Source organism: Acinetobacter sp. BD54 (genome assembly GCF_044778325.1).
GTDB classification, from domain to species: domain Bacteria; phylum Pseudomonadota; class Gammaproteobacteria; order Pseudomonadales; family Moraxellaceae; genus Acinetobacter; species Acinetobacter baumannii.
Map to the genome: position 1 here is coordinate 1 of NZ_JANJEP010000003.1, position 230,686 is coordinate 230,686.

The 230,686-nt window shown below is 39.5% G+C and carries 220 protein-coding genes, 10 tRNA genes and 5 pseudogenes (1 of these 235 cut by a window edge); 86 read left to right on the forward strand and 149 right to left on the reverse strand.

Annotated elements, in window-relative coordinates:
- Window positions 1–104 precede the first annotated feature (104 nt).
- The 3 genes and pseudogenes from NQ782_RS05155 to NQ782_RS05165 form a co-directional block, all read right to left on the reverse strand.
- Window positions 105–1,215 (reverse strand): annotated as a pseudogene (locus NQ782_RS05155) (DUF6670 family protein).
- 18 nt (window positions 1,216–1,233) lie between these two features.
- On the reverse strand, window positions 1,234–2,067 hold the full coding sequence (gene pssA, locus NQ782_RS05160) for a CDP-diacylglycerol--serine O-phosphatidyltransferase (protein WP_000180205.1): 834 nt from the start codon (window positions 2,065–2,067) through the stop codon (window positions 1,234–1,236).
- 41 nt (window positions 2,068–2,108) lie between these two features.
- Window positions 2,109–2,966 carry a 23S rRNA (adenine(2030)-N(6))-methyltransferase RlmJ gene (locus NQ782_RS05165; RefSeq protein ID WP_001109438.1) on the reverse strand — a complete coding sequence of 286 codons (858 nt, stop codon included), beginning with the start codon at window positions 2,964–2,966 and terminating at the stop codon, window positions 2,109–2,111.
- Window positions 2,967–3,083: 117 nt separating this feature from the next.
- Here NQ782_RS05165 and NQ782_RS05170 point away from each other — a divergent pair, with 117 nt between their 5' ends.
- Window positions 3,084–3,689: a 2OG-Fe(II) oxygenase gene (locus NQ782_RS05170; RefSeq protein WP_000556104.1), complete on the forward strand. Its 606-nt coding sequence runs from the start codon at window positions 3,084–3,086 to the stop codon at window positions 3,687–3,689.
- A 67-nt stretch (window positions 3,690–3,756) separates the two neighbouring features.
- Window positions 3,757–4,284 (forward strand): hypothetical protein, encoded by a 528-nt coding sequence (locus NQ782_RS05175; RefSeq protein ID WP_000021433.1) that lies wholly within the window; start codon window positions 3,757–3,759, stop codon window positions 4,282–4,284.
- Between the two features lie 48 nt (window positions 4,285–4,332).
- Here the strand turns inward: NQ782_RS05175 and NQ782_RS05180 are convergent, their stop codons facing one another.
- The 4 genes from NQ782_RS05180 to NQ782_RS05195 all read right to left on the reverse strand — a co-directional run bounded on the left by NQ782_RS05180 (window position 4,333) and on the right by NQ782_RS05195 (window position 8,602).
- Complete coding sequence (locus NQ782_RS05180) at window positions 4,333–4,578, reverse strand: DUF2789 domain-containing protein (protein WP_000462898.1); 246 nt, start codon at window positions 4,576–4,578, stop codon at window positions 4,333–4,335.
- A gap of 162 nt (window positions 4,579–4,740) precedes the next feature.
- Complete coding sequence (locus tag NQ782_RS05185) at window positions 4,741–5,727, reverse strand: malate dehydrogenase (protein WP_000813006.1); 987 nt, start codon at window positions 5,725–5,727, stop codon at window positions 4,741–4,743.
- Window positions 5,728–5,938: 211 nt separating this feature from the next.
- Window positions 5,939–6,601: a hypothetical protein gene (locus NQ782_RS05190; protein ID WP_000877281.1), complete on the reverse strand. Its 663-nt coding sequence runs from the start codon at window positions 6,599–6,601 to the stop codon at window positions 5,939–5,941.
- A 57-nt stretch (window positions 6,602–6,658) separates the two neighbouring features.
- Complete coding sequence (locus tag NQ782_RS05195) at window positions 6,659–8,602, reverse strand: lytic transglycosylase domain-containing protein (protein ID WP_057094388.1); 1,944 nt, start codon at window positions 8,600–8,602, stop codon at window positions 6,659–6,661.
- Window positions 8,603–8,890: 288 nt separating this feature from the next.
- Here NQ782_RS05195 and miaB point away from each other — a divergent pair, with 288 nt between their 5' ends.
- The 3 genes from miaB to ybeY are packed head-to-tail and all read left to right on the forward strand — an operon-like array spanning window position 8,891 to window position 11,954.
- Window positions 8,891–10,342, forward strand: coding sequence for a tRNA (N6-isopentenyl adenosine(37)-C2)-methylthiotransferase MiaB (miaB, locus tag NQ782_RS05200; RefSeq protein ID WP_000218141.1), 1,452 nt, complete (start codon window positions 8,891–8,893; stop codon window positions 10,340–10,342).
- A gap of 37 nt (window positions 10,343–10,379) precedes the next feature.
- Window positions 10,380–11,468: a PhoH family protein gene (locus tag NQ782_RS05205; RefSeq protein ID WP_000122983.1), complete on the forward strand. Its 1,089-nt coding sequence runs from the start codon at window positions 10,380–10,382 to the stop codon at window positions 11,466–11,468.
- A gap of 9 nt (window positions 11,469–11,477) precedes the next feature.
- Window positions 11,478–11,954, forward strand: coding sequence for an rRNA maturation RNase YbeY (gene ybeY, locus NQ782_RS05210; protein ID WP_000703571.1), 477 nt, complete (start codon window positions 11,478–11,480; stop codon window positions 11,952–11,954).
- An 89-nt stretch (window positions 11,955–12,043) separates the two neighbouring features.
- Here the strand turns inward: ybeY and NQ782_RS05215 are convergent, their stop codons facing one another.
- Window positions 12,044–12,928 carry an energy transducer TonB gene (locus NQ782_RS05215; RefSeq protein ID WP_000914779.1) on the reverse strand — a complete coding sequence of 295 codons (885 nt, stop codon included), beginning with the start codon at window positions 12,926–12,928 and terminating at the stop codon, window positions 12,044–12,046.
- Between the two features lie 230 nt (window positions 12,929–13,158).
- On the opposite strand from NQ782_RS05215, the gene NQ782_RS05220 reads away from it, so the two are divergent.
- The 3 genes from NQ782_RS05220 to NQ782_RS05230 all read left to right on the forward strand — a co-directional run bounded on the left by NQ782_RS05220 (window position 13,159) and on the right by NQ782_RS05230 (window position 15,349).
- The gene (locus tag NQ782_RS05220; RefSeq protein ID WP_001193961.1) at window positions 13,159–13,830 is read left to right on the forward strand and encodes a hypothetical protein; all 672 of its coding nucleotides are present in this window, start codon (window positions 13,159–13,161) and stop codon (window positions 13,828–13,830) included.
- 157 nt (window positions 13,831–13,987) lie between these two features.
- Window positions 13,988–14,701, forward strand: coding sequence for a DUF3108 domain-containing protein (locus NQ782_RS05225; protein ID WP_000201548.1), 714 nt, complete (start codon window positions 13,988–13,990; stop codon window positions 14,699–14,701).
- A 72-nt stretch (window positions 14,702–14,773) separates the two neighbouring features.
- Window positions 14,774–15,349 carry a xanthine phosphoribosyltransferase gene (locus NQ782_RS05230; protein ID WP_000543071.1) on the forward strand — a complete coding sequence of 192 codons (576 nt, stop codon included), beginning with the start codon at window positions 14,774–14,776 and terminating at the stop codon, window positions 15,347–15,349.
- 52 nt (window positions 15,350–15,401) lie between these two features.
- Here NQ782_RS05230 and wrbA read toward each other — a convergent pair whose 3' ends face one another.
- Window positions 15,402–15,995: an NAD(P)H:quinone oxidoreductase gene (wrbA, locus tag NQ782_RS05235; protein ID WP_001183353.1), complete on the reverse strand. Its 594-nt coding sequence runs from the start codon at window positions 15,993–15,995 to the stop codon at window positions 15,402–15,404.
- Between the two features lie 287 nt (window positions 15,996–16,282).
- On the opposite strand from wrbA, the gene NQ782_RS05240 reads away from it, so the two are divergent.
- Window positions 16,283–17,530: a YihY family inner membrane protein gene (locus NQ782_RS05240; protein ID WP_000893466.1), complete on the forward strand. Its 1,248-nt coding sequence runs from the start codon at window positions 16,283–16,285 to the stop codon at window positions 17,528–17,530.
- Between the two features lie 20 nt (window positions 17,531–17,550).
- Here the strand turns inward: NQ782_RS05240 and NQ782_RS05245 are convergent, their stop codons facing one another.
- Window positions 17,551–18,465: a DMT family transporter gene (locus NQ782_RS05245; protein WP_057094392.1), complete on the reverse strand. Its 915-nt coding sequence runs from the start codon at window positions 18,463–18,465 to the stop codon at window positions 17,551–17,553.
- Window positions 18,466–18,570: 105 nt separating this feature from the next.
- On the opposite strand from NQ782_RS05245, the gene NQ782_RS05250 reads away from it, so the two are divergent.
- Window positions 18,571–19,365: an AraC family transcriptional regulator gene (locus NQ782_RS05250; protein WP_057094393.1), complete on the forward strand. Its 795-nt coding sequence runs from the start codon at window positions 18,571–18,573 to the stop codon at window positions 19,363–19,365.
- Between the two features lie 75 nt (window positions 19,366–19,440).
- Here NQ782_RS05250 and NQ782_RS05255 read toward each other — a convergent pair whose 3' ends face one another.
- The gene (locus NQ782_RS05255; protein ID WP_000857682.1) at window positions 19,441–20,082 is read right to left on the reverse strand and encodes a fumarylacetoacetate hydrolase family protein; all 642 of its coding nucleotides are present in this window, start codon (window positions 20,080–20,082) and stop codon (window positions 19,441–19,443) included.
- A gap of 39 nt (window positions 20,083–20,121) precedes the next feature.
- Window positions 20,122–20,619: a YcxB family protein gene (locus NQ782_RS05260; protein WP_000139385.1), complete on the reverse strand. Its 498-nt coding sequence runs from the start codon at window positions 20,617–20,619 to the stop codon at window positions 20,122–20,124.
- A gap of 224 nt (window positions 20,620–20,843) precedes the next feature.
- Between NQ782_RS05260 and NQ782_RS05265 the strand changes: the two genes are divergently transcribed.
- Window positions 20,844–21,536, forward strand: coding sequence for a nitroreductase family protein (locus tag NQ782_RS05265; RefSeq protein WP_000007414.1), 693 nt, complete (start codon window positions 20,844–20,846; stop codon window positions 21,534–21,536).
- Between the two features lie 121 nt (window positions 21,537–21,657).
- On the opposite strand, the gene NQ782_RS05270 is transcribed toward NQ782_RS05265, so the two are convergent.
- A tRNA-Arg gene (locus NQ782_RS05270) sits at window positions 21,658–21,734 on the reverse strand.
- A gap of 591 nt (window positions 21,735–22,325) precedes the next feature.
- Between NQ782_RS05270 and NQ782_RS05275 the strand changes: the two genes are divergently transcribed.
- Window positions 22,326–24,872, forward strand: a complete 2,547-nt coding sequence (locus NQ782_RS05275) for a hypothetical protein (protein WP_156580613.1) — start codon at window positions 22,326–22,328, stop codon at window positions 24,870–24,872.
- Between the two features lie 59 nt (window positions 24,873–24,931).
- Here the strand turns inward: NQ782_RS05275 and NQ782_RS05280 are convergent, their stop codons facing one another.
- The 4 genes from NQ782_RS05280 to NQ782_RS05295 all read right to left on the reverse strand — a co-directional run bounded on the left by NQ782_RS05280 (window position 24,932) and on the right by NQ782_RS05295 (window position 25,926).
- The gene (locus NQ782_RS05280; protein ID WP_001046666.1) at window positions 24,932–25,525 is read right to left on the reverse strand and encodes an HAD-IB family hydrolase; all 594 of its coding nucleotides are present in this window, start codon (window positions 25,523–25,525) and stop codon (window positions 24,932–24,934) included.
- Between the two features lie 107 nt (window positions 25,526–25,632).
- Window positions 25,633–25,709: transfer RNA gene (locus NQ782_RS05285), tRNA-Arg, on the reverse strand.
- Window positions 25,710–25,748: 39 nt separating this feature from the next.
- Window positions 25,749–25,825: transfer RNA gene (locus NQ782_RS05290), tRNA-Arg, on the reverse strand.
- 10 nt (window positions 25,826–25,835) lie between these two features.
- Window positions 25,836–25,926: transfer RNA gene (locus NQ782_RS05295), tRNA-Ser, on the reverse strand.
- Between the two features lie 261 nt (window positions 25,927–26,187).
- On the opposite strand from NQ782_RS05295, the gene rnr reads away from it, so the two are divergent.
- The 4 genes from rnr to NQ782_RS05315 all read left to right on the forward strand — a co-directional run bounded on the left by rnr (window position 26,188) and on the right by NQ782_RS05315 (window position 31,486).
- The gene (rnr, locus tag NQ782_RS05300; RefSeq protein ID WP_000165350.1) at window positions 26,188–28,605 is read left to right on the forward strand and encodes a ribonuclease R; all 2,418 of its coding nucleotides are present in this window, start codon (window positions 26,188–26,190) and stop codon (window positions 28,603–28,605) included.
- Between the two features lie 133 nt (window positions 28,606–28,738).
- Window positions 28,739–30,793 carry a M3 family metallopeptidase gene (locus NQ782_RS05305; protein ID WP_057092924.1) on the forward strand — a complete coding sequence of 685 codons (2,055 nt, stop codon included), beginning with the start codon at window positions 28,739–28,741 and terminating at the stop codon, window positions 30,791–30,793.
- A 40-nt stretch (window positions 30,794–30,833) separates the two neighbouring features.
- Window positions 30,834–31,043: a YheV family putative zinc ribbon protein gene (locus NQ782_RS05310; protein WP_000745518.1), complete on the forward strand. Its 210-nt coding sequence runs from the start codon at window positions 30,834–30,836 to the stop codon at window positions 31,041–31,043.
- An 11-nt stretch (window positions 31,044–31,054) separates the two neighbouring features.
- The gene (locus tag NQ782_RS05315) at window positions 31,055–31,486 is read left to right on the forward strand and encodes a hypothetical protein (protein ID WP_001130989.1); all 432 of its coding nucleotides are present in this window, start codon (window positions 31,055–31,057) and stop codon (window positions 31,484–31,486) included.
- Between the two features lie 147 nt (window positions 31,487–31,633).
- Here NQ782_RS05315 and NQ782_RS05320 read toward each other — a convergent pair whose 3' ends face one another.
- The 5 genes from NQ782_RS05320 to NQ782_RS05340 form a co-directional block, all read right to left on the reverse strand.
- Window positions 31,634–33,829 carry a TRAP transporter large permease subunit gene (locus tag NQ782_RS05320; RefSeq protein WP_001158905.1) on the reverse strand — a complete coding sequence of 732 codons (2,196 nt, stop codon included), beginning with the start codon at window positions 33,827–33,829 and terminating at the stop codon, window positions 31,634–31,636.
- A 187-nt stretch (window positions 33,830–34,016) separates the two neighbouring features.
- Window positions 34,017–34,583 (reverse strand): rhombosortase, encoded by a 567-nt coding sequence (rrtA, locus tag NQ782_RS05325; RefSeq protein ID WP_000651536.1) that lies wholly within the window; start codon window positions 34,581–34,583, stop codon window positions 34,017–34,019.
- 77 nt (window positions 34,584–34,660) lie between these two features.
- Window positions 34,661–35,746 (reverse strand): hypothetical protein, encoded by a 1,086-nt coding sequence (locus tag NQ782_RS05330; protein ID WP_057092922.1) that lies wholly within the window; start codon window positions 35,744–35,746, stop codon window positions 34,661–34,663.
- Between the two features lie 769 nt (window positions 35,747–36,515).
- Window positions 36,516–36,905, reverse strand: coding sequence for a membrane protein (locus tag NQ782_RS05335; protein ID WP_025469673.1), 390 nt, complete (start codon window positions 36,903–36,905; stop codon window positions 36,516–36,518).
- A 6-nt stretch (window positions 36,906–36,911) separates the two neighbouring features.
- On the reverse strand, window positions 36,912–37,169 hold the full coding sequence (locus NQ782_RS05340) for a succinate dehydrogenase assembly factor 2 (RefSeq protein ID WP_001288210.1): 258 nt from the start codon (window positions 37,167–37,169) through the stop codon (window positions 36,912–36,914).
- Window positions 37,170–37,356: 187 nt separating this feature from the next.
- On the opposite strand from NQ782_RS05340, the gene NQ782_RS05345 reads away from it, so the two are divergent.
- On the forward strand, window positions 37,357–38,529 hold the full coding sequence (locus NQ782_RS05345) for an acyl-CoA dehydrogenase family protein (protein WP_005122482.1): 1,173 nt from the start codon (window positions 37,357–37,359) through the stop codon (window positions 38,527–38,529).
- 48 nt (window positions 38,530–38,577) lie between these two features.
- Here NQ782_RS05345 and NQ782_RS05350 read toward each other — a convergent pair.
- From NQ782_RS05350 to NQ782_RS05495, 30 genes and pseudogenes are all read right to left on the reverse strand, one after another.
- Window positions 38,578–40,068: pseudogene (locus tag NQ782_RS05350) on the reverse strand (flavin-containing monooxygenase).
- Between the two features lie 181 nt (window positions 40,069–40,249).
- Entirely contained in the window at window positions 40,250–40,627 is a 378-nt protein-coding gene (gene rplQ / locus NQ782_RS05355; RefSeq protein WP_001216380.1) for a 50S ribosomal protein L17, read from the reverse strand.
- An 18-nt stretch (window positions 40,628–40,645) separates the two neighbouring features.
- On the reverse strand, window positions 40,646–41,653 hold the full coding sequence (locus NQ782_RS05360; protein WP_000198631.1) for a DNA-directed RNA polymerase subunit alpha: 1,008 nt from the start codon (window positions 41,651–41,653) through the stop codon (window positions 40,646–40,648).
- 17 nt (window positions 41,654–41,670) lie between these two features.
- A complete protein-coding gene (rpsD, locus tag NQ782_RS05365) occupies window positions 41,671–42,297 on the reverse strand; it encodes a 30S ribosomal protein S4 (RefSeq protein WP_000135204.1) in 627 nt (208 codons plus the stop codon).
- A gap of 12 nt (window positions 42,298–42,309) precedes the next feature.
- Entirely contained in the window at window positions 42,310–42,696 is a 387-nt protein-coding gene (gene rpsK / locus NQ782_RS05370) for a 30S ribosomal protein S11 (protein ID WP_001040166.1), read from the reverse strand.
- Between the two features lie 19 nt (window positions 42,697–42,715).
- On the reverse strand, window positions 42,716–43,072 hold the full coding sequence (gene rpsM / locus NQ782_RS05375) for a 30S ribosomal protein S13 (RefSeq protein ID WP_000090815.1): 357 nt from the start codon (window positions 43,070–43,072) through the stop codon (window positions 42,716–42,718).
- A 107-nt stretch (window positions 43,073–43,179) separates the two neighbouring features.
- Window positions 43,180–43,296 (reverse strand): 50S ribosomal protein L36, encoded by a 117-nt coding sequence (rpmJ, locus tag NQ782_RS05380; protein ID WP_000867907.1) that lies wholly within the window; start codon window positions 43,294–43,296, stop codon window positions 43,180–43,182.
- A gap of 20 nt (window positions 43,297–43,316) precedes the next feature.
- The gene (gene secY / locus NQ782_RS05385; protein WP_002000592.1) at window positions 43,317–44,636 is read right to left on the reverse strand and encodes a preprotein translocase subunit SecY; all 1,320 of its coding nucleotides are present in this window, start codon (window positions 44,634–44,636) and stop codon (window positions 43,317–43,319) included.
- A gap of 45 nt (window positions 44,637–44,681) precedes the next feature.
- Window positions 44,682–45,122, reverse strand: coding sequence for a 50S ribosomal protein L15 (gene rplO / locus NQ782_RS05390; protein WP_000175340.1), 441 nt, complete (start codon window positions 45,120–45,122; stop codon window positions 44,682–44,684).
- A 3-nt stretch (window positions 45,123–45,125) separates the two neighbouring features.
- Window positions 45,126–45,302 carry a 50S ribosomal protein L30 gene (gene rpmD / locus NQ782_RS05395; protein ID WP_000849088.1) on the reverse strand — a complete coding sequence of 59 codons (177 nt, stop codon included), beginning with the start codon at window positions 45,300–45,302 and terminating at the stop codon, window positions 45,126–45,128.
- A 6-nt stretch (window positions 45,303–45,308) separates the two neighbouring features.
- Window positions 45,309–45,806: a 30S ribosomal protein S5 gene (rpsE, locus tag NQ782_RS05400; RefSeq protein WP_001141025.1), complete on the reverse strand. Its 498-nt coding sequence runs from the start codon at window positions 45,804–45,806 to the stop codon at window positions 45,309–45,311.
- Window positions 45,807–45,808: 2 nt separating this feature from the next.
- The gene (gene rplR, locus NQ782_RS05405; protein WP_001003194.1) at window positions 45,809–46,159 is read right to left on the reverse strand and encodes a 50S ribosomal protein L18; all 351 of its coding nucleotides are present in this window, start codon (window positions 46,157–46,159) and stop codon (window positions 45,809–45,811) included.
- A gap of 14 nt (window positions 46,160–46,173) precedes the next feature.
- The gene (gene rplF, locus NQ782_RS05410) at window positions 46,174–46,707 is read right to left on the reverse strand and encodes a 50S ribosomal protein L6 (RefSeq protein WP_000091932.1); all 534 of its coding nucleotides are present in this window, start codon (window positions 46,705–46,707) and stop codon (window positions 46,174–46,176) included.
- A 13-nt stretch (window positions 46,708–46,720) separates the two neighbouring features.
- The gene (rpsH, locus tag NQ782_RS05415) at window positions 46,721–47,116 is read right to left on the reverse strand and encodes a 30S ribosomal protein S8 (protein WP_000062616.1); all 396 of its coding nucleotides are present in this window, start codon (window positions 47,114–47,116) and stop codon (window positions 46,721–46,723) included.
- Between the two features lie 11 nt (window positions 47,117–47,127).
- Complete coding sequence (gene rpsN / locus NQ782_RS05420; protein WP_001074624.1) at window positions 47,128–47,433, reverse strand: 30S ribosomal protein S14; 306 nt, start codon at window positions 47,431–47,433, stop codon at window positions 47,128–47,130.
- Window positions 47,434–47,442: 9 nt separating this feature from the next.
- A complete protein-coding gene (gene rplE, locus NQ782_RS05425; protein WP_000113197.1) occupies window positions 47,443–47,979 on the reverse strand; it encodes a 50S ribosomal protein L5 in 537 nt (178 codons plus the stop codon).
- A gap of 15 nt (window positions 47,980–47,994) precedes the next feature.
- On the reverse strand, window positions 47,995–48,312 hold the full coding sequence (rplX, locus tag NQ782_RS05430; RefSeq protein WP_001062685.1) for a 50S ribosomal protein L24: 318 nt from the start codon (window positions 48,310–48,312) through the stop codon (window positions 47,995–47,997).
- A gap of 9 nt (window positions 48,313–48,321) precedes the next feature.
- On the reverse strand, window positions 48,322–48,690 hold the full coding sequence (rplN, locus tag NQ782_RS05435) for a 50S ribosomal protein L14 (protein WP_001982634.1): 369 nt from the start codon (window positions 48,688–48,690) through the stop codon (window positions 48,322–48,324).
- Window positions 48,691–48,782: 92 nt separating this feature from the next.
- Window positions 48,783–49,040 carry a 30S ribosomal protein S17 gene (rpsQ, locus tag NQ782_RS05440; protein ID WP_001291845.1) on the reverse strand — a complete coding sequence of 86 codons (258 nt, stop codon included), beginning with the start codon at window positions 49,038–49,040 and terminating at the stop codon, window positions 48,783–48,785.
- Window positions 49,037–49,234 (reverse strand): 50S ribosomal protein L29, encoded by a 198-nt coding sequence (gene rpmC, locus NQ782_RS05445; RefSeq protein ID WP_000849928.1) that lies wholly within the window; start codon window positions 49,232–49,234, stop codon window positions 49,037–49,039. Before rpmC ends, rpsQ begins: the two co-directional genes overlap by 4 nt.
- Window positions 49,234–49,647: a 50S ribosomal protein L16 gene (gene rplP, locus NQ782_RS05450; RefSeq protein WP_000941215.1), complete on the reverse strand. Its 414-nt coding sequence runs from the start codon at window positions 49,645–49,647 to the stop codon at window positions 49,234–49,236. The genes rpmC and rplP overlap by 1 nt, the downstream gene beginning before the upstream one ends.
- Window positions 49,587–50,403 (reverse strand): annotated as a pseudogene (rpsC, locus tag NQ782_RS05455) (30S ribosomal protein S3). The gene rplP and the pseudogene rpsC overlap by 61 nt, the downstream one beginning before the upstream one ends.
- 1 nt (window position 50,404) lies before the next feature.
- Entirely contained in the window at window positions 50,405–50,734 is a 330-nt protein-coding gene (rplV, locus tag NQ782_RS05460) for a 50S ribosomal protein L22 (RefSeq protein WP_001982638.1), read from the reverse strand.
- An 11-nt stretch (window positions 50,735–50,745) separates the two neighbouring features.
- Window positions 50,746–51,021 carry a 30S ribosomal protein S19 gene (gene rpsS, locus NQ782_RS05465; RefSeq protein WP_001138119.1) on the reverse strand — a complete coding sequence of 92 codons (276 nt, stop codon included), beginning with the start codon at window positions 51,019–51,021 and terminating at the stop codon, window positions 50,746–50,748.
- Between the two features lie 13 nt (window positions 51,022–51,034).
- Complete coding sequence (gene rplB, locus NQ782_RS05470; RefSeq protein WP_001122317.1) at window positions 51,035–51,859, reverse strand: 50S ribosomal protein L2; 825 nt, start codon at window positions 51,857–51,859, stop codon at window positions 51,035–51,037.
- Between the two features lie 11 nt (window positions 51,860–51,870).
- Entirely contained in the window at window positions 51,871–52,191 is a 321-nt protein-coding gene (gene rplW, locus NQ782_RS05475; RefSeq protein ID WP_001058538.1) for a 50S ribosomal protein L23, read from the reverse strand.
- Complete coding sequence (rplD, locus tag NQ782_RS05480; protein ID WP_001050255.1) at window positions 52,188–52,790, reverse strand: 50S ribosomal protein L4; 603 nt, start codon at window positions 52,788–52,790, stop codon at window positions 52,188–52,190. The genes rplW and rplD overlap by 4 nt, the downstream gene beginning before the upstream one ends.
- An 11-nt stretch (window positions 52,791–52,801) precedes the next feature.
- Window positions 52,802–53,440: a 50S ribosomal protein L3 gene (gene rplC, locus NQ782_RS05485; protein WP_001982642.1), complete on the reverse strand. Its 639-nt coding sequence runs from the start codon at window positions 53,438–53,440 to the stop codon at window positions 52,802–52,804.
- Between the two features lie 57 nt (window positions 53,441–53,497).
- Window positions 53,498–53,809: a 30S ribosomal protein S10 gene (rpsJ, locus tag NQ782_RS05490; RefSeq protein WP_000070912.1), complete on the reverse strand. Its 312-nt coding sequence runs from the start codon at window positions 53,807–53,809 to the stop codon at window positions 53,498–53,500.
- 251 nt (window positions 53,810–54,060) lie between these two features.
- Window positions 54,061–54,789 (reverse strand): type 1 glutamine amidotransferase, encoded by a 729-nt coding sequence (locus tag NQ782_RS05495; protein ID WP_000835293.1) that lies wholly within the window; start codon window positions 54,787–54,789, stop codon window positions 54,061–54,063.
- Between the two features lie 167 nt (window positions 54,790–54,956).
- Between NQ782_RS05495 and NQ782_RS05500 the strand changes: the two genes are divergently transcribed.
- The 6 genes from NQ782_RS05500 to NQ782_RS05525 all read left to right on the forward strand — a co-directional run bounded on the left by NQ782_RS05500 (window position 54,957) and on the right by NQ782_RS05525 (window position 61,130).
- Window positions 54,957–56,147: a PLP-dependent transferase gene (locus tag NQ782_RS05500; protein ID WP_057092917.1), complete on the forward strand. Its 1,191-nt coding sequence runs from the start codon at window positions 54,957–54,959 to the stop codon at window positions 56,145–56,147.
- A gap of 43 nt (window positions 56,148–56,190) precedes the next feature.
- On the forward strand, window positions 56,191–57,738 hold the full coding sequence (locus NQ782_RS05505) for a helicase HerA-like domain-containing protein (protein WP_000537113.1): 1,548 nt from the start codon (window positions 56,191–56,193) through the stop codon (window positions 57,736–57,738).
- A 145-nt stretch (window positions 57,739–57,883) separates the two neighbouring features.
- Window positions 57,884–58,648: a globin domain-containing protein gene (locus tag NQ782_RS05510; RefSeq protein ID WP_000188888.1), complete on the forward strand. Its 765-nt coding sequence runs from the start codon at window positions 57,884–57,886 to the stop codon at window positions 58,646–58,648.
- 85 nt (window positions 58,649–58,733) lie between these two features.
- Entirely contained in the window at window positions 58,734–59,171 is a 438-nt protein-coding gene (locus NQ782_RS05515; protein WP_001176606.1) for an Rrf2 family transcriptional regulator, read from the forward strand.
- A 108-nt stretch (window positions 59,172–59,279) separates the two neighbouring features.
- Window positions 59,280–60,056, forward strand: a complete 777-nt coding sequence (gene yihA / locus NQ782_RS05520; protein WP_001254463.1) for a ribosome biogenesis GTP-binding protein YihA/YsxC — start codon at window positions 59,280–59,282, stop codon at window positions 60,054–60,056.
- Window positions 60,057–60,179: 123 nt separating this feature from the next.
- Window positions 60,180–61,130: a metal-dependent hydrolase gene (locus NQ782_RS05525; RefSeq protein ID WP_016653507.1), complete on the forward strand. Its 951-nt coding sequence runs from the start codon at window positions 60,180–60,182 to the stop codon at window positions 61,128–61,130.
- Window positions 61,131–61,172: 42 nt separating this feature from the next.
- Here the strand turns inward: NQ782_RS05525 and NQ782_RS05530 are convergent, their stop codons facing one another.
- Both NQ782_RS05530 and NQ782_RS05535 read right to left on the reverse strand, forming a co-directional pair.
- Window positions 61,173–62,438 carry a dicarboxylate/amino acid:cation symporter gene (locus tag NQ782_RS05530; protein WP_002000599.1) on the reverse strand — a complete coding sequence of 422 codons (1,266 nt, stop codon included), beginning with the start codon at window positions 62,436–62,438 and terminating at the stop codon, window positions 61,173–61,175.
- Between the two features lie 106 nt (window positions 62,439–62,544).
- Entirely contained in the window at window positions 62,545–63,417 is an 873-nt protein-coding gene (locus NQ782_RS05535; protein ID WP_000993136.1) for an acyl-CoA thioesterase II, read from the reverse strand.
- 275 nt (window positions 63,418–63,692) lie between these two features.
- On the opposite strand from NQ782_RS05535, the gene plsB reads away from it, so the two are divergent.
- Entirely contained in the window at window positions 63,693–66,266 is a 2,574-nt protein-coding gene (gene plsB / locus NQ782_RS05540) for a glycerol-3-phosphate 1-O-acyltransferase PlsB (protein ID WP_000045404.1), read from the forward strand.
- Between the two features lie 43 nt (window positions 66,267–66,309).
- Here the strand turns inward: plsB and adeT2 are convergent, their stop codons facing one another.
- Window positions 66,310–67,296, reverse strand: coding sequence for a putative multidrug efflux protein AdeT2 (adeT2, locus tag NQ782_RS05545; RefSeq protein ID WP_057094716.1), 987 nt, complete (start codon window positions 67,294–67,296; stop codon window positions 66,310–66,312).
- A gap of 79 nt (window positions 67,297–67,375) precedes the next feature.
- A complete protein-coding gene (locus tag NQ782_RS05550) occupies window positions 67,376–68,191 on the reverse strand; it encodes an NAD-dependent epimerase/dehydratase family protein (RefSeq protein WP_000547774.1) in 816 nt (271 codons plus the stop codon).
- Window positions 68,192–68,211: 20 nt separating this feature from the next.
- Here NQ782_RS05550 and recG point away from each other — a divergent pair, with 20 nt between their 5' ends.
- Entirely contained in the window at window positions 68,212–70,257 is a 2,046-nt protein-coding gene (recG, locus tag NQ782_RS05555) for an ATP-dependent DNA helicase RecG (RefSeq protein WP_000204960.1), read from the forward strand.
- Complete coding sequence (locus tag NQ782_RS05560) at window positions 70,250–70,885, forward strand: ComF family protein (RefSeq protein WP_057094715.1); 636 nt, start codon at window positions 70,250–70,252, stop codon at window positions 70,883–70,885. The genes recG and NQ782_RS05560 overlap by 8 nt, the downstream gene beginning before the upstream one ends.
- 2 nt (window positions 70,886–70,887) lie before the next feature.
- Here the strand turns inward: NQ782_RS05560 and NQ782_RS05565 are convergent, their stop codons facing one another.
- Together NQ782_RS05565 and NQ782_RS05570 are read right to left on the reverse strand one after the other, a co-directional pair.
- Entirely contained in the window at window positions 70,888–71,289 is a 402-nt protein-coding gene (locus tag NQ782_RS05565; protein ID WP_000849705.1) for an NUDIX domain-containing protein, read from the reverse strand.
- 14 nt (window positions 71,290–71,303) lie between these two features.
- The gene (locus tag NQ782_RS05570; protein WP_001084310.1) at window positions 71,304–71,885 is read right to left on the reverse strand and encodes a TIGR00730 family Rossman fold protein; all 582 of its coding nucleotides are present in this window, start codon (window positions 71,883–71,885) and stop codon (window positions 71,304–71,306) included.
- Between the two features lie 157 nt (window positions 71,886–72,042).
- Here NQ782_RS05570 and NQ782_RS05575 point away from each other — a divergent pair, with 157 nt between their 5' ends.
- Window positions 72,043–73,056, forward strand: a complete 1,014-nt coding sequence (locus tag NQ782_RS05575) for a CorA family divalent cation transporter (protein WP_000888321.1) — start codon at window positions 72,043–72,045, stop codon at window positions 73,054–73,056.
- Between the two features lie 68 nt (window positions 73,057–73,124).
- Here NQ782_RS05575 and NQ782_RS05580 read toward each other — a convergent pair whose 3' ends face one another.
- From NQ782_RS05580 to dxs, 9 genes are all read right to left on the reverse strand, one after another.
- Window positions 73,125–73,412: a lipid asymmetry maintenance protein MlaB gene (locus NQ782_RS05580; protein ID WP_000250997.1), complete on the reverse strand. Its 288-nt coding sequence runs from the start codon at window positions 73,410–73,412 to the stop codon at window positions 73,125–73,127.
- An 11-nt stretch (window positions 73,413–73,423) separates the two neighbouring features.
- Entirely contained in the window at window positions 73,424–74,065 is a 642-nt protein-coding gene (locus NQ782_RS05585; RefSeq protein ID WP_001093907.1) for a phospholipid-binding protein MlaC, read from the reverse strand.
- A gap of 26 nt (window positions 74,066–74,091) precedes the next feature.
- Window positions 74,092–74,772, reverse strand: coding sequence for an outer membrane lipid asymmetry maintenance protein MlaD (locus NQ782_RS05590; protein WP_000842362.1), 681 nt, complete (start codon window positions 74,770–74,772; stop codon window positions 74,092–74,094).
- Window positions 74,772–75,548: a lipid asymmetry maintenance ABC transporter permease subunit MlaE gene (gene mlaE, locus NQ782_RS05595; protein ID WP_001091949.1), complete on the reverse strand. Its 777-nt coding sequence runs from the start codon at window positions 75,546–75,548 to the stop codon at window positions 74,772–74,774. The genes NQ782_RS05590 and mlaE overlap by 1 nt, the downstream gene beginning before the upstream one ends.
- Complete coding sequence (locus NQ782_RS05600; protein WP_004712625.1) at window positions 75,545–76,363, reverse strand: ABC transporter ATP-binding protein; 819 nt, start codon at window positions 76,361–76,363, stop codon at window positions 75,545–75,547. Before NQ782_RS05600 ends, mlaE begins: the two co-directional genes overlap by 4 nt.
- 126 nt (window positions 76,364–76,489) lie before the next feature.
- On the reverse strand, window positions 76,490–76,675 hold the full coding sequence (locus tag NQ782_RS05605) for a hypothetical protein (RefSeq protein WP_000471151.1): 186 nt from the start codon (window positions 76,673–76,675) through the stop codon (window positions 76,490–76,492).
- 92 nt (window positions 76,676–76,767) lie between these two features.
- Window positions 76,768–78,615, reverse strand: coding sequence for a DEAD/DEAH box helicase (locus NQ782_RS05610; RefSeq protein WP_000047395.1), 1,848 nt, complete (start codon window positions 78,613–78,615; stop codon window positions 76,768–76,770).
- A 410-nt stretch (window positions 78,616–79,025) separates the two neighbouring features.
- Complete coding sequence (locus NQ782_RS05615) at window positions 79,026–79,856, reverse strand: inositol monophosphatase family protein (protein ID WP_000433617.1); 831 nt, start codon at window positions 79,854–79,856, stop codon at window positions 79,026–79,028.
- A gap of 122 nt (window positions 79,857–79,978) precedes the next feature.
- Window positions 79,979–81,883, reverse strand: coding sequence for a 1-deoxy-D-xylulose-5-phosphate synthase (gene dxs / locus NQ782_RS05620; RefSeq protein ID WP_000967375.1), 1,905 nt, complete (start codon window positions 81,881–81,883; stop codon window positions 79,979–79,981).
- A 303-nt stretch (window positions 81,884–82,186) separates the two neighbouring features.
- Here dxs and ribA point away from each other — a divergent pair, with 303 nt between their 5' ends.
- The 3 genes from ribA (at window position 82,187) to aroE (ending at window position 84,829) form a co-directional block, all read left to right on the forward strand.
- A complete protein-coding gene (gene ribA / locus NQ782_RS05625; RefSeq protein WP_001121174.1) occupies window positions 82,187–82,789 on the forward strand; it encodes a GTP cyclohydrolase II in 603 nt (200 codons plus the stop codon).
- 127 nt (window positions 82,790–82,916) lie between these two features.
- On the forward strand, window positions 82,917–83,867 hold the full coding sequence (gene hemF, locus NQ782_RS05630) for an oxygen-dependent coproporphyrinogen oxidase (protein WP_001164620.1): 951 nt from the start codon (window positions 82,917–82,919) through the stop codon (window positions 83,865–83,867).
- Window positions 83,868–84,040: 173 nt separating this feature from the next.
- The gene (gene aroE, locus NQ782_RS05635; RefSeq protein WP_000166022.1) at window positions 84,041–84,829 is read left to right on the forward strand and encodes a shikimate dehydrogenase; all 789 of its coding nucleotides are present in this window, start codon (window positions 84,041–84,043) and stop codon (window positions 84,827–84,829) included.
- 46 nt (window positions 84,830–84,875) lie between these two features.
- Here aroE and NQ782_RS05640 read toward each other — a convergent pair whose 3' ends face one another.
- Window positions 84,876–87,179, reverse strand: coding sequence for a hypothetical protein (locus NQ782_RS05640; RefSeq protein ID WP_057093341.1), 2,304 nt, complete (start codon window positions 87,177–87,179; stop codon window positions 84,876–84,878).
- Window positions 87,180–87,436: 257 nt separating this feature from the next.
- Between NQ782_RS05640 and NQ782_RS05645 the strand changes: the two genes are divergently transcribed.
- The gene (locus NQ782_RS05645) at window positions 87,437–89,260 is read left to right on the forward strand and encodes an acyl-CoA dehydrogenase C-terminal domain-containing protein (protein ID WP_001112080.1); all 1,824 of its coding nucleotides are present in this window, start codon (window positions 87,437–87,439) and stop codon (window positions 89,258–89,260) included.
- 71 nt (window positions 89,261–89,331) lie between these two features.
- Here NQ782_RS05645 and NQ782_RS05650 read toward each other — a convergent pair whose 3' ends face one another.
- On the reverse strand, window positions 89,332–89,979 hold the full coding sequence (locus tag NQ782_RS05650) for a hypothetical protein (protein WP_057093336.1): 648 nt from the start codon (window positions 89,977–89,979) through the stop codon (window positions 89,332–89,334).
- Between the two features lie 253 nt (window positions 89,980–90,232).
- On the opposite strand from NQ782_RS05650, the gene NQ782_RS05655 reads away from it, so the two are divergent.
- A complete protein-coding gene (locus tag NQ782_RS05655) occupies window positions 90,233–90,487 on the forward strand; it encodes a PspC domain-containing protein (RefSeq protein ID WP_000013716.1) in 255 nt (84 codons plus the stop codon).
- 69 nt (window positions 90,488–90,556) lie between these two features.
- On the opposite strand, the gene NQ782_RS05660 is transcribed toward NQ782_RS05655, so the two are convergent.
- The 4 genes from NQ782_RS05660 to NQ782_RS05675 all read right to left on the reverse strand — a co-directional run bounded on the left by NQ782_RS05660 (window position 90,557) and on the right by NQ782_RS05675 (window position 95,209).
- Window positions 90,557–91,657, reverse strand: coding sequence for an HPP family protein (locus tag NQ782_RS05660; RefSeq protein WP_000111462.1), 1,101 nt, complete (start codon window positions 91,655–91,657; stop codon window positions 90,557–90,559).
- A 132-nt stretch (window positions 91,658–91,789) separates the two neighbouring features.
- Window positions 91,790–92,587: a TIGR03915 family putative DNA repair protein gene (locus NQ782_RS05665; RefSeq protein ID WP_057093332.1), complete on the reverse strand. Its 798-nt coding sequence runs from the start codon at window positions 92,585–92,587 to the stop codon at window positions 91,790–91,792.
- Window positions 92,588–92,589: 2 nt separating this feature from the next.
- Window positions 92,590–93,852 (reverse strand): putative DNA modification/repair radical SAM protein, encoded by a 1,263-nt coding sequence (locus NQ782_RS05670; protein WP_057093331.1) that lies wholly within the window; start codon window positions 93,850–93,852, stop codon window positions 92,590–92,592.
- 172 nt (window positions 93,853–94,024) lie between these two features.
- A complete protein-coding gene (locus tag NQ782_RS05675) occupies window positions 94,025–95,209 on the reverse strand; it encodes a TCR/Tet family MFS transporter (protein ID WP_001082092.1) in 1,185 nt (394 codons plus the stop codon).
- A 369-nt stretch (window positions 95,210–95,578) separates the two neighbouring features.
- Here NQ782_RS05675 and glyQ point away from each other — a divergent pair, with 369 nt between their 5' ends.
- The 3 genes from glyQ (at window position 95,579) to NQ782_RS05690 (ending at window position 99,679) form a co-directional block, all read left to right on the forward strand.
- Window positions 95,579–96,556, forward strand: a complete 978-nt coding sequence (glyQ, locus tag NQ782_RS05680; RefSeq protein WP_000085212.1) for a glycine--tRNA ligase subunit alpha — start codon at window positions 95,579–95,581, stop codon at window positions 96,554–96,556.
- Window positions 96,556–98,625, forward strand: a complete 2,070-nt coding sequence (gene glyS / locus NQ782_RS05685) for a glycine--tRNA ligase subunit beta (protein WP_057093329.1) — start codon at window positions 96,556–96,558, stop codon at window positions 98,623–98,625. The genes glyQ and glyS overlap by 1 nt, the downstream gene beginning before the upstream one ends.
- Before the next feature lie 223 nt (window positions 98,626–98,848).
- Window positions 98,849–99,679 carry a hypothetical protein gene (locus NQ782_RS05690; RefSeq protein ID WP_000793438.1) on the forward strand — a complete coding sequence of 277 codons (831 nt, stop codon included), beginning with the start codon at window positions 98,849–98,851 and terminating at the stop codon, window positions 99,677–99,679.
- A 58-nt stretch (window positions 99,680–99,737) separates the two neighbouring features.
- Here the strand turns inward: NQ782_RS05690 and NQ782_RS05695 are convergent.
- Window positions 99,738–100,021: pseudogene (locus NQ782_RS05695) on the reverse strand (YciI family protein).
- 35 nt (window positions 100,022–100,056) lie between these two features.
- Complete coding sequence (locus tag NQ782_RS05700; protein WP_057092875.1) at window positions 100,057–100,959, reverse strand: DMT family transporter; 903 nt, start codon at window positions 100,957–100,959, stop codon at window positions 100,057–100,059.
- Window positions 100,960–101,067: 108 nt separating this feature from the next.
- Here NQ782_RS05700 and NQ782_RS05705 point away from each other — a divergent pair, with 108 nt between their 5' ends.
- The 3 genes from NQ782_RS05705 (at window position 101,068) to NQ782_RS05715 (ending at window position 103,028) form a co-directional block, all read left to right on the forward strand.
- Window positions 101,068–101,934, forward strand: a complete 867-nt coding sequence (locus tag NQ782_RS05705) for a LysR family transcriptional regulator (RefSeq protein ID WP_000355656.1) — start codon at window positions 101,068–101,070, stop codon at window positions 101,932–101,934.
- A gap of 148 nt (window positions 101,935–102,082) precedes the next feature.
- Window positions 102,083–102,502, forward strand: coding sequence for a hypothetical protein (locus tag NQ782_RS05710; RefSeq protein WP_000644154.1), 420 nt, complete (start codon window positions 102,083–102,085; stop codon window positions 102,500–102,502).
- 94 nt (window positions 102,503–102,596) lie between these two features.
- Entirely contained in the window at window positions 102,597–103,028 is a 432-nt protein-coding gene (locus NQ782_RS05715) for a hypothetical protein (protein ID WP_001088069.1), read from the forward strand.
- A gap of 98 nt (window positions 103,029–103,126) precedes the next feature.
- Here NQ782_RS05715 and NQ782_RS05720 read toward each other — a convergent pair whose 3' ends face one another.
- Entirely contained in the window at window positions 103,127–104,482 is a 1,356-nt protein-coding gene (locus tag NQ782_RS05720) for a S8 family serine peptidase (protein WP_001190932.1), read from the reverse strand.
- 35 nt (window positions 104,483–104,517) lie between these two features.
- Complete coding sequence (locus NQ782_RS05725; RefSeq protein ID WP_086231002.1) at window positions 104,518–104,826, reverse strand: hypothetical protein; 309 nt, start codon at window positions 104,824–104,826, stop codon at window positions 104,518–104,520.
- Window positions 104,827–105,419: 593 nt separating this feature from the next.
- Here NQ782_RS05725 and NQ782_RS05730 point away from each other — a divergent pair.
- Window positions 105,420–106,181 (forward strand): hypothetical protein, encoded by a 762-nt coding sequence (locus NQ782_RS05730; protein ID WP_002133675.1) that lies wholly within the window; start codon window positions 105,420–105,422, stop codon window positions 106,179–106,181.
- 62 nt (window positions 106,182–106,243) lie between these two features.
- Here NQ782_RS05730 and astE read toward each other — a convergent pair whose 3' ends face one another.
- The 8 genes from astE to NQ782_RS05770 form a co-directional block, all read right to left on the reverse strand.
- On the reverse strand, window positions 106,244–107,218 hold the full coding sequence (gene astE / locus NQ782_RS05735; RefSeq protein WP_001150823.1) for a succinylglutamate desuccinylase: 975 nt from the start codon (window positions 107,216–107,218) through the stop codon (window positions 106,244–106,246).
- Between the two features lie 12 nt (window positions 107,219–107,230).
- On the reverse strand, window positions 107,231–108,574 hold the full coding sequence (astB, locus tag NQ782_RS05740) for an N-succinylarginine dihydrolase (RefSeq protein WP_000679452.1): 1,344 nt from the start codon (window positions 108,572–108,574) through the stop codon (window positions 107,231–107,233).
- 17 nt (window positions 108,575–108,591) lie between these two features.
- Window positions 108,592–110,061: a succinylglutamate-semialdehyde dehydrogenase gene (astD, locus tag NQ782_RS05745; protein WP_049068347.1), complete on the reverse strand. Its 1,470-nt coding sequence runs from the start codon at window positions 110,059–110,061 to the stop codon at window positions 108,592–108,594.
- On the reverse strand, window positions 110,061–111,092 hold the full coding sequence (gene astA, locus NQ782_RS05750; protein WP_000973732.1) for an arginine N-succinyltransferase: 1,032 nt from the start codon (window positions 111,090–111,092) through the stop codon (window positions 110,061–110,063). Before astA ends, astD begins: the two co-directional genes overlap by 1 nt.
- A gap of 18 nt (window positions 111,093–111,110) precedes the next feature.
- Window positions 111,111–112,325, reverse strand: coding sequence for an aspartate aminotransferase family protein (locus NQ782_RS05755; RefSeq protein WP_000437496.1), 1,215 nt, complete (start codon window positions 112,323–112,325; stop codon window positions 111,111–111,113).
- A 144-nt stretch (window positions 112,326–112,469) separates the two neighbouring features.
- Window positions 112,470–113,741: a Glu/Leu/Phe/Val dehydrogenase gene (locus NQ782_RS05760; RefSeq protein ID WP_001281781.1), complete on the reverse strand. Its 1,272-nt coding sequence runs from the start codon at window positions 113,739–113,741 to the stop codon at window positions 112,470–112,472.
- A gap of 1,036 nt (window positions 113,742–114,777) precedes the next feature.
- Entirely contained in the window at window positions 114,778–116,211 is a 1,434-nt protein-coding gene (locus NQ782_RS05765) for an amino acid permease (RefSeq protein WP_001191140.1), read from the reverse strand.
- A 413-nt stretch (window positions 116,212–116,624) separates the two neighbouring features.
- Window positions 116,625–117,902 carry a hypothetical protein gene (locus NQ782_RS05770; protein ID WP_057093185.1) on the reverse strand — a complete coding sequence of 426 codons (1,278 nt, stop codon included), beginning with the start codon at window positions 117,900–117,902 and terminating at the stop codon, window positions 116,625–116,627.
- 127 nt (window positions 117,903–118,029) lie between these two features.
- Here NQ782_RS05770 and NQ782_RS05775 point away from each other — a divergent pair, with 127 nt between their 5' ends.
- Both NQ782_RS05775 and NQ782_RS05780 read left to right on the forward strand, forming a co-directional pair.
- On the forward strand, window positions 118,030–118,824 hold the full coding sequence (locus NQ782_RS05775) for a class I SAM-dependent methyltransferase (protein WP_057093186.1): 795 nt from the start codon (window positions 118,030–118,032) through the stop codon (window positions 118,822–118,824).
- Between the two features lie 15 nt (window positions 118,825–118,839).
- Entirely contained in the window at window positions 118,840–119,373 is a 534-nt protein-coding gene (locus NQ782_RS05780; protein ID WP_000915015.1) for a hypothetical protein, read from the forward strand.
- Between the two features lie 49 nt (window positions 119,374–119,422).
- Here the strand turns inward: NQ782_RS05780 and NQ782_RS05785 are convergent, their stop codons facing one another.
- Together NQ782_RS05785 and NQ782_RS05790 are read right to left on the reverse strand one after the other, a co-directional pair.
- Entirely contained in the window at window positions 119,423–119,986 is a 564-nt protein-coding gene (locus NQ782_RS05785) for a hypothetical protein (RefSeq protein WP_000744750.1), read from the reverse strand.
- A gap of 139 nt (window positions 119,987–120,125) precedes the next feature.
- A complete protein-coding gene (locus NQ782_RS05790; protein ID WP_000118035.1) occupies window positions 120,126–120,593 on the reverse strand; it encodes a Holliday junction resolvase-like protein in 468 nt (155 codons plus the stop codon).
- A gap of 159 nt (window positions 120,594–120,752) precedes the next feature.
- On the opposite strand from NQ782_RS05790, the gene NQ782_RS05795 reads away from it, so the two are divergent.
- From NQ782_RS05795 to yccS, 4 genes are all read left to right on the forward strand, one after another.
- Window positions 120,753–121,397, forward strand: a complete 645-nt coding sequence (locus tag NQ782_RS05795) for a ParA family protein (protein ID WP_000849145.1) — start codon at window positions 120,753–120,755, stop codon at window positions 121,395–121,397.
- Between the two features lie 122 nt (window positions 121,398–121,519).
- The gene (locus NQ782_RS05800) at window positions 121,520–122,638 is read left to right on the forward strand and encodes an AI-2E family transporter (protein ID WP_000553809.1); all 1,119 of its coding nucleotides are present in this window, start codon (window positions 121,520–121,522) and stop codon (window positions 122,636–122,638) included.
- A gap of 115 nt (window positions 122,639–122,753) precedes the next feature.
- On the forward strand, window positions 122,754–123,329 hold the full coding sequence (gene sodC / locus NQ782_RS05805) for a superoxide dismutase family protein (RefSeq protein WP_001143885.1): 576 nt from the start codon (window positions 122,754–122,756) through the stop codon (window positions 123,327–123,329).
- 192 nt (window positions 123,330–123,521) lie between these two features.
- A complete protein-coding gene (yccS, locus tag NQ782_RS05810; RefSeq protein WP_267581181.1) occupies window positions 123,522–125,672 on the forward strand; it encodes a YccS family putative transporter in 2,151 nt (716 codons plus the stop codon).
- A 36-nt stretch (window positions 125,673–125,708) separates the two neighbouring features.
- On the opposite strand, the gene NQ782_RS05815 is transcribed toward yccS, so the two are convergent.
- Together NQ782_RS05815 and NQ782_RS05820 are read right to left on the reverse strand one after the other, a co-directional pair.
- The gene (locus NQ782_RS05815; RefSeq protein WP_000790118.1) at window positions 125,709–126,938 is read right to left on the reverse strand and encodes an MFS transporter; all 1,230 of its coding nucleotides are present in this window, start codon (window positions 126,936–126,938) and stop codon (window positions 125,709–125,711) included.
- A gap of 369 nt (window positions 126,939–127,307) precedes the next feature.
- Window positions 127,308–127,673, reverse strand: a complete 366-nt coding sequence (locus tag NQ782_RS05820) for a hypothetical protein (protein ID WP_000719498.1) — start codon at window positions 127,671–127,673, stop codon at window positions 127,308–127,310.
- A gap of 224 nt (window positions 127,674–127,897) precedes the next feature.
- Between NQ782_RS05820 and NQ782_RS05825 the strand changes: the two genes are divergently transcribed.
- Together NQ782_RS05825 and NQ782_RS05830 are read left to right on the forward strand one after the other, a co-directional pair.
- Window positions 127,898–128,485: an NAD(P)H-dependent oxidoreductase gene (locus NQ782_RS05825; protein ID WP_000065463.1), complete on the forward strand. Its 588-nt coding sequence runs from the start codon at window positions 127,898–127,900 to the stop codon at window positions 128,483–128,485.
- A gap of 13 nt (window positions 128,486–128,498) precedes the next feature.
- A complete protein-coding gene (locus tag NQ782_RS05830; RefSeq protein WP_000955560.1) occupies window positions 128,499–128,813 on the forward strand; it encodes a putative quinol monooxygenase in 315 nt (104 codons plus the stop codon).
- Between the two features lie 44 nt (window positions 128,814–128,857).
- On the opposite strand, the gene NQ782_RS05835 is transcribed toward NQ782_RS05830, so the two are convergent.
- Together NQ782_RS05835 and NQ782_RS05840 are read right to left on the reverse strand one after the other, a co-directional pair.
- Complete coding sequence (locus tag NQ782_RS05835; protein WP_002068914.1) at window positions 128,858–129,226, reverse strand: hypothetical protein; 369 nt, start codon at window positions 129,224–129,226, stop codon at window positions 128,858–128,860.
- 95 nt (window positions 129,227–129,321) lie between these two features.
- Window positions 129,322–130,731 (reverse strand): FAD-binding oxidoreductase, encoded by a 1,410-nt coding sequence (locus NQ782_RS05840; RefSeq protein WP_000993504.1) that lies wholly within the window; start codon window positions 130,729–130,731, stop codon window positions 129,322–129,324.
- Window positions 130,732–131,110: 379 nt separating this feature from the next.
- Here NQ782_RS05840 and serA point away from each other — a divergent pair, with 379 nt between their 5' ends.
- The 3 genes from serA (at window position 131,111) to NQ782_RS05855 (ending at window position 134,277) form a co-directional block, all read left to right on the forward strand.
- Window positions 131,111–132,343 (forward strand): phosphoglycerate dehydrogenase, encoded by a 1,233-nt coding sequence (gene serA, locus NQ782_RS05845; RefSeq protein WP_000077814.1) that lies wholly within the window; start codon window positions 131,111–131,113, stop codon window positions 132,341–132,343.
- A 98-nt stretch (window positions 132,344–132,441) separates the two neighbouring features.
- Window positions 132,442–133,326, forward strand: a complete 885-nt coding sequence (locus tag NQ782_RS05850) for a DMT family transporter (RefSeq protein WP_057093873.1) — start codon at window positions 132,442–132,444, stop codon at window positions 133,324–133,326.
- A gap of 90 nt (window positions 133,327–133,416) precedes the next feature.
- Window positions 133,417–134,277: a DMT family transporter gene (locus tag NQ782_RS05855; RefSeq protein ID WP_001180515.1), complete on the forward strand. Its 861-nt coding sequence runs from the start codon at window positions 133,417–133,419 to the stop codon at window positions 134,275–134,277.
- Window positions 134,278–134,284: 7 nt separating this feature from the next.
- Here the strand turns inward: NQ782_RS05855 and NQ782_RS05860 are convergent, their stop codons facing one another.
- From NQ782_RS05860 to truB, 3 genes are all read right to left on the reverse strand, one after another.
- Window positions 134,285–134,728 (reverse strand): hemerythrin domain-containing protein, encoded by a 444-nt coding sequence (locus NQ782_RS05860; protein WP_001019905.1) that lies wholly within the window; start codon window positions 134,726–134,728, stop codon window positions 134,285–134,287.
- Between the two features lie 209 nt (window positions 134,729–134,937).
- A complete protein-coding gene (locus NQ782_RS05865) occupies window positions 134,938–135,714 on the reverse strand; it encodes a TSUP family transporter (protein ID WP_000525222.1) in 777 nt (258 codons plus the stop codon).
- A gap of 19 nt (window positions 135,715–135,733) precedes the next feature.
- Window positions 135,734–136,639 (reverse strand): tRNA pseudouridine(55) synthase TruB, encoded by a 906-nt coding sequence (gene truB / locus NQ782_RS05870; RefSeq protein WP_057093623.1) that lies wholly within the window; start codon window positions 136,637–136,639, stop codon window positions 135,734–135,736.
- A 153-nt stretch (window positions 136,640–136,792) separates the two neighbouring features.
- On the opposite strand from truB, the gene NQ782_RS05875 reads away from it, so the two are divergent.
- Both NQ782_RS05875 and NQ782_RS05880 read left to right on the forward strand, forming a co-directional pair.
- Window positions 136,793–137,827 carry a lipase secretion chaperone gene (locus tag NQ782_RS05875; RefSeq protein WP_057093625.1) on the forward strand — a complete coding sequence of 345 codons (1,035 nt, stop codon included), beginning with the start codon at window positions 136,793–136,795 and terminating at the stop codon, window positions 137,825–137,827.
- Window positions 137,828–137,941: 114 nt separating this feature from the next.
- On the forward strand, window positions 137,942–138,883 hold the full coding sequence (locus NQ782_RS05880; protein ID WP_085943440.1) for a triacylglycerol lipase: 942 nt from the start codon (window positions 137,942–137,944) through the stop codon (window positions 138,881–138,883).
- A 52-nt stretch (window positions 138,884–138,935) separates the two neighbouring features.
- Here the strand turns inward: NQ782_RS05880 and rplS are convergent, their stop codons facing one another.
- From rplS to ispH, 12 genes are all read right to left on the reverse strand, one after another.
- Complete coding sequence (gene rplS / locus NQ782_RS05885; RefSeq protein ID WP_000014562.1) at window positions 138,936–139,304, reverse strand: 50S ribosomal protein L19; 369 nt, start codon at window positions 139,302–139,304, stop codon at window positions 138,936–138,938.
- A 207-nt stretch (window positions 139,305–139,511) separates the two neighbouring features.
- On the reverse strand, window positions 139,512–140,252 hold the full coding sequence (gene trmD / locus NQ782_RS05890) for a tRNA (guanosine(37)-N1)-methyltransferase TrmD (RefSeq protein WP_000464598.1): 741 nt from the start codon (window positions 140,250–140,252) through the stop codon (window positions 139,512–139,514).
- Between the two features lie 45 nt (window positions 140,253–140,297).
- The gene (gene rimM / locus NQ782_RS05895; RefSeq protein WP_000189236.1) at window positions 140,298–140,846 is read right to left on the reverse strand and encodes a ribosome maturation factor RimM; all 549 of its coding nucleotides are present in this window, start codon (window positions 140,844–140,846) and stop codon (window positions 140,298–140,300) included.
- 19 nt (window positions 140,847–140,865) lie between these two features.
- On the reverse strand, window positions 140,866–141,117 hold the full coding sequence (gene rpsP, locus NQ782_RS05900; RefSeq protein ID WP_000260334.1) for a 30S ribosomal protein S16: 252 nt from the start codon (window positions 141,115–141,117) through the stop codon (window positions 140,866–140,868).
- A 146-nt stretch (window positions 141,118–141,263) separates the two neighbouring features.
- Window positions 141,264–141,689 (reverse strand): type IV pilin protein, encoded by a 426-nt coding sequence (locus NQ782_RS05905; RefSeq protein WP_000788342.1) that lies wholly within the window; start codon window positions 141,687–141,689, stop codon window positions 141,264–141,266.
- Complete coding sequence (locus tag NQ782_RS05910) at window positions 141,686–142,168, reverse strand: type IV pilin protein (RefSeq protein ID WP_001046417.1); 483 nt, start codon at window positions 142,166–142,168, stop codon at window positions 141,686–141,688. The genes NQ782_RS05905 and NQ782_RS05910 overlap by 4 nt, the downstream gene beginning before the upstream one ends.
- 12 nt (window positions 142,169–142,180) lie before the next feature.
- Complete coding sequence (locus NQ782_RS05915; RefSeq protein ID WP_000768965.1) at window positions 142,181–146,035, reverse strand: PilC/PilY family type IV pilus protein; 3,855 nt, start codon at window positions 146,033–146,035, stop codon at window positions 142,181–142,183.
- Between the two features lie 11 nt (window positions 146,036–146,046).
- Complete coding sequence (locus NQ782_RS05920; protein WP_000149374.1) at window positions 146,047–146,865, reverse strand: PilX N-terminal domain-containing pilus assembly protein; 819 nt, start codon at window positions 146,863–146,865, stop codon at window positions 146,047–146,049.
- Window positions 146,862–147,863 (reverse strand): PilW family protein, encoded by a 1,002-nt coding sequence (locus NQ782_RS05925; RefSeq protein WP_057093627.1) that lies wholly within the window; start codon window positions 147,861–147,863, stop codon window positions 146,862–146,864. Before NQ782_RS05925 ends, NQ782_RS05920 begins: the two co-directional genes overlap by 4 nt.
- The gene (gene pilV, locus NQ782_RS05930; protein WP_002194578.1) at window positions 147,864–148,424 is read right to left on the reverse strand and encodes a type IV pilus modification protein PilV; all 561 of its coding nucleotides are present in this window, start codon (window positions 148,422–148,424) and stop codon (window positions 147,864–147,866) included.
- Window positions 148,418–148,891, reverse strand: a complete 474-nt coding sequence (locus tag NQ782_RS05935) for a Tfp pilus assembly protein FimT/FimU (RefSeq protein ID WP_001214059.1) — start codon at window positions 148,889–148,891, stop codon at window positions 148,418–148,420. The genes pilV and NQ782_RS05935 overlap by 7 nt, the downstream gene beginning before the upstream one ends.
- 169 nt (window positions 148,892–149,060) lie before the next feature.
- Complete coding sequence (gene ispH, locus NQ782_RS05940) at window positions 149,061–150,011, reverse strand: 4-hydroxy-3-methylbut-2-enyl diphosphate reductase (RefSeq protein WP_000407064.1); 951 nt, start codon at window positions 150,009–150,011, stop codon at window positions 149,061–149,063.
- Window positions 150,012–150,133: 122 nt separating this feature from the next.
- Between ispH and gmk the strand changes: the two genes are divergently transcribed.
- The 7 genes and pseudogenes from gmk (at window position 150,134) to bfr (ending at window position 155,047) form a co-directional block, all read left to right on the forward strand.
- On the forward strand, window positions 150,134–150,763 hold the full coding sequence (gmk, locus tag NQ782_RS05945) for a guanylate kinase (protein ID WP_000015937.1): 630 nt from the start codon (window positions 150,134–150,136) through the stop codon (window positions 150,761–150,763).
- Window positions 150,764–150,835: 72 nt separating this feature from the next.
- Window positions 150,836–151,114, forward strand: coding sequence for a DNA-directed RNA polymerase subunit omega (gene rpoZ, locus NQ782_RS05950; protein ID WP_000135049.1), 279 nt, complete (start codon window positions 150,836–150,838; stop codon window positions 151,112–151,114).
- A 38-nt stretch (window positions 151,115–151,152) separates the two neighbouring features.
- A pseudogene (locus tag NQ782_RS05955) lies at window positions 151,153–151,283 on the forward strand (hypothetical protein).
- Between the two features lie 40 nt (window positions 151,284–151,323).
- Window positions 151,324–153,429, forward strand: coding sequence for a bifunctional (p)ppGpp synthetase/guanosine-3',5'-bis(diphosphate) 3'-pyrophosphohydrolase (locus NQ782_RS05960; protein WP_001117590.1), 2,106 nt, complete (start codon window positions 151,324–151,326; stop codon window positions 153,427–153,429).
- A gap of 120 nt (window positions 153,430–153,549) precedes the next feature.
- Window positions 153,550–153,933, forward strand: a complete 384-nt coding sequence (locus tag NQ782_RS05965; RefSeq protein ID WP_057093630.1) for a RidA family protein — start codon at window positions 153,550–153,552, stop codon at window positions 153,931–153,933.
- A gap of 209 nt (window positions 153,934–154,142) precedes the next feature.
- Window positions 154,143–154,337 carry a bacterioferritin-associated ferredoxin gene (locus NQ782_RS05970; protein ID WP_000289091.1) on the forward strand — a complete coding sequence of 65 codons (195 nt, stop codon included), beginning with the start codon at window positions 154,143–154,145 and terminating at the stop codon, window positions 154,335–154,337.
- Between the two features lie 245 nt (window positions 154,338–154,582).
- Window positions 154,583–155,047, forward strand: coding sequence for a bacterioferritin (bfr, locus tag NQ782_RS05975; protein ID WP_000678123.1), 465 nt, complete (start codon window positions 154,583–154,585; stop codon window positions 155,045–155,047).
- Window positions 155,048–155,088: 41 nt separating this feature from the next.
- Here the strand turns inward: bfr and NQ782_RS05980 are convergent, their stop codons facing one another.
- The 16 genes from NQ782_RS05980 to NQ782_RS06055 form a co-directional block, all read right to left on the reverse strand.
- The gene (locus NQ782_RS05980) at window positions 155,089–156,717 is read right to left on the reverse strand and encodes a PglL family O-oligosaccharyltransferase (protein ID WP_002015646.1); all 1,629 of its coding nucleotides are present in this window, start codon (window positions 156,715–156,717) and stop codon (window positions 155,089–155,091) included.
- A gap of 175 nt (window positions 156,718–156,892) precedes the next feature.
- Complete coding sequence (locus NQ782_RS05985; protein WP_000993726.1) at window positions 156,893–157,378, reverse strand: pilin; 486 nt, start codon at window positions 157,376–157,378, stop codon at window positions 156,893–156,895.
- A gap of 341 nt (window positions 157,379–157,719) precedes the next feature.
- On the reverse strand, window positions 157,720–158,280 hold the full coding sequence (locus tag NQ782_RS05990; protein ID WP_000258950.1) for a TPM domain-containing protein: 561 nt from the start codon (window positions 158,278–158,280) through the stop codon (window positions 157,720–157,722).
- Window positions 158,274–159,356, reverse strand: a complete 1,083-nt coding sequence (locus NQ782_RS05995; protein WP_001246384.1) for a YgcG family protein — start codon at window positions 159,354–159,356, stop codon at window positions 158,274–158,276. The genes NQ782_RS05990 and NQ782_RS05995 overlap by 7 nt, the downstream gene beginning before the upstream one ends.
- A gap of 21 nt (window positions 159,357–159,377) precedes the next feature.
- The gene (locus tag NQ782_RS06000) at window positions 159,378–159,968 is read right to left on the reverse strand and encodes a LemA family protein (protein WP_000846931.1); all 591 of its coding nucleotides are present in this window, start codon (window positions 159,966–159,968) and stop codon (window positions 159,378–159,380) included.
- 130 nt (window positions 159,969–160,098) lie between these two features.
- Window positions 160,099–160,986 carry a metal-dependent hydrolase gene (locus NQ782_RS06005; protein WP_001017328.1) on the reverse strand — a complete coding sequence of 296 codons (888 nt, stop codon included), beginning with the start codon at window positions 160,984–160,986 and terminating at the stop codon, window positions 160,099–160,101.
- A gap of 174 nt (window positions 160,987–161,160) precedes the next feature.
- Complete coding sequence (locus NQ782_RS06010) at window positions 161,161–162,582, reverse strand: FAD-dependent oxidoreductase (RefSeq protein ID WP_000840834.1); 1,422 nt, start codon at window positions 162,580–162,582, stop codon at window positions 161,161–161,163.
- Window positions 162,583–162,651: 69 nt separating this feature from the next.
- Complete coding sequence (gene gltB, locus NQ782_RS06015) at window positions 162,652–167,127, reverse strand: glutamate synthase large subunit (protein ID WP_001139945.1); 4,476 nt, start codon at window positions 167,125–167,127, stop codon at window positions 162,652–162,654.
- A 461-nt stretch (window positions 167,128–167,588) separates the two neighbouring features.
- On the reverse strand, window positions 167,589–168,464 hold the full coding sequence (locus tag NQ782_RS06020; RefSeq protein ID WP_004745382.1) for a hypothetical protein: 876 nt from the start codon (window positions 168,462–168,464) through the stop codon (window positions 167,589–167,591).
- A 15-nt stretch (window positions 168,465–168,479) separates the two neighbouring features.
- On the reverse strand, window positions 168,480–169,562 hold the full coding sequence (gene aroB, locus NQ782_RS06025; RefSeq protein ID WP_057094658.1) for a 3-dehydroquinate synthase: 1,083 nt from the start codon (window positions 169,560–169,562) through the stop codon (window positions 168,480–168,482).
- A 28-nt stretch (window positions 169,563–169,590) separates the two neighbouring features.
- Window positions 169,591–170,160, reverse strand: a complete 570-nt coding sequence (gene aroK / locus NQ782_RS06030; protein ID WP_000643712.1) for a shikimate kinase AroK — start codon at window positions 170,158–170,160, stop codon at window positions 169,591–169,593.
- An 11-nt stretch (window positions 170,161–170,171) separates the two neighbouring features.
- Window positions 170,172–172,337, reverse strand: coding sequence for a type IV pilus secretin PilQ family protein (pilQ, locus tag NQ782_RS06035; RefSeq protein WP_001017033.1), 2,166 nt, complete (start codon window positions 172,335–172,337; stop codon window positions 170,172–170,174).
- 67 nt (window positions 172,338–172,404) lie between these two features.
- Entirely contained in the window at window positions 172,405–172,932 is a 528-nt protein-coding gene (locus NQ782_RS06040) for a pilus assembly protein PilP (protein WP_000695065.1), read from the reverse strand.
- Window positions 172,933–172,942: 10 nt separating this feature from the next.
- A complete protein-coding gene (locus tag NQ782_RS06045; protein WP_000076101.1) occupies window positions 172,943–173,683 on the reverse strand; it encodes a type 4a pilus biogenesis protein PilO in 741 nt (246 codons plus the stop codon).
- Entirely contained in the window at window positions 173,680–174,321 is a 642-nt protein-coding gene (locus tag NQ782_RS06050) for a PilN domain-containing protein (protein ID WP_000201223.1), read from the reverse strand. The genes NQ782_RS06045 and NQ782_RS06050 overlap by 4 nt, the downstream gene beginning before the upstream one ends.
- On the reverse strand, window positions 174,321–175,379 hold the full coding sequence (locus NQ782_RS06055) for a pilus assembly protein PilM (RefSeq protein WP_002014066.1): 1,059 nt from the start codon (window positions 175,377–175,379) through the stop codon (window positions 174,321–174,323). Before NQ782_RS06055 ends, NQ782_RS06050 begins: the two co-directional genes overlap by 1 nt.
- A gap of 161 nt (window positions 175,380–175,540) precedes the next feature.
- Between NQ782_RS06055 and ponA the strand changes: the two genes are divergently transcribed.
- Window positions 175,541–178,096 (forward strand): penicillin-binding protein PBP1a, encoded by a 2,556-nt coding sequence (gene ponA / locus NQ782_RS06060; protein ID WP_057094660.1) that lies wholly within the window; start codon window positions 175,541–175,543, stop codon window positions 178,094–178,096.
- 17 nt (window positions 178,097–178,113) lie between these two features.
- Here ponA and NQ782_RS06065 read toward each other — a convergent pair whose 3' ends face one another.
- The 9 genes from NQ782_RS06065 to NQ782_RS06105 all read right to left on the reverse strand — a co-directional run bounded on the left by NQ782_RS06065 (window position 178,114) and on the right by NQ782_RS06105 (window position 187,688).
- On the reverse strand, window positions 178,114–178,938 hold the full coding sequence (locus tag NQ782_RS06065; protein WP_002019666.1) for a putative RNA methyltransferase: 825 nt from the start codon (window positions 178,936–178,938) through the stop codon (window positions 178,114–178,116).
- Between the two features lie 2 nt (window positions 178,939–178,940).
- The gene (locus NQ782_RS06070; RefSeq protein WP_057094662.1) at window positions 178,941–179,273 is read right to left on the reverse strand and encodes a hypothetical protein; all 333 of its coding nucleotides are present in this window, start codon (window positions 179,271–179,273) and stop codon (window positions 178,941–178,943) included.
- Window positions 179,274–179,333: 60 nt separating this feature from the next.
- Entirely contained in the window at window positions 179,334–180,452 is a 1,119-nt protein-coding gene (gene mraY, locus NQ782_RS06075; RefSeq protein ID WP_000928089.1) for a phospho-N-acetylmuramoyl-pentapeptide-transferase, read from the reverse strand.
- Window positions 180,453–181,853, reverse strand: coding sequence for a UDP-N-acetylmuramoyl-tripeptide--D-alanyl-D-alanine ligase (murF, locus tag NQ782_RS06080; RefSeq protein WP_057094664.1), 1,401 nt, complete (start codon window positions 181,851–181,853; stop codon window positions 180,453–180,455). It lies immediately after the preceding gene.
- 8 nt (window positions 181,854–181,861) lie between these two features.
- Window positions 181,862–183,361: a UDP-N-acetylmuramoyl-L-alanyl-D-glutamate--2,6-diaminopimelate ligase gene (locus NQ782_RS06085; protein WP_057094666.1), complete on the reverse strand. Its 1,500-nt coding sequence runs from the start codon at window positions 183,359–183,361 to the stop codon at window positions 181,862–181,864.
- 3 nt (window positions 183,362–183,364) lie between these two features.
- On the reverse strand, window positions 183,365–185,197 hold the full coding sequence (ftsI, locus tag NQ782_RS06090; RefSeq protein ID WP_000227936.1) for a penicillin-binding protein PBP3: 1,833 nt from the start codon (window positions 185,195–185,197) through the stop codon (window positions 183,365–183,367).
- 11 nt (window positions 185,198–185,208) lie between these two features.
- Window positions 185,209–185,541: a cell division protein FtsL gene (ftsL, locus tag NQ782_RS06095; RefSeq protein WP_000842465.1), complete on the reverse strand. Its 333-nt coding sequence runs from the start codon at window positions 185,539–185,541 to the stop codon at window positions 185,209–185,211.
- Window positions 185,541–186,464: a 16S rRNA (cytosine(1402)-N(4))-methyltransferase RsmH gene (gene rsmH, locus NQ782_RS06100; protein WP_000018350.1), complete on the reverse strand. Its 924-nt coding sequence runs from the start codon at window positions 186,462–186,464 to the stop codon at window positions 185,541–185,543. Before rsmH ends, ftsL begins: the two co-directional genes overlap by 1 nt.
- Before the next feature lie 222 nt (window positions 186,465–186,686).
- Window positions 186,687–187,688 (reverse strand): sulfate ABC transporter substrate-binding protein, encoded by a 1,002-nt coding sequence (locus NQ782_RS06105; RefSeq protein WP_057094668.1) that lies wholly within the window; start codon window positions 187,686–187,688, stop codon window positions 186,687–186,689.
- Window positions 187,689–188,084: 396 nt separating this feature from the next.
- Here NQ782_RS06105 and NQ782_RS06110 point away from each other — a divergent pair, with 396 nt between their 5' ends.
- The 8 genes from NQ782_RS06110 to NQ782_RS06145 all read left to right on the forward strand — a co-directional run bounded on the left by NQ782_RS06110 (window position 188,085) and on the right by NQ782_RS06145 (window position 193,110).
- A complete protein-coding gene (locus tag NQ782_RS06110) occupies window positions 188,085–188,384 on the forward strand; it encodes a hypothetical protein (RefSeq protein WP_000690903.1) in 300 nt (99 codons plus the stop codon).
- A 116-nt stretch (window positions 188,385–188,500) separates the two neighbouring features.
- Entirely contained in the window at window positions 188,501–190,009 is a 1,509-nt protein-coding gene (gltX, locus tag NQ782_RS06115) for a glutamate--tRNA ligase (RefSeq protein WP_000868422.1), read from the forward strand.
- A 57-nt stretch (window positions 190,010–190,066) separates the two neighbouring features.
- Window positions 190,067–190,142: transfer RNA gene (locus NQ782_RS06120), tRNA-Ala, on the forward strand.
- A 25-nt stretch (window positions 190,143–190,167) separates the two neighbouring features.
- Window positions 190,168–190,243, forward strand: a tRNA-Glu gene (locus NQ782_RS06125).
- A gap of 131 nt (window positions 190,244–190,374) precedes the next feature.
- Window positions 190,375–191,793 carry an amino acid permease gene (locus NQ782_RS06130; RefSeq protein ID WP_001183124.1) on the forward strand — a complete coding sequence of 473 codons (1,419 nt, stop codon included), beginning with the start codon at window positions 190,375–190,377 and terminating at the stop codon, window positions 191,791–191,793.
- 118 nt (window positions 191,794–191,911) lie between these two features.
- Complete coding sequence (locus NQ782_RS06135) at window positions 191,912–192,796, forward strand: hypothetical protein (RefSeq protein WP_001986587.1); 885 nt, start codon at window positions 191,912–191,914, stop codon at window positions 192,794–192,796.
- Window positions 192,797–192,930: 134 nt separating this feature from the next.
- Window positions 192,931–193,006, forward strand: a tRNA-Glu gene (locus NQ782_RS06140).
- A 28-nt stretch (window positions 193,007–193,034) separates the two neighbouring features.
- Window positions 193,035–193,110, forward strand: a tRNA-Glu gene (locus NQ782_RS06145).
- A 92-nt stretch (window positions 193,111–193,202) separates the two neighbouring features.
- Here NQ782_RS06145 and NQ782_RS06150 read toward each other — a convergent pair.
- Window positions 193,203–194,150: a hypothetical protein gene (locus NQ782_RS06150; RefSeq protein ID WP_000529525.1), complete on the reverse strand. Its 948-nt coding sequence runs from the start codon at window positions 194,148–194,150 to the stop codon at window positions 193,203–193,205.
- Between the two features lie 273 nt (window positions 194,151–194,423).
- On the opposite strand from NQ782_RS06150, the gene NQ782_RS06155 reads away from it, so the two are divergent.
- Window positions 194,424–194,762 carry a hypothetical protein gene (locus NQ782_RS06155; protein WP_001200011.1) on the forward strand — a complete coding sequence of 113 codons (339 nt, stop codon included), beginning with the start codon at window positions 194,424–194,426 and terminating at the stop codon, window positions 194,760–194,762.
- A gap of 18 nt (window positions 194,763–194,780) precedes the next feature.
- Here the strand turns inward: NQ782_RS06155 and NQ782_RS06160 are convergent, their stop codons facing one another.
- The 5 genes from NQ782_RS06160 to NQ782_RS06180 form a co-directional block, all read right to left on the reverse strand.
- Complete coding sequence (locus NQ782_RS06160; RefSeq protein ID WP_000508762.1) at window positions 194,781–195,737, reverse strand: cation diffusion facilitator family transporter; 957 nt, start codon at window positions 195,735–195,737, stop codon at window positions 194,781–194,783.
- Window positions 195,738–195,869: 132 nt separating this feature from the next.
- The gene (locus NQ782_RS06165) at window positions 195,870–199,028 is read right to left on the reverse strand and encodes an efflux RND transporter permease subunit (protein WP_057092994.1); all 3,159 of its coding nucleotides are present in this window, start codon (window positions 199,026–199,028) and stop codon (window positions 195,870–195,872) included.
- The gene (locus NQ782_RS06170; protein ID WP_057092996.1) at window positions 199,018–200,235 is read right to left on the reverse strand and encodes an efflux RND transporter periplasmic adaptor subunit; all 1,218 of its coding nucleotides are present in this window, start codon (window positions 200,233–200,235) and stop codon (window positions 199,018–199,020) included. The genes NQ782_RS06165 and NQ782_RS06170 overlap by 11 nt, the downstream gene beginning before the upstream one ends.
- Window positions 200,236–200,237: 2 nt before the next feature.
- A complete protein-coding gene (locus NQ782_RS06175) occupies window positions 200,238–201,653 on the reverse strand; it encodes a TolC family protein (protein WP_031949903.1) in 1,416 nt (471 codons plus the stop codon).
- Between the two features lie 54 nt (window positions 201,654–201,707).
- Entirely contained in the window at window positions 201,708–202,106 is a 399-nt protein-coding gene (locus tag NQ782_RS06180) for a cation efflux protein, CzcI-like (protein ID WP_001138087.1), read from the reverse strand.
- A gap of 148 nt (window positions 202,107–202,254) precedes the next feature.
- Between NQ782_RS06180 and NQ782_RS06185 the strand changes: the two genes are divergently transcribed.
- Window positions 202,255–202,947 carry a hypothetical protein gene (locus tag NQ782_RS06185; RefSeq protein WP_000278594.1) on the forward strand — a complete coding sequence of 231 codons (693 nt, stop codon included), beginning with the start codon at window positions 202,255–202,257 and terminating at the stop codon, window positions 202,945–202,947.
- 342 nt (window positions 202,948–203,289) lie between these two features.
- The gene (locus NQ782_RS06190; RefSeq protein ID WP_001056509.1) at window positions 203,290–203,670 is read left to right on the forward strand and encodes a tetratricopeptide repeat protein; all 381 of its coding nucleotides are present in this window, start codon (window positions 203,290–203,292) and stop codon (window positions 203,668–203,670) included.
- 42 nt (window positions 203,671–203,712) lie between these two features.
- On the opposite strand, the gene ettA is transcribed toward NQ782_RS06190, so the two are convergent.
- A complete protein-coding gene (ettA, locus tag NQ782_RS06195) occupies window positions 203,713–205,374 on the reverse strand; it encodes an energy-dependent translational throttle protein EttA (protein ID WP_000090021.1) in 1,662 nt (553 codons plus the stop codon).
- Between the two features lie 297 nt (window positions 205,375–205,671).
- On the opposite strand from ettA, the gene NQ782_RS06200 reads away from it, so the two are divergent.
- Both NQ782_RS06200 and NQ782_RS06205 read left to right on the forward strand, forming a co-directional pair.
- Window positions 205,672–206,949 carry an O-acetylhomoserine aminocarboxypropyltransferase/cysteine synthase family protein gene (locus NQ782_RS06200; protein WP_057093918.1) on the forward strand — a complete coding sequence of 426 codons (1,278 nt, stop codon included), beginning with the start codon at window positions 205,672–205,674 and terminating at the stop codon, window positions 206,947–206,949.
- 273 nt (window positions 206,950–207,222) lie between these two features.
- Window positions 207,223–208,113 carry an SDR family NAD(P)-dependent oxidoreductase gene (locus NQ782_RS06205; RefSeq protein WP_001035486.1) on the forward strand — a complete coding sequence of 297 codons (891 nt, stop codon included), beginning with the start codon at window positions 207,223–207,225 and terminating at the stop codon, window positions 208,111–208,113.
- 68 nt (window positions 208,114–208,181) lie between these two features.
- On the opposite strand, the gene NQ782_RS06210 is transcribed toward NQ782_RS06205, so the two are convergent.
- A complete protein-coding gene (locus NQ782_RS06210; RefSeq protein ID WP_004833634.1) occupies window positions 208,182–210,371 on the reverse strand; it encodes a bifunctional SulP family inorganic anion transporter/carbonic anhydrase in 2,190 nt (729 codons plus the stop codon).
- A gap of 303 nt (window positions 210,372–210,674) precedes the next feature.
- Window positions 210,675–213,023, reverse strand: coding sequence for a Tex family protein (locus tag NQ782_RS06215; protein WP_086231082.1), 2,349 nt, complete (start codon window positions 213,021–213,023; stop codon window positions 210,675–210,677).
- Between the two features lie 655 nt (window positions 213,024–213,678).
- Between NQ782_RS06215 and ompR the strand changes: the two genes are divergently transcribed.
- From ompR to NQ782_RS06240, 5 genes are all read left to right on the forward strand, one after another.
- Entirely contained in the window at window positions 213,679–214,443 is a 765-nt protein-coding gene (gene ompR / locus NQ782_RS06220) for a two-component system response regulator OmpR (protein WP_000060753.1), read from the forward strand.
- 17 nt (window positions 214,444–214,460) lie between these two features.
- Window positions 214,461–215,918, forward strand: a complete 1,458-nt coding sequence (locus tag NQ782_RS06225) for an ATP-binding protein (RefSeq protein WP_000051217.1) — start codon at window positions 214,461–214,463, stop codon at window positions 215,916–215,918.
- A gap of 27 nt (window positions 215,919–215,945) precedes the next feature.
- The gene (locus NQ782_RS06230; protein ID WP_085940512.1) at window positions 215,946–216,074 is read left to right on the forward strand and encodes a hypothetical protein; all 129 of its coding nucleotides are present in this window, start codon (window positions 215,946–215,948) and stop codon (window positions 216,072–216,074) included.
- Between the two features lie 35 nt (window positions 216,075–216,109).
- Window positions 216,110–217,624: an acetyl-CoA hydrolase/transferase family protein gene (locus tag NQ782_RS06235; RefSeq protein WP_000059344.1), complete on the forward strand. Its 1,515-nt coding sequence runs from the start codon at window positions 216,110–216,112 to the stop codon at window positions 217,622–217,624.
- 130 nt (window positions 217,625–217,754) lie between these two features.
- Window positions 217,755–218,186, forward strand: a complete 432-nt coding sequence (locus NQ782_RS06240) for a GNAT family acetyltransferase (protein ID WP_000469967.1) — start codon at window positions 217,755–217,757, stop codon at window positions 218,184–218,186.
- 171 nt (window positions 218,187–218,357) lie between these two features.
- Here the strand turns inward: NQ782_RS06240 and NQ782_RS06245 are convergent.
- The 3 genes from NQ782_RS06245 to NQ782_RS06255 form a co-directional block, all read right to left on the reverse strand.
- A tRNA-Phe gene (locus NQ782_RS06245) sits at window positions 218,358–218,433 on the reverse strand.
- A gap of 126 nt (window positions 218,434–218,559) precedes the next feature.
- A tRNA-Phe gene (locus NQ782_RS06250) sits at window positions 218,560–218,635 on the reverse strand.
- A gap of 105 nt (window positions 218,636–218,740) precedes the next feature.
- The gene (locus NQ782_RS06255; RefSeq protein WP_001123235.1) at window positions 218,741–219,124 is read right to left on the reverse strand and encodes a GNAT family N-acetyltransferase; all 384 of its coding nucleotides are present in this window, start codon (window positions 219,122–219,124) and stop codon (window positions 218,741–218,743) included.
- 102 nt (window positions 219,125–219,226) lie between these two features.
- Between NQ782_RS06255 and hisB the strand changes: the two genes are divergently transcribed.
- The 5 genes from hisB (at window position 219,227) to hisA (ending at window position 222,693) form a co-directional block, all read left to right on the forward strand.
- Window positions 219,227–219,820: an imidazoleglycerol-phosphate dehydratase HisB gene (gene hisB / locus NQ782_RS06260; protein WP_000194096.1), complete on the forward strand. Its 594-nt coding sequence runs from the start codon at window positions 219,227–219,229 to the stop codon at window positions 219,818–219,820.
- Window positions 219,820–220,437 carry an imidazole glycerol phosphate synthase subunit HisH gene (gene hisH / locus NQ782_RS06265; protein ID WP_000196732.1) on the forward strand — a complete coding sequence of 206 codons (618 nt, stop codon included), beginning with the start codon at window positions 219,820–219,822 and terminating at the stop codon, window positions 220,435–220,437. Before hisB ends, hisH begins: the two co-directional genes overlap by 1 nt.
- 153 nt (window positions 220,438–220,590) lie before the next feature.
- Complete coding sequence (locus NQ782_RS06270; protein ID WP_002048137.1) at window positions 220,591–221,139, forward strand: DUF805 domain-containing protein; 549 nt, start codon at window positions 220,591–220,593, stop codon at window positions 221,137–221,139.
- A gap of 86 nt (window positions 221,140–221,225) precedes the next feature.
- Window positions 221,226–221,867, forward strand: a complete 642-nt coding sequence (locus NQ782_RS06275) for a 3'-5' exonuclease (protein WP_002048201.1) — start codon at window positions 221,226–221,228, stop codon at window positions 221,865–221,867.
- Between the two features lie 94 nt (window positions 221,868–221,961).
- Window positions 221,962–222,693: a 1-(5-phosphoribosyl)-5-[(5-phosphoribosylamino)methylideneamino]imidazole-4-carboxamide isomerase gene (hisA, locus tag NQ782_RS06280; RefSeq protein ID WP_000905538.1), complete on the forward strand. Its 732-nt coding sequence runs from the start codon at window positions 221,962–221,964 to the stop codon at window positions 222,691–222,693.
- A 56-nt stretch (window positions 222,694–222,749) separates the two neighbouring features.
- Here hisA and NQ782_RS06285 read toward each other — a convergent pair whose 3' ends face one another.
- Both NQ782_RS06285 and NQ782_RS06290 read right to left on the reverse strand, forming a co-directional pair.
- The gene (locus NQ782_RS06285) at window positions 222,750–224,441 is read right to left on the reverse strand and encodes an ABC transporter ATP-binding protein (protein ID WP_249476893.1); all 1,692 of its coding nucleotides are present in this window, start codon (window positions 224,439–224,441) and stop codon (window positions 222,750–222,752) included.
- Window positions 224,442–224,645: 204 nt separating this feature from the next.
- Window positions 224,646–225,197, reverse strand: coding sequence for a helix-turn-helix domain-containing protein (locus tag NQ782_RS06290; RefSeq protein ID WP_000083593.1), 552 nt, complete (start codon window positions 225,195–225,197; stop codon window positions 224,646–224,648).
- Window positions 225,198–225,295: 98 nt separating this feature from the next.
- Between NQ782_RS06290 and NQ782_RS06295 the strand changes: the two genes are divergently transcribed.
- Window positions 225,296–226,198: a DMT family transporter gene (locus tag NQ782_RS06295; RefSeq protein ID WP_000075494.1), complete on the forward strand. Its 903-nt coding sequence runs from the start codon at window positions 225,296–225,298 to the stop codon at window positions 226,196–226,198.
- A 32-nt stretch (window positions 226,199–226,230) separates the two neighbouring features.
- Here the strand turns inward: NQ782_RS06295 and NQ782_RS06300 are convergent, their stop codons facing one another.
- Genes NQ782_RS06300 through NQ782_RS06310 form a run of 3 tightly spaced genes read right to left on the reverse strand, consistent with a single transcriptional unit; the run spans window position 226,231 to window position 228,255 of the window.
- Entirely contained in the window at window positions 226,231–226,626 is a 396-nt protein-coding gene (locus NQ782_RS06300) for a membrane protein (protein ID WP_001088855.1), read from the reverse strand.
- 36 nt (window positions 226,627–226,662) lie between these two features.
- Window positions 226,663–227,292, reverse strand: a complete 630-nt coding sequence (locus tag NQ782_RS06305; protein ID WP_001205595.1) for a DUF1294 domain-containing protein — start codon at window positions 227,290–227,292, stop codon at window positions 226,663–226,665.
- Window positions 227,293–227,304: 12 nt separating this feature from the next.
- A complete protein-coding gene (locus NQ782_RS06310; protein ID WP_000118179.1) occupies window positions 227,305–228,255 on the reverse strand; it encodes a homoserine kinase in 951 nt (316 codons plus the stop codon).
- Window positions 228,256–228,367: 112 nt separating this feature from the next.
- Between NQ782_RS06310 and hisF the strand changes: the two genes are divergently transcribed.
- The gene (gene hisF, locus NQ782_RS06315) at window positions 228,368–229,126 is read left to right on the forward strand and encodes an imidazole glycerol phosphate synthase subunit HisF (RefSeq protein ID WP_000880078.1); all 759 of its coding nucleotides are present in this window, start codon (window positions 228,368–228,370) and stop codon (window positions 229,124–229,126) included.
- A gap of 41 nt (window positions 229,127–229,167) precedes the next feature.
- Here the strand turns inward: hisF and NQ782_RS06320 are convergent, their stop codons facing one another.
- The gene (locus NQ782_RS06320) at window positions 229,168–229,806 is read right to left on the reverse strand and encodes a hypothetical protein (RefSeq protein ID WP_000911631.1); all 639 of its coding nucleotides are present in this window, start codon (window positions 229,804–229,806) and stop codon (window positions 229,168–229,170) included.
- A 109-nt stretch (window positions 229,807–229,915) separates the two neighbouring features.
- Between NQ782_RS06320 and NQ782_RS06325 the strand changes: the two genes are divergently transcribed.
- Window positions 229,916–230,686 carry the 5' portion of an AraC family transcriptional regulator gene (locus tag NQ782_RS06325; protein WP_057093914.1) on the forward strand. 234 nt of this gene lie beyond the right edge of the window, so the window shows 771 of its 1,005 coding nt (coding positions 1–771); it begins with the start codon at window positions 229,916–229,918; the stop codon falls past the right edge of the window.

Below are 230,686 nucleotides of genomic sequence, written 5' to 3' on the forward strand. Positions count from 1 at the left end.
TAATCACAAGTAACTGTTTTTCAACAAGTTTATATCTGCATCACCGCCGATGGATGTGCATTATAGACCATTAATAACCCTTTGCAACCCCTTTTTATAGCAATTCATATCAAGCGGTCGTTTTTTACCCAAAAATAATAAAAATATTCATTTTTTATATAAACACGGTTGTAAAAGCAGCAATTTATCGAGCATTTTTTCGTTTTGATTCTTTTCTTGCCATCTTAAAGGTCGACAATCAATGTATTCACAATATCCACCTTCTCCTTGAAGACATTGATCATTCCAACTTAATTGATAACGAAAACTTCCTATGTATCCAGCAGCTAACCCAAATTTGTAATCACCACGACTTTCACCATAGAGTTCAAAAATAACTTTTCCATTTTTTTTACATTGCCAAGAAAACTCTCGTGGTAAATACATTTCTCGCCCATGCGGTGTTTCAACTTTTGGATAAACCCGGTGGATGTGAAAATTAACATCTTCGGTAAACGTGACGGGCTGCTTTCCTAGTTCTTGAATATCTAAACGTGAAAATAGAATGATATTCCACTGATTTCTTATTTGAGAAAGTGTAACTTGAGTTGATTCATTCAAATTAATAATGTGGCAGGTATAAAAACATAAAGATAAAAAAGGTAAATGTAAGGCTCGAGCATGTTTAAATCGGCCTAATCCATTGACCTCATATTTCTGTCCTTTATATAAAATCTCACCTTCACAGTGGCACAAAATAGACCAGTAGTCAGATATTCCCCACTGCAATGCTGATGAATTCGAAATATCATAAGGAGTTTGGACGATTAAATCACAACTCATTTCAGAATCGATTCGTCTAAGCTGAACTCTTGGGATTTGCCACTCAATAAGATCAGTTTTATCGAATTGATACCGACTAGGATTAAGCTGACATTGGCGTCGAATGGAATAAGTTTTTAAGTGCCCTACACTATGTAAGCTATTGCTAACCAGTACAGTTGCTGTATCAACTGCAGAAGTCACAATACCATTTGCGTTATAGCAAAGAGGGATTCTAGGCTGTCCGATCAGACTAATGTAATTAAAGTAACGAAGTGGTGCAGGCAGGTTAGGAAGAATTAAACCTTGATAGACAACTTTAAAAAAACCTCTGGCGGGCTGATAGACAACTCCCCCATTTGAGTTGAGGCTCAGTTGCTGTAATTGATTTTTTTCACTTATCAACTTAGGCATACCGAACCTCATCTAATTTTATGTTTTGATGGTCTCGTTATTTTTTTTAGCTAAAAGTGTGGTAACAAAACCTGATAGAGCATAGATGATTGATACAATCAAAATACCCATTGGAATATTATAAGTGATTGCTGCAAAAATCAGTACTACTGGCAACATAACTACAAAAGGAACACGCTTACGATCCATTTGCTTAAATGAATAATATTTAATATTAGAAATCATAAGTAGTCCTACAACCACCATGATGACCGCGTTAATGGTTTGAATAGCAATATCGCGTAAATCAAAAATGAACGGATAATCACGAGCTACCCATACGAGTGAAATAATGATAATCGCGGCGAGTGGACTAGCAATACCAATAAAATAGCGCTTATCAACCACTCCAATCTGAACATTAAATCGTGCTAAACGGAACGCGGCACAAGCGGTATAAACAAAACAGCATGCCAAACCGATACGGCCTAAGTCATGTAGACTCCAGCTATACATTAGCATTGCTGGCGCTACACCAAATGCTAACAAATCTGATAAAGAGTCATATTGCTCACCAAAAGCACTTTGGGCACCAATAGCTCTGGCAACGCGTCCATCTAACCCATCAAATAATGCTGCAAGAAAAATGGCATAAATCGCTTGAGCAAATTCGCCATTCATACTTGCAATAATGGAATAGAAACCAGACAACAAAGCGGCTGTCGTGATTAAGTTAGGCCAAAGGTAAATACCTCTGCGCTTCACTTTTTGTCCTTCCGGATTATCTTCTTCTTCAACCACTTCGAACGTAATCCCATCAAAAGAATGTTCATTATGAGTTAAATCTTGCTCTGGTTTAGGCGCATTTGTCATTATTTTCTATTCCAAACATGTGCATTGATTTAGATTAATTATTACTCACCCACTAACCAGCGTACAGCGGCATGACCACCTGTTTCTTGCATACGTAAGTGAGGGAATAACCATTGTAGGGCTTGATCTGCTTGTTCGGAGAACTGCCAAGGTGGGTTAATTACTAACAATCCACAACCATTCAAACCTACAGGTGTGTCATCTGGCCAAACACAAATTTCACAGATTAATTGACGGCGAATTCCAGTTTTAAACATTTTCTTTTCAAAACGTTCAATCATTGCGCGATCTTTAATTGGATACCAAACCGCGAAGACACCTGTTGGCCATTTTTTATAAGCGCTTTGTAAAAGTTCAACCAATTGCGGGAAATCCTTACGCTCTAATTCGTAAGGCGGATCAATCATCACTAAACCACGCTTTTCCTTTGGTGGAATTACGGCAAGCAAGCCTTCATATGCATCACGCTCATGCAAGCCCGCACGTTTATCATGAATGTTATGGCGTAATTGCTGAAATACATCACGCTGCATTTCAAATATTGTAGCCTTATCAATTTCACGCATACCTTGCAAAGCAAACCACGGAGAGCCCGGATAACTTCCCTTACCTTCTTGAGCACGTAATTCTTCTACAAGTTTTAGGTATTGCTGGATGGCTTCAGGAGCTTGGCGCTTTTCCATGTCCGAAAGCTGTACAAGACGATGAATACCTGTTAGGAATTCTCCTGACTTTTGTGCAGGTGCCTGAGATAGATCATATTTTCCTGCACCTCCATGCGTATCGATATAACGATAAGGTTTATCTTTAGCATTTAAACGGTTGAGAAGCTGTAGCAAAAGCACATGCTTCATAACATCTGCAAAGTTGCCCGCATGGAAATGGTGACGGTAATTCATGTTGACTTTAATTCCTCAATTCAACGATTAGTTTAACATGAAAAAAATATTCTTTCGTAAGGTTGTGATCATCTAAAATAAGGCTGCTTGATTTTCTTACGATCGATATGAGGTTATATGCACTCTCAACCGCTTCCTGACTGCTGGAATCTGGACCAGATTTTAGATGACTTAAATGCTCATGGTTTCGCAATTGTGAACCAAGCTTATTCTGCTGAATATCATACTCAAGTTGCCAAAGAGTGTAGCCATCACTTTGATGAGTTTCGAGAAGCGGGTATTCAAAATGGTGTGGTGAGTACGATCCGAAGCGATCATATTTTATGGATTAACGAATCTCTTCCTGTGGCTGAGCAGCATGTAGAAACATTAACTTCATTTTGCCAGCATCTAAATCAAGCTTTCTTTTTAGGGATTAAAGAAGTAGAAGCACATTTTGCCTGTTATAACCCGGGTGAATTCTACGCATTACATCGAGATAACCCTCAGCAAAAAAATGATCGTATTATGTCTACCGTTTATTATTTACACCCTGAATGGCAAGATGACTGGGGTGGCCAATTACGCTTACAAGATAAAAATGATATTTGGCACATTATTACACCAGAGCCTAATCGCTTAGTTATATTCCAGAGCAATTTGCTTCATGAGGTTTTAGTTTCTAAACAGCAGCGCCTCTCTATTACTGCTTGGCTTCGTAGCGGAAACTCAATTTGGGTTTAAAAGAAAGCTCTTTAAATTTCTTAAACGGACCCGATATAAAAGATATTGATTAAAAAGGCGAAGGCGTATGTCTATTGAAACAAAAGCGATTGTGTCCAGAATTGGTGAAACAGACCAACTCTATTTAACTGAGAATACGCCCGAGCTTGCTTTGGAGCGTGCAGAATTACGTATGCAGCTCGTTACGTTAAGCCGTGTTCGCCAAGAACAAATTCACTTCTTGCAAGAAGCCATTGTTTTGCTGGAACAAGCTCGTATGGAATATGAAGAAATGCCAATGAGTTTGTATTTAAACCTATCGCTGCATTTAGCTAAAGCTTATATGCTTTATTTTGAGTTAAATAAGGAAAAACGCTTTGCGCTGATTGCTCAGCAAATTTTGAAACCTCTAGCTCATCATCAACATGGCGATATATATTTTTTCTTGGCTTATGCGTCAGCAGCACAGCAAGAGTCTGCACTAACTCGTCATTGGCTCACAAAATATTTATCAACTGCTCAATGTGATCTTGAGTTGCTTCATGAACATCCTATATTTAATCCGGTACGTCATGAACTATGGTATAAAAATTTAATTAAGTTAAGAACTCACTAACTTATTAATGAAAAAGGCCTGTTAACTATAACAGGCCTTTTTCATTTGTTATTTTTTCACACTATCTTCATGTAATTGCTCATTCAGCTCATCAATAACTACAATCCACTCATCATCTTTTTCCCAATGACTTTTTAAAAAATCACTTTGACCTTGGGACCAGAAAGAGGCCTCATGTAACTTCTGTTCAGCCGGCAATTGATGCGTTCTGATAAAATTTTCAATACTTGCTTCATCAGAATCTAAACCCAATTGCTCAAATAAAAGTTGTAATGTCGGTTGTTGTTCAAACATTGTTATTCTCCCATGGCTTCTTTTCAATAATCTAACAACAATAGATGTGAGTTGCATATCTATGCCTATATTTTCTTGTTGTTTTTTGTGTGTTCTTATTAAATTTCACATATAAAAAAGCACCCTACAAGAGAGTGCTTTCCAACTCATCAAACTGATGAATTATTTTACCATGTCAGCAATTGCTGCACGTTCTTCTTCAAGCTCGTTTAGAGTGAAGTTGATACGTTCACGGCTGAATTCATCGATTTCTAAACCTTGAACGATTTTGTATTCACCGTTTTCAGTTGTTACAGGGAAACCGAACATAACGCCTTCAGGAATACCATAAGAACCGTCAGAAGGAACACCCATAGTTACCCATTTGCCGTTAGTACCAAGTGCCCAATCACGCATATGGTCGATTGCAGCGTTAGCAGCAGAAGCAGCAGAAGACAAACCACGTGCTTCGATAATCGCAGCACCACGTTTACCAACAGTTGGAAGGAATACGTCTTTGTTCCAAGCTGGATCGTTGATCTTGTCTTTTAAGCTTTCACCATTTGCAGTTGCAAAACGGTAGTCAGCATACATAGTTGGAGAGTGGTTACCCCAAACTGTTAATTTTTCGATGTCAGCTACAGCAACACCAGCTTTTTGAGCAACTTGAGTCAACGCACGGTTGTGGTCAAGACGCAACATTGCTGTGAAGTTTTTCGCTGGAAGATCTGGAGCAGATTTCATCGCGATGTAAGCATTCGTGTTTGCAGGGTTACCTACAACTAATACTTTAACGTCACGGCTAGCAACTTCGTTTAATGCTTGACCTTGGCCAATGAAGATTTCGCCGTTAACTTTTAACAAGTCAGCACGTTCCATACCAGGACCACGTGGACGAGAACCTACCAATAACGCATAGTCAGCATCTTTAAATGCAACTTTAGGATCATCAGTCCCGATCATGCCAGCCAATAAAGGGAAAGCACAGTCATCAAGTTCCATCATTACGCCTTTAAGCGCTTGTTGTGCTTTTTCAACTGGAACTTCAAGCAATTGTAAAATAACAGGTTGATCTTTACCTAGCATTTCACCGCTTGCGATACGGAATAATAAGCTGTAACCAATTTGACCTGCAGCGCCAGTCACGGCAACACGAACGGGTTGCTTCATGTAATTGTCTCCAATGAGTGTCCTTAATCGGGTTAAGTAGCGATTCTACTTAACCAAATCATCATAAACGGCAAAGATTGTACTCTAAAGAAGTGGCAGATGCATGTAAAAGCGACTCATTTTCACCAAAAGTCTGATAGAAAATACAAATTAACCTTTACAAATAGATTCAATGTATGGTCAGCATTTTTTTATGAAATGGTTATTGCTCTTAATAACTGCCTTTAATGGTAATTTCACTTGGGCAATTAGAGACAACGTGATTTGAGCATTGCTTATATTGACCATTTACCGTGTAACAAACTTTAACTTCTGTTAGTACGACATCAGAGCGTGAGAGCTGACAAGTGAAGCGAATACCATTTTGAGGTAAGCTCGGATTAAGCTTGGTAAATTGTTGACGTAATGTAGATTGCTGCATTTCCACATTAGTAGAGCTGGTTAGATTAGCAGGTATTTTTAAACGTTCAGCGAAGTTAATAATCGTACGGAAATATTGACTTGCATTCATAGGCACACAGCCACCCACACTTCTCCAGAGTTGCACACGAGCATTATTGTCTGGCATCACCCGAGCGACCACCTTAGCTTGCAGTGGTGAGAGTGTAGCTGAGCTTTGTGTTGAACAGTCAGTTCTGGTGGTTTCAGGCATTAAACCAGTAATCGTAAGCGAATATCCTTCAAGACATTTACGCTGCTTTTGTTTAGAAGGATCTAGCGCACAAACAGCAGGCGTCATCTGTACATGCATAACATAACCTTGCACGTTAACAGGTTCCGCATGTAAAACAGAACTCAACAAACCAACGCTTGCACAGATGATCCACCATGCAAGTTGCGATATTGATTGAAGTCCTAGGTCTCTATATTTCATTTAATTAAAACTTGGTTATGCCAATTAAAAGAATGTTCCATCATTCATCATCTAAAACTAAGGTGATGATCGCGTTGGAATGACTTTCATACGTTGTATTAATGATTGAGCACCTTGACCTAATATCACTCCATAATGCGTCGCATTCGTCATGACATGCTTGACATAATCTCTGGTCTCAAGCAATGGAATGGTTTCTGTATATTGATCAGCCTCAATCGGTTGGTAATCAGGTTGCCAACGTCTTGCCCGATTCGGCCCAGCATTATAACCTGCCGTTGCTAAAACAGGGTTATTACTTAACTGCCCTTGAATCATCGATAAATAAAATGTCCCATAACGAATATTGGTGTTCATTTCACTTAACGCTGCCGGATTATATGTTTCTCCCATCTGGCGAGCAATCAACTTTGCCGTATCCGGCATAATTTGCATAAGTCCACCAGCACCTACATGAGAGCGTGCCGAGGTAACAAATCGGCTTTCTTGACGCATTAAACCATAAGCCCAAGCAGGATCAATTCCAGCATTGTAACTATGGCTTACGACATTGGTCTTATGCGGGGTCACATAACGATACGTATCATTATGTTTATTCGTTGTACGATCTGCCGCATAAATCGCGCGGTCATACCATCCCATATCATGAGCACGTTTTGCCGCCGCTAATAGTAATCCATCATCATGCTGTAGATATGCTTGACGAACAGCCCAGTTCCACTCTCGGTTAGTATAGGTTGGGTTGGCATTAATCCGTCTTAAAGTAAATGCACGATTAAAGTGAATATTTTGATCTAGACGGCGTAAATCACTTGCAGTTGGCTCATCATTATATGGCTGATGATTATATCGTAAGCCTAAACGGTCTTTTGCAAGAAGGTTGTGATAATCATCCCCACTTTCAGCTAATTTTTTATAAATACGTTGTGCCGTGTTTTTAGAATTACTATCGCCACGTTGCTCTGTCGCACGCGCTAACCAATATTGCCAGCGATCTTCTTGTTTTTGTGAAACCGACATACTATCAATTGCACGAATTAAACTTTCCCAGGCACTAAAACGAATAGCTTGTCGTGCATAAATTTCAGCTTCTTCAGGACTTAACGGATAGCCATAACTTGCGTCAAAATATTGAAGGACTTCACGGTTAAAGTTGTTTTTCATTACCGTAGTTCCACCAATGTAGGCTACGGTTCGATAGAGATACTTTTGCACGCTCTCTGGAGTGCCTTGCGCTACTCGCTGTACATTTGCAAAAGCATTTCCTAAATCATTATTTGCTAATCGGCCTAGTGCAAAAATCAAATAGGCATAATCTACGTCATTGGTTTTTGGTGCTGACCACAAGTAATTCAGTGGATTCGCCTGAATCTGATTGAGCTGAGCCAAAGACAAATTCAAACCCAAAGTCTGTGCTGTAGCAAGCGCCTGTCCAGATAAACCTGCACGTAACTGTACCCACAGGCGCTGCTGCTTGTCTTGTGTACTCATTAATGGACTAGACAGCATCATACGGCCGAGTCCAATACATGATTCTGGTTGCGATTCAGTGGCTAACCATACATCTTTATATTCAGCAAAAACTAACGCATCACCACTTTTAGCTCTCACCTGCGCTAAAGCACAATTCTCGGCCTGATCAGGATTCGAAACATAAGGCAAGATTGGTTGTGCAGACGCAAAGTCAGCTTGTTTAACTTTTTCTTCGACATAATCCGCGGCCAGCTTTTCTGCCATAGCAGACTGTGGATAGCGCTGTGCGAAGCTTACAATTGATGTCGGAGATTGAAAGCCTAAATTCGTGTTTAATTTCCAATATTCAGGATAGTAGCCCAACACATCATTTTGCATTGCAAGCTGATATTGATCTAACAATGCAGTATTACCACTATTGGCGGCATTTAGTGCATCGTTAAATTGTTCTTCTGCGGCATAAGATAATGAACAACCAAGTAAACACACAGCTCCTAACCAGCTACGATGTGCATATTTATTTTTCATCACACGACTCTTGTTTGATGAGCTCTTTTTACCTGGTCTCATAAATGCGTTAAATCCTGACTATCCACCTTTAGGCATAGTTTAATTATTCTTCATGCTTTCTTTTGTTGTGTTATGTAACTATCTGATTCAACATCATTAAAATTCATGTCATTTGTCTCCATAAATCATGTGTAGCTTATGGGAGTTTATTGTTATCTGTTCTGCTCAAAATACTGCTATAATGATTGGTTTGACCCGTTTTGGGTCATTTTATTATTTAACTAGATCGATCTGTTAGGAGCCTGCATGACGGTTCAAACCTTCATTCCCAATGGTGCCAAAGCTGCCTCAGAAAACACTGTTACCCAGCCAACGCACACCACTGATGTTTCAATAAAGAAACTATATATTGAAACTCAAGGGTGTCAGATGAATGAGTATGACAGTCACCGTATGGCAGACCTTTTGGGGGATTCTCATGGTTATGTGTTAACGAATAACCCTAATGAAGCAGACATTCTGCTCATGAATACTTGCTCTATTCGTGAAAAAGCACAAGAGAAAGTATTTAGTGAATTAGGTCGTTGGCGCAAATTAAAAGAACAAAATCCTGATCTTGTTATTGGTGTGGGTGGATGTGTTGCTTCTCAAGAAGGTGACAATATTCAAAAACGTGCACCTTATGTCGACATGATTTTTGGTCCACAAACCTTACACCGTTTACCGCAAATGCTTGATCAACATCACGCACAAGTGGAAAAGCCGAAAAAAGAAAAAATTAAGCTCGTTGATATTTCATTCCCTGATATTGAAAAATTCGACTTCTTACCTGAACCACGCGTAGAAGGTTTTAAAGCATTCGTTTCTATTATGGAAGGTTGCTCTAAATACTGTTCTTTCTGTGTTGTTCCATACACTCGTGGTGAAGAAGTTTCACGTCCACTTGATGATGTTCTTGCAGAAATCGCAGGCCTTGCTGAAAAAGGTGTCCGTGAAATCAGCTTGCTTGGTCAAAATGTGAACGGATATCGTGGCGAAACATTCGAAGGTGGCATTTGTACCTTCCCTGAATTGTTACGACTCGTTGCAGAAATTCCAGGTATTGGCCGTTTACGTTATACAACTTCACATCCACTTGAGTTCTCTGATGAACTTATTCAGTGTTATGAAGATTTACCTCAAATGGTTTCACACTTACATTTGCCAGTACAAAGTGGATCTAACGATGTACTCAAAGCAATGAAGCGAAATCACACGATTGATGTATACATTGATAAGATTGCCAAGTTACGCAAAATACGCCCTGATATGCATTTATCGAGCGATTTTATCATTGGTTTCCCTGGTGAAACGGATGAAAATTTTGCAGAAACATTGCAATTTATCAAAGACTTAGACTTTGATCATTCTTATAGCTTTGTTTACTCAAAACGCCCGGGTACACCAGCATCTGACTTACCAGATACAACCCCTGAACACGTTAAAAAAGAACGTTTAGCACAAGTTCAACAAGTCATTAAGCAATCTAGTATTGAAAAAACTGACGCAATGCTTGGCAAAATTGAACGTGTACTTATTGAAAAAGTATCTGATCAAGACCCTAATATTTTAGTAGGTACAGCAGACAATACACGTTTAGTGACTTTTGTAGGCGATGCATCGTGGGTTGGTCGGTTTGCAGAGATTGAGATTACTGAAATTAAAACTTTAAATTTAGTTTACGGTGAACTCTTGAATCTTGAGCCTGACGTGGCGTAATGTAGAGGTATTCTAAAGTCTACTGAAAGGTTTTCTCTTGACTGCAGCGATTCGACGTACCGTAACATTTCCTGAAATTTCAATGGAACGTTTAAAGAGCATCTTGGGTGCCTATAATGGGCACCTTAAGCAAATTGAACAGCGTTTAGATGTCAAAATTACTCATCGTGGAGATGTTTTTTACATAGATGGTGAGATAGATGCTGTTGGGAGAGCCGAAGCGTTATTGCAACGACTCTACGAAGAAACAGAGGCGTCCCAACAAATCAGTGCTGACCTGTTACACCTCTTGATTCAATCTTCGCAAACTGAACGAAACTTCGAACTAGTTGGCGAAGAAATGGATGAGCATGATGCGCCCATGGATGTCTATTTCCAGACTCGAAAAGGTCGCATTAATCCACGTGGTGCCAATCAAAAACGCTATGTACAACGTATTTTACAAAGCGATATTTCTTTTGGTGTAGGCCCTGCTGGTACAGGTAAAACTTATTTAGCAGTTGCTGCCGCAGTGGACATGTTAGAACGTAATGAAATCCAGCGAATTTTACTTGTCCGCCCTGCGGTAGAGGCAGGAGAAAAGCTCGGTTTCTTACCTGGTGATTTAACCCAGAAAATCGACCCATATCTACGTCCTCTTTACGATGCCCTCTACGAAATGCTGGGCTTCGAAAAAGTCGCCAAGTTAATCGAACGTCAAGTGATTGAAGTTGCACCACTTGCTTATATGCGTGGTCGTACTCTTAACCATTCATTTGTGATTTTGGATGAAGCTCAAAACACTACACCAGAACAAATGAAAATGTTCTTGACCCGTTTAGGTTTTGGCTCTCGTGCAGTGATTACAGGTGACATTACCCAAGTAGATTTACCTCGAGGCCAACAATCTGGTTTGGCACACGCCCTTCGCGTACTTGAGAACATTAAAGAAATTCATATTACCCGTTTCCATTCCCGCGATGTAGTACGCCATCAACTTGTTCAAAAAATTGTTGAAGCTTATGAGGGGTGGGATGGTGAACAACAGCGTCTTAATGCTGAAGCACGTGCTGAACGTAAAGCACGCCAAGAAGCATTAATTGCTGAAAACGATACAGCAGCAGACTTGCAACATCAGGATGCTTAAGGATTCATTTTGAAAATCAGTTTAAGTTTACAACAAGACTTTCAATCCCCTGAGTTAGAGCTCAAACGGGCTCAACTCAAAAAAATTATTGAGACAACTTTACGCCACGTTGGCTATAAAGAAGATTGCGAAATTGGTATCGCATGTGTTGATTTGGAAGAAAGCCATCAACTTAACTTGCAATATCGAGAGAAAGATAAGCCAACTAACGTTCTGTCTTTTCCAAGTGATATTCCTGAAGAAGTTTTACCAATGCTCGACGCATTACCGTTGGGTGATTTAGTAATTTGTATTCCAGTGGTATTACAAGAGGCTTTGGAACAAAAGAAAACCGCACAAAATCATTTTGCGCATCTTTTAGTTCATGGGGTTCTACATTTACTTGGTTATGACCATGAAACAAGTGATGAGGATGCTGAAGAAATGGAAGGTTTAGAGATCGAAATCTTAGCTAAACTCAATATTGCCAACCCATATCAGGAATAATCAAATTCCCTCATACGATTAAGAACGCAGTCAGCTTCTTAATACATTTTAAAAATGTGGATATCCTAAAAGTTATCCACATTTTTTCATTAATGAACTTCAAATTCAGCTTCAGCTGGATCAAAACGCCATGTACGAATAATACGAAGTTCCGAAATATCTTTCATATTTGCATCAAAACGGCCAAACGGCGCTCCACGCCGTACCGATGCCTTTGCTGCTTCATCTAGAACTGGATGGCCTGAGCTTTCAAGCAAACGAATTGCACGAATTCCCCCTTGAGCATTCAAAATTACCATAAGGCGAACTTCACCTTTTAACTGTTGCTGTTTCGCTTCTTCTGGATAATAACGGTTGCCATAAAGCTCTACTTTTTCACGAAATTTATCTAGATAAGCTGCTGACGCATCTTTCTTGGCTTGAATACCATCTACTGTTTTTATCTTTTGTTGGCGACTAAAATCTTGCTGACGTTGTAAATACTGAGCTTCAAGACTCGCTACCATGGCAGCTTTTGCCTGAAACTGACTTTGTAATTGTTCAAGTGCTTTTTTTCTTTGGCTCTCCTCTGCTTGTTTCTGCCAACTCAATACAGTCATGAGTACTTTTTCTTCAAATTTAAGTTCTCTTTGTTGCTGCACTTTTTCTAAAGTTTCTAGCTGAGCTTCTCCTGTTGAAGCATCACTTGGCATAGGCGTTGGAGAGTTACTCGACATCCGATGAGCTTCCCGAAAAGCTCCTGAACCTTGTTGATCGGCTTGAGCTAAAAAGTCTGCATGCTTGATCACATCTTCAGTAGGACGAATCGATATTGCAATTTCTTTAGTCGATTGTTCTGATGGCGCAGGCATCGCAAAATGGATGAGCAACACAAAAATATGCAGTAAGATTGCTAATATTATTGCAGCGATAAAGACTCGGTCTTGCCACCAATAATAAAAAGGCTCTATGGATAGACTTCTTTTTTTCAACATAATCTTAAAAGCATATAGATGCCTTTTCCCCACGGTATTACCGAATAAAACATAAACTGATATTCAAATATGGATAAAAGTGTGATTCACTTCAAATATTGATATTTATCCATTTTCATTTTGTCAAAATGTATCAATTAAATTTGTTACACTGCAATATCAAAACCTGTTTTTTATCATAATAAAGATTGTGTGGATTCTTTAGTAAATCATCTTCTGGAAGTTCTTTTATGCAAACGCTATTTTCCTCATTAGTCAAACGTCTTCATAAAGTCTACCGAAAAGCTGAAGCCTTCATTGAGGAAGAAAGAGATTTTACATTATCGCAAACTTTTCTAAATGCGACCTTAGAACGCTACGTGACTAATAATGTCGAGTTTTTAGATGATCTACATGCAGATCTTTATCATGACTGGTTAAGACTCTATGCCACAATGCATGTTAAAGGTTTAGAGACCACTTTGTCGGTCGACTTAAAACTTATCCAGATGGAATTTAATAAAGAACAACAACTTATTGTTTTTGAGCAAATTAGTAACACACAAATTGTAGAAGCTAAATATAAAAATTTCTGGCAAAAAATTGCTGTAAAAGCGGCTATTTTTTACTATCACAAAATTCTAAAAAAAGATCCACTAGGCATGATTCTAGAGCGATTTGATGTAGCCCAAGAAAAAGATGACTTGATCTTCTTAGACCTTAACCGTTGGTTTGCTAAAAAGGCCAGTATTATTGAAACTTTAGGCAAGGTTCATATCAACTATGCACGAGTACGTGAAGCAGAATTAGTTGTCTTTGGTAATGTTAATCTCGCTGCTTTACTTTCCCGTGATCAAGATGATGATTCTGAAGATGAACTTGAAGACACTGAAATTACGCCAATACAGCAAAAAGATGTATAACAACGGTATGAACTAAAGAAATTCACTGTTAAAAAACACAAAGAGATTACATATTTAGCATAAATCCTGATTTTTTCTCCATGATCAACAGGCATAATATGCAAAAGTCATAGATGCATCAGCACTGACCTATCAGTCTGTACAAGGATATTTACTTATGGCAACAAAATTTCTGAAATCATTCAGCATCGCAACTGGTATTTCGACAACTTTGCTTATTGCAAGTTTCTCTAGCCATGCACTTGCCATGAGCCCATTTCAGGCAAATTATCAGTTTACCTACAATAATAAAGGTATGGGTTCAGCGACACGTGCATTGAGTCAACAAGGCAATAACTGGACTTATCAATTCACAGCAAAAGCAGGTGGAATCGCTTCTGCAAGTGAAACAAGTAAATTTAGTTTTGCAAACGGTAAAATTGGTTCACAAAGCTTTAGTCGTACCAGTAAAATTTTGATTCATAACAACACAATGAGTATTAATTTTAATCCTGGCAATAAGACTATTAGCACGAAAAAAGACGATAAAGCGCGCTCATTCGCTTGGCAGGCAGGTGTACTTGATGAGCTAAATGCAGAATTACAGATTCGTGAAGATTTAAAAAATGGTTCACTTAAATCGTCTTACCCTCTAGCCGATGCAAAAGAAGTTGAAAATCGTCGTTTTGTTAAACAAGGCAACGAGAAAATTAAAACCTCTTATGGCACATTTGATACCGTGAAAGTTGTTTTACAACATAAGAAACCTGAGCGCAGCACAATTTTCTGGCTAGCTCCGAAATTAGACTACCTTCCAGTCAAGGTTAGTCATATTGATGGCAAAACATCTTATGGTTTGTTATTAACAAGTTATACAGGTAAAACGAATTAAAGCTTGCATTTTTTCGGATGCTTTTTAAAATACGCATTTGCTTTAAAAAGCATCCGTCTAGAGGATTCTCCCGTGCACGCACTAGAACAGAAAATCTTAACAGAAGGTATCGTTCTATCTGATCAAGTGTTGAAAGTCGACGCTTTCTTAAATCACCAAATTGACCCTGTACTCATGCAGCAGATTGGTAAAGAATTTGCCGCTCGCTTTAAAGATGCAGGGATTACCAAGATTATTACCATTGAAGCTTCAGGTATTGCGCCAGCAATCATGGCAGGTTTAGAACTTGGTGTACCTGTGATTTTTGCTCGTAAATATCAATCGCTTACTTTAAAAGACGATTTATACCGCGCTAAAGTGTTTAGTTTCACTAAACAGACAGAAAGTACCATTGCCATTTCAAATAAGCACATCAACTCAAGCGACAAAGCCTTAGTGATTGATGACTTCTTAGCAAATGGTCAAGCTGCGCTTGGTTTGATTGACTTAATTCATCAAGCAAATGCAGAAGTTGTAGGTGTGGGTATTGTGATTGAAAAATCATTCCAACCAGGCCGTGATTTATTACTTGAAAAAGGTTACCGCGTTGAGTCATTAGCGCGCGTTCAATCACTTGCTGATGGCACAGTAACTTTTGTAAAAGAATAAAATAGTTTAAATAAAAAAGAGCGGAAATCCGCTCTTTTTTATTGCCATAAATTTAAGAATGAAGTTTTTTTACGATTTCGCCTAAGCGCTTCCCTTGTGCTTCACATAAATTTTTTTCATCTTGGCTTAAATTTTGGTCATGTCTTGGACCGCTCACGTGGCTTGCGCCATAGGGAGTCCCACCTGTTTTAGTATTCGACAAAGCCGGAATAGAGTTTGGTAATCCTAAAATCATCATTCCGTGATGAAATAATGGAGGTAACATCGTTAATAACGTACTTTCTTGCCCACCATGCATTGAACCAGAAGAAGTAAAAACGCATGCTGGCTTATTATGTAAAGCACCATTTAACCAAAGGCTTGTAGTCTGATCCCAAAAATATTTCATTTCGCTTGCCATATTACCAAAGCGAGTTGGAGACCCTAGCGCTAAGCCTGCACAATTGGCCAGTTCCTCTAAAGTACAATAAATATCACCTTCTTCAGGAATGCTTGGCTCAGCTTCTGTTACCACTGTTGCAATATTAGGTACTGTGCGAATTTTTACATTCACACCTGCCGATTCAACACCATTCGCAATAAGGTGCGCCATTTCTTTAGTTGAACCATATTTACTGTAATAAAGCACAAGAATGTAAGGTTGCATCGGTTTCACGAATTTTGTTAAAAAGAACACTATACGGTATTTTTTGTTTTTTTGGCGTAGCCAATTTTATGAAATTCTAGAGGTGATTGATTTTTAAGGGCACAGTAACAAATATCGGTAAAAGCTTTTTACTACCTTTTGTTACGATGATACATACAGAACTTTCAGAATACTTTTTTATTCTTTAGGTTAAAGTTTACCCACATCAACGATAGTGTTCTCAACCGAATACACTGGTGAATATCAATCACCCACATCATGATTAAAAAAATCGGGATAGATGACGCATGTTAGAACGTTTTTTGAAGAAGCTTCCTTTTTATAACAAGACCTGGTTTCAATTTATTTTATTCGTAATTAAGCGTTTTGAAGCGGATCGTTGCCGTGAACAAGCCGGCTCCCTCACCTATACGACACTTTTTGCCGTTGTACCTATGTTAACGGTATTTTTAGTTATTATTTCTTCAATTAAGGCATTGGAACCTGCCAGACAACAGTTACAGCACTTAATCTACAGTAATTTTTTGCCTAAAAGTACGATTGCTTTTGATAAAGCTCTTAATGCTTTTACCGAAAAGTCCAGTAATTTAACTGTAATTGGTGTGCTATTCCTCTTTGTCACAACAGTTTTAATGCTTACTTCAATTGAAACCGTTTTTAACCGAATATGGCGAGTAAAAGAAACCCGTAGCGGTATTGTAGGCTTTATGCGTTACTGGACCATTATTTCGCTTGGTCCAATTATTTTAGGCAGTGCATTTGTTATTTCATCAACTGTTGCTTCCATGAATTTATTAAGCAATAACTTCACAGGTTATCAACTTGATGGCGCCTTTTTACTCTGGCTTATTTCTTTTGTTCTCACAATTTTAGGTTTTTTTATTTTATATTGGACTATTCCCAACCGCACAGTTCCCCTATATGCAGCAGCAATTGCTGCATGCTTAAGTGCTGCATTATTTGAGACACTCAAAAATTTATTTAGCTTTGTTATGTCAAATTTCACCAGTTATGAAATCATATATGGTGCGTTTGCAGCAGTACCTATTTTCCTATTATGGGTCTTCTTATCTTGGAATATTGTATTGCTTGGTGTCGAGGTAAGTTTTGCTCTTACCGCTTTTCATTCAGGCAAAGAGCAAAAAAGACATCCGGTTTTAATGCTGCTCGACATCTTGGAATTGTTCTATAAAAAGCAAAAACTTGGTGAAAGCGTGAGTGATAAAGAAGCATTAGAAATTTTAGGTCGTGGTGAAGTTGGTCGTTGGCCTGCTTATGTTCTCTTACTAGAAGAGCAAAATCTGGTTAAACGTACCGATAAGGATGAATATGTTTTGGTCCGCAATTTATCTCAAGTCGACTTTTGGAGCTTCTTCACTGCACTGCCTTATCCATTACCTTTACGTCAGGATGTATCAAATGTTCATGATGATGACGAATGGATGGAAAAAATTGGCCCAGCTTTAGTAGAGTCTAATGATTATTTAGCTGCAAAGCTCTCTATTCCACTTTCAACAATTTTTGAAGAGAAATAATACTCACCTAACGTCAGGGCTTAGCTACTGTTAGCTTTGCCCTGTTTTAGACTCATGATGACTATTCCTGACAGCACTAAAATACTTCCAAAAATAAATTTAATTTCTAGTTTTTCCTCTAATAACAAAATACTAAATAACACACCAAATAATGGGGTTAAAAAAGAAAATATCCCTAATCGTGATGCAAGATAATTTCTTAATAACCAAAACCATAATAGTAAACTTGCAAAAGATACGATTAAAGTTTGAAAGCTTAAGCTTAGGATCGTTAAAGTGGTGAAATGAATTGTTGTTTGATTTGTTAAAAAAGCGATTAGTAAGAGTAGAACAAAACAGCCAAATAGTTGATAAAACAATGTTTGAGTTGCCGGCGCTTGAGCTAAAGGAGATAAACGAACAATAATTGTACTGAGTGCCCATGCAAGCCCAGCCATAAGTGCATATAAATCGCCTAACAAAACTTGTGCTAGAGCTGGCGCATTTGTAGCTGTGCTTGTTGGGTAAAATGTAATAATGATCCCCATAAAAGCCAGAGCAATACCCCCCCATTGCGCTCGATTCAGACGTTCAGTAGGAAATTTCCAATGAAGCCCTAATGCAACAAAAATTGGAGCGGTATACAGTAAAACTACTGTATGAGAGGTAGAGGTAAACTTTAAGGCTTGGGTGACGAAATAAAATTCTAATGAAAAAAATAAAGCAACAAGAGCGCCAGCTTTGCATTGTCTATAAGAAAATAGATGAATCGAATGATCTCGCCACAATAAAGGTAAAACTAGAACAGCAGATAAGCCGGAACGTAAAGCGATTTGCATAATCGGCGAAATATCTGGTGCTGCTATTTTCAGAACCACCTGTTGCAGCCCTAAGACCATACATAAAAGCACCATTAAAGCCGAAGCTCTGGTATCCAGATTTTTGCGCTCTTCCATTTAGCACCTTTATTTATAGCGAAAAATCTGACTATAGAACTGTCTTATTTAAATGATATAGTGAAAAACAGACAAGACATAAGTAATTTCAGGCAATTTTCAAAGATGAAAAAATCAGCTCAACGTGTGCAGGATTTTCAGGAAATTCCGGCTCATAACGCAATTCCTGATTTGCTTTGGTTCCGTGTTCGTAATGCACCCGCAGAAACGATTTATCCTCAACATGCGCATGCATGGGGTGAGTTTATTTATGCATTTAGTGGTGTACTCGAAGTTAATATTGATCAAATTAATTATTTAACCCCGCCACCTTATGGTATTTGGCTTCCTCCTTATACCAAACACAGTGGTATTAACCGCAACGAAGTGACTCATGCAACTTTATATGTTCATGAAAGTCTGTGCCAAAAGTTACCGCAGAAAGCCGGTATCCTATTAACGTCCCCACTTGTACCTGCTTTACTCGATCACTTGAGGCAAAACCCACAAGATGAAATCCAAGTCGAATATATACGCCTACTCCAAGTTTTATTAGATCAACTCATACAGGCTGAATTAGTGGGTAGTTATTTACCTACAACAGATCATCCAGCTTTAGCAAAAATTCTAAATGATTTACACCAATGCCCTGCCGATAACAGCACCTTGCAAGAATTAGCTGAACGAATAAATATGACTGAAAGAACGTTGGCACGTTACAGTCAAAAAGAGTTGGGAATGTCTTTACATGAATGGAGGCAACGATTAAAAGTAATGAAAGCAATGACCATGCTTAATCAAGGAAAAACCATAGAAAGTATCGCTTTTGATTTGGGCTATGCCAGCGCATCAGCATTTATTTATATGTTTAAACGTTGGATGGGTTTTACCCCAGACCAGTTCCGAAAGCTCTATCAATAAATTAATTTTGAGTATAATAAAAAACCCTATTATCCGTTTAATAATAGGGTTTAAAGTTTAATAACTTAAATAAAATTATGCTTTAACAAATGTTTCCCAAACAAAATCTTGAGTAGCACCTTTCAAAGTCATTTTTAGCTGATCGCCAGCATTTAATGGCCCTACACCTGCGGGTGTACCCGTCATAATAACATCGCCTGGCTCAAGTGAGAACACCTGATTAATATCTACTAAAAGATAAGCAATATTAAACATGAGCAAAGCGGTATTACCGTCTTGACGTAATTCATCATTAATATGGAAATTAAATCTAGTCTCTTCCCAGTTCGTAATTTCACTTACATCTACCCAGTCTGCAAGCACACATGAACCATCAAAAGCCTTTGCTCTTTCCCAAGGTTGGCCTTTATCTTTTAACTCATTTTGCAAGTCACGTAATGTTAAATCCAATCCTAAAGTCACTGCACCAATAGCCTGCAATACTTTTTGCGGATCAGTTTCTCCTTTTAGTGGCTGATCAATGCGTAAAACAAATTCACATTCGAAATGACAACTACCCCACGCAGGATTCCATGAAATGCCTTCATCTAAACCAATCAAACTACTTGGTGGTTTGATAAATAACACCGGACGTCCTGGCATTGCATTGTTCAGTTCTTTTACATGATCAGCATAACTTCTGCCCACACAAACGATTTTTGAAGGACGTGTTTTCATGAAGCTTCCTTTATTGTTGCGGCTAATAATTCCAATAACTTATTTCTTAAATGTATTTTCAAATATAGTTTGATCTGAAGCCTGAGCAAATGCACGTTTCGGCACAATAATGACCGTTTTATTTTTAAGCTCAAGCATATAAGTCAGCTTGCCTTTAGCAAAAGTCTGCACTTCACTATACTGTACAGCTTGTTTACGCCCAGCAGCATAGAGCTCAAAATAATCTTGATATAAATCGATTCCTTGCTCGCTCTTACCAAATTGATAACGTACAAATTGACGTTTAAACATCATAGGTAAAAGCCAGTAGCGCATTAGACCTTGCATAACCAAGAAGAAAACGCCTAAAGCAACATAGTAGCGGCCAACACCTGAAAAGCCTAAATATAAGCCCCAAATAATAATTGCAATACTAATAACAGGTGTCAAAAACCGTGTGAATTGTTTCTTTCCGAATGTCACCAAGCCAAATCCGTCTTGAGACTCTTCTAAATTTAAATAATAACGTAAAGATAAAGCGCTTTTTTGCTCGGTCATCACAATGTATCAATATTGAATAAATCGAAACTATTAGAGCATATTCATCTACGCTTTAAAATGAATCAAAAGTGATTTTTTATTTTTGCTTTAACTGTAAAGCTTTTATTAGTACAAGCTACTTATGCGTTTCATATATAGAACGTAGATTCATATTTATAAGGCTTATTTCATATTTTTAAATTTATAGAATGCTTCTATTGTCTCTTTTCGTGGAATTCGTCATGTCTTTCTTTGCAAAACTATTTGGCTTCAAACAAAAAACAACAGCTCAAGAAGATGTGGCTTTGAAAGCTGCTCAAGAGCTAGAACCTTCAAATGAAACCTCTTTTATAGAACTCATTAAAAACCGCCGCTCTATTTATGCAATTGGCAATAACTTAAGCCAATCAAATGATGAGATTGAAAAGTTAATTCAAGAAGCAATAAGACACAGCCCTTCAGCTTTTAACTCTCAATCATCTCGCGCTGTGATCTTATTTGGACAATCACATCATAAATTCTGGAATACAGTTCTAGAAGTTTTAAAAACCATTATCCCAGCTGAAGCGGTATCTGGAACAGAACAAAAAATTCAAAGCTTTGCAGCAGGCGCAGGTACAGTTCTGTTTTATGAAGACCAGAGCGTTATTAAAAGCTTACAAGAGCAATTTGAACTTTATGCCGATAATTTTCCGATCTGGTCAGAACATTCAACAGCAATTGCTCAATTTGCAGTTTGGAATGTATTAGCTGAACAAAATATTGGTGCTTCATTGCAACACTACAATCCAATTATTGATGAGAAAATTAATACCTCATTTAATATCCCAGCAGAATGGAAACTAAGAGCTCAGCTAGTTTTTGGTTCTATTGAAGGCGCAGCAGGCGAAAAAGCTTTTATTGATGATGAAAGCCGCTTCAAAACATTCGGCTAATAAATAGCTTCGAATTTAGATTTTTTTAAAGCTGGTTATCACAAGTACCAGCTTTCTTTATTAAAAAAATATAAAAAATAGGCACAAAAAAACCGCTATATCTAGCGATTAATTCTTCAAGTGGTGCGCTCAGAGAGATTCGAACTCCCGACCCCTTAGTTCGTAGCCAAGTGCTCTATCCAGCTGAGCTATGAGCGCGTACTTGATGGAGGGCATTATACGCAGTTTTTTCATTTTAGAAAGACATTTTTCATCTTTTTGTCATCAAGCGTCTAGTTCTTAGCCATAATGAAATATTTAAGTAGATTAGCTTCAAAAAAGTCGAGATGATTGCCTATAAAATGTATTTGAAATATTTTTTTTCAATTAAAGTTCTCTATTTCTCGTATCTAATTTGGGCATTTTGGCCAAATTGGCAGAAACAAAAGTCTAGTTTTTTAGTCAGGATTATATAAATAAAATATTTCTACTTATGCAAAAGTCTTTTTATAAGTAAAATTAGTTAGCTTTAATATTCATAAAAAATAATAAAAAAATAAAGAAAAAATGTATTTATCTATAAAGAATATATTATAAAAAAAATTATTATTTTTATGTCTAAATCTAAAGAATAACTAATTGTCAAAATATTATAAGTATCAATTTATTTGAGTAGAAATATACATTGACACTTTTTGAGATCTACACAATACTAATTTTTAATTATTGCGATACATATCTCAATAATTGCGTAACGCAATATATAAATACTTACTTAAAAATACATAAATACACAGGAAATAGACCACCATGTTCTTACTGAAAAATCTCGTCTCTTCAATATCAAAAGTTACTCAGGACCTGGGTAATATTGTATCGATAACCCCTGTAGTAAACACAGGTTCCTCTGTTAATGTAAATGTTTCTGATATCAACATTGCTAATGTTTCAACAACAGGCTTACTTTCTAATGTGATTTCAACTGTAACCGATACAGTTTCACATACAACCACAGACTTAGTTTCTAATGTAGTTGGTACAGTAACAGGTACTGTAGGGTCTACAAACCCAATTGATACTGTAACCAATATTATTGGCGGCGTAACGGGTGGTGTTGTCGGCGGAACTTCTCCAATCTCTCCAGTAATCGATGTTGTTCAAGGCGGCATTGATATTCTTCAAGGCGTTGAAAGCTTAAAAACTGAAATTATTAATACAGGCATTGAAACTGTAGCTGATGCAGTTATTGGTGTATTACCTCAAGCTGAGCATCCAGTTTCTGAAATTGCAGACCTTGGCACATTAACTTTTGAAACTTCTCGTGACACAGTCAATGGTGCTCTTGAAGTTGTTTCTGATTTAGTCGGTGGTGATATTCAAGGCGCTACTGAATCAGCGACCGGTATTCTCGATACGCTTATTACAAATGGCACAACTGCTACAGGTATTGTCACTGGTGTGGTTGGAAGTGTTACTGATGTTATTGGTGGCGTAACTGGTGGTGTTGATGGCAACCCACTTGAAGTGATTACAGATATTATCGGTGGTGTAACTGGCGGTGTTGATGGCAACCCACTTGAAGTGATTACAGATATTATTGGCGGTGTAGCTGGCGGTGTTGGTGGTGATAACCCTCTTGGCGTAGTAACTGATATTATCGGCGGCGTAACCGGTGGCATTATTGGTGACGGTACATCTCCTATTTCTCCAGTTATTGATGTTGTTCAAGGCGGTATCGATATTCTTCAAGGCGTTGAAAGCCTAAAAACTGAAATTATTAATACAGGCATTGAAACTGTAGCTGATGCAGTTATTGGTGTATTACCTCAAGCTGAGCATCCAATTTCTGAAATTGCAGACCTTGGCACACTAACTTTCGAAACGTCTCGTGACACGGTCAATGGTGCTCTTGAAGTTGTTTCTGATTTAGTCGGTGGCGATATTCAAGGTGCTACTGAAAATGCAACCGGTATTCTAGGAACACTTATTCAGAATGGTTCAACAGCGACTGGAATTGTTACTGATATTCTTGGTGGCGTAACAGGTACTATCGGCGGCGTAACTGGTGGTATCGGTGGTGACAATCCGCTTGGTGTAGTAACTGACATCATCGGTGGTATTACTGGTGGTATCGGCGGTAATAACCCTCTTGGCGTAGTAACTGACATTATCGGCGGCGTTACTGGTGGTATTGGCGGTGACAATCCTCTTGGCGTAGTAACTGACATCATCGGTGGTGTTACTGGCGGTATCGGCGGTGATAATCCGCTTGGTGTAGTGACTGACATTATCGGTGGTGTTACTGGCGGTATTGGCGGTGACAATCCTCTTGGTGTAGTAACTGACATCATCGGTGGTGTTACTGGTGGTATCGGTGGTGATAATCCTCTTGACGTAGTAACTGATATTATCGGCGGTGTTACTGGCGGTATCGGTGGTGACAATCCGCTTGGTGTAGTAACTGATATTATCGGTGGTGTTACTGGCGGTATCGGTGGTGACAATCCGCTTGGTGTAGTAACTGACATTATCGGCGGCGTAACCGGTGGCATTATTGGTGGCGGTACATCTCCTATTTCTCCAGTAATCGATGTTGTTCAAGGCGGTATCGATATTCTTCAAGGCGTTGAAAGCTTAAAAACTGAAATTATTAACACTGGTATTGATACAGTAGCCGACACTATTATTGGTGTATTACCTCAAGCAGAACATCCAGTTTCTGAAATTGCAGACCTTGGCACATTAACTTTCGAAACGTCTCGTGACACAGTCAATGGTGCTCTTGAAGTTGTTTCTGATTTAGTCGGCGGTGATATTCAAGGCGCTACTGAATCGGCTACCGGTATTCTCGATACGCTTATTACAAATGGTACAACTGCAACTGGTTTAGTAACTGAAATCATTGGCGGAGTAACAGGAACTATTGGTGGCGTAACTGGCGGAGATAGCCCACTAGGATTAGTAACTGATTTACTTGGTGGTTTAACTGGTAGCGTAGGCGGCGACAGTCCGCTTGGTGTAGTCACTGACCTTCTCGGCGGTTTAACTGGTAGCGTAGGCGGCGACAGTCCGCTTGGCGTAGTCACTGATCTGCTCGGCGGTTTAACTGGTGGTATTACTGGCGGTACAGATAACCCTATCGGTATCGTAACGGATATCGTTGGAAGCTTAACGGGTGGTGTTACTGGTGAAGGCAGTTTAGATGTTATTTCTAATTTGCTAGGTGGATTAACTGGTGGTAGCTTACTCGGTGGTGTAACTTCTACAGTATCTAGCGTAACAAATACAACGCATACGATCGTACCGACATCATTACTTACTGATAACTTCCTAGAAAACTCATTCAATACTGTTTAATAATTACAAAGAAAGCCACTTTATATAAGTGGCTTTCTTTTTTAATATATTTTTAAATATTAATTAATCTCTTGCCATTTATAATATTTTCTATGAGCTAACTCCAACATTGCATAATCATTAGGTGTATCACCATAAGCATAGATTATAGAATATTGAGTTAAGTCATATTTATTTTTTATTCTATTTACTTTTTCTAAATAACCACAATCACCATCAATAAAATAACCTGTCAAAATACCATTATCTATTTCAAGTTGATTACAGATAACATCCAGATCTAAAGATTTACACCAACTTTCCAAGTAAACACTTAATGAAGCGGATACAACAACGACCTGATCTCCCTGTTGTTTATGCCAGAGAATGCGTTCTAAAGCATTTTCACGAATACAGGAAGGAATTACTTTTTTAGCAAACTCTTGTCCTTTGCATATCAAAGAAGCTGCATCATAGCCGATATATCCCACTTGGCAGAGCTTAGTACGGATCGTTTTATCCGTTACCCACCCAAGCTTATAACCCGCTATATAAGGTGCAAGACGGATGCCACCTAATATTTGAGTTTTTTTACTCAAAGAAAATTTAAGGAATAAACTGAAGGTATCATTATGGGTGATCGTGCCATCAAAATCGAATAAAGCCAGATTCATTTATCGTTATCTCTAATATAATTAAAAAGTTATAAAATTTAGATTTTTAAAAATTAATAAATAGCAGATACAAAAAAACCGCTATAAAAGCGGTTAATTCTTCAAGTTGGTGCGCTCAGAGAGATTCGAACTCCCGACCCCTTAGTTCGTAGCCAAGTGCTCTATCCAGCTGAGCTATGAGCGCGTAACTTGTGTGCTTTTCAGCGATTCGTTCGATTTTACTTGGTGCGCTCAGAGAGATTCGAACTCCCGACCCCTTAGTTCGTAGCCAAGTGCTCTATCCAGCTGAGCTATGAGCGCATTAAGTAAATGGCGGTGAGAGAGGGATTCGAACCCTCGATACCAGTAATAGGTATGCTTCCTTAGCAGGGAAGTGATTTCAGCCACTCATCCACCTCACCGGAACGAGCCGCCATAATACAAACTAAAACTACATTGTTCAAGTCATGATACTGAAATTTTCTTGTTTTTTCGTTCAATTAAATATTTTTTAAACAATTTTCGTATTCTTTTCGCCTTTTTCAATCAAACGCTTGTTAAGATAGATATTATTTCTTTATTTCAACACAGTAGTGCATAACACATTATTGCAAACCTGAACGTGCAGTTCTGGTCTGCATGTCTTATGCTAAACCTATCTGCCAAGCATGAAACCAAACGACATGACAAAAAACTGGGTTGACCCCGAAGCAAAAGCCGAAGCTGAACGTTATGACAATCCTATTCCAAGCCGTACTCTTATTTTAGATACGTTGGAACAATTGCAAACACCGCAATCTCATGCAGAACTTGTTGACCATTTTCATATTCAAGATCAGAAAAGTATTGAAGCCTTAAGTCATCGCTTAAGTGCTATGGTTCGTGATGGCCAACTTATGAAGGATGGTTTTAAGTTTCAGTTGGTGGCAGACCAACCTACCTATGAAGCAACTGTCTATATTAATAGTAAAGGTTTGGGTACAGCACATATTGATGGTCAAGATGATTTATTATTACCTGAGCGTGAGTTACGTTTAGTCTTTAATGGTGATCGGGTCCGTGTTCGGCAGACATCGGTAGATCGCAAAGGTAAACCGTGGGGTTTCATTACCGAAGTTATACAGCATCGTGTAAAACAATTAATTGGTAAATTGTCGGTACATGACGGCGAATATTTTATTCAGCCCAACAATCCAAATCAGCACCAACCTATCCCACTAGAAAAAGAGTTGGTTGAACATGCTAAAGCAAATGTCGGCGATATGCTTCGTGTTGCTATAGACACTTACCCAACCCGGGAAGAATTTGCAACGGCACATATTATTCAGTCTATGGCAGATAAAGCCGATACTGAAATTATTATTCCGCAAACCATTTTAGAGTTTGGTTTGCCTTACGAATTTCCAGATGAAGTTATAAAAGAAGCTGAAAGTTTCAAAGAACCTGCTGAACAAGATCGCGAAGGTCGAGTTGATTTAAGAGACTTGGCACTTGTCACAATCGATGGTGAAGATGCGCGAGATTTCGATGATGCAGTATATGCGGAAAAACGTCCTGGTGGTGGTTACCGAGTTGTCGTTGCAATTGCCGATGTGAGCCATTATGTACGTTTAGATTCGGCATTAAATGAAGAAGCTGAAGAACGCGGCACTTCGGTTTATTTCCCACATTTTGTTTTACCAATGCTACCAGAAGCATTATCAAATGGATTGTGCTCACTTAACCCACACGTAGATCGTCTATGCATGGTCTGTGACCTAAAACTTTCTCGTACGGGTCGTGTTACAGGTTATGAATTTTATCCGGCAGTCATGCATTCAAAAGCACGTTTGACCTATACACAAGTAGGACAATATTTTGAAGGTGCAACTGATGCAATTCCAAAAGATCGTGATATTCATAAATCGCTAAATACACTTTTCCAGCTTTACCAGATTTTGAAAAACTTACGTGTTGATCGTCATGCAATGGAGTTTGAAACCATTGAAACTTATATGACCTTTGACGAGTTAGGTGGAATTAAAGAAATTTTACCTCGTACACGTAATGATGCTCATAAGCTTATTGAAGAGTGTATGTTGCTTGCCAATGTAGCAGCAGCAGAATATGCCTTAGAACATGATATTCCGATGTTGTATCGTGTACATGAGGCACCTGAATTCTCACGTATTCAAAAAGTAAAAGATTTTGTAAAACTATTGGGTTTACCTTTCCCTGACCAACCAACTCAGGCAGACTATCAAAAAGTTATTGAGGCAACTAAAGACCGTATTGATGCGCCAAGCATTCACGCCGTGTTATTACGCTCAATGATGCAAGCTTACTATGGTGCCAAAAATGCAGGTCACTATGGTCTAGCTTATGAAGCTTATACACATTTCACTTCACCAATTCGCCGCTACCCGGACTTATTGTTACATCGTGCAATTAAAGCTCATCTAAAACAAAAGCCTTACCCACTTTCCGGTGCAGCTTTAGATGATGCAGGTGAACATTTCTCTCAAACAGAACGCCGTGCCGATGAAGCATCCCGCAGCGTAACGACTTGGTTGAAATGTCACTATATGCAACAACATTTAGGTGATGAGTTCATTGGTATTGTGAGTGCGGTAACTGAATTTGGCCTATTTGTTACTCTTAAAGATCTTTATGTTGATGGCATGATTCACATTAGCCAACTTGGCGATGATTTCTTTATTTACGATCAAGCAAGTCAAAACCTCATTGGACAAAATCGTGGTCAAGTCTTCGGTTTAGGCGACGAAGTTAAAATTCAAGTTGCTGGTGTAAATCTAGAAGAGCGTAAAATCGATTTCCAACTCATTAAACAAGTTACTCATGCTGGACGTGTAGTTCGTAGTCGTGCTCCACGCACAACCAAAACAAGCACCCAAGCAACAGAAGAAGTTTTTGGTAAACCGTCTGTATCAACTGATGGTGAAAAACCTGTCCGTAAAAAGAAGGAAAAAGGCAAACCAAGTTCATATAGTAAAAAGTCTGGTAAGAAAACCTCTACAAAAGCAGAGGCCAAACCAGAAAAAGTAAAGAAAAAAGCGAAACCTAAAAAGAAAAAGTCAAACGCCAAGTCTAAGGCTGACTAATTCATAGGTATTTGCATTAATTATGATTAAGCTCCCAAAATGGGGGCTTAATGTTTTTAAAACGTTTATTTTTTAAATTAAACTTGATTTCCTGCCTAACAATACCTACATCTAATACTATGTTTAAAAAATAATGTGGCTATTAGCAATGACTTTACAGCAAGCGACTCTACCTACTCCCCGCTTTGATCAAATTACATTAGATAATTTAAAACAAGATATTCAACAGGCGATCCAAGCAGGACAAGAGTTTTTAAACACCCTTACGGCTGCACCATCCGAGACAGATCAGCAACTTGCCGTACTTGAACAAATTGATGCACTTGAAAATAACCTCAGTGAATCATGGGGAGTGTTGTCACATTTAAATGCTGTGATGAACAATGCTGAAACCAGAGAAGTCTATCAATCACTATTACCCGCTTTAAGTGAATATTACACTCAGCTTGGACAACACACGGCGTTATATCAGACCTATCAACTCATTCATGATGGTCAGAGCTATTCAAAGCTAAGCCCTGCGCAACAAAGTGCCATCCGTCTCGCTTTACGTGATTTTAAACTTTCTGGTGTTGCTTTAGAGGGTGAAGAAAAAAAACGTTACGCTGAAATTTCTGCACGTCTTTCACAGCTTTCTTCTGACTTCTCAAACCATGTACTTGATGCGACACAGGCTTATTTTAAACCACTGACAGAAGACCAATTAAAAGGTCTTCCGGAAAGTAATGTTGAGTTATTAAAACAGTACGGCAAACAGCGTGAGCTTGATCAAGCGGTCGCAACTTTAGATTTTCCAGCTTATTTTGCCATCATGACCTATGCCGATGATCGTGCCTTGCGAGAAGAGCTTTATAAAGCTTATGTCACACGTGCATCAGATCAGTCTGAGCAAACAGAATTTGACAACAGCAAAATTATGGAAGAAATCCTGAGTCTTCGCCAAGAAATGGCAAAACTACTCGGTTTTAATAACTATGCTGAATATTCTCTTGCCAGCAAAATGGCTCCTGATGTCAAAACAGTTCATGACTTTTTGGTCGACCTAGCTGAGCATGCACGTACCCCTGCACTTCAAGAATTTGCCGAACTCCAAGCTATTGCCAAACAAGATGGTATTGATGAGCTTAAACCTTGGGATACCACTTACTATTCTGAAAAGCTTAAACAACAACAATTCAACTTATCACAAGAAGCTTTAAAACCTTACTTCCCTGCACCAAAAGTGATTCAGGGATTATTCCAGATCGTACAGCGTCTATATGGTATTAACATCGTTGAACGTGAAGCTCCTGTTTGGCATCCAGATGCACGTTATTTTGAGTTAGAAGACCAAGGTGAAGTCATTGGCGGCTTCTTCTTTGATTTATATGCGCGCACAGGGAAACGTGGTGGAGCATGGATGAGTGGTTTCCGCTCACGTATGCAAACTGTTCATGGTTTACAAAAACCAATTTGCTATATGGTGTGTAACTTCACTCCACCTGTAGGTAACCAACCAGCCTTACTCACCCATGATGAAGTCATTACCTTATTCCACGAGTTTGGTCATGGCTTACACCATATGCTTACTGAAGTAGATAATATCTCAGTTGCAGGTACTCACGGCGTTGCTTGGGATGCAGTCGAGTTACCAAGTCAGTTTATGGAATTCTGGTCATGGGATAAAGAAAGTCTTGATGTTTTAAGTGAGCATATTGAGAGCAAGCAGACTTTACCTCAAGAGTTACTTGATGCTTTATTAAATGCACGTTTCTTCCAGTCTGGTATGCAAACTTTACGTCAGCTTGAATTTGCCTTATTTGACTTAACTATTCACACCAAAACTCCTGCGTTGAATAGTGAGCAAATTCAGCAGACTTTAAATGATATTCGCAAACAATATGCAGTAGTTCCAACCGTGGACTACAACCGTTTCCAGCATAGCTTTAGTCATATTTTTGCAGGCGGCTATGCAGCAGGTTACTACTCTTACAAATGGGCAGAAGTTTTAGCAAGTGATGCCTTTGACCGTTTTGAAAATGAAGGTATTTTCAATACTCAAACGGGTAAAGAGTTCCGTCAGGCAATTTTAGCGGTGGGTGGGAAAGATACTGCTCTTGAAGCATTTGTGAATTTCCGCGGTCGTGAGCCAAAAATTGATGCATTGTTACGTCATCAAGGTTGGACGAATGATAACAAAACCGCTTAAACTATGGGCCTAAATTGATCGTGTGGTTAGGGTGATAAAGATGAAAAAACGTTTCATTGCTGGGGCTAAATGTCCAAAATGTGAAGCCATAGATCGGATTGTCATGCTAACCACCGCTGAAGACGAATGGATTGAATGTATCGAATGCGGTTATAGCGAAAATCGTCCGACTCATATTGATGAGCCTGAAACGCCCGCTATACCTGATGAAATTGGGGTAATACAGTTCAAGCCTCGTCGTTCTGACTAAAGGTCTTAGACATGCCACTACAAAGAAAACAAAACTCAAAACTATTGTGGATTTTAATTGGGGGCTTAAGCATTCTCGTCGTGCTTTTTTTCGCAGCACAATGGTTTTTCAAAAAAACTGAAACATCAGCGCCAATGGTTGATCCACAACCAGCCTCGGTACCAGCTCCTGAAAAAACTACAAAACCCTCTGAAAGCTCGGAACCCGTAGTTCAAACACAAACCGCTAACTCACAGCAACTTGTGAATGAAGATGTGCTCAAGCAACCAATCCCTGCTCAAGAATCTTTAGCTAAAGAAGAAGTGTCTAAACTCAATGATATTCATCGTCAATTGCAAGATCAGGAAGCGACACTAAAAGCTCAACATGCTGATGCAGATCAACTTATTAAGCTAAAAGAAGAGCAAGTGAAGCTTCTTGAGGCTCAGGTTAAACAACAATAGTATTTGTTTAACTCTAGATATGATGCAAAAAGCTAGTTCACTCTGAGCTAGCTTTTTATTTACTAAAAATTTATATGTTCAAAATAACTACCACATAAAAAAACACCCTCTTAAAGAGAGTGTTTTTGCTCGGCTTATATATTTAAATTACTTATACCAACCAAATAATTTCAGTATTAGTGGTGCATAAGTTACCAATACCAATGATGAGAACAAGACAATAATTGGTAATAACCAGCGTTCATATCGGTAGTAGAAACTTGTGTACTTCTCTTTCGCTTCTGCATCGGCAGCATTCACCTCATCATCACCAACGGATAACCGCGTTAATAGATGGTTCAAGGCAACTGGCGGCGTTACATAACCAAATTCGAATGCGACCAATACAATCATCCAGAAGTGAATTGGATGAATACCATTTTCGTAAGCTACAGGAGCAATAGTTGCTGCCACTAAAATTACGGCACCAAATGGATCTGTACACATACCAATAATTGCAAGTAACAGTGCAATACATGCCAGTGATATATAGATACTGCCTAAATGAGTTGGTAATAATTCGACCACTTCAGAGCGTTCAATTAAACCACCTACACTTGCAGACAATGCCATCAAAATAATTAAGGCACCGATATGTCCCACTGTTTCTGATGTCGCAAAACGTAATGCACCACCAAAACCAAGACGGAACTGTGAACTATGCGGATCATGAGTCTGTAAGAATGGTGATTTCTTTTCATGCTCACGAACAATCGCCTCATGAATATTTAAAGCTGGCGCCTCTTTAGGCATAACCATTTTATCGTACAGAATCATCGCAATAAGCACGAGTGGCAGAATCACTGGTGCAGTAAATTCATTCATTCCTGTATCTAATGCATATTTATAAAATGCAAGGACAACTACAGTAATTAAGATATATGGAATAACTGGTACGAAAGCTCGTGCCATACCTGGTAGTGCCACTTTTGGCGAGTTCACACGGAACTTTTCTTCAGCCAATAAAAGAGATACACCCAAGAAAATAAATGCTGTTAGCCAGAAGACATAAATACCATGTCCGAATAATTCATCAGATGTAACATGACGACTATCCAACATCGCAATTAGAACGACCAAGAGACATGGACGTACAACCACCCCTAGGGAGCCAGACATTGCAGATACAGCTAATGCATATTGACGGCGAGCGCCTGCGTTCCAAACTTCCTTATAAATAATCGCACCAGCCGCGATAACGAAAATCCCCGAAGCACCGGTATAAGCAGTCGGTACAGCAGCAGCAATCAGAATTAACCAAGTTAAGGTTTCTGGCGCCAAGTTCCATGGACGAAGTACATTTAAGAACAAGTCCATAACACGGGTTTGCGTGAGTAACATACCCGCCCAAATAAATAAGGCAAGATTTAAGAAGATACCCGAGAACTCAACCAATAAACCAAGGTAAATCCCTTGCCCCATTGGATAATCCATAAAGAACGTAAATACAATACCTGTAATTAGTGCCATATAGGCATATAAAGGTACAGAAAGTAAGGCTAAACCTATATTACCGCCTTCACGTTTTGGTGGAGGTGAAACAAATAGTTGATACAGACTAATTAAGGTCAGAACAACAAACAGAATCATCCATATCCAGTAAATCGTTACTGTTTCATAAGTAGGTGTTACCCCGGAATTAATGACTGAACGATACTGGCTAATGACCGAGAAGCTCAGTAGCGCATTACCAATCAACATAAACAGAGAATACACTTTGTAATCTATTTTTGTTGCTGGATTACGCAAGCCAATATGGTGATATTTCAATGATGCAGTAATCGCTGAAATCAGTACCATAAAGACCAGTAAAATGGCACGGTTTTCTGTACCGAATTTAAAAATACCAAAGAAACCTGTTTCGATCGCACGATAAGTACGTACGCCCGGGTTTGCTTCGATATATTTAATAGTTTTGTCGTAAGCCTGATATTTTTCTTCACATTGCTGCTGTGCTGCTAGTAAGGATGCACGGACATCACTTTCCGATGCAGCACCAAAGAAGCTCGCAAAATCATCAGATGCATTTGCTTTCATCTGCTCTTTTACTTGAGCATCAATATTCGGATGTCGATCACAAGTCGGCTTTTCAGGCTCAGCACGCAAGAATGAATATTGCATGCCTGTAGCAGGGTCACCATAAAGACGTTCCCCGATACGTAATAATTGACCGTGGATCATTTCCCCGGTACCAATTATGAGCGTCATCAATAGTAAAATGAGGATAATGAATGTTGAGATCCATTCATTCCAGATATAACCCAGCAGACCTAATCCAGATCTTTTTTCTTGATATTCTTGCATAAATATTCCAATTTTGTTCTCTCAAATCCCTCATAACAAAGGCTTTGAGTCATGCAATTTCCTTGGTCAGGGGTATCGTCCATCCCCCTTCTACCAATCCCTTTATTCAACGATCAAATTTGCATCAAACTTTATCAATAAAGAATGACTAAAATCACTTTTTTAACAGTTTGTATTGTCAATCTTTCTATTTGAATCTTTGTATGAGCCAATAGCATCCTCCAAAGATTGCACCACCAATCGCCCCATATAGATGAGCTTCAGTTAAAACTGGACTACCAATGAGCTGGGCTGTTCCTGTTTGCCCAAATGTATTTTCCCAAATCAACTTTGCAACAATTAAACCTAAGACCAGAAATGCAAAATTCCTTTCTTTACGGTATTGCAAGTAAACCAAAGCAACTGCGGTATATAACCCATGGAGTACCCCAGAAAGGCCTGCATATGCATCGATATTGGGCAAATAAAAATAGAACACCAAGCTAATAAAAGGTGGTAAAAGAAAAAGAAGACTTAAAATGTGCCACACTTTGGTATGGGGAAATATGAAAGGCAAACACGCAAATGCCATCATATTTAAAAGAAAGTGAATCCATCCGACATGTACCCAGTGTGCTGTCCATAAACGCCAGAACTCGCCGAGTAAGCTTTCACGCCAATAGATAAAATAATCCGGAAACACTTGTAAACATGCAGAAACAGAAATGCACCCTGCGACCAAAAGCACTTTTTTATTGAGTACATGATCTTTCATAGCACACTCCTTTTAAACCAGCCTCCTTACGATTACTACAGTCAGTAACCGTAAAGAGTGAGTTCCTTCAGATCTATTTACTGTGCAGGTGCAGTATTCGTGTCAGCTGGGGCTTCCGATGCAGCTCCACCATCAAACAACTCATCCAATTCAGCTGAGCCTTCATTTTTCTCATCCCAGAAATGAGACATACCGTCATCACCGGTACGAACACCAGTATGCTCAGTCCAGTAACGGTCAGAAATACCGCGCACAATTAAACCAGCCATACTATCGATTAATTTAAAGTTCGGATTGACAGGTTTGTCATCTGCTTGAGATGCGGCATAAGTTTTTAATGCATCACGGATTTTGGCATCGTCACCACTCGCTTGAGCAGCTACGGCATATAATGCATGAGATAAACGAACACCTTTTTGTTCACCAATTTGCACGGACTGTTTTAAAGTTTCATATGGATCAGGCTTCCCTTCATTAGCGCCTGGTAATAAAGTCCAGATCACTGCGCGCGTTGCATTTGGTGCGCCCCAGAATTTTTGGTTATCAAGGCAGACCATACCGCGCTCTACAATAGCAGCAATATCTTTCGGAACATTGACAGAACCGCCAGAGTTAATGTCGTTGGTCACAGCTTGAAGACCACTAATCATCCCAAGTAAATATACAGTTTGGTCAATATCACTACGCATTGTCGGACAAGAGTCACCTAAATGATATTTATATTTAGATTCCCAACGATCAGCAAAGAGCTTATAGCCTGCATATTGTCGCTCAGCAGCAATTGCAGCCCAACGCTTCTGTGCAATACGTGCATCTTGAGCTTCTGTTACCTGCCCTGCTTTTGAAGCGCGCAAATAACGTAACTCCTGTTCTAATGCTTGGTTTTCCGCGCAGACACCTGAAGCAGCATACATTAAGACAGCAACACGAGTAGGATCTGCACCCATACCTTTAGTCGACATAATTGCAGGAGTTAAGGCACTACCAGTATTACAGACCATTTCAGCATCTTGCATTGCCAAAATAGGTGGAACGACGTGCTTTTCCGTAAAACCTAAAGCAACATTTGCTCCGCTTTTCACGATGTATGAACAACCTGATAAAACTGAAGCTGCAAGAAAACTTACCGCCAAACCTTGGCATATTTTTTGGACTTTAGACATCTTCCTGTCCTCGATGTAATTTGTTTTTTCCTTTTCAGATGTACATTAGCAGATGCATATCTTGAATAAAAGAGTAATTACTCTAATTGTAGCGCTTATACTTTGACACACTTCACAGCAGATAAAATTGACAGTTTTTCAGGGAAACAAAAATTTTAGGCAAAAAAAAGTAGCATTGCGACGGTTCAGCACATGCTACTTATTAACTGGGATAAGCTTTTAACGGCTTATATTATTGTTGTTCTAGATAATCCTTAAGTAAAGTTCCTGCTCTTCCTACTACTACAGCCATAATTACTGCAATCAACAGAAACATCCACATTGAAATCTCCATGAGAGACCTCCTTACTACATTCGCACCCAGTTAAAAACTGGACACTTGATGAAATTAATCGATTAACCAATTAGACTATTGACTGATCGATGACCTTTGCATCCTCTGTCTCTTAACTTTGCTAAGATTAACTCGGTTAAGATGTTCCCTGAGTAAAGTTCCTGCTCTTCCTATCACCACCGCCATAATTATGGCAATGACCAAGAACGACCATGTTGGCATCTCCATTTGAGACCTCCGACACACTTTACGTTGGTGTTTGTACTTTAACCGATAGCATAGTAACCATATTGAGAAATTGTCCGACAATTAACTTTCTTGCTGTTTTTTCTGTATTTTAACTAGACAATTTCAGTTTCCCAAAAAGAAATGAAAGATAAAATATTGATTAATAATAATTTTAAATAAATATACAAATGTAGAATTGTCTAACAATTAATAGAGTTTTTCTAAAGTTTTAAGCTTTTTCCACTCTGCTAATGACATTTGATCAAACCAAATGATAGAAGTTAGTTTTTTATGACCTTCAAAATAGATCACTATGAAAATCTGATAATCAATTATTTTTAAAATTTTGACACGAGAAATGGTGTTCTGTGAATGATAAGCAAGCGACCATAGTTTTTTATCTAAATAAGCAATTTGTGCAAGCTGCGGACGCTTTAAAAAGAAAATAAAGCTGATAAATAGTAAGCTGATTACAACTAACCACCATAGTAACGGCATTAATTGATAAAATAGAACTGCTAAGCTTAAGCCAATAAAAAACTGAAATATAATCGAAAAACGACTATATTTCAGCTTAAAATTCAAATGGTTGATCAAAATAAATTAACCATGAACATAGTGTTTTAATTTATAGATAAAGTCACGTAATTCGGTACGTGGTGGTTCTGATACTTCCATAAACCAATCTAGTAAATCAGGGTCTTCCTGTTCTACCAACTCAGCAAACAACGCTTTTTCTGCCGGGTCTGCCTTTAAATAATAATTTTTCACATAAGGGTCAAAATAGACATCAATTTCCTTTAAACCACGACGTGCGCGATAGATTACTTTACGTTCTTCCAAGGTCATTTCTTCAGACATTTATTTCCCCATCTGCGTTGATAGTGCGCTTAGTTTACCTGATCACATGAGAAAGTTCGCTAAAAATATCAAATTGACCAAACTTATCACTTCACCGCCATAAATGAGCATTCATCACATTGTTAGACCTAGTCGCTTCCCTTATGTTTAGCTCATAACATCAAGCCCAAACCAAGGAAGAAATACAATGCAATCTGGTGCTATTCGTCCCATTCCAAATATGTTACCTCGCCATTTATTTAATGAAGAACATGAAGCTTTTCGGGAAACGGTACGTAAATTCTATGAGAAAGAAGTTGTACCTAATATTGAAAAATATGAAAAACAACAACATGTTGACCGAGATCTTTGGAATAAAGCTGGTGCATTAGGTTTACTCTGTACCACCATGCCAGAACAATATGGTGGTTCAGGTGTCGATCGCCTATACAGCATGATTCTTATTGAAGAACAAGCCTATGCGATGGACTCAAGTACAGGTTTCTCACTGCATTCCGACATTGTAGCCAACTATATCAATAACTTCGGTAATGAAGAGCAAAAACAGAAATGGCTCCCTAAAATGGCTACTGGTGAGACGGTTACCGCAATTGCCATGACCGAGCCGGGAACAGGTTCAGACTTGCAAGCGGTTCGTACAACAGCCGTTCTTGATGGCGATGAATATGTCATTAATGGTTCAAAAATATTTATTACCAATGGCTATTTATGCGATATGGCGATTGTCGTTTGTAAAACAGGGAATAGTGATAAAGGATCTGCCAATTTATCACTCATTATTGTCGAAGCTGACCGTGCTGGTTTTACTAAGGGCAAACCACTTAACAAAATTGGTATGAAAGGCCAAGATACCTGTGAACTCTTCTTTGATAACGTTCGTGTTCCTAAAGAAAATCTTTTAGGTATGGAAGGTATGGGCTTTATCATGCTCATGAAAGAATTAGCGTGGGAGCGTATGCTAGTTGCTATTATCTGCCAAGCTGGGGCAGAAGCGGCATTTGCACATACTGTTCAGTATACAAAAGATCGTAAAGCATTCGGCAAACCAATTGGAGCATTCCAAAATACTCGTTTTAAACTTGCTGAACTTAGAACAGAGATAGATTTCTGCCGCACCTATTTAGATCGTTGTATGGAATTACAACTCGAGGAAAAATTGAGTGTTGAAGCTGCAGCTGCTGCAAAATATAAAATTTCAGATATGTTTTCAAAAGTTGTAGATGAATGTCTTCAATTACATGGTGGTTATGGCTATATGATGGAATATCCAATTGCACGCGCTTATATCGATCACCGAGCAAACCGTATTTATGCAGGCACCAATGAAATTATGAAAGAATTAATCTCTAGAACTCTTTAATCTTCATTATAAAAAGGAGGCTTATAGCCTCCTTTTTATTTTCGGATATCAAGACACTAATTTTGGTTTACGTGTAGAAATTTCTGAATGCTTATGAAAACGTAGAACACCATCATCAAATTTTGCATTTTTTAATGATTTTCGGTCTTCAAGATAATTATTGGTTACCTGCCATGGTGCTTGTTTACCTTGTTAAGGAATCACGTCGGCAGCACGACTAATATAACCAGATGATAAGCTACCCATGACTGTGTCCTCTTCCATCACACTCTTATCACCAGATGGAATGACTTCATCATAATTATTCTTATCCATGTAGTTTAATAAACGGCAGATATAATCTGCTGCAATATCAACTTTTAATGTCCATGAAGCATTTACATAGCCAATAATCATCGCCATGTTTGGTACATCGCTGAGCATCACGCCGTTATAAAGCATGTGTTCAGATGATTTAACTGGCTCCCCATCAATAGTTGCCTGCACACCGCCCATGATTTGAACCTGCAAACCTGTTGCAGATACGATAATATCGGCATCAAGGTGCTTGCCTGATTTTAATTGAATACCAGTCTCAGTAAATTTTTCAATTTGATCAGTTTCAACACTCGCCTTACCTTCACGAAGAATTTTGAATAAATCACCATCAGGAACTACGCAAAGACGCTGATCCCAAGGGTTATATGAAGGTGTAAAATGTTTCATATCAACTTTACCCTTAAGTTGCATTTCAATTGCTTTTAAGAGTAAACGACGAACTGTTTTAGGATGCTTTTGAGACAATGCATAAATTGCTCGTTGCATACCAATATTACGAGCACGCGTAAATTTATAGGCTGCTTCTTCAGACATAAATCTACGAGTTTTTTCATAGATGAAATCAATAGACGGAACAGAAGCAATATAAGTTGGTGAACGTTGCAACATCGTTACATGACCTGCTCCACCTTTTGACATTGCAGGCACCAGTGTAATTGCTGTAGCTCCGCTACCAATAATTACTACTTTTTTACCCTTATAATCCAAGTTTTCAGGCCAATGTTGTGGATGAATGAGTTGACCTTTGAAAGCTTCTTGATTTGGGAAAGTCGGCGCGTAGCCTTGGTCATAATTATAATAACCAGTACAACCTACAACGAAGTTAGCAACCCAAGTCTGCTGTTTTTTCTTATTGTCCTCGACAATAACATGCCACTTTTTCGAGGCAGAATCATAATTCGCAGAAAGGACACGATGGCCAAAATGAATTTTTTCTTTTAACTTAAACTCATCAATCACTTCCCCTAGATATCCTTTAATAGAGGCACCATCAGCGAGAACATTGGCTTTGCGCCATGGTTTAAAGTTAAAACCAAAAGTAGACATATCTGAATCAGAACGGATACCAGGATAGCGGAAAAGATCCCAAGTTCCACCAAATGATTCACGACGCTCCAAAATTTCAAACTGACGTTGTGGAGAGTTTTTAGATAAATGGGCAGCAACTCCTATTCCTGATATGCCTGCACCAATGATTAATACATCAACTTGCTTTTCCATTTTATTTTTATACCCATTGTTGAGAATATGACTTTATTAAATCACAATTTTGACAATACACAATGTCAAGTTTGACCGTTTATCCGTTTTTTTATGTCACTTGGGGACAAATTTTTAATTTCATGTTTTTTGGAAAATAAAAAAGACCGGCATAAAGCCGGTCTTTTTTGAATAATATCAATTATTCAGCTGAAGTGTTCACTTCACGATCTACAAGCTCAACGTAAGCCATCGGTGCTGCATCACCAGCACGGAAGCCCGCTTTAAGAACACGTAGATAACCGCCGTTACGTTCTTTGTAACGAGGGCCGAGTACGGTAAATAATTTACCAACAGTTGCAGCATTACGAGTACGAGCAAATGCTAAACGACGATTTGCTACAGTATCGTTTTTTGCTAGAGTGATTAAAGGCTCAGCAACACGACGTAATTCTTTAGCTTTAGGCAAAGTTGTTTTGATCAACTCATGTTCAAATAAAGAATTAGCCAAGTTTTGGAACATCGCTTTACGATGGCTGCTTGTACGGCCTAATTTCACACCACTATTACGATGACGCATGGTGATAGTCCTACTTAATTAACGGCTACGATAGGCAAAACGGTCGTCCATACGAAGACTAGCTGGTGGCCAGTTCTCAAGACGCATACCGAGTTGTAAACCTTTCGATGCCAAAACATCTTTGATCTCTGTTAACGATTTTTTACCAAGGTTAGGAGTTTTTAACAACTCAACTTCAGTACGTTGAACAAGATCACCAATGTAGTAAATATTTTCTGCTTTCAAACAGTTAGCAGAACGAACAGTAAGCTCTAGATCATCTACTGGGCGAAGCAAGATTGGGTCAACTTCTTCACGAGGTTCTTGAGCAACAGGAGTTTGGTCTTTCTGAAGATCAACAAAAATTGCAATTTGTTGTTGCAAGATTGTTGCCGCTTTGCGGATTGCTTCTTCAGGATCAACCGTACCGTTGGTCTCAAGATCGATTACCAGTTTATCTAAATCGGTACGTTGTTCTACACGCGCATTTTCTACGGTGTAAGAAACACGCTTAATTGGGCTATAAGAAGCATCTAACTGTAAACGACCTACAGGACGTGTTTCGCCTTCAGGGAAACGAGAGTCAGATGTTTCATAACCACGACCTTGAGAAACTTTCAAGCGCATTTTTAATGAGCCTGTAGCACTCAAAGTACCAATTAAATGTTCTGGGTTAACCACTTCAACATTATGAGGTAAACGAAGGTCGGCAGCAGTAATGTCACCAGGACCTTGTTTTTCTAATGTTAAATAAGCTTCATTTTGATCGAACAGCTTAATAGACAATCCTTTTAGGTTCAGCAAGAGCTCGACGATGTCCTGCTGCAAGCCTTCTAAAGTACTGTACTCGTGCTCGACACCTTCTATCTCTACTTCAACCACAGCAGCGCCTGGCAAAGAAGACAATAGAATGCGACGTAAAGCATTACCTAGAGTATGGCCAAAACCACGCTCTAAAGGTTCCAGAATCACTTTTGCCGAGGTCCCGCTTACCGCTTCGACCTTGATCGCTTGCGGAGTTAGAAACTCGTTTGCAGTACGCGTCATTATTGCTACCTCAAGGATTATTTAGAATACAATTCTACAATCAAGCTTTCGTTGATTTCAGCAGGTAAATCAGAACGATCTGGTGCAGCTTTAAACGTACCTTCAAGCTTAGAGTGATCAACTTCGATCCAAGCTGGAATACCACGTTGAGCAGCCAATTCAATCGCGTTTTTAATACGCAATTGTTGTTTAGCACCTTCGTGAACCGCAATTACATCACCAGCTTTAACTTGAATAGATGCGATGTTTACACGACGACCATTCAAAGTAATGCTACGGTGACTTACTAACTGACGAGCTTCTGCACGTGTAGAACCAAAACCCATGCGATAAACAACGTTATCAAGACGGCTTTCAAGCAATTTCAACAAGTTCTCACCAGTTGCGCCTTTAACACGAGCTGCTTCTTTATAGTAGTTACTAAATTGACGCTCTAACACACCGTAAATACGACGGACTTTTTGTTTTTCACGTAATTGTAGTGAATACTCAGATTGCTTACCACCGCGAGCCTGACCATGTTGACCAGGTGCTTTGTTAGCTTTTTTAGTTTTGACGTCAAATGGTTTAACGCCAGATTTAAGTTGCAGGTCTGTCCCTTCGCGGCGAGAGAGTTTGCATTTTGGACCAATATAACGAGCCATGAATGTTTCTCCTTACACGCGACGTTTTTTAGGTGGACGGCAACCGTTGTGAGGAATTGGAGTCACATCGGTAATGCTGTTAATCTTATAACCCACTGCGCCTAATGCACGAACCGCAGACTCACGACCTGGACCAGGACCTTTTACAAGGACGTCAAGGTTTTTCAAACCGTAATCTAAAGCTGCTTTACCAGCAACTTCAGCAGCTACCTGAGCAGCAAACGGAGTTGATTTACGTGAACCACGGAAGCCTTGTCCACCTGAGGTGGCCCAAGCCAATGCATTACCTTGACGATCGGTAATCGTAACAATGGTGTTATTAAAAGACGCGTGAATGTGTGCAACACCTTCAGAGACGGTACGAGTGACCTTCTTGCGTGTGCGAGTATCTTTAGCCATCTTTTAGCTTCCAGAAATCTTACTTTTTAATCGGTTTGCGCGGACCTTTACGGGTACGTGCGTTAGTTTTGGTGCGTTGACCACGGACAGGCAAGCTGCGACGATGACGAAGGCCACGATAGCAACCTAAATCCATTAAACGTTTAATGTTCATGGAAATTTCGCGACGTAAGTCACCTTCGGTAGGAACCTTAGCAACTTCTGCACGAATCGCATCAAGCTGTGCATCGTCCAACTCACGGATCTTAGTAGTCTCAGTAATACCAACTGCAGCTAAGATGTTCTTAGCAGTGTGGCGACCGATACCAAAGATGTAAGTGAGGGAGATAACAGCATGCTTGTTATCCGGAATGTTTACACCGGCAATACGAGCCATTCACTTTTCTCCAAAAAGGCAGTAGAGATAATCAACCGCCCCACAAAAATCTTGAGGGGCGGATATTAACCCAATTCGCCTACTGAAATCAACAGGTCTTGATTAGATTAACCTTGACGCTGCTTATGACGAGGTTCTGCGCTACAAATCACGCGAATAACCCCATTACGACGGATAACTTTACAGCTACCACAAATTTTCTTTACAGAAGCTTGTACTTTCATGATGAAACCTCTAAGTGCGCTTATCCCTTAGGATGAGCAGTCGTTTTTCTCATTAATGTTTGATTGTCATATTGATGAGAAGTTAAATGCGCTTGTAGCTGAGCCATAAAGTCCATAACAACAACGACTACAATGAGTAATGAGGTACCACCCAAATAGAATGGAATACCAAAAGAACTTTGTAGAATCATTGGCATCAAACAAATGACTGTAATATAAATCGCACCAATAAACGTCAAACGATTAAGAATATGATCTAAGTAACGAGCAGTTTGCTCACCTGGGCGAATACCAGGCACATAAGCTCCGCTGCGTTTTAGATTTTCTGATACTTCCTTAGGGCTAAATACTAAAGCCGTATAAAAGTAACAGAAAAAGATAATTAACGCACCAAAGAGCACCAAATACAAAGGCTGTCCAGGCGACAATACTAAAGCTAAATCTTGTAAACTACGTTTAATTAAACCAGCATTCGGATCTGCACTTCCTACCCATTGCCCCAAACTAGCTGGGAACAAGAGTAAAGAGCTCGCAAAAATCGCAGGAATCACACCAGCCATATTAATTTTCAACGGTAGATGTGTTTGCTGAGCTGTAAATATACGACGCCCTTGCTGCTTCTGTGCATAGTTTACTGGAATACGACGCTGTGCTTTTTCAATAAACACAATCGCTGCCAATACACCAAGAGACAAAAGACCAAAGATAACAAGACCAATTAAACTTGTTTGACCATTATCGACAGATGATACTGATTGCATAATTAATTTAGGCAAACCAGCAACAATACCTGCAAAAATAATCATTGAGATACCATTACCGATACCTCTTTCAGTGATCTGTTCACCTAGCCACATTAAGAACATAGTTCCTGCGACAAGTGATGTAACTGCAGGTATATAAAAAGCAAGACCACTAGATAGAGTAATACCCTGTCCAATAAGACCTGCACACATACCTACTGCCTGAACCACTGCAAGTAATAATGTACCCTGACGCGTATATTGATTAATTTTACGTTTACCTTGCTCCCCTTCCTTTTTTAAGGCTTCGAGAGAAGGAATCACTGTAGACATTAACTGCACAATAATTGATGCAGAAATATAAGGCATGATCCCTAAAGCAAGAATCGACATTCGCTCTAAAGCACCGCCAGAAAACATATTGAATAGCCCAAGAATAGTTCCTTGGTTTGCATGAAATAAATTTTCTAACGCAGCATTATTAATGCCTGGTACTGGAATATGCGCTCCTAGTCGAAAGACCAGCAATGCACCGATTAGAAAACTCATCCGGCGAATAATTTCACGATATTTCACGTGAAATGGCTGACCTTTCATCATGTTGACATGACCTGAAGAACTAGGAGACATAGACACTCGAGATTACTCCTCGACTTTGCCGCCAGCTGCTTCAATTGCAGCTTTAGCGCCTTTAGTCAATGCAACACCTTGAACAGTGAATGCACGAGTGATTTCACCAGAAAGCACGATACGAGCGCGAATTTGATCGCGACGAACAACATTCGCAGCTTTTAAAGTTTCAAGGCTAACGATATCGCCTTCCACTTTACTTAACTCAGACAAACGTACTTCAGCAGTTTTTAAAGCGATTTGGCTAGTGAAACCGAATTTAGGTAAACGACGATAAATCGCTGTTTGACCGCCTTCGAAACCTGGACGAACGCCACCACTTTTACGTGATTTTTGACCTTTGATACCACGACCACCAGTCTTACCAACGCCAGAACCGATACCACGGCCTAAACGACGGTGTTCACGTTTTGCACCTTCTGCAGGTGCAAGCTCATTTAAACGCAGAGTCATGGCTTATTCCTCTACACTAACCATATAGTAGACTTTGTTGATCATACCACGGTTAGAAGGCGTATCTTGCACTTCTACAGTATGACCAATACGACGCAGACCTAAACCTTGTAAGCAAAGCTTGTGATTTTTCAAGCGATGTGAAGAAGATTTAGTCTGGGTAACTTTAATCGTTTTCATGATTGATTACCCTTGAATTTCTTCTACTGATTTACCACGTTTCGCAGCGACTTTCTCAGGAGAAGTCATATCACGCAAACCTTTAAAAGTTGCGTTTACTACGTTAGCAGCGTTAGTAGAACCATAACATTTAGCAAGTACGTTATGTACACCTGCAGCTTCAAGAACGGCACGCATTGCACCACCAGCGATTACGCCAGTACCTTCTGAAGCAGGTTGCATGTATACACGGCTTGCACCATGACGAGCATTCACAGGGTGTTGTAAAGTAGTACCAGCAAGGTCTACAGTGATCATGTTACGACGTGCAGCTTCAAGTGCTTTAGAAATAGCAGCTGGAACTTCACGAGCTTTACCACGACCAAAACCTACGCGACCATTACCATCGCCCACAACAGTTAATGCTGTGAAAGAGAAGATACGACCACCCTTAACAACCTTGGCTACACGATCAACGGCAACCAGCTTTTCAACGAGACCTTCGTTTTGTTCAACTTTTGCCATGATTAGAACTCCAAGCCGCCTTCACGAGCAGCATCAGCCAAGGCTTTGATACGACCATGATATTTAAAACCAGAACGGTCAAATGCAACTTTAGTAACGCCAGCTGCTTTAGCACGTTCTGCGATTAAAGCACCAACTTTCGTCGCAGCTTCAATATTACCAGTAGTACCACTACGTAAAGATGCATCTAAAGTTGAAGCTTGCGCTAAAACTTTGCCACCATCTGCTGAAATAACTTGAGCATAGATGTGACGCGGAGTGCGGTTTACACACAAACGAGTCGCACCCAATGCACGGATGTGCAAGCGTGTGCTTTTCGCACGACGCAAACGGGATTGTTTCTTTTCGTTCATAAGAACCTCGCGCCTTATTTCTTCTTAGCTTCTTTACGAAGAATGACTTCATCCGAATAACGAACACCTTTACCTTTATATGGTTCAGGAGAACGGTATGCACGGATTTCTGCCGCTACTTGACCTAACAACTGCTTGTTTGCTGATTTCAAAATGATTTCAGTAGCAGTTGGAGTTTCCGCTGTTACACCTTCAGGTAAAGCGTAGTCAATTGGGTGTGAGTAACCAAGGTTAAGGTTTACAACTGTACCTTTAACCGCAGCTTTATAACCAACACCAACTAGCTGCAACTTACGTTCGAAGCCTTCGCTAACACCTTTAACAAGGTTGTTCAATACAGCGCGAGCAGTACCAGCTTGCATCCAAGCATCTTTCGATTCTTTAGCTGGAGCAAGTTGAAGTTTACCTTCTTCCTGTTTTAGCTCGACCAGCGCATGCAGGTTGAAAGACAATGTACCTTTGCTGCCTTTCACTTCGACCTGCCGGCCGTTCTGAGTAACTGTTACACCATTTGGTACAGTTACTGGGGCTTTAGCCACACGAGACATGAGGAATCACCTATTAAGAAACAAAAGCAATAACTTCACCACCGATGCCCGCAGCACGTGCAGCGCGATCAGTCATGATGCCTTTGCTTGTAGAAACAATTGCAATACCTAAACCTTGCTTAACGCTTGGAAGTTTATCTTTACCACGGTATTGGCGAAGGCCTGGACGGCTTACGCGCTTAACCATTTCGATAACTGGCTTGCCTTCGAAATATTTTAAAGTAATAGTCAAAGTAGATTTTGTCTCTTCTTGAGCAACTTCTACGTTTGAAATATAACCTTCTTGTTGAAGTACGTTTGCAATAGCAACTTTCAACTTAGAAGACGGCATAGAAACAGTTTGTTTCTTAGCCATTTGTGCGTTACGAACACGTGTTAGCATGTCGGCAACGGTATCTTGCATACTCATTTAGTCGCTCCTTACCAGCTTGCCTTAACAACGCCTGGTACATCACCTTGCATTACTGTGTCACGTAATTTGTTACGGCTTAAACCGAACTTACGGAAGTAACCATGAGGACGACCAGTTAAACCACAACGGTTACGAAGACGTACCGGAGATGCATTACGTGGCAATGCTTGTAACTTTAACATCGCTTCGAAACGTTCTTCGTCGCTCGCATTTACATTTGCAATAGTAGCTTTTAATTCAGCACGTTTTGCAGCGTATTTAGCAACAGTTTTTTCGCGTTTCAATTCGCGATTAATCATACCTTTCTTAGCCATATCGACCTCTTATTTGAACGGGAAGCCGAATGCACGCATAAGCGCACGGCCTTCGTCATCGGTGCGAGCAGTCGTAGTAATAGTAATATCCATACCACGAATACGATCAATCTTGTCGAAATCGATTTCAGGGAAAACGATTTGCTCTTTCAAACCCATTGAGTAGTTACCACGACCGTCGAAAGATTTCGCTGAGAAACCACGGAAGTCACGGATACGAGGGATTGCGATAGAGATCAAACGGTCCAAGAATTCGTACATTTGGTCGCCACGTAAAGTAACTTTACAACCAATTGGCCAACCATCACGGATTTTGAAACCAGCGATAGATTTACGTGCAAGAGTAACTACTGGTTTTTGACCAGCAATTAATTGCATGTCAGCTACAGCGCCGTCTAATAATTTCTTATCAGTAGCTGCTGCGCCTACACCCATGTTAAGAGTGATTTTTGTGATGCGAGGAATTTCCATCACATTCTTAATGCTAAGTTCTTCTTGTAACTTCGCTTTAAGTTCGTCGTTGTAACGTGCTTTAAGTCTGGCCATTGCCTTTTCAACCTATTACTTCGCTACCGCCACTGATTCACCAGTTGATTTGTAAACGCGAGTTTTCACGCCATCAATCACTTGGTAACCAACACGGTCAGCCTTCTGGGTTGTAGCATTTAAAATTGCCACGTTTGAGATATGAAGCGAAGCTTCTTGAGTAACGATACCGCCTTCAGCGCCAGTTACACGATTCGGCTTTTGATGCTTCTTCACTAAGTTAAGGCCTTCAACCTTAACGCGGTCTTCAGAAACAGACAAAACAGTACCCTGTTTGCCTTTTTCTTTACCTGCGATCACGATAACCTGATCGCCTTTTTTAATCTTAGCCATGATTGCCTCTTATAGAACTTCAGGAGCCAATGAAATGATTTTCATGAACTGTTCAGTACGAAGTTCACGAGTCACTGGTCCGAAGATACGAGTCGCAATCGGAGCTTTGTTGTTGTTCAAAATAACTGCAGCGTTATCATCAAAACGGATCACAGAACCATCTGGACGACGAATGCCGAACTTAGTACGAACTACAACTGCATTCATCACGTCACCTTTTTTAACACGTGCGCGTGGAATAGCTTCTTTTACAGTAACTTTAATAATGTCGCCAACAGAAGCATAACGACGATGTGAACCACCAAGTACTTTAATACATTGTACGCGGCGAGCACCACTGTTGTCTGCTACGTCGAGCATAGTTTCGGTTTGAATCATTGCCCTACTCCAAAACCGAGCATCACCGGTCACAATTTCGAAAGGCTCAAAGAGTACTCGAAATTGACCGATGATGCAACAAGAACGTCGAATTACTCAGCAGCTGCTTCAACTACTTCCACTAAAGTCCAAGCTTTAGTTTTAGAAATTGGGCGGCTTTCTTTAATGGTTACAACATCGCCAATTTTAGCAACGTTGTTCTCATCATGAGCGTGTAACTTAGTTGAACGGCGAATTGATTTGCCATACAACGGGTGTTGAACGCGGCGTTCGATAAGGACAACAATAGATTTGTCCATTTTGTCGCTTACTACTTTGCCGGTTAACGTGCGGACTGTTTTTTCACTCATTGTCCGTTCCCCTGTTTTTCGGTAAGGAGTGTCTTAATACGAGCAATTGTCTTACGAGCAACTTGCACTTCGTGCGATTTACCCAACTGACCAGTTGCTTTCGCCATACGAAGACGGAATTGGTTAAGCTGTTGCTCATCAAGCAAAGCTTTCAACTCTTCTACCGATTTTTCACGTAGATCTTTAGTTTTCATTACATTACCGTCCGAGTCACGATAGTGGTTTTAAACGGAAGTTTAGCAGCAGCTAAAGCAAAAGCTTCACGTGCCAAGTCTTCGTTCACACCTTCAATTTCGTACAGGATCTTACCTGGTTTGATCTCACAAACCCAATATTCCACGTTACCTTTACCGTTACCCATACGAACTTCTAATGGTTTTTCGGTAATTGGTTTGTCCGGGAATACGCGAATGAAGATTTTACCACCACGTTTAATACGACGGCTAATGGTACGACGTGCAGCTTCAATCTGACGTGCAGTCATACGACCACGCTCAGTTGCTTTAATTGCAATCGAACCAAATGATACTGTACTACCACGATGTGCTAGACCAGTGTTACGGCCTTTGTGCACTTTACGGAATTTGGTACGTTTAGGTTGCAACATGGATTATTCTCCCTTGTCAGCAGCACGGTCACCGCGACGACCACGACGCTCTTGACCTTCACCACGACCACGACCGCGTTTAGCTGGACGTTCTTCAGCAGGAGCAGGGTTCATGACTTGTTTCATGCCACCTAAAATCTCACCACGGAAAATCCAAACTTTAACACCAATCGTACCGTAAGTAGTTTCAGCACGCATAGTTGCATAGTCGATGTCCGCACGAAGAGTGTGCAAAGGTACACGACCTTCACGATACCATTCTGTACGAGCGATCTCTGCACCACCTAAACGGCCAGAAACTTCAACTTTGATACCTTTAGCACCAGCACGCATAGTGTTTTGAACCGCACGCTTCATAGCACGACGGAACATTACACGTTTTTCTAATTGAGAAGCGATTGCTTCAGCAACTAAACGCGCGTCCAAGTCTGGGCGATCAATTTCGTTGATGCTTACTTGCGCTGGAACACCCATGATGTTGGTAAGTTCGCGCTGTAATTTTTCAATGTCTTCGCCTTTTTTACCGATTACGATACCAGGACGAGCTGTGCTAATTGTTACTTTAGCAGCACCTGATGGACGTTCGATAAGAATATTGCTAACCATCGCATTCTTAAGTTTTTTAGTTAAAAACTCACGAACTTGAAGATCTTTAAGCAAGTATTCAGCGTATTGTTTCGGATTCGCATACCAGTTAGCGTTATGACGTTTCACAACACCTAGGCGGATACCGATTGGATGAACCTTCTGACCCATATCAAACCCCTACCTTAACGGTGATGTGACAAGTACGCTTAGTAATACGATCTGCACGGCCTTTAGCACGTGGCATAATACGTTTAAGGCTCATGCCTTCGTCAACGTAAATCGTAGAAACTTTAAGGTCGTCAACATCTAAACTGTTATTGTGTTCAGCGTTTGCAATTGCAGATTCCAATGCTTTTTTAACTAAAACTGCAGCTTTTTTGTTGCTGAAGTTCAAGATGTTTAAAGCATGTGCAACAGACTTGCCACGGATTAAGTCCGCAACCAAACGTGCTTTTTGTGCCGAGATAGCGGCACCGCGTAATTTAGCAGTTACTTCCATCATGACACCTATTAACGTTTAGACTTCTTGTCAACACCGTGACCACGATAGGTACGAGTTGGCGCGAATTCACCGAGTTTATGACCAACCATATGCTCAGTAACAATTACTGGAACGTGGTTACGGCCATTGTGAACAGAAATTGTTAAACCAACAAAGTCTGGAAGGATCATCGAACGACGAGACCAAGTTTTGATCGGCTTGCGAGAGTTACTAGCAACAGCCGCTTCAACCTTAGCGAACAAGTGCGCATCGACGAATGGGCCTTTTTTCAGAGAACGAGGCATTAGTCAGATTCCTTTACTTGACGCGACGGTCGCGAATAATCATCTTAGTCGTACGCTTGTTGGTACGTGTCTTGTACCCTTTAGCTTTTTGACCCCATGGGCTTACAGGTTGAATACCTTTGTTACGCCCTTCACCACCACCGTGTGGGTGATCAATCGGGTTCATCGCCATACCACGTACGGTAGGACGAACACCACGCCAGCGTGCAGCACCAGCTTTACCTAATGAGCGAAGGTTGTTTTCTTGGTTAGAAACTTCACCAATTACAGCGCGGCATTCAACGTGTACTTTACGCATTTCGCCTGAACGAAGACGAATGATTGCGTAAGAACCATCACGACCCAACAATTGAACTGAAGCACCAGCAGAACGTGCTAATTGAGCACCTTTACCGATTTTAAGTTCAACGTTATGAAGTGTAGAACCGATTGGCATGTTACGAAGTGGTAAACAGTTACCTGGACGAATTGGTGCATCGTTACCAGATTGTACTTTATCACCAGCACGTAAGCCTTTAGGCGCAATGATATAACGACGCTCACCGTCAGCATATTTCAATAATGCAATATGCGCTGTACGGTTTGGATCGTATTCAATACGTTCTACAACAGCAGGTACGCCATCTTTGTTACGTTTGAAGTCAACGATACGGTAATGTTGCTTATGACCACCACCAACGTGACGAGTAGTAATGTGACCGTTGTTATTACGACCACCAGTACGTTTTTTTGCTTCTACCAACGGTGCATAAGGCGCGCCTTTGTGAAGATGGTCATGAACCACTTTCTCTACAAAGCGACGTCCTGGAGACGTTGGCTTACATTTTTGAATCGGCATAATTTTCGTCCTTATTCCGCTGCGCTTTCAGCGGTATCGCCCAAGTCAGCCATTTCAACATCTTGGCCGGCTTTCAGGGTGACGTATGCTTTTTTAACATCAGAACGACGTCCTAATGTACGACCAAAGCGCTTAGTCTTACCTTTAGTAATAGTTGTGTTAACTTTAACAACTTCTACACCAAAAAGTTTTTCAACTGCTTTTTTGATTTCAAGTTTAGTAGCGTTGATATCTACTTTAAATACTTGAACACCAGCAGTATCACCTAAAACTTGTGCCTTTTCTGAGAAGACTGGTCCTTTTAGGACTTGATAGATACGTTCGTTGTTCATCCGAGTTCTACCTCAATTTTCTTAGCAGCAGCTACAGACATCACAACTTTATCAAACGCGATCAAGCTTACAGGATCGATTGCAGTTGCATCTACCACATCAACGTGTGGAAGGTTGCGCGCTGCAAGATATAAGTTCTCATCTACAGCATCTGTAACGATCAAAGCACGAGCTGCATTTAAATCGTTAAGTTTTGCAAGCAATTCTTTAGTTTTTGGAGCAGCAACAGCGAACTCTTCAACTAAAACAAGGCGATCTTGGCGAACAAGTTCAGCTAAGATACATTGCATTGCACCGCGATACATTTTACGGTTTACTTTTTGAGACCAATCTTGTGGACGAGCAGCAAAAGTTTTACCACCACCAACCCAGATTGGGCTACGAATAGAACCCGCACGAGCGCGACCAGTACCTTTTTGACGGAATGGTTTTTTACCACCGCCAGAAACGTCTGCACGTGATTTGTGAGCACGAGTACCTTGACGACCACCTGCTAAGTAAGCAGTAACAACTTGGTGTACAAGAGCTTCGTTAAATTCACGTCCGAAAGCTACTTCAGACAATTCAACAGCAGAGCCGGAAACAGTTTTTAAATTCACGGTATTTCCCCTCAGGCCTTGATGGTAGGACGTACGATAACGTCACCGCCAGTTGCACCAGGAATTGCACCCTTAACAACCAAAACTGAACGTTCAGTGTCAACAGATACGATTTCAAGACCTTGTACTGTTACGCGTTCATCACCTAAGTGACCAGCCATTTTTTTGCCTTTGAACACGCGTCCAGGAGTTTGGTTTTGACCTGTAGAACCTAAAACACGGTGAGAAACAGAGTTACCGTGAGTAGCATCTTGGGTACGGAAATTCCAACGTTTAACACCACCTTGGAAACCTTTACCTTTTGATTGACCAGTTACGTCAACAATTTGACCAACTGTGAACAAATCAACGCCAATAGTACCGCCAACTTCACGGCCTTCAAGCTCAGCTTCAGTAACACGAAACTCTTTAACTAAACGACCAGCAGCAACACCCGCTTTAGCGAAATGACCTTTTTGAGCGTTAGTTACGCGAGACTCGCGACGTTCACCAGTAGTTACTTGAACAGCTTGATAACCATCAGTTTCAAGTGTTTTGATTTGCGTAATGCGGTTTGGATCGACTTCGATGACTGTAACAGGTACAGAAACACCAGCATCTGTAAAGATGCGAGTCATACCACATTTGCGACCGACTAAACCAATAGCCATGTGCATAAACCTCTAAAAAAGCGGCCTAATTAACTAATCGTTAATTAACCGAAAGCCTTAACCCAAAGCGATCTGAACATCAACACCAGCTGCAAGATCTAACTTCATCAATGCATCAACAGTTTTATCTGTAGGTTGAACGATGTCGATCAAACGTTTGTAGGTGCGGATTTCGTACTGGTCACGCGCATCTTTGTTAACGTGCGGTGAAGTAAGAACGTTGAAGCGTTCGATGCGAGTAGGCATCGGAATTGGACCACACACTTGTGCGCCGGTACGCTTAGCGGTTTCTACGATCTCTTGAGCAGATTGATCAATCAGACGATGATCAAAAGACTTAAGACGGATACGAATTCTCTGGTTAGACATACCAGTAAACTCCAAGCCAAATATATAAAGAATCACCTTTGACGCATCTCACCTATCTGGTAAGTGTCAAAGGCAGTGATAATCACCAAGGTCGTGATCGATGCCACGACTGTAATGCACATTTACTACTTTCTTCGCAGTAAATGCCCTCTTCTTGAGGGTCGCTCATTATAACGATTGTTTAAGTCTTATGCAATTCTCTTTTTCTATTTTCTGCTCAATTCATCCTTTTTCTCGCCAACTCTATATTTTTATTGATTGACCACGAACTCTATTGCCCTGTTTAAAAGTTGATTGCCTTGTTCAAACTTTTGGATGTCGCAATGATGTAGTTCATCTAAAGATTGAACATACTCACCTTTAAAAATAGAAAGCTCTTGTTCGTTCTCTAAAAGAAGATTTAATACCTTCGGTGTCATTTCTGGATGAAATTGAAAACCAAGAACATTTGAACCAATTTGGTACATCTGGTTACGACAAACTGAGTTCTCTGCTAAATGAATCGCACCTTTAGGAATCTCAAAAGTTTCACTATGCCACTGCATTACATTTATTTTTTCTGGTAATAAAAAGCTTTCTTTAGGTAAATTCGGCACCCTTTGTACGGTCGACCATCCCAATTCTTGATAACGGTTTCTACTAACGGCGGCTCCTAGTGCATTGGCAATAAGTTGGCCTCCGAGACAAAGTCCTATCGCAGGCTTTCCCGCCGCCAAATAACGACGTATCCATCTTTTTTCTATTTTTAACCATGGATAATTTGCCTCATCATTTACACTCATAGTTCCCCCCATAATAAGTAGCAAATCCACATCTTCAATATGTGGCAATGCTTCTATTTCCAAAGGGAGATCAACTGGAAGTGCAAAAAACTCTGTAGCTGTTATCGTTGCATGGTGTGCTTTTAAGAATGAATAGCAGCTTCCAAAACCTTCGCCAGCAATATGTTGAAAATAGTGAACACGTAAATGCGACTTCATGCGCTTAAACCTATTGTTGTTAGAATGTTGGTTTGATCTTTGCAAAAATAAAGCCAAGTTTTAGTGAATGTTACACTAGTAACGAAACATCTTAGAAATAATCAAAAATCTAGCAGTTAAGTAAGTTTTCTCTTAATCTAATCTCATTATGTAAAGTATAGCGCCCCATGAAAAAGCATAACAATTTCCAAACCCAACTCATTCATGCACCACGAAAAGCACCTCAATTTATTGAAACCGTGCAACCTCCCTTATTTCGTGCATCAACTATTATTTTTAAATCGACTTCGCACCTTTTTGACCGTCATTGGACCGATCCTTATGACTATAGTTATGGCACCCACGGTACGCCTACGACATTTACACTAGGCGACAATATTGCTCAAATTGAGGGTGGTTTATACTGCCTACTTGCTCCAAGCGGGTTATCTGCGATTAATCTCGTAAATTCTGCTGTGTTAGCAACAGATGATGAAGTTTGGGTGCCAGACAACATATATGGTCCGAATCTGGAACACCTAAACTACTTAAAAGATCAATATGGAATTAATGTTCAAGTTTATAACCCGATTGATGTCTCAAGTTTCCAGCCTTCTGATAAAACCAAGTTGCTATGGTTAGAAGCAGCAGGTTCTGTCACTCTTGAATTTCCAGATCTCAAAGCGCTAGTAAAAAAAGCAAAAGCACATGGCGTTTTAACTGCACTAGATAATACTTGGGGAGCTGGCCTCGCCTTTAATGCTTTTGATTTTTCCGATGAGCATTTATCAGTGGATTTAACCATTCATGCGCTTACCAAATATCCAAGTGGTGGTGGCGATATTTTAATGGGAAGTGTGGTAACTCGTGATGAGAAGTTACATCACCGTTTGTTCCGAATGCATGCCATTTTAGGGATTTCGGTATCTGGTGATGATACCGCCCAAATTCAACGCAGTCTTGCGCATATGTCATTAAGGTATGAGCAACAATCAAATAATGCTAAAACCCTACTTACATGGTTAAAAGAGCAACCTCAGTTTGCACAAGTTCTACATCCAAGCGATAAAGCTGCACCTGGTCATCAATACTGGCAAGAAATTTGCTCAACAGGTAGAAGTGCAGGCTTAGTGAGTGTTGTTTTCAAATCTGATTATGATATTTCAGCAGTACGCCGTTTTTGTGATGCTCTTAAGCTATTCAAACTTGGTTTTAGTTGGGGAGGACCGGTGAGTCTCGTCATGCTTTATGATTTAAAAATGATGAGAAAACTTGAAAATACACATTTACAACAAGGTTTGTTGGTTCGCTTCTGTATAGGGCTAGAAGATCCACAAGATTTAATTCAAGATATCGAAAATGCTCTGAAACAAATGTAAAACGACAACATCAATAGTGGCTCACACTAAGGGATAAAAATATATGGGTACACCGATTGTTATTGCAAAAAATATTAACGACACATCAAAAGAAATTGTTTTACTTTCCCAATTTGCCAACCGGCACGGCCTGATTGCAGGTGCGACCGGTACAGGTAAAACAGTCACCCTAAAGGTGCTCGCAGAGAGTTTTTCTCGAATCGGCGTTCCCGTCTTTCTTGCCGACGCAAAAGGTGATGTTTCAAGTCTCGCAAAAGCTGGTGAAGCTTCGGATAAATTTAATGAACGCTTAAAGCTTTTACAGATCGACAGTGTTCCATTTGCAGCCAATCCAGTTGTTTTCTGGGATTTATTTGGCCAGCAAGGCCACCCTATTCGAACCACTATTTCTGAAATTGGACCAATTTTATTAGCACGTATACTCAACTTAAATGACACCCAAGAAGGTGTTTTATCTGCCGTATTCCGTATTGCAGACGACCAAGGGTTACTTCTGGTCGACTTTAAAGATTTAAAAGCCATGATCACTTTTGTAAGTGAACATGCAGCTGAGTTTAAAGCCGAATATGGCAACTTATCTCCAGCCAGCTTAGGCGCTATTCAACGTAATCTCCTTGCTCTTGCCGACCAAGGTGGAGAACAGTTTTTCGGAGAGCCAGCTTTAAATATTCTGGACTTTATACAAACCGACGCAAATGGGCATGGTTATATTAATATTCTTGCGGCTGACAAGCTCATGAATACACCTAAGCTATATGCTACTTTCCTGTTATGGATGCTTTCAGAATTATTTGAACAGCTTCCAGAAGTTGGTGATATGGATAAACCTAAACTCGTGTTTTTCTTTGATGAAGCTCACCTGTTATTCGACAACGCCAGTCAAGCTTTACAAGAAAAAATTGAACAGGTTGTACGTTTAATTCGTTCTAAAGGTGTGGGAATTTATTTTATTACCCAAAACCCGCTCGACTTACCAGAAAGTGTTTTAGGGCAACTCGGCAACCGTGTACAACATGCTTTACGTGCCTTTACTCCTAAAGATCAAAAAGCAGTAAAAACAGCAGCAGATACATTCCGCTCTAATCCCGATTTTAAAGTAGATGAAGCAATTACCGAGCTCGGTGTAGGTGAAGCACTGATTAGTTGCCTAGATGAGCAAGGTACACCTCAAATTGTAGAGCGTGGATGGGTTATGCCTCCTTACTCTTCTTTTACACCTATCACTCCAGAAGAGCGTCAGACCTTAATTTCGCAAAGTATTATTGCCGGGGTTTATGAACAAGCTGTAGATCGTGATAGTGCCTATGAAATGCTCCAAAATAAAGTGGCTGAACGGGAACAGCAAAAACAAGATGCAGAACTCGCAAAACAGCAAGCGAAAGAACAGGAAACTTTAGCGAAGCAACAAGCCAAAGAACAAGAGCGTCTAGCACGTGAACAGCAAAAAGAAGAGGAACGTGCGGCGCGTGAAAGAGCTAAACTTACTCAAGATATTGTCGGAACTTTTGCAAAAAGTGCTGCTCGCAGCTTAGGTGGTAGTACTGGCCAAAAATTAGTACGGGGACTACTCGGCTCATTATTTGGAAAATAAAATTTATTTTTAAATCAGTATATTAATTTAAGGGATTTTATATCCCTTAAATTTTTTAAGGTTTTTATTAAAAAGCTATTGCTACAACTACTTTAAAGATGTATTTTAAATACATCTTATATAGCCAGATAATTAAGGTCTAGCCATGACTCCACAACAAATTGAACTCGTTAAATCTACTGTACCTGTATTGCGTGAACATGGTGTTACTCTAACTACATACTTTTATAAGCGTATGTTGAATAACAACCCAGAACTAAAAAATGTTTTTAATCTTGATGATCAGACCAGCCTGCGCCAACCTCGTGCTCTTGCAGCAGCTGTACTCGCGTATGCTGAAAATATTGAGAATCCTACGGTGCTTGCCAAAGCGGTTGAACGCATTACCACTAAGCATGTCAGTTTAGATATTCAGCCAGATCAATATGCAATTGTGGGCGACAACTTGCTTCATTCAATTAGTGAAGTTTTAAATGTTCCATTTGAATCAGAACTCATTGAAGCGTGGAAACAAGCTTACTTACAGTTGGCAGATATCTTAATTGGTGTTGAAAAACAAAAATATGAACAACTTGAAAGCTTGAAAGGTGGATGGGCTGGCTGGCGTTCATTTGAAATTACGCAAATTGACCCACTTGAGTCTGGCAAACGCTTTACTTTAAAGGCAACTGATCATGAAGATGTACTCACCAGCCCAGCAAATGCTTTTATTTCTGTAAAAGTTCAAGTACCTAACCAACAGCTTGAACAACCAAAAGCATTTAAGTTCACAGAGGCTCAAGAGGACAATACTTATCATTTTGATGTTCAACCAGAAGAAGACCATACAGAGTTCTCTGTTTCAAACATTTTGCTTGAGCACTATAGAGTTGGTGATCAAGTACAAGTTTCAGCTCCTTTAACGCTGTAACTTAAAAAGCTCTAGCCTGAAAGTTTTATTCTTTAGACTTTCAGGCTAAGATGATCAACCTCCTAACCTTTAGTTTTTGGTGATCATGCAACTTAATAAATTTACCGATTATGCTTTGCGAATATTAATGTATGTCGCTCGTCCAAGTGATGCGCCGTACACGATTGCAGAAATCGCTCAAGATTTATATGTTTCGCAAAATCATCTTGTGAAGGTTGTCCATTTTATGGGTAAACAAGAGTGGATTATTACCATTCGCGGCAAAGGTGGTGGAATTCGATTAAATCCAAAAGCTTTAGATTTAAAACTTGGAACAATTGTCCGAATTTTACAAGGTGACCACCAAATTGTTGAATGCAATACACCGCCTTGTGTTTTACGCTCCCATTGCGGTTTGAAAGGTATTCTTGATCAAGCTTTGGAAAGCTTTTATCAAAGTTTAGATCAATATACGTTAGGTGAAGTTTTACAACAGCCAAAATCCGCTTCAGATCATTCCCCTATCGCCTTTTTACAACTCTAGAGCCCGTAATTCTATTTATCTTTTTAAGCAAGCTTACTGAAAATTAGCAAGAATAACCAAGCTCCTTTATACTAGGCGCGAGCCCTCTCATTTAAAAAGTTATTTTTTATGCGTCGTAGTGAAAAATCGAAAGACACCAAAGCCAGACTCGCACCCAAGCAAAAGATCAGTTATGAAAAGAAACCGGATCCAGCGATTACAGCCTATGCTGTGCAATCTCTAAACTGGTTACGCCAAGCTGAATTTTTAATGAGTGCTCCAAAATTGGCACTATGTGTTGAAGATAGTGGCTACGAGATTGCGTTTGCCGGACGTTCAAATGCAGGAAAATCTAGCGCAATTAATGCATTAACAAACCAGAAACAGCTTGCACGTGCCTCCAAAAAACCTGGGCGTACGCAAATGATTAACTTTTTCAGCCTAGGTAATCCAGATCAACGCTTAGTTGACCTTCCTGGTTATGGTTATGCAGCCGTACCAGAAGAAATGAAACGTGTATGGCAAAAAGAATTAGAAAACTATCTAATTCATCGTAAAAGCTTACAAGGTTTGGTTTTACTCATGGATATTCGCCACCCTTTACAGCACTTTGACATGATGATGCTAGAGTGGGCTTATTCACGCCATTTATTTGTTCATATTCTTTTAACCAAAGCAGATAAACTGAACCGCGGTCCAGCGAACAAAGTCTTGCTCGAAGTTAAACAACAACTGAAAAAAATGAAGCTTGATTTCTCGATTCAGCTTTTTTCTTCATTAAACAAACTAGGTTTAGAAGAGCTAGCAAGTGTGATGGCTGGACGTCTACATTTTACGCTTGAACAACAGCCAGAATTTGACGTTGATGCAATCCCAGAAGCAAGCGATGAGGATGCAGAAGAGTAAATCGTCAAAACAGATACAATTTCTTCATTAAATTTATATTCAATTGGCCCCTATTGCTAAACACAAATGTAGGGGCTTTTTTTATACTCATCATAACTTCATCGAGTTAAAAATCAGGACTAAATGATGAAATTGCTATCTTTTTTGAAGAATAAGGCTTTAGGTTCTTCTATTGATTATAAAATTCTTCCACGCAAGGTAAAATTTGACTGGAAAGATACCCCTGTAGACTGGATTCCAAACCAACCGTTTGCAAGTTATTTTATTAATGAAATTAACAATATCTTGCCTGCTGGAGAGTTCTGGTTTTGCCGGCTCTATAACAAGGTTTTACCTCGTATTACTGATGAAAAACTTAAACAGGATGTACAAGCATTTATTCGCCAAGAAGCAATGCATGCAAACGCACACACTTCTGCCAATAAAGAATATTTAAGTGCACGCAATATTGATATCCAGAGAAATCTGGACATTATGAATTATCTATTTACCACTGCTTTGGCAGATAAGCCTTTTGACAAAGAAGTTCCGCAATTCCTGCAAGAGCAATGGGATTTATTTCGTTTAGGTGTTATCGCGACAGTTGAGCACATGACATGTGTTCTAGGTAAATATGCGCTTTATAACAAACGCTGGGAAGAGTTAGGCGCAGATCCAGAAATGGTAGACTTGGTAAAATGGCATGGTTCAGAAGAAATTGAACACCGCACAGTTGCTTTCGATTTATATCGCCATTTAGGAGGCGGTTATATTCCACGCTATTATTTAAGTCTTGCAGTAATTGTGCTTGTGTTAGGGCTATGGGTAGACGGCGCTGCACATATTATGAAGCAAGATCCACGTTTTGCTGATGCTGCCAAATCAAGATTTTTCCCAGCTTGGGTTGCTCTAGAATGGTATAAAATTAGCCGAAAAGATAATCAGGTTTTACCAAACCCAATCTGGCTTATTGCTCAGCAAATTGACTACCTCATGCCGTGGTATGATCCAGTTAAAGAAGGTAGTACTGAAGATGCGGTAAGTTATTTATCGCAGTCGCCAGCAGCCAAAAGAGCTGAGTTACAAGCAGCTTAAAATAAAAAAGCAGGATATAAATCCTGCTTTTTTATTTAGAGATTAGATACTGATATCTTTATCTTTGGTATATCGATCTACTACCACACTAATCATCATATCTCCCTGCACATTTACAACCGTTCTTACCGTATCGAGTAAACGATCGATTGGAAGTAAAATCGCAATTGCTTCGGCAGGTAAACCCACAGACTGTAATACCATAATCATGGTAACCATACCTGCACTTGGAATTCCTGGTGCTCCAAGTGATGCGATCATTGCGGTTAGGCACACTACAATTTGTTGTGTCAGGTTTAAGTCTAGTCCAACTAGATTTGCCACAAAGAGCGCGGCAGCAGCTTCATATAAAGCTGTGCCATCCATGTTGAGCTGTGTACCCAATGGAATCACAAAACCTGCAGTTTGAGGACGAACACCTAAGTTTTCCTGTGCGCATTTCATACTCAGCGGCATAGTGGCAGAGCTAGAGCTCGTTGCAAATGCGGTAATTAAAGCTGTACGTGTGCCTTTGAAGAAAGTCCAAGGGCTCATACGACCAAAAATCCAAAGCAGTAGCGGTAAAACAACAGCGCCATGAAAAATAGTAGTACCTGTTACCACAGCAGCAAACTCCGCCAATCGGCTTAATACTGAAATGTCTTCGGTAGCCATTAATTTAGCGAGTAAGGCAAAAATACCTAACGGCGCCAATTTCATTACCCAACCTACTAACATCATCATCATTTCAAAAAACTGATGACTCAATACCCGAATACTTTTAAAACGTTCGCCACCATGAACTAAAGCAACACCCACAAATAGAGCAAACACGACGACAGCTAAAACATTCCCGTCACTAAAAGCTTTAAATGGGTTAATTAAAGTATTTTGAATAAAATTAGTGAAGAAAGTTGCCGGGTTTAAACTATCTGGTGTTTGATAGCTTTGCATAGATGCCTGAAAAATTGAAATATCTACACCTCGCCCGACCTCAAACAAATGAGCACAGCTAATACCTAAAATTAAGGCCAAAGTGGTGGTGGTGATACAACACAAGAATGTGATTTTCCAAACTGGGCCTAATTGTCCACCTGCCTGTAAATTTGAAACTCCAACCACAATGGAGCTAAAAATTAATGGCACCAACAACATTTTAAGTAGCCCAATAAAAACACTACTTAATATGCCTAATCCATATAAACTGTGCTTTACAAAAGCAGTGTCCGGATACATGGTAAGTAGGAAGCCAAAGGCTAAACCTAAAATGGCAGCAATCAGAATTTGTGTATTTAAGTTCATATCAACATTATTTTTTTCAGTAGGCAATCCTTTTGTAAATATGACATGAGCTTGCTTTTCATTCGAGCAATTTTTTGTCACATCGTTTCAATTAAAAATAAAAAAGCCATCTTTTCAGATGGCTCATCGTTATTTATTGAGTTTCAATTTCCCGTAAACGCATCAAACCCTCTTGCACCGTACTACATACGAGTTGGCCATTTTGCCACATACGGCCAAAGTTTAAACCGCGAGAAGCCGCACTAACTGTAGCTTCCATGTCATAGAGCATCCATTCATCAGCACGAAGTGGGCGATGGAAATAAATCGCATGATCAATACTGGCACATTGCAAACTTGGAGAAATATAACTTAAGCCATGTGGTCTTAAAGCTGTTGTCATCAAAGTAAAGTCTGAGTAAAACGCTACAATTGCTTGATGCAATGAAATGTCATCCAGCTGTTTTGGAATACGGTCATGGGTACGGATATAGTGCGCATTAAAAGGCGCTTCCGGTTGTGGTTGAAATGGATTGACTGGATCAATCGGACGGATTTCAACATGACGCTCACGCATAAAACTTGCACGAACATTTTCCGGTACAAAATTCAGGATACCTTCTTTCAACTCACTTTCCGATTTTAGCGCTTCAGGAGCTGGGTAATCTGGTTCTGGATGCTGATAGTTCAAGCCTTCTTCAGGGTTAGCAAAAGACACCATTGCCGAGAAAATAACTCGTCCATGCTGAATTGCCCGAACTTGACGGCTGACAAAGCTTTTGCCATCACGTAAACGATCTACTTCATAGATGATTGGAGCATTAATATCACCACCATATAAAAAGTAGGCATGCAGAGAATGCGCAGGACGATCAGTTGTGTAAGAAGCAGCACGTAATGCTTGACCGAGAACCTGACCTCCAAAAACACGTTTACCGACCAAATTACGGCTAATTCCACGGTAAATATTTTCTTCAAGCTTTTCTAAAGTGAGCAGCTCAACCAGTTCTTGGGTTAACGCATTCATGAGAGATACCTTCATATTGCAGGCAAAATTGGTATTAAAGGACAGATGTGTAGAATCTATTGTGCCATAAAAAACTATTTGTACATGGAACAATCAGTCAACTTCTGACAAACATTGCCTTTAAAACAGCTAAAAATACGATTTTTAACGATAAAAAATGCCAAAAGAATTATAATTTATCAGAAAATAGCATATTGTTTTTTTTAATAAATACCGCAAAATATTTACCCTCTGCCTTTGGTGCCGGGATTTGTCTTTAAGAAGTAGGAGTTCTTATGTCCAAGAGTGGGTTTGGTCAAATGTATCGTCGGCTTTCGAGTAAACTACTTGACCTCGTGGTAACACCACATGTTCTTGGGGAAGTTCCTACTGAACCAGTATCAGCAACAACAGAAACAGAAGCAAAGACTGAGCGCCAAAAAGTAGTGTGCTATGTCTTGCAAAATCATTCTCGCAGTAATGCTTTAGTGGTGGATGGAGAAACTCGTCGCTTAAATTTAAAGCCAGCGCTAGATCCATTAGTCATCGGTACTCATCAGGAAAAAGCTTCAGTTTTATTTTTACAACACAATGATGAAAATAACCTACTGAATCCCCCTCCTCATGCTTTTCCGCCACGTTTAATTAAACTGATCGAAGTTTTACAAGCAAATCCTGAACTCGACATAGAACTGGTTCCGGTAACCGTTTTATGGGGTCGTTCTCCAGATAAAGAAGACTCTTGGTTTAAGTTGTTATTCTCAGATACATGGGCAACACCAAGTACAGTTAAACAGCTTGTAAATATTGGTTTGCATGGTCGCCAATCTTATTTGGAATTCCATGAACCACAGTCTTTACGTGACCTCGTTGAATATGCTCAGAAGCATTATCCGAATCTTTCGCCAGCGACTTATATTGTTAGCACTTTAAATGACTACCTTGATCGTCAACGTGAAGTTGTTTTAGGCCCTGACTTATCTGACCGCCGCAATGTCATGCAGTCGGTATTAAAGTCTCGTGATGTTCAAGAAGCCATTCGACGCGAAAGTATTCGCGGTAAAATCAGCATGCTTGAAGCAGAGCGCCGTGCGATTGGTTATGTGAATGAAATCGTATCTGATTATTCTCACTCAGCAGTACGTTTTGCAGATTTGGCATTAACACGTCTATGGACTCAGCTTTATGACGGCGTAGAAGTTCATAACTTCAGTACTGTCCGAGAGCTTGCAAAAGACTATGAAATTGTTTACACACCATGTCACCGTAGCCACATTGACTACTTACTACTGTCTTATGTGATTTATAAACGTGGCTTGATGGTTCCGTATATTGCTGCGGGCGACAACCTAAACTTACCTTTCGTTGGTCAGCTTTTACGTGGTGGCGGTGCCTTCTTTATTCGCCGCTCTTTCCGTGGTAATGGTCTCTATACTTCTGTATTTAAAGAATATTTATATAGTATTCTTTCTCGCAACACACCACTTGAATACTTTATTGAAGGTGGACGTTCGCGTACAGGCCGCTTATTACCACCGAAAACCGGCATGCTCGCAATGACAGTCCATAGTCATTTACGTGGCCGTGCCAAACCAATTGTATTTGTGCCAACTTACATTGGTTATGAGCGCCTTATGGAAGGTTCAACCTATGTAGGTGAAATGCAAGGTAAGCCAAAAGAAGCCGAGTCTATTTTTGGTATTTTAAAAACACTCCGAAAAATTGAACGTATTTTCGGTAAAGTACACGTTAACTTTGGTGAACCTGTTTTTCTAGATGACTTGCTTAAACAGCATAATGCTGAGAACGTTTATATTGAAAAGAACGATGACCCAGTGCCACCTGCTGTTTCAGAAGCAGTAAACAGTTCTGCAAATGCGATTTTAGAAAATATTAACCGTGCGGTAGTGATTAATCCGGTTTCTTTACTCTCAATTATTTTGCTTGCAACACCAAAGCATACGCTTGATGAAGAAATCTGTATTAAGCAGCTTGAAGCTTACCGCAATTTAGCATCAAATTTCCCTTACGATCAGCGCACAGAAGTAACGCCGCTATCTGGCAAGGAAATTATTGCTTATGGCTTAAAGCTTAAATTGATTAAGCGCGTACAGCATGCCCTTGGTGACATTATTGCGATTGAAGATAACCAAGCGGTTCTCCTCACCTATTTCCGTAATAACATTTTGCATGCATTCGTTTTACCTTCATTGATTGCATCTCTTGTTGAACATAACGGGAAAATTAGCCGTGCTGATTTAAGCAATGTTATCTATACGCTTTATCCATTCTTAAAAGCCGAACTATTCCTTAAATGGAAAAGTAGCGAACTTAAAGAACAGATTGAGCAATATGCAGATGCATTGGTTCAATCAAATCTTATTCAACAAGATGACGAAGGCAATTTAATCAGCTCTGCACCGAATACTGAAGAGCATAATCAGCTTGTTGTATTAGCAACACCTGTTAAACAAAGCCTTGAACGTTATTACATGACTTTAGCTTTAATCACTCAGCGTGGTTCAGGTAATATTTCAGCAAAACAAGTTGAAGAATTAAGTCATTTATTAGGACAACGTTTATCAGTCCTTTATGAATTTAACTCTCCTGAATTCTTTGACAAAGCATTATTCCAAAGCTTTATCAAAGTTTTAACTCAACAAAACTACATTCGAACGAATGACCAAGGCCAAATCGAGTTTGATGATAATTTCCGTCAAATGGCAGCAGGCGCACAGTTGGTGCTTGATGAAGTGACATTACAAATGTTGCAACACATCACGACCTTTACTGATGAAGAGTTAAAAGAAGCTCTTGAAGCAATGGCTTCTCAGCAAGCTAAACGCCGTTTAAAACGTAAAAAAGCTTAGAATCTTCATATAAAATAAAAGGCAACTTAAGTTGCCTTTTATTTTATCTACTCATTGGACATTCAAAGTAACGCGGATCATCAATACAACGTAAGCGTTTCATTAGCTCCACAAAGTAGGCATCGTAATAACCGGAGCGAACATATTGATTGCGTATTTTTGCCACCATAATGTCATAGCTCTGCTTTTCGTAAAAAGAAACGTCAATCCAATAATAGGCTGGTAAATGGTTTTCCCATTGTATAGCTCGATTTGTTAATAATTGACTATTTTGGACAAACCAAGCCCGAATTTTTCGCCCAAAATTGGCTGGATAAGCTTGTGGTTTAATAATTATATTTACCCCGAAGTACGCCAAAGGAAAATTAATCACCTGAGTATCTGGCCCAAAATCTTTCTGTAGGTTATAAGGCAAAAGACCATAAACAGGCGCTGGCATAATATCGATTTTATTTTGTCGAAACTGCGCAATCGCATTCGATAAATCAACATATACTGGCTGCGCACCTACACTTCTCACCAAAGCTTGTTGTGGCGGGTTATTGGCCAGAACTCCAATTCTTTGACCTCTAAGCTGTGCCACTTTTGATATTTTTTTGGTTTTCATGACCATATTTGCAGTTCCAACCGGAATCATACCGACTGCTTCATAGTCTTTATTAATTAATCTTTTCTCAATTGTAGGATGATTTAAAAGCTGCAATAGATTTCGTGCAGTCCGGTTATTAGGTATAAGACCAATACCTGAGGTACTACCCATAAAATGATTATACTGATAAGTATTAAAGTTACTGGCTGCTAAGCCTGAGCATTTACCCTCATCAAAGGCTTGAATGGCTTGCTGCTCTTTTTGATAACTAACGACTTTGAATTTGACTTGATATTGCTGAGCATATAAACGAATGTCATTTAGTCGACGCGTAATATCCCCTTGGGTACCCGCTGGATCATATGCACACCACACCTGATCCCCAGCCCAACTCGTAACTGACGTTACACTCAAAAAGAGAGCTAAACAAAATTTTTTCACTTTTAACCTTTTTATCTTTATCGGCAATTTAACTGCCTCATCAGGTATTTCTGTTGTTATTTAAAGTTTAGTCTAAATTTTAATTTGTACCATGAGCATTTAAACATAATAAATAGTCATTAAAGCAAATTGGATGCTCAAGTTGAAAACCCGTCTCAAACAAATGTTTCGCATAAATTTTTTTGCCTGAAACATGAGCTGAATCTAAGGTAAGTAGCGGTAAATCTAACTGACTTTGAAACCACAGTAAGACTTCATGCAAAGGTACAGGTGCATTATTAGCAACAAGATAACTTTTATGGGGTTTTTCAAAATCGGCTAAAAATGCCAAAAACCTTGCTAAATCATCAATATGAATACGGTTACTATAGTGAATATTTGGATAGGTTTGCGTGTGCTCAGCCATTCGTTTTAGGCGATCAATAGAAGCCCCATAAATCCCTGTAGGACGCACAATCACGCACTGTGACGGAAAATACTTTTGCCATAGCAATTCCATATTGTGCAAGATATGCCCTTGGGCATCGTTTGGGTGAATCTCACTATGATCATCAATTGTTTCACCAGAATTTTCACCATATACCCGCGTAGATGACACCACAATTAATCTTTTAACCGGATGCGATTTTAAAGCCTGACGAATAGGCTCAATACTATCCACATAAGTATGCTGATAACCTTCAACAGTACTATCGTCTGGTGAAAGTAAAATATACACTACATCTACAGGTGCAATTTCGCTTAAATCGAGCGTAAAAATATCCTGTACGAGATGTGTCCCATAAGGGTCTGTCTTTTCACTACGGCTAATTGTGGTAATTTGATGTCCTTTCTCAAATAGTTGTTTAGCAACACGCTGAGATGTTTTACCATAACCGATAAATAATATATGCATAGAGAACTCGTTGAGGGGACATGACTTCAGTCCATCAGTTACAAGGCGTTGGATCGGCTTCAGCAGCCCTACTCGAAAAACTAAATATTTTTACCACAGATGATTTGCTGTTTCATCTGCCCCGTGATTATGAAGATCGCAGTACCATTATTCCTATGAATCAATTGGTGGTTGGTCGTAGTTATTTACTCGAGGGTGAAGTCAAATCTGTTGATTTCCCTCCAGGTAAACGTAAATCTATGGCCGCATTAATACAAGATGAATTTGGTAAGGTGACTTTACGCTTTTATCATATTTATAAAAATTTAACTGACAAAATAAAACCTGGTAACCGTTTACGTATTTTTGGTGAAGTTCGTGTAGGTGCACGAGGACTCGAGCTTTATCATCCAGAAATTCAACTTATTAATGAACATACCCCCCTTCCAAAAACGCAGCTCACAGCAATTTATCCAAGTACCGATGGCCTAACACAAGCTAAATTACGCGAATATGTTAAACAAGCGTTGAAGCATCATAGTGATGCCTTACCCGAGTTACTCCCTAAACAATATACAAATGGGTATGCACTCAAAGAAGCTTTACATTACATTCACGAGCCACCAGTTGATGCCAATATGATCCAACTGGCTCAAGGCTCTCATCCTGCGCAGCAACGTCTTATTTTTGAAGAGCTGGTCGCACATCAAATTAGTCTTCTCACTCGACGTGCTTATATTCGCCAAATTGCTTCTCCTGCTTTTCCGAGTAGTAAAGTGCTTGCAAAAAAACTGCTAGAAGCTTTACCTTTTCAAATGACCAACGCACAAAAACGTGTATCAAAAGAAATTTTAAGCGACTTAAAACAACATCAACCTATGCTGCGTTTGGTACAAGGTGATGTAGGGGCTGGAAAAACTTTAGTTGCAGCGGTTGCAGCATGTCATGCATTGGAAGCAGATTGGCAAGTTGCGTTAATGGCACCCACCGAAATTTTAGCAGAGCAGCATTATTTAAATTTTAAACGCTGGTTTGAACCTTTAGGTATTACGGTAGCTTGGTTGTCGGGTAAACAAAAAGGGAAAGCGCGGGCACACGCTGAGCAACAAATTAAAGAAGGCCATGCTGAACTGATTGTGGGTACTCATGCCTTATTTCAAGATAACGTTGAATTTGCAAAACTAGGACTCGTGATTATTGATGAACAGCACCGATTCGGGGTCGATCAACGATTAGCCTTACGCAATAAAGGCGCCGAACAGCTCACCCCACATCAACTGGTCATGACTGCAACGCCAATTCCTAGAACACTGGCAATGAGTGCTTATGGCGATTTAGATACATCGATTATTGATGAATTACCCCCAGGCCGAACTCCAATTCAGACCGTCACGATTCCGCTAGATCGTCGTGAAGAAGTACTGCATCGAATTGCTTCAAACTGCCGAGAAGGCAAACAGGCCTACTGGGTATGTACTCTGGTCGAACAGTCCGAAACTTTAGATGCTCAAGCCGCCGAAGCCACCTATCAAGAAATGAAAGAGCGCTTTCCTGAACTTAATATTGGTTTGGTTCATGGCAAAATGAAAGCCGATGAAAAACAGGCTGTCATGCAAGCATTTAAAAACAATGAACTACAACTGCTAATTGCCACAACTGTTATTGAGGTTGGAGTAGATGTTCCCAATGCGTCAATTATGGTCATTGAAAATGCTGAACGATTAGGGCTTTCACAGCTACACCAATTACGAGGGCGTGTAGGACGAGGTGCAAAAGCCAGTTTTTGTGTTCTTCTCTATAAACCACCACTTTCACAAAATGGGCAAGAAAGACTTTCAATTTTAAGAGAAAGTAATGATGGCTTTGTTATTGCTGAAAAAGATCTTGAACTAAGAGGCCCGGGTGAGTTATTAGGAACAAAACAAACAGGTGATATGGGTTTCCGTGTCGCACGTTTAGAGCGAGATGATCATTTATTGAGTCAAGCACACTACGTTGCACAACAAGTTCTAAAAGATTACCCTGAGCAAGCTGATGCCTTATTGAAGCGCTGGCTTCCTGAAGCTCCTCGATACGCATATGTTTAAGTTTTTAAACCCCCAGTATCTTTTTCATTTGCTGTCCCCTTGCCTACTTTGCGAAATAGGAACACGGGAAAAATATTCTCTTTGTAAAGAATGCTGGGAACAGCTACCGTGGCTTAAGCAAACCATTCAGCGCAATGATCAGTCTGTTCTTGTGGCCTGCCACTACGCCTATCCAATTAACCGGATCATTCAGCAGTTTAAATATGAACAAAAATTACATTACCAAACCTTACTCGCTGAAGTTTTACAGCAATTAAAATTTCCTAAGGTACAAGCGATTGTACCCATGCCTATTTCCAAACAACGTTTAACTGAACGTGGTTTTAATCAATCCTTATTACTCGCCAATCTTTTGAGTAAGCAATTAAAAATACCAGTTTGGCAGCCTGTACAACGCTTAAATGAGCATTCTCAAAAGGGATTATCTCGACTCGAAAGATTTGAAAATATTGAACAGCAATTTGTTGCGCTCACTCAAGAAAAACGGCGTTATCGTCGTGTACTGATTATTGATGATGTAATCACAACAGGAAGTTCAATTCACGCTTTAAGTCAGGCGCTCAAACAGCTAGGGTGTACATCTATTCATGCCATTTGCCTAGCTGCTGCTTCATCTACATCATATTAAAATTATAGAGTTATAGATAAGTTCTGCTCACACCACGGAATTACAATTTCTTTGGTTAATGGTGCGAGTTTTGTCTCGGAATCATTAAATTTCACCCACTTCATTTCAGCAATTTCAGCTGCAATTTGTGGAGATTGTTTTAATCGAACCAAATATAAATGGCTAATAAGCGTATGATCCGGTTCATTGGCAGCTGCTGTCTCAAAACGCCCTATAAACTGCTCTATTACACACGGGCTGCCTATTTCTTCCAAGATTTCACGCTGTATAGCAGTTTCCGGAGCCTCATTCGGCTCCAGTTTACCGCCTACCTGCATAAAAGCTTGTGTATTACGCTTTCTGACAAGCAATAATTCATTTTGTTCATTTAAGATCACCGCAGCGGCAACCGTAATTGTTTTCACCTATTTAACCTCATTTATGGTTGAACGTCGGCATTTGTCCATTTCGGAGCAGGAGCCTGATATTGCTCAAATTGTTGAAGAATATCTTCAATTTTGTCTGAGGCAATCAATTTATCAACAAACCGTGCTTGGCTAAATCCGTTATCTACAGTTCCCTGAATCATTTTAAGCAAATCTTCATAAAAGCCAGCTACATTTAGAAAAGCACACGGCTTTTGATGAATACCTAATTGTGCCCATGTCCATTGTTCAAAGATTTCTTCCAATGTACCTGCCCCACCTGGTAAAGCAATAAAACCGTCCGACAGATCTGCCATTTTGGTTTTACGCTCATGCATATTTTCGACGACATATAATTTTGTCAGTCCAGGATGAGCTAACTCGCGATCAACTAAAGCACGAGGAATTACCCCAATGACCTGCCCGCCGGCTTGCAAAGCACTATCAGCAACAACACCCATTAAACCAGAACGGCCACCGCCATAAACGAGTGTTTTACCTTGTTTAGCAATAGCTTCACCGGTTAATTGAGCAATTTGTTGAAAGATTGGGTTTGAACCAAGAGATGAACCACAGAAAATACAAATTGAATTCATAGTATAAAAACCGTTTTATTGAACTGTCATGCTGACAAACTAGACTATCGACAGAGTTTTTTTTTGCAAAATAGCGTATTGGCAAGTGTTTTTCGGCAAATCCTTGTCTAAAATACACCCATCAATTTCCATCAGACTGCGTAAGGAAAAAAGACACATGCTTGAAGCCTTTTATGCCACAGAACGCGGAAGTCTGGAAGATGCCACCATCAATGGTGGATTTGATCTACATCCCGAATTAGTATGGCTTGATCTTATTGCACCCTCTCAAGAAGAACAACAATGGGTCTTAGATGCTTACAATCAGAACTTACCCACACTAAAGTCGTTAGAAGACATTTCATCTTCTGCTCGATTCTACCGTGATGATGACGGTATTTTGCATATCAGCACCTATTTTTTAACGAAAAATAAAAATTATCAGGTTGATGGGGATGCCGAAGATTCTTCCCATATGCTTGCCATGGTGCAGACTGTTGCATTCATCTTACATAAAGACCGCTTATTTACTTTACGTGGTGAAAAGTTAGTTGCCTTTCGTGCTTTTCGTGCTCGAGCTCGTCGTAATGACTACGAAATGGATTATAAAGATCCAACATGGATTTTATTGGGCTTACTTGAAGCAAAGCTAGATGAGCTTGCGGATATCTTGGAAGATATCCACAAGGATCTAGAAAAATACTCAACCGAGGTTCTCAATAACCATCAACGTGAACAGATTTTAGATCTTGATGACATGATTACCCGCTTGGCACAACAAGAAGACATGCTTGGAAAAGCACAGCTCTGTTTAATTGATTTGCGCCGTGTTTTAACGTTTTTGTCTCGTCCACGTGCTTTAGGCAGTCATATCTACGATGCAGATATTCGAGAACTTAGTGAGGATGTTCGCTCGCTTGTCGAACATGACGCTTTCTTATTTCAAAAAGTACGATTCTTGCTTGATACAACGTCAGGATTTATTAACACTGAACAAAACGATACGATCCGTCGATTCTCGATATTACCAAGTATGTTGGCACCACCTATGTTAATCGCCAGTATCTATGGTATGAACACTGATGTACTTCCTTTCGCACACGGTACAACCAGCTTTATTATCGTTTTACTAATTATTATTGGTTTCTTTATTGGGCCTATCATTTATTTCCGCTGGAAAAAATGGATTTAAAGAGATTACCCAGCAAATTTTGTATATAAAAAAGCACCTAAATTTAGGTGCTTTTTTATCTTTGCTCATCAAACCAAATGTAGGTCTTCTTGCAAATGGCAGGCTTGAATGATTTTCAGCATCTTCTCCGGTACATTTTTAAAATGTAATCCAGACTTTTGTGGAGTTTGACGTAGCCATTGCACTAAAACAGCCAAGGCTAACGTATTACCATGCTCAAGCTGCTTTAAATCAACAATTAAAGGAAAGCTTGTTTGCTTTTTAATAATTGCCAATCCAGCTTGGTATTGTTGTTCAGCATTTTCAAAATCAATTTTGCCTGAAACAACTAACTCTTGGTTAAGATACTGAACCACTCTTCACCTACTTATTTTTGTTTATTCTGATTAACAGCAGCATCTGCATCAGGTTGGAACGTAGCAATTGCTTTATTCAAATCACCGCCATTACGTTTCACAGTTGCAGCAAATTGGTTACGGAACTGCAATCCTAAATCAATACCAGAAACATTGATGTTACGGATTTTCCATTGCGAACCTTTGTCTGCCAACTGGAACGACACAGGAATTTTTTCACCATTGTGATTAAAATCTAAAGTCACAACAGGGTTTTTACCAGCTGTCGCCTTGTATGGACGCATCGTGTAAGTTTGGTTTGTATACTTAGCAAATGCACTACCGTAATTCTCAATTAATGTATTACGGAAGTTCGTTTCAAACTGAGCACGCTGTGCAGCAGTACTATATTGGTTTGTTGCATAAGTACCCATCACAATACGAGTAAACGCTTGTGAATCAACATACGGGTCTAAGTTTTGGCGTACAATTGTTTTTACTAATGCTGGGTTATTTTGCAATTTAGCATGATCGGCTTTTAAACGAGAAATCAAGCCATCAGCAACACGCTTAATAAAGTCAGGTGGTGCTTCTGAAGGTGCAGCAAAAGCTGTACCAGCAATCATAGTAGACAAAATACTTGCTGTAAGGGTTTGTTTAAACAACGTATTCACCTGGAACCACTCCTTCAAATAATCTCTTACTCAACAAATGACGGCTGTGCACTGCTGTCAGTACTTGCAGGAGCTTTTTCTTCTGCTGAGGATGAACCAGCGGCAACCTTACCTGCGCCACCACCAGTAATAAATTTACTAATAAGATCTTCTAGATCCATCGTTCCTTGGGTATTAGAAATAGTATCGCCACGTTTAAGGTAGTTTAGACCACCACCCGGTACGATTTTTAAATATTTCTCACCCAATAAACCATTGGTTGCAACCATTATATAAGCATCTTCATCAATACTTGTGATGGAGTTCATGTTACTGATCAGTTGCTGTTCCATTGTTTTTTGTTGCGCTGGAGTCGCTTGCGTATAATCAGAACTGTAACGTAATTCGTCTAAAGCATTTTTTTGAACTTCTTTTAACTGTTCAGCATTAAAGCTTGTCAGCTTTCCATCAAGATCAAAAGTAACCGTAGCCAAACGTGTAACCGGATCAAGCGTGATTGAATCAACGCGGCCAATTGTTACACCGCTCATCGTCACTTTAGCACGAGGCTTTAAACCATTAACGTTATCAAACTGAGCTTTCATGGTGTAGCCATCGCTCAAGTTCGTGCCCACTAAACCACTCACTTTCATTGCTAAAAAGAATAAAGCAATACCGAAGATAATGACAAAGATACCTACGGCCAGCTCACTAGTACGTGATTTCATTAAATCCCTCCGAACATGACCGCAGTCAACACGAAATCAAAACCTAAAACACATAATGAAGAATATACAACCGTGCGGGTCATTGCCGTTGCAATGCCTTCAGGTGTCGGATCACATGCATACCCTTGGAAAACAGCAATCCATGTACACAGCAAAGCAAATACAATGCTCTTAATAATGCCATTTACGACATCGTGGCCAAATTGAACATTATTTTGCATACCACTCCAAAAGGAGCCTTCATCAACGCCAAGAAAGTCAACTCCAACCAATTTACCGCCAACAATACCAATCGCAGCAAAAATAACGGTTAACATTGGCAAACTGACTATACCAGCCCAAAGACGTGGTGATACGATTTGCTTTAAAGGATCAACACCAATCATTTCCATACTGGCAAGCTGTTCACTTTGTTTCATCGAACCAATTTCAGCAGTCAATGCAGAACCTGCTCGTCCAGCGAAGAGCAAAGCTGCAACGACCGGTGCAAGCTCACGCAATAAAGTTAAAGACACCATTGTGCCTAGCATTGATTCACTACCAACATTGACTAATATTGAGTAGCCTTGCAATCCGAGTACCAGACCAATAAATAAACCTGATACCGTGATAATGAGTAAAGACATTACCCCTACACGATGCATTTGATAGACGAAACGTCCAAAACCGCCCGCTGAAGGTAATGAAAAAATAATCTGTAAGAGCATCAGTGCCGCAACACCAATCCCTCGAATCCGCTCAATAACGAGTCTACCTAACCAGGCAATCGTATTCATGGACGAACCTCGTTATCTAAATAAGCTTGGTGGCTAAACTGGTATTCAACCGGACCTTCTGCCGAGCCGGTTAAGAACTGTTTTACAAATGGAGAAGCATAAGCTTGTAATTCTTCTGGCGTTCCTTCCCCTTGAATCTTCCCTTCCGCTACAACATAAATGTAGTCAGCAATAGATAGAGTTTCAGGAACATCATGCGAAACAATAATCGTAGTTAGATCTAAAGCTTCTCGCAATGAACGAATGAGACGTGTTAAAACACCTTTCACAATCGGGTCTTGCCCCGCAAAAGGTTCGTCATACATAATTAAATCGGGATCAAGCGCAATTGCACGAGCTAAAGCGACCCGTCGGTTCATACCACCTGACAACTCAGTAGGCATAAGCTGTTCTGTTCCACGCAAGCCCACCGATTCAAGTTTTAAAGCGACCAGTTCTGCAATGAGATTTTCAGAAAGTTTCGTATGCGCACGAATTGGAAAAGCGACATTTTCATAAACCGACATATCGGTAAATAAAGCTCCACTCTGGAACAGCATTCCCATACGCGCACGTGCTGCAAATAATTCCTGACGTGACATTTGAGCAATATCTTTGCCATCAAGCAAAACTTCGCCATGATCGGGAACAAGCTGTCCACCAATCAAGCGTAATAAGGTCGTTTTACCTGTACCAGATGGTCCCATAATGGCCGTGATCTGGCCTCGACGTATATTTAAACTAATATTGTCATAAATGACGCGTTCCCCTCGGTTAAAACTCAAGTTTTTCACTTCAATCAGTGATTGAGTCGAGAGAGGAGTTTTATTATTCATAATGGCAATCATTCCTGCACTTTTATGCCCGCATACTATAACACTGAATTTTGGGAATCTTGTTGTAATTTTGACAAAAGCAAAACAAGCTAATATAGGAATATGAGCTAGATTTTGAAAAGAAATTTATTGATCGAGAACTTGAAACTGGTCTACGAAATGGCCAGTTAATAAAGCATAGGCAAAGTAGATTCCATTGCACAAAGCAAGTGCAATAAAAAGATATGGCAAACCACGTTGAAATAAGAATTTACTCAACCATGCCAAAGGCGACTCTTTTCGCTTACTTTTACGCATTATTACAATAAACATTGAACTGTTTCACACTTTGTTATTTTATAACAAAACTAAAAAATAAAAAAGGCCAGTATGTAAACTGGCCTTTTTTTTAAATCTCTTAAAGATTAACGGTCGAATTTACGACGGCGCTCACCACGAGATTCTTGATTAAAGTGTTCTTCGCGAACTGCGCGACGTGGACGGTCTTCACCACCGAAGCTACGTTTTGGACGATCACCAAAACCACCTTCACGACGTGGACGATCTTCACCACCAAAGCTACGTTGTGGACGGTCACCGAAACCGTTTTCACGACGTGGTTTATAGTCTACGCGGTTACCACGATTGTCATCATTTGAATCAAAACGAGGCTTATCGTTAAAACCACCTTCACGGCGTGGACGATCTGAGTTGAACTCGCGACGCGGACGATCTTCACCACCGAAGCTACGTTTTGGACGGTCTTCAAAACCACCTTCACGACGTGGACGGTCTGAGTTGAACTCGCGACGCGGACGATCTTCACCACCGAAGCTACGTTTTGGACGGTCTTCAAAACCACCTTCACGACGTGGACGGTCTGAGTTGAACTCGCGACGTGGACGATCTTCGCCACCGAAAGCAGGACGCTCACCACGAGGCTTATCATCGAAGCTACGACGTGGACGATCATCACGACCACCTTCACGACGTTTGAAGTTACCTTCACCCTCGAAACGACGACCACCGCCGAAACCGCCACCACGACGACCATCACGGCCACCGTTACCACCACGACCGCCTTCACGACGTGGACGAGCTGGAGGTGGAGATGGCTCTAAACCTTCAATTTCAGAAACATTTAAACGAGCTTCTAAGTAATCTTCAAGCGCACGGATTTTACCGCGTTCACGATAAGTCGCTAAAGTAATCGCTTGACCTGTACGACCAGCACGACCTGTACGACCAATACGGTGTACATAATCTTCATGCTTCATTGGTAAGCCGAAGTTAATAACGTGTGAAATTGTTGGAACGTCAAGACCACGTGCAGCAACGTCAGTAGCAACTAAGATTTTCGCACGGCCTTCACGGATACTACGTAAACGACGGTTACGAACTGTTTGCGGCATTGCACCGTGAAGTGCAACAACTGAATGACCTGCTTCTGCAAGTTCTTCAGCCAACATATCTGTATCTTCTTGTGTGCTCGCGAATACAACAGCTTGGTCAAGCGTTTCATCAGCCAACCAGTGAGTCAGAAGTTTCTTCTTGTGTTCGAAACCATCTGTCCAGTGTAAAGTTTGGGTGATGTCAGTATTGGTGCTGTGACCAGTTTCAATTGCAATACGCTCAGGTTCATTCATCATGCGCTCAGCAAGACGAATAATACGGTCAGCAAAAGTTGCAGAGAACATTAACGTTTGACCACGATTCGCAGCCAAGTCACTGATCGCTTCTAAGTCTTCAGAGAAACCAAGGTCTAACATACGGTCAGCTTCGTCCACGATTAAAGCATCAACTTTGTCTAGCTTTAATTGACGACGGTTAACTAAGTCTAATAAACGACCTGGAGTCGCAACTACAACTTGAGCACCTTTAAGCTGTTGAATTTGTTTACCAAAAGGCATACCACCCATAATTGCAGCAATACGAACACCTTTCATGTGACGTACAAAAGCAATTGCGTCTTGGCTAACTTGTTGAGCCAATTCACGTGTTGGGCATAAAACTAAAATGCTAGGCTGAGTCACTGCTTTCATACGTTCTTTGAACGGAACGAAAGTATCTTGACCTGCCAAATTATGTAATGTCGGTAATAAGAATGCAGCAGTTTTACCAGAACCAGTCTGGCTAGAAACAAGAAGGTCTTTACCTTCTAAAGCAGCAGGAATAGATTGTTCTTGCACAGGAGTTGGGTTAGTAAAACCTAAACCTTCAAGAGCTTGTTGTAAGGTTTCGTGCAAAGAAAATTCGGCAAAAGTTTTGCTCATAGAGAGTTCCACCCCAAAGGGTGCTCCATTTTTAATAAATACAAATAGACATCGGCAAAAGCGGCAAAGCAAATATTAGCTGAATCTTATTATTCAGCAGCAATCCGAGTAACGACGATGTGGACTAAACGCACGCTTGATTACGGCCGCAACCTGAAGAATCGCTGAGCGATTGGGGCGCAAGAAATGGTCCTCTCTATGGACAGCGTGCGCTTACAATGAATAGAACAGAATGTTCAGGTAATGAACGGAAATTTAAGTGCGTGGGCGGATTATAGCAGAAAGAATTTAAAAGTCATGTGTTTTAATCAACTTTCTCGGTATTTCTACTGTTATTTGTATTTTACCGACCATTAAAAAGTAAAACCCTCTATAAAAAGAGGGTCTTACTCAGAAATAATTTTTTTAAATTATTTTGCAGCTTTGTCCCAAGCAGGAACTACAGTTTGCATTAATGGCTTTAACATTTTCAGTGAGCATGCAATCACTTGACCATTTTCAAGTGAATCATTACCACCACGTGCGTCAACCACAACACCACCAGCTTCCTTGATAATAAGCTCACCAGCAGCGATATCCCATGGTTTTAAACCAAGTTCAAAGAAACCATCGAAACGACCAGCAGCAACATACGCTAAGTCTAAAGCAGCTGAACCACCACGACGGATTTGAGCACCCGCTTGAGTCACAGCTAATAATGAAGCAAAGTGCTGCTCTGCATAAGACACAATTTCACCAGCACGTTTAGCACGGTAAGGGTGACCTACTGCCAAGAATGTATTTTCTAGGCTATCTTTTACATTTACGCGAATACGACGCTGATTCATCACCGCACCACGACCACGACTTGCAGAGAACAATTCGTCACGTACCGGATCGTAAATTACGCCGTGCTGAGTAACACCTTTGTGCTGAACAGCAATAGAAATACAGAAATGAGGGAAACCATTAATAAAGTTTTGCGTGCCATCAAGAGGGTCGATCACCCAGCACCAGTCTGCATCGTGGCCTTTGCCCTCTTGCAAACCGAACTCTTCACCTAAGAAGCTATGGTTTTTATAACTTTTACGTAATGTATCAATCGTCAATTGTTCTAAATAACGATCTACACGTGTTACAGGACCATCAATGCCTTTCTCTTCAACTTGCAAATCGAGCTTATGACGATTTTGATGCGCTTTTAAAAGCTCTTGACCAACTGTTTGAGCCGCACGCGCAGCCATCACCACCATAGGTTCCATTGAACACCCACTACAATACAAATTTGAAGATTTTGACAAAGAATAATGCATAAAAGCGTATCCATTTTAGCAAATGAATACGCTTTTTGGGAAAAAATGTTTCGAAAAATTTTATTGAGGTATTAAACCACCTGATTTACCTTAAGCCATGCTCGCTCAATCGAGTTCAAAATACCCTTAGCATCTAAACCACAATCTTGTAGCATTTGATTATGTGTCGCCTGATGCAAGAACGAGTCAGGTAGACCTAAATTAATGATAGGTTTAACAATTTGTTCTTGAGCCATAAACTCATTCACTGCACTACCCGCACCACCCATAATCGCGTGTTCTTCAACTGTCACGAATAAATGAGTATGCTCAGCCAAGTCTCGAATCATTTGTTCATCAAGCGGTTTTACGAAGCGCATATTTACAACACACACACTGACGTCATGTTTTTGCGCAAATTGCTCAGCTGCTTCCAGAGCAACCATGACACGACTACCAAATGCTAAAACCGTAATCTGCTCATCACTGTTTGCTTTAATTTCTGCAACAATTTCAGCTTTACCCAATTCAAGAACAGTCATCTCTTTTTGGATTTCGACGCCCACACCTGCACCACGCGGATAGCGTACCGCAGCCGGGCCATTATAGGCATAAGCCGTATGAAGCATTTGACGGCATTCATTTTCATCTTTCGGTGCCATGATCACCATATTAGGCACAGTACGCATATAAGCATAGTCATATGCACCTGCATGCGTTGGACCATCTTCACCAACCAAGCCTGCACGGTCAATACCAAAAGTCACGTCAAGATTTTGCAATGCGACATCATGAATAAGCTGATCGTAACCACGCTGCAGGAATGTTGAATAAATGGCGACAACAGGTTTTAGCCCTTCGCATGCCATTCCTGCTGCAAGTGTTACAGCATGCTGCTCTGCAATCGCGACATCGAAGAAACGCTGAGGAAATTGCTTAGCAAATTTAACCATGCCCGAGCCTTCACACATTGCAGGCGTGATCGCAAGCAAACGCTCATCTTGTGCAGCTTCATCACATAACCACTCACCAAACACATCAGAGTATTTTGGTGGTGTTTTCCCGCCCGAAGCAGCATTAATTTTGCCAATCGCATGGTAAGTAATCGGGTCTGCTTCAGCAGGAGCAAAGCCTTTACCTTTCTTGGTATAAACGTGAACTAAACGTGGACCTTTGCGTTTTTTGAGCGCGTTGAACACCTGAACCAACTGAGTGACATCGTGTCCATCAAAAGGCCCGAAATAATCAAAACCAATTGCTTTAAATAAATTATCTGCCGCGTCGGTTGCCGATTGGTGTAATCGAGAGTTATATGTCCATTTTGGGTGTGGCTGGATATAAGCTTCACCATGTTCATTGACATTAACTAAATGACCTTTTTCCCAAATTGCAGCTAAATGTTTGGCAAAGCCACCTGTACTGCAAGAAATCGACATATCGTTGTCATTGAGTACAACAATTAAATCTGCATCATGAGCAACAGCATCATTCATTGCTTCAAATGCCATGCCCGCAGTCATTGCACCATCACCCACAATACAAACGACTTCACATGGGTCTTTCTGATAGCGACGTGCCAAAGACATACCCAAACCAGCTGAAATAGCAGTTGAAGAATGCCCTACCCCAAAGGTATCAAAAACGGACTCTTCTCTGGCTGGGAAAGCAGCCAATCCATTTTTAGCGCGAATGGTCGTAATTTGTTCACGGCGTCCAGTTAGGATTTTATGTGGGTATGCTTGGTGTCCCACATCCCAAACTAAACGGTCATTTGGTGTATTAAAGCAATAATGCAGCGCTACCGTCAGCTCAACCACGCCGAGGTTAGCACCGAAATGGCCACCACTCTGGCCTGCTGCATATAAAATATATTGACGCAACTCATCAGCCACTTGTAGTAATTGGCTATGCTCGAGCTGACGTAATTGTTGAGGATGATCAATCGCATCTAACAATGGCGTAACAGGGCGTTGAGTTGGAATTTCGGTATACAACATATGTGGCAAAGCCTTTATAAGCCTGGCAAATCCTAAGCTGGGTCAAAATGGGTCGATCATACAATCGAATGAAGTCACCTTCAATCAGCCACATTTGCGAACGAGATCATGCAAAGCAGTCTCTCATACAGTATGGGTATGGTTGGCAGATTATCCTGAATAATCTGACTATTTATCAACTATTATCGTCTTCTTTATACAAAAAAGAAAACCTTAGTGTGCAAAATGATTATGACAATTCGACCAATCTCCCAGCATTACGCTATACTTTAAACCGTTTTCGGTTAAAAGATGAGTTAATCTGTGCCTATAGAGTTCATTGCAACATCAAAACTCCCGACCGCTTTTGGTGAATTCAATATTTCTGTGTTTCAAGATCCCGTAACAGGTGAAGAACATGTGGCACTTTCCAAGGGGTTAGAAAATCCGCCAACGGGTCCTGTTTTGGTCCGCGTACATTCTGAATGCTTAACGGGTGATGCGTTTGCATCATTGAAATGTGACTGTGGCCCACAACTACAAGCCACTCAGAAACTCATCAATGAAGCAGGACAAGGTGTAATTTTATACTTACGCCAAGAAGGACGCGGTATTGGTTTAACCAATAAAATTCGTGCTTATGCCCTGCAAGATCAGGGGCACGATACAGTAGATGCCAATTTACTACTGAATTTACCCGCCGATGCACGTCGTTACGATATGTGCAGTATTATGCTCGACCACTTAAAAGTGAAAGAAGTTAAATTAATTACCAATAATCCTTTAAAAATTCAGGCACTCAAAGATCAAGGTATTAATGTGGTAGATCGCGTACCTTTAACTGTCGGCCGTAACCCTTTTAATGAACAATATTTAAAAACCAAACGTGAAAGAATGGATCACCTTTACCAAAAAGATGATTTTTGATTTCGAGTCCAAAATTTAAAAATTATATTTAAGGGATTTTTTCAGGAATTAGAAAAAATCCCTTACTTTTTTTATGGATTTATGTTTTGATGTATCTAATCTATTTCGATCATCTTTGAGGGTCATTATGCAACATCCGACTTCAACAGATATTCAACGTGTCCGCGAATTTCTCCTCGATTTACAAGCCCGTATTTGTGCCGGTTTAGAACAACAAGAAAAAGCTGGTGGTGGGACAGCAGAATTTATCATTGATGATTGGGAGCGCCCTGAAGGCGGTGGCGGCCGTTCACGTGTACTGCAAAATGGTACAGTGATTGAAAAAGGCGGTGTGATGTTTTCACATATCAACATTAGTAAACTGCCTGCTTCTGCAACAGAACGTCACCCTCAAATTGCAGGGGCAAAAGCTCAAGCGCTAGGTGTGTCTTTAGTCATTCACCCTAAAAACCCGAATATTCCAACCTCGCATGCGAATGTCCGCTTATTCGTTGCAGAGCGTGAAGGTCAAGATCCGATTTGGTGGTTTGGTGGAGGTTTTGACTTAACGCCATTTTATCCAGATGAGCAAGATGTTTTAAATTGGCACCAAGCTGCTTATGACCTGTGTAAGCCTTTTGGTGACAATGTTTATGCTGAACATAAAAAATGGTGCGATGACTATTTCTATTTAAAGCATCGCGATGAACAACGTGGTGTGGGCGGTTTATTCTTTGATGATTTAAATTGCTGGGATTTTGAAACCTGCTTTAAATATATTCAAGCCGTAGGTAATGGCTATTTAAATGCGATCTTGCCAATTTTCGAAAAACACCGCGAACAGCCTTATACCGAAGCTCAACGCGAATTTCAGCTTTATCGCCGTGGCAGATATGTGGAATATAACTTGGTGTATGATCGCGGTACGTTGTTTGGATTACAAACAGGTGGCCGTATTGAGTCGATTTTAGTTAGCTTACCTAATCTAGCTGCATGGTCTTATCGCCCTGAATGGGATGAAGACTCTCCAGAGAAGCGTTTAACTGACTACTATTTAAAACCTCGTGATTGGTTAGGTTTAGAAGAAAAAGTCGCCTAATTTTTTGTTTTGGGGATTCTTTGGCTTCCACCCTAAAGAATCTCCTTTTTTGATTTCTATTTGCCTTCATTCAAATATTTTTTCTTGTGCTATTTTGACTTATAGTGAGGCCTGCTGAATATTCAGTGCAGGCACTATCTGCTTCATGCCATTTTAAAATTTTGGATACAAGAATGACCAAACAGTTTGCAGTAATTGGCAATCCGATCGAACAATCACGCTCTCCTGAATTGCATCATGCTTTCGCTGAAAAAACAGGTGTTGAGCTAAACTATCAAAAACGGCTTGCTCCTCTTGACGGTTTTGAATCGAGCATGCGAAGTTTCTTTGCAGAAGGCGGCAGTGGTATGAACGTTACTGTTCCTTTTAAAGAGCAAGCTTTTGCTTTATGTGATGTGTTAACCGAGCGTGCTCAAATTGCTAAAGCTGTAAATACCTTATGGATGGAAAATGGCAAATTGCATGGTGACAATACAGACGGCCAAGGCTTAGTTGCCGCAATTCAAGCTTTAGAATGGAAGCTTGAAAATACAACTATTTTAATTTTAGGAGCTGGCGGCGCAACTCGTGGTGTTATTTATCCCCTTGTACAGGCTGGTGCCAAAAAAATCATCATTGCAAACCGAACTTTAGCTCGTGCAGAACAACTTGTAGATGACTTAAAAACAGCAGTTCCACAAGCCCAATTACAAGCAATTTCCCTAAATGATTTAGAAGGAGATTTTGATATTGTGATTAATGCAACTTCGGCAAGTCTTTCAGGCGATGCTTTACAACTACCTGAAAAATTACAATTCAAATATGCCTATGAAATGGCTTATGGCAAACCTTCTAGCTTCCTTGATCAAGCGAAACAACGTAATGTGCCTTACGCAGAAGGTTTCGGCATGTTAGTAGGCCAAGCTATTGAAGCCTTCTATATCTGGAATGGCGTACGACCACAATTAAAAGATTTTCTATAAACCAAAAAAAGAACCTACATATGTAGGTTCTTTTTTATCTTACTCATTATTTTTTAGCGGCAACCATTTGCTTATAAACTTCTCGGAAAATTTCATAATCGATAAATTCATTATGTTCAGGTTTTAAGTTCTGAATTGTTTTTTCCGAAAGCTGTTTTTTACGAGCAGCCACATAAACATTCCCTAAAATATCAGCCGTTTCTGATAACAGATGCTTTTCTTCAGCAGAAATACCATTTTGTTTTTCAAACTCTAACTGATACTGTTTTGAGAAAAGTTGGGCTGGCTGTTTATATTGCTTCTGTAGCTTCTGCCAAGCTTCACGCCCTGTTTTACCTTGTATAGTCGTTAATACAATATGATCTACAGCACGCCCTAACTCGTGGTCAAACTGATCATCTTGTTCAAGATGATGTTTTTTCTGTAAAGCGGTAATACGCTCTAAGGCTTTTCCTTGAGGATTATATGTATCTTCATCAGAGAACCAGTAAGCATAAACCTCAGCAATTTCTTGGAGTTGTTGAACTGAGTAATACTTAATATATGACGGTTTTTCGGCAGTCAATTTGGCAATAAATACTACTTTATAAGTTTTGTCATAAGCATGCGTTGCATCATAGGTTTTATCTGCAAGTACAGCCAGATTTGCATCTAAATCTTGTACATCACTATGTGTGCCCACAGGGTGCTCTGAAACATCACTTTGCCCAAGCTTTTCACTAAAACCTTTAATAAAGTTTTCCAGCATAGAACCTTTACTTGTTTCAGCTACAGATTTAGCTTGTTTAAGCTGCTGCTGATCAATTGAAGTCGCTTTTCCATAATTCAGAATTTGCATATCTGCTTTAACATTGAAGCGGTGCTTAAACTCAGCGGGCGTATAATCAACATCGTAATCCATATTGACTGCACGGCCTTTGTCATCTAAAGCCACATCAATTGTGATTGGGTTTCTTTGCTTCGGTAAAGCTTGTTCAATTTCATCCTTATGTTTTAACCAAAGAGCTTTGAATGCTTCATCATTAATAAACTGGTTTTGGTTATAAGCTTCAAAAGTTTGCTTTAAAGCGTCCTGACGAGACTTGCTTTGCGCTTTTTGAATACTTGTATCGCTCTGATCTAGGACATCAATACCGTAGATTTGGCAATAATTAATATCCCCTAAAGCGACCGGTTTTTTAAGCGATTTTAATTCAATACATTGATCTTCCGTCAGTGCAACTACTTCTTCATTTTCTGAAGTTTGTTCAACCTCTGCTACAGCTACATCACTCGCCTCTTCAGTAGAAGCAGACTCTATTTCCTCATCTTCAGAAGTAGAGGTATTGCCTAAATGAGCATTAACAAGGGAGTACAACTGTTGGCTAACAGCAGCGGCGTCATCAGAAGAAATCTTTTGTTCTTCTTTACCAGCAGCGCCTTTTTTTGCATCAGAAGCAGCAATCTCTGCGGCAAGCGTTTCAGCAAGTTTTTCCTCATCAAGACCTAAAACACTTTTTTGAAGATATTTTTCATTAACTTGCCCAAACAAATCTACTTCCAAAAGCAGTTGCTCAACCGTCGTCTTTAAACGAATTCTTTCAACTGCCCCTGCTTTACGATCAGCCTCAGTCAACGATACACGTTGTAAGTTTTGCGGTTCAGCTAATCGGTATGAAACAGCACTTGAAGCTTTAAGGTATTCAATAAATTTCTTCTTATCGACATTTTTAAAGAAGGCTTTATATTTTGAGAAATCAACATAAGCTAAATTATTTTGATTATCTTTATTGACCAAATATGGCATCAAACCAAAATAATTTATGTAAAACTTATAATTCTCAAGATCAAGCACCATTGGCAATTTTGCCTGAACTAAAAGTGTCGGTTTTTCATATCTAGCAGTTAAATTAAATGAACCCATTTTTTGACGATAATGTATTGAGCCGTCATAACTAAACTGAAGATCATTTAACAAATTAAATAATACGGTATTAATTTTTTCAGAACGTGCTGATGAAGTCAGCCCCAAATCACCTTGTTCATTTGCAATCGCCGCATATAAGGCTTGTTTCTGTGCTTTACTTAAGGCAACTTTTTGTTCACGTAAATATTGATCAACTTTCTTTTGTAATTCAGCATCTAGCTTAGCAGTATTCTCAGCTTTTACATTTTGCTTTATTTGTGAAGGATCAACGGTAATTTTAAAGTTTCCGCGATAATCATAACTTGGGTATTCATACATCGCATTAACACTTTGAATGGCTTTTTGCTCTAAACTCGCAGATGCCACCTGTGGACGCACGCCGTGTTGTGCACATGCCGTCAAGCCCAAACTAAATAAACATAAACTGAGATATTTTAAATGCATAACCTTTTTTAAAACCTTATCGCTTTATCTTTTTAACAAAACTTGCTAAAAATAAAAAAATTAGTTGTTTTTTCACATAAAAGTATAAGTCCCGACTTTAGCAGAAATTATAATTTCAGGTGTATTTATTTTCGACAAAATTCGCTTTTCTGACATTCCTTTCGGGTGCGATTAACATTGTATTTTTATCATGCGAGTGAATAATCAAATCATCGATTCAGATAATCCCACAATGATTCAAAATTAGGATTAAAGCCATGCCAGCATATAAAGCTCCGCTACACGATATCCGCTTCTTAATGAATGAAGTACTAGACTATCCTGCTCACTACAAAACTTTATCAAATGGTGAAAGTGCAGATCCTGATACAGTAGATATGATTCTTGAAGGTGCAGCAGATTATTGTGAAAATGTACTGTCTCCACTTAACCAATCTGGCGATGAAGAAGGTTGCCATTTTGACAACGGCGAAGTTAAAACGCCAAAAGGTTTTAAAGAAGCTTATGACCAGTTTGTAATGGGTGGCTGGCAAGGTCTTTCTTATCCTGAAGAATTTGGTGGTCAAGGCCTACCAATGTCTTTAAACCTGATTAAATCAGAGATGATGGGTACTGCGAACTGGTCATTTACCATGTATCCAGGTTTAAGCTCAGGCTGTATGAATACTATTTTGCAATTCGGTACAGATGAGCAAAAACAAACGTATATGCCAAAACTTGTTGAAGGTACATGGAGCGGCACAATGTGCTTAACCGAACCTCAATGTGGTACAGACTTAGGTCAGGTAAAAACCAAAGCTGAACCACAAGCTGACGGCACTTATAAGATTTCTGGTACAAAAATCTTTATTTCTGCCGGTGAGCATGATTTAACAGAAAATATTATTCATATTGTGCTTGCACGTCTTCCAGATGCACCAGCAGGTACTCGTGGTATTTCATTATTTATCGTTCCTAAATTTATCCCAACTGCGGATGGCGGCGTAGGTGAACGTAATACTGTAAGCTGTGGTTCAATCGAACACAAAATGGGTATCCGTGCTTCTGCAACTGCTGTATTGAACTTTGATAATGCAACAGGTTACCTCATTGGTGAAGTAAACAAAGGCTTACATGCCATGTTTACCTTTATGAACACAGCGCGTATTGGTACTGCGGTTCAAGGTATTGCCCATGCAGAGTTATCTTTCCAAGGCGCTCTACCATATGCCAAAGAACGTATGTCTATGCGTGCCCTTTCAGGTAAAAAAGATCCAGATAAAGTTGCTGATGCGATCATTCACCATGCTGACGTACGCCGCATGTTGTTAACTCAAAAAGCAATCGCTGAAGGTGGTCGTTCAATGATCTACTACGCAGCACAGCTTGCTGACAAAATGACAGATGCTTTGACACGCGGTGACCAAGCTGCATTTGAAGATTATGACGATAAACTTGGTTTCTATACACCAATCTTAAAAGGCTTCTTGACTGAGCTTGGCCTAGAAGCTGCTAACCACGGTATGCAAGTGTACGGCGGCCATGGTTACATCAAAGAATGGGGTATGGAGCAAATCGTACGTGATGCCCGTATCTCTACTCTGTATGAAGGAACAACTGGTGTTCAAGCACTTGATTTGATTGGCCGTAAAGTGTTGTTAAGCTCAAAAGGTAAAGTAGTTCGTGAATACACTGCTGAGATCTTAAAGTTCTGTGCTGCACATGCTCGTAATAAATACTTACGTCGTTTTGCTTGGGACTTAACAAAGCTTTGTGCTCAGTGGAACACTTTAACTGTTCGTATCATGCTTGCTGCACGTAAAGACCGTGACATCGTATCTTCTGCTTCTGTAGATTTCTTGATGTTCTCAGGCTATGTGATGATGGCTTATTTCTGGGCACAACAAGCAGTTGTCGCTTCTGAAAAATTAGAAGCAGGTAATGGCCAAGAAACTCCTGAGTTCTATAAAGCAAAAATTAAAGTTGCAGATTTCTACTTTGACCGTTTATTACCACGTGCTCAAGGTCATGCAGAATCAATGGTAACGACTTCTCGTACGCTGACTTCATTACCAGCAGAACACTTCAGTTTCGACTACTAATGATGTATAGACTCTAAAATCAAAAGAGCGCAATTGATATTGCGCTCTTTTTTATTTTGCTAAAATTGGCTTTACTCTTTATCAAGTACATAAGCTTTTGTAGGAACAAAATAATTTTGTTCCAAAAACTCACGGTTTTTACCAAAATCGCTATAAAATAATTTTTCTAAATTTACGACTAATCTTTGTTTTGCATCAATATCAAAATAGAAGTTAACATCTGATAAAGGACATTGAATCGTTAACTCATGAGCGGCAGGTTCGACCTTCCATTTCAAGGAAGGACATAATTGATTGATGACCGCACTTTTTGAGCCATCTTTACTACCAACACGACCAAAATGAACAACATTCCAATACGCAGTTCCATCAGGTAATAAATTTAAAATATATTCTGCCTCGCCTGTTTCACAATCGGCAAAATTATCTTCACATGAAATACGAGTATGATAACGGCCTGCATATTGTTGGTCTGCTTCGGATAGTTTTGAGGTTTGATCTGGAACGCTCTCAGGCAAGAAAGTTCGTCCCGCTGCATCATCTAAAGTTTTAACCTTCGTAGTGCTTTTAATCAAACTATCTTCATGTCTAGAAGTCGTTGCTACGGCGGAGTGATCTTTAGAGTCGGCATGATTTACATCGCAGGCACTTAACCCCATACACAAGATGGCTGCCACACCCAAATGTTTTATTAAAAGACCAGACCACTTCAAAGACATATACATCATTCACATACAACAGCAATGCTACAGTTCAACCTTATTGTTCAGGAACGATATCATCGCTGCTACAAACACTTTCAGCCCCGAAACAGTGCATTTTAGTAGATGTTGCTTTCATTGATTTAAACCATTTACATATTTTAACCATTTTTAGTTTAGTGAACCTTTAATTCATTCGGATTGGCTCCATATTCTTATTAACCAAGTGAATAAATGATTCCTTGTAACTTATATATTTGAGGAGACTTAGATGGCCAATTCTGGTTTATATCGCTCGAACCGACAAAGCATGATCGCCGGTGTAATGGGCGGTATTGCTGAACGATTTGGTTGGAATGCAAATTTATTACGCATTATTTTCGTGTTAATTTCGATAATGAGCGCGGCTTTTCCAGGGATTTTAGTGTACTTAGTTTTATGGTTGGTAATTCCTAAAAAACAGCCAGAACAAGTGCAAGGTTATCAACAACCTGTTCGCACTGTACGAGAAGAACAAATACATTAAATAACTTAGTTTATTTTGGTCGCTACGGTTGCATCCCCTAATCAACCGTAGCTTTTTTTATGTTTAAAATTACAATTTACGATTTAACTGCTGTTGTAAAGCCGCAATCATATCTGCACGGCTAATGATTCCAATCAGTTTTCGTTCCTCAACCACCGGAATATAGTTAAAAGACTTCTCAACAAAGTAAGGTACAAGGTCTTGAATCGGCTGAGTTGGCAGTACAGTAACTACTCGACGACTCATAATTTGTCTTACGTAATGCTGCCATGAGTTTCTTGGGTCTGTTGCCCCTTTAAACCATTCCACAACTTCATATAACGCCAAAGTACCTACTAAATGGTTGTCTGCATTAACTACAGGCAAACTCATGAGATTTTCTTGTTTAAATTTATCTAATGCCTGATGAATATCATCATTTTCATGCAATTTAATCACATCACGGCTCATAATATCCTGACAGGTATATTGGTTCACCATACGTTCATTGGCATGTTCTTGCGCTTCTAAAATGATTTTTTCTAAGTCGTACTGGCTGATATCTAACAGTTCAGTATGATGTTCTAATGCATACTCAATATCTTTTGGCTGAATTGATACTTTTTGAGTGGGAGTTGGATCTTTACTACGCTCATTTAAATGTGCAGTAACCGGATAATGTCGCCCAATCAATCGATTAAAAAATACAGCAAAACCGAGTAGAAGTAATGAGTTGAGCAGAACCGGATAAAAAACGAAATAAAAGCCTAATTTATGAATGGCAGCACCGCCCAACACAGCCGTAATCGCAACTGCTCCACTAGGCGGATGCAACGAGTCGGTGGTCATCATTAAAAATATGGCAAAACCCACAGCCACGCTAAAAGCCGTGGTTAAATCCGGAATCCACTGTGCACAGGCAACCCCAATAATTCCGGCTAATGTATTACCGACAATAACATTCCAAGGCTGAGCCAATGGACTGGTAGGTACAGCAAATAAGAGAACAGATGAGGCCCCCATTGGTGCAATGTACCAAGCATTAATTCCGCCTAAAACATACCAGCTAATTAACGAGGAAATTGCTAAACCACATAGCGCTCCAACGCCACAAAGCAACCGTTCTTTTAGGGGTAAAACCTTAAAATTCGGTTTTAAAATTTGTAACCATTCTGGCTGTATAACACTCACAGTACACCTTAAGGGATATGCCGTTATTTATAACGGGCAAAAGTATACGCCCAAAGCCACATAAAGTGCATTTAAATTATATCTTTCAATTATCAGAAAACCTGTTGAATGTGCTCTTACTATTTTAATGTTTTAATATTCAATTAATTTTTCATTTAAATAGCGCCAGTAACGTTTAGGCAAATATTGCACGTGGAGTTTTATATTCTGACGTTCTGTAATATTTACGCTTTTAAAATAATCCTTCCAAAGCTGATCATATAAGACTTCTTGCTCATCTAGCTCAAGCTGAAAACTTTGGCTCATTCCATTTTTTAAATTACGGTCAACGTCAGAGGCTTCGAGTGAAACTTCATGTATTTCCCGTAAATCATAATACAGCCCAAACTTACGTTGCTCATCATAAATCAGCCAACGCTGATCTTGATAACGCCGTTTAAAATGCGGCTGAATGAGTGGTAAAACATTAAAATCAGGACGAACCAGACTTAAAAAAAGCTCATCTTTGGTTTTCTTAAACCGAATAAAAGCCTCCATTCGATGCTTCTCTCGCCCGACCTTTTTCGTCCACTGTGCAATCGCTAAAACACTAGGATTTGAATAATCTTTTTCTATGGAAACATGGCTAGTAAACACATAAATACAGTAATTAAATAAATGTTGATAGGCGTCTAAAGATTCAGATAAATAAGCAAAATAAAATTGTTTTAACGAAGAAGATGAAAGCTTTTTTTGTAGCGCGGACCAAACACGCTCGGCGTGTTGCTCGTTATTTGAAACCTCAATTTTATCAGCAAATAAGCCATGTTGAGCTGCATCATATAAACAGAGCCTGACCTGTAATTCTTTAAATTGAAATGCGCGAAATACACAGCTCAGCAGCCCAACCATTGAACCATCAAAATAGTAAGCTACTTCATCATTAAACATGACTAGAACCCAAGGCTTAATTGTGGCGAAAGCTGCTGCACATATTTCGACGAGCCTTGCATTAAAATCTGCTGCCGAATAAAACTTGAAGACAGTTCTTTTTGGAATTTTGGACTGTCTTCACAGCGAATAAAGAATTTTGCTCGTTGGTAGGCCACACCGAGTTTTTTAAGTAAATCGATATGGATTTTCCCAAAACGACGAGCCTGCACAATTTTCTTGGCTGATTTCACACCAATGCCCGGTACACGCAAAATCATTTGATAATCTGCGCGGTTTAAATCTACCGGAAACTGTTCAGGATGCCTTAAGGCCCAGCTTAATTTTGGGTCTACATCAAGATCTAAGTTTGGGTGTTTTTCATTGACAATTTCATTGACTTCAAAACCGTAAAAACGCATCAGCCAGTCACTTTGATAGAGTCGGTTTTCACGAAGCAACGGAGGCGCGGAGCCAACTGCGGGCAAGTAATTATTTTCAGTATTAATTGGGATATAACCCGAAAAATAGACACGTTTGAGTTTAAATTCTTTATAGTGTTTGTCAGCCATAAACAAGACATCTTGGTCTGACTCTTGATGAGCGCCAACAACCATTTGCGTAGTCTGCCCTGCTGGTACATATTTCGGCACGTGCTTAATAATTTGACGCTCATCTTTCAGTTGAATGAGCCGGTCACGAACTAAACCTAAATCTTTTTGTACTTCCTGATGTGATTTTTCTGGCGCAAAAGTTTTTAACCCAATCTCAGTCGGCATCTCTAAATTAATACTCATCCGGTCAGCATATAAACCTGCTTCATGGATCAGTTCAGACGATGCACCCGGAATTGTTTTTAGGTGAATATAACCGTTAAAATTTTCTTCAAGACGTAACTTTTTCACGACTTGAAGCATGCGCTCCATCGTGTGATCGGCCGATTTAAATATGCCGGAGCTTAAAAATAACCCTTCAATATAATTACGGCGGTAAAAATTAATAGTTAAGTCTACAACCTCTTGCACCGTAAATGCTGCACGCTGGACGTCGTTAGAACGGCGTGAAACACAATAGGCGCAGTCAAAAATACAGACATTGCTAAATAGAATTTTTAAGAGAGATACACAGCGGCCATCTTCGGTATAGCTATGGCAAATACCCGAATGACTGGCATCCCCCAGACCTTTATTTTTGTTTTTACGATCACTACCACTTGATGAACAAGACACATCATATTTAGCAGCATCAGCAAGAATTTGTAGTTTTTCTCGAATGCGATCAGACATATCAAACGACTCATTTATGGCATCGTTTAAAAAATATCATTTCGCATTCTTAAATTTAATCCAGTGAAATACGCTCGGCGTCATGAAGTGACGTTTTAAATTAGAATGATCTAAGGGAGTAGGCCATAGATCTTCTCTATTTAGGATAAATAGAGAATTTAACTCTACATTACTATCTTTGTTGTACGACTGGTCGGGTACTATACAAAATGATCGGTAAGGTGAGCAGGTAAATCAAAATCACGCTCAACCAAATTGCTCCCGGCCATTTTTCCTGAAACTGAAAATAAAGAGTGGAGAAAAACATAGGGGCAATCATAGAGGCCATACTTACCGTAGATGCTATCACTCCCTGAAACTGTCCTTGCTGGTCAGCAGAAACCTTTTGAGAAGCTAAGGCTTGTAATGAAGGTGTCCCCATACTCCCTAGCGCAAAAATAGGCATAATAGCAAAAATCATCCAACCACTTTGGGCGAAAGCCATTACTGCTAAAGCAAAACAAGAACAAGCAATACCAGCCAGCACAGCATTACGATTACCCAGCAATCTTGAAGCATGACTCGGAATAAGAGCCTGTACCAGCATTTGACATAGACCAAATGCGCCTAGAGAAAGACCTACCCAGAAACCGCTCCACTGAAATGTGTCATGTCCCCATAATGCCCAGCAGACTCCATATACCTCCCCTATGGCACTAAAGATAAAAAAGGTCGTAATAAGTGGAAGTACACCACGAATAGAGCTAATACCAGCAAATATTTTAAAAGGGTTTAATGTAGATAATTGTTTGTTCTCCAAAGTCACTTTTCGGGATTCAGGCAAAACAAAATAGGCAGATAAAAGATTAAGCCCTGTCAATATAGCTGCCGCAAAGAAAGGAAGTCTTAATCCATATTCACTCAAGAATCCGCCCAATACAGGGCCAATAATGAAGCCTGCACCAAACATAGCATTGATTAAACCAAAATATTTTGCGCGGTTATTTTCGTGCAAAACATCGACAATATAAGCACTTGCAACAGCCATGTTGGCACTGGTGATTCCAGCAATAATGCGACCTACTAGCAATAAAATTAGGCTATGTGAAAAAGTTAGAAAGAGATAATTAACTGCTGACCCAGCCAGTGAAATAAGCAAGACCGGTCTACGCCCCCATCTGTCACTTAACGCACCTAATAAAGGAGAGAAGATAAATTGCATGGCCGCATAGAGACTGGCCAATATACCCATATATATAGAAATATGAGTGCTATGCGTCATATCTTGTAATAATAAAGGAAGAATCGGAAAAATAAGACCGATACCAATAGCATCTAAAGCAATAGTTGCAAAGATAATAAATAGAGATCGATTCATAAAGCGTCCTATCGAAAAGTCAGGCACAGTAAATGTGAAAACCTGTTAACGATGCTTGATAACAACTCAAGCCCTGATGAACGCTGGCCGAATCTTAAAGATTGGGATATGTGTCGACTGAGTATTTTCTAGTGGAAAAGAAATGAAACTTAAGTCGATTTTTCGCGATTTTTTATCGTAACAATAAAAAAGATTACGGGTGGATATTATCATTAAAATGATGTGGCTAACAATTACTCCAACAGGATTATGGAAATATTAAAGTTCTAGTTACCGCCTCAATAATTTCCTCCGCATTAAGCCTTTGCCACTCCCCTACAAAATCCTTATACTTAGGGGCAATTTTTCTCATAAATTCGTGGATGCTACATGAGTCGCGCCATCTCGCACATTGATACATTTCAGGGCTTAATTCTTGCCTTACAAAACTATTGGGCCGAACAAGGCTGCGTCGTACTACAACCTTACGACATGGAAATGGGCGCTGGAACATTCCACACCGCAACATTCTTACGTGCTTTAGGGCCAGAGACTTGGAACGCGGCATACGTTCAACCTTCACGTCGTCCAAAAGATGGCCGCTACGGTGAAAACCCGAACCGTTTGCAACACTACTATCAGTTCCAAGTAGTACTTAAACCAAACCCAGACAATATCCAACAGCTTTATCTCGATTCTTTAAAAGCAATCGGGATTGATACGCTTACTCACGATATCCGTTTCGTAGAAGACAACTGGGAATCTCCAACTCTTGGGGCTTGGGGCTTAGGTTGGGAAGTTTGGCTTAACGGTATGGAAGTAACTCAGTTCACTTACTTCCAACAAGTTGGTGGTGTTGAATGTTACCCAGTAACAGGCGAAATCACTTACGGTTTAGAACGTCTTGCAATGTACCTTCAAGGCGTTGACTCGGTTTATGACCTTGTTTGGACGAAAGGCCAATTCGGCACGGTAACTTACGGCGACGTATTCCATCAAAATGAAGTTGAGCAATCGACTTATAACTTTGAATACGCTCCAGTTGATAAACTATTTGAACTATTTGATTTCTACGAATCAGAAGCTAACCGTTTAATGGAAGCTAAACTTCCACTTCCAGCTTATGAGCAAGTCGTTAAAGCGTCTCATACCTTTAACTTGCTTGATGCACGTGGCGCAATTTCTGTAACTGAGCGTCAACGGTACATTTTACGTGTACGTACTTTGGCGCGCGCTATTGCACAAAGTTATGTACAAGCACGTGCAGAGCTTGGCTTCCCAATGGCAGAACCACACTTACGTGATGAAGTATTGGCACAGCTAAAAGCACAAGCTGAAAGTGAAGCAGCAAAGGCGGAGAAAAACTAATGAGCAAACATACTGTTTTATTCGAACTTGGCTGTGAAGAGCTTCCACCAAAAAGCTTAAAAACGTTACGTGATGCACTACAAGCAGAAACTGTAAAAGGCTTAAATGAAGCAGGTTTAGACTTCGCATCTGTTGAAGCTTATGCCGCTCCACGTCGTTTAGCGCTTAAAATTGTAGATGTAGATGCTGCGCAAGCGGATACGCAAAAACGTTTTGACGGCCCTGCAGTTCAAGCAGCTTACGATGCAGAAGGCAAACCGACTAAAGCACTTGAAGGCTTTATGCGCGGTCAAGGCATTACTGTTGAGCAACTTTCTACATTCCAAGCAGGTAAAGTTGAAAAAGTTTGCTATTTAAAAGATGTGAAAGGTCAAAGCCTTGATGCTTTACTTCCACAGATTTTACAAACTGCGTTAGACAATTTACCAATTGCTAAGCGCATGCGTTCTGCTGCAAGCCGTACCGAATTTGTACGTCCAGTGAAATGGGTTGTCTTACTCAAAGATAACCAAGTTATTGAGGCGACTATTCAAGATCACAAAGCTGGTAATGTGACTTATGGTCACCGTTTCCATGCACCTGAAGCTGTGACCTTAGCGCATGCAAATGACTATTTAGCTGCGTTAGAAAAAGCATATGTTGTAGCGAACTTTGAAAAGCGTCAGGCAACCATTCAAGAACAAGTGAAAAAGTTAGCTGATGAAGTGAATGCAACTGCGATTGTTCCAGCTGACTTACTTGATGAAGTAACAAGTCTGGTTGAATGGCCTGTAGCTTTACGTGCAACTTTTGAAGAGCGCTACTTAGCTGTTCCTCAAGAAGCACTCATCACGACAATGCAAGACAACCAGAAGTATTTCTGTTTGATCAATGCGGAAGGTAAATTACAGCCTTACTTTATTACTGTTTCAAACATTGAGTCTAAAGATCCGACTCAAATTATTGAAGGTAACGAAAAAGTTGTTCGCCCTCGTTTGTCTGATGCTGAATTCTTCTTCTTACAAGATCAAAAGCAACCGCTTGCATCTCGTAAAGAAAAATTAGCAAACATGGTATTCCAAGCACAGCTTGGTACGCTTTGGGACAAATCAACACGTATTGCAAAACTTGCAGTTGCATTATCTTCAATCACTGGTGCAAACCCAGCTGATGCTGAAAAAGCTGCATTACTTGCTAAATGCGACTTAACCTCTGAGCTTGTTGGTGAATTCCCAGAGCTTCAAGGTATTGCGGGTACTTACTACGCACGTATTGAAGGTGAAAATACTGAAGTTTCAGAAGCTTTAGGTGAACAATACTTACCAAAATTTGCGGGTGATGTTTTACCAAAAACCAAAACAGGTACAACTATTGCCCTTGCTGACCGTTTAGATACGCTTGTTGGTATTTTTGGTATTGGACAAGCGCCTACAGGTTCTAAAGACCCGTTTGCTCTTCGTCGTTCAGCAATCGGTATCTTACGTTTAATTATTGAAAATGAGCTAGACGTAACAATTGAAGAGTTAGTAAATCTTGCGCTTCAAGGTTATGGCGATATCGTTAAAGACCATGACAAAACTCGCGCTGATGCTGTTGCGTTCTTGGAAGGTCGTTACCGTGCTAAGTATGAAGACCAAGGCGTTGCTGTTGACGTCCTTCAAGCAGTTCAAGCTCTTGCACCAAAATCTCCACTTGATTTTGACAAGCGCGTAAATGCTGTTAACCACTTCCGTACATTACCTGAAGCTGCTGCACTTGCTGCTGCAAACAAACGTGTTGCTAACATTCTTGCAAAAGAAGCAGCACCAGAAGGTTCTGTCGTTGAAGCGAACTTGGTTGAAGATGCTGAAAAAGCATTATTTGCCGAGCTTCAAACAGTGACTCCTGTGGTTGAACCATTACTTGCAGCAAAAGACTACACAGCTGCCCTTTCTAAGCTTGCAGCACTTCGCGCACCGATTGATGCATTCTTTGATGGTGTCATGGTTATGGCAGATGATGCTGACCTAAAAGCAAACCGTTTACGTTTATTGGCTCAGTTACGTAACTTGTTTACTGCTGTGGCTGATGTGAGTGTATTGCAGGGTTAAAATTATATAAAAATTAATTTTTGTATAATTAAGCTTTAATAAAAACCATGTTTTCACTCTAGTTGGAAGCATGGTTTTTTATTGAAGAATTTCATGCAGTATAATTATTAATGATTATTTTACATCCAATTAATAAATAAGAATTATTTACTTCCTTCACTTTTTATCCACAATTCAATAAACTAAAACAAATAATTACCAAACTTAACAAAGTACCATTGCAATGAAAAACTTAAATTTATTACTCATATCGACATTATTATTTACTGGATGTGCCACGACTAAATCGATTCAATATCCAGCTGCGGGTAAACAAACCTCTCTTTCCGTTTCTTCAGAACAATTATCTTCAATGACTGAATCAGGTGCAGGTGATTACTTTATAAAAGACAGCCAAATATTAGTTGGTGATTCAAGTAATGCTTCTGCCAGCCCAGTTTCTGGAATGTTTGGTCTTATTGGGGTAGGTGTTGCAATGGCAATTGATAAAAATGCAAATAGTTCAGCCATTGAAAAAAGCTCTCTCAATCAGCCTATTAAATTTGACCAGTTAATACATCAAAAAATTACTGACTCCCTCACCCAAAATAAAGCTGATCCTACAATCAAATTACTAGATTTAAATCAGGCATCTGAAGTTAAAATTGTGCCTTATTCACGTCTTTCTTTCCGTGAAAAGCCAATTGTAAAAGTAAATTTTGGTTTAAAGACCCAATTTAAAAATGCGGCAGACAATAATGCAGATACAAAACGCTTATATCACTATGTAAGTAAGGATCGTATTTCTTTAGCTGAATGGGAAGCTCAAAATAATTTATTATTTATGAAAAAAGCAGATCAAGCATTTAGCGCTCTTAGCCAAGTATTTACTTTAGATTTACAACATCAATTAAATTTAAAAGCATTTGATGAGAGCAAGCAAAAGAACTGTAAAACTAATGCAGATACATCCTTAGTTTCTTTTATCCAAACTCCTGACAATTTATGTGTTGGTGTAGTTAAAACAAATAAAGGAGATGTATTCGAAAATAGTATTTATATTGTTGAGCAATAATAAATATTAACCAAATACATTGGAGAACTACTTAAATTTAAGTTGTTCTCTAATGTAATCAAACAAATTCTTTAATTTCTTCTAAACTTTTCGATGGCTCAAACCACATAAAATCATAATCGGCCACATCATGACTATAAAACGGATCATTTTTCATAATCTCTTCAGCCTCTTGAATCGAAGAGCTTAGAACTAAAATACACCACCTACTCTATTTTCCCGGCGTCCCGACGCTAAAAATTTCTTTTGCTCATAGTAATGATCTAAAAATGCAATATGTTCTTTGAGTACAGCGTCAACTTCGGTCAATGGTTTTTTATAGTTGAGGGTAACAACAATCATCTCATTCTCTTAAAGCAAGTAGCGCATGACATAGCTTATTCGATAGTACGCCGATTCCCCCAATTCATCCACACTAAACTTCCCACAATAATTACTCCTCCCAGCAGCACCATCATTGATGGTTTCTCATTTAAGAAAACAACGGCCAAACTCATGGCGACAATAGGTGAGCAATATAAAAAATTCGATGCAATCGTTAACGGCATATTTTTAAGTACATAGCCCCAAAGTACATAAGCCATCGCACTTGGAAAAATACCCAATAAGACAACCGACATATCGGCTTGCCAAGTGGCATGTAAAATTTCACTAGGTAAATGAACACTATAAAATAGTAAAGGAAGGGTCCCGAACCAAATGATGTAGCACATCATGCTCAAGGCATCATAATTTAAGGCAAATTTTTTATATAAATTAAAATAAAGCCCCCAAGCGATTGCAGCTAAAACAATCAACAAACTATAAGGGCTCGGTATACCAAAACCATGATCTCCACTGACCACTAACACGGCACCACTAAGCCCTAGCAAAATACACCACCACTGTTTGAACCGAATATGCTCTTTAAAAACCAAAGCTGAAATAATAAAAGTGAATAGCGGAATAGATTGACTCAAAATACTAGAAGCGACCGCAGTTACATATTGCTGCCCTGTATTTATCAGCAAATGATGCAGCGTCACAGAAAAAAAACCTAATACAGCAAGTGCAGGAACATCTTTCCACTTTAAAGGCTGAATTCCTTTTTTTATGACTAGAAGTAATAAAAAAAATGAAGCAATTAAAAAGCGAAGCAAGGCTATATGCTGCGGTGTATATGAATGCAAAGCACTATGTACGCCAATAGGTGAATAGCCCCAACAAAAGACAGTCACAGCAATACATAAATAGAGCTTAAATGCGGGAGGCTGGGTTTCGGCAGCAAGAGAAATTGCCATGTTAAATCTGCACTAATGAAATGGAACTCTTTCATCATATGCACATGGATAGTTAAATAAAATTAACTTATATTGAGCCAAATATTCATTAAAAGTGAATGATTAAACATGGATATTACCCAGTTAAAAATGTTCCAAACCGTGGTTGAATGCGGAACCATGGCTAAAGCATCACTACAACTACATTGCGTACCCTCCAATATCACTACACGCATTAAGCAACTTGAAGAAGAACTAGGCGCACCGCTGTTTTATCGCGAAGGAAAAAGCTTAAAACTCACCCCATCAGGAGAAATCTTTCTCGATTATTGCCATAAAATTTTAGCGCTATGCGATGAAGCGAAACGAAGTATTCATCCAGATGCACCGCCCTCTGGCCCGCTCAAAATTGGAGCTATTGAATCTTCTGCTACAACTCGCCTGCCCAACTTACTTGCAAAATATCATCAACGTTATCCAGAAGTTTCTATTCAAATTATTACTGGCACATGGAAACAGCTACTAGTCGATATTTCTCAGCACAAACTTGATGGTGCAATTGTTGCAGGCAATATTGAGTTTCCTATGTTAAATAAACTCAGTATTTATCAAGAAGACATGGTCTTAATTGCATCTCATTCTTTAGGAGAAATTCATTGCCAAGAAGATTTGATTGGTAAAGAAATTTTCATGTGGACTGAAGGCTGTCCTTACCGTGCAGCTCTTGAAGAATGGCTTAAACTGAAGAATATCTCTCTCCCTATCACCAGTATTACCAGTTACGCCACCATTATTGGGTGTGTCAGTGCGGGTTCTGGCGTGGCGTTAGTGCCTAAGAGTATTTATGAACAATATAAAAATTTAGCGCATATTCAAAGTTATAAATTTGAATACCTTGCCTTTATGCAAAATCATTTTTTCTGGCATAAAAATGTGAGTAACCATAAAGCGAGAGACATGTTTATAGAATTGATAAAGTCGGAGTTTTGTTTATAAAGCATTTGGGTAATGATGCTATTCCCTTCAAATGATGATTTCTCGTAATCGAATCGTATGGGTTTTATCTCATGTCTGCACAAGATTTATTTTTAACAGTAAGATCAGCTATCCATATTTTGATAGTCATTGGGGAGATTAATCCAAAATGAAAGCCATAAAAATTTTATGTATTACAAGCTCTATCTTGGTTTCATCATCTCTCTTTGCTGAAACACCTCAACCTCAACAAGTGAATGAAGCAACTTCTAAGACAATGCCTTATGGTGATAATCCAAGCTTAGGCCGCGTACTGTTATATAAAACAGGAAAAGGCATACAAAACTTAGGAGATTCTATTCAAGGCGCCTCTGAAAAAACCTCAAATAAAATTAGTGAAAAATGGAAAGATACGAAAGAATTTACCGCTGAAAAAGCAGAAGTTGTTCAACAAAAAGCGGATACAGCCAAAGTATTTACTGAACAGAAAATAGAACAAGCTAAGCAAAATATCACCAGCAGTAGAAACGGTGAAAATATTCCAATCGAACAAGGTGAGCTAAGTAAATCTAGTACGACTGCCAATTAAAATTAAATCAGAGTAGCGCGATCATATCGTGCTTCCAAAGAAACACACTTTAAAAAAGACATACATCCACTACAAAGAGCTAGGAACCTGCCTTATGAACAGTCAAAAACTTCTCTTTTCTACCCTGTGCTGCTTAGCATTAACAGCATGTGCAACTACCGCACCTCTTTCTTCTTATCCTCAGGCACAAGTTTTAGAACAAGATACCAATATCGAAGCTTATCCAACCACTACAGGCAATGTAGCCAAGCTCATTAAACACGATAAGCAAGCTTGTATGATTGAATTTACGGGTTATTTAGGTGGTGGACAAGTAACTGAACATTGGATTTTTAATAATAAAGGCCTGATTTCAGCTCAATCATTTACAGAGCAATATCCAGACTCTTCTGGCATATTAAGTCAAGCGACCAATTCGACAACCAAAAGCTCTACCACTTTTAATATCCAAGATCCCGAAATTCAAAATAATTTCAAAAAACTTCAAAGTAATTTTAGTAAAGACAACTTAGCAAAGTGTGATTAAAGCTTTTCATAAAAAAACTCGTTGCAGAAGTTATCTTTTGCAACGAGCCATAGCCATTTAAATTTTTTGGACCTAATAAAAAATTATAAATATGCTATTTAGTTAACGGTTAAACCATTGGTTGCCGCCAGTAAATCAATCCGTGGGAAAACCAAGCCCGTTCTTGAGTCAGTAATAGGTTTACCCGTAGCTTTTAACCGGCTAATGGTTTGATCGATACTTTCTGTTGGACTCACACTATTCGCTCTCAATAGAGCAATCGCGCCTGCCACATGTGGTGTCGCTTGAGAGGTACCACCCATGGTATAGCCACCTGCGGTAATCATTGCACCCGGCGCCAATAAGGTCACAAGGCTTCCCCCATTACTAAAGCAGGCTACCTTATCTGCTGCTGTAGTTGGGTCAGAACATTTCACGGGGTTACCCCATGACACACCACCAATATTACTATCATAAACAGCACCTACCCTTACTGCCCCTGCCACACAAGCAGGAGATGAAATTCCGTCAGGGAAGGCATCATTACCAGAGGCTACAACCGGAACCACGCCAGCAGCTCGCGCATTGGCAAATGCTGTTCCATAACTGCTATCGCTACACTCAGAGGTATATTTGACTCCCGGCACACCAAGGCTCAAATTCACCGCTTTAATATTATAGGTTTGTGCATTGTTTACAGCCCAGTTAATCCCCGCGAGAATATCACTATCATAAGCGGTGCTTACCCACTTACCTTGCGATCTGACCTTTCTAAATACATCAATACCAATAATTTTAGTTTTAGTAGCGACTTTCGACACAATAGCGGAAACGTTACTACCATGCCCATCATCATCCAAAGTGCCATCATCTGGTGCACTATCAAAAGAATAAACCACACGGCAAGTACTTGATGGAGTATTCACAGCGGTACATCCGAAATCTGAATGTAGATAATTTACCCCTGTATCCAGCACAGCAACACTAGATCCCTCCCCCGTAAAACCATTGGTATTGGCTTGTGGTTGATTAATCAAAGGCAAACTTTCAGTAGTTGTAGTACGGTTAATACGGTTTGGATAAACTGCTTTAACGTTCGGATCATTTAATAAAGCTACTAAAGCCTCACGGTTACTAATCCGATAAAAAGCCAAAGGTAGGTTATTGTAATCCCGAAGTACTTGTACACCGCCGGCACGATTAAACCTTGTCTGAAGATTCTTTTTATTTGTAGCAATATAACTTCGCCGTTCTAAACCTGAAGGTACGCTCGATGAAGGAATATTGTATTCGACAATTAAATCGTTTGAATCATTACTAACCAAGGCATCTAAATCTATTTTACCTTGGAACACTTTTTGTTTTGCTGCCTGACTTAACCGCTGTTTGGCCCCTTTGGAGTCCAAAGGAAGAGCGGATGCAGTTGTACTGAAAATTGTACATAGACCTAATAGAAACAACGTTTTACTTTGCATTATTTTTCTCCGTAGTTTTTCAACTAACAATTTGCTTATTTCGCTTTTATTTCATTTGCTGGATCTTTTTCTGGATCAATCGGTTGAATCGAAGGATCACTTTTTGTGTCATAGAAAGGAACGGCATCTGCTAATACCGGTTGAGAGTGGTTTGAATTTAAAGATACGTTTTTAGGTTGAGTAGGCTCCTTAAGTTTAGAAAGGGAAGATGAAGTATCTGGTTGCGGTGAATTCGTCTCATGTAAAGCAGAATTGAACACATCAGATGCACCGCTTGTGGGTTTGAAATAAAGAACAACGGCGATCAAGCCGACTATTACAAGTAGGGAAGCTATAATTTTCATCATTTAAGATCTCTGTTCTTTTGTTTATAGACATCTATATTTATTTTTGATTATTCGAAATAAAGAGACATTTCTTGAATTACATTTCATGTGAAATTTCTATTTCATAAAATGTATAAACATGAGAAAAGCTAAAATATCTTTTCTCGAATAAGCAAAAATACAGTTCTGCCCTTTACGTTTATATTTCTGGCAGAATAAGGTTCAAAAAAGTGCTAAAAAAGCACTATATTCTCATAATAAGCAATTATTATGCCGTTTCCTCCAATAAATAATGAGAAACACATCACATTTAGAGATATAGGCATGTATCACATGAACAACTATAGAAAAATTTAGGAGATGAAGGTTAAAAAGCTGTAAGATGAAAATAGGACCAGCTTAATAAGAATAACTAAAAAATAAATGTTCTTTTTCACTTTATTATTAATTTTTATTAATCTTCACAATTTATCCCTAGTCTGTTTACTCAATGTAACACTGTTGTAACGTTTTGATGAAGTGAGTTCCCAAGCTCATATTTCCTTAGCTATGATGCGATTGCGTTTATGAAATACCTCACTAAAAGGGTATATTCTTTGAAGGATATCGCAATGAAAATGATGAAAACAGCTATCGTTACTGCAAGTGTACTTGCTTCTGCCTCTATTTTTGCACAAAGTGCGGGCGTTAATGCAGGTGCATCTGCTCAAGTCAACGTACAACCAGGTGGTCTTGTTAGTGGCGTAGCCAATACAGTCAAAAATACTGCACATACTGTAGGGAACACAGCAAAACATGCTGGTCACGTAGCTGCTGACACAACCGTTAAAGCTACAAAAAAAACAACAGGTAAAGTAACTGAACTTTCTTCTAAAGCTGCTACTGGCACTAAACATGTAGCAAGTGAAGCTGTAACTGGTACTAAACATTTTGCTACCGAAGCAGCAACAGGTACAAAAAATTTAGCGACTAAGGCTGCGACTGGCACTAAAAACCTAGCAGTTGAAGCTAAAGCAGATACAAAAGCGCATCTTGATGCTGTAAAAACTAAGGTAGCAGAAAAACAAGCTGACCAAAAAGAATTTACTGCTGAAAAACAGGCCGATGCTCAAGCACGTGTAGATGCTGTTAAAGCTCGTGTAGCACAAAATCAAGCTGACCAAAAAGAATTCGTTGCTGACACTAAAGCTGATGCTCAAGCAAAATTAAATGCAGCTCAACCGGCTCATGGAGTTAACGCTCAAACAGGTGTAAACGTTGGTGTTAATGTTGCTGGTATTAATGCAAATGCAAACGTAAATGCAGGCGCTCAAGCGACTACACAAAAAGGCGAAAAGAAATCTTTTATTAAAGGTCTTTTCGGTACTAACTAATTAAGTTAGCAATAAAAAAAGGGCGATTCATCGCCCTTTTTTATTTGTCTAAAATTAACTATTCAGATTGTTTCAGTTAAAACCAAGCCTGCACGTAAACCAATCTTCACATTCGGGTTTGGAAATAAAATCCAGACCTGATCTTGTTCAACTACATAGTTACCAGAAGGTTGAGTCGCAATGATTTCGCCTTTAGTAAAAGTTGAAAAGTTGGGAGCCTCAGCAGATAAATTCATGTGGAACTCTTCATCTTTTTTTATTAAAGAGTCAGATACCTGAAACACACGAATTTTTGGTTTATTCCGCACTGGTAAAGCTTGCTCAGAAACCACGTTACGAATGACTTCATCAATTGAAGCAAATTGACTCAAGTCATTTTGTCCAAATGGCAATGCTTTGCCTAACTCTAAAGTTGCACTCGCCGCCTTAAAATTCTCACTCGTAAAATGGGTAAATGTTTTACCTACCGCATTATGATAAACCAAAGCATCCAAATCAGCTGCTTCAAGACTTGCCGTTAGATCAGCATCATAGCTATGCGTTTGATATGGAAATAAAGCAAATGTTGGTAATAATGAAGCCCGAATTGCTGTGTGCAAATCATAATGATAACGTTTTGCCTGACTCAAACTTTCCTGAAAGAAAGTGGCAACAGTCTGCTCTAAAACCTTAGCACGCTTAGATTCTTCAGTTACAGGCAGATTTTTATACCCACCACAGAACATACGGTTTACATCGTCATGTACATAACGCTTGCCTTGACGCATCGCATAGGGATTGCCCAATACAAGCAATAATCTCACCGCAAGCTTTAAACGCCCAGCAAATAAATCGGTGCAAAGATGAGATAGCAATTCAATTGGTGCCGTTTCATTCCCATGTACTCCAGCTGACAGTACGACAGCTTTGTCGTACTGCGCATGTGGTGTACATTCAAGAAGTCCCTCACCTAACCAACGCCAAGAAAAATTTGCTTGTTTTCCCTCGCGCGTTGCAGGTTGCTCACCTTGTAAGGTTAATGCTAGAAAATCTTGCATGTCACCTCCTCATTATTTTTGGAAAGGATAAACCGAACCTAAACCTAAAATTTTAGTCAGTTCATCAAGTGCCATACGGCTTTCCATGAGTAAATGCGGATCTGCCAAATCTTCTTGTGCTAAACGATCGCGATAGTGTTTATCTACCCACTGATTAAGCGTCATAAACAATTGATCATTCATGAGAACTTTTGGATTTACGGCATTTAATTCGGTTTCATTTAATGCTACACGTAAACGTAAACAAGCCGGACCACCACCGTTACGCATACTTTCACGCAAGTCATAAACCTGAATTGCATCAATTGGTGTACCCATTTGAATCATGTCATTCAAATAGCTCCACACTGCAGCATTTTGGCGAGACTCTTCAGGCACAACAATGGTCATTCCGCCATCTGGACGAGTCAAAATCTGACTATTAAATAAATATGTTGCAACAGCATCGTCCACAGTCACACGGTTTTCAGGCACTTCAATTGAAATAAAGTCTTCACCGATGCTTGCCATTTTCTGACGAATTTCGGCAAATGCCTGATCTTGATTTAAAAATGCATGTTGATGGTGGAATAAAACCTGCTGGTTACTTACCGCAATTACATCATTATGGAAAACACCCTGATCAATCACATCCGGGTTTTGCTGAACAAAAACGGTATGTGCTTCATCTAAACGATGCAAACGTGCAATGGCCTCGCTCGCTTCACGTGTCTGACGTGCAGGATAACGTTTTGGTCCCGGTAAACCATTATTTAAATATTGTTGACCATAAACAAACACCTGAACACCACGTTTAGCATAATCACCACCTAAACGATTGTGATTTGCTGCCCCTTCATCGCCGAATAAAGCCACTTGCGGTAAAGCTTCATGGTGTACAAAGTGACGTTCATTTTTAAAGATCGCTTGTAAAACTTGGCTTGTAGTTTCAGCTTCAATTGAACGGTGAAATTTATTGTTCAGGTTAGCCGCAGTAAAATGCACGCGCTCATCTTGGCTATCAGCCGAAGGTGAAACTGTCGCAGCATTTGCAGTCCACATTGGAGAAGCTGAGCTTAAAGATGACAGTAGCTCTGGTGAATAACGCATTGCTTGAGCCACAACACTAATGTCATCTCCGGTAAAACCTAAACGGCGTAACATCGGAACATGTGGACGCTCATGCGGAGCAAGTACACCTTGTTTCATGCCCATATCAGCCAAAGCTTTCATTTTTAATAAGCCTTGTTTCGCCGCCAATTTTGGGTTAGACAAATTATTGCGGTTTTTGGTCGATGCTTCATTACCAAAAGACAAACCCGCATAGTGATGTGTTGGTCCCACTAAACCATCAAAATTTACTTCATATCCTTTCATTTTTTCTTTCCCTAGTGTTAAGGCAACACAATCCCTGGAGATAATTTTTCTGGCAACGTCAAGCTTTCACTTTCGAGTGAAGCCATTGGCCAAGCACAGTAGTCAGCAGCATAAAATGCACTTGCACGGTGATTACCTGAAGCTCCTACACCACCAAATGGTGCTGCACTCGATGCTCCTGTTAATGGTTTGTTCCAGTTCACAATTCCGGCACGTGCTTCAATGAGTAAGTCATCAAATAGTTCACGTTTTGGAGAAACCAAACCAACTGACAAGCCGAAACGAGTTGCATTGGCAATTTTTAATGCTTCATCAAAACTGTCATAACGCTGAATAGTGGTAAGCGGACCGAAATATTCTTCATCTGGAATACCCGCCACACCTGTTACATCAATAATGCCTGGAGTAAGTAATGAGCTGTCTTCTTGAGGACGTGTCATTGGCAACAAGCTTTTTGCACCCAGCTCAAGCAACTTTTGCTGGGCATTCATCATGTTTGTTGCAGCAGCCGATGAAATTACGCCGCCCATAAATGGTTGTTGCTCATCATTCCAACGACCAACTTTTAAGTTTTTAGCAACCTCAACAAAACGTTGAATAAATGCATCGCCTTGCGCACCATTTTTTACCAAGATACGGCGCGCACATGTACAACGCTGCCCTGCCGAAACAAATGCAGATTGAATAGTGAGGTTAACAACAGCATCCATATTTTCGATTTCATCGATAATCAATGCATTATTGCCACCCATTTCAAGCGCAAGAATTTTCTCAGGAGCACCCGCCATTTGTTTGTGTAGGTGATAACCTGTGTTTGCACTTCCGGTAAATAATAGGCCATCAATTTCATGTGAGGTAGCTAGCGCTTCACCCGTGGTACGACCACCTTGCACCAAATTCATTACACCATTTGGCAAACCGGCTTGTTGCCAAAGTTTTACAGTTTCTTCAGCAGTCCAAGGCGTTAATTCACTTGGTTTGAATACAACTGTGTTACCAGCAAGTAACGCAGGAACAATATGTCCGTTCGGCAAGTGGCCCGGGAAGTTATATGGACCAAAAACTGCAAGTACGCCATGTGGGCGGTGACGTAAAGATGCCACACCATCTGCCATTTCAGTTGAGCTTTCACCTGTACGTTGGTGATAAGCACGAATCGAAATTGCAACCTTGCCAATCATTGACTGAACTTCAGTTAATGTTTCCCAAAAAGGCTTACTGGTTTCTTGGCTAATCACTTCCGCTAAATGCTTTTTATTTTCTTCAAGCAAAGCTGCAAACTTTTCTACAATCGCTACACGCTCAGCAAAAGGTAAACGCGCCCACGCTGGGAATGCTGTACGAGCAGCTTGGCAAGCTTTCTCAACATCACTAGCCGTAGCTTCAGCGCCTGACCATACAGTTTGGTTATCAACCGGGTTAGTTTTTACAAATGTTGTACCGCTGCCTTGTAACCAGACACCGTTTATAAATAAAGAGTTTGACATCAGGATACTTCCATAGGATTTAGTGATAACACACGAACAGCGTGACCTTCTTGTACACCGAGTTTTTCAGCTTGTTCATGCGTTAAATTTAAAGTGTTATCTACGAGATCAAGCTTCAATAACATGGCCCGATAGTCGTGGTAATTATCATTGGCAACAAGGTATTGTGTTTTACCCACTGTTGCCTCATTGGTAATTTTGACGTTTAAGAGTTGACTTTCTTTGACTGCACGCAACTCATCAATATTGGCTTCAATAGTTGGACCCGCATCAAAAATATCGACATACCCTTGATAACGTAAACCTTCTGATTCAAGCACATGATAAGCAGGCAAAGTATGTGGATGCATTTTCCCAATCACTTCTTGCGCATCTTTTGGCAAAAGGTCAACATAGACTGGAAAACGTGGCATCAGCTCGGCAATAAAAACTTTTTGGCCAATACCACTTAAATAGTCTGCAGTTGAGAAATCCATATTAAAAAAATGGTGCCCAATCGCATCCCAAAAAGGTGAACATCCATTTTCATCAGAGTAGCCACGCATTTCCGCAATTAGTTTTTTCTCAAAATATTGCTTAAATGCTGCGATAAACATAAAACGGATTTTCGATAAAAATTTACCGTTTTGATTTTCACGGCGCTCCGGATCTAAAAATAATGTACAGAGCTCACTACTTCCTGTTCTGTCATTACTTAAAAATAAAGTCGGTAATGATTTATAAACGTTTAATGCTTTTGAAGCGTGTACTTGTGTTCCCACATGAAAGTTGTACCAAGGTTCAATTAAACCTACCGCAACCTCAATTGCACTTACACCAATAACACGTTGAGCTTCGGTATCTTCAAGAACAAACAAATATCCCTGTTCACTCTTATGAACATTGCCATTTAAAGTATTGCGAGTACGTGAAATTCGAGCCGAAAGCGTATCCATATTTTGTGGCAAGGAAGTCAGGCCAACACCTGACTTACCTGCTAATTTATAAATATCTTCAAGGTCTCGAAACTCGGCATGACGGACAATCATCATGGCTAGCTTTCCTTTTTTTTATTTAGCCAACTTTGCCAAAGCTCTTTTTAAACGAGCAATCCCTTCATCAATATCTTGTTCAGGAATAATTAGAGAAGGAGTGAAACGAACCACGTTAGGTCCTGCGATTAAAGCGAGTAATCCTTCTTCGCCTGCCCATGTGGTAATGTCTTTCGCTTTACCTGCATATTCAGCTTTTAGTACACAGCCAATCAATAAACCTTGACCACGAATTTCATCAAATACTTGATATTCAGCATTTAAAGTATTTAATGCATCAAGGAAATATTGATGACGGTGTTTCACGCCTTCAAGTACTTCTGGTGTATTAATAAACTCAAAAACTGCACCTGCAACTGCACTTGCTAACGGGTTACCACCGTAAGTTGTACCATGTGTACCGACAGAAAAATGCGGAGCAAACTTATCAGTTGTTAACATTGCACCGACCGGGAAACCACCGCCCAATGCTTTTGCAGTCGTAAGTACATCCGGAATCACACCGTAGTTCATGTAGGCATAAAGTGCACCTGTACGGCCCACACCAGTTTGTACTTCATCAAAAATAAGTAAGGCACCGAACTGATCACACAGTTCACGTAAACCTTTTAAAAATTCGATATCAGCAGGAATAACCCCACCCTCACCTTGTACAGGCTCTACAATTACTGCACAAGTTTGTTCATTTATGACTGCTTTAGCCGCTTCTAAATCATTATAAGCAACATGGCTAATACCGTTTGGAAGTGGTGCAAAGTCTTGTGAATATTTTGGTTGGCCACCTGCCGAAACGGTAAATAAAGTACGGCCGTGGAAAGCATTGTTAAATGCCACAATGCCACTTTTACCTGCAACACCGCTGTCGAGTCCAACTTTACGCGCAAGTTTTAAAGCTGCTTCATTCGCTTCTGCACCTGAGTTACAGAAGAAAACCTTGTCTGCAAATGTATTTTCAGTGAGTTGTTTTGCAAGGCGTAGAACGGGTTCATTTGTATAACCGTTACCGACATGCCAAAGTTTTTTTGCTTGTTCTGTTAACGCATTGACTGCCACTGGATGCGCATGACCTAATGCATTTACTGCAATCCCGCCTGCAAAATCGATATATTCTTTATTTTCTTGATCCCAGATACGTGAACCTTCACCACGTACCGGAATGAAATTTGCCGGTGCAAATACTGGAACCATCCAGTCATTAAAGTTGCTTCGAGTTACAGAAATTGGCTGTTCCATGCTTACCTCAGTATCTATTTAATTTATTTAATCTGTCTTACTGTCTTTAATTTAATTCATTTAGAAAAAGGGACCGAACAAATAACCCTATAACATCCTTTATATTTGCTCGGTCCACCTTTCCTAAAAGGTAGTTTCCTCAGATTAGCCTGGGAAAATACCGCGTTCTTTACGAGCTTTTAAGATACGCTCACATGCCAAGATGTAAGCTGCTGTACGTAAAGTACAAGCATTCTTGTTCGCTGTATTCCAAACGTCATCCATTGCTTGAACCATCAACTTGTCTAAACGCTCGTTGATTTCTTCTTCGCTCCAGAAGTAGCTCGCCATGTCTTGAACCCATTCGAAGTAACTTACAGTTACACCGCCGGCGTTACATACCACGTCAGGAACTACAACAATGCCGCGCTCAACCAATACATCTTCAGCTTTAGGATAAGTCGGGCCGTTCGCGCCTTCTAAAATCAACTTAGCTTTAAGTTTTTCAGCACGCTCAACTGTAATTTGGCCTTCTAATGCAGCAGGAATAATGATGTCTACTTCTGCAGTCCAGAAATCTTCATCTGCAATTGCTTGTGCACCAGCAAAACCACCAACACCTTGGTTTGCATTTACGTGATCACGTAGCGCAACAAGATCAATACCATCAGCATTGAAAATTGTGCCAGTGTGGTCTTGAACGTGAGTGATTTTTGCTTTTGATTCAACAAATAAGAAAGCAGCTTCACTACCTACGTTACCAAAACCTTGAACAGCAACTTTCGCGCCTTCAATTGGTAAGTTGATTTTTGCAGCAACTTCACGACCAGTAACGAATACACCGCGACCAGTTGCTTTCACACGACCTAAAGAACCGCCTAAGTGAACTGGTTTACCAGTTACAACACCCGTCACTGTGTGACCTTGGCTAGTAGAGTAAGTATCCATCATCCAACCCATAATATTGGCATTTGTACCAACGTCTGGAGCAGGAATATCTTTTTGAGGTCCGATAATGTGACCAATTTCAGTCGTATAACGGCGAGTTAAACGCTCTAATTCACGATTTGATAATTTACGTGGGTCAACACGGATACCACCTTTTGCACCACCAAATGGCAAGTTCAAAACAGCAGTTTTAATTGTCATCCATGCAGACAATGCCATCACTTCATTTAAGTCAACATTTGGATGGTAACGAACACCACCTTTACCAGGACCACGAGACAAGTTGTGTTGTACACGGTAGCCTTCAAAGTGCTGGATTGAACCGTCGTCCATGACAATTGGCACGTCCACAATAAGCGCACGCTTAGGACGTTTTAATGTATCGATATAATCAGCTAAATGTTCTAAGTATGGCGCTACACGGTCAATTTGAGCCAAGTAAGTTTGCCATGCATCGCTATGTTCGTTTACGTATGAAAGATCTGACATCTTTTTTCCTATCTACCTACACAGACTCAGATGTGATAAATCTGCAGTCTTTATTATTCAGCAACCAAAACCTTGCAATAACAATGTTTTGATTTATTTATAAAATCTTCAGCTCTTCTAAAGCTTTAGACCTTTTAAATTCCATCTTTTGATATCAAAAGTACGATTTACTTTTATATATCGATATCTTTTACAATATTCTTTTGCCTCATCTGCCGTTTATAAAAAGTCTTTATAAAAGCAAAAGTTCCACCGCAACCAACTCAAATAAGTCGACTGGAAATAAGTACAAAAGAGGTGACATAACCGTTTGGGAGTTAAAAAGAACTAGGGTTCATGAAACAAAAAAAACCATAAGTCCCTAAAATTATTTTTGACTAATCGATAGATCCCTCCATTAGTCTTTTTAAATAAAAATTGTTCAGTAATACTGCAAGTTTCACATCACTACTCAAGCGAGTTAATCAAGCCTTCATATAGACATAAAATCTTTAAGTAAATATAGCACAGAGCAAGTTAATTTAGAACATTTTAAAATAAACAAGCAGAGAAAAAATAATCAATTTTCTCTATTTTTTATAATAAAAAAGTAACCGAACCTAAAAAAACACTCCACTATAATAATTTTATTTTATGGGAATTAAAAAAATATTAAAATTAAAAATGATTAAAAAATTACCATTTAATAACAACAACTTAATTAACAAAAAATTTCAAAAAATTCTTAAAATTTCTATAAATTTTCATAATATTTATTCAGTTTCTCTAATTCAAAACAAAGATATATAAATATTTAAATAATCTCTTTATTAAATAACCATGATAAACATATACTTATTTAAAAACTTATAATAATTAGATATTAATAATATTCCGACAAGTGGTTAATTTATGTATCAATATTTGCTTTTATTATCAAAACAAAAAAAACATTTTCAAAAAAAATATATAAAACTCACTTTAAAGCTCAAGTTACGCCCATGAAAAAAGGCCCCATAAGGAGCCTTCAATCAACACAACCAAGTAAGCAAAAGACTTAGTTTTGAGCTATATCTTTTTTACGATAAAAGATGAAATAGCTGACATAGCATAGCAAGATAAAAATAATGCAGCAGATAAAGCCCACTTGCATAGAAGGATCAAATACCATACTGATACAAGTAACTATACAGAATAGCCCGCCTACAATTGGAGTAAGAGGAAAAAGTGGTGCAGCGAAACGTAGATCTTTTACTGTTTTTCCTGACTTATACCACTGTCTACGGAAGTTAAATTGCGAAATACAAATTGCAATCCAAACAACAACCATTGTAAAAGCAGCAACACCCAACAAATTTTTAAAAATTGTTTCTGGCGCAAATTGTTCTGAAAGCAACCCCGGAATAGCACCAAACATTGTCACAATAATGGCAATAATAGGTGTTCCAGACGGCGTGAGTTTCGCAAAAATTTTAGGTAATTGATTTTTTGCTGAAAGCGACCACATCATACGTGATGCAGCAAATAGACCCGAGTTAGCAGCTGATAGTAAAGCTGTAATAATTACAAAACGGATAATATCCTCTGCATATGGAATACCAATGTAATTAAATACAGTCACAAATGGGCTACTGCTCACATCATTTGCACTAAGACCTGCTAGGTGGTATGGCAATAGTGAACTAATCACTACAATCGTACCAACAAAGAAAATCAATAAGCGCCAAATAGCCGCATTAATTGCCTTAGGGACTGTTTTTGCTGGATTCTCAGCTTCGCCAGCCGCCACCCCAATTAATTCTGTGCCAGAAAATGCAAAGTTAACGATAAGCATAGTGGCAAAAATTGGGAAAAGACCATTTGGGAACCAACCATGAGCAGTCAAATTACTGAACAATGGTGCTGTTTCATGCCCCTGATAAGGAATAAAGCCGAAAATTGCAAGCAGCCCCAAACCAATAAAACAGATAATGGTGATTACTTTTACAAGCGCCAGCCAAAATTCAGACTCTGCAAATAAGCGAGTTGAACTTACATTAAGAAAGAAAACCAAGGCGCCAAAGAAAAGAGTCCAAGCCCATACCGAAGTAGATGGAAACCACTCCTGAACCAACAAGGCCGCAGCGGTAAACTCAGTCCCCAAAGTTGCAGTCCAAGTCAACCAATATAGCCAAGTAATCATATACCCCGTACCTGGGCCGATATAACGCCGTGCGTATTCACCAAAAGAGCCAGACTCAGGGACATGAACCGCTAGCTCACCGAGACACAGCATAACGGTATAGGCAATTAGACCGCCCAAGAAATAAGAGATAATTGCGCCAATTGGACCTGCTTGAGAGATTACGTCGCCAGACCCAAGAAAAAGACCTGTACCTATGGCACCGCCAAGGGAGATCATCACCAAATGTCGAGTACTCATTGCTCGTTTCAAAGGTGCAGAACTTCCATGTTGCGATGCATCATTATTCCGATAATTTAATGATTGCATATAAAAAACTGTAACGACAATTTAGTAAAAAATCATTTTAGGATAAAAAAATAAATATGCAATTATCTTTGAATAGTGAAGTTATTTTAAGCAATCTTTTGCCAATCAAATAAAATATATTTTAAAAACAATCAATTAATAATTATTGGGGTAATTATTGTATTTTAATTAATCTTGCATCATTTCTTTAATTTATATAAATTAAAAAATCATACTTTTTAAAATATAATAATTTTTCACTTAATTCACTATGCCTAATTTTAGCTCTAGCTTTATTTAAAAATTAGACACACTATTTATTTAAATAATGACTTTTAATTTTATATACAAATAAATTGATAAAAAAATATTTTTTAAGCAAAAAATAAAGCTCAAATCTTAAGATTTGAGCTTTATTTAATCGAGGAAATAACTTAGTAACTGGTCAATACAAACTGTTGAGATGGCTGAATGGAACTTTCAACGTAATCACATACACCTTGTTTATCACAATTTAAATTTAATTGCTTATAGCTTAACGCAAAGAAATCAGAATATTGTTTAATGACAAACGGACTCATATCCGAAGTGAGTGCATCACCCTGTTTAAACAATTTAATAATTTTTCGGTCATTCATCCCTAACAAATAAAGTTCATTATTTAATTCAATCTGAACAACCCCAGTGTGTCCTGCCACAATCGGAATCAAATATGATGGGTTTGCCAACACTACATCTACAGCATAGGTTTCAAGCTTTAGATTAATCAAATTAAATACCAGTATTGCATCAAATTGATTTTTAAAACCTTTTTTAGGGTTTTTAGCTTGCTGGCTATACTGAATTTTAATTCCAAGCTTCTGAAAATCTTGTTCTGTAGCTTGCTTTGTTTTAATAAGACTACGTGTGACCGCTTGCTTAAGTGGATTGTCTAAATAACGTTCATCTAACTGAAAGTCATTTTGACGCAATATTTTCAATAACATGCTGTCATGGTATGTCAGCACATTTGCAAGAACATTACGATAATAGAACTTGCTTTGTTTTTTGATTTTGCGAACTTGTTGATAGAAATACGTTTCATCAAATTCATGCTCAATAAAATCATGTAAAAGGCTTGAGCTTGCCAATACAGATAAAGCTTCATGTCCTGTAAAAGGCAAATGAATTGTATGCAAACTTGGTAAGATCTCTTTTATTTTTAAGTAATGTTCGCGATCAATTGAAAAGTAAGGGTCATAAACAATAATGTATTCACGACTTGCATCTACATCTTGCGGCTGAATTTGCATGTCATTATTCGCGACAGCATCGAAGAACTCAGCATAGCGTCGGTCTCCAACTTGTTCAGGGTCAATTGAATACTGAGGCACAAATGCAATGATTCGATTCATATTTAATAAATTCGAATATTTAATTGCTGCATAGCCACCCATTGAGCCGCCATAACCTACAATATTTTTAAAACGCTGAATAATAGGCAAAATGACTTTTGCTAGCTCAACCATACTGGCCTTTGGGAACCATGATTTTTGTTTTGGCATCACCCCAATAACATTGTATTGGTACTTTATTAGAGACTTTTCAGCATTGATAGATAAGCCACTCGCCCGGGTAATCAAATCGCCAAAAGAGAGAACTAATGTATTAGAATCGCCTTGTAAAAAAATGGCTCTAATGTGTTCGTCTTCAAAAATAATTTGCTTATCCATGCTCACACCGAAAGAAAATTTACTCCCACATACATCGTCAAAAATGAAACAAAATAGGTGTTTTGCCAATTTATGATTGCGGAGTATCTTATTTTATAGATGCCAGTCAGATTAAAAAGCGCAAAATATGACACAATCCTTACATCCTGCCGCTCAAAAAGGCTTCAGCTCTGCTGCTGAGCTTTATCAGCAAGTTAGACCAAATTATCCCGTAGAAATAGTAAGTTGGCTACAAGATCGGCTCCAGATCCATGAAAATTCTACTGTTATCGATCTTGGATCGGGTACTGGCAAATTCTTACCTTACTTAAAACAGACACATGCCAATATTACTGCAGTAGAGCCAATTGGCGAGATGTTACAACAGCTTCAGCAAGCCTATCCTGATATTAAAACTTTACAAGCCTTTAGCCACAATATTCCGGTAAATGACCAACAGATTGATGCTGTCATTTGTGCCCAATCTTTTCATTGGTTTGACAACATAGAAACATTGACCGAAATCCATCGAGTATTACAACCTCAAGGACATTTAGGACTTGTTTGGAACCAGCGCGATGAAAGTACAGACTGGGTAAAAGCCTTAGCGGATTTTCTACTACCACTTGAAGGTGATACACCTCGTTACCATAGTGAAAGGTGGAAAAAGGTTTTTGAAGAGCAAGATTTATTTACTTTTGACAATTTAAATACTTTTTCGCAATCGCAGCATGGTACTGTCGAACAAGTGGTGAGTAAGCGGTTACTTTCAACAAGTTTTATTGCGGCAATGACTGAAAAAGATCAACTACAGCTCAAAGCTCAGTTTGAAAAAATTGTTTATGATTTTACTGGGTTAGGCCCACAAGATCAGATTGATTTTCCATATGTCACATATGCATATCATTTTCAAAAAAGTACGTCGTCAAATCATAGAGAATAGGTTCGGTTGAAAGCTATGTTAAAAAAAACGCCTCATATCATCTTAATGTCTTTGCTCAGCTCTAGCCTATTATTGACGGCTTGTAAAAAAGCAGATGAGCCAGCAAAGACTGAACAATCTCATACAAGTTCATCTACCGATCAGGTCTTAGAAAAACTCAATGAAAGACCAGTGAAGAAATTCCCAGCTACTGCGGATGACGCTCATGATATTGCACTACTAGAAGATTACGATCACCGCTTTACTGAAATGAGTGATGAAATGGAAACTGAGCTAGAAAAAATGCATGAGGCAGGTACGCTCACCACAGAATTTGAACAAAAACGTACGCTTGATAATGTGCGCTCAGCATTGACCATGCTAAAAGACCTCGATTTAAAAACTGAACAAGGTCGTTATATTCAGGGCTTACTCTATCAATATTGGGAAAACCAAGAAAAGAACTTTAGTGATAAGCAGGCAAGTAAAGATGAGCAGGTCAAACAGCTTGCTGACTATTTACAAGCACAAAATCAGTTAAAGTACTGGAAAGCCTCACAGCAGCATTAATTTAACTGCATGCAATAAAAAGCCTTCTTATAAAGAAGGCTTTTTTAATTTAAATATTTTGTTTTTCAACCCAGTGAATGGATTGAACACGGAAGAGTTCACATGCACCATCGCCGGTATCAGTTGGGGTCAAAGATGACTTCCAAACTAAATCTTTATCTTTGATTTCAACCAGATCACCTTTTAAATAAACCAAATCACCACGTTTAACTTGCTTAATTTGTTGGGCGATTTCAGGGTTTGCAGGAATAATGTGCATATTCGATACCATCTGCATCGCTTGCTCAGCTGGTACAGGTAGTTTTGCTATTTTCCAGTTTAAATAGCGGTCATATTGTTTCACTGAAATATGTCGTGCGATTTCAGGTTGAGCAAATAAACCCCAACTTACCGCATAATCAATCGGTGAAAATTTGGCTTGCTCATCATTGTGATAAATTTTTGAACCTAAAATCCTAAAATTTCCCTGAAATGGTTGTAATACAGAAATTGATTGATCTTTTTCAACTGGAAGCAAGCCATTGGCAATATTGTATTCACTCGAGGTTGATGCAAATGCTGAACCCATGCCTAAAGTCGCCAGCAAAGCTATCATCAAACGTTGTTTTTTCATCGCTTTATACCTCAAATATTGCTAGATCAAATTCATTAGATCTTCGTTTTATGGTAGCTCTAAGGTATGAAAAAAATATCGGAATTTAGTAACAATACAGATCAATTTCGTCTATTTTTGTGCCTAATTAAATAGATTATTAATCTTCAAAATCTATTCTTAAAGTTTCAAAGCGAACTTTCCCTTCCTTAATTGCCTGAGCAATTGCTTGCTGCCCTTTTGTTAAACGTGCCCCTCCACTTTTGACATCTAGCAAAATAATTTGAATATCATCGGCAGTTCCGTCTCCATCTCGAAAATCGGTATAGCCATCGAAAATAATATAATCAACCGGGTCGCCCATAAACTTGGCATCACTTGGCAAATACTGAAATTCCGGCAAGACTGGCGCAAATTGTTCTGCCATTTTTCCTTTTAATACGGCGCGGCTCGTATTTACACTTCTCTTTTGTGCTTGGGCAAGGGCTTGTTGATGCTCAAGCTCCAACTCGGCAATATATTGCTCGTATTCAGCCTTGATTCGGCCATTACGGGTATTTGATAAAATGAGCGTCGTGATAATAATACCAATACCAGCACCAATAAGCATGGCCAGCCATACGGACATAAAATTTTCCTTAACAAATATACATCATCGCGATAGATGAGCAATCATATCTAAAATTAGGGAGTAGCTTAAACTTTTGTCAAAGGCAGTCATCTACTTCACATAAAAAGATGCTAAGGTATAAGTAGAACAAGTGTGCTGCTGAATATAACTGAATTTATGAAAACGATACTTATTGCAAATCAAAAGGGCGGATGCGGAAAAACCATGACAGCCATTACGTTGGCAACAGCTTTGGCACAAAAAGGATATAAAGTAGCATTGGCAGATTCTGACAACCAGAAATCTTCCTTACAATGGTTAAAGCAACGTCCAGATAACGTAGCTGTAATTCAAAGCCTCGACTGGCGTCAAGAAAAATCAATTGGTGATGCACCTAAAAATTTAGACTATTTAATTATTGATGCACCGGGTGCCCTTTCAGGTGATCATGCTGAACAATTAGTCAGCGAAGCCCATGCGATTATTACTCCACTTCAGCCTTCATTTTTCGATATCGACAGTACACGACGTTTTCTCAAGCATTTGCAGGATATTAAACGTATTCGTAAAGGTAAAGTACAAATTTTACTACTTGCAAACCGAGTTAAACCGAACAGCGCCAGCTCAAAAGATATTCAGCAATTTTTTGAAAAAATCGAACATGAACCTATCGCATGGATTGCAGAGCGTAGTGCTTATGGCAGTTTAGCAATGCAAGGTTTAAGTGTATTTGATAAACCACAAAAGAACTTTATTGCAATTCAAAGCCAATGGCAGCCTCTTTTAAATAAACTGATTGAAGATAAATCTGAATGGTTCTAAAACCATCTCTCTATTTTAGGTGGGCAAGATGCAGAAATGAGCACGCCTGCCTAAAATTTGTCTCAGGTCATTTTTCAGTTAATATGACCTTATTCTATTTTAAAAATTAGAGAATTTTGTTCGTGCATCCATACGCTCCTACTTTACAGCGCGTTTTATTGTTTGGGCTGTTTTTTATCCTGATCTTTTTAGGATTTAACATCCTGAAGTACTTTATTGTACCTGTACTTTGGGCTGCCATTATTGCCTACATGACTTGGCCGATTTATTTAAGAATTCAGCATTTTTTTGGTGAAAACCGAAATAATTTAAATGCTACAGTTATGATTAGCTTAGTCATTTTAATAGTTGGTGTGCCATTTACATGTGCTATTTTTATTCTACAACATGAAGGTCGCAACCTTTATTTTGATTTACAGCGTCAAGTCTTTTCAGGTCATTTAAGCGTTCCCGATTTTATTCGTAATCTTCCGTTTATTGGTAAAGAAATATCTCGCACACTCAACGAAATTAACACAGACCCTAATAGTACTATTCAGAATATTGCAGCTTGGGTACAAAGCCATTTAAGTTATGGGCGTGTGTTATTAAATGAAATTAGTAAAAATATCGTCAAACTTTGTTTTGCGATTTTAAGTCTTTTCTTCTTTTATCGTGATGGCCACACGATCTTAACCCAAGTGAGTAAAGCCTTGGAAATGGTGATTGGGCCACGTATTCATCATTATCTCGACACAATTTCAGAAACCACACGTGCCGTTGTGTATGGTGTGGGTTTAACTGCAATTGCTCAAGCTGTACTTGCTGGATTAAGTTATTTCGTCGCTGGTGTACCTAATCCAATGGTTCTCACCATTGCAACGTTCTTATTAGCCCTAATTCCGTTTGGTACTCCTGTTTCCTACTTAGGCGTTGGACTATGGTTGTTCTCTCAAGGTCAAACCATGGAAGCTATTGGCGTCATCTTATGGGGTGTGCTGATTGTAAGTAGTTCAGACAACGTGATCCGTCCACTTGTAATCTCTGGTGCGACTCAAATTCCGTTTTTATTGATTATGTTCGGTGTATTGGGTGGAATTGCAAGTTTTGGTTTAGTTGGTCTATTTATTGGCCCTGTTATTTTAGCTGTTTTATTAGCAATTTGGCGTGAATGGCTTCACGAGACAATTGACCCTGAACCCATGCCAAAAACGACCATGATTTATGATTCAGATGATGATTTACCACCATCTAAAAACTAAGCTAATGATTTAAAAATATTTCAAGATACAAAGTGACTATTTAAATTAACTTGTAGGGTTCACGCACCTTTGCTTGAATAAAAAAATCAGATTTATAGTTATAAGGATATCTATAATGCCAGTATTTAATAAAATTGGTGCAGTATGTGCACTGACAGCTTTATTAACGGTCGGTTGTAGCACGGTAAGTAAGACTGTATCTGATACAGCCCATGCACTTACCACAATGCATACTAAAAAAGTGGTGGATGTTAATGAAGTGACAGCTAATGGTATAGGTAAAAAAATTGGTACGATCAGCTTTCAAGATAGTGATAAGGGCTTAATCATTACCCCTGCTTTAGCAGATTTACCAAGTGGTACTCGCGGTTTCCACATTCATGAAAATCCATCTTGTGCCCCTGCTGTTAAAGATGGAAAACCAGGCGCTGCTTTAGCTGCTGGTAGCCACTATAACCCTAACCAAGCCCCACATCATGGTACGCCAACTACCGGGCATTTAGGCGATTTACCAGCATTAGTCGTTGACAATACTGGTGTAGCTACAACTGCTGTTATTGCACCACGTTTAAAACTTGCTGACATTCAAGGTCGCGCTATCATGATCCATGCTGGTGGTGATAACTATTCAGATTCTCCTTTGCCTCTAGGTGGTGGCGGAGCGCGAATTGCATGTGGCGTAATCAAATAATTGCTATTTTCAAATTGTGGGTATCTAAAAAGATATCCACAATTTTGCTATTTTATTAAGCAACTTAGACTAATTAATTATTATAAAATCTTAAAAAATAAACTGACTTTTTTAGACAAAACGCATAATATTTTTCAAGTAATAAAAATTTAAATACCAATTGTCACGTACCCTCTCATTTAGAAAAAAGCCGTGAATAATCTGACTCAACTATTCAATCGTTTTAAAGCGAATTCAATTTTAATTTATTGCCTGCAAATTTTAATTGTACTCACAGGTACAACTTTAGGTTTACTTTGGTTAGGACATAACGAGCTGATCGTTCCTGTGACTTTAGGTGCAATTGCTGCTGCACTTACCGATTTTGATGATCGCTTAAGTCTTCGTTTACGCAATCTGCTTTATGTCTGCCTACTCTTTTTTACTGTCAGCACTATTCTTGGTTTTTTAGCACCTTATAAATTTTTATTTATTTTATATCTTTCAATTTCCAGTGCTTGTTTCATTTTATTGGGAGCTTTAGGGCAACGCTACGCTACCATTTCTTTTGGTACGATTTTACTCTCAATTTATAGTATGTTTGGTTTAGGAGAATATGCACACTGGTACCAACAGCCTACTTATTTTGTCTATGGTGCGTTGTGGTACGGCCTAACTTCTATTGTATTTTTTATTCTTAAACCAACACTTCCTTTACAAGATAAACTTTCACAAATTTTTGAAGAAATTTCAGCCTTACTTCAAGCTAAAGCACGGTTGTTTGACCCAGATAATAAAGAAAATGTTGAACAGCTTTTATTTGAATTATCACTACAAAATACACAAGTTGCGCAAAGCCTTAACCAAATACGCAGCTCTCTGCTGACTCGCCTTAAGGCATCACGAGTCAGTAATAAAAGTATTTACTGGTTAAACCTATACTTTTTTGCGCGAGATATACACGAGCAGGCAACTTCTAATTATTTACACTACGAGCATATCCAACAAAATTTTAGCCGTAGTGATCTCATTTTTCGTTTTCAGAAAAACCTACGCTTACAAGCTCAAGCTTGCCACGATTTAGCTCAATGCATTTTGCATAATCAACAATATCAGTCTTCTCAAGAAAGCCAAATTGGCCTAAACCATTTGGAAAGCTCTTTGAAAGACTGGATACAACAGCATCCACAAAATTTTGAAGTTAAAAATTTAAAGCTAATTTTTAATAATTTAAAAGGAATGCATGAACAATTTGAACAACTTCAATATGCTCAACCGTTTAATGAAACGCTAAGTCAAAACAAGCAAGAACATCTCAATTTACTAGATGATGATATTCAAGGATTTTCAGACCTTGTTTTAAAAATTCGGCAGCAACTGACGCCACAATCGGCCCTATTTAGACATGCAGTACGAATTGCGGTTGTGTTTGCCGCAGGTTATGCCATTTCCCTCCTACCTTTTGCCCAACATGGTTACTGGATTTTGCTCACCAGTTTATTTGTTTGCCAAATTACTTACTTTGCAACCAAAAGTCGTTTAAAGCTTAGAACGATTGGGACTTTACTCGGCGTTTTATTGGGTATTCCCATTTTATATTTTGTTCCTAGTATTGAAGGTCAACTCATTCTTACCATTATTTGTGGAGTTAGCTTTTTCTACTTACGCCAGAAAAAATATGCGCTGGCAACACTGATGGCAACCTTAATGGTATTGCTCATTTTCAATTTAAAAGGTGCAGGTTACAGCATTATTTTACCTCGCCTAATCGACACCTTATTAGGCTGCTTTATTGCTTGGCTTGCTGTTAATTTTATTTGGCCAGACTGGAACTTCCGTAATATTCCAAACAATATTAAGAAAAGTAGCCAAGCAACTTTCGATTACTTCAATGTGATTGTCGAGCAATATCAGCATGGGAAAAATCAAGACATTGAATATCGTAGAATTCGCCGTGCTGCACATAACGCGCAAATTGAACTGTCGAATATGATTTCAAGCTTAAGTGCCGAGCCCAACCCAAATCCAGAGCTGATTCATTATGCCTTTCGTTATTTGGTTTATAGCCACAGCCAGTTGAGTTATGTCGCCGCCTTAGGCAGCCAAAGACAAAAAATTGATGATCAACAGGTATTACAACTCTTACTGGATTGTCAGCAAATTCTTAAACAAAGTTTATTTGAACAAGCGTCGGTTTACTTTAGTTTTCTTGAACAGACTTTAAAGCAAATTCAAAGCTTAATAACTCACGAACATTTTTCAGAAAACTACACACTTGTCTTAAAACAGATGAGTTTATTATTAGAAACCTTGCCTGAACTCTTAAGCTTAAAGGGCAAACTTTTAGAGCATGAAATTAAATAGAATAAAAAATACCGGAATATAAATTCCGGTATTTTTTTAATGTAAGTCTTGTGCAACTCTTTCCTGCATTTCTCGTTTTAAAGCTAAACGTGGTTGAGTAAACCACAAGGCAATAAATGCAAAAGCAGATAAGACAAAAGCCCATAAATGAAATTGGGTGTAGAGGTAACGTACAAGCTCAATCATTGCAAAGAAGCTCGTCATCAATAGCATTGAAACAGCAGCAGCTACAGTTCCTTTTGACACTTCAGATGACATGAGCGCAAAACGGTACAACACTGAGAAGCTAATTCCTTCACCAAAACAAATGAGTGTCATACCTATTAATAAGCAAGGAATTAAATAGGCTTGCCAGACAACACCTAATATTAAAATTAGCGTACCAGTAAGCATAATCGGTAAGCCAATTAAGACAGTTTTACCTAAAGCTAAACGGTCAATAATTTTAATTAAAACAATGTTACCAACAATTAAACCTAAAAATACCGGGAACTGTGCTAAACCATATTGCACGCTCGTTAGCTTCAGTTCATCGACCAAAATAATTGGTGATAACGCGATCCAGAGCATAAGCGGCATACCTACAAGCGGTAAGGCCAACGTTAACCCAAGGAACTGCCGATTGCTAAATACCTTTTTAAAGTCATCAAAAAGATAACTAAAAGGCTGTTTGGTTACACTCACCTTATGACTAGGCATTTGTTTCTTTAAGCCAACCCAACTCAGCAGTGCAAGTAAAGCAATTGCCACGAAACCCCAGTGCCATGAAACATAATCAATTAAGAAAGCTCCAAGTACAGGCCCTAGCAAAGGCGCAAGCAATGAAATATTTGCCATGAGGGCCATGACTTTAATCGCATCACGTTCGGCAAAGTTTTCCTGAATTGCGGCATATCCCACTGCTGAAATTACGCTTAACCCAATACCTTGTAAAAAACGTAATGTCAGAAAGTGTTCAATTTGTCGCGTTAATAAAATTAAAAAACAGCACAAGGCAAAAAATAAAACACCAGACAAAAGTACTTTTTTACGGCCTAATCGATCTGATAAAGGTCCTAGTAACCATGCAACAGATGCACCACCTAATAAATAAAATGACATTGAAGACGGCGCCCAAGTTGCACTTACACCGAAATCTTCAGTAATTGCCAACATGGCTGGCTGAATCAGGTCATTACCAATATAAACCGCAAATTCAAATAGCACTAAAGCTAAAGGAAACATCAACGTTGTACGGTTCAACGCTGTCGTTTGAATATTTTTCATGAGTTTGTACACTTCAAAATAGCGGCCACTATGTCTCAGCAACTACATATTGAAATAAATAATGTAGTCATGACGATGACAGTATGGTCAGTCAATCTTTAGTTAAGTTGTTATATGCCGTGAGAGTGCATGTTTAGAATGTGAAACACCGTATTCACAAGGTGTCTAAAACGAGAAAAAATGTATGACGTGAGATTCGGTAATTTTTACCATCTGGCATAATTGCCGGATGACACAATATCACTTTTCAAATTGATCATCAATCGGACAATTCCAACAATTTTAAATTCTATATTTTAATGATGACGAACTCATTTTTATATTGTGAATAACCCTAAAGTTATCCACATATTCAATAGTAATTCAGCTTTAAGGACAAGGATTAACTTGAAAGTCTGCTGTTTCCTCGCCTTTTGTACATTGATAACTTTGTTTTTTATTCACGATTTTCCAAACAGTCTGATCTTTTTTTAATAAATACTCAGTACGTGTTTTCGAAACAGCATCTTCACTCGGCTCTGTCTGCAAAATAGTGACTTGAGCATTAGAAGGATCTTCTAAAGCATTCATTTGCTGTGAAATACTTAAATTACTGGCATTATTTAAAAGATTAGGTTGATCGAGCAAAACAGCTTGTATCGGACTGTTCGCTTGAGGTGTAGGTGGATTTGTATTTGGTGTACAAGCACTTAGAATCAACAAATTACACATCATGAGTAAACCAATCTTTTTCATACTCAACTCCACCACAACTTCACCTTGATGCTAAAGGCTACAAATAATTTTTTCCGTTCAACTTTGTAAAGTATTTGCCATTAAAATAAAGAAACCAATATAAGGTATCAAATCAAGATTAATGATTTTTAATCAATAATATTTTTCCAATTACTACATTTTTCTTTAAGAGTAAGTTCTCTAAAGTATCGCTCAAGTTTAAGAATTGAATTAGAGTAACTCCCATGAGTAATATTTTAGTCATTAATGGTGCCAAACAATTTGCCCACTCAAATGGTGAATTAAATGACACACTCACGACATTAGCGACGAATCACCTCACTGAACTCGGCCACGAAGTTCAAGTCACTCGTGCAGATAGCGACTACAATGCTGAAGCCGAAGTAGAAAAGTATTTATGGGCAGATGTCGTAATTTATCAAATGCCAGGCTGGTGGATGGGTGCACCGTGGACCGTAAAAAAATATATTGACGATGTATTTACGACAGGTCATGGTTCTCTTTATGCAAACGATGGTCGTAGCCGCTCTGATACCTCAAAAAAATATGGTTCAGGTGGTTTAATTCATGACAAAAAATATATGCTGTCGCTTACTTGGAATGCGCCAATGGAAGCATTTGACGATGCGGATCAGTTTTTCCATGGCGTGGGTGTAGATGGTGTTTATTTACCATTTCATAAAGCAAATCAGTTCTTAGGTATGAGTACCCTACCAACATTTATTGTAAATGATGTAATTAAAATGCCTGATGTAGATAGTTATGTGGAAGCATACAAAGCACATTTGAACACACTATTTGCAGCAGCCTAATCCGGAGAAAACCATGCTTACTATTATCGCGGAAATTCGTACTCAATCGGGTGGGCAGCACCGCCAAAACGTATTAAATGCATTTCAAAAAATCATTCCAACTGTTTTAGCAGAAGATGGTTGTCATGGTTATGAACCTTTGGTTGACCACATTTCAAATGCGAGCTTCCAAAACAAAGACCCTGACATTATTGTGATGTTAGAAAAATGGGAAAGTGTAGCTCATCTTGAAGCCCACTTAGCTACACCTCATATGCAAGCGCATCATGAAGCAGTCAAAGATGATGTAGTTGACGTCAAAATTAAAATTTTAGAAAGCGGCGTATAATTTAAGAAATAAAAAAGACGATATATTTATCGTCTTTTTTATACTTAAGAACAAAACTGCGTTTGGAAACCTTTAGAACCTTTTCCTCTTGCACATTGGTAGCTCTTTTGCTTATTTTGCAATTGCCACTTTTCATCAACCAATTTAAATAAATATTCCGTCCGAATTGCTGAGACAGAGTCATCCATTAAACCGGTTTGTATAACAGTAATACGAGAAACAGTTGGGGATTCTACTCGGTTAAATACCTGCTGAACTGAAGTATTGTTATGCTCTTTTACAATCTCGGGTTGCGTTTTAAGTACTTGTTGCATTGGGGTTTCTGAGCCCACAAAAGGAATTAATTTACTTGTGGTTGCACAACCCGTCATAAGTCCAGCACAAAGTGCAGAAATTAAAAATAATCGTTGCATTTTCATCACCAAAAAACAAAAGGCATAGCTTTATGATGCTATGCCTTTGCCGGTTACTCTGTAGAAACTATGTAGTTCTACAAAATAGATCTAATTTAAAGATCGAATAATTTACCCGGATTCATAATACCTTTCGGGTCAAATACTTTTTTCAAAGCTTTCATATATTCGATTTCTTCAGCTGAGCGTGAATATTCCAAATATGGCTTTTTCGTCATACCTACGCCATGCTCGGCAGAGATTGAACCATCGTATTTTTTAACGGTATCAAACACATATTTATTCACAACCTGACACTTCGCAAAGAATTCATCTTTGGTTAAGTTTTCAGGTTTTAAAATATTTAAGTGCAAGTTACCGTCGCCGATATGGCCGAACCAGCAAATTTCAAAGTCAGGATAGTTTTCTTGAACAATTGCATCAATCTCACGAATAAATGCAGGTACGTGAGTAATTAATACTGAAATATCGTTTTTATATGGAATAAACGGCGCAATTGATTCAGAAATATCTTCGCGTAAACGCCACAAGCTCTCTACTTGGTCAAGGCTCTGGCTCATTACACCATCAAGTACCCATCCTTGTTCCATACAGTGTTCGAAAATCTCCATTGCTTTGTCGATAATCGGTTCGTATGGCGCTTCAAACTCAAGCAATACATAGAATGGACATTGAGTTTCAAAGGGACGTTGAACATGACCACGGTCGAGTACTTTTTGCATTGCAAGCTCACCAAAGAACTCAAATGCAGTTAAGTCGATATCTTTTTGGAAAGCATGTAACACAGGCATTACTGCATCAAAATCAGGAACACCTAAAACTAAAACTTGTAGGTTTTGTGGTTGACGCTCAAGTTTAATTTCTGCTTCAGTCACTAAGCCTAATGTACCTTCACCACCAATAAACAAATGCTGTAATGCATATCCAGTTGCATTTTTAATCATGCCTTTGTTTAAACGTAAAATATCGCCCTTACCCGTCACTACAGTTAAACCGAGTACCCAGTTACGCGTCATACCATATTTAATGACTTTAATACCACCAGCGTTGGTACCGATATTTCCGCCAATCTGACTAGAACCCGCTGATGCAAAGTCAACCGGATAATACATACCCTGCTCTTCTGCATAATTTTGCAATTGCTCAGTCACAACACCAGCTTGTACACGAACCATACGGTCTGCCGGGAAGAACTCAAGAATCTGGTTCATTTTGTCCATGCTAATGACAATTTCACCATTGGTTGCTACAGCACCAGCAGAGAGTCCAGTACGACCACCTGACGGTGTAATTGCGATATTAAACTGGTTTGCAAGCTTCACAACTTCCTGAACTTGTTCAGTCGTTGATGGAAAAACGATGACCGATGGGTTCGGATTAAAATGCTTGGTATGATCTTTACCCCAGTTTTCGAGACTATCAGCATCGGTTTTAATACGGTTTTCACCGACGATTGCTGTTAATTGGGTGAGTAACTCAGGTGTTAAAGCGACTGGAGCATTCATCGTTTGCAGACCTAGCAAGAAGTAAACTGTGGTGGGACTATGACCTCATATTTCTCTAGGTTTTCACCTGAGCAAAGCCATAATGTTCAAGGAACTCCTATATTCTACATGTAACAGCACAAGCGATAAAGTTCAGAATAGAGATACTGTCACTACAAAACATGTTTAACACCAATAAAACACTTTTTATAAGGCCTTAAAGGAAAATTTGGGCCTAAACGTAGATCAAGCATATTTTGTAATGCTCGACAAGCCATAAATGGAAGTGATTAGACATAGATAAAATTGCCATAAGGCGATGGTATAAACGAAATATCTATAGCGCTGCCCAGTATGTTATTATACCGCCACCAAATTTGGCCTTTGTAGCGGAGCCGTAATGAGCCAACATCTTTCACTACCTAAAGATAAAATCCGTTTCCTTTTGTTAGAAGGCGTTCACCAAAACGCAGTCGATACTTTAAACGCTGCGGGTTATACCAACATTGACTATCGCAAAACTGCTCTTGAAGGCGAAGCGCTTAAAGAAGCAATTAAAGATGCTCACTTTATTGGTATTCGTTCGCGTACCCAATTGACTGAAGAAGTTTTCGAAGCTGCAAATAAATTGATCGCAGTAGGCTGTTTCTGTATCGGAACAAACCAAGTAGATCTTAAAGCAGCGATGGCACGTGGTATTCCTGTATTTAACGCACCGTATTCTAATACGCGTTCGGTTGCAGAACTCGTACTTGCTGAAACTATTCTTCTTCTTCGCCGTGTTCCTGAAAAGTCAGCGGCTTGTCATCGTGGTGGTTGGGACAAATCTGCTGTGGGTTCTTTTGAAACTCGTGGCAAAACTTTAGGTATTGTGGGTTACGGTTCCATCGGTTCTCAACTTTCAGTTCTTGCTGAAAGTATGGGTATGCATGTCATTTATTATGATGCAGTCACTAAATTACCAATGGGTAATGCTCGCCAAGTTGGTTCTTTAGATGAACTTTTAGCAACTGCTGATGTTGTGACTTTGCATGTACCGGATGTTCCGTCTACACGTAACTTCTTCACTAAAGAACAATTTGCAAAAATGAAAGAAGGCGCAATCTTCTTAAATGCTGCACGTGGTACATGTGTAGTAATCGAAGATTTAGCTGATGCAATCAAATCTGGTCACCTTGCAGGTGCGGCAGTTGACGTATTCCCGAAAGAACCAAAAGCAAATGGTGAAGAATTCCAGTCTCCACTTCGTGGTTTAGACAACGTGATCTTGACTCCTCACGTTGGTGGTTCAACAATGGAAGCTCAAGCAAATATCGGTTTAGAAGTAGCAGAGAAATTTGTTGCTTACTCTGATAAGGGTATGACACTTTCTGCCGTAAACTTCCCAGAAATCGCGTTGCCATTGACAGCGGGTCAACACCGTTTACTACACATCCACAAAAACGTACCGGGTGTATTGTCTAAAATCAACAACTTGTTTGCTGAACAAGGCATCAACATTTCTGGTCAGTCACTTATGACTAAAGGCGACATCGGTTACCTTGTAATGGACGTAGATGCTTCTGCCTCTCAAGAAGCTTTAGATATGTTGCATGAAGTTGAGGGCACAATTCGCGTACGCGTATTGTTCTAATACAGACTGTAACTTTAAAAGCCACAGCATTGTCTGTGGCTTTTTTATAGGTATTTACATTATCATGTGAAAAGTATACCAATTGATCAAATAATAAAATGTCCAGTCCAAGCCAGAAATCCCAGCTTCATGCTTTGGGCTTTCTTATTCTTGCCATGTTAAGTGTCCAAAGTAGCGCATCCTTAGCTAAAGTCCTGTTTCAGAACTTTCCTGTACTGACTGTTTCTGCAATGCGTTTATGTATTGGGGCATTTATTTTGGCTTTCATTTTTCAGATCTGGAAAATTAATTTTAGTCAGGTCCGATGGAAAGCTATTTTGAGCTATGGCTTTGCTCTTGCTGGCATGAATGCCCTTTTCTATTTATCGCTTGAACGTTTACCCATTGGTATTGCGGTTGCATTTGAATTTATTGGTCCACTTAGTGTGGCCCTTTACCATGCTAAACAAAAATATGATTTTGTCTGGGTCACTTTCGCAATTATTGGTCTCATTTTATTATTTCCTTTTAACCAAGCACATAGTTTGGACTGGATCGGAGTCCTATTTGCGATGAGTGCGGGTGCTTGTTGGGCCCTATATATTATTGCAGGGCAAAAGCCTTCTGGTATCTCAGGTAACCATACCGTTTGTTTGGGCATGACTGTAGGTGCTTGTATACTTTTACCCATTACTTTTTTCTCAGGCTCGATTGGGCAAGTTATAGAACTACCATACCTTTTTTATTTTATTGGTCTCGCCGTTTTAGCCAGTGCACTTCCATTCTCTTTAGAAATGTTAGCTCTACGCAATTTAACACCTTTAAGTTTTGGAACATTGATGAGCCTAGAGCCAGCTGTTGCTGCACTTTCCGGTTTTATCTTCTTAGGTGAATACCTGTTATGGAATCAATGGTTGGCGCTCACCACCATTATTGCTGCTTCTGTGGGTTGTACCATAACCACCCAAAGAGCCCGACAACAACGTGAAAAAACAGTAAGTTAATTCTGCAAAACCTGCGAGTTGAAACCCAGTATTGGCTATAATTAATCCCTCTTATTTTTTAAATATCAAATGAAGCGTTAAGGTACTTCCATGCAAAATCTTCCAATTATTGCTGTGCTCTATATGATTTTGTCGATGGTTTCGTATCAAATCAGCGCTTCATTTGCCAAGCAACTTATCGCAGCTTTAGATCCGCTTACCGTTACTATTTTAAGACTATGTTTTGCAGCAGTTATTGTTGCCGTTATGTTCCGTTCTTGGAAAATCTGGTCTCGTTTACCTTATTTAAAATGGCGTGATTTATTAATGTATTGCGCATCTTTAGGGTTAATGAATATCTTATTTTATACCTCTCTTGGAAAATTACCCCAAGGGATTGCAGTAGGTCTAGAATTTATTGGTCCATTAGGCCTAGCCCTAGTTTCTATCAAACAAAAGAGCGAATATATCTGGGTAGCTTTTGCCATGCTGGGTATTGCACTCATGGTACCTTGGCAAGATCCAACTCAACACCACTTTTCTTACGTAGGTGCAGCCTGTGCTTTAGGCGCAGGTCTTTGTTGGGCATTCTATATTTATTTTGGTCAAAAAGTTGTAACTCAAAATATAGGAATGCATGCCTTAACCATAGGGATTACCGTATCTGCCCTCGCCTTATTACCAATTGGTATTTGGTATAATGGCCCAGCATTACTTGATACACAGTACTGGGGTAAAGCCTTACTTATTGCAGTTTTAGCGACTGCTATTCCCTATGCACTCGACCTAATGGCACTCAAACAACTTAATAAATTAACTTATGGCACCCTAACAAGTTTAGCGCCAGCATTGGCAGCATTAACAGGTTTCTTATTACTTCACGAAGAAATCAGCATGCTGCAATGGGTGGCTTTAGCTTGCGTAATGCTAGCGTCAATTGGGGTTACTTTAAGAAGTAAAACAGCATCATAGGTGTAGCTTATTGCTGTTTTTTATACTTTTTATATTCCTTTAAATATTTATTGCCTAGCGTTTCTTTTTCACTGTCTTTAAGAATTTTACCGGCTTGCTGAAAAAACTTATGCTCTTCTTCTTTTAAGTGGTGATGGACTTTTTCGCTTAACTGTTTAGCGGTTGCCAACCAACTTGGGCTACTCATATCCGTTTTTTCGAGTTGCTCGACCAATTCATCCATTTCATGATGTTCAGATAAAGCATGTCTCGTAATATCCAAACCGACATCATCAAACATTAAAGGGATATATAAATAACGGTCTTCGGCAACTGAGTGAGCATAAAGTTCGTTTTTTAATGCATCAAATAATTCTTTTCGTTCTTCGGTTAAACCATGTGTCTGGATTAATTGTTCAGAAAGGTTGCGTTGATTTTCGTGGCTTTCTCTTAATGCTTCGAAAATATTCATTCTCTTCCTCATTTTTAGTTAAAAAATCTTTTTTATTTCAAGGTTTATCGTACGGCAAAATTTATATTATTTAAGTAGCTTAAAATGAGACTATTTTTTACACAGTTTTCTTTCTAGTAAGTTTCTGTAATGATTTTTATATTTATAGCTTTAAATGATACACACAAGTATGAACCACTCCTCAGGAACAGTTCATACTTTTATCTTATTTAACCTGTAACAAACATTTGATATCCCAAACGGCAAATCAGGATACTCACCAAAATTAAAAAGATAATACGTACAAAACCACTACCGTATTTAAGCGCGGTACGCACCCCAACAATAGAACCTAGCACGTTAGCCGCTGCCATCATTAAACCAATATGTAAAATAGCGTGCCCAGTTGGAATGAGGAAACTCAGCGCAGCTAAGTTAGTCATAAAATTACCGATTTTTGACAACGCCGAAGCATGTAAAAAATCGACTTGTAAAAAACGAATGAAGAAAAAGATAAAGAAACTACCAGTACCCGGCCCGAAAATACCGTCATAAAAGCCAATCGCCAGACTACCGATACCAGCTAAAACGAGCATTTTCGTGGTAATTTTTTGCTCGGTATGAACCTGTCCGAAGTTCTTTTTAACTAGGGTATAAATCGCAATCACAATCAACATCACGAAAACGAAAGGACGCAATACCGATTGAGGGATAAGCGACAAACAAGCCGCACCAGCGAAAGAACTAATCAAGGCACAAATGGCAATAACGGCTAAAAGCTTCCATTGCAACTTTACTTTTTTAGCAAATGTATAAGCTGCCGATGCCGTACCAAAAATGGATGAGACTTTATTGGTACCAATCACCGTAGCAGTCGACATGTTAGGAAAAGTGCTCATGATCCCGGGAATCTGGATGAGTCCGCCGCCACCAACAGCAGCATCAATTGCTCCCGCAGTAAACGCAAAAAAGATCAAACTAAGGATAACATCCCATTCCATGCCCATGTTTTATACTCTACATCTACTACAAATTTAAGATACGTTTAGGTACCAACCGTTTTTTATCGGTAATTTCAGCTAAACCTAGACAGCGTTCACCCGAAAAAACCAACACTTCTGCTTCTGCAGAATGATCAATATTGCTTTCTAGACCGTTACAAAAATATTTTTCCCGTCCTTCGGGAACCTGAATTTTTAAGAAATGGTCAATTGGAGCATATACGGGCAGTAGCAAAGCTTCTCTTTGCTCTTCCGTTAAGCTTTCCAAATATTCAATGGTATAACTTGGGATGAGTTCAAAATGTCCAGTTTGAATACGGTGAAGCATGGTTAAATGACCACCACAACCAAGCGCCTCACCAATATCTTCACCTAACACACGAATATATGTTCCTTTAGAACAAGTTACATCTAAAGTGATACTATTTTCAGTAAATTCAATGAGTTCTAGAGCATAAATCGTAACCGGGCGTGCCTCACGCTCAATCTCTATACCCTTTCTGGCCAGCTCATATAGTGGCTTACCTTCTTTTTTTAATGCCGAGTACATCGGTGGAACTTGTTGAATATCGCCCCTAAACTTTTCTAAAGTTCGCTCAATAAGCTCTTTGCTAAGAACCGGGATAGGACGTTCTTGTAAAATATCGCCTTCAACATCACCTGTTGTTGTAGTTTGGCCTAATCGAACAGTAGTTTGATAACGCTTTGTCGAGTCCAGCAAGTAATGTGAGAATTTAGTGGCTTCTCCTAAACAGATAGGAAGTAAACCGGTTGCTAATGGATCTAATGCACCAGTATGACCCGCCTTTTGGGCACGGTAAAGCCAACGCACTTTTTGCAAAGCAGCGTTAGAACTTAGCCCTAATGGTTTATTTAAAAGAAATACACCACTGATATGGCGACGAGAAATTTTTTGATTTTTTGTCGTCATTTTTACTGGAACACAAAGCTAGAGAAAAGTGCCGACATGTTAGCAAATTCAGCAAGATATTTTCATAATATTTAGGTGCCTTTTCACTTATTTTATGGCACATTAATGATCGAGTAAAAAAACAACAAATGAAAACTTAAGGAAGATATCTTTATGCAAAGGATGCAGAAAAAGATATGGTGGTGTGTGCTCGGATTTTTTATTTTGAGCCTCATCGCATGTGTGTATTGGCTAAGCCCAGACTCGGAAAATACTTCACCTCAGCCAAATCAGGATGAAGCTAAAAGTTTGGTAGCTACTTCGCAATCTACTTTAAATTCACCATTAAACGAAAATACTTATTTGAGTAAAAGTCAGCAAGATACTCAAGTTAACTGCCAATTAAAAATTGATAGTTCACAGCATTTAGTTGTGAATAGTCAAACCCGTGACTGCTTTGAATATTTTATTACGCAGTATGGCGAGAGCAATTTACAACAAGTTAAAACTCATTTTGAGAAATTTATACAAGATCAATATTTAGAGCCAGCCCGCTCACAGATTATTGATTTGTGGACGCGTTATTTAAAATACCGTGAGCAGCTTGCACAAATTCAACCGCCTCAATCTAAACAACAAGATCAAAATTATTTTCAAAAGATCTTCAGTTCAATTCAAGATATAAGAAAACGTTTCTTCTCTGCCTCTGAAATTGAAGGGTTATTCTCAACAGAAGACATTTATCAGAACTACACATTAGATCGCATGAAGATTTTAGAAGATTTATCTTTAAGTGAAATTGAAAAAGCTAAAAAACTTAAAGAGCGCTTTGAACAACTACCAGAAGACTGGCAAGAAAACCTACAAGAACTTTCAAAGCTTGATGATTTACACACACTGACCAAACAAATTAAAGCTCGCAATGGTTCAGCAGAGGAACTTCGGCAAATGCGTACAGCACTTGTTGGAGCCGAGGCAACTCAACGATTAGAAACTTTAGATATACAGCGTAATGCGTGGCAACAGCGAGTGACTGGCTACTTAAATCAACGTGATGAAGTCCTGCATAGCAATATGAGTGACAGCGCTAAAAAACAAGCTATTCAACAACTACGCCAACAACAATTTAGCTCATCGCAAGAACAGCTTCGTCTTAGAACTTTTGAAACAGTCCATGACCAAGGAGGTGAACTACCCTTTAACTACTAGGCTTTTCTATTTCAAAGTGAGCCAAACCTTATCCAGCAGTAGAAGCTGCTTCTCATACAAAATAAAAATAGTGAGTAAAAAATGAAAAGGAACTTAATATTTTTCTGTGCTGCAATACTCTCAGGACTGAGTGTTTCAGCAACCCATGCCACAAATGCAGAGCAAGTCAAAAGCTCATTCGTCTATTCAACTTATGCACAAACCAAATATCCATTGGTTTTTAACCATGGTATGGCGGGTTTTAACCGAGTTGGAACAGATACGCTTGGTCTGGACTACTGGTATCAGATTCTTCCTGATCTTGCGCGTAACGGAGGAAATGTCTGGGCAACAAGAGTTTCACCGTTTAACTCAACTGAAGTTCGTGGAGAACAACTTGCCCAACAAGTAGAAGAAATTATTGCCATCACCGGAAAGCCTAAAGTCAACTTGATCGGACATAGCCACGGGGGACCAACAATTCGCTATGTCGCTGGGATCATGCCTGAAAAAGTCGCTTCGCTTACTACTATTGGTGCACCTCACAAAGGATCGCCAATGGCAGATGTCATCCTGAATGTTGAGGGTACTCCTCTATCCGGGCTGGCAACATTAGTAAACTGGTTTTCCGCAGCAATTACTTGGGCAGGAGGTCTAGACCCAAATAGTTATCCGCATGACTCCCTAGCAGGTGCCCACAGTTTATCGACTCAAGGCTCTGCACAGTTTAATGCCCAGTTTCCAATGGGTGTTCCTACCACGTCTTGTGGTGAGGGTGCTTATCAGGAGAAAGGCATTTATATGTATTCATTCTCTGGTAATAAAGCGCTGACGAACCCATTAGATCCATTTGACATGGCATTGACAGGAAGTAGTCTAGTAGTTGACCCATTTGGGGATAATGATGGGCTTGTGTCTCGATGCAGTGCCAAATTTGGTAAAACTATTCGTGACGACTATAACTGGAATCATTTAGATGAAGTCAATCAGGTCATGGGAATACGTTCTATTTTTGCAGCAGACCCTGTCTCGGTTTACCGTCAACATGCTAACCGTTTAAAACTTCAAGGGTTATAAGCTTTAAAACAAAAAAATGCGCCAAAAGGCGCATTTTTTACTCGCTATAAGCTTACGCTTTACGAGCTGGTAATTTTTCACGAATACGTGCAGCTTTACCAGACAAGTCACGGAGGTAGTAAAGTTTAGCACGACGAACGTCACCACGACGTTTCACTTCGATTTTAGCAACAACTGGTGAGTGAGTTTGGAATACACGCTCAACACCAACACCGCTAGAAATTTTACGTACTGTGAACGCAGAGTTCAAACCACGGTTTTTCTTAGCGATTACGACACCTTCAAATGCCTGAAGACGTTCACGGTCACCTTCTTTTACTTTAACTTGAACAACTACTGTGTCACCAGGAGCAAATTCAGGAAGGTCAGTTTTTAACTGTGAATTTTCAATAGCTTGAACTAAAGGATGTTTACCACTCATTGTGGGAATCTCCAATATGTGCGGAGTCAGAAGAGGCCTGAGTTTCCGCTGGGGATAGAGGCTAAAGCGCATATCAACCCGTTTAACTTTCCCTTTACGACAACCGTAAAGAGCCTTAAGTACACATAAATCTATAAAAAATAGACTTATGCTTTAATTCGAAGCAAAGCTTCTCATCTTTTGCTCAGAAAAACACAGGGAATATGCTTACCCTTGTTCATCTGACAGCCATTTTTTTTGCTGCTTAGTCAACGTAACCTGTTCAATCAACTCAGGTCGACGCTCTAAAGTTCGTTGATAACGCTGCAAAAAACGCCATTTCTCAATATTGGCATGATGTCCCGACTTTAAAATTTCAGGAACATCTAACCCTTCAAACTGGTCTGGCTTAGTGTATTGCGGACAATCCAAAAGACCATCTACAAAAGAATCCTGTATCGCTGATTGCTCATCTGACATTACATTCGGCAAACGGCGAATAATACTATCAAGCAACACCATGGCAGGTAGTTCACCACCAGATAAGACATAATCTCCAATTGACCATTCCTGATCAACATAATGCTGGATCAAACGCTCATCGACGCCTTCATAACGCCCACACAATACAATTAAGCCATCATAATCGACAAACTGCTGTACTGCCTGTTCATTTAAAGTTTTGCCTTGTGGAGACATATACACCACAGGTACATGAACACATCCTGCTTGCGAAGCAAGTTGTTTGGCATGGTTAATTGCTTTTGCCAAAGGCTCCGCCATCATCACCATACCAGGACCACCACCAAATGGACGTTCATCCACTCTTCGGTAATTCCCTTCAGCAAAATCACGTGGATTAATACAAGTGACTTGTACTATGTCACGTTTTGCTGCACGCCCGCTAATCCCGTAGGCTGTAATCGCTTCAAACATTTCAGGAAAAAGCGTAATGACTGCAAAAAACACCGCAGACTCCTCTATTTTCCTGCTGCGTTAATCCTATAAAAAGGATTAATAATCTACGCCCCAATTGACGTAAATGCGACCAGCTTCAAGATCAACGCGTTGCACCACATCTTTATGCCACGGGATCATGCGTTCTTCTGAATCAATGCTGTCTGGTGTAGCGCGTACAACCATCACATCATTGGCTCCAGTTTCAAACAACTCATGAATTTGCCCCAAGTTCACTTCCTGTTCGTCGTCATCAAGACCTAACACTGTTAAGCCTTTCAAATCTGACCAGTAGTACTCATCTACATCTGCTTTCGGCAGTTGAGATTTAGCAATCCAGATATTAGCGCCAACCAAGCTTTCTGCTCCTGTGCGATCACTCACACCTTTTAGAGCAACAACCAGGCCTTTGCCATGTGGTTTCCAACGTTTTACATCAACGATTTGCCACCCGGCCTTGGTCTCGATGTACCAAGGCAAGTAGTCAAACATATTGCTCATGGGTTCTGTATTGGAATACACCCAGAGCCACCCATTTAATCCATAAGCTGAACGTAACTGTCCAATCTGAATACGATCTTCGGGAACATTCTGTGTTGGTGTCATGGGCTACCTACTACAATAATTATGCAGTAGCTTTTTTAGCTTGAGCAGCCAAAGAAGCAACACGTTCAGAAGGTTGAGCACCTTGAGAAACCCAGTGAGCAAAACGGTCTGCGTCTAAACGAAGTTTTTCTGCTTGACCTTGTGCAGTTGGGTTAAAGAAACCGATACGCTCGATGAAACGACCATCACGTGCATTGCGGCTATCAGTCACAACGATTTGATAGAATGGACGTTTTTTTGCGCCGCCACGTGCTAAACGAATAACAACCATGATAAAAGCCTTATAATTCTTACGGATTATCCCTGCGCCGACCATCGGCAACACTTCAAACCCCTTTCATAGAGGGCGACATTCTACGTGATTTTCACCCTGAAAGAAAGATTAAATTTTGAGTTATCCGCAGTTTTGAATTTAAATTACTCTGTCCAACTTGATGAAGCAGATAGTGCACAAACTGTGGCACCTTTTGCCCAAAATTTTTGCCCTTGGTCATTTAAACAAATAATTCCATCACCTGCTTGTGAGCTAGTAGAAATAGGTGTTGCAGTAAGTACCCAAGTTGAATCATTCAGAGTTGCAAAAGCTAACTTATATAGAGCCTGACCTTGTATAGGACTCACATTAGAACCATAAATCGACTGTATGGTCGCATTCGACGGATAACGATTGTGAACTACTTTTTCTGATTCTAATGTTTGGGCAATATTCATCATTTCGGATTGAACAGCTGTACGATGCCCTTTACGTAAATATTGCAAATATGAAGGTGTCGCTATAGCTGCTAAAATTGCAATTATCGCTACTACAATCATGATTTCTATTAAAGTAAAACCATTCTTCATTGCCAATTCTCACTATTTGTTTCACATACATTGCAAGTGACTGTTCCACCACAGTCATTATCAACAGCCGTAGCTGTTAAACTTTGACAACGCAAACCTGAATTCTTAGCAATAAAATTAAAGTTTCTTGAATCTGTAGTTGTCGCTTTAATGACCCATGTTTGCCCATTTGCAGCAGCATTCGTCAATAAATTTCCTGTCGTCGTATCATCAGTAATCTGAATCGTATATCCCCCGCGAGGTAGGGTTATAGAGGTTGTGGTAAACCCCCTATAAGTAAAATTTCTTGATTTATGCTGTTCCAATTGTTCAGCTAATTTCAAAATTTCACTTTTAGCCGCAGATGCAGTAGCTCTACGGCTATAACTTTGATATGAAGGGATAGCAATTGAAGCAAAAATAGCAACGATAACAATCACGACCATAAGCTCAATCAAGGTAACCCCTTGATTGAACCGTAGAATAGAGTACTTATTCATAAGCTGTTCCTTCTAGCGATAGCGCTCATACCAGCGCACAGGAAGTAAATGACTTGTACATTGCCACTCACCTGTTCCGTTCTCGTTTCCAGACAGCTGTAATTTCCCACAACTATTAGTCACAGGAGGTTCATCTCTTTTTGGAACAAATGTGATATTACGAATACCTGCACCAATGACATTTGTATTACATTCAGAGACTCCAGCTGGACAGTTACTACCAGTTTTTGTTTGAAACCCGCTCGGGTTTTCTTTATTTGAATTAATGGTTCCATCCGGATTAAGACAAGCACCAAATGGTAAACAATAAGTTTGTCGGTCTGTTTCTCCCACAACACGAGGTAGACAAGGATCTGCCGCAACAATTCCCGTTCCTTGAGGGTCATAAACTGGAATAATTAAATTACCCGTAATTGCCATTGGTTCCTCAAAAGCTTTGAGTCCTCCTTTAATACGAAAACTATTATTAGCTTTTTCTGTACCATCGCTCGTACTAGAAAGCGAGCGATACCAACCACCTTTACCTACTCCTGTAGTGGGGAAGAAAATTTGAGCTACTCTTGTTTCACCTGTTCTTAGAATTTGTGGATTTTTTCTTAAGCCTGTCCGTGTAATATCTTTTGTTTCAAGCTGATTATCAGTTAAAGACATTAAGTTCTTTTTAACAAAGTCTTTATCAATAATTCCATATACATTATTTACAGGACGTCCACTTAATGCACTTGCAGGCGTCATACCTTCACGACCTGTGAGTGGGTAAACGTCTAAAGGTGTACTACGGTCTCCTGATGCAATACCTACTGTAATAAAAGTGTGAATTCCATAATCGTGGATCGTTACTGTTGGAGGCTCATAAAAACGAGGAGCATTCCCACCTGTATAATCATTTGTGCCATCATAAGTTGAATCATTTGTTGCTAAATTCGCTAAACGCACAACTCTGACACCAAAACTGCTATAGGTCGAATTGGTTTTTGTCTGATTATTATTAAGGTCCACGCGAAAAATTTGTCCGCCTAAATCTCCAAAATATAGATGGTCGACTAAGCCATCAGCATCACGGTCTAAAGTACTAATACGGCTAACAATACTATGCTTCATATTGGCGTTATCAGTATTAGAACCTGTATCACTTGTCCACCACAAACGCTGACCAGTTTTTGCGTCAATAATATAGACAGCATTTCCTTTTGCTTTTCCATTGGTAAAGCAAGCGTCAGTCAACGTAATATTTGGTTTTTCATAACACTGATCATAACCACCGCCAACAATCAGGACGCGTCTAATAGAACCGTTATAACGGATGTTCGCGAGTACGGGTTTAGACCAGCTTTGACCCATACGGCTATAGTCAGTCTGGTCTGCCCCTATTCTAAAAAGCAGTTTCGGTGAAGTAGGGCTTAATACATCTAGTCCGTAGTAGCTACTTCCTCCCATACGCATGCCGCCATAAATATTCATTTGCTTTGCAGTTACTTTTGATACTGCCGAGCTACCACTTCCCACTGTAGTAATATTATAGGCTGGATCAGATACCCAAGCTCCGTCCATACCATGAGCGGGAGCTGAAGCATCACTTTGACCAACAACTAAAGCTTTGGAAGCAACTGAATCATTTAAAATATCTGCAGGAACAAAGACCATTTGCTCAATACCAGATGAAGCATCCACAATATGTAATCCGCCTTCCATAGTTCCATAGAGGATGGATTGTTCTCGGGCAGATGTTAAATTCCCATTATCATCTAGTGTTCCATTGTAGGTTAGTTGAACCGGTAAAGAGTGAATACTTCCCCCCATCGATAAATAAGGTTCATTCGATGTAACCAAAGATGAAGGCAGAGTTGTTGCATTAATATCTGTTGAATAACCTAAATAATTTAATATTTTTAATTTCAAGCTTATAGGAAAAGCTTTTAAAATATTTTGTCCAGTTGATGGATCAAATTTACCTAAAACATAACTTGCTGTATTAGCCACCGTATCAAAAGGATTAGTTCCTTCTGGTGGAGCAGCTGGAATTTTTAGCAAATTAGTTCCAGAAGTTGAAATTTTCGTTAAGCTACCATCTGCTGCAACGGCGGAAACATCAGTAAATAAGTTGCGGATTTTACTTTGTACTGCGTAATAATATTTTGTGATATTTCCTTCTGCATCACGTGTTTCAGGTTGTCCAGCAATGGGTAAAGGCACATTCGCATATGAACCACCTAAAAAGACTTTGCCTCCGTCAGTATAAGTAGAGCTATTCCAATAATCCTTTGTTCCAGTCCTAAAAGCCCCACTTGCATTGTAGACTAATCCGCCAGAATTGGCCTCAAAAGCACCTGCATTCGCTCCAGATAAAACAACATGATATTTCTTTAAATTTCCACGCCATGTTAAGTACGTGTTAGCTGGATTTGGCTCAAAAGCTCGTAAATAACCATATTCCTGTAAATTTTTGGGATTCAATGCATCATATGGAACTGAGATAGCACCTGTGGTTAAGGGTTCTAAAGGAACTTTATCTAAATTATTAATAAATGCGATAACGCTGTCTGTTACGCCTTGTGAACTCTGAGTAGGGAAAAAACCACCATTCCCATAACCTGGTGCAGCTACCGCATTTGTAGATTGATTCGGTGAACACGCATCATCTCCTTTTCGGTCAGACTGGGTTCTCGAACTTAAACGGCAGGCATTTTTTACATCAGAAGAACTCAAACTAGAAAAGTCACTACCAAAACCGACAAATGCTGTTTGAATAGAAACTCCGGCAGGGTTCTTTGTTTTATCAAATAATCTTTTTGCAAACTCCCCCATACAAGCCCAACCAGAGTCTGCCGTAGTGTTAGATAAACCTCCAGAACAATTAAAATCAGCTCCAAAAGTACTACCTAAAGCAGTCGACATGACACTTGCCGAACGTGTATTTGTTGTATTGTTCGGTTCGCCATCCGATAAGAAGTAAATACCTTGCCCATCACAACTCTGGCGATTCGCTACTGCAGGTAAAGGTGACTGATACACTGCATTGGAGTTAGTAGCATTTCGGTCTACAACAATATTCGGATTGCTAGCTGTATCGTTTGATTTAGATTTTGGAATACCGCTATCTGCATTTGCTACAGCATAATTAAAAGTGGTGTAGTAATAAGTATAGTAATAAGTCCAGTCAGATGAAGTATCATAAGCAGTAGCATTATCCACACCTGGATTATTTGTTGACCAGCTACTCCAATAACTATTTGAACGACAAGGTTGCCATAGGTTGGCTGTATCAATTTGCGAATCACGGTAATTAGTACAATATGAATATTCAGTTCTATTATCAGATCTTCTTACACGTTTGATATAACTATCTTTACGAATAGCATAATTCGTCTCTGAATATGTGGTTGTCCCCATTAAGTAAGCAGCTGCTTCAGCATAAGCGTGGGCTGAAGGTGTTGAGCCTCCCGCAGTTAAATTAGCAACAGCTTGTTTTAATTTATAACGTTGTGAGCCTACCGTATTTAAAGTACTTGCATCACCTAAAGGAGCAGCAGCCACTAAAATTTGTCCACTTCGGCTGTCACCATTTGCCGAGAAATTTCCTAAACCTACTCGCGTATCATTTAAGACAGGGTTATTGCTAGCCAAAAAAGCATTCATACCATTTTTAAGCATGGCTAAGCGGTTTTCACCATAACTATTGTTGGTCATACTTCCTGATGTATCCAACATCATCACAATTGTTTTTTTACCTGCTGTAGGTGAGGCATAAATTTGTAAATCACTTGCTTGCACCACAGAGCTTGTCATTAGCCATGTGAATATCATTGAGCTTGAATAGACGGCATACCACAAATTATTTGGCTTAAAATTCTTCAATTTTAGTTTCATGATATTCCCCATTATGAACCTGGTGCCGTGATTTCAGTCAGCTTATTGGTATAGTTAAATTCTTGAACTTGAGTACTAAAAGGTACGTTATGGTTTGCCAAACAATCAGCTAGAGTTTGCTTATCCGTTAATGCACTATCAAAGTTGTCACTAATTTTTGCGGAACTCGTACTTAAGCAATCAGATTGCAGAGTTTCTAAAGAAGTTGAGGCATAAGCAGGTAAAAACGCTGTTGTAATAACCCGAATGCGTTGCGTAGATAGCATGCTTTTAGGAAGTTGGGTTCCTTCGGAAAGATTTATGTCGCGAGGTAGATTTGAACCCGGAATATCAGCCATGGCATCGGTTGGGATACTGACAGCAACTTGAGTAACTACCGCTTGACGATTACTCCCATAGTCACTTGTTAAATCGCAGAAACCTGCTACTCCACCGTCTTCAACCACAGCATTATTGGCGCTGCCAGCCCGAAGCAAACTTGCTCCCCGAGTTTGAGCAAAACTTACAGATGTAGAGGTTGGTTTATAGCAAAAGTTATATTCCGCACCGGGGTTACTTTCATGTGCTTTAAGTGCTGCACCAATCACATTGGTAATATTTGTCAATGTGGTTGGGTTCATCTGTACAATAAGCTCTAACGGAGTATCTGAAGATTGAAAGTTTAATTGGCCAACTTGGCTATTAGTTGCAACTTTTAGAGAAACAATCGCTACTCTTATTGCCAAAACCCCGACAGAAATAACAATCAATAAAATAATAAGTACAACAATAAGTGTGGCACCCGTTTCCTTAGATCGACCTTTAATATTTTTATAATTTAAATGGGTCATATTGTTTCCCCCATTGCATTGCGTAAAGCAATTGTCACGCTATATACGCGTCGCAAAAAGCGAGTTCTGTTATCGGCAGCATGCACATTCTGATCTAGCATAAGAAAAGACTGATTAGGGTCTATTGCCTTATTTTGAGCATTATTTGTAGAACGGGCTAATACCGATATTTGTATTGACAGAATTCTTGGAGCAGCCACAGCTGGACTCGCATCTCGAGCAGCTTGTGCAGCCACCCGATACTGAGGAATTGTGTAATAAGCAAAATTACCAGCTGCGTTTTTCGCACCTAATAAGACATGAAAATGGTCAATACGAGGCAGTATAATTTGCCCTGCATCTCCTAATCCATTAACGATATCAGGTTGAGCTGTAGCACTAACCGCAGGGGTATTCGCATCACATGCAAGTGCATAATCCTGTTGAGAGCTACCATTATTATCAACACGTAAAAAATACCGTTGAACTATTAGGTCCCCCGCTAACACATTCACACCTTCACAATTAGTCATATTGGTCGGGGCAATGAATTGAATAGTCAGTTGATCGCTTTGTACTTCAGCATTTGAACTATTCTGTATATTTGAAAGACCTCTCCAGTGGTTATTCACTGTACTTACCGTATCACCTGCACCACGGCTTAATAACGCTTCCGGAATATAAGTATTTGTATCAACTTTTGGAATAAAATTAATATTGTTGGCATTTGTTGCTGTTGAACCTGTTAATACAATACCTCCCCAAGGCGTTGTATCTGTTAATTGTGGATTTACAACATTTCCATAATTTAGAAGCCGTATATCACGTGCCATATATTCCAAACCAAAAATACCGCTGTCCTGGATTTCAGCATTGGCCTTTTGCAATCGGCTCGATAAAAGCCCTCCAATAAATAGCTGTGTTGCAGCAGCCACTAATATTAGGCCTAAAGCTAAGGCGACTATAAGTTCAATCAAGGTAAAACCTTGTTCTTTATTAGAAATAAATGATTGAGCCATTTAATATGCCTCCATCATTAAGCAAGTTGAATTATTCACGTAAACACCGTTATTACTCATACAACTTGAAACATCCACACTAGTATTTGTTCCATTTGTAGTAATCACTGGCGCAGTTTTACCCCAAAAGACAAATAGGCACTGGCGTTGTTGCACCATTGTATTTGTAACGCCAGGACAATTTGACATCGTAATTCTCATACCCAGTTGATTAGCATTTCTAGCTGCTTGATAGGCATCAAATTGAGCAAGTTGGGAGGCAGTACATAGAGAGTTAAAACATGACGTGGGTGCAGGAGTATCAGATGTATAGTTGCTATAACTACGCACAAATGTAGGATACTGGCTAGCTTGAGTACTATTTGTACGGATATTTTCTGCTAATCCCCTCATCACTAGAATGGCTTGAGATTTACTTAATGCTTCTGAAGAGGCATCCATAGCTCTTAGTTGCAAGGCAACATAACCTAAAACTCCAATAGCAAGTAAAATTAAGGCAACCAAAACTTCGAGTAAGCCCACCCCAGCTTGGGCTTTTTGCTTATAGTGATGCATTAACAAGTCTCCTCGGCCTTAAAAACTAAAGTGCCAAGCTTGGTCAAAATAATGACTTTCTTTTTATTTATTCTAGAATTACAAATAGATAAAAGCGTATCTTGAGTTATATTTGCCACTACTCCATTTGCATTAAAAGCTAAAGTGGTAGTCGTTAAAGAACTTTGAGTACCATCAGCGGCTATATTTTTTAGCTCAAGAGTATTATTAGAAGCTGTCTTCCAATTTAATGAAGTGGGTGTATTTGAAGCTGTTGAGTTCAAGTTAACAGAAACATTCTGACGACCTAAAATTGCCTGACTTTTCGCTTCTGATAAAGTGTTGATTAAGTCTCTTTGATTAGCATCTAAACGTTTACTTTCTAATAAATTTGACATTGATGGCGCAGCCATCAGTGCAATAATAGCCATGACCGCAATCGTCACCATTAGCTCGACCAAGGTGAACCCTTCTTGTGGAATAATTCCCCTCATCCCCAGAACCCCAAATAAAACTAAAATTTTTTATTTCTTATTTAAATTTTACTTTTACAAATTACAAAACAAATACAAAACAGACAAAGGGTATAAAAAAACAGATAACTGTCATGTTAACAATTATCTGTTTAACTATTTAAAATCAGTATGTTAAATAAGTCACATTTTATGCCTGGGTCACATGAATACGTAATTCTTTAGGAAGACTAAAAGTAATATTTTCCTCACGTCCTTCTAATTCTTTAGGCGCCTGAGCTCCCCAATCTTGTAAACGTTGAATCACTTGCTTAATTAAAATTTCTGGGGCTGAAGCTCCTGCTGTAACACCAATTTTACAAGTATCATTGAACCATGATTGTTCAAGTTGATCTGCATTATCTACTAGATAAGCAGCTTTCCCCATACGCTCAGCAAGCTCACGTAAACGATTCGAATTTGACGAGTTAGGCGAGCCAACAACCAGCACAACATCACATTTTTCAGCTAAGTCACGTACTGCATCTTGTCTATTTTGTGTTGCATAACAGATGTCATCTTTACGCGGACCTTGAATATTCGGGAATTTCGCACGCAAAGCATCAATCACTTTTGCTGTATCATCAATAGATAAGGTCGTTTGCGTAACAAATGCTAATTTTTCCGGATGTCTAACCTCAAGTGCTGCCACATCAGCCTCATCTTCAACCAGATAAATATCGCCACCTTTTAATTTGTCATATTGTCCCATCGTACCTTCAACTTCTGGGTGCCCTTCATGACCAATTAAAATAGCTTCTGTCCCTTCGCGAGCATATTTAGTTACTTCAATATGTACTTTAGTCACCAATGGACAAGTCGCATCAAATACTTTTAAGCCTCGACGCTCTGCTTCTTGCTGAACTGCTTTTGAAACACCGTGCGCACTGAAAATTACAATAGAATCATCTGGCACTTGGTCCAGCTCATCAACGAAAACAGCCCCTCTTTGGCGTAAGTCATCTACCACAAATTTATTGTGTACAACTTCATGACGTACATAAATAGGAGGATTAAAACATTCCAAAGCCCGATTGACGATTGCTATGGCTCGATCAACACCGGCACAAAAACCACGCGGATTAGCTAACACAATTTCCATAACAGCCTCAAAATTAATAAAACAGGGGAACTTCTCGTAAATATTTGCAGTTAAAACTATTCAGTTTAAACGCACGGTACACTACAATAGCGAAGATATTTTATCATATCAGGAAAAATATCATGTCGGGTCTATTGTTTGTCGTTTCTGCTGCATCAGGAACGGGCAAAACATCTTTGGTGAAAGCCCTACTTGACCGTGTGAGCAATTTACATGTTTCAGTTTCGCATACTACCCGAGGTCAACGACCAGGTGAGTTAGATGGTGTTCACTATCACTTCACAACAAAAGATGAATTTTTAGACCAAGTAAACCAAGGTGGATTTATCGAATATGCTGAAGTATTTGGTAACTACTATGGCACTTCGCAAGCAACCGTAAAACAACAGTTAGCTCAAGGACATGATGTCTTGCTTGAAATTGACTGGCAAGGTGCAGAGCAAGTACGTAAGCTGTTTCCTGAATCTAAACAGATCTTTATTTTACCACCTACTCAATTCGATTTACGTCAACGTTTATCTAACCGTGGTACAGACTCTGTTGAAGTTATTGAACACCGCTTAAGCTGTGCTGTTGAAGACATGCAGCATTATGTAAATTTCGACTATATCATCATTAATGATGACTTTAATAAAGCCCTACATGAGCTTGAAGCCGTCATTACGGCAAATCGTTTAGTCTTATCTCAACAGGCAAAAAGACATCAAAATCTAATTCAAGACTTGATTACTCCACAACCAAAACAGGAATAACTTGAGTCTGGAACGAAAGCCTTTTATACTATTTAGTCTGTTCAAATTTACCATTCCAAAACGAGAACTTTTATGGCACGCGTCACCGTTGAAGATTGTTTAGATCATGTAGACAACCGTTTTGAGCTTGTGCTCGTTGCAAGTAAACGTGCTCGTCAATTGGCACGTCAAGGCATGGAGCCAACTGTAGAATGGGATAACGACAAACCAACAGTTGTTGCTTTACGTGAAATCGCTGTAGGTCACGTAACGAAAGAAATTCTTAAACAACGTGAGCAAGATTACCAAACTTCTAGTCTTGATCTTGCCCTTTCTACAAACAGCTTAAATTTAGAAGGTTTTTCTTTCTAATTACTCCTGTTTCTATAAAAAACCATCGTTTTTTTGCGATGGTTTTTTATTTGGCTTATGCATATTTAAAACATATTGGTAAAAGCAATTATTTTCATTGAAAAAAAAATACACTTTTTCAAACGAAAAAATTGACAAGTTCCGCAATATGCTTTTCATTAAGAAGTAGATAGATTTAGTTTTTTTAAGCAACAGAAAAAGGGTGGTCTATGCCAGGCGAAGAGGTCAGCCAAGCCAAGCAACAGCTCAAATTAATTATCGACCCTTACTTATCGGTAAGTGAAGTCGAAAAAGTGCTTGCTGCCTGCGATTTTGGAGATCTGGCACACACTGGTATTACCCGTAAAAGTGGTGAACCTTATATTCTGCATCCTATCGCGGTTAGCTGTATTTTAGCGAATATGCGTCTGGATCCTGAAACATTAATGGCTGCACTTTTACATGATGTCATTGAAGACACTCAATATACAAAAGACGATATTATTGAGCGATTTGGGCAAACAGTTGCAGAGCTTGTTGATGGCGTAACCAAATTAAGCCAGTCGAGCGATAAAGAATATAATAAAGCTGCTTCTTTTAGAAAAATTCTACAAGCTACTTTGCAAGATCCACGCGTCATTATTATTAAACTAGCTGATCGCTACCACAATATGACCACATTGGGCGCCTTACGGCCCGATAAGCGTGCTCGTATTGCTCAAGAAACCTTTGATATTTTCGTACCGATGGCAAGATTAGTCGGCATGAATGAAATGGCCGATAACCTTGAAAATTTATGTTATCAAAATCTCGATTTAGATATGTTTGATAACGTTCAAAATGCGTTGCTTCAAACCAAACCAGAGCGATGTAAATACCAAAGTATCTGGGAACAAAATCTTGCGGAGCTTCTCCACAATTATCATATTCAAGGTCGAATTAAAAAGAAAAATAATAATATTGAGCTCTTACGCCATTTCGTAAAAAATGAAATGGATTTACAAGAACTTACTCATAGCCATGCCTTTGAAATCGTTTTGCAATCCATTGCAGACTGCGATCGTTTAGTAGCAGCCTTAAAAGAAAATTTTCAGGTCATCCAATATCAAGATCATATCCGCCGCCCGTTACCAGGTGGCAATCAGTCATTAATGATCAAGCTTAAGGGTGAAAAAACTACCTTATCGCTCACTATTCAAACTGAGTTGATGCGTAAAGCTGCACGTTTCGGTGTAGTACTCGGCGAAAATGCCCCACAAACTTGCCGCTCTGCCATTCAAGCCTCCATGCAGAACCTAAATACACTCATTGATGGTGAATGTGCTAAAACGACTTTTAATGACTTACTTGATTATTTGCATCAAGAAAAAATTTGGGTTTACACACCACACGGCCAGTTACATGAGTTACCACAAGGTGCCACAGTAGTTGATTTTGCCTATTCAGCTAGTCTTTTCTTAGGCAACCATGCGGTAGGTGCGAAAGTTGATGGTGAAATTAAGCCACTTTCTACACCATTAGTTAGTGGGCAGGTTATTGAGATTATTACTGACGTTTTAGCAACGCCAAATCCAGATTGGCTGAGCTTCATTAACACTCAAAAAGCTCGCCGTGCTTTACAGCACGTACTCAAAGACCAAGATATTGAAGAACAACGTTTAGTTGGTGCCCAAGCACTTTCACGAGCTTTGAAACTCTTTAATCGTTCTATTAACGACCTTTCAGATGCAGATTGGTTGGATCTTTTACAATGGCGTCATATTGATAATAAAGATGCATTATTTGAGCAAATTGCTGTTGGAGATTTACTTCCTCAACTTGTAGCTAACCATTTGTTTGCAAATGACAAGCATCCTCGAGCAGAAAATTCAGATCGACTAATTCAAGGAACTGAAGGCATTGATGTTAAATATGCCCACTGTTGTAATCCTATTTTAGGCGATCCAATTCAAGGCCATTTAACACGACGTGGTTTAATTGTGCACCGTATTCGTTGTCATAATTTGCTTCATGAACAACATTTACACCCAGAAAACATTATGCCGCTTCAATGGAAAGCAGATGACGTAGATGATGTACGTTTTACTGCTTACCTTGCGATTTATATGGCAATGAATGATGAACAGGTATCAGACCTCATCTACCAATGTCGTAAAAATAATGCTGGGGTAGAAATGGTACATTCCAACGAACAGCGTACTTTCGTCAATATTGTAGTAAACAACCGTAAACATATTGCAAAAGTCATTCGTGATTTACGAATGCACTATGGCTTCCCACGTATTGAGCGTCTAGACGCCCCTGCTCCACAAATGGAAATTTCCAAAGTCAGCTAAAATTTGTTCTGCTTTACTAAAATCTAACTTCTAGAAGTACTTAATCAATTAAATCGATGATACTTTTGTCAAAACGTATCATCGATTATGATGAAAAAAGATTTAATCAAGGAGAACCAAATGTCCTGTCAAGTCATTCATACTGAAAATGCCCCTGCTGCCATCGGCACATATTCTCAAGCCATTTTAGTAGGTAACACACTATATCTATCAGGGCAAATTGGTTTAGATCCTTACAGTATGGAACTTGTAGACGGCATTGAAGCTCAAATCCGCCGTGTTTTTGATAACCTTAAAGCAGTATGTGAAGCTGCAGGCGGCACACTTGCAGATATTGCAAAGCTCAATATTTTTCTTACTGATTTATCTAATTTCCAACTCGTTAACCAAATTATGGGCGAATATTTTGCTCAACCATACCCAGCGCGTGCTGCACTTGGTGTAGCAAGCCTGCCTAAAGGGGCTTTAGTTGAAATGGATGGAATTGTTATTATTAATCAGTAAGATAAAATATTAACTAGAAATTATTTAGCTCTAAAATTAGATACCACCCCAGCTTAAAAAGCTGAGTAACTCTCAGATTTCCGCTTAGGTGGTATTTTTTTATCCAAAATCCCAATAACGATAAATGAGATTTTAAATGAATTTCATTGACAAACGATAATAATTATCAATAATATCAATTATCGCATTTATATTTGGGGATCACTCCCATGTACGTTTGCTTGTGTCGTGGCATTACCGATCAGGATATTAAAGACGCTATTGAAAATGGCGCTGAAAGCTATCGTGAAATTCGCGATTTGCTTGATCTTGGTACTTGCTGTGGACGCTGTGCACCAGAAGCACGTGCTATTATTAGTGAAGAATTAGCAGAAATTGCTGCTCGCATTTCTGTAGCTGCATAATAAAAATTAATATTTAACAAAAATTTATTGACTCCTCCACCGCTTTTTGCGGAACGTTAAATGTTCCTCATTGAAGCGGTTTTTTTTTGGAAGGAAATTCACATTTACCAATATTGTGTTGTTTTTGATTGCGATTTTCATTTGCTGTTCCATAAATTACTCGCCATATCCATGATTGTTCACTAAAATGAATTTATAGATTGCCTTAATTGAATTAAGGCAGAAATTGTTTTGGAGTAGCTACAATGAAAGGCAATCGTGATGTGATTAATCAGCTCAATCAAGTGCTGTATCATCATTTAACTGCAATTAATCAATACTTTTTACATTCTCGTATGTTTAATGATTGGGGAATTGAACAACTCGGTTCTGCCGAATATAAAGAATCAATTCGCCAAATGAAGCATGCTGACAAAATTATTGAGCGTATCTTATTTTTAGAAGGTCTCCCTAATCTTCAACACTTAGGTAAATTGTATATCGGTCAACATACAGAAGAAGTTCTGCAATGCGACATCCGTAAAGTAAAAGAAAATATTGAAGCAATTCAGAAAGCGGTCGCTTTAGCCGAAACCGAACAAGACTATGTAACGCGTGATTTGGTACAAGAAATCTTAGAAAAAGAGGAAGAATATTGGGATTGGTTAGATACTCAAATTGATCTTATTGGCAGTGTTGGTATCGAAAATTATATTCAAAGCCAAATGTAATGTCTCATAAAAAAATCCCCTTGCACTCAAGGGGATTTTTTTTATTTATCTTTTAACAACTCTGCCAAAGTTATTTGCTGTCGATAAAGATGCTGCAAAATAAATATTTGCTGCTCGGCCTGTTCTACTTTTCCATTATAGGCAAGTAGCTGGGCATATTTACGCAAGTTATAAGGCGTCGCTTTATTCTTCACAAAATTACCCCACACTGCTAAATCAGCATCAGATAAAGTAGTTTCAGGCTTCATCTCAATCCATTTTAGACGCTGCTCAAACTGCGTTAAAACAAAAATCTGATTACTTCCCAAAACCTCAGCATTTGGCTGTTTATTCTTAAACAACAAATTACTATTTGTGACATAGACATTATAGTCACGCCAAATTGCTAGCAGAAGTATTAAACTTATTCCCCAAATTAAACGAAGAACCTGCTTGTTGAGTACAATATCTTTGAGTACAGGTGTCTGTGCCTGAATTATGCCTAATAAGAAACCACAAGTAAGTAAGAAGTAAGCGTAGCGTTGAGGAAACTCTAACATGGCATGAATGAGTACGGTACACACCATCATAATTGCAATAATTGAGATAGTTTCTTTAGCCTGCTGGTTTAGCCAAAGGAACCAACATGCAAAGTAAGCAATAATGACTATACCTATTGGAATACCGTTCCAGATGATGAGATCTAATAAAATATTATGGGCACTGGTCGTCCACTCAGTTGTTGGAAAAAGAGCATAGGCTGACATTTGCGCCACACTGGTTTGGTTCCAACCATACCCTAACCAAGGATGCTGCTGTACAGCAAGTAGCATTTGGGTCCAGATATTAAAACGTAAATATCCAGAGCTTGCTCTTTCAACTAAACTACTTGCTTGGGTTACATCAGTGCTTAACCATGCTTCAATTAAACTAGTAGCAAATGGCAGAATCACGCCAGCTATTACAAAAAAACCAGCGCACCACAAGAACCCTTGAATAAAACCAAATCTTTTTTGTTTTCCAAATAGTTTAACTATCCAATAGATAAGTAAAAATGGAAAAACGACCCAAGACGTTCTTGATTGGCTTAAAGCGATCGTAAACAAGATAATGAGTGCTGAAGGGAAAAGTAACCAAACTGTTGCTTTATTCTTTTCATATAAAAATAGACAACCTAATAGCCCCATAATCAGAAAGGTTGCCATATTGTTAGGTTGACCAAAGTTGCCGTAAGGACGGTTACCAATTAAATGCAACATATGCACAAAATGAGACTCAATATTTAACCATTGGCATATCGCAATAAAGCTGGTCGCAATTGATACAATAATCAGTAATAAACTAAAGCCTGTAAAAATTTGATCTCGCTTTTGTTGATCTAGTGACAAGTTATAACCCGCCACAACCATAAACCAGAAGCCTAATAAGTAAAGTGAACTTAACAAAGCTGTACTAAAATCAAAAACTAGACCCAAAGCCCACTGCACCACTGGAACTAAAATAAATGGCAATAGCAATAATTGTGCACGTGGAATTTTAATATTTTGATAAAAAAGTGAAGCTAAGACACTTAAACCTGCCGCAAAAGTACTCATTTCACTAGAAAACATTACCCAAGGGTTATAGTGAAATGGTGATAGCCACGCAAAACCCAACAGGATGGCTGCGAGGAACAGAAAGAATACTTGCATAGTGACAGGTTGAGACTATTAGAAATTGGTGAGATTATACATGCAAATAAGAAAAGATAACTTTAGCAAATCAGAGGGGGGATTGGAATTAATTGATTAAATAGTCATGATTTCATTCTTACTTAAACGAGCTAACTAAAAAAAGCACCTTATTTAAGGTGCTTTTTTATAACATTTATTGTGGTGTTCCTACTGGACAAGCTTTGGCTGCAAATTTCTCATCAACATCAGTTACACATGTCCAAGTTCCATTTGCATCACGAGCTAACTGAACCTTTTTGCCTTTAATACCAGGATTGCCTGTCGCAAATGTTAAAGTGATAATGCCAGCTCCATTGTTTTTATCACCTAAAGCAATACTTCCTAATGTTGTATTAACAATACCTAAATCCTGTGGTCGCTCACCTCGAGTAGCAGCTACTGGTGGGTTCGCTGTTGGATCTCCTGCAGCTGGAGCCGTAGTACCGTCAGGGAATTCACCAAATTCCATTACATAACTTTCTAAACCAGATTTATTTGATGTAAGTGTTTGGACAGCTGCTGCTACATTAGAGCGACCCACATAATTTTGATATTGCGGAATCGCAATTGCTGCCAAGATACCGATAATGGCAACCACGATCATGAGTTCAATTAACGTAAAACCTTTTTGTGCATTCATAGCCTTTTTCCCCAAAGATTGTATGTATGTTTTTATATAAGCTTTTTCAGCTATCAAATATATTGCAGCAACCATGCCAACTTTTATTATTGTTAAAAAACATAAACTTACAATTTATTGTGTCTTATTTTAGTAGCTTAAGCTGTAATTAACTGACAAAAATTGTCACTAGGAATTTAGTAGGACTGAATCACCGATAAAAATTAATTTATTGCCTATTTCATTTTTTCAATATCGAATGTGATAAAAATCTCTATAAAAATAAACAAATAGGTGACATTTTTTGTCAGTCACCTTTTGAGCAAAAATTCTATAAACAGTTAAGTTTTTGAGTTAATCATTTAATTAATAATAATAGGTGCATTACCTATTTCATTTAATTGATCTGGCATATTTTCATCGTAAAAGCGTGACATCACTTCTCCAATTTGCTGAACTCCTGTAACTACAGCTTTCTGATATTGCTTTTGTTGAAGCTGCTCTACAATCGACTTACAAATCTGCTGCCATATTTGTTCAGTAGTTGCATTCCTAATCCCACGATCAAAGATGATTTCTACTGTACGTTCACACAAATTTAAATAGAGCAATACACCACTATTGAGCTCTGTATCCCAAACACCCAGTTCTGCAAATAATTGCTGGGCTCTTAAACGGGTATTTTGTCTATACGCTTGTGAACATGGGATATGGCCTTCTATGACAACCTGTATTTCGCCAACGTGTCCATGCTCTGCTTGTTGTACAGCCTCAGCAATAACTTGTTTGTCTTGTTTGGAGAAATATCTGCTACTTGCTGGTAAATAACAAAAATGCTTAAACCAACGTTTTAAACTGGGCTCTACAGATTCCTCAATTTTTGGCTGAGTAATAATTTGGGTTGTTTCTGATGTTGTTACCATGAGCCTGAAGCACCTCCACCGCCAAAACGTCCACCACCGCCGCCGTAGCCTCCGCCACCACCGCCAAAGCCTCCTCCGCGTCCACCGCCACCAGCTCCACTCAGAATAGCCTGTAAAATCAATTGAGCAATTGAAGTTATGAGTAAAAAGAAAATACCAAAACCTAGTAGTAAACTCATTACTATGCCAGCACCATTTACGAAACCAGCTACCGCTGCCGCAACTCCTGCTGTTGACGCGCTAAGTGGTCGACCGACAATAAATGATCCCACAACCCCAGCAACAAGAATAAATAAAGCCATTGTAAGCGTTGTTTGTTTGGCTTGTTGTTCTTCGGCAGCTTGATGTTGGCGTTCTTTTAAATCTTGAGCAGCTTGCTGAGCAACTTCCGGATCTAAATTTAAAATTCTTCCAATTTCATCAAGTCCTGCATTTAGTCCTTGAGCATATTGGGCTTGTTTAAAATAAGGGGTAATTTGATTTCGAATAATTCGACTTGCAACAATATCAGGTAATACCCCTTCTAAACCGTATCCAGTTAGAATCTGTATTCTATGGTCATTAATTGCAACTGCGATAAGTAAGCCATTATCTCGTTTACTCGAACCGAGTTGCCATTTTTCACCTACTCGCAAAGCATAATCAAAAATATCTTCTTGACCTGTAGTTGGTACAATCACAATACCTATTTGTGCTTTACCTTGCTGGTACAGATTTAAGATTTTCTGGCTAAGCTGTTGTTTTTCGGTTTCACTCAAAACGTTAGCTTGATCAATGACCGGTTGATTTAATGTTGGTAAACCGCGAATTGATTCACCATCAGCCATATCATTTGCAACTTGCGTTTGAGGTGTGACACTCGAAGCTGCCTGAGAATTTATTTGAGGCTTAGATGCTTGAGCTTGCTGCTGTTGAATAATTTTGCCTGCCACTACCGTATCCGTTTCATCGGTAGCAGTGGCAATATTATTCTCACTCCAAGCCGCATTCTGAAACAGAACACCACAGCAGAGAACAATTAAGGTAATAACGAATACCCTAATTTGCTTAGACTGAAGCAATATAGTATTTCTCATGCGGCACTCCTTTGATTTAAATTAATCAAAAGAAACTTTTGGAGCCTGCTGAGCAGATGCTTCTGCAGAGAAATTGGCTTTAGGATGCATGCCAATCACTTTTGCTGTTACTGCTTGTGGGAACTGACGAACATAAGCGTTATAGTCCTGAACAGTTGTAATATAACGATTACGGGCAACAGCAATTCGGTTTTCTGTTCCCTCAAGCTGAACTTGCAATTCTTGGAATTGGGTATTGGCTTTTAAATCTGGGTAATTTTCTGAAACGGCAATAAGTCGAGATAATGCCCCAGTTAACTGGCTTTGTGCCTGTTGATATTTTTCAAGTAATGCTGGATCTTCTAATACTTCTTTATCAACCTTCAAGCCTGCAACATTGGCACGTGCTTGGGTAACTTCTGTTAAAACCTGTTCTTCATGTTTAGCATAACCTTTTACAACATTTACCAAATTTGGAACTAGATCGGCACGACGTTGATATTGGTTTTGTACTTCAGACCAAGCCGCTGTTACAGCTTCATCTTTAACCTGTAAAGTATTATAGCCACAGCCTGAAAATAATAGGGTACTGGCAAGTGTTGTCGCGATAGCAAGTTGTTTAAACGTTTTCATCGTCACATTATCCTCAAGTTTTTCTTTATATTTTTAACCACTTTTCCCGATTGTATGACGATTTTGGCATTATTGTGTTGCTTTTATTTTATAGATTTAAAAAAAACGGATTTTTAAATCCGGTTTTTTATTAGCTTGGTCTTGGATTTTTTTCCTCTTGGAAACTTGTCATTTGATATTCATCAGCCAAATAACTTTTCCAATAATCGACCATATGACTATAATCTTTTTGACTCGGGTGGAAGTCCTTTTTGTAATAAGCAAAATATTCAGGAGTTAGCTGTATAAGCATTTTAGCAAGCAAATATAGCCCAAATAAGTTACCTCCGATTTTAGGCAAGCTCTTCCATTTATCTTGCCAAAATAAACGCGTTGTCCCATAAAAAGCAAGACTTGCAAACCCTGTAGTGACACTCCGCATGAGTAAACGACGAATACGGTCATCACCATATACCTGTTGATAGACATCGAATGCAACTGAACGATGCTCAATTTCTTCTATAGCATGCCAAACCCAAAGCTTTAGCGCATCTTGATCCAAAGTTTTTAGAAGTTCTGGATGCTGTAAAATATATCCCCCCAGCAAAGCCGTAAAATGTTCAAATGCACATGTCAGTGCTAGCTGCAGCTTAGGAGAAATTGTTCTTAAATACTTGTCACGCTCATTCAACCAGTTCTGAAAGCGATCCAGATTATAGTCATCACGACGCCAAGCCTCATTGAACTCTCCATGTGCTTTCGAATGCATTGCTTCTTGCCCAATAAAAGCTGCAATTTGTGCCTGCAATTGAGGGTTGGAAACTTTGTCACGTACATTACGCACGCTATTTACAAAAAACTGTTCTCCTACGGGAAATGTTGAAGAGAGTGCAGTTAAAAAATGAGACATTAAAGGCGAATTTGCAAAATAATAGCGTTTGATAGCTTGAGGATTAAACTCAAGGCGACGCACAGTAATACCCAACGCTTTTCGACGATTTAAATATGATTTTTCTGCCGTCATACCTGCGATATTCATATTCAACACCTATTGTATTGAAGAAGGAAGCTTTGAGTATCTCTTGCGACTAAGGGGCTAAACAGGGCAAAAAAGCTTATTGTATTTGCCAAAAGCATCAAACTGACTAATGGTAAAAAAATAAAGCCTGCATATCGCAGGCTTTATCAAAAACTTTAATAATGATTTTTTAGATTAAACACCAAGGTAATCTAAAATACCTTCAGCAGCTTGGCGACCTTCCCAGATTGCTGTAACTACAAGGTCTGAACCACGTACCATATCACCACCAGCAAAGATTTTTGGGTTTGAAGTCTGGAATTTAAATTCCTGCTGTTCAGGTGCAACAACACGACCAGAACCATCAAGATTAATATTCACACTACCAAACCAGTCAGCAGGGCTTGGACGGAAACCGAACGCTAGCAAAACTGCATCAGCAGGTAAAACTTCTTCAGAACCCGGAATTGGCTCAGGGCTACGGCGGCCACGACTATCTGGTTCACCCATTTGTGTCGTTACCACTTTTACGCCTGTCACTTTGCCATTTTCACCAACAATCTCGATTGGTTGACGGTTAAATAAGAACTTTACGCCTTCTTCATACGCATTTTTTACTTCACGTGCAGAACCCGGCATATTACTTTCATCACGGCGGTATGCACATGTTACATCGTGGGCACCTTGACGTAATGAAGTACGGTTACAGTCCATTGCGGTATCACCACCACCAAGAACAATAACTTTCTTACCATCCATGCTAATGTATTCACTTGGGTCCTTTTCCCATCCCTGACAGCGGTTCACGTTAGAGATTAAGAAATCAAGCGCATCATAAACACCGTCAAGATCTTCACCAGGGAAACCACCTTTCATGTAGGTATAAGTTCCCATCCCCATGAATACTGCATCATATTCAGCAAGTAATTCATCAATCGTGACGTCTTTACCAATTTCAGTATTTAAGCGGAATTCAATGCCCATCCCAGTGAAAATTTCACGGCGGCGCTTCATCACATCTTTTTCCATTTTGAATTCTGGAATACCAAATGTTAGTAAGCCACCAATCTCAGGACGCTTGTCAAATACCACCGGTTTAACACCGCCACGAGCTAAAATGTCGGCACAGCCTAGGCCTGCTGGGCCCGCACCAATGATTGCAACTTTTTTACCTGTCCACTTCACATGTGACATATCTGGGCGCCAACCCAAAGCAAAAGCCGTGTCATTGATATATTTTTCAGCATTACCAATGGTTACTGCACCAAAGCCATCATTTAAGGTACAAGCACCTTCACACAAACGGTCCTGCGGACATACGCGACCACATACCTCAGGTAAAGTATTTGTTTGATGGCAAAGCTCAGCAGCCTGGAAAATTTGGCCTTCAGCAATGAGTTTTAGCCAGTTTGGAATGTAGTTATGTACAGGACATTTCCATTCGCAATATGGGTTACCACAACCTAAACAACGGTGCGTCTGATTGGTTACAGTTTCCGATGTAAAAGGCTTATAAATTTCCACAAACTCTGCTTTGCGGACAGTAATATCTTTTTTCTCTGGATCTTGACGTGGTACATCCAGAAATTGAAAGTCATTATTTAGGCGTTCTGCCATGTCTCTCTCCGTGGGTAGGCGCGGATTTCCTTGTTGCCCGCACCTGCCTATGTCTTTGCAGTCGTGGAATTATTGTGGGTCAGCTTGTGTTGTTTTCAAAAGCGTTTGCAAGTTAGCAGCTTTTGGTTTCACAAGCCAGAATTTACGGCTGTAGAAGTCAAACTCGTTGCGGATTTTGTAAGCCCAAGCACTACCTGTTTCCTTGATGTGCTCGTCAATAATACGCAATAAGAATTCTTTATGATCTTCCATAGATTCTGTTGAAATACGGGTTAAGTCAATTAACTCGTGGTTGTAGTAATCTACAAAGTCATTATCGAGGTCAAGCACGTAAGCAAAACCGCCTGTCATACCTGCACCGAAGTTATGACCCACTTTTCCAAGCACAGTCACAACACCACCAGTCATATATTCACAGCAGTGATCACCTGCACCTTCAATAACAGCAAACGCACCAGAGTTACGAACCGCGAAACGCTCACCTGCTGTACCTGCCGCAAATAACTTACCGCCAGTTGCGCCATACAAACAAGTATTACCAATAATTGCTGTATTTTGTGTCTGGAAAGGTGAACCTTTTGGTGGGAAGATCGAAATACGACCACCAGCCATACCTTTACCTACATAGTCATTTGCATCACCTTCAAGACGGATGTGCAAACCACCAGCATTCCAAACACCAAGTGACTGACCAGCAGTACCTGTTAGGTTCATTACAACCGGATGTGCTTCCATACCCAAGTTGCCATAGCGACGAGCAATCTCACCCGATACACGTGCACCAATTGAACGGTCACAGTTCACGACATTAAAGTTGAATTGACCACCAGCGCTTGACTCAATTGCAGGAAGCATTTCTTCAACCATTCTTTCAGCCAATACGCCCTTGTCAAACGGTGCATTACCTTCTACTTCACAATACTGCGCTTTACCTTCAGCAGCAGGATGAGAAGTTAACAATGCACTTAAATCAAGATGAGCATGTTTCTCTGTTTCACCCGGTAAGACTTCAAGTAAATCTACACGACCAATCAAGTCTTTAAGTGAAGCTACACCAAGAGCCGCCAACCATTCACGAGTTTCTTCTGCAATAAAGTGGAAGAAATTAATGAGCATTTGTGGTTCGCCAATATAGTGCTCTTGACGTAAATGATCTTGTTGAGTTGCAACACCAGTCGCACAGTTGTTTAAGTGGCAAATACGTAGGTATTTACAACCTAATGCGATCATTGGTGTAGAACCAAAACCGAAACTTTCAGCACCTAAAATAGCTGCCTTAATAACATCAAGACCAGTCTTTAAACCACCGTCAGTTTGTACACGTACTTTGCCACGCAAGTCATTTACACGAAGTGCCTGATGCGCTTCACTCAAGCCAAGCTCCCATGGCGAACCTGCATGGTGAATTGATGAAAGCGGAGACGCAGCAGTACCACCGTCATAACCTGAAATGGTAATAAAGTCTGCATATGCTTTAGCAACACCTGCAGCAATCGTACCTACACCCGGCTCAGATACTAACTTCACAGATACCATGGCTTTCGGGTTAACTTGTTTCAAGTCAAAAATCAGTTGCGACAAATCTTCAATTGAGTAAATGTCATGATGCGGTGGAGGTGAAATAAGTGTCACACCCGGAACAGAGTAACGTAAACGTGCAATCAAGCCATTCACTTTACCACCTGGCAACTGACCACCTTCACCCGGTTTTGCACCTTGAGCAACTTTAATTTGCAAGACTTCAGCAGAAGTTAAATATGCAGGTGTTACACCAAAACGACCAGATGCAATTTGCTTGATTTTGGAGTTACGAATTGTGCCGTAACGCGCAGGATCTTCACCACCCTCACCAGAGTTTGAACGACCACCAATGGTATTCATTGCAATTGCAATTGCTTCATGGGCTTCTGGAGAAAGCGCGCCTAATGACATACCTGCCGAGTCGAAACGAGGTAAGATAGCTTCAACCGATTCAACTTGCTCAACTGGAATTGGATTGGTTGTTTTTAACTTAAATAAGTCACGAATAGTCGCGATCGGACGGTTATTCACTAACTCGGCATATTCTTTAAAGTCTTCGTATTTGCCAGAACGAACTGCCTTATGTAGCGAGTTAATCACGTCTGGGTTAAACGCGTGGTATTCTTTACCAAATACGAATTTCAGCAAACCACCTTGATCAATTGGTTTACGGTTAGACCAAGCTGTAGCCGCTAATTTTTTCTGGTCATTTTCAAGATCAACAAATGTTGCACCTTGGATACGACTAGGAACACCTAAGAAACATTGATCTACAACTTCAGAAGATAAACCAACTGCTTCAAATAACTGACCACCACGGTAAGAAGCTACTGTCGAGATACCCATCTTTGAAAGAACTTTTAATAAGCCTTTCTCGATACCTTTACGGAAGTTTGCCTGTGCATGGATTGGATCACCTAAAAGCTCACCTTTAGCAATCAAATCATTGATTACATCATATGCAAGGTATGGGTAAATGGCAGTAGCACCAAAACCGAGTAACACCGCAAATTGATGTGGATCACGTGCAAAACCGGTTTCAACCATAATGTTTGCATCAGTACGCAAACCAGTTTTTATGAGGTGATGGTGTACCGCACCTGTCGCAAGCGCAGCATTTGCAGGCAAATAACCTTGACGAATGTTTTTATCAGTTAAAACAATTAAGGTCTTACCATCACGAACCGCTTGTGCAGATTCTTCACAAATACGAGTAATCGCAGCTTGTAAACCTTCGGTTTCAGCATAGTTCAGATCAATATCAACCGCCTCATAACCCGCACGTTCAATGCTACGAATTTGCTGCATTTTTGAATTTGATAAAACCGGGCTAGAGATGATGATACGATCAGCATGTTCAGGGCCTTGTTCGAATACGTTCTGCTCACGACCCAAACAGGTTTCAAGTGACATAACAATTGACTCACGTAATGGGTCGATTGGTGGGTTTGTCACCTGTGCAAACTGTTGACGGAAGTAATCGGTCACATGACGTACTTGACGAGACAATACAGCCATTGGTGTATCGTCACCCATAGAACCCACAGCTTCCTGGCCGCTCTCAGCGATTGGACGTAACAACTGATCGCGCTCTTCAAATGTCACCATAAACATTTTTTGAGCCGCTTTTAATGCATCGCCAGTTAAACCTTTATCAACAAGTTGTTCTTCAAGTTCCGGGTTTGCATTTAAGCGAATCGCATGGTCACGCAACCACTCACGGTACGGACGCATGTTTTTCAAGTGATTGCTAACATCTTTAGTATCAAGCACTTTACCTGTAAGGGTATCAACAACCAAGATTTGACCAGGACCTACACGACCTTTTGATACTACATCTTCTGGCTCATAGCCCCAAACACCAATTTCAGATGCCAAGGTAATGTAATCATTTTTGGTAATAACCCAACGCGCAGGACGTAAACCATTACGGTCAAGCATACAAATCGCATGACGACCATCTTGAATAACGAGGCCTGCCGGACCATCCCAAGCTTCCATATGTTTAGAGTTGAACTCATAGAATGCACGCAAGTCTGCATCTAAAGTTTCAACGTTCTGCCAAGCTGGTGGCACGAGCATACGTAAAGCACGGAATAAATCCATACCGCCGCCCACCAGAATCTCAAGCATATTATCTAAACTTGAAGAGTCCGAACCTGTACGGTTTACAATCGGGTTAAGCTCAGTCAAACCTGGTAATAATGGGTTTTCAAATTTAGGAGTACGCGCTAATGCCCAGTTACGGTTTGCTGTAATTGTGTTGATTTCACCATTATGTGCAAGATAACGGAATGGCTGAGCTAATGGCCAACGCGGTAATGTATTTGTAGAGAAACGTTGGTGGAATACCACGATATGTGATTTTAAACGCTCATCTGCCAAGTCTGTATAAAACTCGGCAATCGCCGCAGGCATCATTAAGCCTTTATAGCTAATAACTGTTGAGCAAAGCGTAGTCACGTAAAATAATGGATCATTTTGGAGTTGTTGTTCCGCACGGCGACGCGCCAAGAATAACTTACGGTTAAATTCAACCTCAGTTACGCCCATTGGACAGTTCACAATGACTTGCTCAAAAGCAGGTAAAGATTGAAGCGCGATTTCACCCAATGCATCGTTGTTTGTTGGAACGATACGCCAAGCAAGTACACGTAAACCTTCTGACTCAATTTCTTTCGTTAAAATATTTTTAGAGTGCTGTGCTAATGCTGGATCAATATTTAAAAATACCGTACCCACAGCAAAAATTTCACTCAGTGTAATATCACTCAGTTTTTTTGCTTCATCACGGAAAAATTGCTTTGGCATCGCCAATAATAAGCCGCAACCATCTCCCGTCTTGCCATCTGCGGCAATACCACCACGGTGCGTCATGCAACTTAAACTGTGAATCGCGGTTTCTACTAGATGATGACTTGATTCACCCTTCATATGGGCAATCAGTCCAAAACCACAGTTATCCTTAAACTCATCAGGCTGATATAAACCTTGAGCGGGAGCTACAGTATTAGGCGATGGCATGTGCATAGCGTACCCTTCTTTCAATAAGGCTCTTTCGAGCGTCAAACAAACAACTTCTTTTTGCGATAGTGCCTATCGACGATAGTTAGCTCAATGTTTCGCAAAAAAAAATTTTGGGCGGATAAGCCAATATACGCTGTTCCATTTTTACGTACACTGGTTTTTGCTAGAAAAATGTTTTGACTTATTTCGCACTCTTTTAAAGCAGTTCGACCCCACGACTCTGCATAGAATTCACTTCTTAGAGGCTAAAATAGTTTGCAGCACATTAATAAGCACAACAATAAAGCAAAAAGTGTGCCAAAATAGAAAAATAGACCTAAATCTTTATATTTATTATAAATATAATTATTTTATTCACGTTATCATGTTAAAAAATGACTAAATATGCACCACATCTGGTCAAAAAAATATTAATACACCTTATATTTGCCCTATTTTGGAGCACAACTTAAGGTGATTTAGTTCCCTCTTGTGCCCTCATTTGTAGCATTTTTGGGTTGATTCTCATTAACCCGTGTCTGTGCAGGTTTATTTGGCTGATCAATATTAGAATTCGATTGTTGTACATCAACCACATTTCCTGCCGCATCACGACGTACAATAGTAGTTTTTGTAGCCGAGTTAGTACTAGCAGGTTTTGGCTGAGTGTTTAGGGTACCACTCGCTGGAGTTGACATTAATAAAGATTCATCAATTCTAGGCAAAGCTGCTGGACGCAATCTAACTTCATATAACTGATTATTGCCACCTTTCATCTCATCTGCCCCCAAATCATTTACCAGTGGGGCATAACTTGAGAACTGCTGTGGCTGAGGTTTAACCGAATCAGGTAACTGCAAATTAATCTGTGTTAATTGCTGAACCGCATCTTCTGAACGTTTGAATGTTCCGTAAGCCAACACATATTGTTCTGCTTGTTGTTCTCCGCTTAAGCGGAAATAAATAAACTTATTACGATCAGTACGACTTTTTAAAAAGTTTTTAATGATGTCTTCATCAGAAGCTCTGAATAACTCAAGCGTCCATTGTTTTTTATTTTCATTAATAAATTTTGTGCCACGAAACTCAGGCTCATGTTCACCTGACGCCACAGTTCGCGTTGTTAAATCCAGTGGACGAACCTCGTCAGCTAAAGCACCTAAGTTAGGAGTGGTTGCAACTTTCTCTGGCTGAATTTGTACAGGTGCATCGGAATCAGCTGACTTTTCAACCTCAACCAGTTTTTTATTATCAGTTATGACCCAAAAAATAAAAGCAAGGAATAAGCAGACAATACCACCAACCAACCAGATATATTGTTGAACATTCTGCCAAAGTGTACGTGATACAGTCATGCTTTACCTTATTTGTTATCCGTGTTGATTCGCCAAAATAGCTTGTTTCATAAGTTCAACATCAAAGTCTTTGGTAATTACAGCTTGCCCAAGTTGTTTTAACAACACCAAACGTAATTGCCCATTAAGAACTTTTTTGTCATGAGCCATATATCCAAGGAAATCATTCAATGGAATTTGTGGACATGATATCGGCAAATTCGCACGTTGAATGATTTTTTTTGTACGTGCCACATCTTCATTTGAGATCCAACCCAAACGTTGTGATAAATCCGCCGCCATAACCATTCCAGTTGCGACAGCTTCACCATGCAACCAAGTTCCATAACCTAGATACGACTCAATCGCATGGCCAAAAGTATGACCTAAGTTAAGTAAAGCACGTTCACCTTGCTCTTTCTCATCATTGGCAACAATACGGGCTTTGTGTGCACATGAACGATAAACAGCCTCTGCTAAAAGGTCAGCATCTCTTGCAACTAGGCCATCCATATTTTCTTCAAGCCAAACCAGGAAATCTTCATCACCCAAAAGTGCATATTTAATTACTTCGGCTAAACCGGCCGAAAGCTCACGTTCTGGCAATGTATTCAATTGTGCCATGTCAGCTAAAACAACTTGTGGTTGCTGAAAAGCACCTAACATATTCTTGCCAAGCGGATGATTAATTCCTGTTTTTCCACCAACACTTGAGTCTACTTGTGAAAGTAAGGTCGTAGGAACCTGTACAAAGTAAACGCCACGTTGGAAACAAGCAGAAGCAAAACCAGCCATATCACCAATGACGCCACCACCTAAAGCTAAAACCGTACAATCGCGGTTAAAACCAGCTTCAAGCAATGCATCAAAAATTAAGTTTAAATGCTGAATATCTTTATACTTTTCGCCATCAGGTAAAATACAGGTCGCAACCGTTTTACCTAGACTTTCCAAAGCTTCCTGATAGTGGCTTAAATATAAAGGCGCAACCGTAACATTACTCACAATCATGACCTGTTGACCATGAATATAAGGCTCTAGTAATTGTTTCGGGTCAAGTTGGCTACCAATGAAAATAGGATAACGGCGTTCGCCTAATTCAACATGTAAAGTTTGCATGAATTTATAAAACCACTAGTCAGTTCGTCTATTTTAACTTGTTCGATAGAATAAGTTGCAAAATCTTTTGGGCAAGATCACGTGCAGCACCTTGATTCGTTTCAATCGTATAGTGTGCAACTTCACGATACAGAGGATCTCTGATCTTTAATAAATCCCGCAATTTTTGTTCAGGATTTTCAACTTGTAATAAAGGTCTATTTTTATCGCGATAGGTTCTTTGTAGTTGTAATTCGACAGGAGTATATAGATAAACAACGATTCCACGTTGCTTTAAAAACTCCCGATTAGGCGCCTGAGTAATAGCACCGCCACCTGTGGCAAGCACTAATGCCTTACGTGAAGTAAGCTCATTTAAAACGACAGTTTCACGCGTACGGAAGCCGACTTCTCCTTCTTTTTCAAAAATCCAGGGAATAGTGGCCCCTGTCTTGCGCTCAATTTCATGATCACTATCTAAAAATTCACGCCCTAATAGTTCTGCTAAATGACGTCCAACGGTTGTTTTTCCTGCCCCCATGGGCCCTACCAAATAAATATTTGGTAGGGTTTCAAACGCTTTGCTTGGCAAGGCGCCACCTATTTCAATTGCTTTCATTAAAAAATATATTAATGATTTCTCGCTAAAGTGTCATTAACAATTCGTGGTGTAACGAAAATCAGCAACTCTTGTTTATCATCAGACTTTACATCTTTTCTAAATAAACGCCCAACAACAGGAATATCACCAAAGAAAGGAACTTTGGTTTGTGAATTCATAGTTGTTTGCTCAAAAACACCACCCAAAATGACAGTTTCGCCATTATCTACCAATACATTGGTGTTGATATTATTTTTATTTAAAATCAACTCTCCATTTGGAGCCGCACCCGCTACAGAATCCTTAGAAATATCCAACTTCATTTGAATCTTGCCATCAGGTGTAATACTTGGTGTCACATTTAAACTCAGCAAAGCATCTTTAAAAGATGTTGTAGCAGTTGAACCTGCTGCAGAGTTAGTTGTAGATTGATATGGAACTTGTTGACCAGTTGCAACTTTTGCTGTTTGTTTATCGGCAGTCATGACTTTAGGGGTAGAAATAACCTCACCATAACCATCCGCTTGTAAAGCAGACAATTCAAGATCTAACATAAAGTCAGACATACTAATCAAGCCAAAAGCAATACTTCCTGCAGGATTAGAAACCCCCAAATCCACATTTAAGTTATCCGGGCGCTCAATCGTATATTTATACCCACCTGTAGTTTCATCTTTTTTAGGTTCGCGTAAATTCCATAAAGTTGTTTCACTACCGCCAACCAGCAAATTGTTGTTATTGGTAATACCTTGCGACAGAATGCCCCACTTCACACCAAGTTCTTTGGTAAATGACGTAGAGGCTCTGACAATACGTGCCTCAACCATAACCTGTTTAACTTGCACATCAAGCAAGTCAATCATTTTACGAATTTGATCAATTGACTGAGCAGTATCATTAATAATAAGAGTATTGGTTCGATCATCTTGAGTAATAGTGCCACGTGGGCTAAGCAAACTCCCCACATTATTGCCTAGACTATCAACTCCAGTATTTAAATTGGTTGAAGTTGAGGTCCCTCCACCAGAAGTATGCTGTAAGCCATTACTATTATTTGAGCCTTGTGTAATGAGACCCATAATATCGCCAGCTTTAGCATACTTCAGTTGAATATACTCAGTCTGTAAGGGTGCAAGTTTGACACTTTGTGCAACAGCTTTCGCTTCTTCTTCTTCCGCTTTAATCAATTCTGCAACTGGAGCAATCCAAATCACATTGCCATTACGGCGTTTATCAAGATTTTTAGTTTTTAAAATAATATCAAGAGCCTGATCCCAAGGTACATCTTTTAAACGTAGTGTGATATTACCTTGTACACTATCGGCAGCTACCATATTGATGCCTGTAAAATCAGCAAGTAATTGCAACACACGGCGTACTTCAATATCTTGGAAGTCTAATGAAAGTTTATTTCCTGAATAATTTGGCGTTTTATATAAAGAGGTAACATTTTTATCTTGGGGACGTTTCAAACTGATCGTGAGCTTATTCTCCGCCTGATAGGCCATATATTCATAGCTACCAGAGGACTGGATAGTTATTACACCAACCCCTTTATCATTATAAGCATCGATACTTGAAACCGGGGTTGCAAAATCATTTACATTTAAGCGACGCGCTAAATGTGTCGGGATTTTTGTACCTATTGTTCTTATAACGACTTTACTACCCTGCTGCTGAACATCTACAGGCGTATTACTTCCTAAAAGATCTACAACAACCAGGCCTTCTCCCTGACTACCACGCTGAAAGCCAATATTTGAAACTCCCTGTGGTTGTGCTGAGACCACAGGTAGCGGCTTATTACTTGTTTGAGCAGAATTAATTTTTAAAATGAAAGTATTGCCTTCGACTCGTGTTGTAAATGCTCCAGCATCTTTTAGGTTTACAGTTAAACGTGAGCGCTGGTCATCTGAAGTAACATCTACAGAACTTGCCTCATTAGTTGCAACACTAATTTTAGACTGTTTTAAACCTTGCTGTGCCTTATCAAAATCAAGGATTAAACGTGAAGGATTTTCAAGTTGGTAAGCTTGTGGTTGTGGTGGCAAGCCATTAAACATGACTCTAATTTCTGTGCCCTGACCTGCAATTTGCATTGGTACAATGTTGGTCATGCTGACCTGTGCAGATGCAGCCTGCATAATCGCAATAGCTACAGCCCCCATAGAAAACTGACGGAATACGTGATTCATTGTCTGACCATCCCCAATTAAATTAAATAATCTTTAAAAATATTTTTTCGTTGTTATTCCCTAAATTTTAGGGTGCAGGCCCAATCAAGACCAATGTTCTTGGTCTTTCGACATAGCCTTCTCGACCATCTGGTACGATTTCAACCAGATCAATCTGGGTTGGACTAATATGGGTAATACGGCCCTGATTCATGCCCATATAGTTACCCACTTGTACCCGTTCAATCTGCTGATCCGGTGTCTGGATCAGGGCCAATATCTGCCCTCGATTATTACGCATGCTCCCTTTCATATTTAAAGCTTCAAGTGCATAACTTTCGAGTGGTTGCGGCGCACGTGAGAAATTCGGATAAACCCGTTTCCCCGCCATAATCTTGAGCTCGGCAGCTAGAGAACTTGGCATAAATGGGCTTTTTAATTGATGAGCAGCGTAATTAAATTGTGGTACAGGAGTAAAAATCGGTGCTGGTTCAATAGGGAGTGGCGGCTGATTACGAATATTGGCCATTTCCTGATTTACTGCATCAATTCTTGAATCACAACCGACAAGCACAGCACACGCCAAAACATAAAGAGTAATTTGCTTAATTTTCATCATAACTCTCCTATTTCGGCTGAACAGTAGTGTTCGTTGAAGCAGATGCTGCTGGAGCTTTGCCTGTTTGCTCCGATGTATCTGTTGCCCCTACGTATCGGTATGTTTTTGCTTTAATGGAATAGTTCAGCACAGGAATATCAGACTTGTTATCTTTAGCTGGCGATACATCAACAGTAAAATCGTGCATGGTTACAATACGAGGCAAAGCAGCGATGCTACTTACAAAAGCTCCAAATGCGTGATAGTCCCCGGTCGCTTCTATGGCAATTGGTTGCTCAATAAAAATTTCCTGCTTTACTTCATCTTCCAAGCGAATATTTTTAAATTTCAATCCAGAGTTCACTCCTGTTAAGTTGATATCTTCAACTAAACTCGGAATCTCAGTTTCTTTTGGTAACTGCTCTAGTTGCTGGTTGAAATTTGCCTGCATCTCTTGAAGTTGCACCTGATACTGTTGCAGGTTACGTAATTTCGAGTCTTTTTCACGAAATTCGTTTAATAAATTGCTTTCCTGAGCTTGAGCATTATCAATAGCTTGTAATTTCGGTTGAATAACAATGAAATACCCCAAAGCTAACACAGCAAAGAAAATAAAAATCCAACACGTAATTTTTACAGATATTGGCCAACTACCGTAGTTGTTCATATCCAGCGTATTAAATTGCTGAAGGAATTTATCGAGATTAAATTTCTTTTTCTTTGCAGATAATTGTTCTAATGACAATTCTTGAAGTTCGTCTTGACTCATTTAGCAGCCCCCACACTTTCACCTGTAGATGGCTTAGCAGAATCATCCGTTGTGGCCACGCCCATTTCCCCCAAATCGACAGTCACAACAAAACTACCATAGTGGTCTTCCACCCTAGGAAGAAGAGAACTTGCAGCCTTATCTTTTTTCTCTTCATTAGCCAAGAAAGAGTTCATAAAAGCATTACGATACCAAGGAGATGCTTCAAGATTACGGAGTAGTTCGGCTACTGTATTTGGACTCTCAGCTTTACCTTCAATCGTAAACTTATCTCCGGTTCGGCTAAATTTCGTTAAATACATAGCTGGTGGTGTGACTCGAACTAACTCATCAACAAGTCTTACCACTACTGGACGTTGACTCTGCAAACCTTGGATCAACTTCATGCGTTCAATAATGGCATCACGCTGTTCCTGTAAGCCGTTTAATGTTTTTAATTGCTGATCAAGGTTCTGATTTGTGCTCATAATGAGCTGATTCGCTTGCTCTTGATCATCTAATTTATGGTCAAAATAAAACCATCCCCCAAATACGGTTGTAATCCCCAAAACAACCACCCCAAAACATAACGTTATGAATTGTTTTTTTCGTTGCTCCCTCAGCTCTTCGCGCCAAGGCAGTAAATTAATTGTTGCCATTAATCAAAACTCCTTAAAGCCAAGCCACATGCCACCATTAAAGATGAAGCATCATTTTCAATTTTTTGAACATCGACTTGAGGAGAAAAGCCCATTTGTAAAAACGGGTTGGCAATCGTGACACGGTAGCCCAATTTTTGCTGCAAAAGCTTAGCAAGGCCTGGAATATTCGCATTTCCACCAGCGAGCAAAATATGGTCTATTTCGTTAAATTGGGATGAAGAAAAGAAAAATTGTAGTGAACGGGCCGCCTGCTGAACTACCGCATCTAGAAATGGGTCTAGCACTTCAATTTCATAATCATCTGGTAAAGAGCGATCTTTTTTTGCTCGGCTTGCTTCTTCTAAAGACAAACCATAACGACTTTGAATTTCAAGCGTAAGTTGTTTTCCGCCGAAAACCTGCTCTCGTGTATAAATAATCTTGCCATTTTGCATGACAGATAATGTCGTCATGGTATGACCGATATCTAAAATCCCTATGGTATTTGCACCCATCGGTAAGCTATCAGCAAACACGCTAAAAGCGCGCTCAACCGCGTAACTTTCGACATCAGCCAATTTAGGATTTAAATCTGCCAATTCAAGCACTTCAACGCGTGTTTCAACGTTTTCTGTTCTTGTGGCGACCAAGAGCACATTTACACGATTTGGATTCGCAAGACGATCCGGCAAAACCTCAAAATCAAGGCTCACCTCATCTAAAGGGAACGGTATATACTGCTCCGCATCTACACGAATCTGAACTTCGCGTTCGTCATCGCTCATATCTGCATCCATTTCGATAGTTTTATGAATAACCGTCGATGTCGGAACAGCAATTGCAGCATGAGTGGTTTGGGGATTTGCTAAATTCATCGCCCGTTCCAAAGCCTCTGCAACTGCTTCTGGATTTAAGATATTTTTTTCAACTACACTGTTTTCGGGTAAAGGCATCAAAGCATAGCTTTCTACCCAATATTTACCGTTCTTGACAGAGAGCTCTAACAACTTAACAGAAGTCGAACTAATATCGACACCCATTAACCCCTTATTAGGTTTACGATATAACCTGAGCACACTATTGTCCTATTATTTTTTTATCCCCAAAAAAAATTACAAACCAATAATCTCGGTCTTTATTTTTACACGGATACAATATCTCATCTAACAATCCGCATGTCTAAAGGCTATACTGACCACAATTAGTTTGTATTCGATCTTATTAAAGCTTACTTATCATGAAAAAGCTATCCAGTTTGGGCTTCGTACGTCCAATTTTTTTGATCATTATTATTATCTTAGTCTCACTTCCGATGGGATTCTATGGCATGTATCTCTATATTGCCCCAACGCTTCCGGAAATGAGTTCACTAAAAAAAGCACCGCTTTTAAAACCATTGCAAGTCTATACAGCCGACAATCAACTCATTGCTGAATACGGTGGTAAACTTTCTATTCCGGTTGAATACAAACAAATTCCTCCTAATTTTATTCATGCATTCCTGGCAGCAGAAGATTCTTCTTTCTTTGAACATAGCGGCATTAGTTTTAAAGGTTTAGGCCGTGCTTTGAGTGAAAGTGTTACGGGTTCTGATGTACAAACTGGTGGTTCAACCATCACGATGCAAGTCGCAAAGAACTATTATTTAAGTCCAGAAAGAACATTAAAACGCAAACTAACAGAAATCTTTTTGGCTAGAAAAATTGAGCAAAACTTATCTAAAGAAGACATCTTAAGCCTCTATGTAAATAAGATTTTCTTAGGTAAAAATGCTTACGGTATCGCAGCGGCTGCAAAGATTTACTACAACAAAAGCATTAATGAGCTCAGCATTGCCCAAATGGCCATGATTGCCGGCTTGCCTAAAGCACCATCTAAATATAATCCAGTTGTTAACCCTGAGCGTGCACTTGAACGTCGCAACTGGATTTTAGGCCGAATGCTTCAACTTGGTTATATCTCTCAAACGGAATATCAAAAGGCCGTTGCAGAGCCAATCAATTTGAATATGCCCAACCGTGACCTAAATAATATTCACCCCTACGCAGGTGAAATGGTCCGCTCAGAGCTTGTAAAACATTTTGGTGAACAAGCAATTGATTCTGGTTATAAAGTCTACACAACAATTAATGCGAAACGCCAAGCGATTGCAGAAAAAGCTGTGCAGGACGGTCTTGAAGCTTATGACCGTCGTCATGGCTGGCGTGGTGCAGAAGCACATGATAAGCCATTAAGCGAATTTAGAGCATATGCCAACACTTATCCGGCGCAAGTCACCAAGGTAAATAGCAGCTCTTTTGAAGCATTAATGCAAGATGGCTCAACAGTAACCGTGCAATGGTCCGGCATGTCATGGGCCCGTCCCTATCGCAATGCGAATAGCGTAGGTGCAGCGCCTTCTCGTGCATCTCAAATTGTTAAAGTTAAAGATATTGTTCGTTTACGCCCAAATGAAGCTAAAACTGCGTGGTCACTAGTTCAAGTACCAAAAGTTCAAGGTCAGCTCATTGCAATTAACCCAAACGATGGCTCAATTGAAGCAATTGTAGGTGGTTATAATTTCTATCAATCAAAATTTAACCGTGCTTTACAAGGCTGGCGTCAGCCAGGTTCTACCATCAAACCATTCCTCTATGCTTTAGCATTAGAACGTGGCATGACACCTTATAGTATGGTGAATGATAGCCCTATTACGATTGGCAAGTGGACACCGAAAAACTCTGATGGTCGCTACCTAGGCATGATCCCATTACGTCGTGCTTTGTATTTGTCTCGTAATACGGTTTCAGTAAGACTCTTACAAACTGTAGGAATTGAACGTACTCGCCAATTATTCATGGATTTTGGTTTACAAGAGGATCAAATTCCACGTAACTACACCATTGCTTTAGGTACGCCTCAAGTATTACCAATTCAAATGGCAACTGGTTATGCAACATTTGCAAACGGTGGTTACCGCGTTCAACCGCATTTTATTCAGCGTATTGAAGATGCATACGGTAAAGTCATTTACGAAGCCAAGCCAGAATATGCATGTATTCCATGTATTAATGCTCCTGAGACAATTGACGATGCACAGGTAACTACTCCAGATGATCAAGTTGTTGAAGTCACAAATAAAGAGCTAGAGCAGAAAGAAAAGGCAACCAAACAACTTAACCTTAAACAGACGGACAAAAATAACAGTCAATATCGTCAAGCTCAGCGCATTTTAAAATCAAGCTCTGCTTATGACATGGCAAATATCTTACGTGACGTAATTGAGCATGGTACAGGTCGTGCTGCACTTAAAATTGGCCGTAGTGATTTAGGAGGTAAAACAGGTACGACTAACGATGCAAAAGATGCATGGTTTGCAGGTTTTAATGGCAAGTTAGTAACTGTAACATGGGTTGGTTTTGACCAGCCGACTACACTTGGTCGCCGTGAGTATGGTGGTATTGCTGCACTACCAATCTGGATTAACTTTATGGGTCAAGCATTGCAAGGTACACCAGCCGCTTGGGTTCGTTTAGAAAAAGATGCTCAGGCACCTATTTCTCGCGATAAGCAAGAAGTCACAAATGAAGTAGGCGATAAGAAAACCTATCGTGCTGCCCCTCCATTAGCACGCCCACTCTATCGTCCTGCACCACCACAACCTAAAACCACCAATAATGACTTCGATGACTTACCGGGTGAGGAAATTGTGATTCCTTCCAAGACAACACCTCCAGCAATGAAACCTTCGCAAGGGGCAGCGCCGAAGCGTGAAAAAGATGAATTAGAAAACTTGATTAATCAAATTGAATAAAAATAAAAAAGCCATCGTTAGATGGCTTTTTTATTACGCTTTTGAAAAAGATAAATTTGAAAAGATGCGGTCACTTGTAAGTGTGCTTTCTGTTCTAATTGCATACGACGTTCTGGAGATGCCTTATAAGCATAGGGAGTCATAGCAATAAGGTTTTTTAAAGCTTGCTGGTCAAGTACTAAAGGAGCATCAATAACTTGCTGTTCTTTCAACTCAAATAAATCTTGTAGTTGTTCAACAAATTTCTGTGGTGTGTGAGGATTAACCTGTTCAAACAATGCCTCACGCATCGCATACAAATGATCGGTTGCCGGAGTCACAACAATTAAATAACCATCATCTTTTAAAACACGCAGAATTTCCGTTTGGGGAATCGGGCTAAAAAGGCTCGTACACACATCCATGCTTTGATCGATGACAGGTAAAGTTGCTCCTGTACCAACCACCCATGTCACTTTGTCATTTAACTTTGCTGCGCGTTGTACTGCATTTTTTGCAATATCTACACCTATACACTGTTCAACGACCTGTTGCATTGCACTGGTGTAATAGCCCTCACCACAGCCAATATCAAGTACCATTTTAGCTTTAAGATCTTTCAGCAAATGAACTACTGCTTGTTGTAAAGGTTGATAATAGCCACCTTGTAAAAAAGCACGGCGCGCATCTACAGACTCAGGAGTATCTCCCGGATTTTTACTATGTTTGTGCTGTACAACATGTAAGTTCACATAACCTTGCTTTGCAATGTCATAGCTATGGCCCTGTTCACACCGCCATGTTTTGCTTACCAGCTCAAGTCGTTGACGACACACAGGGCACATTAAATTTTGCGTAGTCACGTTTAATTATTCTCTTGTTCTTTTTGTTGTAAATAAGCCTTAGCGTGCATTCCAACAAATGTACGGCCTGCATTTGTTCCCTTAATCCATTCATCTACTTCAAACAAATCAAATAAGCCCACTTTAACTAAAGTTGGAATTGCGATCTTCAACTCTTGTTCAATTTGCCCTCTTTGCCCCGCATTATAGAGTTCAATATTATGCAGCATCGTCGCGACAGTTCCCGTTTGCACCTGACTTCCATCTTTAAGCACAACTTGAGGTAAGACTTCGCCCTCTCCAACTACTTTTTGATTAATTACAGATAATTGGTCTAGACCAGCAACTTTTGTCATTTACCTCTCCAATAAAAAAAGCCAGTAGAAACTGGCTTTATATTGACACCAAAATAAGTTCTAGCGCAATTTTAAGGTCATTAGGCCTAAAACAACCAGCATAATCGTAATAATCCAAAAACGGATGACCACTTGGGTTTCTTTCCAGCCTTGTTTTTCATAGTGATGGTGCAAAGGTGCCATCAAAAATACGCGTTTATTCCGCATTCGTAATGAGCCGATTTGCAGGAATACCGATACCGCTTCCATAACGAAAACACCGCCCATAATTGCGAATACGATTTCTTGGCGAACCATAACGGCAATGGTTCCAAGCATTGCACCTAGAGCTAAAGCGCCCACATCACCCATAAAGACTTGCGCCGGATGTGCGTTATACCAAAGAAATGCCAAACCTGCACCAATCATGGCAGAACAGATCACCACAAGTTCTGAAGTGTATTTCACATAAGGAATATGCAAATAGTTGGCAAAACGAATGTCACCAGATAAATACGCAAATACGCCTAAGCCCGTCGCTACCATAACTACTGGCATAATGGCTAAACCATCTAATCCATCAGTTAGGTTAACCGCATTAGAGGCACCATTAATTACTAAATAGGTAAATACAATAAATGCTAAACCTAAAGGAACAATAGAAAGCGGAATTGAAAGATTCTTAAAGAAAGGAATCAATAAATCCAGCATATTTGCTGTGTATTCTGCATTAGATTGTTGGGTAGCAATTAAATATAACGCAATACCAGCACCCAGCGATGCGACAGAAGTCCAGAAAAACTTCTTACGGGCAGGTAGACCTGCATTATCTTTATAGCGAATTTTAATCCAGTCATCTGCCCAGCCAACCGCACCGAACACAACCATTACACCAAGTACAATCCAAACATAAGGGTTAGATAAATCAGCCCACAATAAAGTACTAATACCAATTGAGAGCAGAATTAAAATCCCACCCATGGTCGGTGTACCCATTTTCTTAGCATGATTTTCAGGAGCAAACGAACTTACTGCCTGACCGTATTTTAACGCTTGTAATTTACGAATCATGATTGGTCCGAGAACCAAACCAATGGTCAGTGACGTTAATACACTGAGTAAAGAACGTAATGTTAAATAACGAACAACCTGAAACGAACTGTGATAGCCCGCAAGTTGTTCAAACAACCATAACAGCATTTAAAGTTTCTCCATCAAATCAGCCATCAACGTTTCCATATGAGTAAAGCGAGAACCTTTAAACAGGAAACTCATGGACTGGGGTTGATGTGTTTGGATTAGATTGATTAAAAATGGAAGCGCCTCAGCTTGAGTCTGAAATGCTTTCAATTTAGTAGAATGAAGACCTGCGCCTTCGAGAGCTGCTGAGGCAAACTGCCCAACTGCAATAATATGGTCTAAAGGAAGCTCAGCAAGATCGCGACCTAAATCGTGATGTTCTTGCCAACTTCTATCACCTAACTCCCCAATATCCCCCATCACCATGACTTTAATGCCATTTTGCTGAAGTAATACTTGTGCCGCAGCACGCATAGATGTTGGATTGGCGTTATAAGTATCATCAATAAATAAATGAGGCGCTTTTTGAATAAAATTCAAACGACCTTTTGCACCTTGTGCTTGCTCTAGACCTTTTACGATATCTTCCAAGCTAACACCTAACGCCAAAGCAAATGCTACTGCTGCAGTTGCGTTTTGCACATTGTGCTCACCCGCAAACGGCAGTCTTACAAAACTTGAACCTTGAGGCGTATGTAACTGGAAATTGGCAGATTGTGGCAACAATTCAATCTCTGTAGCAAAGACATCACCACCAGCACCAAAGCTCATGATTTGATGGCTTTTGGCTGCTTCACGAATCTCAGCGGTAAAGTCATCTTGTTGCGGAACAATAGCAACGCCCTGAGGTAAAATATGACGATAGATTTCTGATTTAGCACGGCAAATGCCATCACGCCCGCCGAACTCACCCAAATGAGCAGTTCCAATATTTAAAATGCCAGCAACATGCGGTTGAACAAGTTTTGATGTGTAATCAATTTCACCTTGATGATTTGCACCAAGTTCCATCACCGCATACTGATGCTCCTTTCGAAGCTCAAGCAACATCATCGGCACACCAAGGTCATTATTTAAATTGCCTCGGGTAATCAATGTAGGTGCTAAACGAGACAAAATACTTCCTAGCATTTCTTTGGTGGTGGTTTTACCACTACTACCCGTTAAAGCAATTACTTTCAATTGAGCATTTTGTTCACGACGATACGCACCAAGCTGCCCCAAAGCCAAACGAGTATCGGCAACTACAAGCTGAGCAATTTCTGCATCTATAGGCCGCTCGACAATAGCGACTTGGCAACCATTTGCAGCCACTTGCGCGACAAAATTATGCGCGTCGAAACGTTCACCTTTTAGTGCTAAAAAGGCATCCCCACTTTCTGCATGACGCGAGTCAGTCAAAATACGTTTAATTTCAGTTTGAGGGATCTGGTCTTTATGCCAGTAACCCTGTGTTGCCTGTTGTAATTGTTGAGCTGTCCACGGTTCCAAAGGCACGGTACTGGTGGTTGAAGTATGCATAATTTTTCCTATTGTGCAGGGTAAGCAGCATCTACCGTATGATGTTGGGCATCAATCGCGGAACGCACTTCAACCACATCATCAAACCAGTGACGCACACCATTAATTTCTTGATAATTTTCATGTCCTTTACCGGCAATCACTACAATGTCACCAGCTTGAGCTTGCTCTGCAACAAATTTAATTGCTTCACGGCGGTCATGAATTTCATGCATACGATGCCCTGAAAAATCGATTCCTTGCTTCATATCAGCAAAAATTTGTTCAGGGTCTTCTGTTCTTGGATTATCTGAAGTCAGAATAACAGGGTTTGCGCCATCCAAAGCTGCTTGAGTCATGAGTGGACGCTTACCACGGTCACGGTCACCACCACATCCAAACACCGCCCAAAGCTGATTCGAAACATGACGCTTTAATGTTTTAAGCACTTGAATCAATGCATCTGGTGTATGCGCATAATCCACTACAAATAATCGCTCATCATCACGAATAACTTGCATTCGGCCTGGCGCACCAATTAGTTTAGGAACAAAATTAACCAATGCCTGTAAATCGAAACCAGCTTGCTCAGCAGCGATGAGTGCGGCAATTAAATTTTCAACATTGAAATGACCTAATAATGGACTTTCTACCGCAAATGAACCTTGCTGACTTACTAAATTAAAAGTTGCACCCGCCAAGCTATAGCTTAAATCGGTAATGTAATAATCAGCTGTATTTTGAGTTAGTGAGTAAGTCAAAATTTTAGGTTGTGCTGGATTATTTTGGGCAGACTTAATCATCAAGTCAGCATGCGTATCATCTAAATTAATAACAGCGACTTTTAACGAATTAAACTGAAATAAACGCGCCTTCGCTTCTGCATAAGCTTCTAAAGTGCCGTGATAATCCAAATGGTCACGACTTAAGTTGCTATAAACAGCAATTTCAATATCGCAACCATTTAATCGCCCCTGTTCAAGACCATGTGAACTTGCTTCTAAAGAAGCAAAGGTTGCTCCCTGTTTAGCATAATCATGTAGTGCATTTTGTAACTGTAGAGCGTCGAGGGTAGTATGCGTAGAAGGCGTTAAATTCGGTAAAATACCATTCCCTGTTGTCCCCATCACTGCACAGCGCTGCTGTTGTGAACTAATTAACTCAGCAATTAAACGAGAAATTGTTGTTTTACCATTTGTGCCTGTTACAGCAATAACTCGTAGAGGTTTTACTACATTAGCCTGTTGCAAATAACGTTTTTGCCACTCTCCCATGCGCTGACGCACAACAGGGCATACCCATTCATTTGCTACACCTAATTCGGTTTCGCTAATGACAGCCAACGCTCCATTTGCTAAAGCCGCTTCAGCAAATGTACGCGTTTTTTCAGGCTGGCTATAACTTGTCAAAGCAATAAAAATTTGGCCCGTTTCAACTTTACGACTATCTAAACTAAAGCCGTGAAATGGCTGTTGAGGCCATTGAGCATCAATTTCGATCGGATGAATTTCTTGAAAAGAAACAGTCATAGCTTACCTGCGAATAGGATTTTCTGGAGTATTAAGTGGCTTATCAAGCGGCACATTCATTAAGCGCAACGACTCTTGCATAATACGAGCAAAAACTGGAGCGGCAACCAAACCACCGTAATAGCGACCTTGTGGGTTTTCCACCACTACAATAACGGCTAAACGTGGATCACTAATTGGTGCGACACCCGCAAATAAGGCACGATACTCATTATTTGAATATCCTTTACCATCTGCACGCAATTTATGTGCAGTACCTGTTTTACCACCTACCCTATAACCAGGAATATTGGCTTGTTTTGCAGTACCACCCGGCATAGTCACTTGTTCAAGCATTAACAAAACTTGATCGGCAATTTTCGGATTTAAAACTTGCTCACCTTTAGGTGGCTGATCTAGTTTATGCAAGCTTAATGGCATTTTGACACCATGATTTGCAAGCATGGCATAACCTTGAGCCAATTGAAGGATTGTCGCGTTTAAGCCATAACCATATGCCATGGTCCCAATTTGAGAAGAGTTTAATTTATTAACAGGTAAAACCAGACCTGAACTTTCCCCAGGGAACCTTACTGCAGAACGCTTACCAAAACCAACACGATTAAAGAAGCTCGGCAAGGTTTCTTTCGGAAGTGATAATGCAATTTTTGCAGAACCCACGTTTGAAGACTTAATAATGACACCACTTACGGTCAAAGCCCCGTAGTTATGGGTATCACGAATAGTATGCCAGCCTAAACGCATTGAGCCAGGAGAGGTATTTACAATCGTATTTGGCGTATATTGACCAGTTTCTAAAGCTGCAGAAATAGTAAAAGGTTTCATGGTTGAACCTGGCTCGAACATATCGATCGCACCACGGTTACGCATAGCATCTTTATTTGATAAGCCATTCTTATCATTCGGGTTATAAGATGGCCAACTGGTCATTGCCAGAATTTCACCCGTTTTAACATCAACTGCAATCGCCGTTGCTGAACGCGCATTGTTAGCCACACCTGCAGCCGTTAATTCACGGTACATAATGTACTGCAAACGTGAGTCGATACTTAAAGTGATATTTTCACCAGGTTCACCCTCACGAATTACCTCAGAAACTTTTAAACGGTTACCACGCTTATCGCGAATAATTTTTTGCTCACCGTCTACACCTGACAGTTGCTTATTCAACTGCATTTCCAAGCCTTCGATACCTTGACCTTCACTATTGGTCAAACCAATAATTTGGGCATTTGGCTGAGGTTGCGGGTAATAACGTTTATAAGTTTTTTCTGCATACACCCCTTGGAAATTACCTTTCATAATGAGGTCAGCTTGCTGAGGAGGTACTTCTTTTTTCAAAACCAGATAGCGAGAACGCGGACGCGCATTCATCTGTTTTTTAAGATCAGCACGATCAACACCCACCACGTCGGCAAGTTCATCAAGATTTAAATTTTTATCTGGTAACTGGCGTTTTAATTTACGGTTGTTTGGATCTTGTTTTAGTTCAGCCGTAATTTGATCATATAAATGCTTGGTCTCAAAATAATCACGCGGATCAATCACAATTTTCATGATTGGACTACTAATCGCTAAAGGTACACCGTGGCGATCACTAATCACTCCACGCATAGCCTCTATACGTTCAGTACGCAAAATATTGGCATTGGCCTTATTTTGCAAAAAGTCTTTATTAATGACTTGAACATAAAATGCACGTGCAATTAATACCACAAAACACAGTAGCACTACCGCCCAGAGCAGATAAAACCGCCACATATCAAAGGCAAGACTTGGTTTTTCCGAAATAGACTGCTGTTTTTTTCGTGTTTGCTTTGTTCGCTTATCTACCATACAGCAAGGCCTTACTTATTTTGCTCTGAGGTCATCGGTAAAGAAATTACCACCGTTTCTGCAGCAGGTGGCGAAAACATTCGTAATTGTGTCACAGCACGTGTACCAATTTGAGCAGTCGCACCAAATGTTTGTTGCTCAATCAATAAACGCCCCCATTCAGCATTGAGGTCATCACGTTCACGCATATAAGAGCTTAACTCTCTATAATCATGACGGTATTCAAATACTTGAAATACCACCATCATGGCACTGATAAAAACCAATGCCACCATGACTGCATATACCACAACTTTTTTGACCACTTTATTTTCTGTGGTTTCGATTTCATCACTGCTTTTCATTACGCGCCTTTTTGTTCCAAGCGTTCAGCAACCCGAAGCCATGCACTACGTGAACGTGGATTCGCTTTTACTTCTTCTTCACTCGCACGAACCCGTGAAATTTTCTTTAATCTTCTCGTATCAACCTGCTGTTGAGGCATCCCCCAACCAGAATCTTCTGCTAGAGTTGATTCTTTTTGAATAAACTGTTTGATCAACCGATCTTCAAGCGAATGGAAGCTGATCACAGACAAACGCCCTTTTGGCTTAAGCAAGTCTACAGCTTGCGGTAAAAATACTTCAATATCATCTAGTTCTTTGTTAATAGCAATACGGATTGCCTGAAACGTACGTGTCGCCGGATGTTTATGCTTTTCCCATTTTGGATGGGCTGTTTTTACTATTTCAGCCAATTGCGCCGTAGTATCCAATTTTCCGGCCTGTTTAATTGCTCTAGCAATACGGCGACTATATCGTTCTTCACCATATTGATAAATGATATTTGCCAAATCTTCCTCTTCTACCTCAAGTAACCATTCGGCAGCAGTCAATCCCTTCGAGTTATCCATACGCATATCTAACGGGCCATCTTGCATAAAGCTAAAGCCGCGTTCAGCCTGGTCGAGTTGAGGAGAGGACACACCTAAGTCTGCCATAATTCCATCGACACTTTGCACCCCAATTTCCTGCATTTTTTCCTTAATATCAGCAAAACTTGCATGAATAATCGTAAATCTTGGATCTTCTTGCGCTAAAGCAGTCGCAACTTCCAGAGCTTGAGGGTCTTTATCAAAAGCATATACTCGGGCGTTTTCATCGAGTTTCGACAATAACAAGCGCGTATGCCCACCTCGTCCAAAGGTTGCATCGATATACACCCCAGTTGTGCGATCTGCCAATAAGCTTTCAACGGTCTCAAAAAGTAAGACAGAAATATGCGACATAGGAGTTAAATCATAGCGTAAAAATGTAACTGCACATTATCACCTTGTTTATGGCTAACACCAAACGGCTTTTTGTAGGAAAATATTAATTTTTCATAGAGAAAACCGTTTTCTTTTCATTTTTTAAGCAAAACAAAAAAGCAAGCTCACCTTTTCAGGCTCACTTGCTTCACTATAAAAAAGTAAACTAATTTTTAAACTTCTACTCTACCAATATTTTATCTACTGCTTTCCATCATAAATCTGATCAAAGATGGCTCCATTGGCAAAATGGGTTTTCTGAGCTTTTGCCCAACCGCCAAAAACATCATTGATCGTAAATAATTTAATTTTTGGGAATTGTGCTGCATATTTAGCAGCAACTTGAGGATTACGAGGACGGAAATAGTGTTTAGCAGCCAACTCTTGACCTAAAGGTGAGTATAAAAAGTTGAGATAACCTTTTGCCAAAGTACGGTTACCGTCTTTGTCGACTGTTTTGTCAACAATGGCAACAGATGGTTCTGCCAAAATTGAAATTGATGGGTAAACAATTTCATATTTATCTTTATCGAGACCTTTCGTTGCCAATAATGCTTCATTTTCCCAAGAAAGTAGAACATCTCCAATTCCACGCTCAGCAAATGTAGTAAGCGAGCCTCGCGCTCCCGAATCTAACACCTTAACGTTGTGATAAAGTTTTTTAACCAGCTCTTTGGCTTTAGCGTCATTTCCACCCGGCTGCTTTAAAGCATATCCCCATGCAGAAAGATAAATCCAACGCGGTGCTCCACCCGTTTTCGGATTAGGTGTAATAATTTCAACACCAGGTTTGGTTAAATCATTCCAATCACGAATATTTTTCGGATTGCCTTTTCGTACTAAAAACACAACTGTAGAGGTATACGGTGCAGAATTATTAGGGAATTCTTTTTGCCAGTTTGGCTGGATAAAGCCTGCTTTTACAATTTCATCAACATCATTGGCTAAGGCTAAGGTCACCACATCTGCCTCAAGACCAGTTGCTACAGCGCGAGCCTGTTTACCTGAGCCTCCATGGGATTGTTTAAAATCCACGTCCTGTCCGGTACGTTGTTTCCAGAACTTTCCAAATGCCTGATTATATTCCTGATAAAACTCTCGAGTTGGGTCATAAGAAACATTTAAAAATGTAGTCGCCGCCTGCACAGCACTTACTGCCAACCCCATATACGTAGCGACTGCAATTCTTGCTATTCTTTTCATTTATAAAAACCACTTTTACTTTTAACGTCTACTATATTTTTATTTTTTTAGTTTTCAATCAAATAGTTATATAAATAAATGTTTTACTAATCACTTTAAAAGATATAGTTAACTCTAATTTTTCCTTCTCCTTTTTGAAAAGTTTTGTAATTATTCTTATAGTTTATTTATACTCTTCACTTTATCTACACATTAATTTGTTAAATAATGAGACGTAATGGATACACATAGGCTACATTTAAAGGTACCAGCGTAAAATAAAGGTATTTTTTGTAAAAAGTGTGACATAGTTCTACTTTTTTATTAAAATTTATGTTTGAATCGTAGCGTTACCGTAATTTTACATTTGGTTAAACTCAAAAAATAGACGAAATGTACTGAGGGGATGAACAGAAAATGAAAATTCATTATGGAAAAGCTTTAGGCTTGGGTTTGGTGCTTAGTTTTGCATCGCAACTATCTACAGCAGCCGTACTGAAAGATACACCAAGTAAAAGTCTTTCAGATAAACAGTCTTCACTTATTGAAAAAGCTTTAGATCAGCAAAAACGTAACACTATTGTACTTCCATCAACAGATGATGAGTTAAAAGTACTTAATACTATCCGTGTTACACCAACTCAAAACTTTCTTGCAGCACAGCATGAACGTTTTTCACGTTTTGTTCAGGCAATCTTCCAGCCACACACTTCTTAATATTTGAAACGACCCCTCATCGTTTCAATTTCAGCCCAGACTGTCGTTAAATAAAACGTCAGAATACTGGGCTTTTTCGTTATAATAGTTCCAATTTTTATTTTGACCCATTAACTATGAAAGTTCGTACTCGTATTGCACCTTCTCCTACCGGTTTCCCACATGTTGGTACTGCCTACATCGCCCTATTCAATATGTGTTTTGCGAAACAGCATGGCGGGGAATTTATTTTAAGAATTGAAGATACAGACCAGCTTCGCTCTACGCCAGAATCTGAAAAAATGATTTTAGACTCTCTACGCTGGTTAGGCTTAAATTGGTCTGAAGGTCCGGATGTAGGTGGTCCTCACGCTCCTTACCGCCAATCAGAGCGCATGGGAATTTATAAGCAATACGCATTAGAACTTGTTGAAAAAGGTCATGCTTTTTATTGTTTTGCTACAGCAGAAGAACTTGACCAAATGCGTGCCGAGCAGCAAGCTCGTGGCGAAACGCCAAAATACGATGGTCGTGGTTTAAAGCTGTCTCAAGAAGAAGTAGCTCGACGTCTTGAAGCGGGTGAACCTCATGTTATCCGTATGAAAGTGCCTGAAGAAGGCGTGTGTAAATTTAACGACTTACTCCGTGGGGAAGTTGAAATTCCTTGGGCACAAGTCGATATGCAAGTGCTTCTTAAAACAGATGGTTTACCAACCTACCATTTAGCTAACGTTGTTGATGACCATTTAATGGAAATCACCCATGTATTACGTGGTGAAGAATGGCTTCCATCTGCACCGAAGCATCAGTTGCTTTACCAATACTTTGGTTGGGAAATGCCAACGCTTTGCCATATGCCATTACTTCGTAATCCGGATAAATCGAAGTTATCTAAACGCAAAAACCCGACCTCAATTAACTACTACCGTGATATCGGCGTTCTACCAGAAGCCTTACTCAACTATTTAGGCCGTATGGGTTGGTCAATGCCGGATGAAAGAGAAGTTTTCACATTACAAGACATGATGGATAACTTTGATATTCAACGCGTATCACTAGGTGGGCCAATTTTTGACGTTGAAAAACTCAATTGGTTAAATGGTCAATGGATTAAAGGGTTAACCCCAGGACAACTATTAGACCGTTTATTGACATGGAAAAGTGATCGCAGCACTTTAGAAGACATTGCTGCCGCTATTCAACCACGTATTAATTTACTTTCTGAAGCTGTAAATTGGGCTGGTTTCTACTTTAACCATATGCCACAAATTACGGCTGAAATGTTTGAAAGTAAAAAATTGACTCAAGAGCAAGTTCGTCAAAGTTTACAATTCGCAATTTGGCGTCTTGAAAGTCAGTTTACTTGGAATAACGACACAGTTAGTCAAACTTTAATGGATTTGGCAAATCAGATGGGCATTAAATTACGTGACTTCATGCCAACGTTCTTTATTGCAATTGCTGGCTCAACAAGTTCAACACCAGTTATGCAGTCAATGGTTACGCTTGGCCCTGACTTAACCTTTGCTCGCTTACGACATGCACTAGAAATTGTAGGTGCACCGAGTAAAAAAGAGGTAAAAAACTGGGAAAAGCTTAATGAAAGTTTAAAATTGCCGAAAAATGAAGCAACTAGCGAAGCTTAATTCATTTTTTTATTGACGTGTGAGCGCATTCACCCTAATATTGCGCTCACACAAACTGGGGTCATAGCTCAGTTGGTAGAGCGCTACAATGGCATTGTAGAGGTCAGCGGTTCGATCCCGCTTGGCTCCACCAAGCTCCTTTGTGTTTGCCTCATCAAGTCCCTATCGTCTAGAGGCCTAGGACATCGCCCTTTCACGGCGGTAACCGGGGTTCGAATCCCCGTAGGGACGCCATTTTCTATTTTAAAAATTCCTTTTAAAGACTCTATCGTCACCTTCCTGTCTATTCTTTGACTGCTTCTTGATTGCACATTTGTCTATTTTATCTAAAATAGCGTCTTTCTCAAATTCTCTCAATGTGTAATATGCAGCCATCTGACAAACAACTAGATGCTCAGCATCAGAACAGTACTGCACCTTTAAAAAGAGCCATGAGTACTCGCCACCTTGTCATGTTATCGCTAGGTGGAGCAATCGGTACTGGTTTATTTTTGGGTTCAGGGGAAGTCATTTCACAAACTGGACCTATTGGCGCAATTATTGCCTATATTCTTGGGGGTGCAATTGCTTACATGGTCATGCTCTGTTTAGGCGAGCTGGCTGTACATATGCCCGTTTCGGGTTCTTTCGGCGCATACGCTCGAAAGTACATTAGTCCAAGTACAGGTTACATGATTTCATGGATGTACTGGCTAACATGGACAGCAACGCTAGGAACCGAGTTTACCGCCGCAGCTCTACTTATGCAGGAATGGTTTCCACAAATTTCAATGTGGATCTGGACACTTATTTTTGCAGTAACTATTTTCGGGTTAAATATCAGTTCAACCCGAGTATTTGCCGAGTCAGAGTTCTGGCTAGCGCTAGTTAAGGTCATTACCGTTATTGCTTTTATTGTGCTTGGATTATTAGCAATTTTTGGCTTAATTCCTTTTCACGGCGCTCAAACTGCTCCATTGTTTAGTAATTTAACTGCCCAAGGTTGGTTCCCACACGGTTTTCTTCCTATTTTCACCACTATGCTCATTGTTAACTTTGCTTTCTCTGGAACAGAGTTAATTGGTGTAGCTGCTGGCGAAACTAAAGATCCGGCTCAGAATGTCCCTAAAGCGATTAATGCTGCAATCTGGCGTCTTCTTATCTTCTTTGTAGGCACCATTATTGTAATTAGTGCATTACTTCCTTTCCAACTTGCTGGTTTAGGTGGTGACAACGTAAGTAATAGTCCTTTCGTTACCGTATTTAATTACATCGGTATTCCATATGCAGATGACATCATCCGTTTTGTTATTATTACTGCACTACTCTCAGCCGCAAACTCGGGATTATATGCAGCTTCACGTATGATGTGGTCTTTATCGGAGCAAAAACTCCTTCCGGGTGTATTTGCAACACTTTCAAAAAGCGGGACACCTATTGTTGCTTTAGTTGTAACAATGTTCGGCGCAATTCCAGGCTTATTATCAGAACAATTTGCTCCTGAAACCATCTTTAAAAACTTGTTAGGTGTTGCAGCTTTTACCATGGTTATTGTCTGGATGAGTATTTGTTTAAGCCAGTTCAATTTCCGTCGTCAATGGTACCGTTCCGGGCATACAATTAGCGATTTAAAATATGCAGCACCGTTATTCCCTATCGTTCCAATTTTAGGTTTTCTTTTCTGCTTTATTACCTGTTTAAGTATGGCAGCAGATCCTGAAATGCGTGCTGGCTTTATAGGTTGCTTAATTTTTACTGCCTTGTGCTATCTCAGCTACTTTATTTTCTATCGAAATAAAGCTTAAGTATTTGTAATTTAAAAAGTGTAGCAAAAAGCTACACTTTTTTTTGCTTAGAGACTGGCTTTATATAATCTACCGTTGTAGATTTCAATTTATATTAAAAAACAATTCCTTGTATACAATGAAAATTATATTTATCCATGGGATGAATCAGCAGAATTACACAGCACATCGTTTAAAAGAGCACTGGCTAAAAGTATTTAAACTGGGCTTAAAACAATTGCACTGTAGAGTTAATTTAAGAGATCTACATATACATATGCCATTTTATGGCGATTTAATGACGAAGTATCAATTATCCAATCAACTTGATCTTAATACTTTACTTCCAAAAACTTTTAATTTTCATTTACCCATCCATTTACATCATCAGCCATCAACCCCCAAGGAACATACTCCTTTTATACCCCATCTCCCTCTTTCACCCGATCAACCAGCGCAAAGCTTATCAGAGCGTTTATATTTAACTTCACAGTTGGTGAAAGATCGTGTTCTTAAGGAAATGGTGGTTCTTTTAAATAATTTTCCAAAATTACATGAAAGCTTAATTCAGCAATTCTTGATTGAAACTTATATGTACTTATCTAATCCTGATTTTATGTATGAGGTTCATCAAAGGATTTTAAAACAAATGCATGATGATGAAGATTGTATTGTAGTCGCCCATTCTTTGGGTTCTGTGATTGCCTATCATTTATTATCAGATCCTTCTTATCAGTTTTCAGTACAGCGCTTTATTACCTTAGCATCCCCTCTTTCTTTTCGCGTCATACAAAGCAAACTCCCCACTCCCATTGAACGTCCTAAATGCTTAAAGGGCGACTGGTATAACTTTTATTCTAAAGATGACTTTTTAACCGCTTTTCCATTAAGTGAAGCACCTTTTAATTTTACTCCCCCCATTATTAATCAAGAGATTTTTACTTTTGCCAACCAACCTCATGAAATTGTCGGCTACTTACAACATCATGCTGTGGTAAAAACAATTATTGAGCCTTTCCAATAAAAAACATCTATAAACGTATATATTTTCTACAATTTGAGTTATTTTTAAGCGCTTAACTGTTTTTTTTAATATTTCTTCAGAAAACTATTTGACACTTTTATTAAATCGACCTAATATACGCCCACCTCTGAAACGTCCCTATCGTCTAGAGGCCTAGGACATCGCCCTTTCACGGCGGTAACCGGGGTTCGAATCCCCGTAGGGACGCCAATATTTTTCAGATGTATGCCTCATATAAGTCCCTATCGTCTAGAGGCCTAGGACATCGCCCTTTCACGGCGGTAACCGGGGTTCGAATCCCCGTAGGGACGCCAAATTCTAAAAAGCCACTGCATAATGACAGTGGCTTTTTTCTTATCTAGACAATAAAAAAGCTGGTCATAAACCAGCTTCCCATCATACTTATTTAATTTGCGATTCCAACTTGAACTTCCAGACGGCCTGATTGAACACGTAGTCCTTTTATTTCGAACTGATCTACCAGTTGCTGCACAAGCTCACGACTTTCTCTTAAAATATTGAGTCCCGGTAGAATACTAAAGTCGGTTAAATTTAAAAGTTTTTCTACCATCCATGAACGGTTATTAATGAAATCAATAAAACCTGCTTGCTCAAGGTCAATGAACCACATGCGATGACCATCACGCTGAATACCCGGAATATCACGAATCAAATGATTAATCAGCGATGGAATAGGCAACATATTAATCACTTCAAAACCTACTCGACCAATACGGCGAACAGCCCAATTCGATAATGTTCCACCATGACGTATTTGCACATCCAGACTTTCATCCATTTGGCGTAAGCGCAAGAACTTTTCTTGTCCAATGCGGCATTCCAATACTCGAAAATCTAAACTTAGGCGATATAGGAAACGGTGATAGTGCCCATCGATTTCAACCTGAAACCGATCATTGCCACATTGAACTTTAATATCATCAATTTCCGAACGATCTATGCGTTTACGAATTTGACTGTTTAATAGCATTTCTGGCAAATACAAATTCAAGGTACTTTTACCTAGAAAAGTACGTGCCATGATTAAGGCAACCTGTCTTGCAGTTTCACTTGTTTCAGACACCATATCTCTGACAGTCCCTGCTGCCAGGTTGGTCATGCCCACCACTCCACGCTTTGTATGAGATGTCACCTGATCCAAAGCATCTAAGGCTGCATCAGCAACTTCAGCAAGATTACGTGTAGTATCACTAGCAAACCCGACGGCGTCTTGCGCATGCTGTAATGTTTTATGCAGCAAACGGCGTGAGAATGACAGTTTTATAGGGTCAGGATTCCCTGAAACTGTTGATGTCGTTGTAGGCTTCGACTTATTGTCATCTTCTTGACCCAAGTCCCTCTCCTTTTTATATTTCTTTCACATCCTATTAATGAGCATTTCAGCTCATTTCCAGTGTTGGACACACTTGGTTTTTATCTAGATTAGCATGCTCTACAGCATTATTTTAATTTTTATGTGTACGCATAAATCATCGTTTTTTTATATATCCTTGTTTCAAAAAAGTATTTTATATCGGATATTCACCTCAACTTTTTAATCAGCTACAAATTTTTTTCTTTCTTTGCATTTCCGTTAGAATAGATTCAAATTTAATGTGGAGCTGTCATGCAATATCGTTGCCCTCAATGTCAAAGTGTTAAAATTATGCCGGTGAGCCAAGGTGTTAATAGTGCTAAACCTGTTGTGCCTAAAAGCTTAGTGATTTTAGTTCCTGCCATTTTTGTACTTTTACTCTTGGTTGTTATTAGTATTTTTATGTGGATTTTTGGCAATGGTGCAGGCAGCTCTCTTCAAATTGCAACAGTAGTTGCATTTGTGGTTACTGTAGGCGCAGGTTTTATGTTCTGGCGCGATTTGCCTGATTTTAAATTGTCTATGCAAGCATTTATGCAGTCACAAAAACATTGGAAATGTCGTGACTGCAATCATGAGTGGGAAATTTAAAACAGTATTCACATCAGCTTAATGCTGATGTGAATGTGTCTTGTCATTATCGTTATGCTCGTGTGAAGCATGTTGAGCAATATGCTGACAGTTGATCTCAGCATCATCTTCAATTTGCAATGTCACTTCACCAATACCATGCTCATGAGAAAGCATTTCAACTGCATCTTGATAGAGCTTATTACGGTCAGCTTCAGGCGCAAATAAGTGCACGGTTAAATGGATATTTTTAGACGTAATTGCCCATACTTTGAGTTGGTGAATACTCTCCACACCATTTAATGAAAGTAAATCTGCACGTAGCTTTTCAATATCGACTTCTTCGGGTACACCTTCGAGCAAAATATTAATACTTTGTTTAAGTAAAACCCATGTTCTTGGCAACACCCAAAATCCAATCAGTACCGCAATAAGCGTATCAATCCAGTACCAATTAGTGAAGTAAATAATAATTGCACCAATAATAACGCCAACTGAGCCTAGTGCATCACTCAATACTTCTAGATAAGCACCTTTCACATTTAAGCTGTTATTGGCACTCGACATAAGAATTTTCATTGAGATGAGGTTTATTACCAAACCAATGGTCGCCACAATGAGCATACCTACACTTTGAATTTCAGGTGGCTGCGAAAAGCGAATATAGGCTTCATATAAAATATAAATTGCTACCACAAAAAGCATAAGTGCATTAAATAAAGCGGCCAGAATTTCAAAGCGCTGATAACCGAAAGTACGTTTATTATCGGCAGGACGTTTAGAAATCTGTATGGCAACCAAAGCAATTGCTAAAGCAGCTGCATCTGTAAACATATGTGCAGCGTCAGAGAGCAATGCCAAACTTTGTGTGATTAAACCTGCAATCACCTCAACAATTAAGAATGTCGTGGTAAGCGCCAAGGCAATCGTTAATTTTTTAGCATTACCTTCAGTCACTACAGCATGACTATGATCATGACCATGATGTCCACCCATTTTGCGGACTCCTTTTTATTTATCTTTATGGTGAGTTAAAAGTAAAGATGAAGACATCATTACCTTTAACTCTTACAAACACTTTTTCGACTTAAATTTTGTAATCAAAAAAGATATCTCAAATCGATGACATTATGAATGCTCAACACTTTTTGTCTTGCCTTCATTCATCCATCGATAAATGACCGGTAATAAAACCAAAGTTAATATCGTAGATGAAATAATGCCACCAATAACCACTGTTGCCAAAGGCCGTTGAACTTCTGCACCAGTTCCTGTTGCCAAAGCCATTGGAATAAAACCAAGTGAAGCAACACAAGCCGTCATGAGTACCGGTCTTAAACGTAAGATCGCCCCATTCCACGTGGCTGTTTGAATATCAAATTTTTCTCTAAGCTCTTTAATAAAGCTCAGCATCACCAGACCATTCAAAACAGCAACACCAGATAATGCAATAAACCCAACACCAGCCGACATGGACAGCGGAATATCTCTTAGCCAAAGGGCAATCAGGCCACCTGACAAAGCAAACGGCACACCGCTAAATACCAGCAAGCTTTCTTTCACATTATGGAATACAGCCATGAGTAGAATGAAAATCATAGCAAGCGCCAATGGAACAACTATTTTCATTCGTGCAGCAGCTGAAGCTAAATTTTCAAACTGACCGCCATATTCCAACCAATAACCCGCTGGCAGTTGTTCTTTTGCGAGTGTTGTTCTTAACTCTTGAACAAATGATCCTAAGTCACGGCCTTCTACGTTCGCAGTAATAATGACACGGCGCTTCCCATTTTCACGTCCCACCTGATTTAGGCCTGAGGTACGTTCAACTTTAGCTACATCTTGAAGTTGGATAAGTCCACCATTTGGCAACTGAATCGGAAGTTGAGCTAAGTTTTGGATGGTACGCTGCTGGTCTTCTAGGCGAATTTCAAAATCAAATCGTCTATCGCCTTGTAAAATCTGTCCAACATTTTGTCCACCAACACTTGCCGCCACAATATCTTGAATAGCTTTTGCAGATAATCCGTATTGCGCAGCCAGAGGTCGGTTAATTTCAACACTCAGCACCGGTAAACCGCTCGTTTGTTCTACCTTAACCGCGGTAGCACCTGAAATTTTTTGTACTTTCTGAGCGAGTGCCTGTGCCCGCTCATTGAGTACTTGCATATCGTCGCCAAAAATCTTGACGCCAATATCACTACGAATCCCTGAAATTAGCTCATTAAAGCGTAGCTCAATCGGTTGAGAGAACTCACTGTTATTACCCGGTAAGGTTGCCAAGAAAGCTTCCATACGTGAACGTAGCTCACTTAGCGTCTCTTTCGGGTTTGGCCATTGATCATGCGGTTTAAGCAAAATGACCGCATCAGAGATATTCGGCGGCATCACATCAGTTGCAACCTCAGCTGTCCCTGTTCGAGCAAAAACAGCTTTCACTTCTGGAAAGTTTTTCAAAATGAGCTTTTCAGTATTTTCCTGCATTCGCAGTGATTGCTCGAGACCAGTACTTGGTGAACGCATTTGCTGCAGGGCAAAGTCACCTTCACTGAGCTGCGGAGCAAATTCACTACCCATTTGGGTAGCTAATACACCTGTGAGAACTAAAATACTTAATGCAAAACTAACGACCACAATTTTAAGTTGATAAGCCTGATCGAGAATATTTTGATATTTCTGCTTTAAAAGCTGCATCCAACGTGTTTCTTTTTCTTTCACTTCACCTGTAACAAAAAGAGCAACTGCCGCAGGTACAAATGTCACAGAAAGAATCATGGCACCCAATAATGCCATCACCACTGTCATCGCCATTGGATGGAACATTTTGGCTTCAACACCAGATAGGGCAAAAATAGGTAAATAGACCACTAAAATAATCATTTGCCCAAAAATCAGTGGGCGACGGGCCTGTTTTGCTGCAAGGAAAACTTCTTTGAATCGTTCAGACCGCGTAAGAGGCCGATGTAGAGCATGCTGTGCTTCTGCCAGACGTCGAATACAGTTCTCTACAATAACAACCGCGCCATCCACAATAATCCCGAAATCAAGCGCTCCTAAGCTCATGAGGTTGGCACTAATGTTTTGCTCAGCCATTCCCGTCAGAGTAAACAACATCGATAATGGAATAACACAAGCCGTAATTAAAGCTGCCCGGAAATTTCCTAGAAAAATAAACAAAATCACGATAACCAGAATCGCGCCTTCTACAAGGTTCTTCTGCACCGTCGCAATTGCTTTATTTACTAAGCTCGTCCGGTCATAAACCGTCTCAATTTCCACTCCTTTAGGCAAGGTAGATTGTATTTCCTTAATTTTGGCATCAACCGCCTGAGCAACTGTACGGCTGTTTTCTCCCATCATCATCATGGCAATGCCAAGAACCGTTTCCTCACCGTTGTAAGTTGCAGCCCCTGTTCTTAAATCGTGTCCAATAGAGACATTCGCAACATCAACCACGCGGATCGGCAAACCATTTTTGGTACTTACAGTAATGTTTTGAATATCTTCAACACTACTTAACATGCCCGGCACACGAACGGTGAGTTGCTCTCCGTTTTCTTCGATAAAACCTGCACCGCGATTTTCATTATTTTCTTGCAGAGCAGTTTGAAATTCATTGATTGAAATTTGAAGCTGCTGCAAACGTTTTAAATCAGGTGACACAATATAGGTTTTATTGTAGCCACCGATACTGTTGATTTCCGCCACGCCTTTCACACGCTGCAATTGAGGACGTACAATCCAGTCCTGAATTTCACGTAAATCCATGGCTGTATAGGCTGTGCCATCTGCTTTCTTAGCGCCTGTTTTTGCTTTTACCACCCATTGGTAAATTTCACCCAAGCCCGTTGAAACAGGAGACATGATGGGATCAACTGATTCGGGTAGTTGGCCGTCCGCTTCTTGTAAACGCTGGTTAATCAGTTGTCTTGCCCAATAAATATCTGTCCCATCTTTAAAAATGATGGTAACTTGGGAAAGCCCATAACGAGAAATAGAGCGAGTTTGTTCCAGATTTGGAATTCCTGCCATCGCATTTTCAATAGGATAGGTAATCCGCTGTTCGACCTCTAAAGCGGTATACCCATTGGCTTGAGTATTAATCTGGACTTGGGTATTGGTAATATCTGGAACGGCATCAATAGGGAGTTTTTGATAACTCCAAATGCCAACACCAATCCACGCCAGAACAAAAAGCATGACCCAAATGGCATTTTGAATAGCAAACTGAATAACTCTGTCAAACAGTCCTTCTGGCTTGGGCAGCTCAGGCTTATTAATGTCCATGCTCAGCCTCTCCTTTTTCCAATTCGGACTTCAGTAAGAAGCTGCCTTCTGCAATATAGCGTTGGCTTGGATTAATTCCTTTTACAACTTCAACCCATTGACCATCTTTAGAACGTTGGCCTAGCTGTACAGTCACAGGTTCAAACTCAAAACCTGTTTTGACTATTTTTGGTGTAAAGATAACGTCTTTACCTTCAACTTGTTGAACTGCTTGCGCTTTTACACGAGTCACTTTTTGTGTTGATCCTGCATTTAGCTCAACGTTAACCATCAAGTTTGGACGCAGCTCACTGCTATTTGCCAAAACCTTGGCACGCACTTGTAAGCGTCCAGTCTGAGCATCTGCCTCTGTTGTTAAACTTTGAACCTGAGCAGAAAATGTATTCCCAGTTTGTAAAGATTTAAATTCAATCTGTTGATTTGGCTGTACATTGATATTTGCATTGCTTGGTAAAATGAATTCCAGCCATAACTGATCAAGCTGATTAATAATAAAAAGCTGATCTGCTAACTGCACGTTTTCACCCACTACAATATCTTTATTACTCACGATACCCGCAATTGGCGCTGTTAAGGTATAACGCCCCGCTGAACCAGAACCTGCCCCGAATGCACTTAAGCGCGAGCGAGCTGCTTTAACCTGAATTTGTGCTTGCTGATAAGCGTTATAAGCTCGTTGATAATCTTGTTTCGCGGAAATTCCTTGAGACCATAAGCTACGTTCACGCTCATAGTCCTGACGTGCTAAATCAAGATTAGACTGGGCTATTTGCAAATTGGCTTGCTGATCGACTAAATCTGGCACTAATAAGCTTGCAAGTGCCTGGCCTTTTTTAACTTGTTGTCCTAGTTCAACATATACCGCTTCGACACGACCACTAAAACTTGGCGAAACATGGGCTTGGCGGTCAGTATTGACTACTAGTTTGGCTGGATAAGTCTGAAGTTGAGGAACTTCACCTAGTTCAGCTTGTTCAATTTTTAAATTTTGTTCCTGCATTTGCTGAGCAGTGAGTAGTAGTGGTTTTTCTCCCTCATCATGGTGTTCTTCACCCTCTTCTTCAGCATGCCCGTGGCCTTCCGATGGTTCCGAAGAATTAGATTTATTTTTTGAATTTAAAACGAGTAAACCAATTAATATTGCAGTAATGGTAGCAATTACTCCAACCCAAAGCCATTGAGAATTTTTCTTTAAATTTGCCGACATTATTATTCTCCTGCCTGAGTTGGGAATGCTTGAGCTTGTTGCCAAGCACGTTGATTAAGTTGCATTAAGGCATCTTTCGCCATGATCTGTTCTGGCTCTAGCCCAAGACGTAAACTTTGAATTTCAATTGAATTTTGCCAAGCCTGTTTTAATAGCTCGACTTTACGTAAGCGCACATCTTGCAACTGCATTGTGGCTTGCTGCACATCGGTAACGGCAAACTTACCCAAACGGAAACCTTGCAATGTTTTTTGTTGAACCTGAACGGCAAGAGGAACTTGCTGATCATTTAATTGCTTGAACTGAATATGTAAGCCTTTTAACTCTGACATCAGAGTTTCAATATCCACTTGATTCTGCTGTCGATAAAAGCTCTGTTGTCGTTGAGACAGCTCTTGTTTGGCCTGAGCAATCTTGATTCCGTATTGTTGACGATTAAAAAGATTTAAAGGAATTTCCACCCCTAAGCGGATTTGATTTTCCGTACGCTGCTCTGGGGAACGAGTGTTATTCACCCCCAAAGTTACCGCAGGTTGTGGTCTTGCTTTTGCCTTCAGCTGTTGAATAGTGGCTTGCTGCGCAAGAGCATCTAGTTGAAAAGAGCGCTCTAGCAAATTGTTTTGTCGATCTTGACCAGACTCTACATCCGCTGCCAATACCCACAGCTGATTAGAACTTTGAGATAGTTGGAACTGATTTGAATCACCACCCCATAAGTTGGCCAGTTGCTGTTTAGCAACTTGTAGTTTCAAATCGACCTGCTGATATAAACGCTGGTTTTCCAAGTGAGACATACGTACTCGATCTACATCAACCTGAGCAATACTCCCTGCCTGATAACGCTTTTCCGATGCAGACAAGTTCTCTTGGCTAACTGCTAACTGTTCTCCAATGAGAGACTTTTCAAGTTCAAGCAAGGCCACTTGTGACCAGAAATATTTAACTATTAACTCAAGCTCAGCCTTATAACGTTGTTCGGCCAAGTCAACCTTTGACATTTCTACTTTAGCTAAATGCTGTGCGGCCTTACGCTGCCCAAAAATATCTAAAGGCTGAGAGATGCCAATCGCGAGTTCTTTTTCTTGGTCACTCTGCAAACCTGTTTGCTCAATAGAAAGACTTGGATTTGCCCATAAGCGACTTTGTTTTAATTGCGCCTCAGCCATTTGCTGCTGTGCCTGCCAGACACCTTGTTGAGTTTGATAGCTTTGTGCTCGCGCTAATGCCTGTTCAAAACTAAAAGCTGCTTTTTGGGTATAAGAGCCCTGTTGAATATCAGAAGCAGCATTTGCCATTTGTCCTGCCAATAACATGACAATAGACAGGCTTGAGATAGTTACAACCTTTTTCAACGTTATCTTAACGTTACAACTCAATAAGTCGGGATGGCTCACCCGATTTAAAAAAATAGAAGACATGTTTTAGCCCCGCAATAAATAAAAGATGCGGTGGGCTTTTTTTGGCTACCCCACCTATAGCGGGGTTAAAACAGGAGGCGGTTTTAAGGCACTAAGATGTGGAGACTGGTAAGAATTGGACCAATGATAAATTTGTGAAAGTTCATGCACATGCAAAACAGGGGTTTGAGCTTGTTTTGCAACTTCTGTCATGACGACATGAAAACATGTCGGTAAATGATCATGATGGTCTTGTAAGTTTAAAGGTGCTTTATGAGCAGCATCTAAAGTCTCAGTATGTTCAACATGGGTATGAGAAGACGTTTGATATACATTTAAAGCTGCATGATGACCAAAATGATGTAGTGCTTTTTCTTGATTTTCATGCGCGCAAAAAACCGCTGCTATATTCCATAAACTCTGGAATATAAGCAAACAGAATAAGACGGACATGAAAATTGCAGAACGTGGCAACAGTACACCATGGCTGTTAGGAATTGCACGAAGCAACTATAGCAGGCGAGCTACATGTAATAAAATTACAAAACGTTGATTTATGGGTTCCATTCTTAACCCAGATGTTTCCTAAGTTTTTTAAAAATAATTTTTAAGAGTAATGTTCATGTATAAAACATTGACCACTAGCCTACTAGTAACTTGTCTTGGCTTAAGTGGATGTGCAACTTCTATTTTATCGACTGCCCTGCCGAATGAGACGACTGAGGTCCAAACAACTATTTTAAAGACAGATCAAATTATTGCACTTGGGCAAGCCGTTAAAAACCAGCAAGAACAAGGCATCGTATTTATAGGTCAAGACTTTAATTATTTAATGACCGAAGGAAGTTTGGAATTTTTAAATATCATTAAAAATATTCCTGTAAATCAAAGAACTTTAATTATTCCATCTCCTCTGCTACTTGAAATGGATGATCCTACGCATTTTCATGGTGAACTCAAGTTTCAATACAATATTCCCGCTTCAAAACTCTCTGATCAACAGAAAGAAAATTTAAAAAATTTAGGGTTTAAAAATCATTTTATGGTTATGGAGAACCAAACACAGCTTTTATATCCCTACGCTATTATTCGTTTTAAAGGCCAAATTTATCAAACCAGTCCTACTTCAAAAGTCCAACAAACGATTCCAACTCCATATCCAATCGCCTTACAACAAAAAGATGAAATAACCAAGAAACATCCGTTTAAACGTGTAACGCGTATGGCGCTTTATCCTTTAGCGATGGCATTTGATATAGTGACGGTAGCTCCTTCTCTCATCTTGTCAGATTTACGAGGTGACTTTACTAAATAAGCACCCTTACTAATCTAAAAACAAAACCAGCCCTTAGGCTGGTTTTGTTTAAGAAAATTTCTTTTGTTTGATATTTATAAATTTTCTCAATTTTTTTATTTTGAATAATCATTTGTTCTTAAACTTTTTAAATTCTATTTTCATGTTTGTATACCAATACTTTTATAGAAATTTCGCTAAGCGTAAAAACACGTGTAACTTTTATGTAAGCTAAAACTTCATCATTTTTCATCCAAATGCGCTATATCAGATTTACAAAAAATAACATAAGATTTTCATATAAGGGACTAGCTTAAAAGTGTGAGTCAATTCAATCAAATTGAGGAACAAGGGGAGACTGTCATGAATATGAAAACAATCAAGCATGGGCTTAATCACTTGTTTGCCTTTGAAAACTTACCAGCCGATATGCATTCACAAGCTGAGGATGAAATTGAACAAGGCTTACGCTTTGAAGAGTTAGCCATACAAGATCATGAACGTATGCAGAATTGGTTAGATATTACCCCAAATGACCGCAATGCGATGTGGTGCTACCTCCGTGCAGCTTTAAGAGGTAATGCTGACGCTTCCTTTAAACTTGGTATTGGCTATTTAAATGGTCAATTTGGTTTAGATAAAAACTACACTGAAGCTGAAAAGTGGTTAAACAAAGCAGCAAGTCAGGGACATCCTGATGCTGAACGTTGCTTACAAGAAGCTTTTAGTAAACTTGCCTTCTAACAAAAAACCAGCCCTTAGGCTGGTTTTTAAATTTAGCAGTAATTAACCGCTAATTTTTTTGTATTTCTTGCGATGAGGCTGAGCGTCATCACCTAGCTTAGCACGGCGATAAGCTTCAAACTCGGTATAGTTACCTGTATAGAACTCTGGTTGTTCATCTTCAAATGACAAGATATGAGTCGCAATACGGTCAAGGAACCAACGGTCATGCGATACAACCATGACTGTACCCGGGAATACCAAAATTGCATCTTCAAGTGCACGTAAAGTTTCTACGTCCAAGTCGTTTGATGGCTCATCCAGTAAGATAACGTTTGCACCTTGCTGTAAAATTTTCGCAAGTTGTAAACGGTTACGCTCACCACCTGACAATTCACCTACGCGTTTTTGCTGATCTTGGCCTTTAAAGTTAAAACGACCAATATAAGCACGTGATGCAATTTCATAATCGCCCACTTTCAAGATGTCTAAACCGCCAGAAACTTCTTCCCAAACCGTTTTGTTATCATCTAAAGTGTCACGAATCTGACCAACATAAGCAACTTTAACCGAATCACCAAGTGTTACAGTACCAGTGTCAGGTTTTTGCTCACCTGTCATCATACGGAATAAAGTCGTTTTACCGGCACCGTTAGGACCAACAATACCTACAATCGCTGCTGGTGGTACGGTAAATGACAAGTTTTCGTAAAGTAAACGATCACCAAATGACTTGCTGATATTTTCTACTTCAACAACCTTGTTACCTAAACGTGGACCAGGTGGAATATAGATTTCAGAGGTCTCATTACGCTGTTGGAATTCGCGTGAGTTAAGCTCTTCAAAACGCTCCATACGCGCTTTGTTTTTCTTTTGCTGACCTTTCGCATTTTGACGAACCCATTCAAGTTCTTTTTTCAATGCTTTAGCAAAAGATTCTTCTTGTTTCTGCTCTTGTTCTAAGCGAGCATTTTTTTGCTCCAACCAAGAAGTGTAGTTACCTTGGTAAGGAATACCGTGTCCACGGTCAAGCTCCAAGATCCACTCGGCAACGTTATCTAAGAAATAACGGTCGTGCGTAATCGCCACGATTGTGCCAGGGAAATCTTTTAAGAATCGCTCTAACCAAGATACAGACTCTGCATCCAAATGGTTCGTTGGTTCGTCAAGAAGCAACATATCTGGTTTAGAGAGCAATAAACGGCAAAGTGCTACACGACGGCGTTCACCACCAGAAAGCTTAGTTACATCTGCATCCCAAGCTGGAAGGTTCAAGGCATCTGCCGCGATTTCAAGCTGGTTATTTAGGTTATGTGCATCCCAAGCATGGATAATTGATTCTAATTTTTCCTGCTCTTTCGCAAGCGCATCAAAATCAGCATCTGGGTCTGCATATTCTGCAAATACCTGATCAAGACGCTCTAAAGCATCTAAAGCTTCACGCACACCATCTTCAACGTTACCACGAACGTCTTTAGTCGGATCAAGTGGCGGTTCTTGCTCTAAATAGCCGATTTTAATTCCAGGTTGTGCACGAGCTTCACCAGAGAAATCTTTATCTACGCCAGCCATAATACGAAGCAAGGTAGACTTACCCGCACCGTTCAAACCGAGAACACCAATTTTGGCACCCGGGAAAAATGATAAAGAGATGTCTTTTAAGATTTCGCGCTTTGGCGGAACCATCTTAGACACTCGGTTCATCGTATAAATATATTGGGCCACGCAGGACTCCTCAATTGAAAAACCAATACATCGCAAGACGCGACAAAATAATCGCGCGTATTATACGATGAAAACACTAATGACTTGAAGTTATGATTTCCATCGTACGGATTTATCAAACAATTTTCTTTTTCAATAAGTTGCAAAATGTTTATGTATAAGATTTATACAACGTTTCAGCGTATATTTTTCTATCTATATTCCTAAAATTGGATAACAAACCAGAATTTCTGCAATTTTCTATATAAATTTTAAGCTAGACTCGCTCAATATTTAACTCACGAAGATGAAGTAATCATGACTTATAAAGATGAAACCTTAGCCATTCACGCAGGCTACACTCCAGAAGCAACCACTAAAGCTGTTGCAGTCCCTATCTATCAAACAACTTCGTATGCATTTGATAACATACAACACGGTGCCGACCTTTTCGATTTAAAAGTTCAAGGCAATATCTATACCCGTATTATGAATCCAACCACAGCCGTACTTGAGCAGCGCCTTGCTGCGTTAGAAGGCGGTATTGGGGCATTAGCTTTGGCATCGGGAATGGCAGCTATTACTTACGCAATTCAGACCATTACTGAAGCTGGAGATAATATTGCCTCAGTCTCAACTTTATATGGTGGAACGTACAACTTATTTGCTCATACCCTGCCAAAACAAGGCATTGAAGTTCGCTTTTTTGATTATCAAAAGCCTGAAAGCTTACGTAACTTAATTGATGATAAAACTAAACTTGTTTTTGTTGAGTCAATCGGCAATCCGCTTGGAAATATCATCGATCTAGAAGAAATTTCGAAAATCGCCCATGAATATGGCGTACCTGTCGTTGTTGATAATACAGTCGCTACCCCTGCTTTATTAAAACCATTCCAATATGGCGCCGATATCGTCATACATTCTTTGACTAAATATATTGGTGGTCATGGCAATAGTATTGGTGGTGCGATTATCGATAGCGGTAAGTTTCCTTGGGGTAAATATCCGGAGCGTTTTAAAGTATTGAACACGCCAGACCCAAGCTATCATGGTGTGAACTATGTAGAGGCATTAGGTGAAGCTGCCTATATAGCAAGGGCTCGCGTTGTACCATTACGTAATACAGGCGCAGCTATTAGCCCGCTCAGTGTTTTCTTAATTTTACAGGGTCTAGAAACGCTTAATTTACGGATGGAACGCCATACTGAAAATGCACAAAGAATTGCGGAATATTTGCAAAATCATCCGAAAGTAAAATGGGTCAATTACGCAGGCTTAAAAGATCATCCACAACATCAACTTGCGCAAAAATATGTAAAAGGTAAACCTTCTGCAATTTTATCTTTTGGGGTTCAAGATGGCCGTGAAGGCGGTACTCGCTTCATTGATGCCCTTCAGCTATTTACCCGTCTTGTGAATATTGGTGATGCGAAAAGTCTGGCGTGTCACCCTGCAACCACAACTCACCGCCAACTCAACGAACAAGAACTAAAAGCTGCTGGTGTAAGTGAAGATATGGTACGTCTTTCAATTGGTATCGAGCATGTTGATGACCTTATTGCCGATTTAGAACAAGCACTTTCATCCGTATAAATTTTAAACCCATCTAACAAGCCTCTGGAATATAGAGGCTTTTTTATTTTCAAATGATTTATCTATTAAGAATAATTAATGGATTAGGGTAATAATTTAGAGTTTTTACTCTAAATAAATTGTTAAATTTCATATATTTACACACTAGACAATTTTTAAACATCTATTAAGATAAGGCAATATTTAGGAGTTCATCAGGATGAACCAACGGTTGTAAAAATAAAAATTACATACCGGAATAAATAGCCCCTGCCCCTACTTAGGTAAAATGCTGTGAATAAAAAATTAGAAGCTCTGTTCCAGGAAAAGGTACAAGGTAAAGTCATCTTAGTGACAGGCGCCTCAAGTGGAATCGGTTTAACGATTTCCAATAAACTTGCTGACGCTGGTGCGCATGTTTTACTGGTTGCCCGTACTCAAGAAACATTAGAAGAAGTCAAAGCAGATATTGAAAGCCGTGGCGGTCAGGCATCAATTTTCCCATGTGATCTAAATGACATGGAAATGATTGATCAGGTTTCTAAAGAGATTTTAGCTTCTGTTGACCATATTGATATTTTAATTAATAACGCAGGTCGTTCTATTCGTCGTGCCGTTCATGAGTCTTATGACCGTTTCCACGACTTTGAACGTACTATGCAATTGAACTACTTTGGCGCTGTACGTTTAGTGCTCAATATTTTGCCTCACATGATTCAACGTAAAGATGGGCAAATTATTAATATTAGTTCGATTGGTGTATTAGCAAATGCAACCCGCTTCTCGGCTTATGTTGCTTCTAAAGCTGCGCTTGATGCATTTAGCCGTTGTCTATCGGCAGAAGTTCATGCACATAAAATTGCAATTACTTCAATTTACATGCCTTTAGTGCGTACACCAATGATTGCGCCAACCAAGATTTATAAATATGTACCGACTCTCTCACCTGAGCAAGCAGCCGATTTAATTGCTTATGCGATTGTGAAACGTCCAAAACGTATTGCAACTAACTTAGGCCGTTTGGCTTCTATGACCTATTCAGTGGCCCCTGGCATTAACAATATGTTTATGTCGATTGGTTTCCGTCTGTTTCCAAGTTCAGACGCCGCAAAAGGCAAAAAAGCTGAAAAACTTAACTGGGTGCAAAAAGCATATGCACGCATTTTCCCTGGTGAGCATTGGTAATTTAAAATATTCAGCGAGCTTAAATAAAAAAGCGCCTCATGAAAGGCGCTTTTTTTATTTGGTTCTATTTACGTATCTAAAAACTCGACATGCCCTGTTTTAACATCGTAAATCGCGCCAACAATCGCTATTTCACCACGATCCAGTAAGTCTTTAAGTACCGTACTGTTATTAATAATATATTGGATATTGTAGTGAACATTCATAGCAGTTACCTGATTTACGAAGGTCTTGTTTAATTCACGGGGTTGCATAATGTCATATACGCTTTCTACCGAATGCATGAGCGGACCAAGCACATATTGAATATGTGGCATCTCTTTGACATCGGAGATTTGCTTTTGCTGTAAGCGTAACTGACATGCACTCGTCACTGCACCACAGTCAGTATGGCCTAAAACTAAAATGACTTTTGAGCCTTTGGCCTGACAAGCAAACTCAAGCGAGCCTAATACCTTTTGACCTGCAATATTACCTGCAATCCTTAAACTAAATAGATCACCAATGCCCACGTCAAAAATCATTTCAGTTGGAGCACGTGAGTCCATACATCCCAAAACGGCAGCAATTGGATGCTGGCCTTCATCTGCAGTAACACGAATTTGGCGATAAATATCACGTTGCAAGCGCTCATTTTTAACGAAACGTTCATTTCCTTCTTTAAGTAAAGTAATGACTTGCTGTGGACTTAGTTTACGTTGTAGATCTCTCGTACTAATGTAGATATCCAGTACTGCATCATCTACCTCTTCATAGTGCTGCTTAAATCCAATAAGCTTAAGGTCGACTTGGCGTTTAACTGCCGTCTCATTTTGATAGTCTTGAATGACTTGATAAATATCCGGATCAATCGAATCACATTGAGTGGCATCAATAATCAACTGCTGATTTTTATGAACATGTTCTAAGGCAGAAATGAGTGCGGAACGATTCAGAAATGTCACTTGTGAAGGAAGCTCAATACGCGTCACGATTCCATGTAAATGCTTTTCTTTATAAACACGAACACCTTTATTGAAGTTGCCATATAAAATAAATGCACTACTGGTAAATAGCCCCACCAAGATTCCGGTTAATAAATCTGTTAGCAAGATTGCAACCAAGGTAATAATGAATGGTAAAAACTGTCTCCAACCTTTTTGGTAAAGCTGTTTGAATAACTTTGGATGAGTCAGTTTAAAACCAGTCACGATCAAAATTGCTGCAAGTGCAGACAAAGGAATCATGTTCATGAGTGGGACAAAAAATAGAATGGCAAGCAGTAACAACACACCGTGAATAATGGTTGAGCATTTACTACGTGCACCTGTATTGGCATTTACAGAACTACGGACAATCACTGAGGTCACTGGCATTCCGCCAATTAAACCCGACACAATATTACCTGCTCCTTGCGCCCATAACTCACGATTAGGTGGAGATGAACGCTTTTGAGGATCAAGCTTATCGGCCGCTTCTAAATTTAGTAATGTTTCTAAAGATGCCACGATCGCAAGTGTAATGGCTCCAGTATAAATTAATGGTTCAGCTAAATAGCTAAAGTCAGGAAAAACCAATACCTCTTCTGGTGCTTGTAATATATTTGGTAGTTGAATCAAATTATTACTTTGCACAGCCCATGAAGAACCGATACTTATTAAAACAAAGTTAAAAACTGCTGCGAGTACCACGGCAATTAAGGCAGAAGGCAACGCTAACTTTTTAAGTGGGCTACTGTCCCAAGCTAAAATTAAAAATAAGCTCAGCAGTCCAATCAATGCTGCTCCAGCATCAAATTTTTGGATAAACGTATCCGGTGTAGCAGTCCAAACTTCTTTCCATGAAAAATCAGTCAACCCAAATAAATAAGGTAACTGTGTCACAATCAGAATGGCACCAATGGCTGCCAACAATCCTAAAATGACATTGTTTGGAATAAAGTTGGCAAAGAAACCCAACTTAAATACACCAAACAGAATTTGTAAAATTCCTGCAAATACAATACACAATAAAAAGGCGGCATAATTGCCGCCTAATTGATCGAGTTGTACAAGGATGACCGCAGTCAACCCTGCTGCTGGGCCAGAAACGCTGATGTGAGAGCCACTCAGCAGGCCAACAATAATTCCACCCACTATTCCAGCAATAATGCCAGAAATAATTGGAGCACCTGAGGCTAAGGCAATACCCAAACATAAGGGTAAGGCCACGAGAAATACGACCACTCCCGAAAGGAGGTCGTTTACGTGAAATCTATTTTTCAGTTCTAAAGCCGGCATAAAAACAACCATTTATAATATAAAAAAACAATCAATTTTTAATGTAACTGCCTGAAAGTGAGGAACTTACTTCAAGGCTTTATCGATATTGTCTGACAACTGAATCGGGTTAAAGTTGAGTTATGCTATAACGTTGTATAGTTGATTGTAGATTTCACGACGTTTTTGTTGATCTTAAGATTCACCTCATCTTTATGAGCGTGATGTTTTAATAAAACATGGCACTAGCCATTTAGAAGACGATTTAAAAACAATAAAAAAAGCCTCCCGTTTAGGAGGCTTTTTTAGGTTCTCTAAAGGCTCTTATTTAGAACCCTTAATTCCTGCTTGCAATAATAATGCACCAAAACCACCAATTTTCTGCTCTTGTGGTTTTTCTTGCTTATTACGCTGCGGACGTTCAACTTGATCTTTACGCGGTTGTGGACGTTTACCTTGTGGTTTACGCTCAGAACGCTGTTCGTTATTTTGTTCACGACGTGGTGGACGCTGTGCTTTCACAGGTGCCGCACCTTCTGCACGCATACTCAAGTTCACACGGTTACGTTCAACATCAACTTGCATAACACGCACTTGTACGATCTGACCTGGTTTTACCACTTTATGCGGGTCAGAAACGAACTCATTGGCTAATTCAGAGATATGAACCAAACCATCTTGATGCACACCAATATCAACAAAAGCACCAAAATTCGTCACATTCGTCACAACACCTTCAAGCTGCATACCTTCAGTCAACTGAGCAACTTCAGTAATGTCTTCACGGAATTTAGCTGTGCGGAATTCTGGACGAGGGTCACGGCCCGGTTTTTCAAGTTCTGCTAAAACGTCTTGAATAGTTGGCAAACCGAATTTGTCATCAACAAACTCTTCTGCTTTAACCTGACGAATAATTTCGGTATTACCAATAATGTCTTTTACCGTTGTAGCTTTTGCTGCAACAATTTTCTCAACAAGACCATAACTTTCAGGGTGAACAGCAGATGCATCTAATGGCTCTGAACCATTTTGGATACGTAAGAAACCAGCAGCCTGTTCAAAAGTACGTTCGCCAAGACGCGGTACATTTTTAAGTGCCTGACGTGTGTCAAAACGGCCATGCTCTTTACGGTATTCAACAATTTGCTGTGCAATTGCTTTATTCAAACCTGCAATATAAGCCAAGATTGCTGGTGAAGCAGTATTTACATCTACCCCAACAGCGTTCACACAGTCTTCTACAACCGCATCAAGCGTTTTTGCTAAACCAGTTTGGTTCACATCATGTTGATATTGACCTACGCCAATCGACTTCGGATCAATTTTAACAAGCTCAGCAAGCGGGTCTTGTAAACGGCGCGCAATAGAAACTGCACCACGGATTGAAACATCAAGCTCTGGCAGTTCCGCCGCAGCAAGTTCACTTGCAGAGTAAACAGAGGCGCCTGCTTCACTTACGGTTACGCGAGTTAATTTAAGATCTGTATTTGCAGCCATCATTTCAGCTACAACAGCTTCTGTTTCACGGCTCGCAGTACCATTGCCAATAGCAATAAGCTCGACATTGTATTCACGACATAGACGTGCAAGCTCAGCAATTGAGCCTTCTTTATCTTCTTTAGGCGCAAATGGATAAATCGTGCTATGTGCAAGTACATCACCAGCTTCGCTTACCACAGCTAGTTTCACACCAGTACGAATACCAGGGTCAACACCCAAAGTCGTACGGCTACCAGCTGGCGCTGATAACAATAAGTGACGAAGATTTTCAGCAAACACCTGCATTGCTTCTGCTTCAGCAGCAAGACGTTTTTCTGTAAGTAATGAATGCTCGATTTGAGGACGAACTTTACCTAACCAGAATAATTTTGCAGTTTGTTTTAAGAAATCTTGACGTGTTTGTGGCTGAATCTGATCAAGGTTGTATTCAGTTTCAATACGAGCCAATGGTGCATCATCTGCGCCATCAACTTTTAAACCAAGTACGTTTTCTTGGCGGCCACGTAACATCGCCAATAAACGATGTGATGGTAATTTGTTTAGGCCTTCAGAGAATTCAAAGTAATCGCGGAACTTTTTGCCCACTTCTTTCTTCTCTTCAGATGCAACAGTACTTTTTAACACTGCTGTTTTTGCGAAAGTCGCTTTTAATTCTGTAGTAAGAGGAATGTTTTGTGCCCAGTCATCAATCAGAATATGCTGGATTGCGTCTAACTGACTTTCAACGTCCGGATAGTCTTCATGACTAAAACCAGCCAATGCTTCTGTCGGATCAATTTGTTCTGAAATAATTTTTTCGGCAATTGGTCCAAGGCCCGCTTCTTTTGCCTTGAAAGATTTGCTCGTACGTTTAGGACGGTACGGCGCATAAATTTCTTCTAAAGCATTTTTTGTTTCGGCTGCATTCACCCGCGCCAACAAGTCATCATTCAATTTATTCTGTTCTTGCAATGACTGAATGACCTTTTCACGGCGCTCATATAAATCACGTAAATACGCTAAACGAGTATCTAATTGGCGTAACTGCGTATCATCTAAACCTTGTGTTACTTCTTTACGGTAACGGGCAATGAATGGAACACTGGCACCTTCATCAATTAAGCGGATGGCAGCTTCTACTTGGTTTGGACGTACGGCAAGCTCACTTGCCAACTGCTGAACTAAGTCAGTCATCGTGTTTGATCCCACAAGGATAAAGTTTAAAAGCACTGATTATAAAGACCAAGACCATAAAATCCACACTTGTTTGCGTATTCAAAACGTTTTTTTGTATTGACTATGAATTTTTCACATTCTTATGGCTGTAAAAAAGTTTTTTCTGTGACTCATTTGGGCCTTTAAGCTAGCCTTTTACCTTTTAAAAAATATGAAATTTATAGGTTCTTCTTTAATTAAAGAAAATTTTTAATATAAATTATGAGAAAAAGAACATATTGATACATTGCCAGAACGATCAAAATATAGTTTTTCTTATCTTTCTAAATAAATTATTAAGTTCTCATACTTAAACCACAAATGAATAAATTAAAAGTTAGAACTTAAAAACCGGAACTCATTTTTAAAATAATTTATTTGAAACAAATATTTATTAGAATTTAATTGATAAGAAAGAGGTAAATAGCCAAATATTTGAGTTTTTCTTTAAGGCTTTGCTAAATTATGGGCATAAGATGTTGTTTTTTGGTTTCAAGCCCCTACGAAAATTGTAATTTTGAGCAAATTGATACATAGTCTTAACAAGAACATCGGCATTATACTGAGGGCTTGTTGGCAATAAGCCTAACCGATCCAATAATATATAAATTATGACTTTAAAAGGGAGTACATCATGAGTTTAGTTGTACCTGCTGAACATCCTGAAACCGTACATAACGAAACGGATCGTGTCGAGCGCATTTTAGTGGTCGATGACGATGTGCGTTTACGTACCCTCTTGCAACGTTTTTTGGAAGATAAAGGCTTTGTTGTAAAAACTGCCCATGATGCCTCACAAATGGATCGTTTATTACAACGTGAGTTATTTTCACTTATCGTGCTCGACTTTATGTTGCCCGTTGAAGATGGTTTAAGTATTTGTCGTCGTTTACGTCAGTCAAATATTGATACTCCAATTATCATGTTAACTGCACGTGGTAGTGACTCTGACCGTATTGCTGGTCTTGAAGCCGGCGCAGATGACTATTTACCAAAACCATTTAACCCAAATGAACTTTTAGCACGTATTCGCGCAGTATTGCGTCGTCAGGTACGTGAAGTCCCGGGTGCGCCAAGCCAACAAGTTGAAGTGGTTAGCTTTGGTCCATGGTCTCTAGATTTATCTACACGTACACTGACTCGTGAGGGTCAAATCGTTACGTTGACTACAGGTGAATTTGCCGTATTAAAAGCTTTGGTACAGCATCCACGTGAACCTTTAACACGCGACAAGCTCATGAACTTGGCTCGTGGCCGTGAATGGGGTGCAATGGAACGTTCTATTGATGTTCAAGTGTCTCGTTTACGCCGCTTAATTGAAGATAACCCGGCACGTGCACGTTACATTCAAACTGTATGGGGCGTAGGCTATGTGTTTGTTCCGGATGGTGCTGAATAAGCTTGAGATAAAATAGAGTGAGTTTAGAGCCAATACCACCGCAAACCTTTACCGACTACGTTGCGTACTCAGAGCGTAAACGGACCCGATGGGAACGTTTTCTCGATAAGATTAAGCCACGTTCTGCGGCCATGCGTACCACAATTTTGGTACTGCTGGTGGTACTCTTTAGCTTATTTATGTCATTGTGGTTTTTTTGGCGAACCCTCTATTTACCTGAAATTCAGCAACATGCACGCTATCTAGCAGTTGAACTAGAACTGGTAAATAACCCTAATATTCGTATTTTTCATCGCGATAGCGAAGTTGACGTCGACACATGGTTACGCAATCGGGTTGGCATTGAATATGTCACGAACCCCAAAGAATATCCAAGTGTCCGCGATAAAATTATTGCCGAGTTTTTTACCAACCAAGTTGAGCAAAAACTGGCAAATGAAATTGGCGCAAAAGACGTTACTGTCTATTTCCAATTTAAACCTAGCCCACGTATCTGGATTCAAACGCCAGAAATGCATGGTAACTGGGTTCGTGAACCTTTAAAAACCTATGCCAACTATAGCCCCGAGCTACTGGTAGGCTGGGTTGTGGGTGTCCCATTAGTTTCGGCCATCATTATTTTAATTTTGGTTCGACAAATGAACCGACCATTACGTCGTTTGCAAAATGCTGCCAACGAATACAGTAAGTCTGGAACTGCACCTTATTTAGATACTAACCACGGCCCTTTAGAAATTCGCCAAGTAAACCAAGCATTTAACCGTATGGTATATACGCTTGAACAAACTGAACGTGAAAGACGCATCATGCTAGCGGGAATTTCACATGATTTAAGGACTCCCCTTACACGTATTCGTTTAACTGCAGAGATGCTACCTGATGAGTTTCTACGTGAAGGTCTGGTTTATGACGTAGATGATATGGATGCGATTCTAAATCAGTTCATCTCATATATGCGCGATGGTTCAGATGAGGAATTAAAAGACACTAATATCAATATTCTTTTACAAGAATTGGTGGTTCAGTTTAAACCCCTTGATATTCGCTTTAACATGCAGGATGTTCCTATTATTCCTGCACGCAGCCTCTCTTTAAAACGACTTATTGCCAACCTCATTAATAACGCAAAGCGTTATGGTGCTGAACCAATCGAACTCAGTGCAAAGGTTGAAAATGAACATATTTTAATTACGGTTGCTGACCATGGTGAAGGCATTCCAGAAGATCAAATTGAAGAATTAATGCAGCCTTTTGTAAGAGGCAACTCGGCTAGAACGATTCAGGGAAGCGGTTTGGGTCTTGCCATTGTTAAACGTATTGTCGATATTCACCAAGGTGAAATACAGATTCACAATCGTGAACAAGGCGGTTTAGAGGTTATTATTTCTTTACCAATTCCAAAACCCGCCCCTGAAGAAAATACAACACACAATCCTTTAGAAAAAATCAAACAAACTTTAAGTGAGCGCTTTTAATTTGAGCAATTGAACATTTAAAGCGCTATTTTAAACCCTAAAAAAGACAATAATAATCAATATATTAAAAATCATAAAAATAAGTTATACCCGCATTTATTTAAAAAATTAGACCTTAGCCTAACACCTATGCACTTTTCATTTTTTCATAGCTAAAATCCGGTATGTTTTGACAATATTGAGGATGTCCAATGTCTTTAAGTCGTATTCGCCTAGCTTCTCTTCATGACAAGGTCATCAGTGCTGAACAAGCTGCGCAATTCATCGAAAATGGAATGACCGTTGGTATGAGTGGTTTTACTCGTGCCGGTGAAGCTAAAGCTGTTCCACAAGCACTTGTAGAGCTTGCAAAAAAGAATCCGTTAAAAATCACGTTAATTACGGGTGCTAGCTTAGGTAATGACTTAGACAAACAACTCACGGAAGCAGGTGTTTTATCTCGTCGCATGCCATTCCAAGTGGATAACACTTTGCGCCGCGCAATTAACAACGGCGAAGTCATGTTTATTGACCAACACTTGTCAGAAACTGTTGAGCAAATGCGTAACCAGCAACTTAAACGTCCAGATGTTGCGGTCATTGAAGCAATCGCGATTACTGAAGATGGTGGCATTATTCCAACAACTTCTGTTGGTAACTCTGCAAGTTTTGCGATTTTTGCCGAAAAAGTAATTGTTGAAATCAACACTTCTTTAAGCGAAAGCTTTGAAGGTTTGCACGATATCTATATTCCAACTTACCGTCCAACACGTACGCCAATTCCATTAACAAAAGTGGATGAACGTATTGGTACAACAGCTATCCAAATCGATCCTTCGAAAATTGTTGGTATTGTCTTTAACGATACACATGACTCTCCATCGACAGTAACTCCACCGGATGATGAGACTCAAGGCATTGCCAATCACCTTATCGCATTCTTTGAAAAAGAAGTGGCTGAAGGTCGTTTACCGAAAAACCTTGGTCCACTCCAAGCAGGGATCGGTTCAATTGCAAACGCTGTACTAACAGGTCTAAAAGATTCTAATTTTGAAGACCTCATCATGTACTCAGAAGTACTACAAGACTGTACTTTTGAACTAATTGATGCAGGCAAAATGAAATTTGCTTCTGGTAGTTCAATTACGCTTTCAGCAAAATGTGGTGAAAAAGTTTTTGGTAATATCGAAGCTTACAAAGACAAATTAGTGCTTCGTCCACAAGAAATTTCTAATCACCCTGAGCTTGTACGTCGTTTAGGTATTATCGGTATTAATACTGCACTTGAGTTTGATATTTACGGTAACGTGAACTCAACTCACGTGTGCGGTACTAAAATGATGAACGGTATTGGTGGTTCAGGTGACTTCGCTCGTAATGCGCACTTGGCAATCTTTGTAACCAAATCAATCGCTAAAGGCGGCGATATTTCCTCTATCGTGCCAATGGTGAGTCACGTTGATCATAGTGAGCACGATGTTGATATTTTAGTGACAGAGCAAGGTTTAGCAGACTTACGTGGTTTAGCACCTCGTGAACGCGCTCGCGCTATTATCGACAACTGTGTACACCCGCTTTACCGTGATGCATTAAATGACTACTTTGATCGTGCATGTGCTAAAGGCGGACATACACCTCACTTACTTCGTGAAGCATTGTCTTGGCATGCAAACTTCGAAGAAACAGGCCAAATGCTTCAACCAACACCAGTTGCAAAATCAGCTTAAGACATACTTTTAATTTAAGCACTCCTACGGGGGTGCTTTTTTATTTGTGTAAATTATTCACAAACTACTGCTCAAGTTCGAATTTTTATTTTACCTTTTCAATACATCAAAACAAAAAGTAGAAATCCATATGTTCATTATTCGCCAATTTACAAATGCAGATCTGGATGATGTGGTCAATTTATGGGAAAGCTGTGGCCTAACTCGCCCTTGGAATAACCCTGAAACGGATATTTTTAGGAAAGTTTCGCAGCAGGATGATTTATTCCTCGTTGCTATTAAGGATGAGCAACTGATTGGCACGCTTATGGGCGGCTACGACGGCCATAGAGGCTGGATTAATTATCTGGCTGTTCACCCCCACCAACAACGCTTAGGAATAGCCACAGCGCTTGTTCAACAGCTTGAGAAGCGGCTTATGGCGCGTGGCTGTCCCAAATTACAATTATTAGTGCGTAAAGATAATCTAAATGTGTTGAATTTTTACGAACAGCTCGGCTATGACGAAGTAGAAGCAGTATGTTTAGGAAAACGTCTTATTAGTGATAATCCTCATGACTAAAGGCGCCTCTTCAAATGAAGAGCCTTTAGGAAATAAAGCCAGACCTTGGGATAACTCACTTTACTTGTGGATAAAATGAGAGTTATACACAAGTGAAGTCATTCTACTCACGAATCAAATAAATAGGCATGAAAAAAGCCCCATACTTAAAATATGGGGCTTTTTCGAATATGGTGGCGAGACCCAGGATCGAACTGGGGACACACGGATTTTCAATCCGTTGCTCTACCAACTGAGCTATCACGCCGATGGCCTGTATTAAGCCGTATCTCAGAACAATAGTCAACAATTATCCTGAGTTTTTGATTTAAATGAGTATTTTTTATACTCAAAAAAAATCCCTGATGGGATCAGGGATTGAAAACACAAATAATGGTGGCGAGACCCAGGATCGAACTAGGGACACACGGATTTTCAATCCGTTGCTCTACCAACTGAGCTATCACGCCGAAGTGGGCGTATTAAACAATGTTTATAGGAGGACGTCAAGCAACTTCCGCATTTTTTGTAACAAGTGTTTAATTTTAAATCACAAGTGCCGTAAAAATAGGATTTTAGCTATGCAATTTACCAATATGAGCTAAGCAGCGATGAATTGCACCACAACCTGGCTCAAAAATTTTAACGCCTTTTGCTTCTTCTATACGACAAGCTTCTTCAACTAGACGCTCTGCTACTCCGCGTCCACGATTTGCAGGGTGTACAACTATATATTCAAGCACCTTGCTTTCACCTTGTCCTGAACACCAGATTGCACCTATAATTTTGGTGTTAAATTCGGCAGTGTATAGCGTGGTATACTGTTGTAAATCTTGTTCAAGTTGTTCAATCGCATCGTGCCCGTCACCAAACTCCGGACTTGTGTCATACAGTCGCTCAAGCTGATCGCGGATCTCTGAATTATCTAGAGAACTATAAGCATGTACGGTAATAGGCATTGATTAACCCTCCTGAGCAAACTATGATGCTGTCACGAATTCGTCACAGCGAAATTGTCGTTAACATCCAATCATTTTTGACGTTTTTTGAGGAACGTGTCCATGACGCAACGTATCAGTGAAGTGGTTAGAAATACCAATGAAACCAAAATTCGAGTTCGTTTAAATCTCGATGGTACTGGTCAAGGCACACTAAACACCGGAGTTCCATTTTTAGACCATATGATTGATCAAATCAAGCGACATGGCTTATTTGATATCGATATTCATTGTGATGGAGACTTAGAGATTGATGATCACCATACCGTAGAAGACTGCGGTATCACGCTTGGACAAGCTTTTGCACAAGCTTTAGGTGATAAAAAAGGTTTACGTCGTTATGGGCATTTTTACGCGCCATTAGACGAAGCTTTATCTCGCGTGGTTGTAGATTTGTCTGGTCGTCCGGGTTTATTTATGGATATTCCATTTACTCGCGCGCGCATCGGTACCTTTGACGTAGATTTATTTTCCGAGTTTTTCCAAGGTTTCGTAAACCATGCGCTTATGACCTTACACATCGATAACTTGAAAGGTAAAAATAGCCACCATCAAATCGAGAGTGTATTTAAAGCACTAGCTCGTGCTTTACGTATGGCATGTGAAATTGATCCACGTGCTGAAAACACGATTGCATCGACAAAAGGTAGCCTCTAATGACACGTATCGCATTGCTTGATTATGGCATGGGTAATCTGCACTCAGCCGCTAAAGCACTTGAGTATGTAGGTGCAACCGTCGATGTGACAAATGATCCAAAATTAATTGCACAAGCCGACAAAATTGTTTTCCCGGGTGTTGGGGCAATGCGTGACTGTATGCAAGGCATGCGTGAAGCAGGGATTGATGAAGTTGTACGCAAAGCAGCTTTTAATAAGCCTGTTCTTGCAATTTGCGTAGGCATGCAAGCATTGCTACAAAGTTCTGAAGAAAACGGCGGTGTAGATGCCTTAGGTATTTTTGACGGGGTAGTAAAACACTTCCCTCAAATGGAAGGTTTAAAAGTCCCACACATGGGCTGGAATCAGGTTCACCAAATGGACCCAAGTCACCCGATGTGGAACAACATTGAACAAGATGCTCGCTTCTACTTTGTACACAGCTACTATGTTGAACCTAAAGATGAAAATCTTGTGGCTGCCACATGTGAGTATGGCGTGAACTTCTGCACAGCAATTCACAAAGATAATTTATTCGCGACTCAATTCCACCCAGAGAAAAGTCACACTGCTGGTTTGCAGTTACTGAAAAACTTTGTGGAATGGAATATTTAATTCGATTCAAAAACTAAAACAGATCAGGTCAAGATAGCCTGATCTGTTTTTTTATTTATAATAATAACCAATCATTTATAGAATGATATTTTATTCAACAAAATATTGAATATTCATACTTTTAAATAAAACCAAATGATTAGGATAAACACAATGAATTCACCTTTTGAAAATCAACCACTTCAACAAGATTCACCGTTTAAGGCAAATGGTCGTTTTGGACGACTCTCTTATGCAGCTTGGACATTCTTATTTACGCTAGTCCTTGTTACCGCCATTCTACTTATTATGTTTACTTTTGGTTTTACAAACCCTGAAGGTGCCCCAGACTTTTCTACGCCTGGCTTAATCTGTATAGCAATTCTTTATATAGTCGGTATTTATATTAACTTCGTATTTACCATCCGCCGTTTGCATGACCGCAATAATACAGGGTGGCTCTCTTTACTGATGCTAGTACCGGTCGTGAATATTGGCCTTGCCATTTATTTATTCTGTGCAAAAGGAACTGAAGGTCCTAATGATTATGGACCTAAGCGTCCAACGCCAAGCTGGGAGCGTGTTTTAGGCTGGATTTATATTGCCCTTATTCCGCTTGCATTAATTTTTGGTGTTATTGCCGTAATTATGGCTCCAACCTATGAAGGTTATGTCGAGAAAAGCGAAAGTATTGTAATTGGTAGCCCATCTCAGTCTGAATAATTTTTAAAGATGTACATAAAGCCTAGTTCTCTAGGCTTTATTCATATATAAAGTGAATAGCCCTATTCATTTGTACGCTGTTAAATATGTCTGAAGCCTCTGCCCTTCTTGATAAAACTTCTATTCAGCAGCTCCCTCCTTTTGAAAATCTTAACCATCAAAATATTGTGGTGATTGAAAATGGCGAGCAATGCAAAGCTATTGAAGAAGAATTAAAAGCAGCGACCTTTTTAGGATTTGATTCTGAATCTAAACCTACTTTTCAGGTAGGTGAAGTATCAACTGGCCCACATTTGATTCAGCTGGCTACAGAACACCAAGCCTATTTATTTCATGTCAATTCATCAACTTTAAAATTTTTACAGCCCATTTTGTCTAATCCAAAACAAATTAAAGTCGGGTTTGGGCTTAAAAATGATAAGCATATTTTTCACAAAAAAGGCATAGAGCTTGAAAGCTGTGTTGACCTTGCTAAAGGTTTTAGCCACTTTGGTTTTAAACAACAAATGGGTGTACAAAAAGCCGTAGCACTATTGCTTGGTCAGTATCTTGCCAAGTCGAAGAAAGTCGGAACTTCAAATTGGGCGCGAAAACCACTTACTTCACAACAAATCAGTTATGCAGCTGCTGACGCCTATGCTGCCCTATTGGTATTTCTCGAGCTTAAAAAAAGAAAAGTATTACCGATACATATTTCTGAAAAGATTCAAACCGCACTTCAAAGGTAAAGTTATAAAAGTCTTTTCTAAGGCTTAGCGATTGATCAATACTTTGCTAAGATGTGCACAATTTCATAAACATGATGAAGCAAGGAGCGAAAGCATGCTAATCATTCCAGCAATTGACCTGAAAGATGGTAAATGTGTGCGTTTAAAACAAGGGCGTATGGAAGACGATACCGTTTTCTCTGACGATCCGGTTGCAACTGCCCAGCATTGGGTAAATGAAGGCGCACGACGTTTGCATTTGGTGGATTTGAATGGTGCTTTCGCAGGTACGCCTATTCATAAACCTGTTGTTGAAGCGATTGCAAAAGCTCAGCCAGAATTACCAATTCAAATTGGTGGCGGTATCCGCTCATTAGAAACGATTGAACACTATTTAGAAGCTGGTGTGACGTTTGTCATTATCGGTACTAAAGCCGTTCAAGAGCCTGAATTTGTAGAAGAAGCTTGTAAACGTTTTGCAGGCCACATCATTGTCGGTATTGATGCCATGAATGGCATGGTTGCAACTGACGGTTGGGCAAATGTTACTGATGTGAAAGCAACTGATTTAGCAAAACGCTTTGCAGATGCAGGCGTGTCTAGCATTGTTTACACGGACATTGCTCGTGATGGCATGATGCAAGGTGTAAATGTTGAGCAAACTGTAAACTTGGCTCAATACTCAGGCTTACCAGTCATTGCGTCAGGTGGTGTAACCAACCTTGATGACGTTCGTAACTTAAAAGGCCAACCGGGCATTTTAGGCGCGATCACAGGCCGTGCAATTTATGAAGGTACTTTAAACCTTCGTGAAGCTCAGCTTTTGTTAGATGAAAACCGTCTTTAATTTTTTAAGATGTAAAAAAGAGCCTGTTTAGGCTCTTTTTTATTTTTTGATGATCTTTAGTTTAATAATCTTTCTAAATCAATCACCTCATCTGCAAGCTCCATTGCATAAGGTGAATGTGTAATCATAATTATGGACGGAACAACTTGCTGAATATATTCAAGTATATTTTTGGCAGTATCTACATCTAAAGCTGCTGTCGGTTCATCTAATATGATGAGTTGTGGACGAGCTAAAAGACCTCGAAGAATACAAATTCTTTGTTTTTCTCCTCCTGAAAAATTCTTATAAATTTCAGTTAGATCATCATCGAGTGTTAACTGATGCTTTTTCAAAATATGCGATAAGTTAAACTGCTCAAGCATCTGTAGTAAATAAGAGTCTTCGTATATATGTTGAGAGTTATAGACTAGATTCTCTCTTAAAGAATAAGGGAAAATTATAGGTTGCTGGGCAACATAGACCACTTCATTAAAAATATGTTTAGAAAAATTATGACTAATATCAATATTTTTATACAAAAGCTGGCCTGACTGAATCTGATATACCCCCACTAAATAATTCATCAGAGAAGTTTTACCTAGCCCTGTTTGTCCAATCACGACATACGTTTTATTGGTTGATATTGTTAAATTAAAATGATCTACGTTTCTTTTTCCTAATGAAAATTTAGCATTTATAAATTGGTAGAGAATTTCCGTATCTTTAACAGTGGAGTGTGTATATTGCTCTTTATTCAAATTAAAGTACTGCCGATATTTTGCTAGAGCAACAAAATTTCCATTTAAGCGCATCAAACTTTGGGAAACCGCCAGAAACGGATTGGTGAGTTGAATAATATAGGTACTTATCAATACAAAAGAACCAGGGGTCAATTGCTTTTCAGTGGAGAGAAATACTGTAAACAACATAAACATGAGTAAGAATAAGAAGATCATGAATAATTGAGAAATCATCAATAGTCCTATTTTCTTATTCCTATCTTTGGCTGTAGTGATATACAAATTTAATGTTTCATTAAACTTTGATAATTGAAACGGTACTGCATTTTTTACTTTAATTTCATAGGAATTCGAGATCTGATGTATCAAATGGCTATTTACCTGATTATTTTTTTGATACATAGCATCAAATAGTGAACTACTTTTTTTATTTATATGAAATGAAACTAGAAAAATAATAATAGCTACCACTAAAAAGCTAATACTAAAAAGTAAACTAATGGTCGTGAATAAAACTGCGAAAATCATAACCAATTGAAAAATAATTGGCCCCACATGAAGAAGCAATGTGAGGTTAACCTCACCAAAAGCAGAACTCCCTCTTGTAAGATCACTAATTACTGCTCCTGCCTCAATTTGATCTTGTTCTTCTTTTTTAAGATTTAAATAATTTTTTAAGCCCGCAAAAATTAATGCTCCTTTGAAATCGACCATCAAATAAGCGCTAAAAATATTTTTGGTCCAGTTACACAACTCATTCGCTAACCATGCTATAGCGTAGGCAAGTACGATGAAGTATAAGAAATTAAATGGAAACTGAATATCGAGCAGAAAGTTATATTCATGTGCAGAATAATCGATAATAATTTTCAGCAAGTAAGGTAATAATGTTGTAAAAAATGCTGAAAACAACACTAATAAAAACATGAGAAGCATACTACTCTTTTGTTTCACATAGTTTTCTTTAGAAATATTCCATATAAATTTATAGTTTTGAATATCTTGCGAACTTAATAAAAACTTCATTTCTGTATCTTTTTTCTATAAAAACGAGTTAAAAATAATTCTTTTACACAAGAAATATCATAACTTCCTTATTTATTTTTATTCGTGTTTTTTATTTAAAATTAGAATTATAGATTTCTAAAGCCGAACATATTTGTCATATAAGCTTCTATAAACTGTATTATTTTTAAATATCTGGTGTTTATTTAAAAATTAAATTTTTAATCAATACACCACATTACGAATAAATTTAAGTACTTGGCTACCGCTATTGATATAGGTATAAGTCACTGAACTGGCAAAAATAAAAGATGAACCAGCCGCTATGGTTTTTGAGCTGTCTGTAAATTGTATGGTCAATTCGCCTTCTAACACATAAATCAGTTCTTGCCATCCTTCGGCATCGGCTTCAGCAACATAAGACTCCCCAACAGCCAAAGACCATGTCCAAAGTTCAACTTGAGAACGGGAAGGAACTGAAGCAAGAAAAGTTGCCTTGCTTTCTTCCTTTTCACCTTGCCAAGCGAGTGCATTTACTAGGGCATGTTCTTTTAGCTCAGGCGCACTCACAATTGTTCTAAAATCTACTCCCAACACTGCCGCAATCGCATCGAGTTTAGCTAAGCTAATGTTGACTTGGCCTGTTTCCAAAGCAGCAATGGTACGTCTACTTACACCTGCCCGATCAGCCAAGTCCTGTTGGCTTAAACTGTGCTCATCTCTTAATGAACGGATATTTGTGCCTACATGTTGTAAAACGCTACTCGACTGGCTCATAAAATAGATGAATAAAGAAAATTTGAGCAATATATTGCACAAAACAGAAGAATAGCGCAATATGTGCAGTATATTGCACAATTCCCTTTAGTTTGAGTATGTCACCAACTTATCTGAGTTCAAGCAAAGTTCCTCAATTAGCTCTCATTTTGATTACGGTCATTTGGGGTGGAACATTTCTTACTGTGCAGTACGCACTGAATTTTTCATCACCTATGTTTTTTGTCGGCTGCCGTTTTGCCGTAGCTGCCTTAACGCTATTACTTATTTCATTAAAGAGCATGAAAGGCGTTACATTAAAAGACTTGGGCGCTGGCAGTGTAATTGGTCTTGTGATTGCGGCTGGCTATGGCACGCAGACAATCGGCCTGCAAACCATTCCAAGTAGTGAGTCGGCTTTTTTAACGGCGCTTTACGTTCCGCTTGTTCCTATTTTAATGTGGCTCATATTTAGAAAAACTCCACATATCATGACTTGGGTGGGAGCAGCTCTTGCTTTTACTGGCCTTGTTTTATTGACGGGTAATGGTTTTAAGCAAATTTCTTTGAGTTTTGGACAGCTTTTAACAGTGCTCGGCGCCATTGCGATTGCCTTAGAAATTATTTTTATTAGCTACTTTGCTGGAAAGGTAAATTTGCGTCGCGTCACCATTATTCAACTTGGTGTCGCCTCTCTACTTTCTTTTGCCATTATGCCTATAGTAGGTGAACATACAATTCCAGCATTTTCATGGCCTCTAGTACTCATTGCTGTTGCATTAGGCTTAGCAAGTGCACTCATTCAATTTGTAATGAACTGGGCTCAACGTGTGGTTGACCCTTCGCGTGCTGCAATTATCTATGCAGGAGAACCTGTTTGGGCAGGCATTATTGGTCGAATTGCAGGTGAGCGTTTACCAGTTATTGCCCTTTTTGGGGGTGCTTTAGTGGTGTTAGGTGTTTTAGTCAGTGAGTTAAAAATTAAGCTGCCGATTAAGAAAAACAAAAGAGTCCGAGAATAAAAAAGAGAGCTTAACGCTCTCTTTTTTATTTATTAAGGTTGATACATCGGACGGTTATCATTTAACGCAATCAAACCGCGAATTGCACGATATACAATCCAGATCCATGCTGCTGCGATAACACCCACACAGAACACAGTCGATGAGATCGCAACGCCTGCAAATAGATCGGTATTTTCACCCGTGAAGAACAAGAAAATAAACGGCAGAAAGGCAATAATATTCCAAGCGAGATACCACCAGAATGTTCTGATTTGCCATGTAAAGTGGCTCGCGAAAATCGACCCTTGTACATCAGAACGTTTTACGTAATTAATAATTAAAGCAATAATCGCAAGTAAGCCGCCCGTAAAAATAGCAACAATATAAAGTACATATAAAATAAGTGTTAAAGTACGATTTGGATCTTGGTCGATAGAACTATTCATTTTTATACCTCTCAAGTTTAATAAAACAATTTACTTTTATGATCCCCGCAAAACGTTTAAAGGAGAAATTAGCCACAAAATCAAAAGTAAATGAAAGAATATGGTACAAAAATAAATCTTACGAAATGGTTGTTTTTGTGTTTTATGTCTCAGTTTTTGTTGTGCCCACCACGCAGCTGGCCAGCCTCCTAAGAAACTGACAATGTGCAAAGTCTGCTCAGGAACACGGCGATTGCCCAATTGCGCTGCTTCTTTATCTTGTGAATATAGCCAATAACTTAAGACATTCATCATTAAGACAAACAATAAGGTATAAGCTGGCAAAATATGAATAAAACTCATAATGCACATTAAAACGAAATAAAACACAATTCCCATTTGCATAGCAGACCATGGGCTCGCCTGAAAAGAAGATTGTGTTTTTGCAGGCTTGGATGCTTTTCGAGTTTGAGATGCCTTTAAATAAGTGACCTGCTGAGCACGAAAACGGCCTCGTTCATCAAGGATTACCAGATATTCCAGTGCACAACCAATAATTGGCCGAGGTCCGGGGCGTGCAAAATCTTTGATATGCAAAAAGACTCGCTCTTTTTCAGCATCATCCGGCTGAATAAAGCCATAACCCTTTTCGTCGAACCATTCGACTAAACGCCCCTGATCTCGCATCTTTATTCCCTTTTATGCTTTTACATGGCTTAAACGGTCTTGCATCATTGCTCGCATTTCTTGCGGGTCTTTTTGCAAGATGTCATCGCCGGTACGTCCTTCTTCTTTATTTTTTTGAGCAACTTGTAAACGCATTGACCAAAAACGGCAAGCCGCCATTGCCAAGAATACATCTAAACATTCAAGTTCATCTGAAGTCAGCGCACGAATTTTTTGGTATGCCTCTAAATAAGCGTCGACTTTGTCTGAGTTTAAATGCGCTGCTGGATATTCGGTACAAAAATCATTAATGGTAATCGCAATATCAAAAAGCAACTCATCTTGATTTAACTCGTAAAAATCTAAAATACCTTGTAGTTGCTCGCCTTCAAACAAAGTATTGTCACGGAACAAATCTGAGTGAATAAAACCTGTCGGTCGATTTGAATACTGCGCTGTTTTCGCATTAAAGGCTTGATAAACCTGCTCAAGTAACGTTTGGTCATCTTGAGTCATATTTGGTTTAAGCTGCTCTGCAACACCTGTCCAATATTGATGATCACGGCGATATTCGCGTTCAAGCGGAAAATCTTGTAAAGCTACATGTAGCTTCGCCTGTGCATCTGCAATTGCAGCAACTTGGGCTACTGTAGTTTGCATGGGATGGTGTCCCATTAAACGTGGTGCAATTTGTGCAGGCTTACCCGCAATAAAGTGAACCGCTTGGCCGCTGTGCTTTAATGGCACGGCAACGGGTACATCATGAGTACCTAACTGCTCAAGTACAGGAATAAGTTCACCTGCACCTTGTGCATCTAACTCTTCAAATACGGTGAGTACATATTGTTTGCGGTTTACATCAACCAGAAAATAATTGGTGTTTTGAATACCTCCCTGAATTGGGTTCAGCTCCAACACCTCTAATCCATAAGGTGCAGCAAAGGTGCGAACTTCATCTAAACTCAACGGGGTATAAACCGACATGGAAAACCTGCAAAAAACATCTGTGAAGTTTGATAGAATACCTCTTCCCTCCATGAAGGTGTAGCGCCTGTGTAGGAACTTTCACCAACGGCGATTATTTTTGGAAAAAGCTATGCTTGCTAAACGTATTATTCCTTGCCTAGACGTTGATAACGGACGCGTAGTTAAAGGCGTTCAATTCCTCGATATTCGTGATGCGGGCGACCCAGTTGAAGTGGCACGTCGCTATAACGAACAAGGTGCAGACGAAATTACTTTCTTAGACATTACCGCTACACATCATGGCCGCGATACCACTTACCGTACTGTTGAACGTATGGCCGAGACTGTATTTGTGCCATTAACTGTCGGTGGTGGTGTACGTAAGGTTGAAGATATTCGTGCGTTATTAAATGCAGGTGCAGATAAAGTGAGTATTAACTCGGCTGCCGTATTTAACCCTGAATTTGTTCAAGAAGCTTCTCAGCATTTTGGCGCACAATGTATTGTGGTTGCGATCGATGCCAAAAAAACTGGTGACAATAAATGGGAAATCTTTACTCACGGTGGCCGTAAACCAACGGGTATTGATGCCATTGAGTGGGCTGTGAAAATGGCTGACTACGGTGCCGGTGAGCTACTCATTACCAGTATGGACGCCGACGGTACTAAAGCGGGTTACGATATTGCTTTAATGCGTGCCATTAATGACCGCGTTACCATTCCAACCATTGCTTCAGGTGGTGTAGGTAACTTACAACACCTTGCAGATGGTATTTTACAAGGTGGTGCCGATGCAGTATTGGCAGCGAGTATTTTCCACTTTGGCCAATATACAATTCCAGAAGCTAAACAATATTTGGCTGAACAAGGCATCGAAATGCGCTTGTAAGCTTATTTATATTTAAAGGGGCAAGATGCCCCTTTAATTTTTTATGCAGCACCTTCTATCGCATTTACATCACTAACGAGTTTAGGCTGTTCTTTTTTCTCGACCCATTTTGCTGGAAAGATTTTTTCTACAACTTGAGAGAGTGGCCTAGCAAGCACAGTAGGTAACCGTATCCCCAAAGGGTTTTGTTCTTTTAAGTCTGCTGAAGACACCACACGTGTTCCCATCACATAGTCAAACCAAGGTTTGGTCACACACCAATTGGCATCTTGGTTAGAGTTCATATGGTGGTCGTAATGCCACGGAATTTTACGCTTTGCCCAGTCAGGCTCTAAATGTGCACGGCGATGAATATAATAATAATTACCAGCACTGTACCAAGCTGCAAGTGCCATGCCTTTTGAAAACGGGTAGAAAATTGCACTTGAAACGGTTGCCACCACGGCAAGTGAAATTAACTCATTTTTGGTTCGCCAGTTTCCAACGCCCTCAACATAACAATCATCATGAAACTGTTGTTTACGGACTTCGCGATGATGCGCCCAATGCGACTCCATACTTTTCGGCACTGGGCTATAGCGCGGTTGTCCGGCACGGTGTACACCATGCAAAATATATTTGTGTGCCACCCATTCAAATGCATTGGCAACTGCAATTCCGGCAATAAACCCTTTTAACATCGCTTTACTCCTTTTTCTTTTTATTCAGCATATAAAATTCGTTATGCTAGGTATTGACCAGAATTTATGGTTTCATTGACAAATCACGACAAGAAAGAGGTGGTTAGGGATGCCACAACTAAAAAATTATACAGGCTCGGTATATGGAGGACTGGGGCATCTGTTAAAAGCTTATTGCGAAGCCAATGAGTTAGCTATTCCAGAACAATTAGAACAAATCCAAAATCTGGAACGCTTTGACTATGTGGTTTGGCGCGACCTATTAGAAGTTATTTATAAACTGGATCCTAAGCCGGGTTTAGGGCTAGAAATTGCCAAATATGTACAACCCAAACATTTAGGCATTATTGCCTACCTTGCTCTCTCTTGCGATAACTTAGGTGAAGCCTTAATTCGTTACCATGACTTTCACCGTCTAATTTATGACGGGAGCCCATTAGTGGTTGAGCTACAAGGGAGATATGGTTCTATTCGCTGGGAAGCGACTGAGCTACACCCTACCCAGCTTACCGATGAAATCGCAATTGCCTTGGTGATTCAATTCTTACGTCTTTTTATGTCTCATGAAGATGTGCAGTTACATGAAGTACGTTTCTTAAATGCTGCCCCTAAAAATATCAGAGTTTACGAGCAGTACTTTCAATGTCCCGTTCGTTTTAGCCAGCCCCGTACAGAGTTACTTATACCCATTACCGAAATTCATAAACCGCTTAGTAGTGCAGACCACACCTTACAGCAGCTATTAGTTCAGCAGGCTCAAGCACTTTTAGAACAGTTACCCAATTCAACCCAACTCGATCAGCGTTTACAGCATTCAATTTTGACTGGTCTGCAAAAGAATCAATATCAAATTGAACATATTGCAGCTCAATTAGGCCTA

What these genes read in the sequence shown, in the direction of transcription:
- pssA (WP_000180205.1), bottom strand. Translation starts at nt 2,067, where the DNA reads ATGACAAATGCGCCTAAACCAGAGCAAGATTTAACTCATAATGAACAT.
- NQ782_RS05165 (WP_001109438.1), bottom strand. Translation starts at nt 2,966, where the DNA reads ATGAATTACCGTCACCATTTCCATGCGGGCAACTTTGCAGATGTTATG.
- NQ782_RS05170 (WP_000556104.1), top strand. Translation starts at nt 3,084, where the DNA reads ATGCACTCTCAACCGCTTCCTGACTGCTGGAATCTGGACCAGATTTTA.
- NQ782_RS05175 (WP_000021433.1), top strand. Translation starts at nt 3,757, where the DNA reads ATGTCTATTGAAACAAAAGCGATTGTGTCCAGAATTGGTGAAACAGAC.
- NQ782_RS05180 (WP_000462898.1), bottom strand. Translation starts at nt 4,578, where the DNA reads ATGTTTGAACAACAACCGACATTACAACTTTTATTTGAGCAATTGGGT.
- NQ782_RS05185 (WP_000813006.1), bottom strand. Translation starts at nt 5,727, where the DNA reads ATGAAGCAACCCGTTCGTGTTGCCGTGACTGGCGCTGCAGGTCAAATT.
- NQ782_RS05190 (WP_000877281.1), bottom strand. Translation starts at nt 6,601, where the DNA reads ATGAAATATAGAGACCTAGGACTTCAATCAATATCGCAACTTGCATGG.
- NQ782_RS05195 (WP_057094388.1), bottom strand. Translation starts at nt 8,602, where the DNA reads ATGAAAAATAAATATGCACATCGTAGCTGGTTAGGAGCTGTGTGTTTA.
- miaB (WP_000218141.1), top strand. Translation starts at nt 8,891, where the DNA reads ATGACGGTTCAAACCTTCATTCCCAATGGTGCCAAAGCTGCCTCAGAA.
- NQ782_RS05215 (WP_000914779.1), bottom strand. Translation starts at nt 12,928, where the DNA reads ATGTTGAAAAAAAGAAGTCTATCCATAGAGCCTTTTTATTATTGGTGG.
- NQ782_RS05220 (WP_001193961.1), top strand. Translation starts at nt 13,159, where the DNA reads ATGCAAACGCTATTTTCCTCATTAGTCAAACGTCTTCATAAAGTCTAC.
- NQ782_RS05225 (WP_000201548.1), top strand. Translation starts at nt 13,988, where the DNA reads ATGGCAACAAAATTTCTGAAATCATTCAGCATCGCAACTGGTATTTCG.
- wrbA (WP_001183353.1), bottom strand. Translation starts at nt 15,995, where the DNA reads ATGCAACCTTACATTCTTGTGCTTTATTACAGTAAATATGGTTCAACT.
- NQ782_RS05240 (WP_000893466.1), top strand. Translation starts at nt 16,283, where the DNA reads ATGTTAGAACGTTTTTTGAAGAAGCTTCCTTTTTATAACAAGACCTGG.
- NQ782_RS05245 (WP_057094392.1), bottom strand. Translation starts at nt 18,465, where the DNA reads ATGGAAGAGCGCAAAAATCTGGATACCAGAGCTTCGGCTTTAATGGTG.
- NQ782_RS05250 (WP_057094393.1), top strand. Translation starts at nt 18,571, where the DNA reads ATGAAAAAATCAGCTCAACGTGTGCAGGATTTTCAGGAAATTCCGGCT.
- NQ782_RS05255 (WP_000857682.1), bottom strand. Translation starts at nt 20,082, where the DNA reads ATGAAAACACGTCCTTCAAAAATCGTTTGTGTGGGCAGAAGTTATGCT.
- NQ782_RS05260 (WP_000139385.1), bottom strand. Translation starts at nt 20,619, where the DNA reads ATGACCGAGCAAAAAAGCGCTTTATCTTTACGTTATTATTTAAATTTA.
- NQ782_RS05265 (WP_000007414.1), top strand. Translation starts at nt 20,844, where the DNA reads ATGTCTTTCTTTGCAAAACTATTTGGCTTCAAACAAAAAACAACAGCT.
- NQ782_RS05275 (WP_156580613.1), top strand. Translation starts at nt 22,326, where the DNA reads ATGTTCTTACTGAAAAATCTCGTCTCTTCAATATCAAAAGTTACTCAG.
- NQ782_RS05280 (WP_001046666.1), bottom strand. Translation starts at nt 25,525, where the DNA reads ATGAATCTGGCTTTATTCGATTTTGATGGCACGATCACCCATAATGAT.
- rnr (WP_000165350.1), top strand. Translation starts at nt 26,188, where the DNA reads ATGACAAAAAACTGGGTTGACCCCGAAGCAAAAGCCGAAGCTGAACGT.
- NQ782_RS05305 (WP_057092924.1), top strand. Translation starts at nt 28,739, where the DNA reads ATGTGGCTATTAGCAATGACTTTACAGCAAGCGACTCTACCTACTCCC.
- NQ782_RS05310 (WP_000745518.1), top strand. Translation starts at nt 30,834, where the DNA reads ATGAAAAAACGTTTCATTGCTGGGGCTAAATGTCCAAAATGTGAAGCC.
- NQ782_RS05315 (WP_001130989.1), top strand. Translation starts at nt 31,055, where the DNA reads ATGCCACTACAAAGAAAACAAAACTCAAAACTATTGTGGATTTTAATT.
- NQ782_RS05320 (WP_001158905.1), bottom strand. Translation starts at nt 33,829, where the DNA reads ATGCAAGAATATCAAGAAAAAAGATCTGGATTAGGTCTGCTGGGTTAT.
- rrtA (WP_000651536.1), bottom strand. Translation starts at nt 34,583, where the DNA reads ATGAAAGATCATGTACTCAATAAAAAAGTGCTTTTGGTCGCAGGGTGC.
- NQ782_RS05330 (WP_057092922.1), bottom strand. Translation starts at nt 35,746, where the DNA reads ATGTCTAAAGTCCAAAAAATATGCCAAGGTTTGGCGGTAAGTTTTCTT.
- NQ782_RS05340 (WP_001288210.1), bottom strand. Translation starts at nt 37,169, where the DNA reads ATGTCTGAAGAAATGACCTTGGAAGAACGTAAAGTAATCTATCGCGCA.
- NQ782_RS05345 (WP_005122482.1), top strand. Translation starts at nt 37,357, where the DNA reads ATGCAATCTGGTGCTATTCGTCCCATTCCAAATATGTTACCTCGCCAT.
- rplQ (WP_001216380.1), bottom strand. Translation starts at nt 40,627, where the DNA reads ATGCGTCATCGTAATAGTGGTGTGAAATTAGGCCGTACAAGCAGCCAT.
- NQ782_RS05360 (WP_000198631.1), bottom strand. Translation starts at nt 41,653, where the DNA reads ATGACGCGTACTGCAAACGAGTTTCTAACTCCGCAAGCGATCAAGGTC.
- rpsD (WP_000135204.1), bottom strand. Translation starts at nt 42,297, where the DNA reads ATGGCTCGTTATATTGGTCCAAAATGCAAACTCTCTCGCCGCGAAGGG.
- rpsK (WP_001040166.1), bottom strand. Translation starts at nt 42,696, where the DNA reads ATGGCTAAAGATACTCGCACACGCAAGAAGGTCACTCGTACCGTCTCT.
- rpsM (WP_000090815.1), bottom strand. Translation starts at nt 43,072, where the DNA reads ATGGCTCGTATTGCCGGTGTAAACATTCCGGATAACAAGCATGCTGTT.
- rpmJ (WP_000867907.1), bottom strand. Translation starts at nt 43,296, where the DNA reads ATGAAAGTACAAGCTTCTGTAAAGAAAATTTGTGGTAGCTGTAAAGTT.
- secY (WP_002000592.1), bottom strand. Translation starts at nt 44,636, where the DNA reads ATGAAAGGTCAGCCATTTCACGTGAAATATCGTGAAATTATTCGCCGG.
- rplO (WP_000175340.1), bottom strand. Translation starts at nt 45,122, where the DNA reads ATGACTCTGCGTTTAAATGAGCTTGCACCTGCAGAAGGTGCAAAACGT.
- rpmD (WP_000849088.1), bottom strand. Translation starts at nt 45,302, where the DNA reads ATGAAAACGATTAAAGTTACCCAGACTAAATCTTCTTCACATCGCTTG.
- rpsE (WP_001141025.1), bottom strand. Translation starts at nt 45,806, where the DNA reads ATGGCAAAAGTTGAACAAAACGAAGGTCTCGTTGAAAAGCTGGTTGCC.
- rplR (WP_001003194.1), bottom strand. Translation starts at nt 46,159, where the DNA reads ATGAACGAAAAGAAACAATCCCGTTTGCGTCGTGCGAAAAGCACACGC.
- rplF (WP_000091932.1), bottom strand. Translation starts at nt 46,707, where the DNA reads ATGTCTCGTGTGGCTAAAGCCCCAGTAACTGTACCAAATGGTGTAACA.
- rpsH (WP_000062616.1), bottom strand. Translation starts at nt 47,116, where the DNA reads ATGAGTATGCAAGATACCGTTGCCGACATGCTAACACGTGTTCGTAAC.
- rpsN (WP_001074624.1), bottom strand. Translation starts at nt 47,433, where the DNA reads ATGGCTAAGAAAGGTATGATTAATCGCGAATTGAAACGCGAAAAAACT.
- rplE (WP_000113197.1), bottom strand. Translation starts at nt 47,979, where the DNA reads ATGGCCAGACTTAAAGCACGTTACAACGACGAACTTAAAGCGAAGTTA.
- rplX (WP_001062685.1), bottom strand. Translation starts at nt 48,312, where the DNA reads ATGGCTAAGATTAAAAAAGGCGATCAGGTTATCGTGATCGCAGGTAAA.
- rplN (WP_001982634.1), bottom strand. Translation starts at nt 48,690, where the DNA reads ATGATTCAAACCGAAACTATGCTCGACGTAGCAGACAACAGTGGTGCT.
- rpsQ (WP_001291845.1), bottom strand. Translation starts at nt 49,040, where the DNA reads ATGAGTGAAAAAACAGTCCGCACGTTAACCGGCAAAGTAGTAAGCGAC.
- rpmC (WP_000849928.1), bottom strand. Translation starts at nt 49,234, where the DNA reads ATGAAAACTAAAGATCTACGTGAAAAATCGGTAGAAGAGTTGAAAGCT.
- rplP (WP_000941215.1), bottom strand. Translation starts at nt 49,647, where the DNA reads ATGTTGCAACCTAAACGTACCAAATTCCGTAAAGTGCACAAAGGCCGT.
- rplV (WP_001982638.1), bottom strand. Translation starts at nt 50,734, where the DNA reads ATGGAAGTAACTGCTAAATTACGCGGTGCCGCTATCTCGGCACAAAAA.
- rpsS (WP_001138119.1), bottom strand. Translation starts at nt 51,021, where the DNA reads ATGCCTCGTTCTCTGAAAAAAGGCCCATTCGTCGATGCGCACTTGTTC.
- rplB (WP_001122317.1), bottom strand. Translation starts at nt 51,859, where the DNA reads ATGCCGATTCAAAAATGTAAGCCAACGTCTCCAGGACGTCGCTTTGTA.
- rplW (WP_001058538.1), bottom strand. Translation starts at nt 52,191, where the DNA reads ATGAACAACGAACGTATCTATCAAGTCCTAAAAGGACCAGTCTTCTCA.
- rplC (WP_001982642.1), bottom strand. Translation starts at nt 53,440, where the DNA reads ATGGCTATTGGTTTAGTCGGTCGCAAATGTGGTATGACTCGCATCTTT.
- rpsJ (WP_000070912.1), bottom strand. Translation starts at nt 53,809, where the DNA reads ATGTCTAACCAGAGAATTCGTATCCGTCTTAAGTCTTTTGATCATCGT.
- NQ782_RS05495 (WP_000835293.1), bottom strand. Translation starts at nt 54,789, where the DNA reads ATGAAGTCGCATTTACGTGTTCACTATTTTCAACATATTGCTGGCGAA.
- NQ782_RS05500 (WP_057092917.1), top strand. Translation starts at nt 54,957, where the DNA reads ATGAAAAAGCATAACAATTTCCAAACCCAACTCATTCATGCACCACGA.
- NQ782_RS05505 (WP_000537113.1), top strand. Translation starts at nt 56,191, where the DNA reads ATGGGTACACCGATTGTTATTGCAAAAAATATTAACGACACATCAAAA.
- NQ782_RS05510 (WP_000188888.1), top strand. Translation starts at nt 57,884, where the DNA reads ATGACTCCACAACAAATTGAACTCGTTAAATCTACTGTACCTGTATTG.
- NQ782_RS05515 (WP_001176606.1), top strand. Translation starts at nt 58,734, where the DNA reads ATGCAACTTAATAAATTTACCGATTATGCTTTGCGAATATTAATGTAT.
- yihA (WP_001254463.1), top strand. Translation starts at nt 59,280, where the DNA reads ATGCGTCGTAGTGAAAAATCGAAAGACACCAAAGCCAGACTCGCACCC.
- NQ782_RS05525 (WP_016653507.1), top strand. Translation starts at nt 60,180, where the DNA reads ATGATGAAATTGCTATCTTTTTTGAAGAATAAGGCTTTAGGTTCTTCT.
- NQ782_RS05535 (WP_000993136.1), bottom strand. Translation starts at nt 63,417, where the DNA reads ATGAATGCGTTAACCCAAGAACTGGTTGAGCTGCTCACTTTAGAAAAG.
- plsB (WP_000045404.1), top strand. Translation starts at nt 63,693, where the DNA reads ATGTCCAAGAGTGGGTTTGGTCAAATGTATCGTCGGCTTTCGAGTAAA.
- NQ782_RS05550 (WP_000547774.1), bottom strand. Translation starts at nt 68,191, where the DNA reads ATGCATATATTATTTATCGGTTATGGTAAAACATCTCAGCGTGTTGCT.
- recG (WP_000204960.1), top strand. Translation starts at nt 68,212, where the DNA reads ATGACTTCAGTCCATCAGTTACAAGGCGTTGGATCGGCTTCAGCAGCC.
- NQ782_RS05560 (WP_057094715.1), top strand. Translation starts at nt 70,250, where the DNA reads ATGTTTAAGTTTTTAAACCCCCAGTATCTTTTTCATTTGCTGTCCCCT.
- NQ782_RS05570 (WP_001084310.1), bottom strand. Translation starts at nt 71,885, where the DNA reads ATGAATTCAATTTGTATTTTCTGTGGTTCATCTCTTGGTTCAAACCCA.
- NQ782_RS05575 (WP_000888321.1), top strand. Translation starts at nt 72,043, where the DNA reads ATGCTTGAAGCCTTTTATGCCACAGAACGCGGAAGTCTGGAAGATGCC.
- NQ782_RS05590 (WP_000842362.1), bottom strand. Translation starts at nt 74,772, where the DNA reads ATGAAATCACGTACTAGTGAGCTGGCCGTAGGTATCTTTGTCATTATC.
- mlaE (WP_001091949.1), bottom strand. Translation starts at nt 75,548, where the DNA reads ATGAATACGATTGCCTGGTTAGGTAGACTCGTTATTGAGCGGATTCGA.
- NQ782_RS05600 (WP_004712625.1), bottom strand. Translation starts at nt 76,363, where the DNA reads ATGAATAATAAAACTCCTCTCTCGACTCAATCACTGATTGAAGTGAAA.
- NQ782_RS05605 (WP_000471151.1), bottom strand. Translation starts at nt 76,675, where the DNA reads ATGTTTATTGTAATAATGCGTAAAAGTAAGCGAAAAGAGTCGCCTTTG.
- NQ782_RS05610 (WP_000047395.1), bottom strand. Translation starts at nt 78,615, where the DNA reads ATGAGCAAAACTTTTGCCGAATTTTCTTTGCACGAAACCTTACAACAA.
- NQ782_RS05615 (WP_000433617.1), bottom strand. Translation starts at nt 79,856, where the DNA reads ATGGAACCTATGGTGGTGATGGCTGCGCGTGCGGCTCAAACAGTTGGT.
- dxs (WP_000967375.1), bottom strand. Translation starts at nt 81,883, where the DNA reads ATGTTGTATACCGAAATTCCAACTCAACGCCCTGTTACGCCATTGTTA.
- hemF (WP_001164620.1), top strand. Translation starts at nt 82,917, where the DNA reads ATGCAACATCCGACTTCAACAGATATTCAACGTGTCCGCGAATTTCTC.
- aroE (WP_000166022.1), top strand. Translation starts at nt 84,041, where the DNA reads ATGACCAAACAGTTTGCAGTAATTGGCAATCCGATCGAACAATCACGC.
- NQ782_RS05640 (WP_057093341.1), bottom strand. Translation starts at nt 87,179, where the DNA reads ATGCATTTAAAATATCTCAGTTTATGTTTATTTAGTTTGGGCTTGACG.
- NQ782_RS05645 (WP_001112080.1), top strand. Translation starts at nt 87,437, where the DNA reads ATGCCAGCATATAAAGCTCCGCTACACGATATCCGCTTCTTAATGAAT.
- NQ782_RS05650 (WP_057093336.1), bottom strand. Translation starts at nt 89,979, where the DNA reads ATGTCTTTGAAGTGGTCTGGTCTTTTAATAAAACATTTGGGTGTGGCA.
- NQ782_RS05655 (WP_000013716.1), top strand. Translation starts at nt 90,233, where the DNA reads ATGGCCAATTCTGGTTTATATCGCTCGAACCGACAAAGCATGATCGCC.
- NQ782_RS05665 (WP_057093332.1), bottom strand. Translation starts at nt 92,587, where the DNA reads ATGTTTAATGATGAAGTAGCTTACTATTTTGATGGTTCAATGGTTGGG.
- NQ782_RS05670 (WP_057093331.1), bottom strand. Translation starts at nt 93,852, where the DNA reads ATGTCTGATCGCATTCGAGAAAAACTACAAATTCTTGCTGATGCTGCT.
- NQ782_RS05675 (WP_001082092.1), bottom strand. Translation starts at nt 95,209, where the DNA reads ATGAATCGATCTCTATTTATTATCTTTGCAACTATTGCTTTAGATGCT.
- glyQ (WP_000085212.1), top strand. Translation starts at nt 95,579, where the DNA reads ATGAGTCGCGCCATCTCGCACATTGATACATTTCAGGGCTTAATTCTT.
- glyS (WP_057093329.1), top strand. Translation starts at nt 96,556, where the DNA reads ATGAGCAAACATACTGTTTTATTCGAACTTGGCTGTGAAGAGCTTCCA.
- NQ782_RS05690 (WP_000793438.1), top strand. Translation starts at nt 98,849, where the DNA reads ATGAAAAACTTAAATTTATTACTCATATCGACATTATTATTTACTGGA.
- NQ782_RS05700 (WP_057092875.1), bottom strand. Translation starts at nt 100,959, where the DNA reads ATGGCAATTTCTCTTGCTGCCGAAACCCAGCCTCCCGCATTTAAGCTC.
- NQ782_RS05705 (WP_000355656.1), top strand. Translation starts at nt 101,068, where the DNA reads ATGGATATTACCCAGTTAAAAATGTTCCAAACCGTGGTTGAATGCGGA.
- NQ782_RS05710 (WP_000644154.1), top strand. Translation starts at nt 102,083, where the DNA reads ATGAAAGCCATAAAAATTTTATGTATTACAAGCTCTATCTTGGTTTCA.
- NQ782_RS05715 (WP_001088069.1), top strand. Translation starts at nt 102,597, where the DNA reads ATGAACAGTCAAAAACTTCTCTTTTCTACCCTGTGCTGCTTAGCATTA.
- NQ782_RS05720 (WP_001190932.1), bottom strand. Translation starts at nt 104,482, where the DNA reads ATGCAAAGTAAAACGTTGTTTCTATTAGGTCTATGTACAATTTTCAGT.
- NQ782_RS05725 (WP_086231002.1), bottom strand. Translation starts at nt 104,826, where the DNA reads ATGAAAATTATAGCTTCCCTACTTGTAATAGTCGGCTTGATCGCCGTT.
- NQ782_RS05730 (WP_002133675.1), top strand. Translation starts at nt 105,420, where the DNA reads ATGAAAATGATGAAAACAGCTATCGTTACTGCAAGTGTACTTGCTTCT.
- astE (WP_001150823.1), bottom strand. Translation starts at nt 107,218, where the DNA reads ATGCAAGATTTTCTAGCATTAACCTTACAAGGTGAGCAACCTGCAACG.
- astB (WP_000679452.1), bottom strand. Translation starts at nt 108,574, where the DNA reads ATGAAAGGATATGAAGTAAATTTTGATGGTTTAGTGGGACCAACACAT.
- astD (WP_049068347.1), bottom strand. Translation starts at nt 110,061, where the DNA reads ATGTCAAACTCTTTATTTATAAACGGTGTCTGGTTACAAGGCAGCGGT.
- astA (WP_000973732.1), bottom strand. Translation starts at nt 111,092, where the DNA reads ATGATGATTGTCCGTCATGCCGAGTTTCGAGACCTTGAAGATATTTAT.
- NQ782_RS05755 (WP_000437496.1), bottom strand. Translation starts at nt 112,325, where the DNA reads ATGGAACAGCCAATTTCTGTAACTCGAAGCAACTTTAATGACTGGATG.
- NQ782_RS05760 (WP_001281781.1), bottom strand. Translation starts at nt 113,741, where the DNA reads ATGTCAGATCTTTCATACGTAAACGAACATAGCGATGCATGGCAAACT.
- NQ782_RS05765 (WP_001191140.1), bottom strand. Translation starts at nt 116,211, where the DNA reads ATGCAATCATTAAATTATCGGAATAATGATGCATCGCAACATGGAAGT.
- NQ782_RS05770 (WP_057093185.1), bottom strand. Translation starts at nt 117,902, where the DNA reads ATGGATAAGCAAATTATTTTTGAAGACGAACACATTAGAGCCATTTTT.
- NQ782_RS05775 (WP_057093186.1), top strand. Translation starts at nt 118,030, where the DNA reads ATGACACAATCCTTACATCCTGCCGCTCAAAAAGGCTTCAGCTCTGCT.
- NQ782_RS05780 (WP_000915015.1), top strand. Translation starts at nt 118,840, where the DNA reads ATGTTAAAAAAAACGCCTCATATCATCTTAATGTCTTTGCTCAGCTCT.
- NQ782_RS05785 (WP_000744750.1), bottom strand. Translation starts at nt 119,986, where the DNA reads ATGAAAAAACAACGTTTGATGATAGCTTTGCTGGCGACTTTAGGCATG.
- NQ782_RS05790 (WP_000118035.1), bottom strand. Translation starts at nt 120,593, where the DNA reads ATGTCCGTATGGCTGGCCATGCTTATTGGTGCTGGTATTGGTATTATT.
- NQ782_RS05795 (WP_000849145.1), top strand. Translation starts at nt 120,753, where the DNA reads ATGAAAACGATACTTATTGCAAATCAAAAGGGCGGATGCGGAAAAACC.
- sodC (WP_001143885.1), top strand. Translation starts at nt 122,754, where the DNA reads ATGCCAGTATTTAATAAAATTGGTGCAGTATGTGCACTGACAGCTTTA.
- NQ782_RS05815 (WP_000790118.1), bottom strand. Translation starts at nt 126,938, where the DNA reads ATGAAAAATATTCAAACGACAGCGTTGAACCGTACAACGTTGATGTTT.
- NQ782_RS05820 (WP_000719498.1), bottom strand. Translation starts at nt 127,673, where the DNA reads ATGAAAAAGATTGGTTTACTCATGATGTGTAATTTGTTGATTCTAAGT.
- NQ782_RS05825 (WP_000065463.1), top strand. Translation starts at nt 127,898, where the DNA reads ATGAGTAATATTTTAGTCATTAATGGTGCCAAACAATTTGCCCACTCA.
- NQ782_RS05830 (WP_000955560.1), top strand. Translation starts at nt 128,499, where the DNA reads ATGCTTACTATTATCGCGGAAATTCGTACTCAATCGGGTGGGCAGCAC.
- NQ782_RS05835 (WP_002068914.1), bottom strand. Translation starts at nt 129,226, where the DNA reads ATGCAACGATTATTTTTAATTTCTGCACTTTGTGCTGGACTTATGACG.
- NQ782_RS05840 (WP_000993504.1), bottom strand. Translation starts at nt 130,731, where the DNA reads ATGAATGCTCCAGTCGCTTTAACACCTGAGTTACTCACCCAATTAACA.
- serA (WP_000077814.1), top strand. Translation starts at nt 131,111, where the DNA reads ATGAGCCAACATCTTTCACTACCTAAAGATAAAATCCGTTTCCTTTTG.
- NQ782_RS05850 (WP_057093873.1), top strand. Translation starts at nt 132,442, where the DNA reads ATGTCCAGTCCAAGCCAGAAATCCCAGCTTCATGCTTTGGGCTTTCTT.
- NQ782_RS05855 (WP_001180515.1), top strand. Translation starts at nt 133,417, where the DNA reads ATGCAAAATCTTCCAATTATTGCTGTGCTCTATATGATTTTGTCGATG.
- NQ782_RS05860 (WP_001019905.1), bottom strand. Translation starts at nt 134,728, where the DNA reads ATGAATATTTTCGAAGCATTAAGAGAAAGCCACGAAAATCAACGCAAC.
- NQ782_RS05865 (WP_000525222.1), bottom strand. Translation starts at nt 135,714, where the DNA reads ATGGGCATGGAATGGGATGTTATCCTTAGTTTGATCTTTTTTGCGTTT.
- truB (WP_057093623.1), bottom strand. Translation starts at nt 136,639, where the DNA reads ATGACGACAAAAAATCAAAAAATTTCTCGTCGCCATATCAGTGGTGTA.
- NQ782_RS05875 (WP_057093625.1), top strand. Translation starts at nt 136,793, where the DNA reads ATGCAAAGGATGCAGAAAAAGATATGGTGGTGTGTGCTCGGATTTTTT.
- rplS (WP_000014562.1), bottom strand. Translation starts at nt 139,304, where the DNA reads ATGAGTGGTAAACATCCTTTAGTTCAAGCTATTGAAAATTCACAGTTA.
- rimM (WP_000189236.1), bottom strand. Translation starts at nt 140,846, where the DNA reads ATGACACCAACACAGAATGTTCCCGAAGATCGTATTCAGATTGGACAG.
- rpsP (WP_000260334.1), bottom strand. Translation starts at nt 141,117, where the DNA reads ATGGTTGTTATTCGTTTAGCACGTGGCGGCGCAAAAAAACGTCCATTC.
- NQ782_RS05905 (WP_000788342.1), bottom strand. Translation starts at nt 141,689, where the DNA reads ATGAAGAATGGTTTTACTTTAATAGAAATCATGATTGTAGTAGCGATA.
- NQ782_RS05910 (WP_001046417.1), bottom strand. Translation starts at nt 142,168, where the DNA reads ATGAATAAGTACTCTATTCTACGGTTCAATCAAGGGGTTACCTTGATT.
- NQ782_RS05915 (WP_000768965.1), bottom strand. Translation starts at nt 146,035, where the DNA reads ATGAAACTAAAATTGAAGAATTTTAAGCCAAATAATTTGTGGTATGCC.
- NQ782_RS05920 (WP_000149374.1), bottom strand. Translation starts at nt 146,865, where the DNA reads ATGACCCATTTAAATTATAAAAATATTAAAGGTCGATCTAAGGAAACG.
- NQ782_RS05925 (WP_057093627.1), bottom strand. Translation starts at nt 147,863, where the DNA reads ATGGCTCAATCATTTATTTCTAATAAAGAACAAGGTTTTACCTTGATT.
- NQ782_RS05935 (WP_001214059.1), bottom strand. Translation starts at nt 148,891, where the DNA reads ATGAGGGGAATTATTCCACAAGAAGGGTTCACCTTGGTCGAGCTAATG.
- ispH (WP_000407064.1), bottom strand. Translation starts at nt 150,011, where the DNA reads ATGGAAATTGTGTTAGCTAATCCGCGTGGTTTTTGTGCCGGTGTTGAT.
- gmk (WP_000015937.1), top strand. Translation starts at nt 150,134, where the DNA reads ATGTCGGGTCTATTGTTTGTCGTTTCTGCTGCATCAGGAACGGGCAAA.
- rpoZ (WP_000135049.1), top strand. Translation starts at nt 150,836, where the DNA reads ATGGCACGCGTCACCGTTGAAGATTGTTTAGATCATGTAGACAACCGT.
- NQ782_RS05960 (WP_001117590.1), top strand. Translation starts at nt 151,324, where the DNA reads ATGCCAGGCGAAGAGGTCAGCCAAGCCAAGCAACAGCTCAAATTAATT.
- NQ782_RS05965 (WP_057093630.1), top strand. Translation starts at nt 153,550, where the DNA reads ATGTCCTGTCAAGTCATTCATACTGAAAATGCCCCTGCTGCCATCGGC.
- NQ782_RS05970 (WP_000289091.1), top strand. Translation starts at nt 154,143, where the DNA reads ATGTACGTTTGCTTGTGTCGTGGCATTACCGATCAGGATATTAAAGAC.
- bfr (WP_000678123.1), top strand. Translation starts at nt 154,583, where the DNA reads ATGAAAGGCAATCGTGATGTGATTAATCAGCTCAATCAAGTGCTGTAT.
- NQ782_RS05980 (WP_002015646.1), bottom strand. Translation starts at nt 156,717, where the DNA reads ATGCAAGTATTCTTTCTGTTCCTCGCAGCCATCCTGTTGGGTTTTGCG.
- NQ782_RS05985 (WP_000993726.1), bottom strand. Translation starts at nt 157,378, where the DNA reads ATGAATGCACAAAAAGGTTTTACGTTAATTGAACTCATGATCGTGGTT.
- NQ782_RS05990 (WP_000258950.1), bottom strand. Translation starts at nt 158,280, where the DNA reads ATGGTAACAACATCAGAAACAACCCAAATTATTACTCAGCCAAAAATT.
- NQ782_RS05995 (WP_001246384.1), bottom strand. Translation starts at nt 159,356, where the DNA reads ATGAGAAATACTATATTGCTTCAGTCTAAGCAAATTAGGGTATTCGTT.
- NQ782_RS06000 (WP_000846931.1), bottom strand. Translation starts at nt 159,968, where the DNA reads ATGAAAACGTTTAAACAACTTGCTATCGCGACAACACTTGCCAGTACC.
- NQ782_RS06005 (WP_001017328.1), bottom strand. Translation starts at nt 160,986, where the DNA reads ATGAATATCGCAGGTATGACGGCAGAAAAATCATATTTAAATCGTCGA.
- NQ782_RS06010 (WP_000840834.1), bottom strand. Translation starts at nt 162,582, where the DNA reads ATGGCAGAACGCCTAAATAATGACTTTCAATTTCTGGATGTACCACGT.
- gltB (WP_001139945.1), bottom strand. Translation starts at nt 167,127, where the DNA reads ATGCCATCGCCTAATACTGTAGCTCCCGCTCAAGGTTTATATCAGCCT.
- NQ782_RS06020 (WP_004745382.1), bottom strand. Translation starts at nt 168,464, where the DNA reads ATGACTGTATCACGTACACTTTGGCAGAATGTTCAACAATATATCTGG.
- aroB (WP_057094658.1), bottom strand. Translation starts at nt 169,562, where the DNA reads ATGCAAACTTTACATGTTGAATTAGGCGAACGCCGTTATCCTATTTTC.
- aroK (WP_000643712.1), bottom strand. Translation starts at nt 170,160, where the DNA reads ATGAAAGCAATTGAAATAGGTGGCGCCTTGCCAAGCAAAGCGTTTGAA.
- pilQ (WP_001017033.1), bottom strand. Translation starts at nt 172,337, where the DNA reads ATGAATCACGTATTCCGTCAGTTTTCTATGGGGGCTGTAGCTATTGCG.
- NQ782_RS06040 (WP_000695065.1), bottom strand. Translation starts at nt 172,932, where the DNA reads ATGAAAATTAAGCAAATTACTCTTTATGTTTTGGCGTGTGCTGTGCTT.
- NQ782_RS06045 (WP_000076101.1), bottom strand. Translation starts at nt 173,683, where the DNA reads ATGAGTCAAGACGAACTTCAAGAATTGTCATTAGAACAATTATCTGCA.
- NQ782_RS06050 (WP_000201223.1), bottom strand. Translation starts at nt 174,321, where the DNA reads ATGGCAACAATTAATTTACTGCCTTGGCGCGAAGAGCTGAGGGAGCAA.
- ponA (WP_057094660.1), top strand. Translation starts at nt 175,541, where the DNA reads ATGAAAAAGCTATCCAGTTTGGGCTTCGTACGTCCAATTTTTTTGATC.
- NQ782_RS06070 (WP_057094662.1), bottom strand. Translation starts at nt 179,273, where the DNA reads ATGACAAAAGTTGCTGGTCTAGACCAATTATCTGTAATTAATCAAAAA.
- mraY (WP_000928089.1), bottom strand. Translation starts at nt 180,452, where the DNA reads ATGCTGTTATGGTTGTTTGAACAACTTGCGGGCTATCACAGTTCGTTT.
- murF (WP_057094664.1), bottom strand. Translation starts at nt 181,853, where the DNA reads ATGCATACTTCAACCACCAGTACCGTGCCTTTGGAACCGTGGACAGCT.
- NQ782_RS06085 (WP_057094666.1), bottom strand. Translation starts at nt 183,361, where the DNA reads ATGACTGTTTCTTTTCAAGAAATTCATCCGATCGAAATTGATGCTCAA.
- ftsI (WP_000227936.1), bottom strand. Translation starts at nt 185,197, where the DNA reads ATGGTAGATAAGCGAACAAAGCAAACACGAAAAAAACAGCAGTCTATT.
- ftsL (WP_000842465.1), bottom strand. Translation starts at nt 185,541, where the DNA reads ATGAAAAGCAGTGATGAAATCGAAACCACAGAAAATAAAGTGGTCAAA.
- rsmH (WP_000018350.1), bottom strand. Translation starts at nt 186,464, where the DNA reads ATGTCGCATATTTCTGTCTTACTTTTTGAGACCGTTGAAAGCTTATTG.
- NQ782_RS06105 (WP_057094668.1), bottom strand. Translation starts at nt 187,688, where the DNA reads ATGAAAAGAATAGCAAGAATTGCAGTCGCTACGTATATGGGGTTGGCA.
- NQ782_RS06110 (WP_000690903.1), top strand. Translation starts at nt 188,085, where the DNA reads ATGAAAATTCATTATGGAAAAGCTTTAGGCTTGGGTTTGGTGCTTAGT.
- gltX (WP_000868422.1), top strand. Translation starts at nt 188,501, where the DNA reads ATGAAAGTTCGTACTCGTATTGCACCTTCTCCTACCGGTTTCCCACAT.
- NQ782_RS06130 (WP_001183124.1), top strand. Translation starts at nt 190,375, where the DNA reads ATGCAGCCATCTGACAAACAACTAGATGCTCAGCATCAGAACAGTACT.
- NQ782_RS06135 (WP_001986587.1), top strand. Translation starts at nt 191,912, where the DNA reads ATGAAAATTATATTTATCCATGGGATGAATCAGCAGAATTACACAGCA.
- NQ782_RS06155 (WP_001200011.1), top strand. Translation starts at nt 194,424, where the DNA reads ATGCAATATCGTTGCCCTCAATGTCAAAGTGTTAAAATTATGCCGGTG.
- NQ782_RS06160 (WP_000508762.1), bottom strand. Translation starts at nt 195,737, where the DNA reads ATGGGTGGACATCATGGTCATGATCATAGTCATGCTGTAGTGACTGAA.
- NQ782_RS06165 (WP_057092994.1), bottom strand. Translation starts at nt 199,028, where the DNA reads ATGGACATTAATAAGCCTGAGCTGCCCAAGCCAGAAGGACTGTTTGAC.
- NQ782_RS06170 (WP_057092996.1), bottom strand. Translation starts at nt 200,235, where the DNA reads ATGTCGGCAAATTTAAAGAAAAATTCTCAATGGCTTTGGGTTGGAGTA.
- NQ782_RS06175 (WP_031949903.1), bottom strand. Translation starts at nt 201,653, where the DNA reads ATGTCTTCTATTTTTTTAAATCGGGTGAGCCATCCCGACTTATTGAGT.
- NQ782_RS06185 (WP_000278594.1), top strand. Translation starts at nt 202,255, where the DNA reads ATGTATAAAACATTGACCACTAGCCTACTAGTAACTTGTCTTGGCTTA.
- NQ782_RS06190 (WP_001056509.1), top strand. Translation starts at nt 203,290, where the DNA reads ATGAATATGAAAACAATCAAGCATGGGCTTAATCACTTGTTTGCCTTT.
- NQ782_RS06200 (WP_057093918.1), top strand. Translation starts at nt 205,672, where the DNA reads ATGACTTATAAAGATGAAACCTTAGCCATTCACGCAGGCTACACTCCA.
- NQ782_RS06210 (WP_004833634.1), bottom strand. Translation starts at nt 210,371, where the DNA reads ATGCCGGCTTTAGAACTGAAAAATAGATTTCACGTAAACGACCTCCTT.
- NQ782_RS06215 (WP_086231082.1), bottom strand. Translation starts at nt 213,023, where the DNA reads ATGACTGACTTAGTTCAGCAGTTGGCAAGTGAGCTTGCCGTACGTCCA.
- ompR (WP_000060753.1), top strand. Translation starts at nt 213,679, where the DNA reads ATGAGTTTAGTTGTACCTGCTGAACATCCTGAAACCGTACATAACGAA.
- NQ782_RS06235 (WP_000059344.1), top strand. Translation starts at nt 216,110, where the DNA reads ATGTCTTTAAGTCGTATTCGCCTAGCTTCTCTTCATGACAAGGTCATC.
- NQ782_RS06240 (WP_000469967.1), top strand. Translation starts at nt 217,755, where the DNA reads ATGTTCATTATTCGCCAATTTACAAATGCAGATCTGGATGATGTGGTC.
- NQ782_RS06255 (WP_001123235.1), bottom strand. Translation starts at nt 219,124, where the DNA reads ATGCCTATTACCGTACATGCTTATAGTTCTCTAGATAATTCAGAGATC.
- hisB (WP_000194096.1), top strand. Translation starts at nt 219,227, where the DNA reads ATGACGCAACGTATCAGTGAAGTGGTTAGAAATACCAATGAAACCAAA.
- hisH (WP_000196732.1), top strand. Translation starts at nt 219,820, where the DNA reads ATGACACGTATCGCATTGCTTGATTATGGCATGGGTAATCTGCACTCA.
- NQ782_RS06270 (WP_002048137.1), top strand. Translation starts at nt 220,591, where the DNA reads ATGAATTCACCTTTTGAAAATCAACCACTTCAACAAGATTCACCGTTT.
- NQ782_RS06275 (WP_002048201.1), top strand. Translation starts at nt 221,226, where the DNA reads ATGTCTGAAGCCTCTGCCCTTCTTGATAAAACTTCTATTCAGCAGCTC.
- hisA (WP_000905538.1), top strand. Translation starts at nt 221,962, where the DNA reads ATGCTAATCATTCCAGCAATTGACCTGAAAGATGGTAAATGTGTGCGT.
- NQ782_RS06285 (WP_249476893.1), bottom strand. Translation starts at nt 224,441, where the DNA reads ATGAAGTTTTTATTAAGTTCGCAAGATATTCAAAACTATAAATTTATA.
- NQ782_RS06290 (WP_000083593.1), bottom strand. Translation starts at nt 225,197, where the DNA reads ATGAGCCAGTCGAGTAGCGTTTTACAACATGTAGGCACAAATATCCGT.
- NQ782_RS06295 (WP_000075494.1), top strand. Translation starts at nt 225,296, where the DNA reads ATGTCACCAACTTATCTGAGTTCAAGCAAAGTTCCTCAATTAGCTCTC.
- NQ782_RS06300 (WP_001088855.1), bottom strand. Translation starts at nt 226,626, where the DNA reads ATGAATAGTTCTATCGACCAAGATCCAAATCGTACTTTAACACTTATT.
- NQ782_RS06305 (WP_001205595.1), bottom strand. Translation starts at nt 227,292, where the DNA reads ATGCGAGATCAGGGGCGTTTAGTCGAATGGTTCGACGAAAAGGGTTAT.
- NQ782_RS06310 (WP_000118179.1), bottom strand. Translation starts at nt 228,255, where the DNA reads ATGTCGGTTTATACCCCGTTGAGTTTAGATGAAGTTCGCACCTTTGCT.
- hisF (WP_000880078.1), top strand. Translation starts at nt 228,368, where the DNA reads ATGCTTGCTAAACGTATTATTCCTTGCCTAGACGTTGATAACGGACGC.
- NQ782_RS06320 (WP_000911631.1), bottom strand. Translation starts at nt 229,806, where the DNA reads ATGTTAAAAGGGTTTATTGCCGGAATTGCAGTTGCCAATGCATTTGAA.